Source organism: Prescottella defluvii (assembly GCF_000738775.1).
GTDB classification, from domain to species: Bacteria; Actinomycetota; Actinomycetes; order Mycobacteriales; family Mycobacteriaceae; genus Prescottella; species Prescottella defluvii.
In genome coordinates this window covers 1-230,686 of sequence record NZ_JPOC01000028.1, presented here as the reverse complement: position 1 = coordinate 230,686, position 230,686 = coordinate 1, and the positions used below count along the sequence as shown (strand labels likewise).

Annotated in this window: 203 protein-coding genes, 1 tRNA gene, 5 pseudogenes and 1 riboswitch (1 of these 210 cut by a window edge); of the genes and pseudogenes, 125 read left to right on the top strand and 84 right to left on the bottom strand. The window is 68.6% G+C overall.

What is annotated here, in order from left to right:
- The 3 genes in view from IJ15_RS0111845 to IJ15_RS0111835 are tightly spaced (at most 40 nt apart) and all read left to right on the top strand, a layout consistent with a single transcriptional unit that may run on beyond the window.
- On the top strand, nt 1–1,345 hold the 3' portion of the coding sequence (locus tag IJ15_RS0111845) for an acyl-CoA dehydrogenase (protein WP_031938547.1). It extends 857 nt beyond the left edge of the window; 1,345 of the gene's 2,202 nt are visible here — the last part of the coding sequence; the start codon falls outside the window, past its left edge; its stop codon occupies nt 1,343–1,345.
- Nucleotides 1,342–2,214, top strand: coding sequence for an SDR family NAD(P)-dependent oxidoreductase (locus IJ15_RS0111840; protein WP_031938546.1), 873 nt, complete (start codon nt 1,342–1,344; stop codon nt 2,212–2,214). The genes IJ15_RS0111845 and IJ15_RS0111840 overlap by 4 nt, the downstream gene beginning before the upstream one ends.
- A gap of 40 nt (nt 2,215–2,254) precedes the next feature.
- Nucleotides 2,255–2,851 carry a TetR family transcriptional regulator gene (locus IJ15_RS0111835; RefSeq protein WP_031938545.1) on the top strand — a complete coding sequence of 199 codons (597 nt, stop codon included), beginning with the start codon at nt 2,255–2,257 and terminating at the stop codon, nt 2,849–2,851.
- 56 nt (nt 2,852–2,907) lie between these two features.
- Here IJ15_RS0111835 and IJ15_RS0111830 read toward each other — a convergent pair whose 3' ends face one another.
- The gene (locus IJ15_RS0111830; RefSeq protein WP_031938544.1) at nt 2,908–4,062 is read right to left on the bottom strand and encodes a Rieske 2Fe-2S domain-containing protein; all 1,155 of its coding nucleotides are present in this window, start codon (nt 4,060–4,062) and stop codon (nt 2,908–2,910) included.
- Nucleotides 4,063–4,468: 406 nt separating this feature from the next.
- Here IJ15_RS0111830 and IJ15_RS0111825 point away from each other — a divergent pair, with 406 nt between their 5' ends.
- From IJ15_RS0111825 to IJ15_RS0111815, 3 genes are read left to right on the top strand one after another with little or no spacing between them, the layout of a single operon-like run.
- Nucleotides 4,469–6,124, top strand: a complete 1,656-nt coding sequence (locus tag IJ15_RS0111825; RefSeq protein ID WP_031938543.1) for a class I adenylate-forming enzyme family protein — start codon at nt 4,469–4,471, stop codon at nt 6,122–6,124.
- A gap of 35 nt (nt 6,125–6,159) precedes the next feature.
- Nucleotides 6,160–7,776, top strand: a complete 1,617-nt coding sequence (locus tag IJ15_RS0111820) for an ABC transporter substrate-binding protein (protein WP_031938542.1) — start codon at nt 6,160–6,162, stop codon at nt 7,774–7,776.
- Between the two features lie 6 nt (nt 7,777–7,782).
- Nucleotides 7,783–8,667 (top strand): IclR family transcriptional regulator, encoded by an 885-nt coding sequence (locus IJ15_RS0111815; RefSeq protein WP_031938541.1) that lies wholly within the window; start codon nt 7,783–7,785, stop codon nt 8,665–8,667.
- 121 nt (nt 8,668–8,788) lie between these two features.
- On the opposite strand, the gene IJ15_RS0111810 is transcribed toward IJ15_RS0111815, so the two are convergent.
- The 3 genes from IJ15_RS0111810 to IJ15_RS0111800 form a co-directional block, all read right to left on the bottom strand.
- Nucleotides 8,789–9,478 (bottom strand): SDR family NAD(P)-dependent oxidoreductase, encoded by a 690-nt coding sequence (locus IJ15_RS0111810; protein WP_031938540.1) that lies wholly within the window; start codon nt 9,476–9,478, stop codon nt 8,789–8,791.
- 102 nt (nt 9,479–9,580) lie between these two features.
- Nucleotides 9,581–10,201, bottom strand: a complete 621-nt coding sequence (locus IJ15_RS0111805; protein WP_031938539.1) for a TetR/AcrR family transcriptional regulator — start codon at nt 10,199–10,201, stop codon at nt 9,581–9,583.
- Between the two features lie 123 nt (nt 10,202–10,324).
- Nucleotides 10,325–11,392, bottom strand: coding sequence for an enoyl-CoA hydratase/isomerase family protein (locus tag IJ15_RS0111800; RefSeq protein WP_031938538.1), 1,068 nt, complete (start codon nt 11,390–11,392; stop codon nt 10,325–10,327).
- 65 nt (nt 11,393–11,457) lie between these two features.
- Here IJ15_RS0111800 and IJ15_RS0111795 point away from each other — a divergent pair, with 65 nt between their 5' ends.
- The 11 genes from IJ15_RS0111795 (at nt 11,458) to IJ15_RS0111745 (ending at nt 23,642) form a co-directional block, all read left to right on the top strand.
- Nucleotides 11,458–12,708: a CoA transferase gene (locus IJ15_RS0111795; protein WP_031938537.1), complete on the top strand. Its 1,251-nt coding sequence runs from the start codon at nt 11,458–11,460 to the stop codon at nt 12,706–12,708.
- Nucleotides 12,705–14,114 (top strand): amidohydrolase family protein, encoded by a 1,410-nt coding sequence (locus IJ15_RS0111790; RefSeq protein WP_031938536.1) that lies wholly within the window; start codon nt 12,705–12,707, stop codon nt 14,112–14,114. Before IJ15_RS0111795 ends, IJ15_RS0111790 begins: the two co-directional genes overlap by 4 nt.
- 191 nt (nt 14,115–14,305) lie before the next feature.
- Nucleotides 14,306–14,569 (top strand): hypothetical protein, encoded by a 264-nt coding sequence (locus tag IJ15_RS0111785; protein WP_231569508.1) that lies wholly within the window; start codon nt 14,306–14,308, stop codon nt 14,567–14,569.
- Nucleotides 14,570–14,576: 7 nt separating this feature from the next.
- A complete protein-coding gene (locus IJ15_RS0111780; RefSeq protein WP_031938534.1) occupies nt 14,577–16,073 on the top strand; it encodes a class I adenylate-forming enzyme family protein in 1,497 nt (498 codons plus the stop codon).
- Nucleotides 16,074–16,099: 26 nt separating this feature from the next.
- Nucleotides 16,100–18,475 (top strand): CaiB/BaiF CoA-transferase family protein, encoded by a 2,376-nt coding sequence (locus tag IJ15_RS0111775; RefSeq protein WP_031938533.1) that lies wholly within the window; start codon nt 16,100–16,102, stop codon nt 18,473–18,475.
- A gap of 20 nt (nt 18,476–18,495) precedes the next feature.
- Nucleotides 18,496–19,662, top strand: coding sequence for a thiolase family protein (locus tag IJ15_RS0111770; RefSeq protein ID WP_031938532.1), 1,167 nt, complete (start codon nt 18,496–18,498; stop codon nt 19,660–19,662).
- The gene (locus tag IJ15_RS0111765; RefSeq protein ID WP_031938531.1) at nt 19,659–20,105 is read left to right on the top strand and encodes a Zn-ribbon domain-containing OB-fold protein; all 447 of its coding nucleotides are present in this window, start codon (nt 19,659–19,661) and stop codon (nt 20,103–20,105) included. The genes IJ15_RS0111770 and IJ15_RS0111765 overlap by 4 nt, the downstream gene beginning before the upstream one ends.
- A complete protein-coding gene (locus tag IJ15_RS0111760; RefSeq protein WP_031938530.1) occupies nt 20,102–20,995 on the top strand; it encodes an SDR family NAD(P)-dependent oxidoreductase in 894 nt (297 codons plus the stop codon). The genes IJ15_RS0111765 and IJ15_RS0111760 overlap by 4 nt, the downstream gene beginning before the upstream one ends.
- 96 nt (nt 20,996–21,091) lie before the next feature.
- Nucleotides 21,092–22,255, top strand: coding sequence for an amidohydrolase family protein (locus IJ15_RS0111755; RefSeq protein ID WP_156112083.1), 1,164 nt, complete (start codon nt 21,092–21,094; stop codon nt 22,253–22,255).
- A complete protein-coding gene (locus IJ15_RS0111750; protein ID WP_031938528.1) occupies nt 22,252–22,521 on the top strand; it encodes a hypothetical protein in 270 nt (89 codons plus the stop codon). The genes IJ15_RS0111755 and IJ15_RS0111750 overlap by 4 nt, the downstream gene beginning before the upstream one ends.
- Complete coding sequence (locus IJ15_RS0111745; RefSeq protein WP_031938527.1) at nt 22,518–23,642, top strand: zinc-dependent alcohol dehydrogenase; 1,125 nt, start codon at nt 22,518–22,520, stop codon at nt 23,640–23,642. The genes IJ15_RS0111750 and IJ15_RS0111745 overlap by 4 nt, the downstream gene beginning before the upstream one ends.
- 113 nt (nt 23,643–23,755) lie before the next feature.
- On the opposite strand, the gene IJ15_RS0111740 is transcribed toward IJ15_RS0111745, so the two are convergent.
- Nucleotides 23,756–24,880: a T3SS (YopN, CesT) and YbjN peptide-binding chaperone 1 gene (locus IJ15_RS0111740; protein WP_031938526.1), complete on the bottom strand. Its 1,125-nt coding sequence runs from the start codon at nt 24,878–24,880 to the stop codon at nt 23,756–23,758.
- A gap of 295 nt (nt 24,881–25,175) precedes the next feature.
- Between IJ15_RS0111740 and IJ15_RS0111735 the strand changes: the two genes are divergently transcribed.
- From IJ15_RS0111735 to IJ15_RS0111705, 6 genes are all read left to right on the top strand, one after another.
- Complete coding sequence (locus IJ15_RS0111735) at nt 25,176–26,234, top strand: alpha/beta hydrolase (RefSeq protein ID WP_031938525.1); 1,059 nt, start codon at nt 25,176–25,178, stop codon at nt 26,232–26,234.
- 143 nt (nt 26,235–26,377) lie between these two features.
- On the top strand, nt 26,378–28,105 hold the full coding sequence (atzF, locus tag IJ15_RS0111725; RefSeq protein WP_031938524.1) for an allophanate hydrolase: 1,728 nt from the start codon (nt 26,378–26,380) through the stop codon (nt 28,103–28,105).
- A gap of 219 nt (nt 28,106–28,324) precedes the next feature.
- Complete coding sequence (locus IJ15_RS0111720; protein ID WP_231569507.1) at nt 28,325–29,299, top strand: ABC transporter substrate-binding protein; 975 nt, start codon at nt 28,325–28,327, stop codon at nt 29,297–29,299.
- Nucleotides 29,300–29,357: 58 nt separating this feature from the next.
- Nucleotides 29,358–30,188: an ABC transporter permease gene (locus IJ15_RS0111715; protein ID WP_231569506.1), complete on the top strand. Its 831-nt coding sequence runs from the start codon at nt 29,358–29,360 to the stop codon at nt 30,186–30,188.
- Nucleotides 30,189–30,223: 35 nt separating this feature from the next.
- Nucleotides 30,224–31,039 carry an ABC transporter ATP-binding protein gene (locus IJ15_RS0111710; protein ID WP_031938521.1) on the top strand — a complete coding sequence of 272 codons (816 nt, stop codon included), beginning with the start codon at nt 30,224–30,226 and terminating at the stop codon, nt 31,037–31,039.
- Nucleotides 31,040–31,060: 21 nt separating this feature from the next.
- Nucleotides 31,061–31,759 (top strand): GntR family transcriptional regulator, encoded by a 699-nt coding sequence (locus IJ15_RS0111705; RefSeq protein ID WP_031938520.1) that lies wholly within the window; start codon nt 31,061–31,063, stop codon nt 31,757–31,759.
- Nucleotides 31,760–31,857: 98 nt separating this feature from the next.
- Here the strand turns inward: IJ15_RS0111705 and IJ15_RS0111700 are convergent, their stop codons facing one another.
- Nucleotides 31,858–32,133: a chorismate mutase family protein gene (locus IJ15_RS0111700; RefSeq protein WP_031938519.1), complete on the bottom strand. Its 276-nt coding sequence runs from the start codon at nt 32,131–32,133 to the stop codon at nt 31,858–31,860.
- A gap of 131 nt (nt 32,134–32,264) precedes the next feature.
- Here IJ15_RS0111700 and IJ15_RS0111695 point away from each other — a divergent pair, with 131 nt between their 5' ends.
- Nucleotides 32,265–32,777, top strand: coding sequence for a MarR family winged helix-turn-helix transcriptional regulator (locus IJ15_RS0111695; protein ID WP_081880703.1), 513 nt, complete (start codon nt 32,265–32,267; stop codon nt 32,775–32,777).
- Nucleotides 32,770–34,563: an AMP-dependent synthetase/ligase gene (locus tag IJ15_RS0111690; RefSeq protein WP_031938517.1), complete on the top strand. Its 1,794-nt coding sequence runs from the start codon at nt 32,770–32,772 to the stop codon at nt 34,561–34,563. Before IJ15_RS0111695 ends, IJ15_RS0111690 begins: the two co-directional genes overlap by 8 nt.
- 18 nt (nt 34,564–34,581) lie before the next feature.
- Here IJ15_RS0111690 and IJ15_RS0111685 read toward each other — a convergent pair whose 3' ends face one another.
- Entirely contained in the window at nt 34,582–35,337 is a 756-nt protein-coding gene (locus IJ15_RS0111685) for an SIR2 family NAD-dependent protein deacylase (protein WP_081880702.1), read from the bottom strand.
- Between the two features lie 102 nt (nt 35,338–35,439).
- Here IJ15_RS0111685 and IJ15_RS0111680 point away from each other — a divergent pair, with 102 nt between their 5' ends.
- The 4 genes from IJ15_RS0111680 to IJ15_RS0111665 all read left to right on the top strand — a co-directional run bounded on the left by IJ15_RS0111680 (nt 35,440) and on the right by IJ15_RS0111665 (nt 39,260).
- Nucleotides 35,440–36,312, top strand: coding sequence for a uracil-DNA glycosylase (locus IJ15_RS0111680; protein WP_031938515.1), 873 nt, complete (start codon nt 35,440–35,442; stop codon nt 36,310–36,312).
- A gap of 123 nt (nt 36,313–36,435) precedes the next feature.
- Complete coding sequence (locus tag IJ15_RS0111675; protein ID WP_031938514.1) at nt 36,436–36,954, top strand: VOC family protein; 519 nt, start codon at nt 36,436–36,438, stop codon at nt 36,952–36,954.
- Between the two features lie 99 nt (nt 36,955–37,053).
- A complete protein-coding gene (locus IJ15_RS0111670) occupies nt 37,054–38,592 on the top strand; it encodes an FAD-binding protein (protein WP_031938513.1) in 1,539 nt (512 codons plus the stop codon).
- A 107-nt stretch (nt 38,593–38,699) separates the two neighbouring features.
- Nucleotides 38,700–39,260 carry a hypothetical protein gene (locus IJ15_RS0111665; protein WP_231569505.1) on the top strand — a complete coding sequence of 187 codons (561 nt, stop codon included), beginning with the start codon at nt 38,700–38,702 and terminating at the stop codon, nt 39,258–39,260.
- Between the two features lie 80 nt (nt 39,261–39,340).
- On the opposite strand, the gene IJ15_RS0111660 is transcribed toward IJ15_RS0111665, so the two are convergent.
- From IJ15_RS0111660 to IJ15_RS0111640, 5 genes are all read right to left on the bottom strand, one after another.
- On the bottom strand, nt 39,341–40,036 hold the full coding sequence (locus IJ15_RS0111660; protein WP_031938511.1) for a chymotrypsin family serine protease: 696 nt from the start codon (nt 40,034–40,036) through the stop codon (nt 39,341–39,343).
- Between the two features lie 228 nt (nt 40,037–40,264).
- Nucleotides 40,265–41,026 (bottom strand): ABC transporter ATP-binding protein, encoded by a 762-nt coding sequence (locus tag IJ15_RS0111655; protein ID WP_031938510.1) that lies wholly within the window; start codon nt 41,024–41,026, stop codon nt 40,265–40,267.
- Nucleotides 41,019–41,840, bottom strand: coding sequence for an ABC transporter permease (locus IJ15_RS0111650; protein ID WP_031938509.1), 822 nt, complete (start codon nt 41,838–41,840; stop codon nt 41,019–41,021). Before IJ15_RS0111650 ends, IJ15_RS0111655 begins: the two co-directional genes overlap by 8 nt.
- Complete coding sequence (locus IJ15_RS0111645) at nt 41,818–42,843, bottom strand: ABC transporter substrate-binding protein (protein ID WP_031938508.1); 1,026 nt, start codon at nt 42,841–42,843, stop codon at nt 41,818–41,820. Before IJ15_RS0111645 ends, IJ15_RS0111650 begins: the two co-directional genes overlap by 23 nt.
- Entirely contained in the window at nt 42,840–43,574 is a 735-nt protein-coding gene (locus IJ15_RS0111640) for a TenA family protein (RefSeq protein ID WP_231569504.1), read from the bottom strand. Before IJ15_RS0111640 ends, IJ15_RS0111645 begins: the two co-directional genes overlap by 4 nt.
- Nucleotides 43,568–43,665, bottom strand: a riboswitch (TPP riboswitch). Its footprint overlaps the gene before it by 7 nt.
- Nucleotides 43,666–43,755: 90 nt before the next feature.
- On the opposite strand from IJ15_RS0111640, the gene IJ15_RS0111635 reads away from it, so the two are divergent.
- Nucleotides 43,756–45,324, top strand: coding sequence for a carboxylesterase/lipase family protein (locus IJ15_RS0111635; protein WP_031938506.1), 1,569 nt, complete (start codon nt 43,756–43,758; stop codon nt 45,322–45,324).
- 9 nt (nt 45,325–45,333) lie between these two features.
- Here IJ15_RS0111635 and IJ15_RS0111630 read toward each other — a convergent pair whose 3' ends face one another.
- From IJ15_RS0111630 to IJ15_RS0111610, 5 genes are all read right to left on the bottom strand, one after another.
- On the bottom strand, nt 45,334–45,693 hold the full coding sequence (locus IJ15_RS0111630; protein WP_031938505.1) for a zinc ribbon domain-containing protein YjdM: 360 nt from the start codon (nt 45,691–45,693) through the stop codon (nt 45,334–45,336).
- A gap of 20 nt (nt 45,694–45,713) precedes the next feature.
- Nucleotides 45,714–46,010, bottom strand: coding sequence for a DUF2470 domain-containing protein (locus IJ15_RS0111625; RefSeq protein WP_031938504.1), 297 nt, complete (start codon nt 46,008–46,010; stop codon nt 45,714–45,716).
- The gene (locus IJ15_RS0111620) at nt 46,007–47,272 is read right to left on the bottom strand and encodes an MFS transporter (protein WP_031938503.1); all 1,266 of its coding nucleotides are present in this window, start codon (nt 47,270–47,272) and stop codon (nt 46,007–46,009) included. Before IJ15_RS0111620 ends, IJ15_RS0111625 begins: the two co-directional genes overlap by 4 nt.
- A 133-nt stretch (nt 47,273–47,405) precedes the next feature.
- Nucleotides 47,406–49,910: an ABC transporter permease gene (locus tag IJ15_RS0111615; protein ID WP_156112082.1), complete on the bottom strand. Its 2,505-nt coding sequence runs from the start codon at nt 49,908–49,910 to the stop codon at nt 47,406–47,408.
- A gap of 2 nt (nt 49,911–49,912) precedes the next feature.
- Nucleotides 49,913–50,683, bottom strand: coding sequence for an ABC transporter ATP-binding protein (locus IJ15_RS0111610; protein WP_031938501.1), 771 nt, complete (start codon nt 50,681–50,683; stop codon nt 49,913–49,915).
- A gap of 146 nt (nt 50,684–50,829) precedes the next feature.
- Between IJ15_RS0111610 and IJ15_RS0111605 the strand changes: the two genes are divergently transcribed.
- The 3 genes from IJ15_RS0111605 to IJ15_RS0111595 are packed head-to-tail and all read left to right on the top strand — an operon-like array spanning nt 50,830 to nt 53,959.
- Complete coding sequence (locus IJ15_RS0111605) at nt 50,830–52,032, top strand: winged helix DNA-binding domain-containing protein (RefSeq protein WP_051918781.1); 1,203 nt, start codon at nt 50,830–50,832, stop codon at nt 52,030–52,032.
- 44 nt (nt 52,033–52,076) lie between these two features.
- The gene (locus IJ15_RS0111600; protein ID WP_031938499.1) at nt 52,077–53,327 is read left to right on the top strand and encodes a sensor histidine kinase; all 1,251 of its coding nucleotides are present in this window, start codon (nt 52,077–52,079) and stop codon (nt 53,325–53,327) included.
- Entirely contained in the window at nt 53,315–53,959 is a 645-nt protein-coding gene (locus IJ15_RS0111595; RefSeq protein WP_031938498.1) for a response regulator transcription factor, read from the top strand. The genes IJ15_RS0111600 and IJ15_RS0111595 overlap by 13 nt, the downstream gene beginning before the upstream one ends.
- Here the strand turns inward: IJ15_RS0111595 and IJ15_RS0111590 are convergent, their stop codons facing one another.
- Nucleotides 53,960–54,244 carry a hypothetical protein gene (locus IJ15_RS0111590; protein WP_081880701.1) on the bottom strand — a complete coding sequence of 95 codons (285 nt, stop codon included), beginning with the start codon at nt 54,242–54,244 and terminating at the stop codon, nt 53,960–53,962.
- Between IJ15_RS0111590 and IJ15_RS27070 the strand changes: the two genes are divergently transcribed.
- Nucleotides 54,215–54,463, top strand: a complete 249-nt coding sequence (locus tag IJ15_RS27070; protein ID WP_407984084.1) for an Rv1535 domain-containing protein — start codon at nt 54,215–54,217, stop codon at nt 54,461–54,463. The genes IJ15_RS0111590 and IJ15_RS27070 overlap by 30 nt on opposite strands.
- Before the next feature lie 65 nt (nt 54,464–54,528).
- Here the strand turns inward: IJ15_RS27070 and IJ15_RS27065 are convergent.
- Nucleotides 54,529–56,853, bottom strand: a pseudogene (locus IJ15_RS27065) (cation-translocating P-type ATPase); the annotation flags it as partial.
- A 1,634-nt stretch (nt 56,854–58,487) separates the two neighbouring features.
- Nucleotides 58,488–58,931: a hypothetical protein gene (locus IJ15_RS0111580; protein WP_031938495.1), complete on the bottom strand. Its 444-nt coding sequence runs from the start codon at nt 58,929–58,931 to the stop codon at nt 58,488–58,490.
- Between the two features lie 333 nt (nt 58,932–59,264).
- Here IJ15_RS0111580 and IJ15_RS0111575 point away from each other — a divergent pair, with 333 nt between their 5' ends.
- From IJ15_RS0111575 to IJ15_RS0111535, 9 genes and pseudogenes are all read left to right on the top strand, one after another.
- Nucleotides 59,265–60,311, top strand: coding sequence for an NrtA/SsuA/CpmA family ABC transporter substrate-binding protein (locus tag IJ15_RS0111575; RefSeq protein ID WP_031938494.1), 1,047 nt, complete (start codon nt 59,265–59,267; stop codon nt 60,309–60,311).
- 2 nt (nt 60,312–60,313) lie between these two features.
- The gene (locus IJ15_RS0111570; RefSeq protein ID WP_051918796.1) at nt 60,314–61,168 is read left to right on the top strand and encodes an ABC transporter permease; all 855 of its coding nucleotides are present in this window, start codon (nt 60,314–60,316) and stop codon (nt 61,166–61,168) included.
- Nucleotides 61,165–61,977, top strand: a complete 813-nt coding sequence (locus IJ15_RS0111565) for an ABC transporter ATP-binding protein (RefSeq protein WP_031938492.1) — start codon at nt 61,165–61,167, stop codon at nt 61,975–61,977. The genes IJ15_RS0111570 and IJ15_RS0111565 overlap by 4 nt, the downstream gene beginning before the upstream one ends.
- Complete coding sequence (locus IJ15_RS0111560; protein ID WP_031938491.1) at nt 61,974–63,011, top strand: ABC transporter substrate-binding protein; 1,038 nt, start codon at nt 61,974–61,976, stop codon at nt 63,009–63,011. The genes IJ15_RS0111565 and IJ15_RS0111560 overlap by 4 nt, the downstream gene beginning before the upstream one ends.
- The gene (locus IJ15_RS0111555; RefSeq protein ID WP_031938490.1) at nt 63,008–64,054 is read left to right on the top strand and encodes an LLM class flavin-dependent oxidoreductase; all 1,047 of its coding nucleotides are present in this window, start codon (nt 63,008–63,010) and stop codon (nt 64,052–64,054) included. The genes IJ15_RS0111560 and IJ15_RS0111555 overlap by 4 nt, the downstream gene beginning before the upstream one ends.
- Nucleotides 64,051–65,208: an LLM class flavin-dependent oxidoreductase gene (locus IJ15_RS0111550; protein WP_031938489.1), complete on the top strand. Its 1,158-nt coding sequence runs from the start codon at nt 64,051–64,053 to the stop codon at nt 65,206–65,208. Before IJ15_RS0111555 ends, IJ15_RS0111550 begins: the two co-directional genes overlap by 4 nt.
- A gap of 10 nt (nt 65,209–65,218) precedes the next feature.
- Entirely contained in the window at nt 65,219–65,926 is a 708-nt protein-coding gene (locus IJ15_RS0111545) for a class II aldolase/adducin family protein (protein ID WP_031938488.1), read from the top strand.
- Between the two features lie 24 nt (nt 65,927–65,950).
- Nucleotides 65,951–66,897: pseudogene (locus IJ15_RS24875) on the top strand (ABC transporter substrate-binding protein).
- A gap of 80 nt (nt 66,898–66,977) precedes the next feature.
- Nucleotides 66,978–67,850 (top strand): spermidine synthase, encoded by an 873-nt coding sequence (locus IJ15_RS0111535; protein WP_031938487.1) that lies wholly within the window; start codon nt 66,978–66,980, stop codon nt 67,848–67,850.
- Here the strand turns inward: IJ15_RS0111535 and IJ15_RS0111530 are convergent.
- Both IJ15_RS0111530 and IJ15_RS0111525 read right to left on the bottom strand, forming a co-directional pair.
- Entirely contained in the window at nt 67,847–68,248 is a 402-nt protein-coding gene (locus IJ15_RS0111530; RefSeq protein ID WP_051918778.1) for an SdpI family protein, read from the bottom strand. The genes IJ15_RS0111535 and IJ15_RS0111530 overlap by 4 nt on opposite strands.
- A gap of 34 nt (nt 68,249–68,282) precedes the next feature.
- The gene (locus tag IJ15_RS0111525) at nt 68,283–69,065 is read right to left on the bottom strand and encodes an enoyl-CoA hydratase/isomerase family protein (protein ID WP_031938485.1); all 783 of its coding nucleotides are present in this window, start codon (nt 69,063–69,065) and stop codon (nt 68,283–68,285) included.
- Nucleotides 69,066–69,251: 186 nt separating this feature from the next.
- Between IJ15_RS0111525 and IJ15_RS26695 the strand changes: the two are divergent.
- Nucleotides 69,252–69,489, top strand: a pseudogene (locus IJ15_RS26695) (hypothetical protein); the annotation flags it as partial.
- 514 nt (nt 69,490–70,003) lie between these two features.
- On the opposite strand, the gene IJ15_RS0111515 reads toward IJ15_RS26695, so the two are convergent.
- From IJ15_RS0111515 to IJ15_RS0111485, 6 genes are all read right to left on the bottom strand, one after another.
- Nucleotides 70,004–71,983: a chitobiase/beta-hexosaminidase C-terminal domain-containing protein gene (locus IJ15_RS0111515; RefSeq protein ID WP_081880699.1), complete on the bottom strand. Its 1,980-nt coding sequence runs from the start codon at nt 71,981–71,983 to the stop codon at nt 70,004–70,006.
- Between the two features lie 493 nt (nt 71,984–72,476).
- The gene (locus IJ15_RS0111505; protein ID WP_031938483.1) at nt 72,477–73,493 is read right to left on the bottom strand and encodes a zinc-binding dehydrogenase; all 1,017 of its coding nucleotides are present in this window, start codon (nt 73,491–73,493) and stop codon (nt 72,477–72,479) included.
- Nucleotides 73,469–74,992 (bottom strand): phosphonate ABC transporter, permease protein PhnE, encoded by a 1,524-nt coding sequence (phnE, locus tag IJ15_RS0111500; RefSeq protein ID WP_081880698.1) that lies wholly within the window; start codon nt 74,990–74,992, stop codon nt 73,469–73,471. Before phnE ends, IJ15_RS0111505 begins: the two co-directional genes overlap by 25 nt.
- 74 nt (nt 74,993–75,066) lie before the next feature.
- A complete protein-coding gene (locus tag IJ15_RS0111495) occupies nt 75,067–75,882 on the bottom strand; it encodes a phosphonate ABC transporter ATP-binding protein (RefSeq protein ID WP_031938481.1) in 816 nt (271 codons plus the stop codon).
- Between the two features lie 4 nt (nt 75,883–75,886).
- The gene (locus tag IJ15_RS0111490; protein ID WP_031938480.1) at nt 75,887–76,864 is read right to left on the bottom strand and encodes a phosphate/phosphite/phosphonate ABC transporter substrate-binding protein; all 978 of its coding nucleotides are present in this window, start codon (nt 76,862–76,864) and stop codon (nt 75,887–75,889) included.
- Nucleotides 76,865–76,892: 28 nt separating this feature from the next.
- Nucleotides 76,893–77,567 (bottom strand): phosphonatase-like hydrolase, encoded by a 675-nt coding sequence (locus IJ15_RS0111485; RefSeq protein ID WP_031938479.1) that lies wholly within the window; start codon nt 77,565–77,567, stop codon nt 76,893–76,895.
- A gap of 222 nt (nt 77,568–77,789) precedes the next feature.
- Between IJ15_RS0111485 and IJ15_RS0111480 the strand changes: the two genes are divergently transcribed.
- Entirely contained in the window at nt 77,790–78,503 is a 714-nt protein-coding gene (locus IJ15_RS0111480; RefSeq protein ID WP_197059803.1) for a GntR family transcriptional regulator, read from the top strand.
- A gap of 94 nt (nt 78,504–78,597) precedes the next feature.
- On the opposite strand, the gene IJ15_RS26690 is transcribed toward IJ15_RS0111480, so the two are convergent.
- From IJ15_RS26690 to IJ15_RS0111465, 3 genes are all read right to left on the bottom strand, one after another.
- Nucleotides 78,598–78,717: a DUF6131 family protein gene (locus tag IJ15_RS26690; protein ID WP_231569503.1), complete on the bottom strand. Its 120-nt coding sequence runs from the start codon at nt 78,715–78,717 to the stop codon at nt 78,598–78,600.
- 73 nt (nt 78,718–78,790) lie between these two features.
- Nucleotides 78,791–80,173 (bottom strand): FAD-binding oxidoreductase, encoded by a 1,383-nt coding sequence (locus IJ15_RS0111470; protein ID WP_051918774.1) that lies wholly within the window; start codon nt 80,171–80,173, stop codon nt 78,791–78,793.
- On the bottom strand, nt 80,170–81,807 hold the full coding sequence (locus IJ15_RS0111465) for an L-lactate permease (RefSeq protein ID WP_031938476.1): 1,638 nt from the start codon (nt 81,805–81,807) through the stop codon (nt 80,170–80,172). Before IJ15_RS0111465 ends, IJ15_RS0111470 begins: the two co-directional genes overlap by 4 nt.
- A 172-nt stretch (nt 81,808–81,979) precedes the next feature.
- Between IJ15_RS0111465 and IJ15_RS0111460 the strand changes: the two genes are divergently transcribed.
- The 3 genes from IJ15_RS0111460 (at nt 81,980) to IJ15_RS0111450 (ending at nt 83,940) form a co-directional block, all read left to right on the top strand.
- Complete coding sequence (locus IJ15_RS0111460; RefSeq protein WP_031938475.1) at nt 81,980–82,678, top strand: GntR family transcriptional regulator; 699 nt, start codon at nt 81,980–81,982, stop codon at nt 82,676–82,678.
- Nucleotides 82,679–82,801: 123 nt separating this feature from the next.
- Nucleotides 82,802–83,728 carry an SPFH domain-containing protein gene (locus IJ15_RS0111455; RefSeq protein ID WP_031938474.1) on the top strand — a complete coding sequence of 309 codons (927 nt, stop codon included), beginning with the start codon at nt 82,802–82,804 and terminating at the stop codon, nt 83,726–83,728.
- A gap of 11 nt (nt 83,729–83,739) precedes the next feature.
- Entirely contained in the window at nt 83,740–83,940 is a 201-nt protein-coding gene (locus IJ15_RS0111450; protein ID WP_031938473.1) for a hypothetical protein, read from the top strand.
- 49 nt (nt 83,941–83,989) lie between these two features.
- Here the strand turns inward: IJ15_RS0111450 and IJ15_RS0111445 are convergent, their stop codons facing one another.
- The 6 genes from IJ15_RS0111445 to IJ15_RS0111420 all read right to left on the bottom strand — a co-directional run bounded on the left by IJ15_RS0111445 (nt 83,990) and on the right by IJ15_RS0111420 (nt 89,683).
- Nucleotides 83,990–84,988 carry an MBL fold metallo-hydrolase gene (locus tag IJ15_RS0111445; RefSeq protein ID WP_031938472.1) on the bottom strand — a complete coding sequence of 333 codons (999 nt, stop codon included), beginning with the start codon at nt 84,986–84,988 and terminating at the stop codon, nt 83,990–83,992.
- A gap of 107 nt (nt 84,989–85,095) precedes the next feature.
- The gene (locus IJ15_RS0111440; RefSeq protein ID WP_031938471.1) at nt 85,096–85,374 is read right to left on the bottom strand and encodes a GNAT family N-acetyltransferase; all 279 of its coding nucleotides are present in this window, start codon (nt 85,372–85,374) and stop codon (nt 85,096–85,098) included.
- A 119-nt stretch (nt 85,375–85,493) separates the two neighbouring features.
- Nucleotides 85,494–86,945 carry a hypothetical protein gene (locus tag IJ15_RS0111435; protein ID WP_031938470.1) on the bottom strand — a complete coding sequence of 484 codons (1,452 nt, stop codon included), beginning with the start codon at nt 86,943–86,945 and terminating at the stop codon, nt 85,494–85,496.
- Between the two features lie 36 nt (nt 86,946–86,981).
- The gene (locus IJ15_RS0111430; protein WP_031938469.1) at nt 86,982–87,377 is read right to left on the bottom strand and encodes a DUF7144 family membrane protein; all 396 of its coding nucleotides are present in this window, start codon (nt 87,375–87,377) and stop codon (nt 86,982–86,984) included.
- Between the two features lie 79 nt (nt 87,378–87,456).
- Nucleotides 87,457–88,860 (bottom strand): T3SS (YopN, CesT) and YbjN peptide-binding chaperone 1, encoded by a 1,404-nt coding sequence (locus IJ15_RS0111425; protein ID WP_031938468.1) that lies wholly within the window; start codon nt 88,858–88,860, stop codon nt 87,457–87,459.
- 127 nt (nt 88,861–88,987) lie between these two features.
- Nucleotides 88,988–89,683 (bottom strand): NUDIX hydrolase, encoded by a 696-nt coding sequence (locus tag IJ15_RS0111420; protein WP_031938467.1) that lies wholly within the window; start codon nt 89,681–89,683, stop codon nt 88,988–88,990.
- A gap of 62 nt (nt 89,684–89,745) precedes the next feature.
- Between IJ15_RS0111420 and IJ15_RS0111415 the strand changes: the two genes are divergently transcribed.
- Together IJ15_RS0111415 and IJ15_RS0111410 are read left to right on the top strand one after the other, a co-directional pair.
- A complete protein-coding gene (locus tag IJ15_RS0111415) occupies nt 89,746–90,717 on the top strand; it encodes an ADP-ribosylglycohydrolase family protein (RefSeq protein ID WP_081880697.1) in 972 nt (323 codons plus the stop codon).
- A complete protein-coding gene (locus IJ15_RS0111410; protein ID WP_031938465.1) occupies nt 90,714–91,223 on the top strand; it encodes an O-acetyl-ADP-ribose deacetylase in 510 nt (169 codons plus the stop codon). The genes IJ15_RS0111415 and IJ15_RS0111410 overlap by 4 nt, the downstream gene beginning before the upstream one ends.
- A gap of 9 nt (nt 91,224–91,232) precedes the next feature.
- On the opposite strand, the gene IJ15_RS0111405 is transcribed toward IJ15_RS0111410, so the two are convergent.
- Nucleotides 91,233–91,964, bottom strand: a complete 732-nt coding sequence (locus IJ15_RS0111405) for a FadR/GntR family transcriptional regulator (RefSeq protein WP_051918773.1) — start codon at nt 91,962–91,964, stop codon at nt 91,233–91,235.
- A 59-nt stretch (nt 91,965–92,023) separates the two neighbouring features.
- Nucleotides 92,024–93,691 (bottom strand): L-lactate permease, encoded by a 1,668-nt coding sequence (locus IJ15_RS0111400; RefSeq protein WP_031938463.1) that lies wholly within the window; start codon nt 93,689–93,691, stop codon nt 92,024–92,026.
- Between the two features lie 216 nt (nt 93,692–93,907).
- On the opposite strand from IJ15_RS0111400, the gene IJ15_RS0111395 reads away from it, so the two are divergent.
- The 4 genes from IJ15_RS0111395 (at nt 93,908) to IJ15_RS0111380 (ending at nt 98,632) form a co-directional block, all read left to right on the top strand.
- Entirely contained in the window at nt 93,908–94,663 is a 756-nt protein-coding gene (locus tag IJ15_RS0111395) for a (Fe-S)-binding protein (protein WP_031938462.1), read from the top strand.
- Nucleotides 94,660–96,174 (top strand): LutB/LldF family L-lactate oxidation iron-sulfur protein, encoded by a 1,515-nt coding sequence (locus IJ15_RS0111390; protein WP_031938461.1) that lies wholly within the window; start codon nt 94,660–94,662, stop codon nt 96,172–96,174. The genes IJ15_RS0111395 and IJ15_RS0111390 overlap by 4 nt, the downstream gene beginning before the upstream one ends.
- The gene (locus IJ15_RS0111385; protein ID WP_031938460.1) at nt 96,171–96,794 is read left to right on the top strand and encodes a LutC/YkgG family protein; all 624 of its coding nucleotides are present in this window, start codon (nt 96,171–96,173) and stop codon (nt 96,792–96,794) included. Before IJ15_RS0111390 ends, IJ15_RS0111385 begins: the two co-directional genes overlap by 4 nt.
- Before the next feature lie 356 nt (nt 96,795–97,150).
- A complete protein-coding gene (locus tag IJ15_RS0111380) occupies nt 97,151–98,632 on the top strand; it encodes an Ig-like domain-containing protein (protein WP_031938459.1) in 1,482 nt (493 codons plus the stop codon).
- A gap of 76 nt (nt 98,633–98,708) precedes the next feature.
- On the opposite strand, the gene IJ15_RS0111375 is transcribed toward IJ15_RS0111380, so the two are convergent.
- Both IJ15_RS0111375 and IJ15_RS0111370 read right to left on the bottom strand, forming a co-directional pair.
- Complete coding sequence (locus tag IJ15_RS0111375; protein WP_051918770.1) at nt 98,709–100,283, bottom strand: AMP-binding protein; 1,575 nt, start codon at nt 100,281–100,283, stop codon at nt 98,709–98,711.
- Nucleotides 100,280–101,263 carry an NAD(P)H-dependent flavin oxidoreductase gene (locus IJ15_RS0111370; protein WP_031938457.1) on the bottom strand — a complete coding sequence of 328 codons (984 nt, stop codon included), beginning with the start codon at nt 101,261–101,263 and terminating at the stop codon, nt 100,280–100,282. Before IJ15_RS0111370 ends, IJ15_RS0111375 begins: the two co-directional genes overlap by 4 nt.
- Before the next feature lie 529 nt (nt 101,264–101,792).
- Between IJ15_RS0111370 and recC the strand changes: the two genes are divergently transcribed.
- The 3 genes from recC to recD are packed head-to-tail and all read left to right on the top strand — an operon-like array spanning nt 101,793 to nt 110,238.
- The gene (gene recC, locus IJ15_RS0111365; RefSeq protein ID WP_031938456.1) at nt 101,793–105,047 is read left to right on the top strand and encodes an exodeoxyribonuclease V subunit gamma; all 3,255 of its coding nucleotides are present in this window, start codon (nt 101,793–101,795) and stop codon (nt 105,045–105,047) included.
- Between the two features lie 29 nt (nt 105,048–105,076).
- Nucleotides 105,077–108,385, top strand: a complete 3,309-nt coding sequence (locus tag IJ15_RS0111360) for a UvrD-helicase domain-containing protein (protein ID WP_031938455.1) — start codon at nt 105,077–105,079, stop codon at nt 108,383–108,385.
- The gene (recD, locus tag IJ15_RS0111355) at nt 108,382–110,238 is read left to right on the top strand and encodes an exodeoxyribonuclease V subunit alpha (protein ID WP_031938454.1); all 1,857 of its coding nucleotides are present in this window, start codon (nt 108,382–108,384) and stop codon (nt 110,236–110,238) included. Before IJ15_RS0111360 ends, recD begins: the two co-directional genes overlap by 4 nt.
- Before the next feature lie 59 nt (nt 110,239–110,297).
- Here recD and IJ15_RS0111350 read toward each other — a convergent pair whose 3' ends face one another.
- Nucleotides 110,298–110,954, bottom strand: a complete 657-nt coding sequence (locus IJ15_RS0111350; RefSeq protein ID WP_031938453.1) for a TetR/AcrR family transcriptional regulator — start codon at nt 110,952–110,954, stop codon at nt 110,298–110,300.
- A 130-nt stretch (nt 110,955–111,084) separates the two neighbouring features.
- Between IJ15_RS0111350 and IJ15_RS0111345 the strand changes: the two genes are divergently transcribed.
- Both IJ15_RS0111345 and IJ15_RS0111340 read left to right on the top strand, forming a co-directional pair.
- On the top strand, nt 111,085–113,565 hold the full coding sequence (locus IJ15_RS0111345) for a beta-glucosidase family protein (protein ID WP_051918792.1): 2,481 nt from the start codon (nt 111,085–111,087) through the stop codon (nt 113,563–113,565).
- 36 nt (nt 113,566–113,601) lie between these two features.
- Nucleotides 113,602–114,429 (top strand): alpha/beta fold hydrolase, encoded by an 828-nt coding sequence (locus tag IJ15_RS0111340; protein ID WP_051918768.1) that lies wholly within the window; start codon nt 113,602–113,604, stop codon nt 114,427–114,429.
- Between the two features lie 36 nt (nt 114,430–114,465).
- Here the strand turns inward: IJ15_RS0111340 and IJ15_RS0111335 are convergent, their stop codons facing one another.
- Both IJ15_RS0111335 and IJ15_RS0111330 read right to left on the bottom strand, forming a co-directional pair.
- Entirely contained in the window at nt 114,466–115,149 is a 684-nt protein-coding gene (locus IJ15_RS0111335) for an SIMPL domain-containing protein (RefSeq protein ID WP_031938450.1), read from the bottom strand.
- A 50-nt stretch (nt 115,150–115,199) separates the two neighbouring features.
- Complete coding sequence (locus IJ15_RS0111330; protein WP_031938449.1) at nt 115,200–115,964, bottom strand: 8-oxoguanine DNA glycosylase OGG fold protein; 765 nt, start codon at nt 115,962–115,964, stop codon at nt 115,200–115,202.
- Nucleotides 115,965–116,106: 142 nt separating this feature from the next.
- Between IJ15_RS0111330 and IJ15_RS0111325 the strand changes: the two genes are divergently transcribed.
- Both IJ15_RS0111325 and IJ15_RS0111320 read left to right on the top strand, forming a co-directional pair.
- Nucleotides 116,107–116,574: an NfeD family protein gene (locus IJ15_RS0111325; RefSeq protein WP_031938448.1), complete on the top strand. Its 468-nt coding sequence runs from the start codon at nt 116,107–116,109 to the stop codon at nt 116,572–116,574.
- Complete coding sequence (locus tag IJ15_RS0111320) at nt 116,568–117,395, top strand: slipin family protein (protein WP_231569502.1); 828 nt, start codon at nt 116,568–116,570, stop codon at nt 117,393–117,395. Before IJ15_RS0111325 ends, IJ15_RS0111320 begins: the two co-directional genes overlap by 7 nt.
- 2 nt (nt 117,396–117,397) lie before the next feature.
- Here the strand turns inward: IJ15_RS0111320 and IJ15_RS0111315 are convergent, their stop codons facing one another.
- On the bottom strand, nt 117,398–120,622 hold the full coding sequence (locus tag IJ15_RS0111315; RefSeq protein ID WP_031938446.1) for a DEAD/DEAH box helicase: 3,225 nt from the start codon (nt 120,620–120,622) through the stop codon (nt 117,398–117,400).
- Between the two features lie 147 nt (nt 120,623–120,769).
- On the opposite strand from IJ15_RS0111315, the gene IJ15_RS0111310 reads away from it, so the two are divergent.
- The 3 genes from IJ15_RS0111310 to IJ15_RS0111300 all read left to right on the top strand — a co-directional run bounded on the left by IJ15_RS0111310 (nt 120,770) and on the right by IJ15_RS0111300 (nt 123,701).
- Nucleotides 120,770–122,614 (top strand): TerD family protein, encoded by a 1,845-nt coding sequence (locus IJ15_RS0111310; RefSeq protein ID WP_051918766.1) that lies wholly within the window; start codon nt 120,770–120,772, stop codon nt 122,612–122,614.
- A 176-nt stretch (nt 122,615–122,790) separates the two neighbouring features.
- Nucleotides 122,791–123,306 (top strand): DUF3558 domain-containing protein, encoded by a 516-nt coding sequence (locus IJ15_RS0111305; RefSeq protein ID WP_231569501.1) that lies wholly within the window; start codon nt 122,791–122,793, stop codon nt 123,304–123,306.
- The gene (locus IJ15_RS0111300; protein ID WP_231569500.1) at nt 123,303–123,701 is read left to right on the top strand and encodes a hypothetical protein; all 399 of its coding nucleotides are present in this window, start codon (nt 123,303–123,305) and stop codon (nt 123,699–123,701) included. Before IJ15_RS0111305 ends, IJ15_RS0111300 begins: the two co-directional genes overlap by 4 nt.
- A gap of 37 nt (nt 123,702–123,738) precedes the next feature.
- On the opposite strand, the gene IJ15_RS0111295 is transcribed toward IJ15_RS0111300, so the two are convergent.
- Nucleotides 123,739–124,317 (bottom strand): T3SS (YopN, CesT) and YbjN peptide-binding chaperone 1, encoded by a 579-nt coding sequence (locus IJ15_RS0111295; protein ID WP_031938442.1) that lies wholly within the window; start codon nt 124,315–124,317, stop codon nt 123,739–123,741.
- 257 nt (nt 124,318–124,574) lie between these two features.
- On the opposite strand from IJ15_RS0111295, the pseudogene IJ15_RS25600 reads away from it, so the two are divergent.
- Nucleotides 124,575–124,961, top strand: a pseudogene (locus tag IJ15_RS25600) (very short patch repair endonuclease); the annotation flags it as partial.
- Here IJ15_RS25600 and IJ15_RS0111290 read toward each other — a convergent pair.
- Entirely contained in the window at nt 124,954–126,264 is a 1,311-nt protein-coding gene (locus tag IJ15_RS0111290) for a DNA cytosine methyltransferase (RefSeq protein WP_031938441.1), read from the bottom strand. The pseudogene IJ15_RS25600 and the gene IJ15_RS0111290 overlap by 8 nt on opposite strands.
- Nucleotides 126,265–126,530: 266 nt before the next feature.
- Nucleotides 126,531–127,229 carry a hypothetical protein gene (locus IJ15_RS0111285; protein WP_031938440.1) on the bottom strand — a complete coding sequence of 233 codons (699 nt, stop codon included), beginning with the start codon at nt 127,227–127,229 and terminating at the stop codon, nt 126,531–126,533.
- 110 nt (nt 127,230–127,339) lie between these two features.
- Here IJ15_RS0111285 and IJ15_RS0111280 point away from each other — a divergent pair, with 110 nt between their 5' ends.
- Genes IJ15_RS0111280 through IJ15_RS25595 form a run of 3 tightly spaced genes read left to right on the top strand, consistent with a single transcriptional unit; the run spans nt 127,340 to nt 131,416 of the window.
- On the top strand, nt 127,340–128,752 hold the full coding sequence (locus tag IJ15_RS0111280; protein ID WP_031938439.1) for a ParB/RepB/Spo0J family partition protein: 1,413 nt from the start codon (nt 127,340–127,342) through the stop codon (nt 128,750–128,752).
- Nucleotides 128,749–130,578 (top strand): DEAD/DEAH box helicase, encoded by a 1,830-nt coding sequence (locus IJ15_RS0111275; RefSeq protein WP_031938438.1) that lies wholly within the window; start codon nt 128,749–128,751, stop codon nt 130,576–130,578. The genes IJ15_RS0111280 and IJ15_RS0111275 overlap by 4 nt, the downstream gene beginning before the upstream one ends.
- A gap of 43 nt (nt 130,579–130,621) precedes the next feature.
- Nucleotides 130,622–131,416 (top strand): DUF3883 domain-containing protein, encoded by a 795-nt coding sequence (locus IJ15_RS25595; RefSeq protein WP_197059802.1) that lies wholly within the window; start codon nt 130,622–130,624, stop codon nt 131,414–131,416.
- Nucleotides 131,417–132,127: 711 nt separating this feature from the next.
- Here the strand turns inward: IJ15_RS25595 and IJ15_RS24870 are convergent.
- The 3 genes and pseudogenes from IJ15_RS24870 to IJ15_RS0111250 all read right to left on the bottom strand — a co-directional run.
- A pseudogene (locus IJ15_RS24870) lies at nt 132,128–133,104 on the bottom strand (IS481 family transposase); the annotation flags it as partial.
- Nucleotides 133,105–133,471: 367 nt separating this feature from the next.
- Nucleotides 133,472–135,508, bottom strand: coding sequence for a hypothetical protein (locus tag IJ15_RS26035; protein ID WP_156112080.1), 2,037 nt, complete (start codon nt 135,506–135,508; stop codon nt 133,472–133,474).
- Between the two features lie 314 nt (nt 135,509–135,822).
- Nucleotides 135,823–137,202 carry an FAD-binding oxidoreductase gene (locus tag IJ15_RS0111250; RefSeq protein WP_031938436.1) on the bottom strand — a complete coding sequence of 460 codons (1,380 nt, stop codon included), beginning with the start codon at nt 137,200–137,202 and terminating at the stop codon, nt 135,823–135,825.
- 97 nt (nt 137,203–137,299) lie between these two features.
- Here IJ15_RS0111250 and IJ15_RS0111245 point away from each other — a divergent pair, with 97 nt between their 5' ends.
- The 6 genes from IJ15_RS0111245 (at nt 137,300) to IJ15_RS0111230 (ending at nt 141,699) form a co-directional block, all read left to right on the top strand.
- Complete coding sequence (locus IJ15_RS0111245; RefSeq protein ID WP_031938435.1) at nt 137,300–137,926, top strand: maleylpyruvate isomerase N-terminal domain-containing protein; 627 nt, start codon at nt 137,300–137,302, stop codon at nt 137,924–137,926.
- Nucleotides 137,927–138,213: 287 nt separating this feature from the next.
- A complete protein-coding gene (locus IJ15_RS25590) occupies nt 138,214–138,738 on the top strand; it encodes a DUF3558 domain-containing protein (protein ID WP_081880692.1) in 525 nt (174 codons plus the stop codon).
- Between the two features lie 18 nt (nt 138,739–138,756).
- Complete coding sequence (locus IJ15_RS0111240) at nt 138,757–139,134, top strand: hypothetical protein (protein ID WP_231569499.1); 378 nt, start codon at nt 138,757–138,759, stop codon at nt 139,132–139,134.
- A 95-nt stretch (nt 139,135–139,229) separates the two neighbouring features.
- Complete coding sequence (locus IJ15_RS25585) at nt 139,230–139,760, top strand: DUF3558 domain-containing protein (protein ID WP_081880691.1); 531 nt, start codon at nt 139,230–139,232, stop codon at nt 139,758–139,760.
- Between the two features lie 21 nt (nt 139,761–139,781).
- On the top strand, nt 139,782–140,159 hold the full coding sequence (locus IJ15_RS0111235) for a hypothetical protein (RefSeq protein WP_051918765.1): 378 nt from the start codon (nt 139,782–139,784) through the stop codon (nt 140,157–140,159).
- Nucleotides 140,160–140,244: 85 nt separating this feature from the next.
- On the top strand, nt 140,245–141,699 hold the full coding sequence (locus tag IJ15_RS0111230; RefSeq protein WP_031938432.1) for a PPE domain-containing protein: 1,455 nt from the start codon (nt 140,245–140,247) through the stop codon (nt 141,697–141,699).
- Nucleotides 141,700–141,778: 79 nt separating this feature from the next.
- Here IJ15_RS0111230 and IJ15_RS0111225 read toward each other — a convergent pair whose 3' ends face one another.
- Genes IJ15_RS0111225 through IJ15_RS0111215 form a run of 3 tightly spaced genes read right to left on the bottom strand, consistent with a single transcriptional unit; the run spans nt 141,779 to nt 146,996 of the window.
- Nucleotides 141,779–143,218, bottom strand: a complete 1,440-nt coding sequence (locus tag IJ15_RS0111225) for an HAD-IB family hydrolase (RefSeq protein ID WP_031938431.1) — start codon at nt 143,216–143,218, stop codon at nt 141,779–141,781.
- Complete coding sequence (locus tag IJ15_RS0111220; protein WP_031938430.1) at nt 143,215–145,527, bottom strand: glycerol-3-phosphate 1-O-acyltransferase; 2,313 nt, start codon at nt 145,525–145,527, stop codon at nt 143,215–143,217. Before IJ15_RS0111220 ends, IJ15_RS0111225 begins: the two co-directional genes overlap by 4 nt.
- Complete coding sequence (locus tag IJ15_RS0111215) at nt 145,524–146,996, bottom strand: wax ester/triacylglycerol synthase domain-containing protein (RefSeq protein ID WP_031938429.1); 1,473 nt, start codon at nt 146,994–146,996, stop codon at nt 145,524–145,526. Before IJ15_RS0111215 ends, IJ15_RS0111220 begins: the two co-directional genes overlap by 4 nt.
- A 175-nt stretch (nt 146,997–147,171) precedes the next feature.
- On the opposite strand from IJ15_RS0111215, the gene IJ15_RS26685 reads away from it, so the two are divergent.
- The 3 genes from IJ15_RS26685 (at nt 147,172) to IJ15_RS0111200 (ending at nt 149,397) form a co-directional block, all read left to right on the top strand.
- A complete protein-coding gene (locus IJ15_RS26685; protein WP_031938428.1) occupies nt 147,172–147,483 on the top strand; it encodes an FmdB family zinc ribbon protein in 312 nt (103 codons plus the stop codon).
- 30 nt (nt 147,484–147,513) lie between these two features.
- Nucleotides 147,514–148,767 (top strand): formamidase, encoded by a 1,254-nt coding sequence (fmdA, locus tag IJ15_RS0111205; protein WP_031938427.1) that lies wholly within the window; start codon nt 147,514–147,516, stop codon nt 148,765–148,767.
- Nucleotides 148,768–149,028: 261 nt separating this feature from the next.
- Nucleotides 149,029–149,397: a hypothetical protein gene (locus IJ15_RS0111200; protein ID WP_407984083.1), complete on the top strand. Its 369-nt coding sequence runs from the start codon at nt 149,029–149,031 to the stop codon at nt 149,395–149,397.
- Here the strand turns inward: IJ15_RS0111200 and IJ15_RS0111195 are convergent.
- The 4 genes from IJ15_RS0111195 to IJ15_RS0111180 all read right to left on the bottom strand — a co-directional run bounded on the left by IJ15_RS0111195 (nt 149,355) and on the right by IJ15_RS0111180 (nt 152,176).
- The gene (locus tag IJ15_RS0111195; protein WP_031938425.1) at nt 149,355–150,029 is read right to left on the bottom strand and encodes a Type 1 glutamine amidotransferase-like domain-containing protein; all 675 of its coding nucleotides are present in this window, start codon (nt 150,027–150,029) and stop codon (nt 149,355–149,357) included. The two genes, IJ15_RS0111200 and IJ15_RS0111195, sit on opposite strands and share 43 nt — an antisense overlap.
- 6 nt (nt 150,030–150,035) lie before the next feature.
- Nucleotides 150,036–150,857: a maleylpyruvate isomerase family mycothiol-dependent enzyme gene (locus IJ15_RS0111190; RefSeq protein WP_031938424.1), complete on the bottom strand. Its 822-nt coding sequence runs from the start codon at nt 150,855–150,857 to the stop codon at nt 150,036–150,038.
- Nucleotides 150,854–151,552 (bottom strand): mycothiol-dependent nitroreductase Rv2466c family protein, encoded by a 699-nt coding sequence (locus tag IJ15_RS0111185; protein ID WP_031938423.1) that lies wholly within the window; start codon nt 151,550–151,552, stop codon nt 150,854–150,856. Before IJ15_RS0111185 ends, IJ15_RS0111190 begins: the two co-directional genes overlap by 4 nt.
- Nucleotides 151,553–151,801: 249 nt before the next feature.
- Nucleotides 151,802–152,176 (bottom strand): DUF488 domain-containing protein, encoded by a 375-nt coding sequence (locus IJ15_RS0111180; RefSeq protein ID WP_031938422.1) that lies wholly within the window; start codon nt 152,174–152,176, stop codon nt 151,802–151,804.
- A 269-nt stretch (nt 152,177–152,445) separates the two neighbouring features.
- Between IJ15_RS0111180 and IJ15_RS0111175 the strand changes: the two genes are divergently transcribed.
- From IJ15_RS0111175 to IJ15_RS0111165, 3 genes are read left to right on the top strand one after another with little or no spacing between them, the layout of a single operon-like run.
- A complete protein-coding gene (locus tag IJ15_RS0111175; protein WP_031938421.1) occupies nt 152,446–153,561 on the top strand; it encodes a Re/Si-specific NAD(P)(+) transhydrogenase subunit alpha in 1,116 nt (371 codons plus the stop codon).
- Nucleotides 153,561–153,893, top strand: coding sequence for an NAD(P) transhydrogenase subunit alpha (locus IJ15_RS0111170; RefSeq protein ID WP_031938420.1), 333 nt, complete (start codon nt 153,561–153,563; stop codon nt 153,891–153,893). Before IJ15_RS0111175 ends, IJ15_RS0111170 begins: the two co-directional genes overlap by 1 nt.
- Complete coding sequence (locus IJ15_RS0111165) at nt 153,893–155,317, top strand: NAD(P)(+) transhydrogenase (Re/Si-specific) subunit beta (RefSeq protein WP_031938419.1); 1,425 nt, start codon at nt 153,893–153,895, stop codon at nt 155,315–155,317. Before IJ15_RS0111170 ends, IJ15_RS0111165 begins: the two co-directional genes overlap by 1 nt.
- A gap of 106 nt (nt 155,318–155,423) precedes the next feature.
- Here IJ15_RS0111165 and IJ15_RS0111160 read toward each other — a convergent pair whose 3' ends face one another.
- From IJ15_RS0111160 to pdhA, 4 genes are all read right to left on the bottom strand, one after another.
- Nucleotides 155,424–156,521, bottom strand: coding sequence for an MFS transporter (locus IJ15_RS0111160; protein WP_407984085.1), 1,098 nt, complete (start codon nt 156,519–156,521; stop codon nt 155,424–155,426).
- A gap of 171 nt (nt 156,522–156,692) precedes the next feature.
- Complete coding sequence (locus tag IJ15_RS0111155; protein ID WP_031938417.1) at nt 156,693–157,814, bottom strand: dihydrolipoamide acetyltransferase family protein; 1,122 nt, start codon at nt 157,812–157,814, stop codon at nt 156,693–156,695.
- The gene (locus IJ15_RS0111150) at nt 157,811–158,806 is read right to left on the bottom strand and encodes an alpha-ketoacid dehydrogenase subunit beta (RefSeq protein ID WP_031938416.1); all 996 of its coding nucleotides are present in this window, start codon (nt 158,804–158,806) and stop codon (nt 157,811–157,813) included. Before IJ15_RS0111150 ends, IJ15_RS0111155 begins: the two co-directional genes overlap by 4 nt.
- The gene (pdhA, locus tag IJ15_RS0111145) at nt 158,803–159,900 is read right to left on the bottom strand and encodes a pyruvate dehydrogenase (acetyl-transferring) E1 component subunit alpha (RefSeq protein ID WP_031938415.1); all 1,098 of its coding nucleotides are present in this window, start codon (nt 159,898–159,900) and stop codon (nt 158,803–158,805) included. Before pdhA ends, IJ15_RS0111150 begins: the two co-directional genes overlap by 4 nt.
- A 167-nt stretch (nt 159,901–160,067) precedes the next feature.
- Here pdhA and IJ15_RS0111140 point away from each other — a divergent pair, with 167 nt between their 5' ends.
- Both IJ15_RS0111140 and IJ15_RS0111130 read left to right on the top strand, forming a co-directional pair.
- Entirely contained in the window at nt 160,068–160,547 is a 480-nt protein-coding gene (locus IJ15_RS0111140) for an Lrp/AsnC family transcriptional regulator (RefSeq protein ID WP_031938414.1), read from the top strand.
- 165 nt (nt 160,548–160,712) lie between these two features.
- On the top strand, nt 160,713–161,744 hold the full coding sequence (locus IJ15_RS0111130; protein ID WP_031938413.1) for a phosphotransferase family protein: 1,032 nt from the start codon (nt 160,713–160,715) through the stop codon (nt 161,742–161,744).
- Between the two features lie 5 nt (nt 161,745–161,749).
- On the opposite strand, the gene IJ15_RS0111125 is transcribed toward IJ15_RS0111130, so the two are convergent.
- The 5 genes from IJ15_RS0111125 to IJ15_RS0111095 all read right to left on the bottom strand — a co-directional run bounded on the left by IJ15_RS0111125 (nt 161,750) and on the right by IJ15_RS0111095 (nt 165,193).
- Entirely contained in the window at nt 161,750–162,208 is a 459-nt protein-coding gene (locus IJ15_RS0111125) for an acyl-CoA thioesterase (protein ID WP_031938412.1), read from the bottom strand.
- A 29-nt stretch (nt 162,209–162,237) separates the two neighbouring features.
- Entirely contained in the window at nt 162,238–162,720 is a 483-nt protein-coding gene (locus IJ15_RS0111120; RefSeq protein ID WP_031938411.1) for a DUF6328 family protein, read from the bottom strand.
- A gap of 9 nt (nt 162,721–162,729) precedes the next feature.
- Complete coding sequence (locus IJ15_RS0111115) at nt 162,730–163,560, bottom strand: shikimate 5-dehydrogenase (RefSeq protein WP_031938410.1); 831 nt, start codon at nt 163,558–163,560, stop codon at nt 162,730–162,732.
- Between the two features lie 43 nt (nt 163,561–163,603).
- The gene (locus IJ15_RS0111110) at nt 163,604–164,290 is read right to left on the bottom strand and encodes an HNH endonuclease family protein (protein ID WP_031938409.1); all 687 of its coding nucleotides are present in this window, start codon (nt 164,288–164,290) and stop codon (nt 163,604–163,606) included.
- Between the two features lie 585 nt (nt 164,291–164,875).
- Entirely contained in the window at nt 164,876–165,193 is a 318-nt protein-coding gene (locus IJ15_RS0111095; protein ID WP_031938408.1) for a hypothetical protein, read from the bottom strand.
- 94 nt (nt 165,194–165,287) lie between these two features.
- Between IJ15_RS0111095 and IJ15_RS0111090 the strand changes: the two genes are divergently transcribed.
- From IJ15_RS0111090 to IJ15_RS0111080, 3 genes are all read left to right on the top strand, one after another.
- Nucleotides 165,288–168,113 (top strand): DEAD/DEAH box helicase, encoded by a 2,826-nt coding sequence (locus IJ15_RS0111090; RefSeq protein WP_197059800.1) that lies wholly within the window; start codon nt 165,288–165,290, stop codon nt 168,111–168,113.
- A gap of 10 nt (nt 168,114–168,123) precedes the next feature.
- The gene (locus IJ15_RS0111085) at nt 168,124–168,819 is read left to right on the top strand and encodes an SWIM zinc finger family protein (RefSeq protein WP_081880705.1); all 696 of its coding nucleotides are present in this window, start codon (nt 168,124–168,126) and stop codon (nt 168,817–168,819) included.
- A gap of 134 nt (nt 168,820–168,953) precedes the next feature.
- Nucleotides 168,954–169,877, top strand: coding sequence for an alpha/beta hydrolase (locus tag IJ15_RS0111080; protein ID WP_031938405.1), 924 nt, complete (start codon nt 168,954–168,956; stop codon nt 169,875–169,877).
- Here IJ15_RS0111080 and IJ15_RS0111075 read toward each other — a convergent pair.
- Nucleotides 169,867–171,525, bottom strand: a complete 1,659-nt coding sequence (locus IJ15_RS0111075) for a sulfatase-like hydrolase/transferase (protein WP_031938404.1) — start codon at nt 171,523–171,525, stop codon at nt 169,867–169,869. The genes IJ15_RS0111080 and IJ15_RS0111075 overlap by 11 nt on opposite strands.
- A gap of 216 nt (nt 171,526–171,741) precedes the next feature.
- Between IJ15_RS0111075 and IJ15_RS0111070 the strand changes: the two genes are divergently transcribed.
- From IJ15_RS0111070 to IJ15_RS0111050, 5 genes are read left to right on the top strand one after another with little or no spacing between them, the layout of a single operon-like run.
- On the top strand, nt 171,742–173,250 hold the full coding sequence (locus tag IJ15_RS0111070; protein WP_031938403.1) for a CoA-acylating methylmalonate-semialdehyde dehydrogenase: 1,509 nt from the start codon (nt 171,742–171,744) through the stop codon (nt 173,248–173,250).
- 10 nt (nt 173,251–173,260) lie between these two features.
- Nucleotides 173,261–174,409: an isobutyryl-CoA dehydrogenase gene (locus IJ15_RS0111065; protein WP_031938402.1), complete on the top strand. Its 1,149-nt coding sequence runs from the start codon at nt 173,261–173,263 to the stop codon at nt 174,407–174,409.
- Nucleotides 174,406–175,473, top strand: coding sequence for an enoyl-CoA hydratase/isomerase family protein (locus tag IJ15_RS0111060; RefSeq protein WP_031938401.1), 1,068 nt, complete (start codon nt 174,406–174,408; stop codon nt 175,471–175,473). Before IJ15_RS0111065 ends, IJ15_RS0111060 begins: the two co-directional genes overlap by 4 nt.
- Nucleotides 175,470–176,381 carry a 3-hydroxyisobutyrate dehydrogenase gene (gene mmsB / locus IJ15_RS0111055; protein ID WP_031938400.1) on the top strand — a complete coding sequence of 304 codons (912 nt, stop codon included), beginning with the start codon at nt 175,470–175,472 and terminating at the stop codon, nt 176,379–176,381. The genes IJ15_RS0111060 and mmsB overlap by 4 nt, the downstream gene beginning before the upstream one ends.
- A complete protein-coding gene (locus IJ15_RS0111050) occupies nt 176,378–177,154 on the top strand; it encodes an enoyl-CoA hydratase (RefSeq protein WP_031938399.1) in 777 nt (258 codons plus the stop codon). The genes mmsB and IJ15_RS0111050 overlap by 4 nt, the downstream gene beginning before the upstream one ends.
- A 66-nt stretch (nt 177,155–177,220) precedes the next feature.
- Here IJ15_RS0111050 and IJ15_RS0111045 read toward each other — a convergent pair whose 3' ends face one another.
- Nucleotides 177,221–177,757: a MarR family winged helix-turn-helix transcriptional regulator gene (locus IJ15_RS0111045; RefSeq protein WP_031938398.1), complete on the bottom strand. Its 537-nt coding sequence runs from the start codon at nt 177,755–177,757 to the stop codon at nt 177,221–177,223.
- 206 nt (nt 177,758–177,963) lie between these two features.
- On the opposite strand from IJ15_RS0111045, the gene IJ15_RS0111040 reads away from it, so the two are divergent.
- Nucleotides 177,964–178,380: a TerB family tellurite resistance protein gene (locus tag IJ15_RS0111040; protein WP_231569498.1), complete on the top strand. Its 417-nt coding sequence runs from the start codon at nt 177,964–177,966 to the stop codon at nt 178,378–178,380.
- A gap of 377 nt (nt 178,381–178,757) precedes the next feature.
- On the opposite strand, the gene IJ15_RS0111030 is transcribed toward IJ15_RS0111040, so the two are convergent.
- From IJ15_RS0111030 to IJ15_RS0111015, 4 genes are all read right to left on the bottom strand, one after another.
- Nucleotides 178,758–179,438 carry a TerD family protein gene (locus IJ15_RS0111030; protein WP_031938396.1) on the bottom strand — a complete coding sequence of 227 codons (681 nt, stop codon included), beginning with the start codon at nt 179,436–179,438 and terminating at the stop codon, nt 178,758–178,760.
- A gap of 25 nt (nt 179,439–179,463) precedes the next feature.
- Nucleotides 179,464–180,588 (bottom strand): DUF475 domain-containing protein, encoded by a 1,125-nt coding sequence (locus IJ15_RS0111025; protein ID WP_031938395.1) that lies wholly within the window; start codon nt 180,586–180,588, stop codon nt 179,464–179,466.
- Nucleotides 180,589–180,647: 59 nt separating this feature from the next.
- A complete protein-coding gene (locus tag IJ15_RS0111020) occupies nt 180,648–181,226 on the bottom strand; it encodes a TerD family protein (protein WP_031938394.1) in 579 nt (192 codons plus the stop codon).
- Nucleotides 181,227–181,412: 186 nt separating this feature from the next.
- The gene (locus tag IJ15_RS0111015; protein ID WP_031938393.1) at nt 181,413–181,988 is read right to left on the bottom strand and encodes a TerD family protein; all 576 of its coding nucleotides are present in this window, start codon (nt 181,986–181,988) and stop codon (nt 181,413–181,415) included.
- A gap of 166 nt (nt 181,989–182,154) precedes the next feature.
- Between IJ15_RS0111015 and IJ15_RS0111010 the strand changes: the two genes are divergently transcribed.
- Genes IJ15_RS0111010 through IJ15_RS0110990 form a run of 5 tightly spaced genes read left to right on the top strand, consistent with a single transcriptional unit; the run spans nt 182,155 to nt 187,802 of the window.
- Nucleotides 182,155–183,348 (top strand): hypothetical protein, encoded by a 1,194-nt coding sequence (locus IJ15_RS0111010; RefSeq protein ID WP_031938392.1) that lies wholly within the window; start codon nt 182,155–182,157, stop codon nt 183,346–183,348.
- A gap of 29 nt (nt 183,349–183,377) precedes the next feature.
- Nucleotides 183,378–184,535: an HpcH/HpaI aldolase/citrate lyase family protein gene (locus tag IJ15_RS0111005; RefSeq protein ID WP_051918762.1), complete on the top strand. Its 1,158-nt coding sequence runs from the start codon at nt 183,378–183,380 to the stop codon at nt 184,533–184,535.
- Nucleotides 184,532–185,830, top strand: a complete 1,299-nt coding sequence (locus IJ15_RS0111000) for a phosphoribosyltransferase domain-containing protein (RefSeq protein WP_031938390.1) — start codon at nt 184,532–184,534, stop codon at nt 185,828–185,830. Before IJ15_RS0111005 ends, IJ15_RS0111000 begins: the two co-directional genes overlap by 4 nt.
- Nucleotides 185,827–186,936, top strand: coding sequence for a cysteine protease StiP family protein (locus IJ15_RS0110995; RefSeq protein ID WP_031938389.1), 1,110 nt, complete (start codon nt 185,827–185,829; stop codon nt 186,934–186,936). Before IJ15_RS0111000 ends, IJ15_RS0110995 begins: the two co-directional genes overlap by 4 nt.
- Nucleotides 186,933–187,802: an HAD family hydrolase gene (locus IJ15_RS0110990; protein WP_031938388.1), complete on the top strand. Its 870-nt coding sequence runs from the start codon at nt 186,933–186,935 to the stop codon at nt 187,800–187,802. The genes IJ15_RS0110995 and IJ15_RS0110990 overlap by 4 nt, the downstream gene beginning before the upstream one ends.
- A 334-nt stretch (nt 187,803–188,136) precedes the next feature.
- Here the strand turns inward: IJ15_RS0110990 and IJ15_RS0110980 are convergent, their stop codons facing one another.
- From IJ15_RS0110980 to IJ15_RS0110965, 4 genes are all read right to left on the bottom strand, one after another.
- Nucleotides 188,137–189,540 carry an alpha/beta hydrolase domain-containing protein gene (locus IJ15_RS0110980; RefSeq protein WP_031938387.1) on the bottom strand — a complete coding sequence of 468 codons (1,404 nt, stop codon included), beginning with the start codon at nt 189,538–189,540 and terminating at the stop codon, nt 188,137–188,139.
- Between the two features lie 116 nt (nt 189,541–189,656).
- Nucleotides 189,657–190,805 carry a sulfotransferase family protein gene (locus tag IJ15_RS0110975; RefSeq protein ID WP_031938386.1) on the bottom strand — a complete coding sequence of 383 codons (1,149 nt, stop codon included), beginning with the start codon at nt 190,803–190,805 and terminating at the stop codon, nt 189,657–189,659.
- Nucleotides 190,806–190,854: 49 nt separating this feature from the next.
- Nucleotides 190,855–191,637, bottom strand: a complete 783-nt coding sequence (locus IJ15_RS0110970) for an SDR family oxidoreductase (RefSeq protein WP_031938385.1) — start codon at nt 191,635–191,637, stop codon at nt 190,855–190,857.
- Between the two features lie 3 nt (nt 191,638–191,640).
- Entirely contained in the window at nt 191,641–192,807 is a 1,167-nt protein-coding gene (locus tag IJ15_RS0110965) for a hypothetical protein (RefSeq protein ID WP_031938384.1), read from the bottom strand.
- Nucleotides 192,808–192,898: 91 nt separating this feature from the next.
- On the opposite strand from IJ15_RS0110965, the gene IJ15_RS0110960 reads away from it, so the two are divergent.
- The 5 genes from IJ15_RS0110960 to IJ15_RS0110940 all read left to right on the top strand — a co-directional run bounded on the left by IJ15_RS0110960 (nt 192,899) and on the right by IJ15_RS0110940 (nt 198,177).
- Complete coding sequence (locus IJ15_RS0110960) at nt 192,899–193,867, top strand: IclR family transcriptional regulator (protein WP_081880688.1); 969 nt, start codon at nt 192,899–192,901, stop codon at nt 193,865–193,867.
- Nucleotides 193,868–194,017: 150 nt separating this feature from the next.
- Complete coding sequence (gene cysD / locus IJ15_RS0110955; protein ID WP_031938382.1) at nt 194,018–194,944, top strand: sulfate adenylyltransferase subunit CysD; 927 nt, start codon at nt 194,018–194,020, stop codon at nt 194,942–194,944.
- Nucleotides 194,944–196,797, top strand: coding sequence for an adenylyl-sulfate kinase (gene cysC, locus IJ15_RS0110950; protein WP_031938381.1), 1,854 nt, complete (start codon nt 194,944–194,946; stop codon nt 196,795–196,797). The genes cysD and cysC overlap by 1 nt, the downstream gene beginning before the upstream one ends.
- Nucleotides 196,794–197,909, top strand: coding sequence for a 3'(2'),5'-bisphosphate nucleotidase CysQ (locus IJ15_RS0110945; protein ID WP_031938380.1), 1,116 nt, complete (start codon nt 196,794–196,796; stop codon nt 197,907–197,909). Before cysC ends, IJ15_RS0110945 begins: the two co-directional genes overlap by 4 nt.
- A gap of 28 nt (nt 197,910–197,937) precedes the next feature.
- Entirely contained in the window at nt 197,938–198,177 is a 240-nt protein-coding gene (locus tag IJ15_RS0110940; protein WP_031938379.1) for a Rossmann-fold NAD(P)-binding domain-containing protein, read from the top strand.
- Nucleotides 198,178–198,188: 11 nt separating this feature from the next.
- On the opposite strand, the gene IJ15_RS0110935 is transcribed toward IJ15_RS0110940, so the two are convergent.
- A complete protein-coding gene (locus IJ15_RS0110935; RefSeq protein ID WP_031938378.1) occupies nt 198,189–201,482 on the bottom strand; it encodes an arabinosyltransferase domain-containing protein in 3,294 nt (1,097 codons plus the stop codon).
- A 90-nt stretch (nt 201,483–201,572) separates the two neighbouring features.
- Between IJ15_RS0110935 and IJ15_RS0110930 the strand changes: the two genes are divergently transcribed.
- Together IJ15_RS0110930 and IJ15_RS0110925 are read left to right on the top strand one after the other, a co-directional pair.
- The gene (locus tag IJ15_RS0110930) at nt 201,573–202,598 is read left to right on the top strand and encodes a TIGR03617 family F420-dependent LLM class oxidoreductase (protein WP_031938377.1); all 1,026 of its coding nucleotides are present in this window, start codon (nt 201,573–201,575) and stop codon (nt 202,596–202,598) included.
- Nucleotides 202,599–202,606: 8 nt separating this feature from the next.
- Entirely contained in the window at nt 202,607–203,890 is a 1,284-nt protein-coding gene (locus IJ15_RS0110925; protein WP_031938376.1) for a hypothetical protein, read from the top strand.
- A gap of 105 nt (nt 203,891–203,995) precedes the next feature.
- On the opposite strand, the gene IJ15_RS0110920 is transcribed toward IJ15_RS0110925, so the two are convergent.
- The 3 genes from IJ15_RS0110920 to IJ15_RS0110910 form a co-directional block, all read right to left on the bottom strand.
- Nucleotides 203,996–204,068: transfer RNA gene (locus tag IJ15_RS0110920), tRNA-Arg, on the bottom strand.
- A gap of 162 nt (nt 204,069–204,230) precedes the next feature.
- Entirely contained in the window at nt 204,231–204,962 is a 732-nt protein-coding gene (locus IJ15_RS0110915; protein WP_031938375.1) for a DUF305 domain-containing protein, read from the bottom strand.
- Between the two features lie 8 nt (nt 204,963–204,970).
- Nucleotides 204,971–205,810 (bottom strand): DUF3105 domain-containing protein, encoded by an 840-nt coding sequence (locus tag IJ15_RS0110910; protein WP_031938374.1) that lies wholly within the window; start codon nt 205,808–205,810, stop codon nt 204,971–204,973.
- A 166-nt stretch (nt 205,811–205,976) separates the two neighbouring features.
- On the opposite strand from IJ15_RS0110910, the gene argS reads away from it, so the two are divergent.
- The 8 genes from argS to prfA all read left to right on the top strand — a co-directional run bounded on the left by argS (nt 205,977) and on the right by prfA (nt 216,524).
- The gene (argS, locus tag IJ15_RS0110905; RefSeq protein WP_031938373.1) at nt 205,977–207,629 is read left to right on the top strand and encodes an arginine--tRNA ligase; all 1,653 of its coding nucleotides are present in this window, start codon (nt 205,977–205,979) and stop codon (nt 207,627–207,629) included.
- Nucleotides 207,626–209,047, top strand: coding sequence for a diaminopimelate decarboxylase (lysA, locus tag IJ15_RS0110900; RefSeq protein WP_031938372.1), 1,422 nt, complete (start codon nt 207,626–207,628; stop codon nt 209,045–209,047). The genes argS and lysA overlap by 4 nt, the downstream gene beginning before the upstream one ends.
- Nucleotides 209,044–210,357 carry a homoserine dehydrogenase gene (locus IJ15_RS0110895; RefSeq protein WP_031938371.1) on the top strand — a complete coding sequence of 438 codons (1,314 nt, stop codon included), beginning with the start codon at nt 209,044–209,046 and terminating at the stop codon, nt 210,355–210,357. The genes lysA and IJ15_RS0110895 overlap by 4 nt, the downstream gene beginning before the upstream one ends.
- Nucleotides 210,354–211,457, top strand: a complete 1,104-nt coding sequence (gene thrC / locus IJ15_RS0110890; RefSeq protein ID WP_031938370.1) for a threonine synthase — start codon at nt 210,354–210,356, stop codon at nt 211,455–211,457. Before IJ15_RS0110895 ends, thrC begins: the two co-directional genes overlap by 4 nt.
- 77 nt (nt 211,458–211,534) lie before the next feature.
- Entirely contained in the window at nt 211,535–212,464 is a 930-nt protein-coding gene (thrB, locus tag IJ15_RS0110885; RefSeq protein ID WP_031938369.1) for a homoserine kinase, read from the top strand.
- Between the two features lie 331 nt (nt 212,465–212,795).
- A complete protein-coding gene (gene rho / locus IJ15_RS0110880) occupies nt 212,796–214,853 on the top strand; it encodes a transcription termination factor Rho (protein WP_031938368.1) in 2,058 nt (685 codons plus the stop codon).
- Between the two features lie 214 nt (nt 214,854–215,067).
- A complete protein-coding gene (gene rpmE, locus IJ15_RS0110875; protein ID WP_031938367.1) occupies nt 215,068–215,301 on the top strand; it encodes a 50S ribosomal protein L31 in 234 nt (77 codons plus the stop codon).
- A gap of 143 nt (nt 215,302–215,444) precedes the next feature.
- Nucleotides 215,445–216,524 (top strand): peptide chain release factor 1, encoded by a 1,080-nt coding sequence (prfA, locus tag IJ15_RS0110870; protein ID WP_031938366.1) that lies wholly within the window; start codon nt 215,445–215,447, stop codon nt 216,522–216,524.
- A gap of 41 nt (nt 216,525–216,565) precedes the next feature.
- Here the strand turns inward: prfA and IJ15_RS0110865 are convergent, their stop codons facing one another.
- Nucleotides 216,566–216,973, bottom strand: a complete 408-nt coding sequence (locus IJ15_RS0110865) for a hypothetical protein (protein ID WP_031938365.1) — start codon at nt 216,971–216,973, stop codon at nt 216,566–216,568.
- A gap of 142 nt (nt 216,974–217,115) precedes the next feature.
- Here IJ15_RS0110865 and prmC point away from each other — a divergent pair, with 142 nt between their 5' ends.
- The 4 genes from prmC to IJ15_RS0110845 all read left to right on the top strand — a co-directional run bounded on the left by prmC (nt 217,116) and on the right by IJ15_RS0110845 (nt 220,486).
- Nucleotides 217,116–218,006 carry a peptide chain release factor N(5)-glutamine methyltransferase gene (prmC, locus tag IJ15_RS0110860; RefSeq protein ID WP_031938364.1) on the top strand — a complete coding sequence of 297 codons (891 nt, stop codon included), beginning with the start codon at nt 217,116–217,118 and terminating at the stop codon, nt 218,004–218,006.
- 34 nt (nt 218,007–218,040) lie between these two features.
- Nucleotides 218,041–218,703: an L-threonylcarbamoyladenylate synthase gene (locus IJ15_RS0110855; RefSeq protein WP_031938363.1), complete on the top strand. Its 663-nt coding sequence runs from the start codon at nt 218,041–218,043 to the stop codon at nt 218,701–218,703.
- Nucleotides 218,704–218,766: 63 nt separating this feature from the next.
- Nucleotides 218,767–219,951: a glycosyltransferase family 4 protein gene (locus tag IJ15_RS0110850; protein ID WP_031938362.1), complete on the top strand. Its 1,185-nt coding sequence runs from the start codon at nt 218,767–218,769 to the stop codon at nt 219,949–219,951.
- A gap of 79 nt (nt 219,952–220,030) precedes the next feature.
- Nucleotides 220,031–220,486: a hypothetical protein gene (locus IJ15_RS0110845; protein WP_031938361.1), complete on the top strand. Its 456-nt coding sequence runs from the start codon at nt 220,031–220,033 to the stop codon at nt 220,484–220,486.
- A 54-nt stretch (nt 220,487–220,540) separates the two neighbouring features.
- Here the strand turns inward: IJ15_RS0110845 and IJ15_RS0110840 are convergent, their stop codons facing one another.
- Complete coding sequence (locus IJ15_RS0110840; protein WP_156112079.1) at nt 220,541–220,750, bottom strand: hypothetical protein; 210 nt, start codon at nt 220,748–220,750, stop codon at nt 220,541–220,543.
- A gap of 74 nt (nt 220,751–220,824) precedes the next feature.
- Here IJ15_RS0110840 and atpB point away from each other — a divergent pair, with 74 nt between their 5' ends.
- The 9 genes from atpB to IJ15_RS0110795 all read left to right on the top strand — a co-directional run bounded on the left by atpB (nt 220,825) and on the right by IJ15_RS0110795 (nt 228,383).
- On the top strand, nt 220,825–221,616 hold the full coding sequence (gene atpB / locus IJ15_RS0110835; RefSeq protein WP_231569509.1) for a F0F1 ATP synthase subunit A: 792 nt from the start codon (nt 220,825–220,827) through the stop codon (nt 221,614–221,616).
- Nucleotides 221,617–221,711: 95 nt separating this feature from the next.
- The gene (locus tag IJ15_RS0110830; RefSeq protein WP_031938358.1) at nt 221,712–221,954 is read left to right on the top strand and encodes an ATP synthase F0 subunit C; all 243 of its coding nucleotides are present in this window, start codon (nt 221,712–221,714) and stop codon (nt 221,952–221,954) included.
- A 9-nt stretch (nt 221,955–221,963) separates the two neighbouring features.
- Nucleotides 221,964–222,521 (top strand): F0F1 ATP synthase subunit B, encoded by a 558-nt coding sequence (locus IJ15_RS0110825; RefSeq protein ID WP_031938357.1) that lies wholly within the window; start codon nt 221,964–221,966, stop codon nt 222,519–222,521.
- Nucleotides 222,522–222,526: 5 nt separating this feature from the next.
- A complete protein-coding gene (locus tag IJ15_RS0110820) occupies nt 222,527–223,351 on the top strand; it encodes a F0F1 ATP synthase subunit delta (RefSeq protein ID WP_031938356.1) in 825 nt (274 codons plus the stop codon).
- 61 nt (nt 223,352–223,412) lie between these two features.
- Entirely contained in the window at nt 223,413–225,056 is a 1,644-nt protein-coding gene (gene atpA / locus IJ15_RS0110815) for a F0F1 ATP synthase subunit alpha (RefSeq protein WP_031938355.1), read from the top strand.
- 48 nt (nt 225,057–225,104) lie between these two features.
- A complete protein-coding gene (locus IJ15_RS0110810; RefSeq protein ID WP_031938354.1) occupies nt 225,105–226,085 on the top strand; it encodes a F0F1 ATP synthase subunit gamma in 981 nt (326 codons plus the stop codon).
- 3 nt (nt 226,086–226,088) lie between these two features.
- Complete coding sequence (gene atpD, locus IJ15_RS0110805; protein ID WP_031938353.1) at nt 226,089–227,537, top strand: F0F1 ATP synthase subunit beta; 1,449 nt, start codon at nt 226,089–226,091, stop codon at nt 227,535–227,537.
- Nucleotides 227,538–227,543: 6 nt separating this feature from the next.
- Nucleotides 227,544–227,912 (top strand): F0F1 ATP synthase subunit epsilon, encoded by a 369-nt coding sequence (locus IJ15_RS0110800; RefSeq protein ID WP_031938352.1) that lies wholly within the window; start codon nt 227,544–227,546, stop codon nt 227,910–227,912.
- 48 nt (nt 227,913–227,960) lie between these two features.
- On the top strand, nt 227,961–228,383 hold the full coding sequence (locus IJ15_RS0110795; RefSeq protein ID WP_031938351.1) for a DUF2550 domain-containing protein: 423 nt from the start codon (nt 227,961–227,963) through the stop codon (nt 228,381–228,383).
- Nucleotides 228,384–228,477: 94 nt separating this feature from the next.
- Here IJ15_RS0110795 and IJ15_RS0110790 read toward each other — a convergent pair whose 3' ends face one another.
- Nucleotides 228,478–229,050, bottom strand: coding sequence for a cob(I)yrinic acid a,c-diamide adenosyltransferase (locus tag IJ15_RS0110790; RefSeq protein ID WP_031938350.1), 573 nt, complete (start codon nt 229,048–229,050; stop codon nt 228,478–228,480).
- A 55-nt stretch (nt 229,051–229,105) separates the two neighbouring features.
- On the opposite strand from IJ15_RS0110790, the gene murA reads away from it, so the two are divergent.
- Nucleotides 229,106–230,368 (top strand): UDP-N-acetylglucosamine 1-carboxyvinyltransferase, encoded by a 1,263-nt coding sequence (gene murA, locus IJ15_RS0110785; RefSeq protein WP_031938349.1) that lies wholly within the window; start codon nt 229,106–229,108, stop codon nt 230,366–230,368.
- The last annotated feature ends 318 nt before the right edge of the window (nt 230,369–230,686 follow it).

Genomic DNA, 230,686 nt, shown 5'->3' with positions numbered 1-230,686 from the left:
TGACCGGCAGCAGTTTGCCCTCGCGACGGCCCGGGCGGCGACGGCGGTGCGCCGCGAGGCGGTCGACGTGCTGCTCGAGGCGCTGACCCTGCTCGGCGGTATCGGCAACACGTGGGAGCACGACATCCACCTCTACTGGCGGCGGGTGGTGAGCCTGCTCGCCCTCGGCGGTTCGCCGGACGCGTGGGCCCGACGGGCCGGCGAGCTGGCGCTGACCACCGAACGAGAATCGGTGCTGGGCGTGCCGGACCGTCCGGAGTTTCGTGCCGGGGTGGCGGTGACGATCGCCGAGGCCGCGGCGCTCGACGAGGTGGCCGCACGGGTGCTCCTCTCCGATCGCGGCCTGGTCGCGCCGCACTATCCCGAACCGTACGGGCTGGGCGCCGACACCGCCGGACAGCTGATCATCGCCGAGGAGTTCGAGCGCGCCGGAATGACGCAGCCCAGCACGGTCATCGGCGAGTGGGCGCTGCCCTCGATCCTCCAGTACGGCACCGAGGACCAGATGCAGCGTCTCGTCGCACCGACCCTGCGTGGGGAGATCGTCTGGTGCCAGCTGTTCTCCGAGCCCGGCGCCGGCTCCGATCTGGCGTCGCTGACGACGTTCGCCACCAAGGTCGACGGTGGCTGGCGGCTCGACGGCAACAAGGTGTGGAACTCCAAGGCCTATGAGGCGCACTGGGGCATCTGCCTGGCGCGCACCGACCGCGACGTCCCCAAGCATCGCGGGATCAGCTTCTTCCTCGTCGACATGTCGGCGCCGGGAGTGGAGGTTCGCCCGCTGCGGGAGGCCAACGGCGACAGCATGTTCAACGAGGTAGCCCTCGACGGAGTCTTCGTCCCGGACGCCGACCTGGTGGGTGCGCCGGGGGAGGGCTGGAAGGTGGCCCGCACCACGCTCGCCAACGAGCGGGTCGCGATGGGCAACACCCCCGTCGCCGGCGGGTATCGCTTCGACCCGGTGGAGGTGGCGCGGTCCCTGGACCTGGATACCCGGTACGACGCGCTGCCCGCGCTGGGCCGGATCACGTCGACCACCGGCGCCCTCGATGCGCTCGCGCACCGCGGCGTCCTCAAGCGACTCTCCGGCCTGAATCCTGGTGTCGAAGCGAGTGCGCTCAAGGCCGCGTCCGCGCATCACATTACCGATGCCACCGCCCAGGTGCTCGAATGGTTCGGGCCGGAGGCGGCCGTGGGTGGCCTGGGCTCCGACGTCATCGGCGGTGGACGTGCGGCCAAGGCATACCTGGCGACGCCGAAACTGCTGATCGGTGGCGGCACCCTCGAGATCCAACTCAACGTCATCTCCGAGCAGATCCTCGGACTACCGCGGGAACCGCGATGACCGGTCTCCTCGGCGGCCGCACCGCGATCGTCACCGGAGCCAGCGAGGGCCTAGGCCGTGCCGAGGCCCTCGCGCTCGCGGAGGCCGGCGCGAATCTCGTGATCAACGCCCGCAGTGCACGGGCCGACGACGTCGCCGCGGACATCCGGCGGGCCGGCGGGAGCGCCGTCACGTGCATCGGAGACGTCGGCGACCAGGCCACGGCGGATCGGCTCGTCGCGACGGCGATCGCGGAGTTCGGCGGACTCGACATCCTGGTGAACAACGCCGGCATCATCCGGGATCGCATGGTGTTCAACATGTCCGCCGAGGAATGGGATGCGGTTCTCCGGGTCAACCTGCGGGGCACGTTCCTCACGACCCGCGCCGCGACCGACCACTGGCGGCGCCGGGCGAAGCAGACGGGGGAACCGGTGTACGCCCGCATCGTCAACACGTCGTCGGAGGCATACGCGTCCGGTCCGCCCGGCGCCGCCAACTATGCGGCGTCCAAAGCTGGCGTCGTCGCGCTGACGATGTCCACCGCACGCGGATGCGCGTCGTTCGGAGTGCGGGCCAACGCGATCTGTCCCCGCGCGCGAACCGCCATGACCAGCGACGTGTTCGGAGCCGGGCCGGAGGCAGGGGAGGACCCGCTGTCCGTCGAACACGTTGCGCCGCTCGTCGTCTACCTGGCGTCGCCCGCGGCCGATGCCGTCAACGGCAGGGTCTTGGTGGCGTACGGGGACCGGATCGACGTGATGGCGGCGCCCACCGTCGAGGCGAGCCTGCGGTCGGCATCGCGGTGGAGCCAGGACGAACTGCACGACGTCCTGGGCGGATACCTGGTGGCCCCGTCTCCGGAGCCGGAGTCGGCGGTGACAGGTTGACGATTAGGCTGCATTCGTGACCGAATCCGTGGCCGTGCCGATGAGCCCCGACGACATGACCGACGCGCAGCGTGCGCGTCGGCGGCACCTTCTCGACACCGTGATCGAGATGCTCGCCGAGACGAGCCCCGACCGGATACAGATGCGTGAGGTCTCGGAGCGGTCCGGGGTGGCACTCGGGACGCTGTACCGGTACTTCCCCGCGAAGCAGCATCTCCTCGCCGCCGCGATGGTCGCCTGGAACGACATTCTCGCCGAACGCTTGGCCGAGGAACGTGAGTCGGGTCGGCGCCGAAGTGCGCACGGATCCGTCCTGGATCGCGTCGTGGACCTGTACACGCGGCAGATGAAGGCGTTCCAGCGGGGACCCAACTTCGCGCGTCTCGAGGTCGAACTGCAGACCTCGGATGATCCGTACGTGCGAGACACCCTCGACGAACGCTCCGCCGCGAACCGGAAGGCGCTGTTCGAGTTGATGGAAGGCGTGCCCGCCGAGCGGGCGCGACTCGCATCACTGTCGATCGGCAGCACGATGCTCAACTCGCTCGTCCTGTGGACCACCGGAAGGATCGGATTCCCCGAGGCCCTCCGCAACGTCCAGGACGTGTCCCGGCTGGTCCTCGGGGACCAGGGATGAGCGCAGTTTGAAAGAGGGCCGGCCGCGGGGTGTTCCCCACGACCGGCCCTCTTCCGTCAGTTGGAGGCGGCGAGCTCGGTGACCCGGCGCTCCATGTTCTCGGCCACCTCGCGACGCCACGCGGCGACGGGCTTGGTGGTGTCCATCTCGAACTCGAAGCGGGCCACCATGTCCGGGGTGACGTCGGCGACGTCCACGTAGAACTGCTGGTACCAGCGGCGCAGCTGGTAGACCGGGCCGTCCTCCTCGCAGAGCAGCGGATTCTCGATGCGGGTCTTGTTCTTCCAGATCGCGACGTCCTGCTCGAAACCGATCGCGATGAACTTCGCCATGCCCGCCGCGAGGGCCTGCGCCTTCTCGCCGCGGATCGAGTCTGTCTGCTTGACCTTGATGCCGTACATGAGGACGAACTTGTCCGGCGAAACTGGGTAGTGGCAGTTGATCAGGATCGAATCGATGTCGAAATCCGGGTAGTGGTGAGTCAGTTCGTCGATCATGAAGGACGGGCCGTAGTAGGCGGCGACGGAACTGTTACCGGTGGACGCGGCCCGACCCTCCTTGGGAGGGCGTGCCATGTCCTCGCGGCCGACGCCCTCGTGGTACTGGGTGGCGACGTGGCCTTCGAAGATGTTCTTGAACTTGACCGGGAAGCCGTAGTGCACGTAGAAGAAGTGCGCCATGTCGACGACGTTGTCGATGATCTCTCGGCAGTTGGTGTCGATGGTGATCTGCTTCCACACCCAGTCGGTCCACTCCTGGCCGGGAGCGGTCATGTCCGGGATGGTGACCTCCGCCGGCGGCTGGTTGCCCTCCGGATCGTGCCAGACGAACAGCAGCCCATCCTTCTCCAGCGTGGTCCACGCGCGGGTCTTCGCGAGCGGCGGTACGCGGCGGGCGTAGGGGATGGAAGTGCACTTGCCGTTGCCGCCCCAGCGCCAGTCGTGGAACGGGCACGCGACGGAATCGCCCTTGATCCGGCCCTGGCTCAGGTCGCCACCCATGTGGCGGCAGTATGCGTCGAGTACCTGCAGTTTGCCCTGGCTGTCGGCGAAGACCACCAGCTTGGTGCCGAACGCCTCGATCGAGTGCGGCTTACCTTCTCGCAGTTCACGTGTCAGGCCGACACAGTGCCAACCGCGGGCGAATCGCGTCGGGGCCTCACCGGCATCGATCATTCGAATCTCGGCGTTGCCTGTCTCTGATGTCGTCATGTGATTCCCATACATTCAGTGGTGGTTCGGGGAGGGTCTGCGCGGCGTATGCATCTGCGTGCCAGATGCTCTCGGCAATCGGACAACTCCCGTGCCTGGACCTGATCCGGACCAGGTTCCGTTCGACCAGCCGCCCAGGACCGGGTGCAGGCTGCGTCTGTCGCCCACTCTAAAGTAGAACCGCGTTGCAGCATAGATCGGGATGGTTATCTACTGCCCGGTATCCCTTGCAGATAAGCCTTGCTTGGTGTTCCATGGCACAAGAATCAGATTCTTTGGTGCAATGCACGCCACGCAGTCGACCGCTTCGCGCCGTCCTCGTGTGCTGTTCGAGGAGGACTGCAATGGGTAATCCGGTGATCGTGTCTACAGCGAGGATCGCGATGACGACCGGCGCGACCATCTGATGGCGGTGCCACATCGCGCGGAAGCCGTTGCTCGGCTGACCGCGCCCGGTGCGCCGTTCGAGATCGCCCCGGAGTCGGTCCGCGGGGTGGTGATGCCGGTGCTGCGCAATCGGTATCGGTCGCTGCACCAGTTGCTGGTCGAGTCGGCCCGCTACGGCGATGTCGAGTACCTGGTCTGCGGCGATCTTCGTCTGACCTTCACCGAGCATCTCGCGCGGGTCGCGTCGCTCGCGGACGAGCTGCGGTCCCGGCACGGCATCGGGAGGGGCGACCGGGTCGCGATACTGTCCGCGAACAATGCCGAATGGATCATGACGTTCTGGGCAGCGAATGCGCTCGGTGCCGTCATTGTCGGCATGAACTCGCTGTGGTCGGCGCGGGAGATCGCTTACGGTGTCGAGTTGTCGGCGCCGAAGGTGATCGTCGCCGACGCCGCCCGGCGGGACCTGCTCGGATCGGTCGACGTGCCGGTGCTGTCTGTCGAACGCGACATCCCGGCGCTGTCGTCCTCCCGGCCGGACGCGCAGTTGCCGGATCCTGGGGTTGCGGAGGACGATCCGGCGGTCATCCTGTTCACCAGCGGTACGACCGGCCGGCCCAAGGGGGCGACGCACTCGCAGCGGAACCTGGTGGCGGCGGTCGACTTCCATCGGTTCAACGATGCCCTCGCGGCAGAGTTCGGCCGGGCTCCGAGCGGGCGGCGGTTCCTGCTCGCGACGCCGTTGTTCCACATCGCGGCACTGCACAACCTGGCCGTTCCGCGGTTGGCGTTCGGTGACACCGCGGTGATCGCCACCGGCCGGTTCGACATCGACCGGGTGCTGCGGCTGATCGAGCGTGAGCGTCTCACCAACTGGGGCGCGGTCCCGACGATGATCAGCAGGCTTGTCGAGCATGGTGATCTCTCCCGCTACGATCTCTCGTCCCTGCAGACGATCTCGGTGAGTTCCGCTCCGTCGTCGGCCGAATTGAAAGCGAGACTCCGGCACATACTTCCAGCTGCGGAGCGCTCACTCGGGACGAGCTACGGTCTGACCGAGTCGTCGTCGGCGGCGACGGTGGCCACGGCGGCGGATCTGGCCGAGCGTCCGGACACCGTCGGCACCGCCGTGCTCACGATGCGGGTCGAGGTGCGCGACGATCGCGGCCGACCGGTTCCGGACGGGGTCGAGGGTGAGATCTGCGTGCACGGTCCGCTCGTGATGCTCGGGTACTGGAACAACCCGGAGGCGACCGAGGCGGCGATCGACGGCGAGGGCTGGATGCGGACCGGCGACCTGGGCACGCTGAAAGACGGATACCTCCGGATCGCCAGTCGCCGCAGCGATCTCATCCTCCGCGGTGGTGAGAACGTCTACCCGGCCGAGGTCGAGGACGTCCTCGCCGAGCATCCCGCGGTACGTGAGTGCATCGTCATCGGGACCGAGCATCACGACTACGGCGAGGAGGTCTGCGCCGTGGTCGTCACGCCTCCGGATGTCGAGGTGACCGAGGACGAACTGCGCCGGTACATGACCGAGCGGATCGCCCGGTACAAGGTGCCGACCCGGTGGATCTTCCGGACCGACGATCTGCCGCGCAACGCGACCGGCAAGGTCAAGCGGGTCGACGTCCGGGCGTCGGTACCGGTGACGGGGGCGTCTGCAGCCCGATGAATGTCAAGAACCCAGCACTTTCGAGAGGGGCGTATATGAGGAATCGACTATGGCGCGGTGGCCGTTCGGCGGCGGTCGTGGCCATCGGCGCGTTGGTACTGACAGCCTGCGCGTCCGCCGATGGACAGGATGCCGGCGGCACATCCGACGGCGGCAGCGGGTACTCGATCGGCTACGTCGGGGACCGAGACAGCGGCGGCAGCGCCGTGGACGGTGGCGTCGTGACCTACGGGTCGTATGGCTTCCCGGCGACGCTCGACCCGACCAAGACCCTGATGGCCGGTTCGACCGGTGGCTCCGAGCTGGCCGCCATCTACGACACGCTGGTGCGCTACGACTTCGAGAAGTCGGAGTACGTCCCGCAGTTGGCGAAGGAGCTGGAGTCCTCCGACGACGGGCAGACGTGGACGATCACGCTGCGCGACGGAGCCACCTTCAGCGACGGGACGCCGGTCGACTCGGCGGCGGTGAAGTGGAGCCTCGACCGCTACGTCGCCGCCAGGCGCGACGCCGCCCAGATGTGGACGAACACGGTCGCCGGCGTCGAGACACCCGACGCGAAGACCGTTGTCATCGAGCTCCAGCGCCCGTGGGTCGATTTTCCGGTCATGCTCTCGTCGGGACCCGGTGTGATCGTCGCGCCGAGCTCGGAGGCGAACGGCGGGTTCACGCCGATCGGTGCGGGCCCGTTCACGGTCACCCGCTTCGCTCCGAACGAGGTGCTCGAGCTGGCGCCGCGGGCCGACTACGCGGGCGGCAAGCCGCGCCTCGCGGGGCTGCGTTTCGTTCCCACGCCGAACACTCAGGGCATGTTCGAGTCGATGCAGAGCGGCCAGCTCAACGCCGGCTACCTCTACCGTGACACCGAGGTGATCGACCGCGCGATCGACGCCGGCTACGAGGGCTACCTGGACATCCAGGGTCTCGGGGGGATCGGGATCATCAACCAGCGCGAGGGACGCCCCGGGGCGGATGTCCGGGTGCGCCAGGCGATCTCGCTCGGTGTGGATCCCGACGCGATCAACCAGCGGGTCAATTCCGGCAACGGTCCGGCGGGTTCGTCGATGTTCCCTGAGGGCTCGAAGTGGCACAACGGCGACGTGACGGGCGTCGTCTACGATCCCGACAAGTCGCGGGAACTGCTGAACCAGGCGAAGGCCGACGGCTACGACGGCAAGCTCACGTACGTGGCCGTCAACGAGGAGGGTGCACGTCAGGGCGCGCTGGCGGTCCAGGCCGCACTCAACTCGATCGGATTCGACGTGGAGATCGCGTACGCCAACAGCGTGACCGATCTGACCCGCCGGGTCTACGTGGACCGCGACTTCGATCTGGCCCGTAGCGGCGCGTCGCTCATCGACGCCGCACCACTGCTGCGTCTGTATGCCTCGCTCGGGAGTTCCTCGGCCAACAACGCCGCAGGGTACAACAGCCCCGAGATGGACGCGCTGCTGACGAGGCTGCAGACCGCCGGCAGCGACGACGAGAAGCAGACGATCGTCGACGAGATCCAGACCCTGGCGAACGAGACCGTGCCGTACGCGGTGTGGTCACCGTCGGTCGTGTTCCCGTCGTGGACCCCGAAGCTGCACGGCGCCACTGTCAGCATCGACAACGTCGTCCTGTTCGGCGACGCCTGGATGGAGAAGTAGGCCTCGATGGCATCTGTCGATCCTGCTGGATCAGCCGATGAGGCGGGATCGCGCAGCGGTCTGCCCCCATCCATGATCGAGCGAATGACGTTGATACTCGATGTGTTCGAGGATCGGTCGACCCGGCTGACCCTCGAGGAGGTGGGACTCCGGACCGGGCTTCCCCGTTCGACGGCGCATCGCATCCTCGACCAGCTGATCCGTCTCGACTGGGTCGAGTACGCCTCGTTCGGCTACTGCCTCGGGCGTCGAGCTTCCATGTTCGGCGGCGGCGACGGTGAGGTCCGTGCCGCGGCGGCGCCGCTGCTGCACGAGCTGCACATGCAGACCGGGATGGTCGTGCACCTCGCGGTTCTCGACGGGAGCGAGAGTGTCTACCTCGACAAGGTCGGCGGGCGCTTCGCGGCGTCGCTGCCGTCGCGGGTCGGCGGGCGCGGACCGGCGTACTCCACGGCCGGTGGCAAGTCGATGCTGGCGTGGCTCGACCCCGAACGCGTCGAGAGCCTGTACGAGGAGCGGCTGAGCCGCTGCACCGACCGCACGATCACCGACATCCCGACGCTGCACCAGGAACTCAACCGCATCCGGCAGCGCCGTGGCCTGGCCTTCGAGCACGGCGAGTCGGTGCGCGGCGTCGCGTGTGTCGGGGTCGCGATCCGCGGCCACGACGGTCCGGTCGCCGGCATCTCGCTGTGCGGTGACGCCCGCACCGCGCAGCTCGAGCGCGTCGCCCCGCTGGTGGTGGACGCGGCCCGCGAGGTCTCGCGGACGCTGTATCCCGAACTCGGTGCGCCGCGCCGGGGTCGGCGTGCCGCGGCCGTGCCCGTCGAGACGTGGTCCGCGGACGCGATGGATCGACTGCTGTCCATCCAGAGCGGGCAGTGGATCTAGGCGGATCCGGGTACGAACGACGCCGAACGGGAACCGGCGGCACGCTCCGATCACAGATGCGTGCCGCCGGTTCCCGTTGGTGGCCAGGTCTGCTCGACAGCTCCCAGCCGATCGGTGATCGTCAGAGTCCCAACGGGATCGCGGCCCCCGAGATCGGGGCGGAGTCGTCGGACAGCAGGAACGCGATCACCTTCGCGATCGCGGCGGGGGCGACCCAGTTGGCGCGATCGGAGTTCGGCATCGCGGCGCGGTTCGCGGGCGTGTCGATGACGCCGGGCAGCAGCGCATTCGACCGGATCCCGTCCGCCTTGTACTCGACGGCGATCGACTCGGCCAGCGCCAGCACCGCGGCCTTGGACGTGCTGTAGGCGGTGCCGCCGGGGAACGGCTTGAGCGCGGCCCCGGACGACATCGACACCACCGACCCGCCGCCGTTCGCGATCAGATGTGGCAGCCCGGTGCGCAGCACCGCGTACGTGGTGCGCACGTTGAGATCCAGCTGGCGGTCGATGGCCGCGGCGTCGGCCTCGTGCGTGCGCGGGCCCGACTCGAAGCCGCCGACGAGATTGACCAGCGCGGTCAGCGGGGCGTTCGGGGCGGCGGCCGCGAGGGCGACGGCCTCGGCCAGTTCGGCGGGCTCGGCGACATTGCAGCGGATCTTCTCGAGCCGATCGTGGTCGGCGAGGCGAGCGGCCTCCTCCGCCGCGATGAACGGCACGACGACCCGCCAGCCGATCGACAGCAGGTGCTCGGTGACGGCGACGCCGAGGGCGCCGGTCCCTCCGGTGACGAATGCGGTTCCGGTCAACATCGAAGTCCCTCACAGGGTCCGGGCGTCAGGCCGGGCCGAATCGGCCCACACCCGCCGCGAGTGTTCGTGGCAGCGGGCGGCTGCCCGTTGCCGGTGGCCGGGTCAGCGGACCCAGCCGTTGAAGAGGAAGTCGACGAACTCGTCGGCCAGCTTGACGCCGTCGATGTCGGGATCTCCCTCGCACGTGTAGTTGGCGTTGAGGACCGACCGGAACGCGACCGCGGCGAGCGCCACGTCCAGTTCGCGGAACGTGCCCTCGTCGACGCCGGCCTGGATGATCCGCTCCACGCCGTCGGCCCACTGCTGCCGCTTGTGGCGGACCTCGTCGAGCTGGGCGCCGTTGAGCCGCATCCACTCCCGCTCGAACACCTTCGCGGCGTCGGGATTGGCCATGGACCAGCGCAGGTGGATGCGGGCGAGCATGCGGAGCTTGTCGATGGCGCCGACGTCGGCGTCCTCGACCTTCTGCAGGGCGGCCTCGCCGTTCTCGACGATCTCGCCCACGATCTGGTAGAGCAGGTCTTCCTTGCTCTTGATGTGGACGTACAGGCTGCCGGCATGGACGCCGACGAGCGAACCGATGTCGCGCATGGACGTGCCGTTGTAGCCGCTCTCGGCGAACTGTCGCAGCGCCGCCTCGCGAATCCTCGTCAGGAAGACCGCCTTGGCGTCGCCGACGGGGCGTTCGCTCGGTGACGACTTCCGGTCGAGTTTCGACGGCATGCGTTCGGCCCTTCTTACGATGCGCGCGCGGCAGCGCCCGCTGGTTCCCAAGCTCGGTTCATCATGGCAGGAGAACCCGGGCACTGCAACAAGCGTTTGCTGAACGGGTCGGGGCGTTCCGGGTCAGCAGAGCGCGTCCAGCAGCCCCCATTCCAGCGCGGTTCGCGCGTCGAGTCGCGCCCCGGTGACGAACAGGTGCACCGCGCGCCAGGTGCCGATGCGCCGGGGAATGCTCGCGGTGCCGCCGGCGCCCGGGATCAGGCCCATCTCGACCTCCGGCAGCCGGAACCACGCGTCCGCGGTCGCGACGACCCGACCCGCGAAGGCCGGGATCTCGATGCCGCCGCCGACGCATGCGCCGTGGACCCGGACCTCGATGCGGTCGGCCAGATCGTGGACGAGCAGGCCGGCGCCGCCGCGGGTGCGGACCAGGTGCGCGAGCGTGGGGTCGGGGGTGGTCCCGAACTCGTCGAGGTCGCCACCGGCGCAGAAGGCCGGGCCCGCGCCGTCGAGCACCACCCGCGCCACCGACGCGTCGGTGACCGGGATGCCCAGCGCTGCCGTGAGGGCGTCGCGCAACCGCGCGCCGTACGCGTTGCGGCGCTCGGGCCGGTTCAACGTGACGTGGAGTTCGTCGCCGGTGCGCGCCACCAGGACCGGATCCGCGGTCGGCGGCGGCGGGAGGGGGCGGGCGCCCCGCCCGGCGAGCCACCGGGCGAACTCCGGCCCGCCCAGCAGCGTCGAGTAGGCGAGTGACTCGACATCGACCGCGGCCCGGACGTCGAGGTCACGCCCGGCGCGAAGGACCTGCCGCAGCACCGTCGAGGCCTGCGGGTTCGCGGCGACCCGGGCCACGAAGTCCCGCACCGCCCGCTCGGCGTCGGGAACCGGGACGAGCGCCCGCTCGGTGACGTCGGGGGCGTCGGTGTAGGTGACGTCCAGTGCCCGGATCAGGGTGAGCCGGGGGTCCGACGCGGCGATCGGGCCGCGGCGGACTCCGATCAGATAGCGGTCGGCGGCACGGGCCCGCTCGGCCGCGGCTGCCAGCACGCCCGGATCGCCGTGACCGTCGAGATCGAGGTCGACGACGAGGACCGGCATGTCGATCGCGGCCCGGTCGTCGAGCAGCGGCCGGTCGGCGGCGCCGTCGGCGAGCCGGCGCGCGGAGATGCGGGGTGCGGGAAAGTCCATCCGGTCCTCGTCGATCGAGCTGTCTGTGCGAATGTGAGTGGGTGGAGTCTAGAACACGGTTCTCGATGGAGGCGTCCGGTGCTGCGCGGGAACGCATCCGGGACTGGGCCGAGAGCGGAGTGGTGGTGTTGACGGGTCGGCCCGACGGCCCACCGGTCGTGCCGCCGGGCCGGGCCGCGTCCTACGCGCGGGAGCTGTCCGGCTGGATCGCCGCGGCGACCGCCGACACCGCGCATCCCGTCCGGGTGGACGGCGCCCGGGTGCTCGCCGAACGCGCCGCCTACACGGGAGGCGTTCGGGGAGGCGACATGTCGGTCGGGCGGCACTGCCGGCTGCTGCCCACCGCGGACGGCTGGGCGGCGATCTCGTGCGCCCGACCGGACGACCCCGCGCTGCTCGGGGCGATGGTCGGCCGCGACGTCGGCGACGATCCGTGGCCCGCGGTCGCGGCGTGGTTGCGAGAGCGCACCGGGGCGGACCTGGGGGAACGCGCGGAACTGCTGGGCATCGCGGCCGCCCCGATCCGGCCGCCGGCGAGCGTCGCCGCGGATCCGACCTCTGCTCGGCCCCGGAACGTGCAGGGACTGCTGGTCGTCGACTTCAGCGCGTTGTGGGCCGGTCCGCTGTGCGCGCAACTGCTCGGCGCGGCGGGCGCCCGGGTGATCAAGGTCGAGACACCGAATCGCCTGGACGGAGCCAGGTTCGGGGATCGGGGGTTCTACGACCTGCTGCATGCCGGCCACGAGTCGGTGGTGCTCGATCCCGGTACCGGTGCGGGGCGCGAGGCGATGGCGCGGCTCGTCGACGCTGCCGACGTCGTCATCGAGGCCTCGCGCCCGCGGGCCCTCGAGCGGTTCGGGCTCGACGCGCACGCGGCGGTGGACGAGGGCACCACCTGGATCTCGATCACCGCCCGCGGGCGCGATTCGGGGGCTGTCGGATTCGGGGACGATGTCGCGGCGTCGAGCGGGCTCGTCGCCCTCGACGGGGCCGGGGCGCCGATGTTCGCCGGTGACGCGATCGCCGACCCGCTCACCGGGCTCACCGCAGCCGTCCGGGCCATGAGTGTGCCGCCGGGCGGCGGTGCCGGGCACCTGTGGGAGGTCGCGATGGCCGATGTCGTCGCCGCGACGCTTGCCGGGGACGATGCGGCCCCGCCGTCGGTGTACCGGCGCGACGGCCGCTGGCTGCTGGACACCGAGGCGGGGGCGATCGAGATCGCGTCGCCGTCCCGCCGTCCGGGGGCGTCCGGGCACGCGCCGGGGCCCGGCCGGGACACCGCGCGGGTGCTGCGTGAACTGGGACTGTCGGCGTGAGAGCCGAACTCGTCATCCGCAACGCCGAGGTGGCGGGGCGGCCGGGGCTGGACGTGCGGATCGTCGCGGGCCGGATCGCCCAGGTCGGGCCGGGCCTGACCACGGGCCGCGGCGAGACGCTCGACGCGCGCGGCGGCGCGGTCCTGCCCGGGCTGGTCGACCACCACCTGCACCTGCACGCGATGGCGGCGGCGCGCGCGTCGGTCCGGTGCGGCCCGCCCGCGGTGCGCGACCCTGCGGACCTGGCCCGCGCGCTGACCGGCGCCGACGCGGGCGACGGGGGATGGGTGCGCGGCGTCGGCTACGTCGAAACGGTCGCGGGCCTGCTTGACGCCTCGGCACTGGACGCGCTGCACGCGCCGCGCCCGGTCCGGATCCAGCACCGCAGCGGCGCGCTGTGGATGCTCAACACGGCCGCCGTCGAGGCCGCCGGCCTGGCCACCGTCCGCCATCCCGGTATCGAACGGGACGCGGCGGACCGCCCCACCGGCCGGGTGTGGCGCGCCGACGACGTCCTTCGCGACCGTTTGCCGCCCGGACGGCCGCCCGGGCTGGGTGACGTCGGCCGCGACCTCGCGCGGCTGGGCATCACCGCGGTCACCGACGCGACACCCGACCTGAGCCCCGAGTCCCTAGCGGCCCTCGTCGACGCGGTCCGCGGCGGCGACCTCCCGCAACGCCTGCACCTGCTGGGGGTTGCCCCCGGATCCGCGCCGGTCCCGGCGTGCGACGGCCGGGTGACGGTGGGGCCGTACAAGATCGTGCTCGCGGACTCCGATCCGCCCGACCTCGATCGCCTGGCCGACACCATCCGCCGGGCGCGGGCGCACGGGCGCGCCGTCGCGGTGCACAGTGTCACGCGCGAGTCCCTGCTGGTGCTGCTCGCTGTCCTCGACCAGGTCGGATGCCGGCCGGGCGACCGGATCGAGCACGCGTCGATCGTGCCGGCCGAGGCGATCGACGCGGTCCGCGGGCACGGGCTGACCGTCGTCACCCAACCGGGATTCATCGCCGATCGCGGTGACGACTACCGGGCCCGGGTCGACGAGCGTGACCACGGCGACCTGTACCGGTGCCGGAGCCTGCTCGATGCCGGCGTGCCCGTCGCGCTGTCGAGCGACGCCCCGTACGGGCCGCTCGACCCGTGGGCGGTGATCGCGGCCGCGGCCGGCCGGCGGACCGAATCCGGTGTCGTGCTCGGGGCATCCGAGCGGCTCGACGCTGCCCGGGCGCTCCGGGGCTATCTGGCACCCGCGGACCGCCCGGGGGCCACGGTCCGCCGCGTGCGTCCGGGGGTGCCCGCGGACCTCGTCGTACTCGACGTGCCGCTGCTCGAGATGTTGGCTTCGCCCGACTCTTCCGCTGTGGGAACGGTTCTCGTGGACGGTCGTGTTATCGACGGTTGACGGGGGTGCGGTTGACGGGGGTCACACCCGGCTGCAATAGTGCTTGCAACAAACGTTTGCTCGGATTTCTGAAACCGGGCTGGAGTCGGCCCGGGGCCGGCGTCGTTCCCGCGTGCCCGAGCGTTGTCGGGCCGCGCATGATCTCGAGGAGTTTTCCCATGCAATTGCGTGTAGGAGCCAGATTGCGGAGCGTGACCTCCGCGGCCGAACTGATCGTCATCCGGATCCCGGCGCAGGACGTGGACCTCCGCTGCGACGGCGTCGCCATGGTCACGCCGGAGGCGGCGGGCGCTCCCGAGGGCGTCACCAGTGGTGAGATCCAACTCGGCAAGCGCTACTGCACCGAGGACGGCACCGTCGAACTGCTGTGCACCAAGCCCGGATCGGGCACCCTCACCGTCGGGGACCAGCCGCTGGGCGTCAAGGCGCCCAAGGCGATGCCCGCGTCCGACTGAGGCCCCGATGAACATTCTGACTCTTCTCGAGATCGCGGCGGGCGCGGACGGCGACCGAATCGCCCTCGGTGACAAGCACGACGGCCTCAGCTACGCGCGACTGCTCGAGTTGGCCGGCGCCTTCGCCGCCGGTCGAGCGGGCCGGCCAGAGCAGACCGTGCTCTACGGGTCGACGGCGTCGCCCTCCTTCCCGATCGCGCTGTTCGGTTCGGCGTGGAGCGGACTTCCGTTCGCCCCGATCAGCTACCGCCTGGCCGACGAGCCGATGCGCCGCCTGATCGAGGGGCGCGCGCCGGCACTGCTCGTCGCGGACGGGGCCGTCGCGCGGGTCGCCGCGGACGTCCCGGGCGTCGCGACCGTCACGCCCGAGGCGCTGGTCGCGAGCCTGTCCGCGGGCGCCGACATCGCACCGGCCGAACAGGATCCGGAGGCGCCCGCCGTCCTGCTGCACACCAGCGGAACGACCGGCACCCCGAAGGTCGCGATCCTGCGGCACCGGCACCTGGTCTCGTACGTCCTCGGTGGCACCGAACTGTTCAGCGCCGGTCCGGACGAGGCCGCACTGGTGAGCGTGCCGCCGTACCACATCGCGGGCGTGGCGGGCCTGCTCACCGGCCTGTACAGCGGCCGCCGCATCGTCCAGATGCCCAACTTCGACGAACGCGAGTGGGTCCGGCTCGTGCGTGAGCAGGACATCACCCACGCCATGGTGGTGCCGACGATGCTCGCACGCATCGTCGACGTCCTCGCCGAGGACGGACAGGGGCTGCCGTCGCTGCGGCACCTGTCCTACGGCGGTGGCCGGATGCCGCTGCCCGTCGTCGAACGGGCGCTCGAACTGCTGCCGGGCGTCGACTTCGTCAACGGCTACGGCCTCACCGAAACATCCTCGTCGATCGCGGTTCTCGGGCCGCGGGACCACCGCGCGGCACTGGTGTCGACCGATCCCGCGGTCAAGCGCCGGTTGGGGTCCGTAGGACTACCCGTTCCCGACGTCGAGATCGTGGTCCGGGACGAGGACGGGCGCGGCGTTCCGGCCGGTGAACGCGGCGAACTGTGGGTGCGCGGCGCCCAGGTGTCGGGGGAGTACTCCGGCGCTTCGCTGCTCGACGACGACGGCTGGTTCCGGACCCGGGACGGCGGATGGATCGACGACGACGGCTACGTCTACGTCGAGGGCCGCCTCGACGATGTGATCGTCCGCGGCGGGGAGAACCTGTCCCCGGGCGAGATCGAGGACGCCATCGGCGACCACCCGCACGTCGACGACGTCGTGGTCTACGGCGTTCCCGACGACCAGTGGGGCGAGGTCGTGGTCGCGGCGGTCGTGCCATGCGCGGACGGCGCCGTCACCGACGCCGACATCCAGGACTGGGTCGGTGCCCGACTGCGCTCGTCCCGGGTGCCCGCCTTCGTCGAGTTTCGTGCCGACCTGCCCCGCAACGACATGGGCAAGGTGCTGCGACGCGTGCTGCGCGAGCAGTTCGCTGCGGCCACCGCCTGACCGTGCGACGAGCGAAAGGAACCACTGTGCAACAGCCACATTCGCTGCTCCAGGATTTTCGCGTGGTCGACTTCTCCACGGGAGTCGCCGGCGGGTACTGCACCAAGATGCTGGTGGATGCGGGCGCCGACGTCGTCAAGGTCGAGTCCGGCCCGGACGGCGATCCGCTCCGGCGGTGGCGTCTGGGCGGGGACGCCGGTCCGGGCGGCGGGGCGCTGTTCCAGTACCTCGCGGCCGGCAAGCGGTCGATCCGGGGGCTGCCGGCCGACGCTCGCGTCCTTGACTTCGTCGCCGGTGCGGACCTGGTGGTCGAGTCCGGTGAACTGTCGACGGCGGAGATCGAGTCGATCCGGTCGCGACACCCCGGACTCGACATCCTGTCGATCACGCCGTTCGGCCGGAGCGGTCCGTGGGCCGATCGGCCGGCCACCGAGTTCACGCTGCAGGCCCTCGCCGGCTCGCTGGCGATCCGCGGTCCCGAGGGCCGCGAGCCGTTGCAGGCCGGTGGCCGCCTCGGCGAGTGGATCGCGGGATCCTTCGCTGCCGCGACGGCCCTCGGCCTGCGTCTCGGTGCGGTCTCGCGGGGACGCGGTGGTGAGTGGGCGGACCTGTCGATGCTCGAATCCATGGGCGTCGCAATGGCTCTGCACCACCCGGTGACCGCCGTCCTGGCGGGTGCGCCCGGCCGCCGCACGCCCCGCACGGTCGAGATTCCGTCGATCGAGCGGTGCCTCGACGGCTACGTCGGCTTCTGCACGATCACCGCGCAGATGTTCCAGGACTTCCTGATCATGATCGATCGCGCCGAACTGCTGGCCGACGACTCGATCGTCGACGTGCGCCGCCGGCAGGAGCGCTACGCCGAGTTCCAGTCGCTGATCGAGTCGTGGACCATGACGATGCCGGTGGAGGCGATCGACGAGATCGCCGGCGCGATGCGGATCCCGGTGTCACCCCTCGGGACGCCCGAGACGGTCACGCAGAACGCGCATTTCGTCGAGCGCGGCGTGTTCGTCGACAACCCGGCCGGTTTCGTCCAGCCGCGACGGCCGTACCTCGTCGAGGGTGCACTGCCCGACGCGATCCGTCCCGCCCCGGCGCTCGGTGCGCACGACGACACCCGGCCGTGGGAACCCCGCGTCCAGCCGGCGCGTCCGCTCGACGGGACGGACGCCGCCCCGCTGGCCGGCGTGCGGGTCCTCGACCTCACCGCGTTCTGGGCGGGACCCGCGGCCACGCAACTGCTCGCGGGGCTCGGCGCCGAGGTGATCAAGGTCGAGTCCGTGCAGCGTCCCGACGGCATGCGGTTCACGTCCACCCGTACCCCCGCCGAGCCCTCCTGGTGGGAGGCCGGCGGCGTTTACCAGGGCGCGAACGCCGGGAAACTCGGTGTGACCCTGGACCTGAGCCGACCCGACGGCGTCGACGTCCTGCTCGAGCTGGTCCGGCAGGCCGACGTCGTCATCGAGAACTTCTCGCCGCGTGTCCTCGACAACTTCGGCCTCACGTGGGAGCGCATCCACGAGGTGAACCCCGCGGCCGTGTTCGTCCGGATGCCCGCGTTCGGGCTGTCCGGCCCGTGGCGGGACCGCACCGGATTCGCGCAGACGATGGAACAGGCCACCGGCCTGTCGTGGATGACGGGCTACCGCGACGGCAGCCCGATGGTGCTCAAGGGTCCGTGCGACCCGGTCGCCGGACTGCACGCCGTGGTCGCGACGTTGTCGGCGCTCGAGTTCGCGCGGGCCCGCGGACGCGGCTGCTTCGTCGAGGTGCCGATGGTCGAGAGCGCGCTCAACGTGGCCGCCGAGATGGTCATCGAGTACAGCGCCTACGGCACCGCACCGACCCGGGACGGCAATCGCGGCCCGGTCGCCGCCCCGCAGGGCGTCTATCGCTGTGCGGGCGACGAGAACTGGCTGGCCATCGCCGTCACCGACGACGACCAGTGGCAGTCGGTCGCCGCGATCCTGGAGCTGCCGGACACCGCGCGGGGCGCGGCCTTCGCGACCGTGAGCGGTCGTCGCGACCAGCACGATCGGCTCGACGAGTTGCTCACCGAGTTCTGCGCGGTCCGGGCGCTCGACGACCTCGAGTCCGCCCTCCTCGCCCACGGCGTCCCGGCCGCCCGCGTCGTCGATCCGAGCCGGATCTTCGACAATCCGCAGGCGCACGCCCGCGGATTCGCCGAGAAGCTCGACCACCCGGTGCTCGGGACGTTCGAGATCCCGGGCCTGCCCACGGTGTTCGCCTCGGACGCCGGTCCGGCGTTCACGACGCCGGCGCCGACACTCGGTCAGCACAACACCGAGGTGCTCACCCGGCTCGCCGGGGTGTCGCCGGAGCGTCTGGCGCAGCTGACCGCGGACGACGTGATCGGCGAACGCCCCCTTCATCTTTGATCCAGACAGGAGTACTCGATGTGACCGCACATCCCTTCCGCGACGTCGTGATCGTCGCCGCCTACAACACCGAGCAAGCACGGGTGTTGGAGGGCCACAACAGCTTCACCATCAGCCTCGAGGCGGCGCGCGGCGTCATTGCCGAGTCCGGCATCGACCCGACGACGATCGACGGCGTGTACAGCAAGACCGCGCCACAGTTGATCTACTCGCTCGGGCTGGGGCCGGTGTGGAACGCGAACAACCCGGGTGGCATCACCGGCGTGCTGCACGCTGCCAGCGTCGTGGCCGCCGGTCTGTGCGAGACGGTGCTCGTCGCCGACGGCGAGGCGGGCCGCTACACCGAGCGCGAGTCCACCGCGCCGTGGACGCGCCCGTCGAACGAGTTCGTCGCCCCGTTCGGTCTCTACACGGCCTCGGAGTTCGCGCTGATCGCGCGGCGGCACATGCATCAGCACGGCACCACGTCCGAGCAGATGGCCGAGATCGCGGCGACGATCCGCAACAACGGCAACATCAACCCCGACGCGATCTACTACGGCCGCGGGCCGTTCACCGCCGAGGACATCCTGGCCTCGCGGATGATCGCCGATCCGTTCCACCTGCTCGACTGCGCCATGACCTCCGAGGGCGGCTGCGCGCTCATCATCACCACGGCCGAGCGCGCGAAGGACCTGCCGGGCAAGCCCGTCTACGTCCTCGGCGGCGGTCTGGACCACATGGGGCCGTCCTACCAGCACGCCCCGAGCTGGGACCTGGGCAGCCGGTCGTCCGACATCCCCAACGGCTACGTCGGACGCCGCGCGGCCCGGAAGTCCTTCGCGATGGCCGGGCTCACGCCCGCCGACGTCGACGTCGCCGAACTCTACGACCCGTTCTCCTTCGAGATCATCCGTCAGTTCGAGGCGTTCGAATTCTGCGCCGAGGGCGAAGGCGGTCAGTGGTGCGTCGAGAACGTCACCGGTGACGCTCCGAAGCTGCCGATGACCACCGACGGCGGCCTGATGTCCTACAGCCACGGCGGCGGCATCGTGCAGTTGACCCAGCGCATCGCGCGGTCCGTGCACCAGCTGCAGGGCGTGTGCGCGACCAACCAGGTCGACGACCCGGAAGTGGTGCTGTGCAGCAACGGTGGTGCCGGTGCCTTCTTCACCGACGTCCTGCTACTGGGAAGTGAGCGACCATGAGCGAGAACACGACCGCCACCGTGCTGGCCCCGCAGCGGGCGGGGATCCCGCTGCCGACCCCGACCGTGCTGTCGCAGCCGTTCTGGGACGGGTGCGTCGTCGGGGAGCTGCGCTATCAGCGCTGCACCGCCTGCGGCCGCGCCGAGTTCGATCCGAACCGGCTGTGCCGCGGGTGCGGCAGCGACACCCTGGAGTGGCAGGTGAGCGCCGGCCGGGGCACCGTCTACAGCTACACCGAGGTGGTCCGCCCGCAGACGCCCGCGTTCACCAGCCCGTACGTGGTGCTCATCGTCGAGCTGGACGAGGGCTACCACATGGTGTCGAACATGGTCGGCTGTGCGGTGTCCGACGTCCGGATCGGGATGCGCGTGGCGGTCACGTTCGACGAGATCACCGACGGTGTCGTGCTGCCGTACTTCGCCCCGGCGGAGGAGAACGCATGAGCGGCAGCACCTTTCCGCACGTCGCGGTCGTCACCGGCGCCAGCCGCGGCATCGGCCGGGCCATCGCGCGCCGGTTCGCGGCCGACGGTATCCACGTCCTCGCGGTGTCGCGGTCGATGCGCGCCGGCGACGGCCGCCTGCAGGGCTCGCTGGAGGAGACCGTGGCGCAGATCCGCGCCGACGGTGGTACCGCCGAGGCCCTGGTGTTCGACCTCGGTGACCGGGCCGCGGACCGCGGTTCGGTGATCGCGCACGCCGAGTCCGTGTTCGGGGCGCCGGTGGACATCCTGGTGAACAACGCCGCCGCCGCGCGACACTTCGACCAGTTGTTCCCGGACATGACCCGCGAGTCCTTCTACGACTCGGTGGAGACCAACGTCTGGGCCGGTTGGGATCTCGCGGCCGCCGCGATCCCCGGCATGCGGCGCCGCGGTGCCGGCTGGATCCTCAGCATCTCCTCGACCCAGGCCGGGCCGCGGGTCGGCCCGCCGTTCGCGGCGAACTCGACGTTCGGCGCCTGCCTGTACGGCGGCACCAAGGCGATGATCGACCGGATCACGACCGGTGCCGCGATGGATCTCCACGAGGACGGCATCGCGGTCAACACGCTGGCGCCGGAGTACTCGATCGCGACCGAGAACGCGCTCACCGTCCCGGGTGTCACCACTGGCAACTCCGAGCCCGAGGAGACCATCGCCGAGGCCGCCCTCGCGCTGTGCACCGGGGACCCGAAGGTGCTGACCGGCAGGATCACCCGGAATCTCGGGATCCTCGTCGAACTGAACCGTCCCGTGCGCACCCTCGACGGTCGCGACCTGCTCCCCGGTTGGCAGCCCGAGGACATCGACCGCGACCGTATCCGGCCCGGATACCTGGCCTCGCTCGCCTGAGGTCCTCCGCCCCCGCGGCGATACCGCCGAAACGGTGAGATCACCGTCAACCCTTTGCAACAATCGTTTGTTACAGACTTCCTACAGGAGGCCCCAATGCCGCTCCAGCCGTGGATGAAGCTCGTCTCGGTCGACGACCACCTCATCGAGCATCCCACCGTGTGGGCCGACCGCCTGCCGGCCAAGTTCCTCGAGGCCGGCCCCCGCATCGTCGAGGAGCCGTCGCCGTCGGGCGGTGCGCCCATGCAGGTGTGGAACTATCAGGGCAAGCGCTTCCCGGCGATCGGGCTCAACGCGGTGGCGGGCAAGAATCCCGAGGACTTCGGGATGGAGCCCGTCCGCTACTCGGACATGATCCCGGGCTGCTACGACCCCGAGGCTCGCCTGGTCGACATGGACCTCGACGGTGTGTGGGCGCAGACGTGCTTCCCGTCCTTCCCACGCTTCGCCGGCGCTCTCTTCACCGTCGAAAGCGCCGACATGGAGCTGGCGCTGCTGAGCGTCAAGGCCTACAACGACTTCGTCCTCGACGAGTGGTGCGCCGCCGCGCCGGACCGCTTCATCCCGGTGATCATCCTGCCGCTGTGGGACATCGCGGAGTGTGTGAAGGAGATCCAGCGCACCGCCGCGAAGGGCGCCAAGGGCATCACCTTCCCGGAGGATCCGGTTCCGCTGGGTCTGCCGTCGTACTACACCGACCACTGGGATCCGGTCTTCGCTGCCGCCCAGGAGACGGGCATGCCGCTGTGCATGCACTTCGGTTCCTCGGGCCGTCCGCCCGCGACCGCGGAGGAGGCCCCGTACGCGGTGACCATCTCGCTGTACGCGACCAACATGATGTCCTCGACGTCGCACCTGCTGTTCTCGCCGGTGTTCCACAAGTTCCCGAATCTCAAGGTGGCACTGTCCGAGGGCAACATCGGCTGGGTGCCCTACATGCTCGAGCGGATCGACGCGGTCTGGGAGCGTCATCGCCACTACCAGAACGTCGTTCAGGATGTGGTGCCGTCGACCCTGTGGTTCAAGAACATGTACGGCTGCTTCATCGACGACGACTTCGGGCTGAAGAACCGGCACGTCGTCGGACTCGACAACATCACCTGGGAATGCGACTACCCGCACTCGGACTCGTACTGGCCCAACAGCCGCAAGCACGCCGAGTTCCGCTTCCAGGACGTGCCGGACGACGAGGTCGTCAAGATCGTCGAGACCAATGCTCGGCGCCTGTTCAACTTCTACGACGACGGTGTGAAGCCATGACCTCGCCCGATCCCTTCGGATGGCAGCAACCGCCGGTCACACCGATGACGGCGGAGGAGCGGATCGAGGCCGACGACTGGGTCGAGCAGGATCTGCTCACCCGGGACCTGGCGTCGGAGAGGCTTATTGCCGTCGCCCGGCAGGCCGCCGCCGAACTGGATCATCTGGAGAGGGTGGGAGCCGGGCCGGAGGCGATCGAGTTGGTGCGCCGGAGGATCGCGGCCGCCGAGGCGTCGCGCCGCTACGTGGAGGAGGGGCGGAAGTGACGACCACGGCTACAGCACTGGTGCAGACCGGTCCGCGCGAGGTGCGGTTCGAGGAGATTCCGATTCCGGTCCTGGAACCCGGCGAGGCACTGCTGCGGGTGGAGGCGAACGGACTGTGCGCCAGCGACATCGATTCGTGGGAGGGCAAGCACTCGGCGTACGAACCGGGTGTGTCACCCTTCCCGCGGATCAACGGTCACGAGATCGTCGGCGTCGTCGAGGACATCGGCGGGGGAGCGCGGGGGGACGGCGTCCGCATCGGTGACCGGGTCGCCGTCAACCCCTTCCTCTCGTGCGGCCGGTGCGAGGGCTGCCGCGAGGGGACGACGATTCGCTGCACGGGATTCCCGTTCCGGCCGAACGCCTACGGGTACATCCAGACCGGGCACGCGCCGTCGCTGTGGGGTGGGTACTCGACGCACGTCTACATCCATCCGAACGCGATCCTGCACCCGTTCCCGGAGACCACGAACCCGCTCGACGCGACGCTGTGGAATCCGCTGGCGGCCGGCATCGAATGGGCGGTCACGACCCCCGGCACCACCATCGGGACCACGTTCGCGGTGCTCGGGTGCGGCCAGCGCGGGCTCGCCGCGGTGGTGGCCGCGAAGGCGGCGGGTGCCGACGTCATTCTCGCGACCGGGTTGTCGCGGGATCGGCACAAGCTGGATCTGGCAACGGAATTCGGCGCCGATGTGGTGGTCGACGTCGAGGCCGAGGATCTGCGCGAGGCGGCACGGCAGGCGACCGGTGGTCGCGGCTTCGACGTCGTGCTCGACACGTCGCCGCATGCGACCGGGCCGTTGCTCGACGCGCTCGACATCGTGCGCGCCGGCGGCACGGTGGTGTCCGCGGGGCTCAAGACACGGCCGATCGAGAATTTCCCGATCGACCTGTTGACCCTCAAGAACATCCGCCTGGTCGGGTGCGCCGGGTCGAGTGTCCGGGCCTACCAGCAGGCGGCGAGCATCGTCGCGTCGGGCCGATTCCCGCTCAGTCGCATGCGAACCCATGTTCTCGGATTCGATCGACTCGAGTACGGCATCGAATTGCTCCGGGGCGACCACCCGGAGGAGCGCCCGATCAACATCGTGATCACCCCGACCATGAGCGGCACTTGACGGTCGAGGGTCCGTCCCGCGCGCAACTTGGTCTCCCGCACGCGCAATCGCGCGCGCGGGAGGTCAGTTCGCGCGCGCGACGAAACTGCCCGGGGCCTGACGGCGGCGCGGCGCTACTGGTCGTCGAGGTCGTCGAACAGTGAGGGCTGGACCGGGTCGTCGAACAGCTCCATCTGGTCCATCTGTTCCGGCGGGTTCGCGGGCTCGGGTTCCGGGACGAAGGCGTCCGGGACCGTGTCGGCGGTCGGAGTCGTCTCGGGTGCGGTGGCCGGTTCGGCGGCCGGGAAGTGGAGCACTCCGCCGAAGTGGTTCGCGAACTCCTCGTCGACGCCTCCGAGGAAGTCCGACAGGTGCTCGACCATGTCGGCGAGGTGCTGTGGGACGAACGGGTCGGCGAGCATGTCGATCATGACGCGCAGTCGATCCTCGAAGAGGGCGAAGCGGAGATACGGCCAGCGCCGATTGAGGTCGGTGATGAGTTCCGATGCCCGGGTGCGGCCGCTGATGTCCCGGACCAGGGGCGCCCACAACTGCACTTCGGGAGTGCTCTCGTTGGCGATGACGAGGGCGAGCGCAGAACCGAAGCGCAGGACCACGTCACCGTCCGCGTCCAGTTCCGGGGCCTGTCCGTAGATGTCGGTCAGGGTGTGGGCGATCGCCTCGCGCAGGTGGGCGGTGTCGCGAGGGCGGATCGATACGTGCCGGTCCAGCGGTGTCCGCACCGGGGTGACGGCCGGATCCGCCGCCGGTTCGGCATCGTCCCCAAGGTGGTGCAGGACGAGGAAAGCGGGATGGGGTACGTCCCAGGTCTCGCGGAGCATCGACACCGCCATGGAGGCGAGCTGGTCGGCCCACCGCGTCGTCTTCTCGACGACGAGCGCGGGCACGTCGCCCATGTCGAGTTCGGGATCCCCCTCGGGGGACACGGGGCGCGCCCATCCCTGCGCCAGCAGTCGGGATTCCTCGGCTGGGGTCAGTCGCCGACGTGGCGGCAGGTGGACGTCGGCCGGAAGTTCGCAGCGGACGACGGTGCCGTCGGGTCCGGCGCCTGCGGTGAACTGCAGGAACGGCACGCGGCCGTCGGCTTCGTCGGTGTCGCACACCGTCTCGAGGATCACCTGATCGTCCGACGAGATCGCGGCGATCCGGTCGGCGAGTGACGAACGGAAGACAGCCCACGCCCCGGCGACTTCACGGTCGAAATCACCGGCGGCGGACCTGTCTGCGGACTCGGACACTGGACCCCCTGCTTCACGTCGTGCCACCCGGGCCGGGCGTGTCGGCCGGACCTGCGTGGTACCGATACGGTATCGCGCCTGCCGTCGGCGTCCGGAACAGGTGACCGGTCGGGAAGACCGCAACCGAAACGAATGTTCGGTTTGACGGGTTCACGCACTAGCCTCCCCAGCGGTACACACACGTCACGGAGGTAGCGGGATGCGATTCGATCAGGATCGACACGGTGGAAGGCACGATCGGTTGCGGCGTGGGTGGGGGCGGCGGGTCGTCGGTCTCGGGGCGGTCGCAGCATCGATGGTGATCGCCACCGGAACCGCGACCGCGGTACCGGCGACCGCCAGCCTCGGCAGCATCGGGTCCGGTAGTTCCGGTAGTGCCGGCGCGGGGAGCGTGGGACCGGGGTCGTCGATACCGGAGTCGTTCAGGGAGGATCCGGGGCCGGTTCCGCCGACGCGGGACGACATCACCACGGCCGCGATCACCGGAGTGAAGCAGGTGTCGGAGCAGGCGGTCCAGTACACGGTCGCCTCGCCTGCCCTGCGCCGGGAGGTCACGGTGGACGTGCTGCTGCCGAAGGACCGGTCGGTGCCACGGCCCGTCCTGTACATGCTCGACGGTGCGGGCGCGCGCAACAACAGCAGCGGGTGGATGAAGGCGAGCCTCGGCGCCGCGCCCGCGTTCTTCGAGGACAAGAACGTCAACGTCGTGCTGCTCAACGGTGGTCAGGGCAGCATGTACGTCGACTGGGATCGGGTCGACCCCGAACTCGGGCTGAACATGTGGGAGTCCTTCATCGCCGAGGAGCTGCCGCCACTGATCGACGCGGAACTGGAGACCGACGGCGTCAACGCGATCGCCGGAAACTCGATGGGCGCGCAGTCGGCGATGATGCTGGCCCACCGACACCCGGACCTGTACCGCGGTGTCGCGGCGTTCAGCGGGTGCTACTCCACGAGTGATCCCCTCGGCCGTCTCGTGGTCCAGACGACCGTCACGTCACGGAGCGGCGATCCCGCCAACATGTGGGCCGATCCGTCGGGCCCGGAATGGCGCTCGCACGACACCGTGCGCCACGCGGAGAACCTCCGAGGCAAGGCGATCTACCTGTCGGTGGCGACGGGCCTGCCCGGCACACACGAGGAGGGGAGCGACGACGCCCGTCGCCTGCTCCTGGGTGGGGTCATCGAGGGTGCCTCCAACGTGTGCACCCGGATCCTGGAGAAGCGACTGGACCAGTTGAAGATCCCGGTGACCGTCGACTACGAGGGCACGGGCGTCCACGCCTGGGAGTACTGGCGCGACCAGTTGCCCAAGTCGTGGCCGACGCTCGAGCGGGCCCTCGGCCTCGACTGACGGCAGGCTCGGCCGGCGACGTCGGGTGGATACGTGATCGTCACGTCGGGTAGTGCGGATGTAACAGCAGCCTGCCTAGCGTATTCAGCGACGTATACACGGTTGGACCGTCATCGGCGGTCCACGCGAGAAGGCGGCCGACGATGACGAAACCCTCCATCAGCACCGACACCACCCCCACCGGCCGCGTGAGGGAGGCTTTCGCGCGCATCGACGAGTGTGCGCGGCCGGAGATCTGGATCGCGCTGCGCTCGGAGTCCGACGTCCTGGCCGACGCGGTCGACGTGGAGCGCAGGCTCGCGGCGGGTGAGGAACTGCCTTTGGCGGGAACGGTGTTCGGCGTGAAGGACAACATCGATGTCGTCGGCCTGCCGACCACCGCGGCCTGCCCCGAGTTCGCCTACGTTTCGCAGGTGTCGGCGCCTGCCGTGTCACGGTTGCAGCGTGCCGGTGCGGTGGTCCTCGGCAAGACCAACCTGGACCAGTTCGCGACGGGACTCGTCGGAACCCGCAGCCCCTACGGTGTGGTGCGCTCGGCGACCCATCCGGACCGTGTGTCGGGTGGGTCGAGTTCGGGGTCCGGCGCGGCGGTGGGGCTGGGGCTGGTCGATTTCGCGCTCGGCACGGACACGGCGGGTTCGGGCCGCGTGCCGGCAGCGTTCAACGGTGTCGTGGGCATCAAGCCGACCCTCGGGCTGGTGCCGACCGTCGGCGTCGTGCCGGCGTGCGCCGACTTCGACTGCGTCACAGTCCTTGCGCCCACCGTGTCGCTCGCGGGACGCGCGATGTCGATCATGATCGGGCCGGACGCGGACGACCCGCGCAGCCGCAGCTGGCCGGCGGACGTACCGCTGTCCGCACCGGCGCGGGCGCGGGTCGGGATACCGGTCGACGAGCAGTTGGACTCTCTCTCCGAGACCTACCGGCGCAGCTTCGCGGCGGCCGTCGTGCGCGCGGAGCAAGCCGACCTGGAGATCGTGCGGGTGGACATCGCGCCGATGCTCGAGGCCGCGACGCTGCTCTACGACGGCGCCCTGGTCGCCGAGCGCTTCGACGCGGTGGGTGGGTTCGTCGCCGCGCACCCCGATGCCGCCCTGGACCCGACCGTCGCTGCGATCGTCCGGGCATCGGAGTCGAAGCCGGCCCACGAATTCGTCCGCGACATGGGCACTCTCGTGGCCGCGAAGCATCATGCGACGCGGCTGTTCGCGGACGTCGACGTCCTGCTGTTGCCGACCGCCACCGAGCACCCACTGATCGCCGACGTGCTCGCGGAGCCGGTGGACATCAACCGGCGCCTGGGCACCTTCACGAACTTTTGCAACCTGCTCGACCTGGCCTCCGTCGCGGTCCCCACCGACAGCGAACCCGGAGAATCGTTCGGGGTGATGACCGTGGCCCCGGCATTCGGCGACCAGGTGGCATTGGACGTGGCGGCCCGCGTCCAGGGCGTCGAGACGTCGGAGCTGGCGCCGGAGGAGGGAATCGGGCTCGCGGTCTTCGGCGCTCATCTGCGAGGTCAGCCACTGCATCGTCAACTCGAGGCGTTGGGGGCGCGGTTCGAACGATCCGTCTCGACCACCGCGGACTATCTGATGGTGCGGCTCGATTCGGTACCGCCCAAGCCGGGTCTGGTGCACGCGCCGGACGGCTCGGGTCGCTCGCTTCCCGGTGAGCTGTATCGGATCTCGGCGGCCGGGCTCGGTTCCTTCCTCGCTGCGCTGCCCGCCCCGATGGCGTTGACGTCGATGGCCCTCGCCGACGGGACCGTCGCGGTCGGATTCACCTGCACGCCCGCAGCTGCCGCCGCCGGGGTGGACATCACCGAGTTCGGCGGCTGGCGTGCCTTTCTCGGTGGCGTTCCCGCCTGACGACCGTGTGACACGACGCTGCTGACGGTGTCGACGTGACGGGCGTGTTACGGACGGTGCGGCGGGGGCCGATTCGTTAACACTGCGATCACAGTGGCGACCATCGGATGTAAACGCCTCGCGAAACAGTATGGGGGAGCGGATACGGCGCTGTATACCGACTCGGCGCAGTACTTTTCGACATCTCGACCCCAGGAGAACCCCATGCCCCGTAGTCCCATGAGGTGGCTCGCAGTCATCGCCTTCGTACTCGCGATACTGTCGACGAGCGCATGCAGCAGCATCGACTCCACGTTCGCGGCGCGACCCGCCGGCGGCGGTGACAGCACGCAGGTGGTCAAGGTCGGCACGCTCCGCGGTCAACCTCACCTGTTCCATCCCTTCTTCTACGAGCGGTTCGCGCCTGCGGGCACTGCCGTCGACGTGGTCGTATTCGACAGTTCGCCCGACATCAAGAATGCGCTCGTGAGCGGCGCGATCGACTTCGGTGTCGCCGGTGTGCCCGCGTTCCTCGCGGGATCGGCTGCCGGGCAGGACATTCGACTGATCGCATCGGCGGCGGACGGGGGCACCGGCATCGTCGCGGCGCCGGGTATCGACTCCGTGGACGAGCTGCGTGGGCAGAAGGTGGGATTCCCGCTCGGTTCGTCGCAGGAGATCCTGCTGCGGCTCACGCTCGCGCGGCAGGGTCTCGACCCGGCTCGTGACGTCCAGTTGGTCAACCTTCCGTTCTCGGACATGGCGAATGCTCTTGCCACCGGACAGATCTCGGCGTTCGCATCCGCGGAACTGGGGCCGGCAACGGCCATCGAGGCCGGCGCGCACAGTCTGATCTCGCCGTACGACACCCCGGTGGGGCGAGTGAACATCGGACTGGCGACCACTCAGCGCACGATTGACACACAGCCCGGGTTGGTGCAGTCGATGGTCGACGTGCACCTGCAGACCGCGGCCTTCATGGACGGTGACCGCGACGCCTGGCACCGCGGTGTGGTGGACGAGTTCGGCCTGGACCCCGATGTTGCCGCGACCGCGATCGCGAACATCTGGCCGCGTGCAGACCTGTCCGCCGACTACCGCAGCCAGGTGGGTGCACTGACCCGTCAGATGGTCGCGCTCGGGCAGATCCCGGTCGAACCCGACCTCGCCGCATTCGTCGACGACTCGTTCCTGACCGCGTCCGCTCATGCGTGACCGGTCGCCTGCGAGCGCCCCTGAACCTGCCGTTCCGCCACCAGTTCGAGGAGTCACCGTGGCCACAACTTCTGCCCCGATCGCTGCACTGAAGAAGAAAGCCGCAGTGCTGTACGGATTTCCGGCACTGATCCTGCTCGCCGGCTTCTGGAGCGTGGGCGTCCGCTTCGGATGGACGCTGCCGCTGGGCATCCAGATGCAGTACCTGCCTCCGCCCGGTGAGGTGGCCGGGCGGATGTGGGACGTCGCGGTCGGAGGAGTTCACGACGATGCCTACAGCGGGTCGCTGTGGAGGCATCTCGCGGCCAGTACGCTGCGAGTGCTGAACGGCTTCCTGCTCGCGGCCGCCCTGGCGATTCCGCTCGGTGTTCTCATGGGCCGGTTCGGTCCGGTGCGACGGGCACTCGAGACGACCGTCAATCTCGTCCGGCCCATTCCGGTGACCGCGTGGGCGCCGCTGACCCTGCTGATCATCGGCTACGGCGACCGGTCCACGATCTTCCTGATCTTCGTCGCGGCGTTCTTCCCGATCCTGCTCAACACCACCGTCGGTGTTGCCCAGGTGCCTCCGCGCTTGCTCGAGGCGGCTGCAATGCTCGGCACGCCCAAGGCCAAGACGCTCTACAAGATCGTCATCCCCAGCGCGATGCAGAGCATCACCAGCGGACTGCGGATCGCGCTGGGCCTGTCGTGGGTGGTGCTGGTGGTCGGTGAGACCGTCGGCATCTCGACCGGACTGGGAGCGTTGATCACCCAGGCACGCGACATGAGTCGCACCGACCTGATCATCGCCGGCATGGTCTTCATCGGACTCGCGGGCTTCGCCACCGATCGGCTGATGGGCGGACTCCTGCGCGTCGCGACGCGTGGCCGACCCGGGCTGTCCTGACCCGCAACATTCTTCTCTCGACGAAAGGCCATCCCATGTCATATCCAGTCGCCACGGCGCCGGCCGGTGCCACGTCGAACTCGGCCGCAGACATCGTCATCCGCGACCTCGCCAAGCGGTACGGGGAGGGGCCCACCGCCGTCCAGGCGGTGGCCGGTGTCGACCTGACCATCGCATCGGGCGAGTTCGTCTGTCTCGTCGGCGCCAGCGGATGCGGCAAGAGCACGCTTCTGCGCATGCTCGCCGGATTCGAATCACACAGTGGGGGAGAGCTCCTGGTGGGGGGTACCCCGGTCCAGGGGCCGGGCCCGGACCGCGGTGTGGTGTTCCAGGACTACGGTCTGTTCCCGTGGATGTCGGTGCGTGAGAACGTCGCCTACGGTCCGCGTCAACGCGGGCTCGGCCGCGCCGAGTCGACGGCGCAGGCCGATAAGTACATCCGGGCGGTGCAACTCGAACGCTTCGCCGACCAGTACCCGCATCAGCTCTCCGGCGGCATGCAGCAGCGCGTCGCGATCGCCCGCGTCCTCGCCAACAACCCGGCGGTGATGCTGATGGACGAGCCGTTCGGCGCGCTGGACGCATTGACCCGTACGACCCTCCAGCACGAACTGGCACGGATCCAGCGCGCGGAGGGCACCACCGTCATCTTCGTCACGCACAGCATCGAGGAGGCCGTGTACCTCTCGGACCGCGTCGTGGTGATGACCGGAGGTGCCTCGCACGGGGTTCCCGGGCACATCCGCGACATCGTCGAGATCGACCTCGGCGACGAGCGGGACGTCACGTCGGTGGCGTTCAACGATCTCGAACGCCGCATCGCGGCGATGGTGCACGAGCCGGTTCACTGACCCGTCGAAGGGAGTATCGCGATGACCACCTCCGGTGGAGCGTCGGGCACCAGCCTGCGCGAGAAGGTCTACCTGGAGTTGCGGGAGCAGATCATGAGCGGGGGCATTCCCGCGCAGGCCCGACTGGTCGAGGGACGGCTGTGTGAGGCGCTCGGGGTGTCCCGCACACCGTTGCGGGAGGCGTTGGTCCGGTTGCACTCGGACGGGATCGTCACCCGCCGCGACGACGGCTACTACCCGACGTTCCCCGACCTGGGCAGCATTCGGGATCTGTACGAGTTGCGGATCACTCTGGAACTGCGGGGTATCGGCCGGCACCTCGAGAATGCCGATCTGCAGTTCGACGTGCCGCTGCTCGAGGCGACGCGCGCGCAGTGGCGGGAGCTGAAGGCCGACCCGCCGGCACCGTCGCGTGACATCGTCCAGTTGGATCAGCAGTTCCACCTCGACCTGTCGACGGCGGCGGGCAACCCGGCGCTCACCCGGGCGCTGGCGACGGTGAACAGTCAGATCCGGCTGGTGCGGATGCACGACTACCAAACGCGCGAGCGGGTGGAGTCGACGATCGCCGAGCACCTGACGATCGTCGAACAGGTTCTCGACGGCGAGTTGGACAGCGCCCTCGCCGCACTGCACGCGCATGTCGGTGAGTCTCTGGACGTGGTCGAGGAGCGCGCCGTGCACGCCGTCACCGCGCACGCCCTGCACGGCTGGCGCTGAAGCATCGGACGGTCGTCCGCAGACGACGAAACCGCCTCCACGGCGTGACGGATGTCACGCCGTGGAGGCGGTTTCGGTGATGGGGTGCGCAGGCGCGGCTACCGCTGTCCGGCGGAACCGAGGCGCGTCAGGGTGCGTACGAGAGCGGGTCCGTCCGAGCCCAGTTCGTCGAACCGTGACCCGGTGTCGGCGGGCGGCGCGGTGGCGGGGGCCGGAGCGAGGGTGCGGGCGAGATCGGTGCGGCGACGCACCGCGGCCAGGATCTGTGCATCCAGGTCGACAATCTCCTGCTCGAGGCGGTCGAGAGCGGCTGCGTCGGCTGTCCGGTGCGATCCAACGGCACGGACGGCGATCGAGTCGGTCTGGACGGACAAGGCGTCTCCTCTGGTCTCGGTCGAGCGGGCGCTGATGCGGCGCTGTCTCATGGTTAGTCGCATCTGACGTTCGAACGTTACTTCGGGTACTCGAACCTTGCTGGGCAACACCGGCGGCGTAGAGTTGCACTGTGCAACATGACGGCGAGGTCGATCAGGTGGCGGCTGTGCACGCCGAACTGGTCCAGTTGACCCGGGAGTTGGTGGCCGGCGGCCGTGACGCGCAGGGCGGTCCGTCGTTCGCGCAGCACTCGGTTCTCTCGTTCGTCGCGCGGAACCCGGGATGTCGCGCCACCGACATCTCCGATGCGTTCGGCGTCAACCGGTCGACCGTTTCGCGGCAGCTCCGGGGATGTACCGACGGCGGCTGGGTTCGGGCCGATTCGGGGCCCGTCCGCGCCGGGCGCCCCCTGTTCCTCACCTCCCAGGGCATCGCGGTGCTCGCGGCCGCCGACCGGCGACGGTTCGACGAGGTCCGGGCGCGTGTGGACGGTTGGTCGCCGACCGAGATCGCCCAGTTCGCCGTGATCCTGCGTCGGTTCCGCGACGGGCCGGTCGCGGAGGTCCCCGGCGCACCCGACATACCCGTGATCGCCGGGGTCCCCGGCGGCCCCACAACTGCTGGAGATGACGCACATGCGTGAGTACGGCGCCCCCGCCCGCTTCACCATCGGCGACGACGAGTCGATCGTCCGCACCGTGTTCGAGCACGCGAGACGCAGTCCGGATCGGGTTCTGTTCTCCCGGCCGGTCGAGGACCGGTGGGTGGATGTGACCGCGCTCGAGTTCGCGGACCTGGTCACCGGGGTCGCGAAGGGCCTGGTGGCGGCGGGGGTCGGCCCCGGCGACCGGGTGGCACTCCTGTCCGCGACGCGGTTCGAGTGGTCGCTGTTCGACTTCGCGATCTGGGCGGCCGGCGCCGTCTCCGTGCCGATCTACGACTCGTCGTCGCCGGATCAGATCCGGTGGATCGTCGAGGACTCCGGGGCCGTCCTCGCGATCGTGGAGACCGCGGGCCACGCGGCCGGTTTCGACGGAGTCCTGTCCGGACCGGGACGCGTGCTGCAGATCGACGACCTGGCCGTCGAGAAGCTCGTCGCCGAGGGCGTGCGCATCGACGACGCCGTCATCGGAGACCGACTGGCCGGGATTCGTGCGGACGACCTGGCGTCGCTGGTCTACACCTCCGGGACGACGGGACGGCCGAAGGGCTGCATCCTCACGCATCGGAACTTCCTGTCCGAGGTGCGCGGCATCCTCGCCGCGTCGATTGGGGACGTGGCGAAACCCGGCAACCGGATGCTGACATTCCTACCGTTGGCGCACGTGCTCGCCCGCGCGGTCTCGCTCGCGATGTTCGAGGCCGGTGGTATCCAGGCGCACTGGTCGAACTTCGGCACGGTGGCGGGCCAGTTCCAACGATTCCGGCCGCATGTGATCCTCGGTGTGCCACGTGTTTTCGAGAAGGTCCGCGACAGCGCCGCCCACTCGGCCCAGAGCAAGGGCCGGATCCCGGGGGCGGTGTTCGCCTTCGCCGAGGCCACCGCGATCGCCTACAGCGAGTCCCTCGACACTGGTGGTCCGTCGTGGATCCTGAAGGCGCGGCACGCGATTGCCGATCGGTTGGTATATGCCAAACTTCGCGCCGCGTTGGGCGACCAGTGCTGGTGGGCCATCTCCGGAGGCGGGGCACTGATGCCGCGGCTGGGGCACTTCTTCCGTGGTGCCGGCGTCCCCATCTACGAGGGCTACGGACTGACGGAGTCCACCGCCGCGCACTGCGTCAACGTGCCCGGCGAGCAGAAGATCGGCACGGTGGGCCGTCCGATGAGCGGCAACTCGGTGCGGATCGCGCCGGACGGCGAGATCGAGCTCGGCGGCGGTGTCGTGTTCGCCGGGTACTGGGGCAACGACGCGGCCACGGCGGACGCCCTCCGCGACGGCTGGCTCCGGACCGGGGACCTCGGCGAACTGGACGACGACGGGTACCTGACGCTCACCGGACGGAAGAAGGACCTGCTGGTCACCGCGGGAGGAAAGAACGTCTCGCCGGGCCCGCTCGAGGATCGTCTGCGCTCGAATGTGCTTGTCTCACAGGCTGTCGTCGTGGGCGACGGCCGACCGTTCATCGGTGTGCTGTTGACTCTCGACCCGGAGCCGTTCGGGAACTGGAAGTCGGCGAACGGGAAGCCGGCTTCGGCGACGGTCGCCGATCTCGCCGCGGACACCGACCTCCGCGCCGCGCTGCAGGACGTGATCGACGATGCGAACTCGACGGTGTCCCACGCGGAGGCGATCAAGCGGTTCGAGATCCTCCCGCACGATCTCACCGAGGAGTCGGGTGAACTGACCGCCACGCTGAAGATCAAGCGTCAGGTGGTCTCCGAGCGTTTCGCCGAACAGATCGAGGCGATCTACCGCGGCCACTGACCGCGGCGGACCCCGGCGTCAGCCGATCGCGGCCAGCAGCGCGGGCAGTCCCGCGGATGCGGTGGTGCGCCACGAGTGGTGCACGTGATCGCTCAATCCGGTCGTCTCGGGGTTGATCTCGACGACGGTCGCGCCGGACCGCGCGGCGAGCAGGGGCAGTTCCGCCGCCGGGTACACCACCGCGGACGTGCCGACGACGACCATGAGGTCGCAGTCCGTGGCCGCGTCGGTGGACCGGCTCCAGGCGTCCTCGGGCAGGGCCTCGCCGAACCACACGACGCCGGGACGCACCGCGCCACCGCAGGTCTCGCATGTCGGCGGTGCGAGCGGGCCGGTGGGTTCGGCGTCGACGCCGCCGTCGCCGGGGAACGCCACACCACAGGCGCTGCATCGCGGTGCGAACAGACTGCCGTGCAGGTGCGCGGCGACGGGACTGCCCGCCCGCTCGTGGAGGTCGTCGACGTTCTGGGTGATCACCGTCATTCCGGTGCGCCCGGCCCACTGCGCGATCGCGTGGTGACCGGCGTGCGGCTGGACGCGCCGCGCGAGCCCGGTCCGCCATTGGTACCACGCCCACACCAGGCCGCGGTCTCGCTCCCAGCCTTCCGGACTCGCGAGCTGCTCCGGTGAGAACCGCTCCCACAGTCCGGTCTGTGCGTCCCGGAAGGTCGGCACGCCGCTCTCGGCCGACATGCCCGCGCCGCTGAACACGACGACACGACGGGCGGCGCGAGCGGCATCGGCGAGTGCTGGATCGACAGGGAGCGCATTCATACCGTCGATTGTGCGGGCCCGCGTGCCGCTCGTCCGCACCCGGCTGCGTGGTGCCGCACGGGTCGGGTTGAATTGGCCCATGCCTACGAGCGCGCGGAACCGATGACCGGCGAGTTGCTGCCGCACCCCGGCACCGGAGAGCTGTTCCCGTCCCCGGTGCCGCCCGGCACCGGGTGGCCCGGCGACTCGGCGGACGCGCAGACTCCCGTGGCCCGGTCGGCGGCGGATGTCGTCGCGATGGCCGCCGGCGCGAAGAACCTCCTCGATCTCGACGCCCGCATCAGTGTGTGCCGGGCCTGCCCGCGGCTCGTGGACTGGCGCGAGCAGGCCGCCGAGACCAAGCGGGCGTCGTTCGCGGACCAGCCGTACTGGGGCCGCCCCGTCACCGGGTTCGGGGCCGACTTCCCGAAACTGCTGATCATGGGGCTGGCGCCCGCCGCGAACGGGGGCAACCGCACGGGCCGGATGTTCACCGGCGACCAGGCCGGAGACTGGCTGTTCCGTGCGCTTCACCGGGCGGGGCTGGCGAGCAGAGCCGACGTCGAGCACGCCGCGGACGGGCAGAAACTGTTCGGGGTGCGAATGCTCTCGGCGGTACGGTGCGCGCCGCCGGGGAACAAGCCCGGTATCGACGAGCGGGACTGCTGCGCGGGCTGGCTCGACGCCGAACTGGCCCGGCTCCTGCCGTTCGCGCGGGCCGTCGTCGCGCTCGGTGGATTCGGGTGGGACGCGACGCTCGGCGCCGTGCGCCGCGCCGGGGGCACCGTCCCCACACCGAAGCCCAAGTTCGGGCACGGGGAAGTCGCGGTCCTGAGCACCGCGGATGGCAAGCCGCTCAACGTGATCGGCTGCTATCACCCGAGCCAGCAGAACACCTTCACCGGAAAGCTCACCGAGAAGATGCTCGACGACGTCCTGGCTCGGGGCCAGGAACTGGCGGGGCTCGGCTGGGGCTGCGGCGGATCGGGTCGCTGACCGCGCTCCGGTCGCAGCGCACGTCTGGGACGTCGGCGTCCTCTCAGTGGGACTGGCACTTGAACCACCCCCGGTAGGCGTGGCTACCATCACACACCACGTCGAGTGCCGTAGGAGGTGTGCATGAGTCGCGAGGTCACCGAACCCGCAGTTCAGATGGGTTATGTGGTGGCGGATCTCGATGCCGCCATCGACCATTGGGTGACGCATGCCCGGGTCGGGCCGTGGACCGTGTTCCGTCGTGTGACGCTGAACGGGCGCTATGCGGGCGCCGACACGGTCGTCACCATGGACGTCGCGATGGGCTACACCGGCGACCTCCAGATCGAACTCATGCAGATCACGTCGACGACTCCCTCGCCGTACGCGGACGCCGCCGGAGCGCCGCTCGTCGGACCGCACCACATCGCGTGGCTCACCGACGATCTCGACTCGGCGCTCGCGGACGCCCGTGGCCGCGGACTCGAGGAACTCTTCGTGGCCGAGGGACCCGGAACCCGGGTCGCCTACGTGCACTCGCCCTCCCAACCGGGCGCCGTCTTCGAGTACATCCAGAGCGCCGGCATGCGCGAACTGCTCGCCTACGGCATCGAGCAGGCACGCGCCTGGGACGGATCGAACCCCGTGCGCCCGGTCGGCTGATCCGGGCGCATCACCTCACGGGGCCTCGAGGCCCCGAACCGACGTCCGCATCGACGAGGCGGACGACCCGAATCCGGCTCCGCCGGGAAAGGCTGAACGATGGTCAACTGGAACGAAGAATGTGACGTGCTGGTGGCAGGGTCGGGCGCCGGTGGCGCCACCGGCGCCTACACCGCGGCCCGTGAGGGCCTCGACGTGATCCTGGTCGAGGCGACCGACAAGTTCGGTGGCACCACCGCCTACTCCGGTGGCGGCGGCTTCTGGTTCCCGTGCAACCCGGTGCTCCAGCGCGCCGGCGTCGACGACACGATCGAGGACGCGCTCGAGTACTACCACGCCGTCGTCGGTGACCGGACCCCGCGTGAACTGCAGGACACCTACGTCAAGGGCGGCGGCCCGCTGGTCGAGTACCTCGAGCAGGACGACGACCTCCAGTTCGCCACCTACCCGTGGCCGGACTACTACGGCAAGGCCCCCAAGGCCCGCAACGACGGCCAGCGCCACACCATCCCGAGCCCGCTGCCGGTCTCCGAGGTCGGTGACCTGCACAAGCTGGTGCGCGGTCCGCTCGACTTCGACCGCCTCGGCGCGGACCTGCCCGAGATGCTGATCGGCGGACGCGCGCTGATCGGTCGTTTCCTGAAGGCGATCGGCAAGTACCCGAACGCGAAGCTGAACCTGAACACCCCGCTCGTCGAACTGGTCGTCGAGGACGGCGTCGTGGCCGGTGCGATCGTCGAGCGCGACGGCGAGCAGGTCGCGATCCGCGCCCGCAAGGGCGTCCTGCTGGCCGCCGGTGGCTTCGAGGGCAACGACGAGCTGCGTCAGAAGTACGGCGTCCCGGGTGTCGCCCGCGACACGATGGGTCCGTGGGGCAACCTCGGCAAGGCGCACCAGGCCGGTATCGCGGTCGGTGCGGACACCGATCTGATGGGTGAGGCCTGGTGGTCGCCGGGCCTGACGCATCCGGACGGGCGTTCGGCGTTCGCGCTGTGCTTCACCGGCGGCATCTTCGTCAACCACGACGGCAAGCGCTTCGTGAACGAGTACGCGCCCTACGACCGTCTCGGCCGCGACGTCATCGCCGGCATGGAGGACGGTTCGGTCACGCTGCCGTACTGGATGATCTACGACGACCGCGCGGGCGAGCGTCCTCCGGTGGGCGCCTCGAACGTCTCGATGGTCGAGACGGAGAAGTACGTCGACGCCGGCCTGTGGCACACCGCCGACACCCTCGAGGAACTCGCCGCGAAGATCGGCGTCCCGGCCGACAACCTGCGGGCGACCGTCGAGCGTTTCAACGCGATGGCGGCCAACGACGTCGACGAGGACTTCGGGCGTGGCGACGAAGCGTACGACCGCGCGTTCACCGGCGGCGGTCCGGCGCTCATCCCGATCGAGCAGGGCCCGTTCCACGCGGCCGCGTTCGGCATCTCCGACCTCGGCACCAAGGGCGGTCTGCGCACCGACACCGCGGCGCGCGTGCTCGACACGTCGGGCAACCCGATCACGGGTCTCTACGCGGCCGGTAACACGATGGCGGCGCCCAGTGGCACCACCTACCCCGGTGGCGGCAACCCGATCGGCACCAGCATGCTGTTCAGCCACATCGCCGTCATGAACATGGCCGGCCGGTAGCTGACGCCACCTTCCCGCTGACCGCTGACCGCTGACCGCTGACCGCTGACCGCTGCCGTTGCCGTTGCTAGATTGCTCGTATGATCCGAAATGTTCGGTTTGTTTCAGTGTTCCTGCTTCTGGCGGCGGCGGTCAGCGCCTGCGGTTCCGACGACGCCGACATGTCGGCCCCGGAGCCCGCGGTCTCGGAGACTGCGGCTTCCGGGGACGGCGCGTCGGGTGCCTCGGGTTCCGACGTGATGGCGCGGTTCACGAGTTGCGACGACGTCGCGCCCGCGGTCGCGCAGTACAACGAGGGACTGCAGGAGAGTGCGTCCAACATGGTCAGCGAGTATGGCGTGATCTGCGGGTGGGAAACCCCGGACGGCGCGACGGACCTGGGGCAGATCCGGACCGTCGAGGTGGTCGTCGAACCCTGGTCCGGCGAGGTGTCGGCGGCAGGGGATCTCGGGGCCGGCGGCCTCGTCGTCGTGCCGGATGCCGGGCTCGAGCAGGCCGGTGGCATCGCCTACACCCTGAACTTGTCGACGTCCGTCGCCGGCGTGATCGTCACGACGGTCGAGACGCCCGATGCCAAGGTGACCATCAGTGGTGGGAAATGGGATGACGTGCCTGCGCTGGACGGACCGGCGGCGGTGTCCGTCGCCAAGCAGTTGATCGGTCTCTGAGTCACCCGCCCGACAAGTCAGCAAGGCGCCGCCAGGATCTCTCCCGGCGGCGCCCTTCTTGCTCTGGGCTGCCCGGTGTTTCAGTCGTTCGTCACAGTGAATCCCTTGCCGACCGGTTCGGGGTGCGCCGCGATGCCGTCGAGCACCGCGGTGATGTCGATGAACTCGAACGGGCCCCGGGTCATGCCCACCAACTTCGACCCGTCGATGAACGCGGGTCCACCCGAGTCGCCGCCGTTGGCGGTGGCGAACGAATTGATCCGCAGCGCGGGCTGGCCGTAGATCGGCCCGCAGGTCAGTCCCGTCCGAACTCCGGCCTTGCACAGCTCACCCTCGGGGTGGGACGGTCCGATGCCGTCGATCCGCACGTCCGGTCCGTTCGACGAGAGGGCTGCGTCCGGCAACAACTCGATCACGACGTAGTCGATGCGCGGGTCGCGGTACGCGATGGTCCCGATCGGATCACCGGTGCCGGTGGGGCCGAAGCGGTAGACCGGTGCCCCGTCCGGGTACTCGGTGGCACCGCCCGCGGCCGCGGACACGCAGTGCGCCGCGGAGATCGCGATCTTGTTGCCGAGGGCGTCGGTACCGACGACGCCGAGGGTGCAGTACTCCTGGTTCACCAACGGGTTCGACGGCCCGGCATCGGGATTCGCGGTCCAGGCGATGCCGTTGGAGATCGTTCCTGTTGCCGCCGATGCGGCCGGGGCGAGGGCCAGAGCCGGCGCCAGGGCGGCGATCACGGCGAGCGTGGCCAGCAGGACTCGTTTCGTCATCTCTACTTCCTGTCGGACGGTGACCGTCCGTAAGACGAGGCGGTTGTGGTGCGGTTCCGGAATCGCGTTTCCGGGGTGCGCCATAACAGAAGGGTAACGAGGATGTCTCGACCCGTCGAGTGTTTGTTAGGTGCGCATCTCGATCGGGCATGAACCGTCCGGTCTGGTTGCCTACGAAAGGTTTCGGGGGTTTCGGGACCGAGGAATGGAGACCGGACGGTACTGCGGTCAGCCCGCGGATTCCTGTTCCGCGAGTGCCCGGCGGGATTCCTCGTGCAGGACCTCGATGAGGTCGTGCTCGATCGCGGCGAACTCGGGCGAGGTCACCACCGACAACTCCCGCGGTCGGGGCAGATCCACGAGCACCTCGCGGCGAACCGTCGCGGGCCGGGCCGACAGCACGATCACCCGGTCGGACAGGAACACCGCCTCACGGATGTCGTGGGTGATCATCAGCACCGTCCAGCGGTAGCGCTGCCACACGTCCTGCAGCCACGTCTGCATCTCGGTGCGGGTCAGGGAGTCGAGTGCACCGAATGGTTCGTCGAGCAGCAGGACCTCGCGGTCCTGGACCACGGTCCGGAGCAGGGCGGCCCGCTGCCGCATGCCGCCCGACAACTGGTGAGGGCGGGCGTCCTCGAACCCGGCCAGGCCGAACACCGGGAACAGTTCGGCGGCCCGGGCCCGGGCCTGCTTCCGGGGTGTGCGCTGGACCTCGAGACCGAGGGTGGTGTTGTCGAGCACCGAGCGCCACGGGAACAGCAGATCCTTCTGGGGCATGTGGGCGCACGTCGGGGCGGTGACGGTCCCGGTGTCCGGCGCCTCGAGGCCCGCGACGATCGAGAACACGGTGCTCTTGCCGCACCCGCTCGGGCCGATCACGGACACGAACTCGCCGGGGCGGACCGCGAGGTCGATGTCGTCGAGGACGCTGCGGGTGCCGAACGACTTGGTGACGCCCGACAGTTCGACGATTGCCGGCTCAGCCACGAGTGTCCTCCCGGGGCCGGTTCGGCTGGGTGATCCAGGGTGCGACGACGCGTTCGATCGCGTAGGTGCACAGGTACAGCGCGATGCTGATCGTCGCCGTCACGAGCACCGCGGCGAGCACCAGATCGGTGCGGAAGGAGTTCTTCTGGATGCTCATGTAGATGCCCAGGCCGGACGTGGCACCGACGTACTCGGCGAACACCGCGCCCACCACCGCGTAGGTGATGCCGATTCGGAGTGCGGTGAAGAACCGGGGGAGGGCGGACGGCAACCGCACGTACCGGAACTGCTGCCACCGCGATGCGCCCATGCTGCGCAGCAGGGCTCCGGCGTCGCGGTCGGTGGAGGCGAAGCCCTCGATCAATCCGATGGCCATGGGAAAGAACGTCGCCAGGGCGATCACCAGGATCTTCGGCATCAGGCCGAACCCGAACCAGATGATCATCAGTGGGGCGATCGCGATGATCGGCAGGGTCTGCGAGATCACGAACAGCGGGACGAAAGCCCGTCGCAGCCAGGGGGAGAAGTCGACGGCGATTGCCAGCGCCCACGCCACCGCGAGGGACACCGCGAACCCGACGAGGGTCACCTGAAGGGTTGCCCACGCGTGGACAGCGATGTCGTCGCGGTGTGCCCAGCCCTGCTCGAGCACCCGCACCGGTGACGGCAGCACCTGGGGGCGGATCCCGCTCGCCGCGACGTAGGCCTGCCACGCCGCGACGAGCGCGATCACCACGACGACCGCCGGCAGTACCCGGCGGACCGCCCCGGCCGCCGCAGGGTTTCCGCGCTTACGGAACTGCGAGGTACTCATCGGTGAAATACGTCGACCAGTCGGGTTCGGTGGTGAGCGGCTTGCCGTCGGGTCCGGCGAGCAGTCCGTGCTCGAAGAGGAAGCCGGAGTAGCCCGCCCACTGTTCGAGGGTCTGGGTCCCGACCCGGCCCGACGCGTCCTTCATGTAGTCGGCCGCCAGCATCCGCTGGCTCTCGAATACCAGTTCCTCGTCGCTGAACACGCCGGGATTCGCGGCGATCAGAGCCTCGGCGCCGCGGTCCGGGTCGTCCGCGGCGACCTGGTAGCCGCGCTGCAGCGCCTGCACGAACCTGCGGGCCTGCTCGGGGTGCGCGGCCAGCCATTCCTCGTTGCCGTTCACCACGATCGCGTACGCGTCCGGAAAGCCGTAATCGGTGTAGTGGAAGTACCGCATCGGGGTGCCGCGGCGCGACGCCTCGACGCCCTCCCAGGCGAAGTACGACACCGTGAAGTCGGCCTGCCCGCCGTATACCGCCTCGTACGCCGACGTCCCCAACACGACGGTCTCGAAATCGCCTGCGCCGCCGTCATTCCGGATGACCTGACGGAGGATCTCGCGTTCGCCGGGATCGCCGAACCCGGCGTAGGTCTTCCCGTCGAGGTCTCTCGGGCTCGCGAGGTCGGCGCGGTCCGCCTTCACACCGATGCCCGTCGCCCAGTGCTGCAGCGGCGCCAGCACGGACACGGTCTGCGCGCCGGCCGCACGCGAGAACGTCGCGGAATCCTGGAAGCTGGAACCGAATTCGGCGTTGCCCGCGTCGACGAGAGTGTCGGGGGAGGTGTTGTTGTAGGGCAGCACCTGCACGTCGAGACCGGCGTCGGCGAAGAAGCCCTCCTGCAACGCGACGTACAACCCGGTGTGGTTGGTGTTCGGCGTCCAGTCGAGCGCGAAGCGGATGGTGTCCCCGGAATCGTCGCTGCCGCAACCGGTGAGAACGCTCAGCGCGGACGCGACGATCGCCGACGTCGCGAGGACCCGGCGCAGCCGGGACATCGAGGTCACGATGCGGGCCAGGGCTGGGCGTTCAGGGCGGTGTCCCAGAACATGAACTCGTAGCGCGTGGCGATCACGAACGCGCGCACCATCGCCTCACGCTGCGCCGCCGTGGTGGCCGCGGCCGCGGCGTCGACCAGTCGGCGCGCGGTCTCGACGGACTCCTGGAACTCGGGGGCGTCGTACGTGGTCACCCACTGCGCGTACGGATGCGACGGGTCCGCGGCCAGCACGTCCGCGGCGGTCGCGGCCAGCCGGCGGCCCACCTCGCCGTAGATCCAGAAGCACGGCAGCACCGCCGCCGCGGCCACGGCGTACGACTCGGTGGCGGCGGTCGCGGTCAGGTACGACACGTACCCCAGGCAGGCCTGCGAGTGCTCCGGTGCGCCGGCGCCCTCCGGCAGGGCGCCACCGGCGAGCAGGCTCTCGTGCAGTTCGGTCTCCACCACCGCGGCCGACGACGCCGACGTCGCCCAGAACGCCGCGGTCTGCGGATCGGGGGACTTGGCGGCGAGCAGTGCGAGGGCCTTCGCGTACTCGGCCAGGTAGAGGGCGTCCTGCTCGACGTAGGTGCGGAACACGTCGAGCGGGAGCGTGCCGTCGCCGAGACGGCGCAGGAACTCCATGTCGTCGATCGCGCCGCGCAGGACTGCGGTGCGCTCCCACAGGTGATCGGTGAAGCGCGCGTCGGCCGAGGCAGCGGCGGTGTGGACAGATGTGTCGTGGACAGGCGTGATCATCGCCATGACATCCCTTCGTCAGTATTACCTGATGCAGGTTCGACGGGTGTGATCTCAGCCCCGCCTGTGCGGAGCACCCCGTGTCGGTGAACGAGGCGACCTTAGCACCGCCGGATTGGTACGTTGGCAGTCGGCGGTCAGCCTCGGTCGGCGGGCGGTCGAACGTGAGGAGGGCCGCGCGATGGAAGCCGTGGAGATCGTCGAGACACAGGCACCCGACACACTCGTGGTGGAGACTCCGCTCGGTCCGATTCGTGGCTATGCCGACGGCTCGGTTTACTCCTGGAAGGGAATTCCGTACGCCGCGGCGCCGACTGGTGCGCGCCGTTTCCGCAGCCCCGGTGCGCCGCCGTCGTGGACCGAGATCCGCGACGGGCGGGTGTTCGGGCCGATGGCGCCGCAGGGACACGACACGTCGGTGCCGCTCGACCCGGGCATGCGGATCGACGAGGACTGCCTGTCCGTCAACGTGTGGGCCCCGCGGCCGGACGGCACTGCGCGTCCGGTGATGGTGTGGATTCACGGCGGCGCGTACTGCCTCGGGTCGTCCGCCCAGCCCATCTACGACGGTCGCCTGCTCGCCGAACGGGGCGACGTCGTGCTGGTGACCTTCAACTATCGACTGGGCACGCTCGGCTTCCTGGACCTGTCGTCGTTCTCCACTCCCGAACGGACATTCGAGTCGAATCTGGGGCTACGCGACCAGATCGCGGCGCTCGAGTGGGTGCGCGACAACATCCGAGCCTTCGGGGGCGACCCCGACGAGGTGACACTGTTCGGTGAGTCCTCCGGCGGCGGTTCGATCACCACGCTGATGACGGTGCCCCGCGCCGAGGGCCTGTTCCACCGAGCGATCGCGCAGAGCCCGCCGTCGACGTCGGTGTACGGCGCCGAGCGCGCCGCTTCCGTCGCGGCACGGTTCCTCGAGATCCTCGACCTGCCGGTCGACCGGGCGGCCGAACTGGTCGACATGCCCTACGAGCGACTGGTCGAGGCCGGCGACCTGCTGGTCGACGAGGTCCCGACGAAGGTGCCGGGCACCCTGGCGATGGCGCCGGTGGTCGACCGTGACCTCGTCCCGCACTATCCGGTGGCGGCCTTCCAGAAGGGGTACTCGCATCGGATCCCGCTGATCATCGGTTCGAACAAGGACGAGGCGTCGATCTTCAAGTTCATGCGATCGCCGTTGCTGCCGGTCAGCGCGGAGGCTGTCCAGCAGATGTTCGCCGGACTCGCGCAGGACAATCCGGGGCTGTCGGCGCTGCGGTTGGCCGAGATCGTTGCCGCCTACCCGGACGGCGCGAAACCCCGAGGAGCCCTGGCGATCTCGCGAGACGCGGCGTTCCGGATGCCGGCGTTGTGGGTCGCCGACGCGCACAGTCGGCACTCTCCGACGTGGGTGTATCGGTTCGACCACGCGGCGCCGATGCTCAGGGCCGCGCGCGTCGGCGCCGGTCACGCCACCGAACTGCCTTACGTGTTCGGCAATTTCGGGACACTCAACCCCGATCCGACCTTCTGGCTCGGTGGACGCAAGACGGCGCTCGAGGTCGCGGGCCGAGTGCAGCGACGCTGGTTGGCCTTCGCGCGTCACCGCGTCCCGGCGGCTCTGGACGGCTCCAAGCACTGGGCGCCGTACACCGAGGAGACCCGATCGACCCTGCTGATCGACACCCACGACAGCCTGGTGTCGGACCCCGACCACGCGATGCGCGTGGCCTGGGGCGACGAGGTGATGGGTTTCAGCTAGACGGCCCGGTCAGGACTTCTTGACGACGCTCGACTTGAGTTGCATGGGGCCGATGCCGTCGACCTTGCAGTCGATGTCATGGTCGCCCACGCCCTGGACCAGGCGGATGTTGCGGACCTTCGTGCCGGCCTTGATGCCGGTGGGGCTGCCCTTGACCTTGAGGGTCTTGATCACGGTGACGGTGTCGCCGTCGGCAAGGACGTTGCCGACCGAATCGGTGACGGCACCGCTGTCGTCGCCGGATCCCTCTCCCGATCCGCCGGAGCTGGGCGTCCACTCGTGGGCGCACTCCGGACAGACCAGCAGGGCGCCCATCTCGTAGGTGTATTCGCAGGAACAGGCGGGGCAGGGCGGCAGCGGATTGTCCACGGCAGCGATCCTAGGTCCCGTCAGTGCCCGCTCGGTTCGACGCCCAACTTCTCGCACGCGGCCTGGTACAGCGCGACCACCTCGGTGCGGATCGACGCGCGGTCGGTGACCGTGCCGATCCACGGCACGCGGACGGTGCGCTCGGCGCCGTCGACGTCGACCGCCCACTCGCCGGCCTCGGTGTCCAGTCCGGTCATGCGGGCGGTGGTGGCGGCGGGTTCGGCGAACGCGCGCACGATCATCAGGTTGTCGGCGGTGTGGTCGCCGTTCATGTGGCCGGTGACGGCGGCGACGACGGCAGCATCGAAGGAGGTCATGGGCGCGATCCTAGCTGCACCGTGGGTGGTTGCCGGTCGTCGTCCAACTCGCGCAGCACCGGCAGTGCGAAACACACGAGTGCCACCGCGATCACCGGCACCGCCAGGGCGAAGAACGTGGTGCGGACACCGAGCTGATCGATGAGCGGACCGGCCACCAGGAATCCGAGTGGCCCCGCGGCATAGGCGGTGGAGGTCATCACGCCGACGACGCGACCGCGCATGTGCTCCGGACTGCGGGTCTGCATGGCCCAGTTGGCGATCGGACCCACCGGCCCGAACACGAGGCCGATCGCGACGGACAGTGTCAGCAGCACCCACAACGGAGGGAGGAATGCCATGCCGAGCATGGACAACCCCAGGCCGCTGACCGCGATCAGCATCAGGATGCGGCGCTGGAGATAGGGCGCCAACGCACCGTAGGCGAGGGCTCCGACCAGCCCGCCGACGCTCATCGCCATCAGCACCCAGCCGAGCTGGGCGGGCTCGCCGCGGTCGGTGAAGTACTTGGGGAACAGCACCGACTCGATCGGCAGGTACAGCGCGACGATCGCCATGTCGACCAGCGCGAGGGTCCGCAGCAGGCGGTCGTTCCACACGAACCGCAGGCCCTCGAGGGTGCCCGTCCACATGGACGCGGGCCGGGTGGCGTGGTCGGGGCGACCGGCATGTTCGAGGTGCAGGAACGCGATCGTCACGATCGACAGCACGAAGCAGACGGCCGTGACCCACAGCGTGCTCTCCGGGCCGACCAGCGCGATCAGGACGCCGCCGATGCCCGGTCCGACGAGGTAGGCGACGTTGTAGTTGGCCTCGTACAGGCTGTTGACCCGGTCGAGATTCCAGCCCGCCGCCTTCGTCGCCGCCGGCAGCATCGACTCGCGCGCCGAGATCCCGGCCGGGTCGAACGTGGCACCCAGCGCGGCCAGCACCGCGAGCACCGGCACCGACAGCCCGATGGTTCCGGCGACGACGGGGATCGCGGCCACCGACAGCGCCGACAGCGCGTCCGACACCAGCGACGTGGGACGGCGCCCGAACCGGTCGACGACGGTGCCCGAGAACAGGCTCGCCAGCAGGAGCGGTACGGTCGCCGCGCCCGCCACGATGGCGGCGTCGGTGGCCCGTCCGGTCTGCTCGAGCACCAGCCACGGCAGTGCGACGATGACGATGCCGTTGCCGGTGGCGGAGAACAGCGTCGCGACGTTGAGCAGGATCAGCGGTGTGAAACGTCGGGCTACGGTCACGTCGGGGGTGGTCACGGCACGGGCCTTCGGTCGAGCGGGTGTCCAATCGAAGCTAACAGCGCGGCCGGAACCCGCGCGAGCGGTTTTCCTCGTGGCGTTTCCGAAGGATTCCTCCCGAATGGCGAGAGGAATCCTTCAGGATCGGCATCTACTCCCGGGTCCCGATCGCGGCGACCGGATCCTGGCGCAGCGCGGTCCGGGTCGGGATCGCGATCGCGGTGAGCCCCAATAGGACGGTCACCCCGAGGATCAGGGCGTAGACGGCCGGGTCGACGCTCGGGATCGGACGCCCCGAGACCGCGGCCGCGACGCCCGCCAGCGGGGGCAGCGCGATCACCGACCCGACGACCGCCGCGACGGTCACCACGATCACCGATTCTGCCCGCATCATCCGGCGCACCTGCCGACTGCTCGCGCCGACGAGTCGCAGCAGCGCGAACTCACGGCCCCGTTCGGCCGTCGCGAGCACGAGGGTGTTCACGACGGCGACCGCGAGGTAGCCGAGCAGGACCGCGAGCGCGACGATGCTCACCCATGCCTGCGTGCGGCGCTGTTCCTGGCCCGCGGCGGCGAACTCCGCGCGGTCCGAGACCGCGACGCCGCCCATCGCGGTGATCGCGGCACGGGCCTCGTCGACCCGTCCGGGTTCCGCGGTCACCAGCAACATGTCGGTCAGTCCCGTCGTGGTGTGCGCGCGGACCTGCGAGATCGGCAGCGTCACGTCGCCGAAGCCGAGGCCGCGGCCGTACGTCGCGACGACGGTCGGGGTGACGAGCGTGCCGTCCCCGAGTCGCAGCGGAACGGTGTCGCCCACCCGGGCGCTCATCGAGAACGCGGCGTCGGTGCTGAGCGCGACGGTGCCGTCCCGGAGCTGCCCGAGGTCGCCGGCGCGGACGTCGAGGTCGAGGGTCGATCCCGTGGCCGCGGGATCGATGCCCTGTACCGGGTACGGCGTGGTGGACGGCGCCTCGCCGCCCGTCGTGAACAGGGCTTGGCTGCGAGCGATCGGATTGGCCGTGCGCACAGCGGAATCGGTGCCGACCCGGTCGACGAGCCCGGAGGCCAGGCCGGCGGGCGCGGTCACCACCAGGTCAGCCGTGATGCCGGAGCGGGACTGGTGGTCGGCGGCCGCGGCGACGGTGTCCTGGGTGAACAACTGCACCGAACCGATCGCGATGGCCAACGCCAGCGGGGTGATCGCCGCGGCCAGGCGTCGTGCCCGGGCCCCGGAGTTGGCGGCCGCCAACACCAGTGCCGGTGACGCACTGCGGCGCAACGGACCCCCGAACCGGCGGACGGCCCCCGCGACCAGCAGCGGGCCGAGCAGAGCCACCGAGATCACCAGCAGCACAGCCGAAGAGCCCGCACCCGCGAGCGCGGCCTCTCCGGGCAGCACTGCCGGCAGCAGCGAGGTGGCGAGTCCGCCGAGACCGAAGACGAGTCCGGTGACCAGTCGCCCCTTACCGATGGAGGCCGGTTCCACCGCGGATTCGCGCAGGGCCTCGGTGGGATCCAGGCGCGCCGGACGTCGGGCGGCGACGGCAGCAGCGATCCGCGCGGTGCCGACGGCCAGCAGGACGCCGACCACGGCGGGGACGGGGCTGTACGCGAGCGCGAAGTCCGACGGCAGGACGCCGGCCTCGGCGAACTGGGCGCGCAGTACCTGCGCGAGCGCATAGCCGGGGCCTGCACCGAGCAGTGCGGCGGTGCCCGCGACCAGCAGCACCTCGCTGCCGATGAGGCGGTGTACCTGCCCGGGCGTGGCACCCATCGCACGGAGCAGCGCGAACTCGCGGCGCCGCTGCTGGATGGACAGTGACAGCGTGCTCGCCACCACGAACATCGCGATGAGGATCGCCAGGCCGGCGAACGAGCCGCACAGCATCATCAGTTCACTTCGCGCGGCCCCGGCATCGAGGTACTCGACGTCGCCGCGGGCGCTGCCGGTGTAGGTGTGCACGTCGAGACCGGGCAGGCTTTCGCGTACCCGGTCCGCCAGCGCCGATGCGTCGGTGCCGGTGTCTGCGAGCAGACCGACCGCCGCGACGCTGTCGCCGTGCGGCCACAGTGCACGTGCCCGGGCGTCGGACACGAACACCGTCGCCGGCCGGTCCACCGGCTCGGCGGTGGGGGCCGCGGCGACGCCCACGACGGTGTAATCGTCACCGATTCCTCCGTGCCGCAGTGTGATCCAGTCGCCGGGTGCGCCCCTGGTCACGACGATCTCGTCGGGTGCTGTCGGCGCGCGGCCGGCCGTCAGCTCGTACGGCGCGAGAGCGGCGGACGACCAGCCGTGCGCGTCCAGCGTGGTGCCGTCGTCGGTCGTGAGGGGTATCCCGATGTCGGCGATCGCCTTCCGAACGCCGGGGACGCCGGACAACCCGTCCACCACGGTGGCCTGCAGCAGCGCACGCTCGATGTACGACTGGTCGACGTCCTCACGCACGTCGAGGGCCTGCGTGGCTCCGACGACGACGTCGGCACCCGAGTACCGGTGCGGGGTGACACCGCCGCGGACCCCCGACTCGAACAGCACGCCCAGCGCGCCGGTGAGCAGCGCCGCGCAGAACACTGCGACGAACATCGCCGCGAAGCCACCGCGCTGCGCTCGGATATTGGCGCGGGCCAGGGCCCGCAGCCTCGACCTCTGCATCGTCACCACTCCCCGAGATGAGTCATGTGGTCGGCGACCGCGGCGGCGGTGGGGGAGTCCATCCGTCCGACGAGGCGCCCATCCGCGAGGAACAGGACCCGGTCGGCGTGCGCGGCCGCGACGGGATCGTGGGTCACCATGACGATGGTCTGCCCCAGCTCGGTCGTGGTGCGGCGCAACAGGTCCAGCACCTGACGGCCGGTGCGGCTGTCGAGCGCGCCGGTGGGCTCGTCGGCGAACACCGCGTGCGGCTGGGTGATGAGTGCCCGCGCGATCGCGACCCGCTGCTGCTGGCCGCCGGACAACTCGGCCGGGCGCCGGTTCCGCTTGTCGGCGAGACCGACCGCGTCGAGGACGTGGTCGAGATGGGCCCGGTCGGCGGTGCGTCCGGCGAGCAGTAGCGGCAGCGTGACGTTCTGCTCGACGGTCAGCGCCGCCATGAGGTTGTACGCCTGGAACACGAAGCCGATGTGATCACGCCGGAACACCGTGCGGGCCTTGGGCTTCAGTGCACTGATCTCGGTGTCGCCGAGCCACACCGAGCCGCGGGTGGGTTGGTCCAGGCCGGCGGCACAGTGCAGGAACGTGCTTTTGCCGGAACCGGACGGGCCCATGATCGCGGTGAAGCTGCCGGGCGCGAGGGCGAGGCTGACGGCGTCGAGTGCAGTGACCTGGGTACGCCCGGATCCGTAGGTCCGGCTGACGTCGGCCAGGCGGACGGCGGCCCGCGGCGGGCTCTGTACGAGCGGCGGTGTGACGGTGTGGGAGGTCATGGTGAAAACGCTATGGAGCGGACGAGTCCCGGAACATCCCGCTCGGTACCGGATCGAGGGTGTAGCCAGCTGTACCTGCCGCGAGCGGTACGGCAGACTCGGCTCGCCCACACCGCAGCATCTCATCAGGTCTGGAGACACGGAACATGCGCCATGTGACCGACAGCGAACGCCGTGCGCGGCTGGCGACCCGCCACGCGCTCGCGCCCGGGTGGTCCGCGGGGTCGCCGGTGGAAGCGGCCCGGTCGGTCGTGGCCCTGCACGCGACCGACGCCCCGACCGTCTATCTGTCGACCTGGGTGCGGGTTCCGGGCGTCGCCATCGCCGACATCGACCGAGCGCTCTACGACGACCGCTCGCTGGTCAAGCAGCTCGCGATGCGACGAACCCTGTTCGCGTTCCCGCGGGACGTCCTCCCCGCGGTGCTGTCGAGCGCCGCGGCGCGGGTTGCGACGACCGAACGTGCGCGGATGGCCCGCGACATCGAACGCGCCGAGATGGCTCCGAGTGGGAATGCCTGGCTCGACCGGGCGCGGAGCGACGTGGCGGCGGCGCTCGAACGGAGCCCCGGCGCGCTCTCCGCCGCTGAGCTGCGTCGCGCGGTCCCACTGATCGACGTGACCGTTCCCACCACGGCGGGAGAGACCTGGTCTGCACCCCAGGTCCTCACGCTTCTCGGCGCGGAGGGCGTGGTCGTGCGCGGACCGTCCACCGGCTGGTTTCCCACCGCGAGACCACTCTGGGAACTTCCGTCCCGATGGCTCGGTCAGTCTCTCGCCGAACCGGATTCGGCCGGGGGATACCGCGAACTCGTCGGGCGGTGGTTGCGCGTATTCGGCCCCGGCACCGAGGACGACATCGTGTGGTGGCTCGGCGCGACGAAGACCGTCGTGCGCCGCGCGCTTCGTGAACTCGACGCGGTCGAGGTGACCCTCGACGGGGCCGGGACCGGTTGGCTGCTCCCGGACGACCTCGACGTGGTGGAGTACACCGCGCCCTGGACCGCGCTCCTACCGCCGCTGGACCCGACGGTCATGGGCTGGAAGGACCGCGCCTTCTACCTCGGACCGCACCGACCGCACCTCTTCGACACCCGGGGCAACGCCGGCACCACGGTCTGGGTCGACGGCCGAATCGTCGGCTGCTGGCACCAGGACCCGGACGCGATCGTCAGGGTCCACCTGCTGGAACCGGTCTCGGATGCGGCGCGAGACTCCCTGGACGACCAGGCGTCGCGTCTCACCGCGTGGCTCGACGGCACCCGGAGCCCGACCGGCTACCGGTCACCGGCCATGCGCGTGCAGGAGCACGAGTGGCAGACGACTCGAGGTGGCCGTTCGATGGTGTAGCCAGCTGTACCGACATCGGGTGGCCGGTGCGGCATGCTGGACCGATGACGTGGACCGAACGCCTGAAGGTGAGATGGGGCGCCGTCCGCTTCCTCGCGGTGGAGGCCGCCGCCGCGCTCGTCTCGCTGTGCTTCCTGGTCGCCGGCCTGGTGATCGCGTCGACCCTGATCCTGATCGTCGGATGGCTCGCGGTGCCGTTGTATCTGCGGGCGCTGCGCTGGTGGGCGGGCCGGGCGCGGGAGCGGGCCGGGCGATTCACCGGAACCGTGGTGGGGGAGCGCTACCCGCCGATCCCGGACCGGCCGGGCTTCGACGACCTCCGACGGCTGCTCACCGCGCCGTCGACGCGCCGCGACTTCGGATGGGTCGCGGTGCACTCCGTCGCGGCGCTGACCACGGGCCTGCTGGCGATCGCGCTGCCGCTGGCGGCACTGAACACCCTCGCCATCCCGTTCTACTGGTGGATGCTGCCGGCCGACGAGCCGGTGAGCAGCATCTACCCGGTCACGTCGTGGTGGGGTGCCGCGCCGATGCCGCTGGTCGCGATCGCGTACGCGGTGCTCGGGTGGTGGCTGATCCCCGTCATGGCCCGCGGCATCTGCGCGCTCGCATCCGGGTTGTTGGCGCCGCGGCGGGAAACCGAACTCTCCGAACGGGTCTCGGCGCTCACCGCGAGCCGGGCCGCGGCCCTGGACGCGCACGCTGCCGAGTTGCGCCGGATCGAACGGGACCTGCACGACGGTGCCCAGAACCGGCTCGTCGCCGTCGTGATGATGCTGGGGCTGGCCGAGCGGTCGCTGCGGGTCGCACCCGATCAAGCTCTGCCGCAACTCCTTCGGGCGCAGGACGCCGCGTCGGACGCGCTGTCGGAGCTGCGGACCCTCGTGCACGACATCTATCCGCCCGTGCTCGACGAGCTCGGTCTCGGCGGCGCCGTCTCCGCCCTCGCCGGCCGGAGCGCCGTGCCGTGTGTGCTCGACGTCGACGGTCTGCGACGCGCCCCGGCCGCGGTGGAGGCGGCCGCCTACTTCGTCGTCGCGGAGGCCCTCACCAACGTCGCGAAGCACAGCGGTGCCGAGCACGTGCAGGTGACCATCGCGACCCGCGACGACGCGGGCGGGGCGACGATGGTGATCGACGTCCTCGATGACGGTGTGGGCGGCGCGGTCGAGAGAGTGGGCAGTGGATTGGCGGGCGTCCGTCGTCGCGTGGCAGCGTTCGAGGGGACCGTGACCGTGGACAGCCCGCTCGGCGGGCCGACGAGACTCGAGGTGGAACTGCCGTGCGGATTCTGATCGCGGAGGACGACGCGCTGCTGCGGGAGGGGCTCGCGCTCCTGCTCGGCAGCGTCGGCATCGAGGTGACCGCCGCCGTCGACGACGCCGAGAAGTTCCTCGAGGCGTTCGAGTCCGACCCGCCCGACGGCGCGGTGCTCGACGTGCGGATGCCGCCGACGTTCACCAACGAGGGGCTGAAGGCGGCCATCGAGGCCCGCCGTCGCCGCCCCGGTTTCCCGGTGCTCGTGCTCTCGGCGTACGTCGAGGACCGTTACGCGGGCGAACTGCTCGCCGGTGGGGCGGGCGGGATCGGCTACCTGCTCAAGGAGCGGGTCGGCAAGGTCGAGGAGTTCGTGGAGGCGCTGCACCGCGTGGTCGACGGTGGCACCGTGATGGATCCCGAGGTGATCTCGCAACTGATGAGCCGGCGGCGTGCCGACGACCCGATCCGCACCCTGACCCCGCGCGAATCGGAGGTGCTGGGACTGATGGCCGAGGGTCTCGGAAACGGTGACATCGCCCGCAAGCTGGTGGTCAGCGACACCGCGGTGAGCAAGCACATCGGCAACATCTTCGCCAAGCTCGGGCTGTCGGCGTCGGACAGCGGGCACCGGCGTGTGCTCGCGGTCCTCGCGCACCTGCGCTCCTGATCAGACGCTCTCGAGCGCCTCACCGACCTCGTGCAGCGCGCGGTGGTGCTGATCGGTGGCCAGCGCGTGCCCGGCGGCGATCGCCAGGGCCACCGGCCAGTCGATCAACTCGACGGCGACGAGGACGCCGAGGGCCGCGAAGTAGGCCAGTTGCTCGGGCCGGGGCACTCCGACATCCCCGATCAGGGGCAGTCGGATCGCGAAGCGGGAGCCCTGGGTGACCTGTTCGAGCGCGGCCCGGTGTGAATCGAGTCGGTGCTGCAGGTCCATGGTTGCTTCGGTCATCATTTTCCCTGCCCATCCTCGCCGTTCACCTGCTGGACACCTGCGCCCGCCATCGTGGTGGTCGTGATCGTTTCGTTATCTTCACTGTCCGCGGTCGCGTCGGCGCTCGCTCCGTCGCGGACCGACCCGTTGACCGGCGCCGTCGCCGCGGTGCTGACGCCACCGCTGCGCCACGCGTACGCGGTGCTGCTGCGCGTGGGCGTGTTGGTCGTCGACTGAACCGGTGTCGAACTGTGGGCCTGCCACCACGTGAGCACCCGGGGTGCCACCGCGGCAGCCGCGGTCGCGCCGGCCGCCGAGCCGAGGGCCTGCGTCCACCCCACCGGGCCGAGTGGGGTGCAGCCGAGGAACTGGCTGAGCCCGGGCGTGCTGACCACCGCCCCGAGAACGGTGAGTGACCCGACGGCCGTCGCCACGACCAGGGGGCTGCGGGAATCGATCAGCGTCTGCCCCAGTTGGGCGCCGACCAGCGCGACGAGTCCCACCGTCGACGCCCTCCGCGGCCGCCCGGTCACCGAGGCCAGTCCCCACGCGACGCCCGCGCCGGCGGCGGTGGCCGCGCCCCGCACGGTCACCGTCCGCCACAGCGCCGCCCGGTCCGGCCCGCGGCCGTCGTAGGCCCGGTCCGGGTTGGGCGGGCTCACCGCGAGCGCCGCGGCCGGTAGCGCGTCGGTGAGCAGATTGACCAGCAGCAACTGGCGCGCGTTGAGCGGGGCCCGGCCGCTGATCGCGCTCCCGAGCAGTGCGAACGCGACCTCTCCGGCATTGCCGCCGAGCAGCACCGACACCGCCGACTGCACCCGCTGCCACAGTTGCCGGCCCTCGTCGATCGCGTCCAGGATCGCGTCGACGTGCCCGTCGAGCAGCAGGATGTCGGCGGCGCTGCGAGCCGGGTGGTTGCCGTGCGAGGCGACACCGATCCCGATGCTCGCGGCACGGATCGCGGCGGCGTCGTTCGCGCCGTCACCGACCATCGCGCACACGTGCCCCGTGCGCTCGAGTGTCTGCACGATCTGCACCTTCTGTTCCGGCGACATCCGCGCGAACACCGTGCGTTCGCGGACCGCGATCTCCTGCCGCCGGTGCGACAGCGCCTCCCATTCGGTCCCGGTCAGCACGTCGCCGGCGTCGAGGTCGAGGCCCAGGTCCCGGGCGATCGCCGCGGCCGTGACGGGGTGGTCGCCGGTGATCAGTCGCACCGAAATGCCCCGGTCCTCGAGTGCTGGAAGCAGCCCCGCCGCCTCCGGCCGTGCGGTGTCGGACAGGCCCAGCAGGCCGAGCGGTTCCAGGTCGCGGCGGCACAGCGCCGCCACGGTGTCGGGATCGTCGGTGGCAGTCGCCGCCTGATCCTCGGTGACGGTGCGCCGGGCCACCGCGATCACCCGCAGGCCCTCCTCGGCCATCGTCTGCACGTCGTCGGCGATGGTCTCGAGCCGCGCCGGTGACATGCCGGTGCAGGCGGCCAGAACCACCTCGGGGGCGCCCTTGACCACCAGATCGGTGCCGGTGATCGCGGCGGCGTACGGGCGGCCGGCCCGGAACGGCAGCAGCACGCCGGCCGGTTGGACGGCGCCCGATTCCGCGGCGGCCTCCACCACGGCGCGGTCTGTGGCGTGCGCGGCGGCCTTCCCGTCCGCCGTGATCGACGTGCGGGCGGCGGCATCGACGACGGCGCCGCGGGCGTGCGCGCCGATGGGCCGGACGGCGGTGACCCGCAGGCGGTCCTGGCTGAGGGTGCCCGTCTTGTCGAAACACACCACATCGACCCGGCCGAGTGCCTCGACAGAGCGGGGCGCGCGCACCAGCGCGGACGAGTGGGTGAGCCGACGGGCCGCGGCCTGCTGGGCGAGGGTCGCGACGAGGGGCAGTCCCTCGGGCACCGCCGCCACGGCCACCGCGACGCCACTCGTGATCGCGGCCTGGAGCCCGCCGCCGCGCAGCATCGACGTGAGGGTGACCAGCGCTCCGCCGCCGACGCTGACCGGCAGGACTTGCCGGGTCAGCTCGCCCAGCTGGGCCTGCAACCCGGTGCGGCCGACCGGTGTCGGCGACAGCGCGGTGGCGCGGCCCGTCTCGGTGGTGGCCCCGACTGCGGTCACCACCGCGGTCGCGGTGCCCGTCAGCACGGTGGTGCCCGCGTAGAGCATGCAACTGCGTTCGGCGAGGGGGACGCCCGGTGTCGCCTCGGTCTGCTTGTCGACGGGCAGCGATTCCCCGGTGAGGGAGGATTCGTCGACCTCGACGCCGTCGGCCTCGATGAGGCGGCCGTCGGCGGGCGCCACCTCGCCGGGCCGCACTTCGATCACCTCGCCCGCGCGGAGCCGCCCCGCGTCCACGTCCTCGTATCCGTCTCGGCGCGCGCGGACCACGCGGGCCGGGGTGTCGTGCACGGCGAGGAGCCGGCGCAGCAGGCGCTCCGCGTGCAGGCGCTGGACGGCGGAGAGCGCGGCGTTGCCGACCAGGACGGATCCGACGAGTATCGCGTCGACGGGCGAGCCGAGTACGGCACTCGCCGCCGAGCCGGTGGCCAGGATCGGCGTCAGCGGGTCGGACAGCTCCGTCCGGAGCGAGCGCCCGAAGTCCCATGCGGCGTCCACGGGTCGCCGCATCCACGCCGCGGTCGCGACGAGTCGCCCCCTTTCCGCTGCCTCCGGTCGGGGTCCGGGCGACCCGAGCATGCGGCGGACGCGGTCGACGGGCATGGCGTGCCAGTCGTGCTGCGGATCCGGCAGGGGTGCGTCCGCACGCAGCACCCGACGAGCGAGGCGGTGACCGGTCCACAGTGCGGCTCCGGCGCCCGCGCTGACCGGCCCCGGGCCCCGGCCGTGCGTCCCCGGCAGCATCAGCAGCGATCCGAGAAGCGAAGCGCCGGTGGCAATCTCGATGCCCCGACGGGAGGCGGTCACGGCCGCCGGGACGGCGCGCACCACCCGCCACGCGCCGGCCAGGTCGGGGACGAGGAGGTCGCAGTCGGTGGGTGGGACGGCGCCGCTGCGCGCGAGCGCGATCCCGACGTCGGCGGCTGCGAGCGCCCGCGGACAGTGTGCGGCGAGAACCGCCACCGACTCGCCGCCGTCCTGCAGGTTCAGCGTCATCGTCAGCAGGTCGGAATCGTCTGCACCACTGGGTTTTCGGAGCTCATCGAAGGCCGATCGCAGGGTTCCGAGGACCTCGTCGTCGATCGAGTGGACCGTGGCCGCCGACCGTCGGATCTGCTCGAGGAGGCCGCCGGCCAGCGGATCGCGAACGGGTGCGACCAGCACTGCGGCATCGGGGTCGTCGGAGAGTGCCGCGACCTCCGGCAACTCCGTGAGGCGATGCCAGCCCGCCCCGAGCGTGCCGTCGTCGACGGCGGTGCGGGCCACGTCCCAGACGCGGGCCCGACGGTCGTCGGGGACCCCGCGGATCCTGCTCACCCGGAGATCTGCAGTCAGCAGGGCGCGGGGGTCGACGACCACGGCGGTCACGCCGTCGAGGCGGCGCAGCACGTCCGGGCCCCGGCACAGCACGCGGTGATCGGCGACGAGACCGCGGCCGAGCGTGCTCGCGAAGGACTCACGCGCGATGCGGGCGGCCTTCGGGGCGGTCACCAGCGCCGTCGTACCCGCCGCCCGCAGGCTGCCGGTGGCGGCGCCCACCGCCGCGGAGCCCGCGAGTTGCACCCACGCGACTCGTTCGAGATGACGGTCGACCGCGCCGTTCGGGGCGGCGGTGTCGGTGCCGGTGGGCCGGGGGAGAGGACTGTGGTGCCACGCCCGCCGATTGGCGACCACCTCGCCGACCACCGACGCGCGCAGCAACGATTCGACCGCGAGAGGGGCCGGGGCCTGCGCGGCGGCGTACCCGGTGGCCGTTGCGGTGGACAGGAGCAGGTCGGCGCCGACCCGCCCGAGTCCGGTCTCCAGCAACCGGCGCAACCGTGGCTGATAGTCGAGGATCGTCACCGGCGCGGACAGCGCGAGGGGCAGTCGCGGCACCGCCAGGACCCGTCCCGCCGCCGCGACGCCGAACCCGACGGAATGGGCCGCGAGCGCGATCACGCGCGCACGGAGCACGGCATCGTCCCAGGCCGGAGGGGGGAGACGGCCGACATCGGGGGCGCCGGTTCGTCGAGGCGTGAGGAGTGCCGTCAGCACGCCCGCGGTGGCCGCGGTGCCGACGACCGTCGCCGTCAGTGCGGTGTCCAGGCTTCGGCGGGGCAGACGGCGTGCCTGCCCCAGCAATGCCCCGACCCCCGCAATCCTCACCGAGCGGTACGCCCCCGCGGCCGGGATGTCGTGCTCTTCTTGGAGGTTGTCTTGGCGGTTGCCTTCGTCGGTGTCCTTGTCGAGGGCTTGGCGGACTTCCTCGCGGGCGCGTGCGAAGGTGCGGCAGCCATCGCCGCCTCCGGGTGCGCGCCGCGCTCGTGGAGTTGCCTCAACACGAGCGCGGCGCCCCCGACGGTCAGGACCACCGGCCATTCGACGAGCCCCACCGCGCCCGCGGCGGCCATCGTCAGAACGGCGGCGGGTGTGGATCGGCTCCCCGTCTCGACGCCCTTGCGTACTCCGTCGGCGACACCACCGACCGCGCCGCGGACCCCGCCGACGACACTCCCGACGGCCGCGCCGCCGACTGCGCCGATCGAGGCGGTGGTCACCTCGGCGATCCCGGAGACCGTTCGTACGGCCCCGTCGGCGAACGACATTCGGCCGGTACCGGATCGGTGACCGTTGTGCGAGGTGTTCCCAGTCTGTTCCATCGAACGCCCATCGTCGGAATCGCAGTCGAATCGCGACTGCAGTCGTCGGGGATCGGGTTGCCGCTCGCAGCCGAGTCTAAACCCGACCACCTGCCTTGTGAACCTTCCGGACGTTCGACCGGCACGCAATGTCCGGTGTGTCAAGCGTTGTGTTCATCCAAACGGCAACCCGTGGCATTGCGACCGTCCGGTCCTAACGTTGCTTTCCGTCACCCCGTGGCACCACCGATCCGAGTGTGGTGCACGGGTTCTCCATCCCACTGCAACTAGGAGTCCTCGATGTTCCGTATGCGCCGCCTGTCCCGAGCCGCACTCGCGCTCGCGCTCGTTCCGCTGGCCGGACTGGTGGTTGCGTGTGGTGGCTCCGACGCCGTGGCCTCCGAGAGCGGTACCGGCACCGGTACCGGCGCCGCGCAGTTCACTCTCAAGGTCTACGACCCGGGCAACTCCGGGGCGATCGCCGTCGGCAAGCGCGACGGAGACTTCGATCGGGCGCTGGCCCCGCTCGGTGCCAGGATCGAATGGGTCAAGACCACACCGGGATTCAGCTCCAACCTCAAGCTGTTCAACACCGGCGAACTGGACATCCAGACCGGTGCCTACAGCCCGGTCGTCGGCGCACTGTCCAAGGACGTGGGCGTCCGGATCTTCGCGACGTCCGACCCGTACAACAAGGACCAGAGCGGCATCATCGCCACCGCCGGGTCGGGAATCTCGACCCTCGAGGACCTGAAGGGCAAGCGGATCGCGGTGAATCCGGCCGCGAAGGGCGAGTACATCGTCCTCAAGGCGCTCACCGAGGCGAACATCCCGATCGACTCGGTCGAGCGGGTGCCGCTGCAGCAGACCGATGCAGCATCGGCCTTCTCCACCGGTCAGGTGGACGCGTGGGCGTCGTTCCTCGCGCCGTACCAGGAGGCGAAGGCCAAGGGCGCCAAGGAGATCGCCACAGAGGGAGATATCAAGTCGGTAGACAACACGATCATCGCCGGCCGCACCGTGGTACTGCAGGAGCACCCCGAGGTGGTGCAGAAGTTCCTCGAGGTCACCAAGGACCTCACCCGCCGGCAGCGGGAGAATCCGGCCGCATTCGAGAACGTCTTCGAGCAGGTCGGGCCGCGTGCACTGAGCGGCCAGCGCCTCGACGACGCGATCGCGCTCGGCGGCCAGGTCACCGACTTCCGCTATCCGACCGCTGCCGACGAGGCCGACCTGCAGTCCGTGGCCGATCTGTTCTACCGCAACGGCGTCATCCAGCGGCAGCTCACCGCCGCCGACCTGACGTTCGACCTACAGGGTGCGGCCGCGTCGAAGCCGGGGGCGTGACGGTGACCGCGACGCTGAAGGACACCGCGCGGGCCGGCGCGGTGGAGCGTCTGGCCCTCGAGACACCGGCCTACCGCCGGCAGCGCAACCGTCCCGCGTGGCTGTCGTTGCCACTGCGCCTGCTCGTCCCCGCAGCGCTCATCGCGGGGTGGTGGATCGGCTCGGCCACCGGGCTGATCTCCGAGGCCGTGCTCGCCTCGCCGACCAAGGTGTGGGACGCGTTCGCCGAGCTGTACTCGACCGGTCAGCTGGTCGACTTCTCCCTGGCCTCGCTGCAGCGGGCCGCGATCGGTGTCTTCTTCGGCACCGTCATCGGGCTGGTGCTCGGGGTGCTGTCGGGGCTGTCGACGCTCGGTGAGGAGCTCATCGACTCGACGATGCAGATCAACCGGGCCGTGCCGTTCCTGGCGCTGGTGCCGCTGTTCATCGCGTGGTTCGGGATCGACGAGACGTTCAAGGTCGTGCTCATCGCGGTCGCGACGGTCGCGCCGATGTACGCGTACACGTACCTCGGTGTCCGGAACGTGGACCGGAAGATGGTCGAGGCGGCGCGCGGGTTCGGGCTCACCGGCTGGCGGTTGGTGGCGGAGGCGATCCTGCCGGCCGCGCTGCCCGGTGTGCTGATGGGACTGCGGATCTGCCTGTCGCTCAGTATCACCGGACTCATTGCCGCGGAGCAGGTCGGCACCCGCGAGGGCATCGGCTACCTGGTCACGCTGGCGCAGGAGTACAACCGCACCGATTACATGGTGCTGTGCGTGGTGCTGTATGCGGCGCTCGGTCTCGTGTTCGACGCGATCGTGCGGGTCATCGAGCGGTTCGCGATGCCCTGGCGTCGGCTGGCGGTGGTCCGATGACCCCGACACCGGCGCCGCTGCCGCCACTCGCGGAGCGGGAGCGGACGGCGACGACCGCGGCGGCCCGACGTGCCGGGGAACCGGTCGCGGTGCGGCTGCGGGGAGTCCGGAAGAGCTTCGGCGACAAGACGATCCTCGGCGGCGTCGACCTCGAGATCCACCGCGGCGAGTTCGTGGTGCTGCTCGGGCCCAGCGGCACCGGCAAGACCACACTGCTGCGCCTGCTCACCGGACTCGAACGACCGGACGGCGGCGAGATCCTCGTCCCGCACCAGCGGACTGTCGTCTACCAGGAGCCGCGGCTGATTCCGTCCAAGCGGGTCCTCGGCAACGTCGTCGTCGGCCAGCGTCGCAACGCGGCCGTCCGCGCTGCCGGGACCAAGGCGCTGGACGAGGTCGGTCTGGCCGGCAAGCAGCGGGACTGGCCGACGACGCTGTCCGGCGGTGAGGCGCAGCGTGTCGCCCTGGCTCGGGCACTGGTCCGCGAGCCCGAGTTGCTCCTGCTCGACGAGCCGTTCGCCGCGCTGGACGCCCTCACCCGACTGCAGATGCAGGACCTGGTCGGTGATCTGGTCGCCCGGCACCGGCCCGCGGTCCTGCTCGTCACCCACGACGTCGACGAGGCCGTCCGCCTCGCCGACCGCGTGCTGATCCTCAACGAGGGGGCGTTCGCGGTCGATGTCGACATCGACCTCGCGCGTCCCCGAGACCGCAACGATCCCGAGGCGCTGCGCTACCGCGCGGCGTTCCTCGCCGAACTCGGCGTCGGCAGAGACGTCACCCACCACCCCGAAGGGAGCACTCCGTGACCATCACATCACCCCTCGACACCCTCTGGTACACACGGTGCCCCGTCCCGACCGCGAGTGGACTCGCGAACTCGCTGGGCTGGCTGTCCGAGACCGCCGACGACGCCGGACTGCGCTTCGGCATCCTGCAGGACGCCGACGCGGACCTCGCCGGACGGCACTTCGATCACGGGCTGCCGAGCCTGATCCGGGAGGGCGGCAACGTGCCCGCACTCGCGGCGCGGGCCGAGGGAGCCCCGACCCGACTGGTCGGGCTGACCTGGATCGACGAGTCGCAGGCGATCCTCGTCGGACCGGCCGCCTCGCTGGGCTCGCCGGCCGAACTCGCCGGACTGCGCATCGGCATTCCCGCGTGGGCCGACGACCGGGCCCGCAGCTTCCCGCGGGCGATGGCGTTGCACGGCTTCGCGTCGGCGTTGCGCCTCGGCGGTCTCACGTTCGCCGACGTCGTGGCCGTCGAGGTCCCGGCCGACCCGAATCCGCAGGTGCGCACGGCCTCCCGGTCCCGCACCACCACGTGGGGCGTCGAGACACTGCTGCGCGGCGACGTCGACGCGATCTACGTCAAGGGTGCCCGGGCGCAGGAGGTGGCTCGCGAACACGGCCTGCAGGTCGCCGTCGACCTCGACGCCACCGCGTCGAAGCGGCTGCGCGTCAACAACGGCACCCCGCGACCGATCACGGTGCACGCCGACCTGCTCGAGTCCCGGCCTGACCTGGTCACCGCGTTCCTCGCACAGACACTGCGGGCGGCCGACTGGGCGGCCGACAACCTCGACGAGGTCCGCGACGTCCTGGCCCGCGAGACGTACTCGGGCGCTGCGGGAGTCGCGGCCGCGTACGGCGACATGTTCCACCGCGGGCTGCACCCGACGCTCGACGCCGACCGGCTCGAGCTGCTCGACGTCCAGAAACAGTTCCTCTACACACACGGCTTCCTGGCCGCCGACTTCGACCTCGCATCGTGGGTGGCACCCGAGCCGCTGCGTCAGGCCCGCGAGCTGCTCGCATCCGATCGGAAGGTGGCATCGTGACCGAATTCCTGTGGGAGTTGCCGGTACGCGGCGACGGCCGGCACGTCGGCGCCGTCTCCGAACGCCGGGGCGGCTTCGACTTCCTCGACCAGGCGATCCTCGCCGCCGAGCTGTCCGGGTTCGACGGCATCGTCGTCCCGTACGACCCCGAGGGCGACGACTCGTGGGTGGTCGCCGGGTCCGCACTGCGCCAGACCCGGCACGCCCGCGTCACCGTCGAATTCCATCCGGCGTTCGGCACCCCGGTCTACGCGGCCAAGCTGTCGGCGACGCTGCAGCGGCTGTCCGCCGGACGGCTCGATTGGCGAGTGCGGGTGGACGTCGACGACGACGATGCGCGTGCACGCGGTGATCGGGTCGCCGGTCCCGACCGCTACCGCCGGGCCCGCGAATTCCTTGCCGTCGCACGCGGTGTGTGGAACGAGGAGCAGGTGCTGCCGGGGCGTTTCGGTGGCACGGGCTTCGAGTTCGGGGGCGAGTTCTACGACGTGATCGACGGCGGGTTCCGCGGCATCCTCTCGGGGTTGCCGGCTCCCACGGTGTATCTGTCCGGGACGTCGCCCGAAGCGATCGCGCTATCGGGCGAGCACGGAGACGTGCATCTGTTGGACGAGCAGCCGCACGGCATCGCCACCGTGGCCTCCGAACTCCATAGCACCGCTGCAGGATTCGATCGCGAGATCCGGATCGGCCTCGAACTTCCCATCGTCGCCCGCGAGGACGCCGACGAGGCGTGGGCGCGCGTGCTGCGTCAGTGGCGCGAGGTGCATCCCGAGGCCACCGCGGCGGACGTGCGGGCTCTGGCACTGGACGGCGCGCGGTGGACCGGCTTCGACCGGATCGGCTATCGGCAGCAGATCGGTCTCGTCGGCAGTTACCAGCAGGTGGCGCAGGCACTGTCGCGCTACCGGGAGCAGGGCGTCGAGGTGTTCGTCCTCACCGGGCACCCGCATCTCGAGGAACTGCACCGCGCCGGCGAGCACCTGCTGCACCTCGTCGACCCCGCCGGACGCACGCTCGCTGAACAGGAGATCCCCGCATGAGCACCGACTTCTACTGGCGCGTCGGCATGGAGGGCGACCACGCGTCGCTGCGCACCCCGCGCCGCTACAACCGCGGACACGCGGGCGGGCACGGTCCCGGCAACATCGCACCGGCGATCCGCGGCGGCGAACTCGACGGCTACAGCTACATCGACCACATGGCCGCGGTGGTGAAGGCGTCCGAGTCGGCCGGATTCGTCGGCGGGCTGCTGCCGTCGTTCCCGATCACCGAGGACCCGTGGGCGGCGGCGTCGGCGCTGGCCCGTGCGAGCGACACCTACCGGTTCATGGTGGCGTTCCAGCCCGGGTTCCTCCATCCCGTGCAGGCGGCGCGGATGTCGGCGAGCTTGCAGCGCGCCACCGGCGGCCGACTCGTCTACAACATCATCAGCGGCGGCGGGGGAGCGCCGCAGCTGTGGTGGGGCGACAAGGTCGCGCACGACGACCGCTACGCCCGCACCACCGAGTTCCTCGACGTGCTGCGCGGGGTGTGGGACGGGGCGCCGTTCGACTACGACGGCCGCTTCTTCCGCACCGACGGCGCCGCGCTGCCGCCGCTGCTGGCCGGCCAGCCGTTCCCCGAGGTGTTCTTCTCCGGGTCGTCCGGCGCGGCGGTCGCCGCCGCGGGAGCGCACGCCGACTACTACCTGTCGTGGCTCGAGCCGTTCGCGGACCTGCGGGCCAAGTTCGACGGTGTCCGCGAGCAATCCGCGAAGCTGGGCCGCACCCCGAAATTCGCGGTTCGCATCGACATCGTCGCCCGGCACACCGAGGAGGCGGCGTGGGCCGAGATCGAGAAGGGCTGGGCGTTCGTCGACCGCGACGCCGCCAACCGCGCCGCGCAGGGCGACTCGGTGGGCGCAGCCCGGATCGCGGGCTGGGTGCCGGAGAACATCACCGGCTACCGCGATCTCGAGGTCCAGCCCAACGTGTGGTGCGGCTTCAGTCTCATCCGCGGCGGGCCGGCGTTCGGCCTCGTCGGCAGCTACGAGCAGGTCGCCGAGCGGCTCGACCAGTTGATCGACCTCGGCGTGGACGCATTCATCCTCGCCGGCAACCCCCACCTCGAAGAGGCCTACCGCGTGGGCGAGGAGGTGCTGCCGCTGTTGCGCCGCACCACGCCCACCCCGGTCCGCAGTGTTACCGTCCGATAGGAGCATTCCCATGACCAGCACCGAGATTCGCATCACCCCCGAGATCGAGGCGTTCGTCGACGACGCGCGCCGCGCCGCCGACACCGCCTTCCGGGTGTTCCGCGAGACCGGCACCGTCTCCGCCAACGGCACCGTCAACTTCGTCGAACGGGTGCCCGGCGAGGAACTCGCGGTCGCCCTCAACGAGCCCGGACCGTGGGCCGAGGACCGCAGCGCGAAGCCGATCCTCGCGACGTTCGACGGCGACGTCCTCTCCGGCGACGGCCCGGCCGGCTTCGTCACCGGGTACGCCAAGGTGTTCCGCGAGCACCCGGAGATCACGTCGATCGTGCACGTGCACACCCCGTGGCTCGGCGGGTGGGCCCAGACCCACCGCACGCTGCGGATCAAGTACGCGGCCTCGCAGCGTCTGACGCTCTCGCGCGACATCCCGCCGCACATCGACCGCAGCCAGTCGCCCGGCGACTTCATCCTCGACCGTCTCGTCGACGACCCGGACCTCGTTGCGATCTTCGAGGCCAACGGCGGCGTCAACGTCATCGGCCGCGCCGGACTGCTCGAACTCGCCAAGTTCGTGGTGCTGCTCGAGGAGGGCGCGCAGTACCAGGCGCTCGGCGAACTCGTCGGCGGCACCGTCGATTTCGACGCCACCAACCTCGTCGCCCAGTGGGGTCGCAGCGGACTGCTCGACGAGGCCCGCCGACGCGGACTCGTCTGAGCCCGGACAGTCAGGAGCGCTCTCATGACGATTCGAGTCGGGTACTTCCCGAACAACAACTCCCTGTTCGCGCTGCGCCACAACGGGCTGCTCGAACTCCGCCTGCCCGACGTCGAGTGGGTCGACCTGCGCGACCTGCCGGCGACGCCGCGAGTGGATCCCCGCCACGGTCTGCCGACGCTGCACTCGGACTGGCTCTTCGAGGCCGGCGGCTACGACGTGATCGGCACCGGCTTCACCCCGCCCATCACCGCGCTCGGTCAGGGCCGCGACCTGGTGTACATCGGTATCTCCGGACCGCGGGTCGAGAACGGCCGGCTGGTCGCGCTGTCGGAATCGGGAATCCGGTCCGCCGCGGATCTGCGCGGCAAGCGGGTCGGAGTCGCGCACGGCTCGTGGCAGACCACGCTCGTGCTGCTCGCGCTGGACCGCGAGGGACTGACCTGGTCGGACATCGTCCCGGTGGACGTCGACGTCGACCGCGGCGGGGCCGCGCTGCTCGCCGGGGACATCGACGCCTGGGTCGGCGCCTACCCGGGCCTGGCCGAGGTGGAGGCGCAGGCGAAGATCCGCACCCTCGTCGACACCGACGGCCTGTTCAGCCACCCGTCGCTGTGGTTCGTGCGCCGCGAGTTCGCCGAGAACCACCGGCAGGAGCTCGAGGCGATCGTCGCGGCCCTGCAGGAGTCGGACGCGTGGATCGTCGCGAATCCTCGCGAGGCGGCCCGCTTCTTCGTCGAGGACGCCGAAAGACGCGGGGGTACCGCAGATCTGGACCGCTGGGAGGAGGCGTTGCGAGGACGCCCTTCGGTATCGGACCTGTCACCGACGAGTTCCTCGACGAGCAGCAGCGCGCTGCCGACCTGCTGTATGCCAACGGTCTGCTGCCGAAGGCTGTCACTGTCAGGGACGCGGTCCTGCCGTGGGTCGGCGAGGTGGTCGACGCGAGCAGGTCCGGCGCTGCGGTGTGATCGGTCGGCCGCCACCGGCTACCCTGGTTGTCGAGTGTTCGCGTTCGTGGCGGCACACGTGAGCAGCAGGGATGGCGTCGATGGGCAGGCAGCGGGGCGGCCGCAAGACCGAGGGGCGCGCTCCTCGTGGTGACGAGGGCGGACCCCTCGCCGGTACCTACGAGATCGACACCGGGACGTGCGAACTCGAGGAGGATCCGTTCGATCCGCAGAGTTGGATCGTGAAGATCAACGGGGAGCCGAGTTCGCACATCGACCTCGCGGACCCGCAGACCCTCGCCTTCGACTACATGCGATGGATATCCGAACTGTCTCGTTCCCAATGGGATTCGCAGACCAAGCTTCGAGTCCTCCACCTGGGCGGCGGCGCCTGCACGCTGGCGCGCAGCTTCACATCGGTCTATCCGGAGGCACGGCAGGTGGTCGTCGAGTTGGACGGCCGCCTCGCCGTGCTGGTTCGCGAGTGGTTCGACCTGCCGCGGGCGCCGATGCTGCGGGTCCGGGTGGGGGAGGCTCGTGCGGTCACCGAGTCGCTCACCGACGACAGTCGGGACCTGATCATCCGCGACGTGTTCGCCGGACGCAGCACGCCGCGGCCGCTCACGACTCTCGAATTCACCCGGCAGGCACGCCGCGTGCTGTCACCCGGCGGGGTCTACGTCGTCAACTGCGGCGACACCCCCGACCTGCGGGGAGCCCGCGCCGAGGCCGCAACCATCGGCGCGGTGTTCGAACACACCGCGATCATCGCCGACCCGGCGATGATCAAGGGCAAGCGTGACGGCAACGTCGTCATCGCCGGAAGCGACGTCCCGATCGGGACCTCCCCGACGCTCGCCAGTCGGGTCCTCGGCGGCGGCACCCCGGCCCACGTGTGGCAGGACACGCAGGTTCGGCGGTTCGCCGAATCGGCGAGGGTGCTGCGCGACGAGGGCATGGCGGCCGTCGACTAGGCCGGTTCGGATTCGGATTCGGGGTCGGTATCGGGTTCGGGGTCCAGCGGGACTGATCGGGCGGCGCGGACACCGATCCAGGCGCCGACGAGGGTGAATCCCAGCAGACAGGCGGCCCCGACGCTGCCGAGCACCGTCAGCCAGGTTTCCGACAGCGGGGCGAGAGCGCTGAACCCGGTGAGGATCGAGCAGTAGCCGCCGATCTGCATTGTTCGGCTACCGGCGCGGTGGGCAGTGGTCCAGGCCTCGTCGCTCACCATCGTCGACGGTGTCCGGATGCCGGCGTACGGGTTTCGCTTCAGGCGGCCGCTCGCCGCGGCCCGTGACGCCCACACGACTGCGGCGCCCGCGATGGTGAAGGTCAGCCACAGCAGGACGCGCAACCCGATCGAATCCATGGGGCTCACGCTAGATCATGAACGCGAACGGCACTCATCCTCCGGTCGGCAATCTGCTGAAGTCGGCCGGGCGGCCCTCCGCGAACGCGGCCAGCGCTTCCCGGTTCGCGGGCCCGCCGAGCAAGTCGCGGAAGCACGCGTTCTCCCGTTCGCGCGCGGCGGCGATCTCGGCGCGCAGCGGCTCGGTCATCGTCCGTTTGACGGCGACGAGACTCGAGATCGGCTTGGCTGCCAGGGTTTCGGCGTGAGCTCGGGCAACGTCCATCAGTTCGTCCGGCGCGCACACCCGCCACACCAGGCCCATCGCGGCGGCCTGCTCCGCGTCGATCCACTCCGAACTCATCAGCATCCAGGCCGCATTCTGACGACCGACGAGCTTCGGCATGAGGTAACTCGATGCGGCCTCCGGCGCGACCCCGAGGTCGGTGAAGGGGCACTTGAGTCGCGCCTCGCTGGACATGAACGTTAGATCAGCGAACCCGAGGATGGTGGCACCGGCGCCCAGTCCGATCCCGTTCACCGCGCAGATCAACGGCTTGGGAAAGTTCGCGAGCGCATCGATCAGGCCGTTGAAGCCGTGCTTGCCCCGCTGATAGGTCGGATCGGTTGTGAGTGCCTGCATCTCGCGCAGATCGGTGCCCGCACTGAAGGCGCGTCCGTTGCCGGTGAGCAGGGCCACGGCGACGTGCGGGTCGTCGGCCGCGTCCAGCAGGGCTTCGGTGGTGGCGTCGTAGAGCGCCTCGCTGAACGCGTTGAGTGCGTCGGGGCGATCGAGAGTCAGCGTCCGTACCCGGGCGTGGTCGTCGATGAGGATCATGGCGAGAACCCTAGAACGTATTGCAGGCGTACGGGCACATATCGCGGGTCACCGGGACGCGGGCGTTGCCACGGTCGGACCTCGCTGTTGATCTATTTGATGGGTTCGGATGTCAACTGTCGAAGCTGGCGTCGACGATGCGCAGGCGATGCGGTGTTGTCGCGATCGAGTTTGCTGCCGGCGTAGCTGGTCAGTGCCTTGCGCGACCTGCTCGGCGCCTACCTGGGTGGAGTCAAGGAAACCCGGTCTGTGTGGCAGTGGGCCGAAGGCTCACGGTCGATCGCATCCCCGGTGGACCTCGAACGTCTCCGCATTGCCGACCGTGCCGCTCGGATGATCACCGAGAGTGACAGTGCCGAAGTCGCACAGGTGTCGTTCTGTGTCGTTCCAAGGTCTGAACCCAGTTCTCGACGATCGCTCGCCGGTCGCTGAGTTCTCAAACTCGTAGGTCTCCGAACCTGCCAGGGCGATTCGGTGTCGATCGGTGCGGCGACAGCCAACCGATCGCGAATCGCCAAACAGGGCGCACCACCCTCTCGAGGATCGAGTTGTGCCGTGTGAACTCCATCGCAACAGTCCACTCGAGTCGTGGTCCCGATGGAGTGGGGGGTGACCGCATAGTCCTCCGCGAAGGCCCGCACTCTGGAAAGGGTGACCGCCGCGGCGGAGAACGTCATCCGCTCGTTCTTGTCCCAGCGGTAGAAGTGATCCTCCAGGCTGAGGATGCCACCGAGGGTGACTTCGCGAATCGCTCCGACACCCTGCGTTGCCGTTGTCCATCGGGCTGCGGTCATACCTCTCCGCCGAGATCGTCGCCGCACCCGAGTCCGATTACGAGACATCGATCGGTGAGACGAATCCATGAAACCGGTGTTGCCTCCGTCCCGTCTCAATGGGAGGGAGGCAACACCGGCGGTGTGTCGGTGCGGGCAGAAGTGTCAGCTGCCGAAGAGCGATCCGAGAGATCCGGTCGTGGGTGGGTCAATCACTGGGGCGGCGGTGACATTGACCGTGACGGTGAGTGTCGAATCAGGATCGACACCGTTGGCCGCTTCGAGGTCGAAGGTGTAAGTACCTGCAACGGTGGGTGTTCCGGACAGCACGCCGTCGGCGAAGGCCATGCCGGTGGGCAGCTTCGCGGGATCGGTCACCGTGATTTCAGGGGTGGGGCTTCCGGTGACCGTGAATTCGCGGGTCAATTGCGTTCCGGTAACGGCATCGAGTGTGACGGGTCCGGCGTCGGTGAACGCCGGTGCCGCCGGAACCGGTGTGGTGAACTCGATCTGCTTCGGCTGTGAACGCGCACCCCACACATCGACGGCCGTCACGGTCGCGACGTAGTCCGTTCCGGGTGTCAGCTCGGCGGTTGCCGAGTCCAGCGGGATGCCGAGTCTGACCGACAACGGAATTTCGAGCACCGCGGGGCGTGGAGAAACGAAGAAGTCGCTCGAGATCACTGTTCCCGCCCGGAGCGGAAGACCCGGACGGCCGGTGTCGGCCTCCAGTACCGCTACTTCGTAGCCGTAGACCATGTCGTCGCTGGTAGCCGCAGGGACGCGTAGCACGGTCTTGGCGCCGGTGGTGTCGATGGTCGGGTCTGCACCCATGACCGGGGGAGTGTCGTCGATACGTCGCGCATCCGTGTACGCGAAGTTCGCCTTGACCTCCTCGGCGGTAGACCCGTCCAGGCGAATATTCCACGTCGGGCCGGCCAGAGTGCCTGCACCGTCGGCAGGAACCTCGTCCGGGAACGGTTCCCACTCTCCGTTGCGATACACCCGGTCGGCCTGACCGCTGTATGCGATCCGGTCGACCTCCGTCCGATCGGCGTATACCTCGACGAAGAGCCCCTGCTGATTCGACAACGGGAATGTGTCGAGCAGATTGTCGCCGTAGATTTGGTACGAATCGCGCGGGATCTGGGTGTAGGACATCGATCCGTCGTTCAGCGCGGTGAAGTTCTTCTGGTGAATCGACTTCTCGCTGTTCAGGTTCAGGTGCGAGTGCCCGGAGATGTAGACGGCCTGCGGGTAGCCGGCGAGGTCTTGTGCAAGGGCCGGATTCGATGCCTGGGCGCCGTCGTTGACCGTTCCGGAAACGGGGCGGTGGGCGACGACGAAAATTGGCTTGTTCAGTCCACCTGGTTCCGCCGTGATTGCAGCCATGCGCTCCTGCAGCCATGCGCGCTGCTCACCGTTGTACGCCTCGGTGTTGAGTCCGAGAAAGTGGTAGCCGTTCACCACCTTGTCGTAGTAGCCGCCGCCGGTGTGAGGGAACCACTCCTTCGGATAGTACGGAGTCATCACATTCAAGCGGTCATCGTGATTACCGAAGGTCACCATTACCTGCGAATCGAGGTCGTGGGTCTGGAGTCCGTGGTTCAGAAGATTCACCACGTCTTCGTGATCGTGACCGGTGTTGTAATGGTTGTCGGCGATCTGATCTCCGTTGGAGATGATCAGATCGGGTGTCTGAAGCGACGTGATCGTATCGAAGTAGCTGCTCCAACGGGCCTTGGTGGCGTCGTCCGAGGTCGTGGTCTCGATGTCCGACATGACAACGAAGGAGAGCAGTGGCTTCTCGTTCGTCTTGATGAGGTATCCCTCGACGCTTGCCGGGCTCACCTCGTCGCCACGAACGGAGACCGCTGCGAGGTTCGACGATTCGTCGATCGTGATCGGACCTGTGTAGCGAGCGCTGCTCGCAGTGGGTGTTGACCCGTCGAGCGTGTAGCGAATCTCGTCACCCTTCTCCGCACTGAGCTTCACCGTCGTCGGGCCCACATAACGGCCGCCGTCTTGGCTGAAGGTCGGTGCTGCCAGATCGCCGATCTCGCTGGCGTGGGCTATTGGGCTCGAGCCCAACGCAATCGCGCTCGAAACGGCCACTGCGGCCGCCGCCATCTGCGTGATGGACATTGAATGATTCTCCTTAGGAATCTCGCTCGGGAATCTCGATCAGGCCTCGGAATCGGGCCCTGGGAACGTGTGGCGCTCGGCCCCACGCGCATCAGTCTAGTCAACGAATAATGTTGTGCAGCAATATATTTCGGAGCATTCGCGCAGTGTTCACTTGCCATTGGAGCGAGTGGGTAGCCGGCCCGCGCTATGCGGGCCATTTCCCTGTGCAGGAGGCACGAAGATCGAAATCTGTTCCCGTGCGGAACGGTATTGATGCTGTTCGCATGGTCGCCCTGGCTGAGGATTGCAGCCATCGAGACGATCCGCTACACGAACATTCTCGACACGACTGACCATCAGAGAATTACAGTGTCGGCCTGCGAGTAGGTGCGAGTTCGATGCCAAGGTCATTGCCAGCCCGTGGTGATCGGGGATACGGACGACAGCCGGAGTACCTCGTCGCGAAGGGCTCTCGATGACCGCGCGACGATTCCCCTTGGCTCAGTTGACGCTACGGTGCCACGGAGACCCTGAGGATGTTGGTCGGCGGTGTGCCGAGTGCGTAGGGGAGGTCGTCGAGCGTGATCGGCGCCGATACGACCTCGGTCCACGGGAACACCTCGCGCGTGTCGTCGAGGAACTCGATGGCGCGTGCGAGGTGACGTGGTTCGTAGTTGTGCACTCCGGTGATCGTCACAAGTCGGCGGACCACAGATTCCGGGTTGACGGCCAGAGCCGGGCCGGGTGCGACGGAGCCGGCGAGTACGAGGACGCCGCCGACATCGAGTCTGGCCAATCCGTCGGCGATCGCCGCGGCGGAACCGGAGTAGTCGAGCACGATGTCCACAGATCCTCCGGTGTCGGCTGTTGCGCCGAATCGGTGCGCCAATTCGACGCGTGCATCGTCGAGGTCGGTGATCCGCACTCGCGCTCCCGCTTTGGCGCACGCTGCGGCGGCGGTTATCCCGAGCATGCCTGCACCGTAGATGAGAACCCGCTTCCGATGTAGCGGACCTGCGGCTTCGATGGTGGCCATCACCGTCGCGGTAGCGCAGGCTGCGGGCGCGGCCACTGAGTCCGACATTGTGCTCGGCACCGGAACGACCGCGGTTCCTGCGGGTAGCACGATGTACTGGGCGTAGGACCCGGACAGCGGCCACGCGCCGTCGAACCTCTCGTGCCCGACCTTGCGCACGGCCTCGCACTTGGCGGTACGCCCGGCCACACAGCGCGCGCAGTGCCCGCACCCGACGGTGACAGACCAGATGATCCGATCTCCGATCTCGGCGGCGGGTGTGCCCGGACCGACTGCTTCGACGGCGCCGATCGCCTCGTGCCCCAGTACGGAGGGGCAGGCGGCTGACCGCCGACCCGTCACGGTATGCAGATCGCTTCCGCAGATGGTCGCGAGGTGGACACGAACCAGGATCTCGCCCTCCCGGAGCGGAGGGAGTGGCACCTCCAGCAGTTCGATGCCGTCGCCGTTCCAGACGGCCGTGCGACTCAGACGAGTTGTGAGCGTATCCACCCCGACAACCTTTCGATGGCGTAGACGATGACGAAGATGACGACCACGATCGCGCCGGCAACGTCGAAGTTCAGTGTGCGGATCGATTCGAAGAGCAGGAACCCGATACCGCCCGCACCGACAATGCCGAGCACCGTGGACGTGCGGATATTGACGTCGAACAGATACAGCGTCGACCCGACCATCGATGGCATCGCCTGCGGTAGAACTGCCGCGAACAGGGTCTTCCACCAGCCGCCGCCTACCGCGCGTACCGCCTCGATGGGACCGGGGTCGATCTCCTCTATCGCGTCGGAGACGAGCTTGGCGAGGAAGCCGACGGACCCGATGGCGAGGGCGCAGGTGCCCGCGATAGGTCCGAGACCGAGGGCCGCGACGAACACCACCGCGAGGATCAGTTCGGGCACGGCCCGTACGACGAGAATCCAGCTGCGGGCGAGCCAGAACACCGTCGGATGCGGCGTCACGTTCCGGGCGGCGAGGACTGCGACGGGAATCGACAGCACGGCTCCGATAGCGGTGGAGACCACACCGATCGCGACAGTTTGTGCGGCGGCATCGAACAGGTCGCCACCGAGGGCGTCGAAGTTCGGCGGGATCATCCGGCCGAAGACCTCGAGTGCCGGCCCGACCCAGGTGATCAGCGACCATGGGTTGACGTCCAGCACCCACAGCGCGGCGACGGTGACGGCGCCGATCAGTGCGGAGAAGGTGATGCGCCCGATGCGATCCCGGCGTGGATTCGAGTGTCCCGGCGTGAGCAGCATCCGCCGCACGACGATCGCGATCACCTCCATCACCGCGATCATCACCAGGATGATGCACACGATGCCGAGTGCACGTGGGTAGATCAGGCCGCGCAACGCGTCCTGCAACGCGAAGCCGATGCCGCCCGCACCGACGAACCCGAGGACCACGGACATCCGAAGGTTGATGTCGATGCGGTAGATGAAGGTGCCGATCCACGATGGGACGACTTGCGGTACAACGCCGTTGACCATCTCGCGGAAGTATCCGGCACCGGTGGCGCGGACCGCTTCCCGCGGCCCGTCATCAGCCTGTTCGATGGCGTCGGCGAACAACTTTCCGAGCATGCCGATCGAGTGGATCGCGAGGGCCAGAATGCCGGGGAGCACCCCGATGCCGAGCGCGCGGACGAACAGCACTGCGAACAGCAGGTCCGGCATCGCGCGGCAGAAGGTGATGAATCCTCGTGCCACGGCGTACACCGCGGGGTGAGGTGTGGTGTTTCGGGCGGCCAGGAATGCCAACGGGACCGACGCCGCCGCAGCGAGCACTGTGCCGAGCACGGCCATGAGCAGCGTCTCGACGGCGAGCACACCGATCCTGCCGGGGTCGGACACTCGCGGCGGAAGCATCCGTTCGATTAAGTTGCCGACGGCGTCCAACCCGTCGAGCAGGGGACCGGGAGCGAACTCGATCGACCACGCCGACACCAGGGTCGCGATGAGGGCGGCCAGCGTCAGCGCAGGCAACATCGCGCGACGGGGTGTGCGGGGCCCACGCGGCCCGGCGGTGTCTCGACCACCGGGACGCGCGGTGAGGAGGGTGCTCACAGAGACCTCGCAGTCGTCTCGGCCGCCTCCGGGTCGACACGACGATAGATGTCCATGACTTCGTCGCGGGACATCCCGACGGCCGGCCGGTCCATCACCTTGATGCCCCCGCGCAGGCCCACCAGGCGATGCGCCCAGCCGAGCGCCAGGTCCACCTGATGCAGCGTGCACACGACGGTGAGTTTCTCCTCGATGCACACCCGGAACAGCAGGTCCATGACGACACCGGCGTTCTCCGGGTCGAGGGAGGCGACCGGCTCGTCGGCGAGGACGATGCTCGGCCGCTGCATCAGCGTGCGCGCAATGGCGACCCTCTGCTGCTGTCCGCCGGAGAGCGTGTCGGCACGCTGTTCTGCGAAATCGGCCAGTCCCACCCGGTCGAGGTGTTCCAGCGCCTCATTCCGCATGCCCTTCGGGTAGGTGAGCGCCCCGTAGCGTGGGGCGGACAGCCGGCCGAGCCCGCCGATGAGCACGTTCTCGAGGCAGCTGAGGCGACCCACGAGGTTGAAGTGCTGGAACACGAACCCGACGTCCTTGCGCAGTGCTCGTAGCCGACGCGAGGGCGCGCCGTCCACACGGACACCGTTGACGGCGATCTCGCCCGCAGTGACCGGCTCGAGGCCGTTCATGCAGCGCAGTAGCGTCGACTTGCCCGAGCCCGACAATCCCAGCAGCACAACGAGTTCGCTACGGTAGATGTCGAGGGATACGTCATCGAGCGCGACAGTCGGCCCGAACGTCTTGGTCACGTTGCGAATGGAAGCGACGACGTCGTCACCGGCGACGGAATGGTGGGGCCCGGGTGTGCTCATGCGCTCAGCCCTGGCACTTCTCGGAGCCGGTGACCTCACACACGTGGCGAACGCCGTCGTAGTCGGTGTCCGTCGCGGCGACGACGCCCCAGGCACGCTCATCGGTGATGCGACACTCGTCGCCGGAGCAGAAGCCGGCGGCCTCGAGGCTCGGGGCGTTGAGCTTCTCCTCGAACGCGGTCTTCAACTTCGCGACGTTGTCGGCACCGAGATCGTTGTTGGCCGCGAACAGCGACCCGGCGATCATCTCGGACTTCCACACCGTCTTGAGTTCGCCCGGCTTCAGCTCGCCCTTCTCCACCATGGTCTTGTCGACCATGGTGTCGAACGCGAATCCGGCGTCGCAGTCACCGGCGGCAATGGCCAACGCAGACGCATCGTGTCCGCCGGCGTAGATCGGGGTCATCGCTGCGGAGATGTCGGCTTCGGAGCCGGACTTGGCAACGCCTTCCTCGATGAGACCCGCGCTCGGGTACAGGAAGCCGGAGGTGGATCCGGGATCGACGAAGCAGACCGTCTTACCCGCAAAATCCTTCAGCCCGTTCACCTCGGCGTTGTCCGACTTGGCGAGGCCGTAGGACTGGTAGCCGGGCTCGAGGCCCTTGTCCTTGACCACCGCGCCGAGCGGCGTCAGATCGGCGCCGTTGATTCCGGCGACGACGTAGGCGAACGGGCCGAAGAACGCGAGGTCGACGTTGCCCGCGATCATGCCCTCGACAACGCCTGCGTAGTCGGACGCCTGCACGAACTTGATCTCGGACCCGGTCTCCTGCTCGAGCAGTTTGATCACGGGGTCGTAGCTGGCCTTCAGGTCGCTGGAGTTCTCCGCCGGGATCGCGGCGAGGGTGATGGTCTCGGGAAAGCCCTGTTCGGTCGTGGACGCGGAGGTCGAGTCGGATCCGGAGCAGGCGGAGACGGCGAGGGCAACGCCGGCCAGTCCGGCGGCGAAAGTGGTTGCTTTGCTGCGAGTGCGGAGCTTCATGGGGATGCTTCCTTCGTCTGGTCGGAGATCAGGCAGGGAGGATCAACTGTGGGAAGTCGGCGATGGAACCGACGATGTCGGTGGCTCCCGCGGCCCGCAAGCTCTGCGCGTCGTGGGCGCCGGTGAGCGTGCCGGCAACGATCGATGCGCCGGCCCGGCGTCCGGAGAGGATGTCGCTGGAGGTGTCACCGAGAACGGCGACCGCCGCGACATCGTCGATGCCGGTGCGCATCAGTGCGGCGAGGATCATGTCGGGGAACGGGCGTCCGCGGCCTGCGTCGGCGGGGCACAGGGCGAGGTCCGCGATGTCCTCCCACCCGAGTGACTCGAGCAGGCGCTGCTGAGTGGAGCGGCCGAAGCCAGTGGTGAGTGCGACTTTCACCCCAGCTGCTCGAATCTGCGAAATGGCCTCGACTGCACCGGGAATCGGAGCAACGCCGCCGTCCATGTACGACTCGTACGCCTTCTCGAACGCGGCATTGGCATCTTCGGCACGATCCTGTGATCCGAACAGCGAGAGGAACACCTCGATCTTGGACCGGCCCATCGTGTCGAGGACGTAACGGCGCGCTTCCTGCCGTTCCGGCCCGTCCTCGGGAAGCCCGACGGCGGTCGCGGCCTCGTCGAATGCGCGGATGACCAGGCCGTCGTCGGTCACGGTGGTGCCGGCCATGTCGAGGACTGCCAGGGCTGTGCCTGTCACTTCTTCCACCCTTCGGGGACGGGAAATTATTGCGATACAGCGGCTTTCCTGCGCCGCATCACCACCCTGGCCCCTGGTATAGACCAAGAATCGGACATCTCGTGAATGGAGGATGAACACCTGCAGGCGGCTTGGTATAGACCACGGCGAGGTTGTCGGGTGAACTGGCGATGAACGACCGACCACATCTTGGTATAGACCAAGAAATGGTAAGCTGGGCTCATGATGGTCGATGCGGAACCTCGCATGCTCAAGCATCAGATCGTGCGCAAGTACCTCGACGCATTGCTCGACAACCTCTCGCCCGGCGATTCCTTTCCTTCTGAACGCGACCTCGCCGAGAGGTACGACGTTGCGCGGGAAACACTTCGTCAGGCAATGCGCGAACTGCTCGTTGCCGGCCGCATCGAACGGCGCGGGCGGACAACCGTTGTCGCTGAGCCCAAGGTCGTTCTTCCGCTCGATATCGGTTCGTATACCGAGGCGGCCCGCGAGAGAGGCATGACCGCCACCCGCATCCTGGTCGGGTGGTCCGTGGACGGCGCGGACGACGATCTCGCAGATCTACTGCAGATCGAACCGGGAGAAGCGGTGATACAACTCGAGCGCGTCTTCACCACGAATGACGTTCGGGTCGGGTTGGAGACCACCCTCATACCCGCCAAGAGGGTTCCCGGCTTGGTCGACACCTTCGACTACAGGCAGTCCCTCTACGCCGAACTGCACTCCCGCGGAATACAATTCGATCGCGTTGTCGACAGCATCGAGACGGTGCTGCCCGATGCCCGGGAAGCGGTACTGCTCACTGTCGACACGCGGACCCCGATGTTCCTTCTCAGCCGCGTGTCCTACGACTCGTACGGAGTGCCCATCGAGCATCGGCGATCCCTCTACCGGGGTGACCGCATGACCTTCACTGCAGTCATGCGTGCCTAGGCGACCGCAACGCCTCGTGGCGCAGAGGCTGTCGCTGCCGTCGGCGGCTTGATACTCAGTCACCGCGTCGCCTCGGCACGAAGTCCGCGCTTGCTCAGAAGTAGTGCCGCCGGCCCCCGAGTCCGAGGCCCATGATGCCGAGCAGGAGCAAGGCGAGGCCAATCGTGAGTAGCGACGTGCCGACGTAGGAAAGGAGATGGAGATGGCCGAACATCCCTCCGACAGTCAGTCCTGTTCCGATTGTCACCATGATGCGTTCCTCTCTGTTCCGTTTCTGTTCCGCTCTCTCAGAAGCCGCGACCGGGGTTGAGGATGCCGGTGGGGTCGAAGACGGACTTGATGCCCGCCATCAGTTCGCGTTCGGTGGCACCGACCATGGACTCGATGTACGGCTCCTTGAGGATGCCGACGCCGTGCTCGCCGGTGATGGAGCCGCCGAGGTCCAGGCAGGCGGCGACGAGGTCGTCGAAGGCTGCTCGGGCCCGGGCGGTCGCGGCGGTGTCCGCGGCGTCGAACACGATGGTGGGGTGCAGGTTTCCGTCGGCGGCGTGCCCGAAGGTGCCGATGAGTACGTCGTGACGGGCGGCGGTCGCCTCGATCGCGGCGAGCATCGCCGGCAGCTGCGGGACGGGGACGGCGAGGTCGTCGAGCAGTGTGCTGCCGCGGCGTTCGAGCGCGGTGAGCGCGACGCGTCGGGCCTGCATGAACTCCTCGCCCTCGGCGGGGTCGGCGGTGTCGTAGACCTCGGTGGCGCCGGCGGCGGTGCAGGCGGCGGCGCAGCGGGCGGCCTCGGTCACCGAGTCGCCGCCGTCGCACTGGATCAGCAGCAGCGCGCCCGCCGTCTCGTCGAGGCCCATCCGTGTCATGTCGTTGACGGCGGCGATGGTGGTGCGGTCCATCAGTTCGAGCAGGCACGGGTCCGCGACCTGCCGGATGGCGAGGACGGCGTCGATCGCCTGCGCGGTGTCGGGGAAGCTCGCGACGACGGTGGACGCCGCCGACGGCTGGGTCCGCAACCGCATCGTGGCCTCGACGATCACCGCGAGGGTGCCCTCGGATCCGACGAGCAGCTGTGTGAGGTTCAGCCCGGCGACGTTCTTGCGGGTGTTGGCGCCGGTGTGGATCACCCGGCCGTCGGGCAGTACGGCCTTGATTCGGGCGACGTGGTCGGCGGTGACGCCGTACTTGGCGCAGCACGTTCCGCCGGCGTTGGTGGCGAGGTTGCCGCCGATCGAGGAGATGGCCCGGCTGCCCGGATCGGGCACGTACCACAGGCCCTGCTGCGCGGCTGCCGCCGCGAGGTCACCGTTGATGACTCCGGGTTCGACTGTGGCGGTGCGTGCTTCGGCGTCGATCTCGATGATCGTGTTCATCCGGTCCAGGCTCAGCACGATGCAGCCGTCGATTGCGTTCGCGCCGCCGGCCAGCCCGGTGCCGGCGCCGCGGGTGACGACCGGGATGCCGTGCCGGTGGGCGGTCTCGAGGGTGGCGACGACGTCGTCGACGCTGCGGGCCCGCACCACCGCCAGTGGTTGCCCGTCCGGTGTGAGCAGGGACTGATCGCGGCGGTACGCGAGCATCGCGTCCGGGTCGGTGACGACCGCATTTCCCAGCAGTCCAGCCAATTCATAAGCTGGCGAGCATGTTTCGACAATGTGGTCGAATGTCATGGCACCATCCATCCGAGAACCGGGGTCGATTGCAGGTAGATGATGATCGTGAGGAAGACGAGCAGGCCCAGGCTCCAGCCGATCAGCTTTCGCAGGATCACGCCCTCGCTTCCGGCCAACCCGACCGCCGCGACCGCCACCGAGAGGTTCTGCGGTGAGAGCATCTTCCCCAGGACGCCGGCCGACGAGTTGGACGCCGCCATCAGTACCGGATCGAGCCCGACGTGCTGCGCAGCCGTCATTTGCATGACCCCGAACAGCGAGTTCGACGACGTGTCCGAACCGGTGATTGCGACCCCGATCCAGCCGATCAGAGGTGAGGCAAGTGCGAACAGTCCGCCGGTCGAGGCCAGCGCCATGCCCAAACTTGCCGTCTGGCCCGACAGATTCATCACGAAGGCCAGCGCCAGGACCGCAGTCACCGTGACGATGGTCCAGCGCAACTGAACCAGTGTCTCCCAGTAGGTGCGGAGAACGTCGCGGACCCCAATCTTGTAGAGCATCGCCGTGAACACTCCGGACAGCAGCAGCAACGTTCCTGTGGATTTGAGAACGTCGAGCTTGAACGTCATCGCCGTCAAGGGGTTTCCGGCCGCATCGACGATATCGAGGCCCGGCCACCGGAAGACGGCGGTGCCGAAGTCGGTCAGGATGTCCTTCACTGCCGGGATCTGGGCGATCGTGAACACCACGATGATGATGGCGTACGGGGCGATCGCGAGAACGGCCCGACGGCCACGGACGCGAGTAGTGGTCGTCGCCGTGGCGACGCCGCCGGCCGCCGGCCCATCGGCGTCGAGTTCGTCGGCCTCGACGCGGCCTGCGGGCTGCCAGATGCGCAGCATCCCGAGCACGGCGAAAACCGTCACGATGGATGCCACCACATCGGTGAGCTCCACCGCCAGATAGTTGGCGGTCACGAACTGAGCCAACGCGAACACGACTCCGGCGACCACAGCTATGGGCCATGTCTGCCGCACGCCTCGCCTGCCGTCGACCATGAACACCATCACCAACGGCACCAGCGCCGCGATGAACGGGGTCTGACGTCCGGCCATCGCAGAGAGGTCGTCGAGCGGCAGTCCGGTCACCCCCGCCAGCGCCAGGATGGGCGCCCCCATTGCGCCGAACGCGACGGGGGCGGTGTTGGCAAGGAGGGATGTGCACGCCGCGACGAGCGGTCGCATCCCTGCTGCCATCAGCATTGCCGCCGAAATCGCCACCGGCGCACCGAAACCGGCAAGCGATTCCAGCAGGGCGCCGAAGCAGAATGCAATGAGGATCGACAGTATGCGGAGATCGTCGGAGATCGCGCGAACCACGCGGCCGAGCTCTTCGAACCAGCCCGAGCGCACGGTGAGGCGGTAGACGAAGAGGGCGTTCACCAGAATCCAGAGAATCGGGAACACTCCGTAGAAGGCGCCCTCGGCCGTCGCGCTCACGGTCTGGGTGAGAGGCATGCCCCACCCGACGACCGCGGCGCCGACGGCGACGCCGAGGCCCGCGAGTGCAGCGTGGTGCGACTTGCATCGGAAGACTCCGAGCATCACGAACATCGCGAGGAGTGGCAGCACCGCCACCGCGGCCGACCAGGCCGGCGACCCACCGATCGGGTCGAGCACTTGTTGATACACCGCAGCTCCTCCGTGTGATGCCAGTCACCTGTGTATCGATTGTCAGACAAGTATTCCGGCATGTCAAGAATGCAATCGTGGAAAGCATGCATGCGAGACCGTCATGAGATGATCGATTCGGAAAGCGGCGAGGATGCCGCGTGGAGCAGGCCTGATGCGACGGAGGACCCCGATGGTCGGCAGAGTCTCGGCGTTGTCGATCGTCGACGCACTGGCGACGGAACTCCGTCAACGTGTCTTCGCCGGCGATCTGACGCCTGCCGACGCGCTCACTGAGGCCGAAATCGCACGCACGTACGAAGTGGCCCGCCCCACCGCGAAGGCTGCGATCGAGAAGCTTGTCGGCGAGGGCCTCCTGCAACGCGGAACCCACAAGACCGCTCGGGTTCTGCACCTGGGCCCCGACGATGTGCGCGACATCTATCGCACCCGCGCCGGCCTGGAGTCGCAGGTCCTGCGCGAACTCGCCGACACCCGTACCGTGCCGCAGGAAGCGGTGGCTGCGAACGCCGAGATCGCTGCGCTAACTGACGATTCACCGCTGTCGGTGGTCGAACCTGACATGCGATTCCACACCTCACTCGTCGATGCCATCGGCAGTCCGCGAACGAGCCGCATCTTCCGCACCATCGTCACCGAGGTTCGCCTTTGTATGGTGCAGGTCCAGGGCAAGCACCTGCTCGCCACGTCGAACATCGCAGCCGAGCATCAGCAGATCCTCGACGCTCTCGTCAACGGCGACGGCGCCCACGCGGTGGACGTGCTCACCCATCATCTCGGTCGCGCCCGCGAACGGCTCGCTGGAGTTCTCGGAGGCGAATCCGGTCCGGAGGCGACACTTCCCGAGACGCGTGAACCGCCGGCGCGGTGAAGAAGCCGCTCGCACCGGCGAACCATGGCGTCGCCGAGCTGTTGTTTGCCCAAAAACTGATATCACTTTAATATCTGTTTCGACGGTGCGCGACGGACAGCGCCCGCTGGCGAGGAGGGCACGATGGCAACCGGAACATCCGCAGTCGATTTCGTTCCGATCGAGGGGGCGGGGGTGGAGGAACGCCCGGGGTGGTCCACGAACGGATGGCCCGTCGCGATCGGTGGCCTGCTCGCGATCCTCGCCGGAGCCGCCGCGGTCGCCGCCGGCATCCTGCTCGGGTCGGGGATCAACATCCCGCTCGTGGTCGCCGGTGCGGTCGTCGCGGTCGTCGCCCTCGTCGCTCTGATCGGACTCGTGCTCGTCGAACCGGGACAGGCGCGGGTGTTGCAGCTGCTGGCGGGCTCCTACTCGGGCACGCTGCGGCAGGACGGCCTGCGCTGGATCAACCCGCTCAACACCCGTCGCGCGATCTCCACCCGGATCCGCAATCACGACACCGGGAAGGCGAAGGTCAACGACGCCGACGGCAACCCGATCGAGATCTCCGCGATCATCGTGTGGCAGGTGAGCGACACCGCACGCGCGACCTTCGACGTCGACGACTTCGAGGAGTTCGTCGCGGTCCAGACCGAGGCCGCGGTGCGGCACATCGCCGGCAGCTACCCCTACGACGGGGGCGGGGAGTCGATCTCGTTGCGGCAGAACGCGGACGAGATCACCTCGAGGTTGTCGGACGAGGTGGCCGAGCGGGTGCGGTCCGCGGGCGTCCGGGTGATCGAGTCGCGGATCAACCAGCTCGCGTACGCGCCGGAGATCGCGCAGGCGATGCTGCGCCGCCAACAGGCCGGTGCCGTCATCGCCGCCCGCGAGCAGATCGTGCAGGGCGCCGTCGGCATGGTCGCCTCGGCGCTGGACCGGCTCGAGCGCGAGCACACCGTCGAACTCGACGAGGAGCGCAAGGCGGCGATGGTCTCGAATCTTCTCGTGGTCCTGTGCGGCGACCAGGGCGCTCAGCCGGTCGTCAACACCGGCACCCTCTACCAGTAGGTTGCGCCGTCATGGTCGAACGCAAGAAGGTGCTGTTGCGCCTCGACCCGGCGGTGCACGACGCGCTCGCGCGCTGGGCCGCCGACGAGCTGCGCAGTACCAACGCACAGATCGAGTTCCTGCTGCGGCGTGCGCTGGACGACGCGGGCCGGGCGCCGTCGAACGCGGGGAAGATGCGCCGGCAGGGACGGCCGCGCAAGGATGACGAATGATGCGGCGCGGGCCGGGTGGAATGAATCCACCCGGCCCGCGCCGCATTCGTCAGCTGCGCGCGAACCGCGCCGGTTCGGTGTCGGGCACCTGGGAGACCTGCCCGCGCGCGACCAGATGCCGCAGATGTGCGGCGGCCTCGGACAGCGCCATCCCCTTGGCCATCGGGTGGAACTTGTCCCACGGCCGGTACCACTTCATCCGCTCGGCCACCTGCCACACCGTGATCTCGTCGCCGCCGAAGGCCTCGTACAGGTGATCGAGGCGTTCCTCGTGGTGATCGATCAACTCACCGGCGCGGCCCGCCACATCGTCGATCGGAAGACCGTGCGCGCCGAGGCCGCGGGTGACGTCCATCTTCTGCACGCGACGCAGCGACTCCATGAACTCGGCGAGCCCGTCGCGCTCCTCGAGCGGGTACACGAAGTTGCCGACGTGGGGGGTGGTCTTCTGCAGCACATGGTCGCCGGTGAACATCACGTTCGCGTCCTCCAGGTAGAAGCACACGTGGCCCGGGGTGTGACCCGGTGTGAACACCGCCCGAAGATTCCGCCCGGTGAGCCCGATCAGTTCGTTGTCGACGAGGATCCGGTCGGGCGCCGACTCCGGACCCACCGGCGGGTCGCCCTGCGTGGACTTCTCGAACGCCTCCCGGTCGGCCAGCGGCGCGCCGGCCCGCTCGAGGTTGGACAGCTGGAAGTCCATCCACTCCTCGTTGCGGCCCGACGACATCTTCTCGAACATGTCGTGGTCGGCCTCGTGCATGGCGATCCACGCACCCGACGCCTCGCGGACTCGGCCGCACAGGCCCGTGTGGTCGGGGTGGAAGTGCGTGAGCACCACGCCCTCGACCTCGGATACCGAGTGTCCGATCGACTCGAGACCCGACGTCAGTCCCTCCCAGCCCTCGTCGCCGTCCCAGCCGGCGTCGACGAGGATCACCCCGCCCGGCGACTCCATCGCGTAGATCAGCGTGCTGCCCAGCGGATTGTGGGACATGGGAACAGTGATCTGGAATATGCCATCACCGATGGCCGAAGCACCTGTCATTGCGCAAACCTCGTTGGCTAGATGAAGAACCCGTTCTACCTATGCCTTCATAGTTACTCTTCGGGTTTCGCGGCGGAGCGACCGGTCCCGCCCAACGGAAAAGGCGGCTAGGCAACCAGGTCGGCGTACTCGGGGTGCGAGGCGACGTACTTCTCGACGTACGAGCACGACGGCACGATCTTGAAGCCCTGCTCGCGGGAGGTGTCGAGGGCGGCCTTGACCACCTGTCCGGCCAGGCCCTGGCCACGGAAGTCGGGGTTGGTGACGGTATGCCCGAAGTCGCGGACGCCGTCGGTCTCGATGTAGTCGGCGTAGCCGGCGAGGGCGTCGTCGACGTAGACCTCGAAGCGGTTCTCTCCCGCGTTGTGCTCGATCCTGTTCGTCACGGCCGGGTTCCTTTCGTTTGCTTACGAACGCACGTTACCCGGGTTCAGCACAGGATCGAGGGGGAGTATTCCCCGGTGCCCGTCCGTGCCGACCGGCACGGCGTGCGGCGGTGCGGCCGTCAGGGCGCCGTCGAGTTCTCGCGGTCCTCAGGGGATCCGGATGAGTCGGGGGAGTCCGACGACTCGGCTGCCGCCTCGGGCTCGGCGGCGTCCCCCGTCCGAGGAATTCGGGTCGGCCGGATGAGCACCTCGAGCGCGAGCAGCGCGAGCAGTGCAATGGCGACGATCCAGAACACGACCAGCCCGGTCGGGTACCGCCAGAACACCAGTAGCAGCGCGGCGACCCCGATGATGAGGCACCGCAGCGGGACTCGGAGCTGACCGGCCCACCGCTCCACGGTGTTCGGGGATCGGTCGGTGCGGGGGTGTCGCACGAGGTCCAGGGACTTCCCGAAGCCGCGGCGGACGGCCGTGGCCGACGACGATCCGCCGATCAGGTAGGCGCCGATCGCGATGACGAGACCCAGCACCGCGACCGCCCGCAGGCTCGTGCGCAGCGGTACGAGGACGGTGTCGATGACGGCCTTCGCCGCGTCCGGGGACAGCACGTCCGCGGGAACGGCGTCGAGGTAGTAGACGCGTCCGACGAGAACTCCGATCGCCAGGACGAACATTCCGAGGGCAATCGCCAGGCCGGCGAGCGACAGGGTGTGCAACCGTCGGCCGCGGGGCGCGATGGCAACCGCTGCCGCCGCGCAGGCGATCCCCAGCCAGGGCAGCACCGCGGAGGCCTTGTCGAGTGCGTTGACCGCACGCTGGGCCTTGACCAGTTCGGGGGATTGGAACAGGACGAACTGCTTTTCCACCGTCGGGATGTTCTCGGCGAACGTGAAGCCCCGATCCGTCAGCTCGGTGCGGACGTTGTCGATGATGGTCGCCAGCGAGATGCTGACGGTGCCGCTCCGGTCGACCTCGACGGAACTCGGGCCGAAGTTGCCGGTCACGACCGCGACGAGGGCATTGTGTGCGGTCCGGTTGGCCTGGACCCAGAGGTCCCGGAACTGTTGGGATTCGACGAAGTTCAGCACGGTCTGTTCGACGAAGCTCTTCGTCTGTCCCGCGATGACCGGTGCCAGGCCGACGATCGCCTGATCGACTCGGGGTGCCCTCTCGTTCAGGTTCGAGAGATCGACCAGGGCTGCCAGCGCGTCCGCGGTGAGACCCTCGATGTCGATCCGCGAGAAGAGTTCGTCGGTCACCTGATTCGAGATCTCCGTCTGGACGGCCGGGTCGTCGGCCAGCGGTGCGACGGTCGTGACGTAGCGGTCGGTGTCGAGTATCTGGCTGCGGGTGAACCGGGACGTCACCGAGACGACGGCCAGCAGGGCGACCAGGACCAGCAGAATCGTCACCGCGGTCCAGCGCAACCAGTGGTGCGGGGTGCCGGTCGCTGCTGCACCGCGGGAGGCGTCGGGTTCCCGGGTGCGCAATGTCGCGACCTCGGCGCGCAATCGGAGGAGTTCCTCGCGCTCGTCGCTGCTGAGGGGGCCGGCGCTCGTGCCCTCGTCCATGAAGTTCCTATCCGGTCAGGGCGGTCGGCGCGCGAGTTACGCCGCTCGGGGATTCCAGGTGGCGACCGCCCAGATCACGACGGTGTTGAGTGCGACGAGGCAGATGGCCCACATCGGGTAATACGGTAGCCACAGGAAGTTCACGAGCATCGACAGGGAGCAGATCGCCATCGCGGCCACCCGCGCCCAGGCGGCGCCGGTGAACAGGACCGCACCCACCAGGGCGATGATCACGCCGAGCACCAGATGGATCCATCCCCAGGTGGTGACGTTGAACTTGTAGACGTACTCGAGACCGACGACGATCACGTCGTCCTTGGCTATCGCGGAGATTCCCTGGAGGAATTCGAGAACGCCGATGGTGACCAGCAGAACTGCCGCCCCCATCGACGTCCCCTTCGCGACACCCTGCTTGACCACATCGTCGGACATGACCTTCGTCCCTTCACTGGAAGGTGAAACGGCCTGGCCAGACTATTGTCCTCCGTGGACGCGGATCACGGCGTCGTTTTCATATCTCCGTGCCGGCAGTGGGGTCGTCGAACAGTGTCGGTTCGGTGAGGTTGCCGAACATTTCCGTCTGCTGGGGTTTGGTGACGTGTGGTCGCGGCCGGGCGGGGCCCGGCAGTGCGACGACCCGGAGCGCCGACCGCAACGACTCGTGGGTCTGTGCCCACGCTCGCGCCTCGTGGTCGCAGGCGTCCGCTTCTTCCGAATTCCCCTCGGCACGAGCCTGTTCTGCCGACTCGCGCCAACTGATCTCCTGCTCCGATGTGGTGCGCAGATGGTCGAGCAGGGCGTCGCGGTCGTGGCCGCACACCGCGGCGACTTCCTCCGCGCTCAGAACTCCGGCGCCGTCGGGATCCAGGTGGAGCAGTGTCAGCAGTGCCGACGGCAGGCCCTCGTCGCCGGCATCCGCGGACTCGTCGTCGGGATGGTCGTCGTCGAACTGGTCGTCGCCGGGGTGGAGGTCGGCGAACCGGACTCCGTCGAACCGGGCAGCGAACCGCGCGTCGACGGTGGGCAGGAACTTGCCGACCAGGTCGAGCGCGTCGACGAGATGACGTGGAACGAAGGGGTTTCCGGAGATGTCGATCGACGCGTTCAACCGGTCCTCGTCGAGGACGAACCGGATACCGGGCCACTGCGCGGTGAGATCACAGATGTTCTCTGCCGTCCGGGTGCGCCCCACGACCTCGCGCAGCAGGGGAATCCAGAGTCGCACGAGGGGTTGGTCGGGGTGGGCGATGACGAACACGGGCTGGGTGCCGAGGGTGAGGACGACATCGCCGTCGTCGTCGATCTGCGGCACGAAACCCAGCGCCTGATCGACGGTGCGCGAGATCAGATCCCGCAGTTCCTTCGGGTCGCGGGGCGCTACCGCGGTGGTCTCGTCGATCACCGACGGCACCGACAGCGGATGGTCCGGGATGTCCGGCGTGTCGATACCGAGCAGGTCGGTATCCGCGAGCGTGCCGAGGATCTCGGGATTCAGGAAGCTCGGGTGCGGGACGCTCCAGACCTCCCGCAGCGTGGTGACGGTCATCGCCGCCAACTGATCGGCCCAGCGTTGTTCCTTGTCCACGAAGAACGCAGGCGATCCGTCGTCGGGTTCCTCGTCGGGTAGGCGCGTGGGCCGCGCCCATCCGAGTGCGCACAACCGTGCCTCGGATTCCGGTGACAGCGCGTGCTGCGGTGCGAGATACGCGTTGGACGAGACCTCGCTCCGCACGTACTCGTCGTCCCACGCCAGGAACTGCACCCACGGCGTGAATCCGTCCACCGTGGTTTCCTCGATCCAGTCGAGGATCAGGATGTCGTCGTTCTGCATCGCCGCGAGATGGTCGGCGAGTCGGCTCTGGAAGCGCGTCCAGGACCGGTCGATCGTCCGGTCGAAACTGTCGAGATCGAACATGAGCCCCCCTGTCTTTCGGGATGGAGCGTCACTCGGGAGGCCCTCGTGAGGGCGTCCGCTTCGTGCTGTCATCAAGTTAGCGTGGACCCCCGACAAGTTCGGGCACCGATGCTCCGGCGTGTGCGGGTCAGGTCGCGAGAAGTGCGGCGGCGCTGGCGGGCAGGTCGGATCCCGGGCGACGTCGGAAGAGTTCGGCGGGGCGGCCGGCCCCGCTGCTCGACATCCGCCCGGTGGTGTCGAGCGCGTCGATGACCATGCGCCGGAACGAGTCCTTCGGCAGGGCGCGCCCGTAGACGGCCTCGTACAGGCGCCTGAGCTCGAGGACGGTGAACACGTCGGGGAGCAACCCGGACGGGTCGAGGCGGTGCGCGTAGCGGGACCGCAGATCGTCGACCGCGTGGGACACCATGTCCGCATGGTCGAACGCGAGCGCTTCGGTGACCGAACGGCCCTCGATGCGAACGAGTTTCGCGCCGTGCGGAAGTCGACCCGACGGGAGCGCCGCGCCGTGGGCCATCGACAGCACCCACCCGCGGTCGTCCCGATCCGGGGCGTCGAACATCGCGAGTTGGTGGAAGTCGGTGCCCGTCAGGCCTGCCTTGGTGCGGAGCGCGCGGCGGGCGGCGTCGGACAGGCGCTCGGCGGGATGTAGGAACGATCCGGGGAGGGCGAGTCCCCGGGGGCCCTCGACCGCCAGGACGTGCAGTTGTCCGGCATCGACGGTGAGCACCGCGACGTCGACCGCGACGGAGGGGCGCGGGTAGTCGGTGAGGGCTTTGCCGGTCGTGTCGGACCACGTCGTCTTTGCTGATCGTTGCGTCACCTTTGCAGATTAGCGCAATGGTGATCTAACATTTAGCGCACAATCGATCAAAGGGGATTCGGGTGGAGTCGAACGAACGAATGGCCGACCGGGCGGCGGGTGTCCTGCTCGCGACCGCGGCCGGTGACGCGCTCGGTGCAGGATACGAATTCACCACTCCGGGAACCGGAACCGTGATCGACATGATCGGTGGGGGAATCGGGGCGTTCGCGCCCGGTGAGTGGACCGACGACACCTCGATGGCGCTCGCGATCGCCGAGGTCGCTGCGACCGGTGCGGACATCTCTGGTGGGGCGGGTCTGGATGCCGTCGCCGCGCAGTTCGTCCGGTGGTACGACTCCGCTCCGGCGGACATCGGCAACCAGACCCGCGCGGTGCTGTCGGTGCGGCCGATCGGTGCCGCCGACATGCGTGAGCGCGCGTCGTCGCTGCCGGGGCGCAAGGGTGGCAACGGATCGTTGATGCGAACCGCCCCGGTGGCGTTGGCCTACCTCGGCGACGTCGACGGGTGCGTCCGGGCGGCGCGCGCGATCGGCCTGCTCACCCACCACGACACCCGCGCGGTCGAGGCGTGCGAGATGTGGACGTACGCGATCCGGCACGCGGTGCTGAGCGGGACGTTCGACGGTGTCCGCGGCTATCTGGACCGGGCGCCGCAGCAGACCCGCGAGTACTGGGCGCCGCTGCTCGACACGGCCGAACGCGGCAGCCCGGCGGACTTCCCGAACAACGGTTGGGTGGTCGATGCCCTGCTGACGGCGTGGTGGGCGATCGCCGGCACCGACGCGTCCGGTCCGGAGCATCTGCCGCGGGCGCTCGAGCGGGCCGTCCGCGCCGGCCACGACACCGACACCACCGCCGCGATCGCAGGTGGTCTGCTCGGCGCGCGCTGGGGCGCATCGGCGGTGCCGGAACGCTGGCGGGGGATGCTCCACGGCTGGCCCGGCTACCGCGGCGAGGACCTCGTCCGGATCGGCCTCGAGATCGCGTCGCGAACCACTGCGACCACCACTGTGAACGGAGAACACGCATGACCGTCATCCATGTCGCCGAGGGCGACATCACCACGTTCCGGGTCGACGCGATCGTCAACGCCGCCAACTCGACGTTGCTCGGCGGCGGTGGGGTGGACGGCGCCATCCACCGCCGCGGCGGCCCGGCGATCCTCGCCGAATGCCGCGCGCTCCGGTCGACGACGCTGCCCGGCGGACTCGACGAGGGTGCCGCGGTCGCGACGACCGCCGGGAACCTGCCCGCGACGTGGGTGATCCACACCGTCGGTCCGCGGTTCTCGGGCAGCGAGGACCGGTCCGCTGTGCTGCGGTCCTGCTACACCCGCAGTCTGGCGGTCGCGGACGGACTCGGCGCGCGGACCGTGGCGTTCCCGCTGATCTCGTCGGGCGCCTTCGGGTGGCCGACGGAAGATGCGGTGACTCAGGCGGTATCGGCGATCCGGGCGGCACGGAGCACGGTGGACGTGGTCACGCTGGTCGCGTTCGAGTCGCACGTCGCGAATCTGATGCGGAGAGTCGTCGGGTAGCGCGGCCGCTCAGTTGCCGCCGCGCACGCCCTCGTAGTAGCCGCGGATGTGGTCGACGATCCGCCGCTGCGCGAGCGATGCGTCGCCGGCGGTCACAGCGTCGACCAGGCCGCGGTGCTCGTGCCGCAGTCGGGTGCACGTCGTGGGCCACGCGGCGATGTCCACGCCGCCGACGACGTACGACTCGATCGACGCGCGGAGTCCGGCCATCATCGCGGCGATCACCTGATTGCCGGCGGCGTCGGCCATCGCCACATGGAACTGGGCGTCGAGGACGAGGAACTCGTCGGCGTTCAGCGTCGGCTCGTCCATCGAATCGAGAAGTTCCACTGCCGCGCTCAGATCCGCCGAGTTCCGCTGTGCGAGCGCACGCATCACTTCGGACTCGAGCACGAGACGGGTCTGCACGACATCGGTGACGGGAAATCCCTGCGCCGCCACCTGCATTCGCATCAGCATCGTCATCCCGCCGGTGGGGCGGGCGACGATCATCGCGCCGGCGTTCGGTCCGGAACCGGTCTGCGCCTTGAGCAGACCGAGGGCCTCCATCACGCGCAGCGCCTCCCGGACGGACGACCGGCCGACGCCGAGATCGGCGGCGAGGGTGCGTTCGCCCGGGAGACGCTGGCCCGGTTGGAGTTCGCCCGAGACCATCATCTCCTCGACCTTGCTGAGCACGTGCTCCCACGCGCGCGGGTGCGACGCGATCGGCTGGTCGCTGGTGATGAACTCGGAGGACATGACAGGTCAGCCTAGGCCCAGGCGCGGGGCCGCCCGAGTTGCCGGTGTCCTCCGGGTGATCACGGCAGCATCCAGCTCAGGACCGGGGTGGACTGCAGGTAGACCAGCACGCACAGGATGACCAGCATGCCGAGGCTGTAACCGATGACCTTCCGGAGCAGGATCGGCTCGCTGCCGACCTGGCCGACCGCAGTCGCGGCGATCGTCAGATTCTGCGGGCTCACCAGCTTGCCGACCACGCCGCCGGAGGTGTTCGCCGCCACCAGCAGGGTCGGATCGATGCCCGCGTGCTGGCCGGCGGTCTGCTGCAGCTTCGCGAACAACGCGTTCGCCGACGTGTCGGATCCGGTGACCGCGGTACCGAGCCAGCCGAGGATCGGGGAGAACAGCGCGAAGATCGCACCCGTCCCCGCCAGCCAAGTGCCGATGGCGACGGTCTGGCCGGACTGGTTCATCACGTAGCTCAGGCCGAGCACGGTCGCGACGGTTGCGATCGCGAGGCGCATCTTCACCACGGTCACGCCGAACGTGGCGATCGACGCGCGTGGGGTGAGGGTGAAGCGGCCGTTGTCCGTCCAGAGCGCGTAGACGACGGTGACGATGATGCCGCAGATCAGCAGCAGTGTGCCCGGGTTCGACAGCCACGAGAACGTGTAGATCGCGCTCGACGCCGGGTCGCCCGTGCCGGTGAGGAGGTTGCCGTACAGGCCGGGCCACTCCACCAGCTGATCGGTGCGCGCCAGCCACGCGGGAATGTCGACCCCGGCGGTCCACAGCTTCGCGACGCCGAAGACGACGACCACGAGCAGGTACGGGAACAGCGACAGGAACACGCGTGACGGCCCGAGGCGCTCGGCCTGGACGTGCGAGCGCTGATCGTCGGGGGTCTTGGGCGCCCAGAACTGCAGCATGATCACCGCGGCGGCGAGTCCGGCGAGCGAGGCGACGACGTCGGTGAGTTCGTACGAGAAGTGGCTCGAGCACCAGAACTGGGCCAGGGCGAACACGGTGCCCGTGACGAGGGCGATCGGCCAGGCCTGCTTCATGCCGCGGCGACCGTCGACCAGGAACAGCAGCAGCAGTGGCACGAACAATGCGAGGACCGGGGTCTGCCGGCCGACGACGGCGGCGATCTCGGTGGCCGGGATGTCGGTGAGGTTGCCGGCGGTGGTGATCGGAATTGCCATGGCGCCGAAGGCGACCGGAGCGGTGTTGGCGACCAGGACGGTGACGGCGGCGCGGATCGGGGGCATGCCCAGCGCGATCAGCATCGCGCCGGTGATCGCGACGGGAGCGCCGAACCCGGCCAGTGCCTCGAGCATGCCGCCGAAGCAGAAGGCGATCAGCATCGCCTGCACCCGCATGTCGCCGCGGCCGATCGAGTTGAACACCCGGCGCAGATCCTCGAATCGGCCGCTGACGACGGTCAGTTCGTAGAACCAGATCGCGGTGACGACGATCCACATCACCGGGAACAGGCCGAACGCGATGCCCTGTAGGGCGGACAGCCCGGTCAGCGACGTCGGCATGTCGAAGCCGATGATCGCGACCAGTGCGGCGACCGCGAGCGCGCCGAGTCCGGCGTACCAGGCCTTGAGTTTGAAACCTGCCAACAGCACGAAGAAGGTGGCCAGCGGGACGAGGCCGACCAGCGCCGAGGCGGTGAGGCTGCCGCCGACGGCGTCGGTCGCGGGGGTGAAGGTCACCGCGAGAAGCTCGGTTTCCACATGTAACTCCTGGTTTGCGCCGGGGTCACGGCGACTGTGGGGGAAGGTCTGTCCGTGACCGCTCTGTGGTCAGACCACAGGGACCGTACACCATGACCCCGATCACATTCGAGGTCTGAACGAAACTTGGTGCAGAAATCTGTCTCAGCTGTGTCGAGCCGTTGACCATGCGTTACTGTGGTCAGACCACACTGTCGGACGACTCCGGAGATCCGCATGCGAATCGCGATTTTCGCCACGTGCATGGGGGACACGATGTTCCCGAATGCCCCCCGAGCGACCGCCCTGCTGCTGACGCGGCTCGGGCACGAAGTCGTCTTTCCGTCAGCACAGACGTGCTGCGGGCAGATGCACGTCAACACCGGCTACCAGCCCGACGCGCTGCCACTCGTGGCGAACTACGCCGACACGTTCGGCGACACCTCGATCGATGCGGTCGTCGCGCCGTCCGGTTCCTGCGTCGGCTCGGTGCGCCACCAGCACGAGATCGTCGCCTCCCGCTACGGCAGCCCCGCACTGTGCGGGCAGGTGGAGACCGTCAAGGCCAAGACCTACGAGCTGTCCGAGCTGTTGGTCGACGTCCTCGGTGTCACCGACGTCGGCGCGTACTACCCGCACCGGGTCACCTACCACCCGACCTGCCATTCGCTGCGCATGCTCGGCGTCGGCGACAAGCCGCTGCAGCTGCTGCGGGCCGTCCGCGACATCGACCTCGTGGAACTGCCGGAGGCCGACTCGTGCTGCGGCTTCGGCGGTACGTTCGCGATCAAGAACGCCGAGACGTCGACGGCGATGCTCGCCGACAAGATCCGCAACATCGGCGACACCGGTGCCGAATTCTGTTGCGCCAGCGACTCGTCGTGCCTGATGCACATCGGCGGGGGACTGTCGCGGTTGCAGACGGGCACCAGGACGGTGCATCTCGCGGAGATCCTCGCCTCCGTCGAGTCGGACGTGGAGGTGTCCGCATGAGCGGCGTCGGGCTCGGACTGCCGGCGTTCCCGCCCCGCGCACCCCAGGGCGTCGGGTTCCTGCGCGGCACCGAGAAGTTCCCGGCCGCCGCCCGCCACGAACTGGCCAACGCGCAGTTGCGCAGCAACATCGGCAAGGCCACGCACACGATCCGCGCCAAGCGCCTGGCGGTCACCGGTGAACTGCCCGACTGGGAAGCGCTGCGCGACGCCGGATCCGCGATCAAGACCGACGTGATGAACCGCCTCCCCGAGTTGCTCGAGCAGCTCGAGGCGGCCGTCGTCGCACGCGGTGGCGTCGTGCACTGGGCCGCCGATGCCAACGAGGCCAACGAGATCGTCACCCGGCTGGTGCGGGAGACCGGCTCCGACGAGGTCATCAAGGTCAAGTCGATGGCGACGCAGGAGATCGAGCTCAACGAGCACCTCGAGGCGAACGGCATCCACGCGTACGAGACCGACCTCGCGGAGCTGATCGTCCAGCTGGGCCACGACAAGCCGTCGCACATCCTGGTCCCGGCGATCCACCGCAACCGTGCGGAGATCCGGGAGATCTTCCTGCGTGAGATGGCCGATGTCGACCCCGCGCTGGACGACGACCCGAAGAATCTCGCGGCCGCTGCGCGGAAGTTCCTGCGCCGCAAGTTCATGACCGTTCCGGTCGCGATCTCGGGCGCCAACTTCGGTATCGCCGAGACCGGCACGCTCGGCGTGGTCGAGTCCGAGGGCAACGGGCGCATGTGCCTGACGCTGCCGCAGACCCTGATCACGGTGATGGGCATCGAGAAGGTGGTCCCGCGCTACCAGGACCTCGAGGTCTTCCTGCAGTTGCTGCCGCGCTCGTCCACCGGTGAGCGGATGAACCCGTACACCTCGATGTGGACCGGTGTCACTCCCGGCGACGGACCGCAGAACTTCCACCTGGTGCTGCTCGACAACGGCCGCACCGCCGCCCTCGCCGACAAGGTGGGCCGGGAGGCGCTCAACTGCATCCGCTGCTCGGCGTGCCTCAACGTGTGCCCGGTCTACGAGCGCACCGGTGGCCACGCGTACGGGTCCACCTATCCGGGCCCGATCGGCGCGGTGCTGACCCCGCAGCTCGCCGGCATGGACGGCCCCGGCGACCCCAACTCGACGCTGCCGTACGCATCGACGCTGTGCGGCGCGTGCTTCGACGCCTGCCCCGTCAAGATCGACATTCCGTCACTGCTGGTGGAGTTGCGGCACCAGAAGGTGGAGAAGGCCGGATTCGGTGCGGAGGCGGCCGCGATGAAGGCGGCGTCCGTGGTGATGTCGTCGGCGAAGCGATTCACGGTGGCGCAGAAGGCGGCCGGGCTCGGCCGAGTGGTGGCCGGCAAGAAGGGCAAGATCTCGACCTTGCCGCCGCCGCTGAATGGGTGGACCGCTGCCCGCGACATTCCCGCTCCGCCGAAGCAGACCTTCCGGCAGTGGTGGGATTCGCAGGAGGGCAGGGCGGCCATCGCCGACGCACGGAAGGATGCGCAGCAGTGACTTCACGCGATGTCATCATGGGACGGATCCGCGACGCGCTGACGCTGGCGCCCCCGGCGACTGTCGACGTGCCTCGACACTATCGGGTGGGGCGCAACCTGCCCGACGCCGAACGCGTCGCGCTTCTGGTCGACCGGCTGGTCGACTACAAGGCCGTCGTGCATCGCAGCACGGTGGCCGAGCTGCCCGACGTGCTCGCCCGGGTTCTCGGCGACGTCGGTGCCCGGCGCATCGGTGTGCCTGACGGACTGGACGATTCGTGGATGTCCCGGTTCGACGGCGAGACCGTCGTCGACGCGGCGGACGTTCCGGCGCCGGACCTCGCGGACCTGGACGGTGTCGTCACCGCATCTGCCGTGTCGTGCGCCGAGACCGGCACCATCTTCCTCGACGCCCGCCCCGATCAGGGCCGCCGCGCACTGACCCTGGTGCCCGACCTGCACGTGTGCGTCGTGACCGTCGACAGCATCGAGGTCGGGATACCCGAGGCCATGGCCCGGCTGGTGCCCGAGCGGCCCACCACCATGATCAGCGGACCGTCGGCCACCTCCGACATCGAACTCGAACGTGTCGAGGGCGTCCACGGGCCCCGCAACCTGCATGTGGTGATCGTCGGCTGAGCCGTTCTGGGAGTTGCCCCGTGGCGGATCGATGTGATCGCGGACACCCGGAACCGCGGGGGCCTGCGGATTCTCCGCTCCCTGGCGGTCCGGTCGGCGAAAGCCCCACGCCAGTTGGACGGTTGTCTGTATAAAGGTGCCCGTGCGTGATTCGTTTCGCGCACGGGCACCTCTTTCGCTGGGGTCCTGCAGTCACATGCTGTGGGAATGTGCTTGATCGAACGGAGATCTGTGTGACCCGATCCGCAGTCCGTCACATCGCCGCCCCGACCGCTCCAACACCCAGCACAGGGCCACTCAACCAACGCTGCGACCGCGATGGCGACGGCCGCAACACCAGCGAGCAAAGGAAGCACATGACATCACGAGCGATGAAGCGTGGCGTCGCCGTCGGCGCGGCAACGTCACTGGCGCTAGGTGCGTTCACCCTCCTCGGCGCGGGCGTCGCCGGCGCCGCCCCCGGCTCGATCACCTGGGACGACGGAAGCTCTCGATTCACCCGCACCGTCAGCAACACCGCTCCCGCGGTCGGCGACACGATCACCGTGACGACGAAGTTCGACCGGACCAGCTGGGTCGACGAGTTCATCTACAACGTCAAGGACCGGCACCCGTCCTGCCTGACCTACGTCCCGGGCTCGGCGAAGATGGGCGGATCCCCGACGAACACCGACGGGGTCGTGGCCGACGAGGGCAACGGGACCGGCTACGTCCGCGCCTCCTGGGGTGTCACCTCGTGGGTGGTCCAGAATCGCCCGGGCTTCCACGCGTCACCGGAGTTCAGTGTCAGCTACAAGGTCGGCCAGAACTGCGCCCGCAACACCGCGTTGTCCACCGGTATGGACTACGGCGGATCGCTCGGCAGCGGCAACTACGGCACCAAGGGACCGTCGATCACGATGGCCAAGACCGGCACCACGACCGCTCTCGGCCCCGTCGCCGGCGCCCGGGTCGGCGTGCCGACCATCCTGACCGCCACCGTAACCGGCGGTGCGCAGGGAGACAGCGTCGAGTTCCGCGACGGCGCAACCACGATCGGCCACGGCACCCTCGACGCTGCCGGGACCGCGACCCTCGAATGGACCCCCACAGTGCGGGGTAGCCACGGTCTCACGGCGTACTTCGCCGAGAATGCGTTCGCCACCGAATCCCAGTCGCCGTCGATCACCGTCGACGTCGCGGAGCAGAACGTGATCTCCACGATCACGCTCGCCCCGATCACCGGCGCCCAGGTCGGCCTTGCTTCCACCGTCACCGCCACGGTCAGCCCGACCGCGGCAGGCGGCACCATCAAACTCGACGACGGTGCTACGGAACTGGCGTCGCTGCCGGTCGGCAGCGACGGAAAGGTCACGTACCAGTGGGTGCCTGCGGTTGCCGGCAGCTACACCCTCACCGCAGCCTTCTCCGGCCGTGACGGCGTCACGGCGTCGACCACCACCGCACAGGTCAACGTCGCCGAAGCGCCTGCCTCCAACACCGAATCGACCACTACCCTCGACGCGGTTGTCGGCGCTACCGTCGGCCAGGCCACCACGCTGAAGGCGAAGGTCAACCCCGCGAACGCCGGTGGCACCGTGACGTTCAAGGACGGCGGCACCGTCATCGGCACCGGCCAGGTCGGATCGGACGGGACCGCCACGACCGCGTGGACGCCGACCGCTCAAGGCCAACGGACCATCACCGCCGAGTACTCGGGTCAGGGCACCGTCAATGCCTCCTCGGATCAGGTGTCGGTGATCGTCGCGGCCGGTGGAGACCCCGGACCCGGCGAGCCCGGCGAGCCCGGCGGAAACAGTAGCCTCGGCTCCCTCGCCGGCTTCGGATCCGCCAACTAGCCGGTAGCGCCCAGCCACCGACGACAACGGGGTCTGTTCCCGGCCGACAACGGCCTGGGAGCAGACCCCATCGTCGTCATACGAATCTCGGGCCGTTCCCCTGATCCCATTCCTCGCGCAGTCGACGTTTGTCGACCTTGCCCAGGGCGGTCAGCGGCAGTCTGTCCGTGAACAGGATTCGCTTGGGCGCCTGCAGGCTGCCCTTGACGGATCGCACGTGGGCGACCAGTTCGTCCTCGGCGACGGCGGCATCGGGCTTGAGAACGACGGTGGCGGTGACGGATTCACCCCACCTGGGGTCCGGGGTTCCGTACACGGCGGCGCCGGCGACGGCAGGGTGCGTGGTGAGGGCGTCTTCGACGCCACGCGAGAACACGTTGAATCCGCCGCTGATGATCATGTCCTTCTTGCGGTCGACGATGTAAAGGTAGCCGCGCTCGTCGGCGCGGGCGATGTCGCCGGTGTGCAGCCATCCGTCGGCCAGGGTCTTCCGGGTCAGATCGGGCTGGTTCCGGTACCCCTCCATCGTGGTGGCCGCCCGGACGCACAGTTCGCCGGGTTCGCCCGCCGGTACTGGGCTGCCGTCCTCGCCGCGGATGGACACGCTCACCCCCGACAGCGGGACGCCGCACGAGCCGAGCAACTCCGGATGCTCGACCCGATGGTCTCCGGTGCGCAGGAACGAGATCGGGTAGCACTCGGTCTGCCCGAACATCTGCGCGAACACCGGACCGAAACGATCGAGACCCTCGGCCAGTCGCGTCGGTGACATCGGGGAGGCGCCGTACAGGATCAACTCCAGCGACGACAGGTCGGCGCGCTCGCTCGGCGCATGATCGAGCAGTGCGTAGATCATCGACGGCACCAGCAGCGTGCAGTTGAGCCGTTCCCGGGCGATTGTCGACACCACCCGATCGGGATCGAAACCGGTCACCAGATGGACGGTGCCACCCCGGATGAGGGTCGGCAGGACCTTGCTGCCGGCCACATGACTGATCGGTGCGACCGCGAGCAGCCTCGGGACCGAGGGCAACTGGAACTCGGCGAGGATGGTCTGCTGCAGAGCGATGTTCGCGGCGTGCCGGCGCACCGCCCCCTTCGGCCGTCCGGTGGTGCCGCCGGTGTAGCCGATGTTGACCACGTCGCCGGGCTCGGCGACATCGGCGAACAGGCCACCCCCGCAGGACCGGGCGATCGCCCGCAGATCCGGTGCGAAGGATGATGCTTCGATCGAGAACACCGGGATGCCCGCGTCCGCGCACCGATGCGCCAGTTCCTCGCCGCGGGCCGCGAAGGTGCGTTCGTCGACCACCAGCGCCGCGGCATCGGCGTCGGTCAGTTGGAAGAACTGATCGTCGATCGATGCGAGCGGATGAAGCCACGTCACCGCCATTCCCGATGCGGTGGCCGCCGCTCCCGTGCACCACATCTCGGCCCGGTTCCCGCCGAGCAGGGCGAGCGTGCGGCCGCGGTGCAGGCCGGACGCATGGAGCGCGGCCTGCAGTTCGCCGATCAGTACGAGGGCGCCACGATACGTCAATTCGCCGCCGTCCCAGGAGAACGCGACCCGGTCGGGATGCCGGCGCAGGGCCCGCTCGGTGATCGTGCCGATCGTCGGTCCGACCTGAGGGTGGGGTGTCGCAGTCGTCATCGGATCGCCTCCGCGGACGTGTCCGTGAGAAGCGCGCGAGTCACCTCTCGTGCCTGCTGATACTCGGCCGCCGTCTGCGCGACGATCGAGGCGGCCGGTTCCACGCGTTCGACGCCGGACACCGAGTGCCCGGCACTCCAGATGTCGCGCCACCGTCGCGGGCCCGGGGCCTTGTCTCCGAAGAGTTGCGCGGAGTCCGCGGGCGTGACCGTCTCGTCGAGTCGTTCCGGGTCGAGGCCGTTCGCGCGGATCGACGGCGCCAGGATGCTCGACCGCAGCCCGGTGAACGCCCGGGTCAACACGACATCGTCGAGGGTGCTGGTGCACAGCGTGTTTCGGTAGTCGTCGCCGGCCAGGCTCTCCTCCGCGGCGATGAAGCGGGTGCCCATGTATCCGAGGTCGAAACCGGCGACCCGCGCCGCCCACAGCGCGTGCCCGTCCGACATGCCGCCGGCCACGACGAGCGGGCCGTCGAAGAACTCACGCACCGCCCGGACGAAGGCGAAGGGGTTCTGCCACCCCGTCTGCCCTCCGGCGCCGGCAGTGAGCAGGATCAGCCCGTCCGCACCGACCGCGGCCGCGCGTTCGGCGTGCGCGAGAGTGCCGACGTCCGCGAAGACCAGCGTGCCGTTGTCGTGCAGCGGGCCGACGACGGCGGCGGGGGAGCCGACACTGGTGATCACCATCTCCACCCGGTGCCGGAGCAGGCATGCCAGGTGCTCGTCGAGGCGGGGTTGCCGGATGATCAGGTTCGGGCAGTACGGCGCGAGGGTCCCACCGCTGTCCGCGACCGCAGCGTCGAGGCGGGTGAGCCACTCGTCCAGGCGCTCGACGGTCCGCGCGTTCGCCGTGGGGAAGGACCCGATCACCCCCGCCCGACAGGCCGCGAGCGTCAGGTCGAAACCCGAGACCCGCAGCATCGGGGCGGCGATCACCGGGACGGTCAGGCGGCGGGCTATGTGTTCGGGCAGGGCGCTCATCGGCCGGCCTCCGACACTGACTCCGGCAGCATTCCGGCGAATCCGATTGGAGCAGAAAGAAGCAAGGCGCCCATTGGAAATGTCCGTTCGGTATGTGAGATTTCGAGTGAACATAACTAGCGGTCAATTGAGCGTCAACAGGGATGTTCGCTCCGTGGTGCTCGCGGACGCAGCGGCTCGGGAACTCCTGGCACCACCACCATTGCGCACGCGGTTGTGGCCCGCGTCATCTGCTCCGGTGTCCGCCGGTGGGCCCGAGGCGTCATGATTCCCGGCGACGGCGGGGGAGCTCACGGAAGCGCGGAACACTGCTCGACTGCCAGGAGGAGAGCGGTCTCGAATGCGCCCCGTGCAGTGCGGCCGATCTTGGGGTTCCGATCGTGATCAATCTCGGACTCGACGTTCGGATGTGATCCGTGCGATCGGCGGTCTCCGGCGGATGGCGCTGTTTGTCGGGAGCGTGTGATACTCCTAGGCCCTGGAATTGACCCGACGACACGGTGTGGGGACGCCGAGGGGGTACCGAATTTTGCTGACACTGCACCGCGCCGAGAGCGCCGGCACCCTCGCGTCTGCACTTGCCGAGGTGCTGGTCACACCGCTCGCGGATCCGTTCCAGCGTGAGGTGATCGCGGTGCCCGCGAAGGGCGTGGAGCGGTGGCTCACACAGCGGCTCTCGCGCGTTCTCGGCGCGGTGGACGGTGACGGGATCGCCGCCAACATCGACTTCCCGTCCCCGGCCCGACTGGTGGACGGCGCACTCGCGGCGTCCACCGGCCACGACATCGACAGCGACCCCTGGCATCCCTCACGCGTGCTGTGGACGCTGCTGGCCGTCATCGACGACTGTGTGGACGAACCCTGGTGCGCGGTACTGGCGCGACATCTCGGTCACGGTGTGGACGATCATCGCGCCGGCCGCCGCTACGGCACCGCCGCGCACCTGGCGGAGTTGTTCCGCGCCTACGGGGCGCAGCGTCCCGCGATGCTCGTCGACTGGGCCGCGGGTCGCGACACCGACGGCACCGCCCCCTTGGACGACGACCTGCTGTGGCAGCCGCAGTTGTGGCGTCGACTGCGCGAGCGCATCGGCAGCCCCAGCCCGGCCGAGCGACTCGACGACGCGTGCGCGCGGATGCGCGCCGAGCCCGGTCTGCTGGATCTGCCGGAGCGCCTGTCGCTGTTCGGTCCCACCAGGCTCGGCACGGACCAGATCGCGGTACTGTCCGCGATCGGTGCCAATCGAGATGTGCACCTGTGGATTCCGCATCCGAGCATCGAGATGTGGGGCGCGCTGGCCGACACCGATCCGCCGCGGCGACGCGTGGATGATCAACGCGCCCTCGAGGTGGACCATCCGCTGCTCGCGAGCCTCGCTCGGGACGTGCGCGAGCTGCAGTCGCGTCTCGCCGCGGCCGACATGGTCGACGTGCACCACCCCGCGGTCGAGCGGCCCCCGACGCTGCTCGGTCGGCTGCAGTCGGACATCGCCGCCGACCGGACGCCGGCGGAGTGCGCGGCCGACGGCACCGTCGAGATCCACGCGTGCCACGGCCCGGCCCGCCAGGTCGAGGCCCTGCGGGAGCGACTGCTGCACCTGTTCCAGAACGATCGAGAACTCCAGCCCCGCGATGTGGTCGTCATGTGCCCCGACGTCGAGACCTACGCGCCGCTGGTGCGGGCCGCGTTCGGGCAGGGCCTGCACGGTCCGCTCGGTCACCCCGGCCACCGGCTGCGGGTGCGGCTCGCGGACCGGGCCCTGCACCAGACCAACCCGGTCCTCGGTGTCGTCGCGACGCTGCTCGACCTCGCCGACTCCCGGGTCACCGTCAGCCAGGTCCTCGACCTGGCCGCGACCGCGCCGGTGCGCCGACGCTTCCGGTTCGACGACGACAACCTCGAGCGGATGCGGGAATGGACCACCGAGGCCGGTGCCCGCTGGGGCATCGGTCGACGCGAACGCGGCGCGTTCGGACTGGCCGACTTCGAGCAGAACACCCTCAAGGCGGCACTCGACCGCATCCTGCTCGGCGCAGCCGCCGACGACATCGACGACGAATGGCTCTCGCTCGCACTGCCTCTCGACGACGTCGAGAGCAACGACATCGAGCTGACCGGGCGGCTCGCCGAGTACGTCGACCGGCTCGACGTCGCGCTGCGCGGACTGACCGGCCCGCAGTCCGGGGAGCGGTGGTCCGCGGCGCTGGGCCGCGCGTTGGATCTGCTGGTTGACACGGCGGAGGCGGACGCCTGGCAGCTCGGGCAGGCGAGGCGGGAGCTGGCCGCCGCCGTCGAGCACGGCGGTGACGCGCAGTTGCGGCTCGCGGACGTCCGCGCGATGCTGCGTTCCCGGCTCGCCGGCCGGCCCACCCGCGCCAACTTCCGGACCGGGGAACTCACCGTGTGCACGATGGTGCCGATGCGGTCGGTGCCGCACCGGGTGGTGGTGCTGCTCGGGCTCGACGACGACGTGTTCCCGCGCGGCACCGGCGTCGATGGCGACGATGTGCTCGCCCGCGACCCGCTGCTCGGGGAGCGGGATCCGCGGAGCGAGGACCGGCAGCTGCTGCTCGACGCGATCATGTCCGCGACCGACCGGCTGCTGCTGTTCTACACCGGCAACGACCCCGTCAACGGCAAGGTGCTGCCACCGGCCGTCCCTCTGAGCGAGCTGCGGGACGTGCTCGAGGCGATGACGGGTGCGGACGTGGTGCAGCGGCATCCGTTGCAGCCCTTCGATCCCCGCAACTTCGACCCGGACGGGCCGCGCAGCTTCGACAGTGCCGCGCTCGCCGGAGCGCAGGCCGCGCAGCAACCTCCGGTTCCGGAACCGGTGTTCCTGCCGCAGCCGTTGCCGGAACCGCGCGGGGACCGCGTCGTGAACCTCGCCGAGCTGATCTCGTTCCTGGAGAATCCGATCCAGGGTTTCCTGCGTCAGCGCCTGAAGTTCCGGGTGCCCGATCTCGACGAGGACGTCGTCGACGCCCTCGAACTCGAACTGGATCCGTTGGCGCGGTGGGGGATTGGCGAACGTATGCTCGCGGCCCGCCTGGCGGGCGTCGATCCGGCAGCGTTCCGGGCCGCGGAGTGGCGCCGCGGCACCCTGCCCCCCGCGCAGCTGGGCGCGACCGCACTGTCGGAGATCGAGTGGACGGTCGACTCCCTGACCCGGGCCGCGGCACCGGTCCACACCGGACGACCCGAGGCCGTCGACATCGACGTCGATCTCGGCGGGCGTCGGCTCGTCGGCACCGTCGACGGACTGCACGGCGACGTGCTCGCCCGGACCACGTTCTCCCGGCTCGCTCCCAAACACCGCATCGGTGCGTGGGTGCGGCTGCTGGCGGTCGCATCGACGGGGCGGGCCGAAGACCTCACGGCCGTCACCACCGGCCGTGGCAGCGGCCGCACCCCCGTCCTGCGGTCGACGCTCGCGGTGCCCGAGAACCCGGTCGAGATCCTGGCCCGGCTGGTCGCGATGCGCGACCGTGGCCTGGTCGCGCCGCTGCCGGTGACCCTCGGGGCGTCGGCGGCCTACGCCGACCAGCGGTTCCGGGGCCGGTCGATCGAGCTGGCGCTGGGTGCGGCCGAACGCGCATGGGACGGCGACTTCGGCGACGGCAAGGACCGCCACGTCCAGTTCGTGCACGGTTCCGGCGCGAGCCTGTCGGTGCTCACCGAACAGCAGGCACCGCCCGGCGCGCACGAACCGACCTGCTTCGGCACCGAGGCCGCCGTGCTGTGGGGCCCGCTGCTTGCGGCCGAGACCCTGGGAGAACCGTGACGGACACCGCGAGCCTGGACTCCGTGACCATGACCGACAGTGCCTTCGACCTGTTCGCGCCGCTGCCGCAGGGCACCACCGTGCTCGAGGCCAGCGCCGGCACCGGCAAGACGTACGCCATCGTCGGGCTCGCCGCCCGGTTCGTCGCGGAGGAGGGCATCGACCTGTCACAGCTGCTGCTCGTGACGTTCAGCCGCGCGGCCACCAAGGAACTGCGCGAGCGGACCCGGGAACGGTTGGCTTCGGCCGCAGCAGGATTGGCCGACCCCGTCGCGGCCCGCGACAGCCGTGACCCGCTGGTCGCGCACCTCGCCGCCACCGACGACGCCGAGATCGCCCGGCGGCGCCGACGACTGATGCAGGCACTGTCCGACTTCGACGCCGGCACCATCGTCACCACCCACAGTTTCTGCCAGCGGATGCTCGACGGTCTCGGCATCGCCGGGGAGCGGGATCCTGACGCGGTGCTGGTCGAGGAGGCCGAGGACCTCGTCTCCGAGGTGATCGCTGACCTGTTCCTGCACCGCTTCGCCCGCTCCGACTCGCCGACGCTGCGGCCGTCGGAGGCCCGCGCCGCGGCCCGGGCCGCGATCTTCGACCCGCAGTCGACACTCGCCCCCGAGGGCGTCGACGGTGGCCGCGCGGGGGACGCCGTCGCATTCGCGGCGGCGGTCCGGCGGGAGGCGCAGCGGCGCAAGCGGTTGGCCGGCCTCCGCGACTTCGACGATCTGCCCGCGCTGTTGCACGGAGTGCTCACCGACCCCGAGCACGGGGAGGCCGCGTGCCGGCGGGTCCGCGACCGCTACCGCGTCGTGCTCGTCGACGAGTTCCAGGACACCGACCCGCAGCAGTGGGGGATCCTGCACTCCGCGTTCCACGGGCATTCGACACTGGTCCTCGTCGGCGACCCCAAGCAGGCCATCTACGCGTTCCGTGGCGCCGAGGTGCTCAGCTACCTCGATGCGGTCGGGGTCGCCGGCAGCCGGCAGGAACTGACCCGCAACTGGCGCAGCGACGCCGATCTCGTTGCGGCGCTGGGGCATCTGCACGGCGGCGCCGCGCTCGGGCACCGCGACATCGTCGTCCATCCGGTGTCGGCGGCCAAGCAGACGTCGCGGTTGCAGGGGGCCCCGCCGCTGCGGCTGCGGTACCTGTGCCGGGCCGGGGCCGGACGGCTCAACAACTCGGGCTACCCGGCGGTCGGGGCGCTGCGCTCGCGCGTGGCCGCCGACGTGGCCGCCGACATCGTGCGGCTGCTCGACAGCGGCGCGACGCTCGACCTCGACGGTGCGGCGCGCCCCGTCGAGCCGGGCGACATCGCGATCCTGGCCGGAACCAATGCGCAGATCGCGCTGGTCCGTGAGGCCCTCGACCGGGCCGGCGTGCCGTCGGTGCTCGCCGGTGGCGCCAGCGTGTTCGAGACGCCCGCCGCGCAGCACTGGCTGCGGGTGTTGCAGGCGCTCGAGCAACCGCACCGCCCCGATCGGGTGCGGCTCGCCGCGCTGACACCGCTGTTCGGCTGCACCGCCGAGCAGATCGACACCCGCGGCGACGAACTGGTCGCGCGGATCGGCGGGCGGCTGCGGGAGTTGTCGGCGGTGTTCGCGCAGGCCGGCTTCGCGGCGCTGTTCGAGCGGCTGGCCGCCGAGTCGGGTCTCGAGGCCCGGCTGCTGGCGATCGCGTCGGGGGAACGCGCGCTGACGGACCTGCGGCACATCGGTCAGCTGCTCGGCGCCGTCGCGGTCGACGAATCGCTCGGGCTCACCGCGCTCACCGGCTGGCTCACCGACCGGATCAAGGACCCCAAGTCCGGTGGCGGCGACCGCAGCCGACGCCTCGACAGCGATGCCGCGGCCGTGCAGATCGCGACCGTCCACGCCAGCAAGGGACTCGAATACCCGGTGGTGTACGTGCCGTTCGGGTGGAGCACCGGCCGGTTCTCCGACCCCAACCGGCTCCTGCTGCACGACGACGACGGCCGGCGCATCCTCGACATCGGTGGCGAGGGCAGCCCCGGCTACGCGGACCGTCGACGCCGCCGCGACGCCGAGGCCGCGGGTGAGGACCTGCGACTGCTGTACGTCGCGCTCACCCGCGCCCAGTGCCAGCTGGTGCTGTGGTGGGCGCCGGCGTACTCGACCACCGAGGCGCCGCTGCACCGGATGCTGTTCGGGCGCGAACCGGGAGACGGCGACGTGCCGCAGAAGGTCGGGGTTCCCGAGGATCCGATCGTGGCGCAGCAGCTCACGCGCTGGGCGGGGACCGCGCCGGTGCCGATCGACGTCGAGGCCGTCGGCGCCGACCCGATCCCGCAGGTGTCGTGGACGCCGCCGCAGGAGGAATCCGGCGAGCTGAAGGCCGCGACGTTCGATCGGGCGCTCGACACCGGGTGGCGGCGGACGTCGTACTCGGCGCTCACCGCGTCCGCGCACGAGCATCCCGGCACCGGCAGCGAGGCCGAGGACCCCGAGACCGACGACGAACCGGCCGAGCCGGCGCTGATCGCGGCTGCGCCGGTGCCCGGCATCCCGTCGACGATGAACGCGATGCCGTACGGCGCGGTGTTCGGCACCCTGGTCCACGAAATCCTCGAACACGTCGACACCGCCGCCGACGACCTCGAGGCCGAACTGGTGCGGCACTGCCGCGAGGCGGTCGCGTCCCGGATGTCGCAGGTGGAGCCCGACGAGCTGGCGGCGGCGTTACTGCCGGTGCTGCGCACCCCGCTCGCCGGGGGCGGCACGCTCGCCGACGTCACACCCGCGGACCGGCTGCCGGAGTTGGACTTCGAGTTGCCGCTGGCCGGTGGCGACACTCCCGCGTCGATCGCGGTGACACTGCACCGGATCGCCGGACTGCTGCGCACCCACCTGCCCGCCGACGACGTGCTGGCCCCGTACGCCGACCGGCTCGCGACGCTCGAGCCGACGCCGCTGCGCGGCTATCTCACCGGCAGCATCGACGCGGTGCTGCGCCTCGCCGGTCCGTCCGGCCCCCGGTTCGTCGTCGTCGACTACAAGACCAACCGCATCGCGCCCGGGGAACTGACCACCGCCGACTTCACCCGCGACGCCATGGCGGGCGAGATGATGCGATCGCACTATCCGCTGCAGGCGCTGCTGTATGCGGTTGCGCTGCACCGCTATCTGCGGTGGCGGCTGCCCGGCTACGACCCGGCGGCACATCTCGGGGGCGTGCAGTACCTGTTCGTGCGCGGCATGGTCGGCCCCGACACCCCGGACGGTGCCGGGGTGTTCGACTGGGATCCGCCGGCCGCGCTGGTGGTGGAGTTGTCGGATCTGCTGGCCGGGATCACCGATCGTGAGGAGGACGCATGATCGAGGCACGGGTCGCGCAGCGCGGCAAGGGGGTGCTGCGCGAGTTCAACGAGAACGGGGTGCTCGAGGCCGCCGACGTGCATGTCGCGCTGAGGCTGGCGGCACTCGGTGGGGAGACCAGCGAGCCGGTGCACCTGGCGACCGCGCTCGCGGTGCGAGCCGTGAGATCGGGTTCGGTGTGCCTGGACCTCGGCCGGATTCGCGACGTGACCGTCGATGAGAAGTTCGAGGTCGACCCGGCGACGCTGCCGTGGCCCGACGACGCGGCGGTGGCCGAGGGCCTGCGGTCGAGTCCGCTGGTGATCGGCGGGGGCGCGGGGCCACTGCGCCCGTTGCGGCTCGTCGAACATCCGGACGGCGATCTGCTGTACCTGGAGCGGTACTTCCGGCAGGAACAGACGGTGCGGCGCATCCTCGACGAACGCGCCGACGGCTATCCGCCGGTCGACGAGGACGTGCTGCGTGCCGGGCTGGACGAGTTGTTCCGCGAGAAGGACGACCAGTCACGGCCGTCGTCGCCGCCGGATCGGCAGCGCATCGCGGCGGCCGTCGCGGCCACGCACTGGACGTCGGTGATCGCCGGCGGCCCCGGCACCGGTAAGACCCACACCGTCGCGCGGGTCCTCGCGCTGCTCGAGCGGCAGCAACCCGGTCTGCGGATCGGGCTGGCGGCCCCCACCGGGAAGGCCGCGGCGCGACTGCAGGAGTCGGTGAGCGAGCAGGTCGGGGCCGTCGGATTGCAGGCCGAACTGTCGGCGATGACCCTGCACCGGATGCTCGGCTGGCAGCGGGGGACCAGCAGGTTCCGGCACAACGAGACCAACCACCTGCCCTACGACGTGATCGTGGTGGACGAGACGTCGATGGTGTCGCTCACCATGATGTGCCGACTGCTCGAGGCCGTCCGGCCGTCCGCGCGGTTGGTGCTGGTCGGCGACCCGGACCAGTTGACGTCGGTCGACGCCGGCGCGGTGCTCGCCGACCTGGTGGCGCGCCCGGTGGCCGGGACGGAGAACCCAGTGCTGGCGCGGGTGGTGGGCGCGGACCTGTCGGCGTCGGGAGGCGCGAACGAGGCGCCGCTGTCCGGGGCCGAACGAGACTTGTTGTGCAAGGGCATCGTTCGCCTCAGCAGGGGCAGGCGATTCGACGGCGCGATCGCCGACCTCGCCGCGGCCGTGCGGGACGGCCTCGAGGACCGGGTGATGGAGATTCTCCGCAGCGGGGACCCGGCAGTGTCGTTCGTCGACTCCGGGGATCTGTCGGAGCTGCGATCGGACGTGGTGACGTCGTCGGAAGCGGTGACGGCGGCCGCACTGGCCGGTGAGGCGTCCGCCGCGGTGAAGGCGTCCGAGCAGCACCGGCTGCTGTGCGCCCACCGGGAGGGCCCGTTCGGGGCGTCGTGGTGGGCCCGCAACGCGATGACCTGGATCAGCGAGGCCACGGGAAGCTGGCTGGATCCGGAGCGCTGGTATGCGGGGCAGCCGCTGATGGTGACCGCGAACGACCACGATATGCAGATCTACAACGGCGACACCGGCGTCGTCGTCGCCGGCGACGACGGTGAACTGGTGGCGGCATTCGCGCGCGGCGAGAACCCGTACCTGCTGCGGCTGAGTCATCTCGGCTCGGTGCAGACCGTCTACGCCATGACGATCCACCGCAGCCAGGGCAGCCAGTACGGCACCGTCTCGGTGATTCTCCCGGAGGAGCACTCGACCCTGCTCACCCGCGAGTTGCTCTACACCGCCATCACCCGCGCCCGCACCCGCGTGCGCATCGTCGGGACGGAAGTGGCCGTCCGCGCCGCTGTGGGGCGGCGGGTCCTGCGGGCGAGCGGGCTGCGGCTGGGCTGAGGGGTGGTCCTCGGAGGGGGGGTGGATCCGGTCCGGCGAAGCGGGTCGGCTGGCGTGCGCTAGGCGGCCGGAGGGGTCCCGATCGTGTCCAGCATCTCCCGCAGATAGGCCCCGAACACCGTCGCCATGTCGACGGCCTCGGGGTCCAGCAGCCACTGCTGCTGCAGGCCGTCCATGACGGCGACCAGCCGGAACGCATGTGCTTCGGGATCGACGCCGTCCAGGAACTCGCCGGCTGTGATCCCGGCGCGGATGGCGTCCGCGATGAACCCCCGGATGCGTCGGTAGCGGTTGCAGGCCCAGCTGTGCGCGGGATGGTCAGCGGTGACGGACTCCGCGCTGAGGACCGTGAAGAGTTGGACGAGTCCGGGAAGACGTTGATTGCGCTCGACCAGGTCGAGGAGGGCCGTCATCGCGGCGACGCCGGTCAGTGGCCGTCCGTCCGCGTCGGTGAAGCGCGCGGCGTCCATCTCGTCGCGTAGGTCGAGCGTCGCGGCCAGCAGTTCTTCCTTGGTGCGGAAGTGGTGCAGCAGGCCGGGTTGGGAGAGTTCGGCACGCTCGGCGATCCGGGCGAGCGAGGTGCCTCGGTAGCCGTTCTCGGCGAACTCCTCCATGGCGATCTGCAGGATCAAGGTGCGTCGGGCCCGCCCGACCGCGTAGCTGCCGCCTCGTGGGGGACGAACGGCCGCATCTTTGCCCTTGTCGCGGGTGGTCACCGTCTCACTGTAGGAGTCCTTCTATAACGGCGAGATAACAAACCGAGTCACCACTAGGTATTCGGGGTTAGCCTCGATGGCGGCGGCCGAACACGCCCGGTCGCCGTGACGGTGCGAAGGAGTGTTGGTTGTGGACAAGCCCCGAGACGATGCTGCTGCGGTCGACGAGGAGAGGCTTGCACGCCTCCTCGCGGAACTGACGCTGGAGGAGAAGGTCGGCGTGCTCACCGGAGCGGACTTCTGGTCGCTCCACGAGATCGAGAAGATCGGCCTGCGGAAGGTGCTTCTCTCGGACGGGCCCAACGGGGTCCGGGGCACGAGCTGGGACGAGCGCGACACCAGCCTCCTGTTCCCGAACCCCTCGGCGCTGTCCGCGACCTGGGACCCCGAACAGGTCCGGCGGGCGGGAGACCTCATGGGCGCCCAAGCCCGGGACAAGGGCATCGCATGGTTGCTCGCCCCGAACATCAACCTTCACCGCTCGCCCCTCGGCGGCCGGCACTTCGAGTGCTACTCCGAGGATCCGCTGCTGACCGCCGCCACCGTGGAAGGCTTCGTCTCCGGCGTTCAGGCCAACGGCGTCGCCGTGACGATCAAGCACTACATCGGCAACGAGTCCGAGACCGACCGCATGACCTACGACGCCCGGATCTCGGAGAAGGCTCTGCGTGAGGTCTACCTGGTCCCCTTCGAGGCGGGGATCCGTGCCGGATCCTGGTCCGTGATGGCCTCCTACAACTCGGTCAACGGCGCGAGCCTGACCGACAACCGGCGCCTGCTCACCGAGGTCCTCAAGGACGAGCTGGGGTTCGACGGGGTGGTCGTGTCCGACTGGTTCGCCACCCGCTCGACGGCCGCGTCCGCGAATGCGGGCCTCGACGTCGCGATGCCCGGACCGCAGAGCCCGTGGAACGAGGCGCTGGTGGCCGCGGTCCGCGCGGGTGAGGTCGCCGAGAGCATCGTCGACGACAAGGTGCTCCGCGTGCTCCGGCTCGCCGCCCGCACCGGCCACCTGGACGGATTCGACGGGCCCGCGCCGTCCACGACGCCGGCCGACGCCCGCGACCAGCTGCGCGACATCACCGCACGCGCCATGGTCGTGTTGCGCAACGACGGCGGCGTCCTGCCGCTGGTGCCGGCGTCGCTGAAGCGCATCGCCGTCCTCGGCCCGAACGCTGCGGTGCTGACCGCTCAGGGTGGCGGCTCCGCGCACGTCAACCCCGAACATGTCGTCAGCCCGTTGGACGGTCTGCGCGAGGCCTTCGGCGCCTCGGTCGAGATCGAGCATCAGGAAGGCGTGTCGACGCAGCGCATCCTCCCGGCCGTGTCGGTGGAGGACGCCCGCGACCCGGAGACCGGGGAGCCCGGTTTCCGCGTCGACTTCGTCGCGGCCGACGGTGCCGTTCTCGGCACCGAGCACCGGCTCGCATCGCGTCTGGTGTTCATGGGCAGTGTGCCGCCCGGCACCGCCGAGATTCGGATGCGGACCGACCTGACCGTCGATCGGGCCGGAACCCACCAGTTCTCGGTGTCCGGCGCCGGGAAGTACTCCCTGCAGATCGGCACGGCCGAGCACGAGATCACGCTCGCCGGCGCCGACGCCGACCTGATTGAGAACCTCGTCAAGCCGCCGGAGTATCGCGTCGCGGCGGAGCTCGCTGCGGGGGCGGTCGGCGTCGAGATGCGGATGGTCGCACCGGATTTCCCGATGGTGATGTTCGGCCTCAACCACGAGGCACCGCGCCCGCCCGCAGACGACGCGTTCGCCGCCGCCGTCGAGGCCGCGCGGAACGCCGACGTGGCGCTGGTGTTCGTCGGCACCACGGACGAGGTGGAGAGCGAGGGATTCGACCGTGCCGACCTCGCGCTTCCGGGTCGCCAGGACGAACTGGTGTCGGCCGTGGCAGCGGTGAATCCGAAGACCGTCGTCGTCGTCAACGCCGGTGCGCCGGTCGAGATGCCGTGGCGCGACGAGGTCGCGGCGGTGCTGTGGGCGTGGCTGCCGGGCCAGGAGGGCGGTGATGCGATCGCCGACGCGCTCACCGGCGTCGTCGAGCCGGGCGGCCGACTGCCCACGACGTTCCCCGCCGTCGGTGCCGACTCACCGGTCTTGTCGACCCGGCCCGTCGACGGCGTCATCGACTACGCCGAGGGGTCGACGTTCGGGTACCGCGCGTACGAGAAGGCGTCGATCGTCCCGGCCTATTCGTTCGGGCACGGTCTCGGCTACAGCACCTGGGAGTACGAGGACATCGCTGCCGCGGAGACCGAATCGGGCGCGGTGACGGTAGAAGTGTCGGTCCGCAACACCGGGGAGCGCGCCGGCCGCGAGGTCGTCCAGCTCTACCTCGGCGGCGAGGGTGCCGCCGGGAACGACCCGCTGCGGCTCATCGGTTTCGCGTCGGTGACCGCCGACGCGGGGGAGAGCGCGATCGCACGAATCACCGTGGACCGCAGGACGTTGGCTCGCTGGGACGAGGCGGCGCAGGAGTGGCGGATCGTCGGTGGCCCGCGGACGCTGATCGCGGCGCGCTCGGCCACCGACCGTCGGCTGACGGCCGAGATCGAACTGAAGGACTCGGCTGGAGAGCCCGCGAACCGCGCCCGGTGAACCCGACCCTGTGAACCCGAACGAGGAGAATGCACCATGACCGTCACCCTGTCCCGCATCACGATCTCGCGCGGCGAGCTGTCCTTCTTCGAAGCGACGCCCGAATCCGGCACGGCAGTCAAGGGCACCGTGCTCATGGTTCCCGGATTCACCGGCTCCCGTGAGGACTTCCTCCCGATGGCGCCGTTCGTCACCGCCGCCGGCTACCGCCTGATCTCGTACTCGCAACTCGGCCAGTACGACTCGGACGGCCCCGACGGTCCGGACGCCGTCGGCGAGTACACGATCACCAAGTTCGCCCGGGACCTCGCCGAGGTACTCGACGAGGCCGCGCCCGACGAGAAGGTCCACCTCCTCGGCCACAGCTTCGGGGGTCTCGTCACCCGGGCTGCCGTGCTGAACGATCCGGCGCGCTTCCTCGACTACGTGATCCTCGACTCCCCGCCGAGCGGCCAGAACGTGGGCACCTCCGTGGACATGGACCAGATCCCGGCACTGCTGGAGGAAGGCGGCAACGAGGCCCTGTGGCAGGCCATGTTCGGCGACCTGCAGGAGATCTTCCCGGCACCGGTCAAAGAATTCCTGCGGGGCCGCATCCTGGCCACCAAGACCGCGAACATCGCCGGCATCGCCCGCACCATGAGCGCCGAGCCGGACCGCGTCGACGAACTGGCGGCGACGGGGCTGCCGATCCTCGTCGTCGCAGGTGAGGAAGACGTCATTCCACTCGAGGTCCAGGCCGACGCCGCCGCCCGACTCGGTGTGAAGTTCGAGATCATCGCGGGAGCCGGCCACACACCGAACGAGGAGAAGCCCGAGGAACTGACCGACGTGCTCGTCGGCTTCTGGGGTCGGACCGACTGACGCCGAGATGCACGCCCGCCACGATCGGGTGGTCCGTCAGGACGCCTCGAATCGCGCCTCGACGTCGGCGGTGATCCGCAGCTTCTCGGGCTTGAGTTCCATCACGGATCGTTCGGTGTCCTGGGCCGGGGCCGAGGCCGCCATCATCCGCACGGCCGGTTGGCCGAAGTCGGGGCGCCCGCCGGCGTTGAGCATGCCCGGGTCGGCCACGGCGACGGCCTCGATGCGCTTGCAGCCCAGGCTCCGCGTGTAACCCTTCGCCTTCGCGAGAGCGTCGCGGACCGCGAGGTCCCGGACTCGCGCGATCGCCTTCGCGTGGGCCGTGCGGGTGAGGGTCCATGCGAGGTTCGTGATGTTGGCGCCGTCGATTGCCGCTGCCCGATCGACGAATGCCGCGACGGCGTCGAGATCGCGGAACGTCACGGCGGCGGTGACCGTCGACCGGTAGTTCCACGGCAGCTTCTTGCCCTGCGGGTGGTACGGGCGGTAACGCGAGTGCTGCACCTGGTCGAGGGACCACCGGCGGAGCGGCCGTGCCGCATCCTGCTCGAGCGCGCGCACCAGGTCGGTGAGTGCCGCGGCGGACGCGGTCGTGGCGTCGGCGGCCTCGGCGCGGGTGGTGGCGTCGAACTCGATGTTCAGGTGCACCACACACCGATTGGGTGCGATCGAGCGTTCGGCGTGTCCGGTGACGGTGATCGTGACGGGGTTGGTCGGCATGAGCCCAGTGTCCCCGAGAACACCGACAGGTCAGTACGGAACGGGTCGGCTCAGAACAGCGTCGGCTCGGCCCGGGCGCCGCTGCGGGCCTCCTGCACTCGGGCGTTCCAGCGCTGGACCAGCCACATCTCGATCAGCTCCGGGTGGGTCCGGGCCTGGATCGACCACGTGCGCAGCAACTCCTGGTAGCGGTCGTAGCGACGGAGCGTGAAGCCACTGACCGACGGCTCCTCGAGCCAGCCCTCGTGGATCAGCGTCGAGACGCCGTGCTGGTCGATCAACTGCGCGCGGATGCCCTCTCGCGTCACACCGACCGCCCACAGGTAGACCGACATGAGGGACACACCCACCCCGGGGGTGTCGGGCCAGCCGGACCAGTTGCTGCTCGACGCGGGCGGCAGCGTCCGCGAGGTGGCGCAGTGGTCGAGGATCAGCTTGATCTTCCGGAGGGGATCCTTCGCGGTGTAGGGGTCGAACACGTCCGGCAGCCGCCGGGTGGCACGGCGGCCGCGGTGGGCGCTGCGCCACGCCGCGCACAGGAACAGCAGACCCAGTCCGTCGTGGTCGGCGTCGAACAGTTCACTGTCGAGCCGGAGGTCGTTGCGCTGCACGATCGCGGTCCCGCGGTCGACCACCCGGCCGTCCAGATCGCGTCCGTGGAGCACGATCTCGTGCTTGCTCTCGCGGAGATGGTGATTCCACCAGTTGAGGTCGACGTGGACGCCGTCATCCAGCACATGGAGCGGATAGGCGCGGGCGCCACACCACTGCACACACGCCTCCGGCGGCTCGAACCCCTCGTCAAGCAGATGCATGCCGCGATGATCGCACCAACCACCCGCGGGGCGGCGCACGACACGGTGGCAGAGCGGAGAAACCGGGCATACCGTTGACAGCGAGGGCTCGATCGCGGATGGCTACGCGAGGCGACCGGGCCCTCGCCGCAGGTGAGTGCAGATGACCGCATTGGGTGTGTTGGCGCTGGTACTGGGCGCGGCGCTGATCGTGATCGAGGCGCACGTCCCGACGTTCGGTGTGCTCGGTGTCGCGGGCACGGTGCTCTCCGCGGCGGGGGTGTGGCTGCTGTTCACCTCCGGTGGGCTGGGCATGGAGATCGCGGTCCCCGCTGCGGCCGGGGTGGCCGTCGCCGGATTCGGGGTGGCCGTGGTGACCGGCCGGAAGGTCCTGCGGGCTCGACGTGAACCAGTGCGCACCGGGGCGGCGTCGATGATCGGGTCGGAGGCCACCGTCCGCAGCTGGGACGGCGACCACGGTCAGGTCGAGGCCGACGGTGGACTGTGGAGCGCCAGAATGGAGTTCGGCTACACCGACACGCCGCGGGCGGGGGAGCCCGTCGTCGTCGAACAGGTCCGTGGACTCACCCTGAGTGTGCGGCGCCGTGAACCGTGGGAGTTGCCATGTTGATGACCATTGCCCTTGCCGCCATCGTCGTCGCCCTGCTCGCCGTCATCGTGGCATCGGCGGCCGTTCGGGTGCTGCGCGAGTACGAGCGGGGCGTGCTGTTCCGGCTCGGCCGGCTCGTCGAACTGCGCGGTCCCGGCCTCGTGCTGCTGATTCCCGCGGTGGACCGCATGGTGCGGGTGAGCCTGCGGACGGTCACGTTGAACGTGCCGATGCAGGAGGTGATCACCCGCGACAACGTGCCGGTCAAGGTCACCGCCGTCGCGTACTTCCGGGTGGTGGACGCGGACCGCGCGATCGTCGGGGTCGAGGACTACTACGCGGCGACGTCGCAGATCGCGCAGACGACACTGCGGTCGATCCTCGGCAAGGCCGAACTGGACGCCCTGCTCGCGGAGCGGGAGCGGCTCAACGAGGACCTGCAGAAGGTGATCGACCAGCAGACCGAACCGTGGGGCGTGAAGGTCACCACCGTAGAGATCAAGGACGTCGAGATCCCGCGGGACATGCAGCGGGCCATCGCGCGGCAGGCCGAGGCCGAACGCGAACGGCGTGCCAAGATCATCAACGCGGAGGCCGAGTTCCAGGCGTCCACGAAACTCGCCGATGCCGCCGACGTCATCAGCCGCAACCCGACCACCCTGCAACTGCGCTACCTGCAGACCCTCGGCGAGATGGGCGGGGAGAACAACTCCACCGTCGTCTTCCCGTTGCCGCTCGACCTGGTCCGGCCGTTCCTGACCGCCGGCCCGGAGCCGCTGGATCCCCGGAATTTCGTCGTGCCGAACCCCGTCGGTACGCGCGCGACCGTGCAGGACCGGTGAGGTCAGCTCAGTAGTTCCCGGATGTCGTCGGCGGTGAGCGTCGCATTGAATTCGCCGCCCTCGTCGACGACGCTGGCGAACAGTTCGGACTTGCGGGCCTGCATCGCGAGCACCTTCTCCTCGATGGTGTCCTTCGCGATCAGCCGATACACCATCACATTTCGGGTCTGTCCGATCCGGTGGGTGCGGTCCACCGCCTGCGCCTCGGACGCCGGATTCCACCATGGGTCGAGCAGGAAGCAGTAGTCGGCCTCGGTGAGGTTGAGGCCGAATCCGCCGGCCTTGAGGCTGATCAGGAACACCGGGGCGTCGCCGGACTTGAACGTCGCCAGTACGTCCGCGCGGTTCCGGGTCCCGCCGTCGAGGTAGGTGTAGCCGATGCCTTCGGCGTCGAGCCGCTGACGCACCCGATCCAGGAAGCCGGTGAACTGGCTGAACACCAGCGCCCGATGCCCACCGGCGACGACGTCGTCGAGTTGTTCGAGCAGCGCGTCCACCTTCGCCGACCCGATCGCGGCGTGCTCGTCGTCGAGCAGCGCCGGATCCAGGCTCAGCCGGCGCAGCAGCGTCAGCGAGCTCAGGATGGTGAACCTGTTGGTGTCGACGTCGTCGACCAGGCCGAGGATCTTCTGCCGCTCCCGCTGCAGCTGGGTGTCGTAGAGCCTGCGGTGCCGCGGCGACAGTTCCACCTCGAGCACCTGCTCCTGCTTGTCCGGCAGGTCCGTCGCCACCTGTTCCTTGGTGCGCCGCAACAGCAACGGCCGGATCCGGCGCCGCAGCTGCCCGAGCAGCTCGCTGTCGCCGTCGGCCTCGATCGGCTTGCGGTAGAAGTCCTGGAACTTGGTGGGATTGGGGAACAGTCCGGGCGCGGTGATCGACAGCAGCGACCACAGCTCCATCAGGTTGTTCTCCATCGGGGTGCCGGTGATCGCGATCTTCGTCGGCGCGTCGATCCGTCGCATGCACTGGTAGGCCTTGGCGCGGTGGTTCTTCACGAACTGCGCCTCGTCGAGCAGCAGCATCGACCAGCGTTGCGCCTGGTACTCCTCGTCGTCGAGCCGGGCGAGGGTGTACGAGGTGACCACGACGTCCGCACCCTCGATCGAGTCCGCGAGCGGCGCACCGCGTTTCGTGGCCGTCTCGGCGATCGGGACGACGGTCAAATGCGGGGCGAAGCGTGCGGCCTCCGCCGCCCAGTTCGCCACCACCGACGTCGGCGCCACGATCAGCACCGGGGGATCGGTGGGCTTCTTCGCTCGCGCGTGGCAGATCAACGCCAGCGACTGCACCGTCTTGCCCAGGCCCATGTCGTCGGCGAGGATGCCGCCGAGCCCGTTGGCCCACAGGAACGTCAGCCACCGGAACCCGTCGAGCTGGTACGGGCGCAGCGTGGCCTGCAGTTGGCCCGGCACCCGGGTCTTGGCGGCGGTCGCCACCTCGAGCAGGCCCTGCACCTGCTTGCGCCACTGCGCGGCCTGCTGTTCGACCACACCGAGCGCGGCCAGTTCCTCCCACAGTCCGGCCTGGAAACGGCTCAGCCGCAACCGGTCCGGATCCTGTTCGTGCAGGCCGCGAGCCTCGGCGATCAGATCCCTCAGGCGCTGCAACTCCGGCTTGTCCAGCGACAGGTACGCGCCGTCGTCGAGCAGCAGGTGGCTCTCGCCGGCGGTCAGGGCGGCGAACAGGTCGCGGAACGGCACGGGCCGGTCCTCGACGCGGACGGTGATGGACAGGTCGAACCAGTCGCTGTCGTCGGTGGCCGCGGTGCCGACACCGATGTGCAGCGAGTCACCGGCGTCGCGGTAGTCCGCCGGCGCGCCCTCGATCAGGACCTCGACGTCGTCGCGGCCGCGCAGCAGCGGAAGCAGTTCGGTGCTCAGTCGCGCCGTGTCCAGGCCGGTGAGCGTCACCCGGGGCACCAGGACGCCACCGGTCCGCAGCCCGTACGACTCGAGCGGCGCGTCCAACTCCGCCGCCGCGCGTTCCCGTCCGGCGTCGCGGAACGACTCGGCGGGCTCGGCCGACGGATCCACCAGGCGTTCGGCGTCGCCGACCGTGTAGCGGAACTGCCAGCGCAGATCCGCCCGGTGCCCCGGCCGGTAGGCGACGTGCAGCAGCAGATCCGGTCCGGTGATCGTCGGTGCGGTGAACGACCCGGCGCCGGAGCGGACGGTCGCGGCGCGCTGCAGTCGCGGGAAGAACTCGACCGCGAACCGGTCGGCGTCCGCGGCGGGCACGGTGATCGAGCCGCCGTCGATGATCAACTCCTGCATGGCCTTCGGGGTGTCGCCGGACAGGCGGGCGATCCGGAACGGCCACTGCGCCGACGTCGCGCCGGGGCGCTCGCCCGGAGGCAGATAGAGCACCCCGTGCGCCGGGGCGCCGAAGAAACCGAGCACCGTGACCGGCTGTTCGGCGTCGTCGGTCCGCACGGCGGGAGTGACCTCGAGCCCGCCGCGATCCTCGTCGATGTCCACGCACAGCTGCGCCGTCGCCGGCCGTGGCAGCGCCCCCGCACCCTTGCGGGCGTAGAGCAGTTCCAGGCCGGCGTCGGCGGCCTCGTCGAGCAGCGGCCACAGCCGCGCGCTGGCGACGGTGGTGAGATCGATGTCCTTGACCGCGCCGTACGAGTGGCTGCGCCGATTGCCGGCCAGATACATCGAGTACAGCTCGGTGAGCAGGTCGACATGGCGGCGGTCGGCGTCGGGCATGTGACCAAGGTTGGTCCACAGCAGGTTGGCGTTGACCCAGCCGGACTTGCCGGGCCGGGCCAGCCGGGCGCTGAGCCGCCAGAACTGCGAGCGCGGTCCGGGGGTCAGTGACAACTGCACCCCCAGGGAAAATGCGTGGTCTCGAGTTCCGGTGGGCTCGCCGAGCGCCGCGCCGAGGACGTCCTCCCAGGACGGGGGAGCCGGGGCGACCGCGTCGGCGGCCCGGTCCAGCAGCGCGATGGTCAGCGCCGCCGCGTGCTTGCAGTTCAGCCGGACCGGGCAGCTGCACTGGCCGTGCCCGAACTCGAGCCCGTCCCGGCGCCGGTCGAGCTGCACGACCGTCCGGTACAGGTCGGTGCCGTCGACCAGTCCGACTGCGACACCGGAGTCCGGCATCCATTCGAGTTCGAGCACCGCTCCGCGCCCGGCGTAGCGCGCGCCGCGGTCGTACGTCGTCCGACCGACGACGCGTACCAGGCTGAGCGTCGTGTGGTCGCGGTCCGCGGGCGAGAGCATGCATCGACGGTAGTCGCTGCCGCCGACAGACCGACGGGGCCCGGCAGGAGGTCGCCGTCCGACCTGTCGGTTCGATCGGCCATGATGTCCGGGCAGTTCTGCGCCGGGGGATCGACGTGGGCCCAGGCACGACTACGGAGGAAACGCATGACCAGGGCAGGCGTGTACCGGGCGGGGACGCACTCGATGCCGCACGGACACAAGTGGGTGGTGGTCGACGTCGAGACGTCCGGCCGTCGGGCCGCGTCACACCGGGTCCTGAGCCTGGCGGCGCTGGTGCTGCGGGAGGACGGCTCTGTCGAGCGCGAGTTCTCCACGCTCCTCGATCCCGGATGCGATCCGGGGCCCGTCGAGATCCACGGACTCACCCGGGAGCGGCTGGCGGGGGCGCCGCGGTTCGACGACGTCGCCGACGAGGTCGCGGAACTGCTGTCCGGGCCGACGATGGTCGCGCACAACGCGTCCTTCGACTACGGCTTCCTCGACGCCGAGTTCCAGCGGGTCGGCGTGCCCAACCCCATCGAGCATCGGCTGTGCACGCTGGCGCTGTCGCGGCGACTCGAACTCGACGTCCCCAACCATCGGCTGGGCACGCTCGCCGAATACTGGCAGGTGCAGCAACTCCAGGCGCACGACGCCTACGACGACGCGCGGGTCCTCACCGAGGTGTTCACGCGGAGCGTGTCACTGGCCGAGGCGCTGCAGCTGCCGCTGCCGGTGGTGAACTGCCGGGGTCGGCGCACGACCGTCTACCCCGACCAGGTGACGCGGGTGCCGTCCGCGTTCGAGAACCCCGGTCGACTCGATCCGGCGACGGGTCTGGTCCAGGGCATGAAGATCGTCATCAGCGGCTCCACCCGGACCCCGCGACTGACCCTGGCGGCCCGGCTGGCCGACGCCGGTTTCGACGTCATGAACTCGGTGAGCCGGCAGACCAGCGTCGTGGTGTGCGACGACCCGCGCTCCGGCAGCGCGAAGGTGCGCAGGGCCGCCGCGGACGGGATCCCGGTGATCTCGGAAGCGCAACTGGACGAGCTGCTGGCGAGAGTCGTTGCGGGCGTGTCGAAGACGGAGCCGATGCTCAGCGTGCCGGCGGCGATCGTTCCCGAGGTGGTCGTCCCCGAGGTGATCGTCGTGGAGGCTCCGCAGCCGGCTACATCGACACCGAAGCCGCTCCCCAGCAGTAAGTCCACGGCGTGGCGGGGGCGCCGGGTGCTGTTGATGGGCGGCACGCATCTGGACTGTGTCCTGATGCGTTCGCGGATCGTCCAGCTCGGCGCGCGACCGTCGCTCAACCTCACCGCCGCCGTCACCGACGTCCTCGTCCTGGCCGGCGGCGAATCCGATCGCCGCATGCCCCGGGTCGAGGCCCGCGGGTTGCCGCTGATCCGGGAAGCCGACGTGAACGAGGCACTCGCCTCGGGGACCGTCCCGGCGCACATGCGCGTCGAATCCCGTCTGGCCGCACCGATGTTGGCCCGCGGGCAGGTCGTCGACCTGCCGTCGGCGCCGCCGTCGTGGGCGGTCAACGTGGCCTGGCGGGCCGAGAACGTGGGCGACGAGTTCGAGGTCGACGTCGTCGCCTTCCTCCTCGGCGAGAACTTCCGCGTCGATTCCGATCAGGACTTCGTGTTCTACAACAACCCGGTCGACGCCGACAACGCCGTCGAACTGTCGATCGACGGCGGCAGCGAGCAGTGCATCCGCGTCGACCTCGCAGCACTGCCAGCTGAATGCCAGCGCATCGTGATCGCCGCCGCCATCGACGGCGACCGCACCTTCGGCGACCTCGGGGCCGTGTCGGTCAGCGTCGACGGACCCGACAACACCTTCGCGACATTCGTGCTCGACGCCGGCACCGTCGAACGGACCATGGTCCTCACCGAGATCTACCGCCGCGGCGGCGCCTGGCGGATCCGCGCCGTCGGCCAGGGCAACGAAGACGGCCTCGCGGCCCTGGCAACCGACTACGGCCTGGAAGTGGACGGCTGAGCGGCGGTTGCAGCGTCGACGTAACTCGAGGCAACAGTTCGAGGAGGTCCTCCGGGCACCGTGATAGTTGTGCGGAAGCGGAGTGTGCTGGCAGTTCACTGCTGTCACGTGGGTGGAACCGTCGTTCGGTTCGGTGCGTCGAAGCTAGTGTGGGCGTGGTGAGGGGGAGGATTCGGGTGCGAATTGCACTGGGTGTGGTGTGCTCGGCGGTGATGTTGGCCGGGTGCGGTGGGGCAGTGGCAGGGGAGGCCGCGCCGACCGAGCGGGCGGCAGGCGATCCGGTGTTCAGTCCGTGCGACGACATCCCCGACGAGGCGATCCGGGCGATCGGAATGGATCCGGCGACCGAAGCACGCGACATCATGGACGTGCATCAGCCTGGATGGAACATCTGCGGGTGGAACAACTCGACGCACTTTCTCAGTGTCTTCGCGACGACCTACACCCTCGACGACATTCGTGGCAACGATCGGTACACGGATTTCTCGGACCTCGAGATCGATCACCGCGAGATGATCAAGTATCGGGACCGCACCGATACGGAAGGCGGGATCTGTGATGTGGCAACAAGATCCGGTTCCGGAGCGGTGATGATCTCGATCTCGGAGGCGGTACTGGCCCGCGTGCCAGATGATCCGTGCACGTTGGTAGTCGAGATGGCGGGCCTACTGGTCCCGCACATCCCGGAATGATCGAGCCCAGTCGAGGGGAACCTGCGATGGTGGATGGCGGCGGTTGGAGCGACCTTGCTGGCGCGGTGGATGGCGGTGAGCTTTATTTGGAGCCCGGAGTCGCACTCCGGTGCGCGCAACGTTGCGAGGCCTTGATATCAGAACTCTCTCAGTTGCGTGAGCGTGCCCGAGTGCTGGGGAAGGTCGAGGGGTTCGGGCACCTGCCGAGCGGATCTGTCATGCAGGCCAAATTCGAGGCCAAAGCTGTCAGTGGCGACTATCCGATGGTGCAGGCGCTCACCGATCACATCGAGGAAGTGGACCGGATGCGTTCGCTGTTCGAGAAGATCGACGCGCGCTTCTCTGCCACCGAAAACGACAACGCCACGAAGTTCGGGGTGATCGGGCAAGGCTGACTGAGGGGCGGGTCCGTGACGGACCCGCCCACTTCGGTCAGTTCGTGGGCTTACCGACGGGGATGGTCTCCCCGAGGTCGCCGGCGTCGTGGCCGCAGTCGCAGTCGTCACCGCAGCCGCCGCAGCCGCCGGCGTAGGAGTCGTCGTCGGCATCGCAGTCGAGGGTGCCGCCGAACTTCGCCGCGAAATCGTCGTCCAGCTCGTGCGTGAACTCGTGGACTTCGTCGACCAGGTTGATCAGGTGCTGCGGCGCGAACGGGTCCGCGTCGAGGACCGTCGAGACCAGCAGGTGCTCGTCCTCGAGGGTGAAACGCAGACGCGGCCACTCCGTGGACAGCTCGACGAGCTGCTCGACGGCCTTGGTGCGATCGGCGATCCCGGTGACCAGCGAGGACCACACATGCAGCTGCGGGCCGTCATCCGCGACCGTGACGTACACGCCGAAGCCGTGCACGGGAACGAGGATGTCACCGTCCTCATCAACCTCCGGCGCACTGCCGAGCAGCTCCGTCAGCGTCCGCACCGACAGACTGTGCAGCTGATGGCGCTCCTCCGTGGCAATCGCAAACGCGCCCTCGAGCTGGAGCGGCTGTTCGGGCGTATCGTGCTCGGTCATTTCTTCCCCTGTCCGGCGCCGGCCGGATCTACGGTTCAGGCGCTGCAAAGTCGGTGGTCGGTGGGTGTCCACGGTATCGCGGCGCCAGCCGGAGGCATCGGATGGCTCCAGATCTTCGACGTGCTCCTGAACTTTGGGCGGGTTACTAACCTGGAGTGATGCAAGTGTCCAGGGGTGCTGCTCGGGGTGATGTCGGTACTGTCGAGGCCCCTGCTGTTTCGCGGAGTGAGCGTTATCCAGCCGCGGGCGATCCGCGGCGGTCCCGCAATATGCGTGCGAACAGGCGGGTAGATACGAAGCCTGAGGTGGCTCTTCGGAGCGAGCTGCACAGGCTGGGGTACCGGTTCAGGAAGGATTTCCGGATCGACCTCGATGATGTTCGAGTGCGCCCGGACATCGTCTTCACTCGGAGAATGGTCGCGGTGTTTGTGGACGGATGCTTCTGGCATGTATGTCCAATTCATGGAAGGTACCCGACGGCGAATGAGTGGTACTGGACTCCCAAGCTGCGTCGAAACATCGAACGTGACCGCGCAGCCGACCAGGCGTTGACCAACGCTGGATGGACGGTCGTGCGGGTTTGGGAGCATGAGTCATTGAATGACTCAGTTCAGCGAGTGGAATCGAAGCTTGAGGTCAGCTGATCTTTGCTCGGTGCTGAGTGAAGAGGTCGTGACGCTGATGATCTTCTTGCCCTGTGAATGCGCGGAACTCTCCGAGGCTGTAGCTCGTCTCGCCAGTTGCCCGTTCGACAGTGAAGATCTCGAAGTCATGGCCGAGATGGGCAAGATGGCGTTCGACCGTAGGCTGGTCGATCGTCAAGCCTGCCTTCGCTAGCTTGGAGACGATCTGGGTCACGCTGAGTGGGCGCGTGCTTCCACGTAGCAGTTTGTAAACCGGATCATGCACGGCACTCGTCGTTTCGATGAGCTGACGTGGGGTTCCAACCTTGCAGAGTGCGTTCATGATGGACTCGCCGACTGCTTTCGCGACGGGTGGGGGGAAAGCGTTGCCAATCTGCCGGTAGACGGTGGTCTTCCGGCCGAGGAACTTCCAGTGCGCGAACTCGCTACCGTGCCACCCTTGGATTCGAGCAACCATCTCGGTGGTGAGCCTGGGCCCAGGAGCGTCGCCGGCGGGCCTCCAGCCCGGGCCAGGCGGGCCGTCAGCGACGCCCTTCGCATCAACGCCGAGCGCCGCCCAGGCGCGCTTCGCACGAGTGGGGCCAAGGTCAGCGCCGCCGTGCTTCTTGGATCCGCCGACGATTGTCGGCGCGATGTCACTAGCGGTGTTCACCCACCGCTCGACTTCTTGTGACTCCCATCCGCCGTCTGCCATGAGGTCGGCGAGAACATCTCCGACGGTCGGCGCTTGGATGGTATTGGGCGCGGGCCACTCGAAGTGCTCCGCGTACTCGGGCAGCATCGCAACGAGCACAAAACGGGGACGCAGCTGGGGAACGCCGTAGTCAGACGCGTGCAGGAGCTTCCATTCACCCACATAGCCGTACTCGTGCAGCCGATCAAGAACATGCTGACGGTAGGCCGAGAACCTGTTGGAGCTGAGACCTCGGACGTTCTCGAGCAGCAGAGCTCGGGGCTTCATACGTCCGCAGAGCTCGATTGCCCAAGCGAACAGATCCCGCTCATCTCCTGCGCCGAGTTGCTTCCCTGCAATGCTGAAGGGAGGGCATGGGACGCCACCGGCCAGCAGGTCGATGCCGGCGTACTCGTCTGGATTCCACGTCTCTGGATCGGCAACGTCCCCGACCCGCACTACCTCGTCCCCATGCGTGAGGTTGTGTCGCAGCGTGGCTGCAGCGTGAAGATCGAGTTCAACGGCAAGCGCGTGCTCGAACCCGGCGCGTTCGAGTCCAAGGGATTGCCCGCCGGCACCAGCGCAAATCTCGACCACTTTGAGTCGTTGCTTCTGCACTGATGCCGACATGTGGTTCTCCCTCTGGTTCGCCTGAACGCCCTGTCGGCGCAGATGACCTCTACCTGGTGCAGGTTTACGGTTCATCGCGCCACCGCTCGTCTCCTCGACGCAAGTTCAACAGTGATCAAGCGGTCGGCGTATGGAGCGGGCATGACAGGTACGGGTGGCAAGTGTAGGTGGACTCGGTGACAATTCTGATTCCGCGTGCCTACTCCGTGCTCAGGTGACTGCGAAGACCTCAGTGGAGGCAGCGTACGCATCAAAACGGCGTGTGATCACCGGCTACCCAGGGACGCCTGAACGTCTTCTCGTGCGTCGGCGGGAAGACGGCGATACTCGGACCACGCGCGGTCCAGGGCAGTTGCGCCTCGGCGCCCCCGTTCGACCCACCTTGCAAACCTGGCCTGATCGCTGGCATCCAACTGTTTGATGTCTGCAATGAGGTCGTCCACGCGAATGGGAGCCCGGTCGTTTCCGGCGCCGGAACGGCAGCGCTTGCATTCCGTAACCAGCATGGTCTCGGTCCGTCCGTTGGCGAGGACCGTCGTCACACGCGAGACGGATAGCACGGCTGTTTGGTTGGAGTCGTCGATGTACGACTCGCCGCCGACGATGCCGCACCTGGTGCACATGAAGTCGTCACGCGCCATCGCCGCCTGCAGTTCTCCAGACGGGATCGATTTCGGGGTGGCCGCCCGCCGAGCGACTGGATCCCACACCGGAATACCTTGTTTAACGAACCGTTGCTGTTCGGCGAGCAGCGTGGCATCTTCGGTGTTTGTCAGAATGACCCAGCCGAACTGACTCCGAAGGTCCCGGATTCGGCGGTCGGCTTGTGAGATACCGGGAAAAGCTGCGCGCACATCCGCTTTGGTGAAGATGCTGCCCTCCCCGACGACCTGGAGGAGCCAGAGGGCCCCCTTCACCATGGTGCCGCCCTTGGTGTCGGGTCCATTCCATGTAGGGATCGACATTAGGATGCTCCGTTTCGGGAGTGGGGTCAGCTGAGGTCGCTGAGCAGTCGGGTGATTGCCCCTGCAATGATGCACGAGTCGATGTGGCGTAGGGGTAGGAGGCTCGTGGTATGGCTGTGAAATTCGGATTTCCGCCGGAGGGGGAGAAGACGCGTTCTCTCGTGGTGGAGCGGCTCCAGCAGGTGCTGAACGAAAACGGTGCCAAGGTTACTGTGGACTGGCGAGGGCAGCAGAAGCACCTCGACGTGATCGTCATGCCGGTGAAGATGCTGTACTTCAACCCGGATACTCACCGCATCCGCGCTCAGCGCTCGCTGGATCCAGTGAAGAACCGGATCCTCGAGGAAGAGCCGTGGAGTGAGACGGCGCAGGACTATCTGCGGCACTTGCTGCAATGCCAGCCTTCGAATCCAAGCCAAACCGACCCCGACTTCACTACGCTGCTCGACGAGCTTGAGGACTTCGGCCAGAAGGAACCTGGGATCATTACCCCCGATGGGATCCTGGTCGACGGAAACACCCGATGCGCGGCATTGCTCGAATTGGGGGTCAAGGATATTCGCGTCGGTGTTCTGCCGATGGATACCTCACGTGATGACATCAACGCTGTTGAGCTGGCTCTTCAGCTAAGGCAAGACAAGCGGCGTGAGTACTCCTACATCAACCGCCTCATCGCTATCGAAGACGAGCTCGCAGCTGGGCGCCTCGAGCACGACATTGCGCGAGCCTTCAACATCAAGACCACGACGCTCACTCAAGATCGCTGGGTATACCAGCTGATCCTCGACGCGATCGAGCGGAGTCGTGTCGCTGACAACGTCGGGCTGCGACTGGTTGACTTCGAGAACCATCAAGAGAAGCTCCGCGAGCTTCACCGCGACTTCACCAAGCTTGCCAAGACTGATCCGGATGCAGCGGAACTGCTCAAGGAATCACGTCTGGCGATGGTGCTCCTCAACTACCCCAAGACATCCGTCCGGCTCGCCGAGTCCGACTTCCATGTGCGGTATCTCAGTGAGCGGCTTCCCGACACGCTCCAGCCCAGCGTCGAAAGTTCTGCGTCAGTTGCGATTCCCGGGCTCGCGGGAGTTCAGCTGCAAGATGCGACGTCGGCGGTCAAGACAACACGTGCACTGACCGATGCGCTTCTCCGGGCAAAAGCAACCGCGCAGGCGGGGGACAAACTTGCACCTGGCACCGTTTCCGAGGCGGACGGACTCATCAAGTCGGCTCGTGAGACGTTCGATACGGCGGTCAAGCTCGCTGGGCAGAACGCCCAGCTGCAGAAGCGGAAGGTCGCGGTGCCCGAGCGGCTCACCGACGCCGCTGAGCATGTAACTCAGTGCGCCAGCGAGTTTGCGGAAGCGAGGTCCAAGCGCGTCCTCGATGACGAGGCATTCGATGATGCCCTAATCACGCTCCGCGATAGCCTCCGGCGCCTGGCCAAGCTTGCCGGTCGGGCATTCGATGAGCCGGGCGACGGAGTGGCATGGCTCATCGAATCCACCGTGGAGAGGGCGTGACAGTAGTCGGCCAGCCGAGCCTGGAGATCGGATTCGGGAACAGTGTCACAACGGCGCGATTGAGTGCCGGAGCCGGGTTCGAACACGATCTACGTCGACTGGCGGCACGATTCCGCACGGGCATTCAACGATCGTCCGCTTCGATTGACGTAGAGATCGACGAGCTGCTCACTAACCTTGTGGCGTTGACGAGCTGGCCATCGGCCGACAGCGTGGTGTGGGATCCGCACCTCGCGTCGTTGGCCACGGACTCGGTCGCGGATGCACAGACGGTGTCCCGGCACCTTGATGCGTCGACGGATACGGCTGCCGAGGTGGATCCCGATGCGATAGAAAGCCTGCTTGGCAGTTCCTGGACGGGGAGCCTGACCTCATTCCAGCGGCGTGACATCGCGAAGCTGCTGTCGTTGCGGCACGGTGCCAATTTCTCTGTGCCGGGTGCAGGTAAGACGCGGGTGGGCCTGGCGGTTTTTCAAGCACAACGACAGGCCAGCGGGATCGAGCGGCTGCTCATCGTCGGGCCGAAGTCGTGCTACGAGTCGTGGCAATACGAGAACACAGTTTGCTTCGACACTCCACTCCGGATGGAGGTCTTCGGAAAGGACAACGACCCGGCAGCCGAGGTTCTCATCGTCAACTACGAACGGCTGAGTGGTTCACTGAACGAACTAGGTGAATGGCTGGCCACACGGCCGTCGATGTTGCTACTGGATGAGGCGCATCGCATGAAGCTTGGAGCCGAAGGAACTTATGGATCAGCGTGTTTGGCGCTGGGGACGCGTGTCCGGCACCGGCTGATCCTCACTGGCACCCCAGCGCCGAACGGTGCGAAGGATCTCGAGAACCTCTTCGGCTTCGTATGGCCCGGGCACGGTCGCCGGACAGTGACGCAGGCAGTGGCGGGCGGGGACCTCATGAAGGCAAGCCAGGTGCTTCGGCCGTTGTTCACTCGAACGACGAAGAACGAGCTGGGTCTCCCTCCGGTCACCCCGCAGATCCGGCCGGTGCCGTTGCCGCCGTTGCACAAGGAGGTCTACGACGCGCTGGTCGGTCGCCTATCGGCCCGTGCCGCTACGCACGAAGAGGACTTCCAAGCGCTTGGCAAGATCATCGTTTACATGCTGATGGCTGCAACCAGCCCGGCACTACTCGCCGTTGGCACGACACCATACGAACCGCTCGCGTATCAAGTGGCGCCACTCGCAGTCCCTCAGGGCACTGCATTGTTCGAGCTCATGCGGGATCTCCCGAGCTACGAGATGTCACCGAAGTACCAGGAAGTTCTGGCAATCGTTGCGGCGAACGCGGCTTCCGGTCGGAAGACCCTGGTGTGGTCTACCTTCGTTCGAAGCCTCATGACACTCGAACGCCTTCTCAGCAAGTTCTCGCCGGCAGTGGTGCACGGCGGGACGAAGGATCGCGAGGATCAGATCGATCGTTTTCGGAACGACCCGGCATGCATGGTGCTGCTGTCCAACCCCGCGACCTTGGGTGAGGGCATCAGTCTCCACCACCATTGCCACGACGCCGTTTACGTGGATCGCGATTTCGCGGCCGGCCGCTTCCTACAGAGCTTGGACCGGATCCATCGACTAGGACTGGCGCCTGATACCGAGACAACGGTGACGGTTCTGGTTTCCGAAGGAACGATCGACGAGGTAGTTGCCGAGCGGCTCGCCGACAAACTGCACTTCATGGGCAAAATCCTGGACGATCCCACAGTTCAGGAACTTGCTGACCTCGATGAGGAGCCTGCAATCGGTGGCGGACTGGACCAAGGTGATCTGCAGGCACTGATCGGACACCTCAATGCCGGTTCCGCCTAAACCAGTCCTGCGCGCAGCGGTCCGGTGGTTGGAGCGGCTGCCTGTGTCTGGTGCTGCCCGTAGTCGATCGATCTTCGTCACACATCCCGACTTCAGCGACATCACGCCGACCCAGTACGACGCCGCGTATCTTTGGCTCGATCAAGTCGGTCTCCTTGCGAGCACGGCAAGCCAAATTCCTATGCGTCATAGGCTCTTCCAGGCCGTGGTCGCGCACTCCGGCGCGCCCTGGCTGCCCGATGCTGACGTGCTGGTGCGGTCTCCTGACGAGTTGCCCGAGGATCTGCTCGGAGCTGCAGCAATCCTCGGGCTCGACACGGTGGATGCGCATGCCCAAGTCGGGGCGGTATGGGGCAAAGTTGATACGGCGGCGAGAGCGCGGGTGGGTTTGGCAGGGGAGCTCGCTCTTGTCGATCTTCTGCACCAGTATGAGCACTTTCAGGTCGAGCACGTAGCAGCCTGGTCGGATGGCTTCGGCTACGACATTTCAGTTGAATGTCAGGATTTTTCGGCGCACCTGGAGGTCAAGAGCACCACGCGCCGCGGTCGACTGTCTGTCTTCCTGTCACGCAATGAGTACGAGACGATGCTCCGTGACCCAGCCTGGAGCCTTGTTGCAGTTCGGCTTACGGATGACCTGAAGCCACGTGCTGTCGCATCGATACCTCGGGTTTGGCTCGAATCACAGGCTCCGTCCGACCACGGTGAATACGGTCGATGGGAGTCATTTCGCGTCGACGTCCCCGCGGGAGTCGCCCAGCCGGGGATCCCTGCACTCGCTCCCTATCTTGGGCACAAGGTAACCATGCTTTGTCGCGAGATCGGGTGGCCCGGGTAGACCACCGGCGTCACGCCGGGACGGTTCACACAAGACGGACTGCTCGCTCTGCCAAGTTTGCAGGGGCGTAGCCGCCTGGCGTTCGGCTTCAGGAACCTCGACAACCGCAACTGGCGAGTACGGTGGGCTCGCACCCGCCAAGCACGACGGGCGTCATACGGTGTATCCGGCCGACGTATCGACGATCTGGTTGTAGGTCCGAGGAGATTCCCAGAACTCAAGCGTGGGATTCGAGACCTCAAAGACGCCAACGAGATCCTGAATGCGGCCTCGATTTTCTTCGCGATGGGGCGCGTCCCTGCAAGCGGAGGTACCCCCACCTCGCCACCGCTGATCTGCCAGTTCATCGACCAGATGCGTACCTCAGGGCGCCACGTTTAGCCGATCTGTGCCATGCTCACCGACCGCAGCGTCAAGTTCGCCCCACACAAGTATTGGAACTGGAAGTCCGCACGACCCATCGGGTCGCGCCGGCACTGATGCACATGTCACGAACGCTCAGCACGATCGGCATGCGGAGGGGCTATACGGGCGCCGGAAGATGGCGGTACACCTGCGGAATACCGTTCTGCAGGTCTCCAGGTCGACCGTGTATCCGTTGACGCGATGCGAGGGCCTTTTTTTGGTGGAGGCCCACGATGTAGATGAGTCCTGCGGTGTGAGGATAAGGGTCCCTACGCCACTCATCGATAAACCACAGGACTCATGACTGATGCACTGCCCAGGGACGTTGGTCAAGCGGCTGAAGAGAACGATCCTGCCGATGGCGGAGTGTTGCCGGTGGTGATTGTAGGTGTGCAACCACCCCGGCAACGCTGATCGTCAGGCTTGTTCGGACTGGTAGTGCCGGGCGAGTGCCCACTGGGCAGCCATGGTGCGGTGGAAGCGTTCGATCTTGCCATTGGTTTGCTGTCGATAGGAGCGGGTGTACCTGGCTTTGATGCCCCGTTCGGCGCAGGTCTGATTCCACAGTTTAGAGCGGTAGCAGCCACCGTTGTCGGACAGGACGCGTTCGACGGTGACACAACGGGCGGCGAACCTGCCGACCGCACGACGGAGTAGCCCGGCGGCGGTGACGGCGTATTCGTCACCCAAGGATCTCGGCGTAGGCGACGCGGGAATGGTCGTCGATGGCGGTGTGCACGAATGCTTGACCGAGTAGTTCGTTGCGGTACTTGCTGCGCTTAGTGCCGGGGTGTCCTGCCGGCGCTTGCGGCCCTTGGCCCGGCAGACGAACCGCCAGCCGCTACCATCAGAGACATTGTCGAGCTTCTTCACATCGACGTGGATTATCGACCCCGGAATGAAGGTGTTCGTAGCGGCGGATCACCTCGTCGGCGCTGATGTCGATTTGCGAGAGCCGATTCAGTCGCCACCGCACCAACACGGCGTGCACGGCCCTGGCCAGCATATTCAGCCGTGACCCGATCGCCTGCGGTGAGACGTTTGCGCCAGCGCAGGTCGACGATCTTGCGTTTGGTGGGTTCCGGTGTGTGGTGCGGGCGGCTGGAACGGTCATGCATCCCATCCTGCCCCTTCTCCACGTATCGCACGGCCCATCCTTTGGCGGTGGCCAGGAGACGTTGAAATGCTCGGCGTGCCCGCACGATCGGCCAGCCGTCGTCGACGATGCGCTGCTTCAGCAGTCGCCTGCCCTTCGGAGTCAGGGGTGCGTCAGCGTGGACCACGAAGGTCTCCTGTCGGACTGTGGTTGTCTCAGCAACTTCCACTTCACGACAGGAGACTTTCGCTGTTAAACGACCAGCTACAGCGTGTCGTCGCAATCTCTCAACCAACCTGCCTGGGCAGTACAGCTGGACCCGCGTGTGATGCAAGACCAGCATGGACGGGTCTTCCGGGAATAGAAGTATCGACTGCATCCTTCTCCCGGAAGTCCCGTCCGCTTCCTTTAGATCAGTGGGCCGCCGCCTACCGCATTATTGCCGAATGAGCAGGGCGCCTTGGGGTGAGCCCCTGGAGATCTGCGATTGATCGATATTTGCGGACCTCGCAACGGATTCTTCGCCAGATGACCGGAACGTCTGCGCGCCTGTTCTACTTTTCACTTTCGACATAGGACTGCATTGTCTCCGAGGCTAGGACTTTGTCCATCAGGCCCTTTAGTGAAGATGTCCATTCTCCACTCCGTAACGCGGCGTAGTTGACGCCCAGCGGAGCAAGAACTGACGTCTGTAGTCGATACATCTTTCCATCCAGGATCACAGCGCCGATGTGAAGCATCGATTGCAGGATTACCTTGAAGGTTTCACTGCTACCGACAATGATGTTGTCGACGAGGTCGCGATGCTGACTAGGCTCGGCCTTTGTTGATGATTTATTGAACGACAAGAGAATTTTCCGAAGGCCAATCAGGGTCTCGCGGGCTATATGCGGAGGTACTGATAGCTCGCTTCTTATGGCGTGGTAGTGGGATTGCCAAGGATGCCAAGGGTCCGGCCAATTGATTACCAGTGATGCGGAAGAGTCGACCACCACCCGCTGGGATTTTTGTCCGACGAAATCGTGCGCCATCAGAAGTGTGTCTGATCCTACGGATCGATCGACCCGGCCGAAGACGTTGATATCACTTGCCCGGATCTCAAGCGAATCGCACAAGATGTTGCAGTCTGGTCCAAGCTCGAGGCTGTTGGTGCTTCCATGTAGAACAAAGCTAAAGTTGGTGGTCACAATCCAGCAGCGAGAAATTGGCGATGAAAGCTCGATGACTCCGGATCCCGGATCGATCGTGAATTCGACGGTGGTGCCCTCGGCGGAGTCGCCAAGCTCGTCTCTAAGCCACAACCGAAGACGACTATTTCGATCTTCGACGAGATTGAATTGGGTGTTTCCACGGCTCCCGGAAGTGAAGGACTTTACCAGGTCATCCACAATTGCTTCGGTGACTGCATAATTCCCCGCGTCTTGGCCCGCCAGCGCGTGGCAAAAGTACACGAAGAACGGACCAGGGCGAGCGCACGCGGAAAGAAGCTTCTCGCGATTTGCGCCGTGCGCCTGTATGCTGTCAGCGATCGAAACGTATGCCCGAAGGTAGTCTGCGAATACTTGATTGGCAAACCTATTTCCATACAAGAATGGGTGTTCGGGCACGAAGTATGCTACACGCTCCTCGTACTTTGCACGCATTGCAGGGGGCAGGAATGCCGGGGCATGAACATCGAGGGATTCAGGCAACAACAGGGAGAGTATTCTTACAATTTGCTCCTCTCTGATGTATAGAAGTGAGGCGGTTGCATCATCGACAGAAAGTATTTTCTGAAGTTGTGTTCGTACTTTCTGTGACTCTCGATCCAGTATGACCTCAGTGACGTCAAGTAGCAGGCGTCCTCTGTCGGCCTGTGCACGGGCAGTGTAACTGGTGGACCTTATGCGCGAAAGCTCGCTCCTCGGATTCTCGACCTCAAGTCGCTTCGCAATTGCTTCCACTACCGGCGGATATCCCAAGAATGACTCGACGGAGCTCCATTCGAAAGACTCGCTGTTTTTGTGATCGAGCGCGATCGCCATATCTTGATATACGTGGTCGCGGAGATCATTGAATGGCTCGGGGTGCGTTCGGTGTATCGTGTACCTTTGATTTTCGGTCGCATTGGCATCGAGCACATTGCCAGTCAGCTCGGCGACCTGGATTGATGATAGTGGAGAGAGTTCGGCGACCTCAACTGATACTCCCTTGTCGCGCAATACCATTTCTGCGGATTGGATGGATTCGGGTCGGCCTAGTATTACGAGTTGCCGATTTGGGGTGGAATTGACAAGTAGGCCCGCCACGTCGTCGAGGAACGCCCAAAAGTGCGACTGTCCGGCAGCGAGGGCGGCTTCGTCGAGACTGTCGAGAAGAAGGCTCCCTTCGCCGTTCTTCAGTCGAGTCATGAAACTTGCGCCCTGGTCGACATCGAGGGATTTAAAGATCATTCCAGTGAGACTATTGTCTCCAACTTTTACGGTTGAAAGGTCGGCGTAGGCGCATCCTGCTTGGGCTGCGATAGCTTGAGCGGCCATGGACTTGCCCATTGCGCCTGGTGCCTGAATCAGAAGGGCCGAGCCGATATCGGAATTATTTTCCAGAAACAAGTCGGGCCAAACATATCCGTGAGGTGAGCAAACTTTCAAGGAAAGTCCACCGGGATGTGAATCCTTAAGAGATATGCTCTCAATGCATAGTATGAACCGCTGAGCCACGAGACGACCAGCGCAGCAACGGGGCAGGAGAAGTAGAGTGAATCGCAGACCACTACGGTCAATAGTTGAAGCAATGCCATCCATGGAGGTCACTGATCTCGTATCGGGCTCGCGCGGCGTCCGTCCCCAAGTTGCGTTGAGAACTGGTTCCGCAACTTCGGTCGAAGTGTAGGGGACTGCTGCACGGGTCTTTGCGCGACGTCAGATCAGGACAACACTGCACCGGGATTGAGGATCCCCAGCGGATCGAGTGCGGTCTTGACCCTCCGATTCAGCTCCATGACGTCCTCGCCGAGCTGGCCGGGCAGCCAGTCCCGCTTGAGGCGTCCGACGCCGTGTTCGCCGGAGATGGTGCCGCCCAATGCGATTGCCAGTTCCATGACGCGGGCGAAGGCCGTGTGGGCGCGGTCGGTCATGTCGGGGTCGGTGGGGTCGAAGACGATCAGGGGATGGGTGTTGCCGTCGCCGGCGTGGGCGACGGTGCAGATCAGGACGTCGCAGTCCTCCGCGATGGCCTCGACCCCGGTGATGAGCGCGGGGAGTTGCTGCATCGGCACGCCGACGTCCTCGAGTAGGAGACTGCCCATCGCCTGCACAGCGGGGAAGACGGATCGTCGCGCGGCGGTGAAGGCCTCGCCTTCGGCGGGGTCGTCGGTGGCGAACACTTCGGTGGCGCCGTGCTTCTCGCAGGCGGCGACGATCGTTGCGATCTCCTGTGCTCCGGCGGCGCCGGGGGCGTCGGACTGCGCCAGCAGGAGCGCGCGGGCATTGCGGTCCAGGCCCATGCGGACCGCGTCCTCGACGGCGTTGATGCTGGCGTGGTCCATGAACTCGAGCATCGCCGGCCGGATCTCGCGGGTGATCGCGAGGACGGCGTCGGCGGCCGACTCCACCGACGGGAACGACGCGACCACCGTCGACGCGGGCGGTTGTGCCGGAATGAGCCGCAGCGTCAGTTCGGTGATGATGCCGAGTGTGCCCTCGCTGCCGACGAACAGTTTGGTCAACGACAGCCCGGCGACGTCCTTGAGCAGTGGGCCGCCCAGCCGGACGGCGGTGCCGTCGGCGAGCACCACCTGCATGCCGAGGACGTAGTCGGTGGTCACGCCGTACTTGACGCAGCAGAGTCCGCCCGCGTTGGTGGCGGCGTTGCCGCCGATCGAACAGATCTCGAACGACGACGGATCCGGCGGGTACCACAGCCCGTGCTCGGCGGCGGCCTGTTTGACCTCGGCGTTGAGCAGTCCGGGTTGGGTGACGGCAACGCGGGTGACGGGGTCGACGGTGATCTCGCGCATCCGTTCGGTCGTCAGGACGATGCCGTGGTCGACGGCGCTCGACCCGCCCGACAACCCGGACCCGGCACCGCGCGGCACCACCGGCACGTGATGCGCGGACGCCCACCGCAGTACCGCCTGCACGTCCTCGGTGCAGGTCGCGCGGACCACGGCGATCGGCATGCCGGCGTTGGGGTCGGCGGCCCAGTCCTGACGATAGCCCGCGATGAGGTCCGGATCGGTGAGCACCGAACCGTCGGGCAGCGCGTCGATGAGTTCGTCCAGCACAGCAGGGTCGACCGTCGTCATGAATCCATCATCCCCCGGACGCCCGGTTTTCGACCGGAGGCGAAGCGGGGCCGATAGCGTCGGATCCGTCGACGAAATCGGACCGAGGGGGAGCGCGGTGGCAGCGAGCTTCGATGAGGACCGGAATCTGCTGATCAGGCTGTGGCGGGCGTGGGCGAAACGCGCTGCGGAACTGTCCGACGAGCAGTGGCTGACCGAGACGCGACTGCCGGGCTGGACCGTCCGCGACCTCTATGTTCACGTCACGCCCGACGTCATGATCGCGATGCTCGCCGGTCCTGCAGCCGACGGTGTCGCGGAGGTGACCAGTGCTGCCCAGATGCTCCGCATCTACAACGCCGGCTCCGCCATTTCGGAACCGATGCACGAACAACTTGCCGAGATGGTCCGTGACCTTGCCGCCGATGTTCAGCGGGAGACGCTGATCGAGCGGTTCGACGTCGAATTGCCCGTCGCGTTCGAGCAGCTGACCGGACTCACCCGCGATTCCGTCATCGCGCACCCCATCCTGGGTTTGGTGACGCTGGGCGCCTTCATGGACATGGCGATCCTCGAGGCGACCGTGCATCTGCTCGACGTCGTCGACGCGATCGGTGGTCCGGCACCGGAGACGGCGGCGCTCGAGCGCACCCGCGACGTGCTGGCGGCGGTCCCGGAACCGCGGGCGTTCATCGAGGCGGCATCGGGGCGGTCGAGCGATCAGGTGCTGCCGGTGATGCGGTGACGGGGATGCCGCAGTGACGGCGTGTGAACCGTTGTGGGTCCGTGTCAGCGGTTGATCGGCGACTCGGCGCGACCGAAGGCTAACTGATCGAGGCCCTGATAGGCGGGTTGCCTGTGGTGATCGAGTGTGAGCCCGCCGTGTGGAAGGGCTGAACGCCCGGCGCACCAGCGGATACTGGCCTGAGTAGGTGCCGGCGGCGGAGCGCGGCAGTTCTGATCGAGCCGGAACCGAAGGCGAATCCCGTGCGTCTGTTTAGGGTGGGACGGGTCTGAGACGAGGGGGTTCGGGTGCGTACGACGATTGTCGTAGGGCTGATCGGTGCGGGGCTGCTGTTGGCGGGGTGTGCTTCGGGGGCTGTGTCTGGGGAGGCTGATCCCGAAGGCGTTGCCGCAGGGGAACCGGTCTTCAGCCCGTGCGATGACATTCCGGATGATGCGTTGCGGGCGGTAGGCATGGACCCAGCGACGGAGTCACGAGATATCTACGGGGTAAAGCAACCGGGGTGGAATATTTGCGATTGGCGTGGGTCGGGTCCGTATCTCACGGTCTTCTCAACTACCCACACGTTGGACGATGTGCGTTCCAACTCGAAGTACACCGAGTTCAGCTCTCTTGAAGTCAGTGGCCGAGAAGCGATTTCCTACCGCGAGGTCGTCGACCTCGACCGCAGAAGTTGCAGCGTGGCAGTCGGTTCGGCAGATGGTGCCGTTCTGATATCTCTCGCATACTTGGGCGTCGATCAGGTAACTGAGGATCCCTGTCTTGTTGCCGAACGCACGATCCGTGAACTGATCGGGTACATCCCGGCGTAGTTGTAGAAGGGTAGATCAGTGAACAGTTCGGACATGAGTTGGAGTCAGCTGAGTTCCTCGGTCGCCGCGGGAGAGCTGTTCTTCGACGGAGACACCGCTCGAAGGTGTGCAGACCGGTGCGGCCAGCTCATCGAGCAACTGAAGGACGTGCAGTTAAAGGGTCGCAGTTTGAGCTCAGTTGACGGCTTCGGTGATCGGCTTCCGTCGGGTGTTGCGCTCGCCGCGAAGTTCGGGCGTAAGGCATCCGGTGGTGACTACTCGCTGGATCAGGCGCTTGCCGACCACATCGCTGAGGTCGAGCAGATGCGCGATCTGTTCCTGAAGATCGGCGCGCAGTACCAAGCATCCGAGGACGCGAATCAGCAGGCTGTGACCGCCGTGGGTGGCGGTTTCTGACCGCATTCGGATGGAATTGCCGTCGCGATGGAACCGAACCCAAGCGTTGTGCGTCTGTCTAGGGTGGAACGGGTTTGGGATGAAGGGGGTGCCGGGTGCGCTTGGCTGCGGCGGTTGGGTTGATCGGTGCCGGTCTGCTGTTGGCGGGGTGTGGTTCGGGAACAGTGTCAGGGGAGGCAGATCCCGATGGCGTTGCGGCGGGGGAGCCTGTGTTCAGCCCGTGCGATGACATTCCTGATCAGGTCTTGGTGGAGCTTGGACTGGACCCAGCGACCGAATCGCCCGACATCGTCGGCGTCAAACAGCCCGGATGGAAGATCTGTAAGTGGCAGGGTGCTGGCGAAGTGCCAGCCCTGAGCGTTTTCGCTACGAAATTTACTCTTGACGATGTTCGTCAGAACCAGCGAAACACCGAGTTCATGCCGGTGGAAGTCGGGGGTCGTCAGGGCTTCACATACCGGGAGAGTGCGGATCGTGATCGGCGCAACTGCGATGTTGCGATGGCATCTGGCGGCGGGGTCGTGCTTATTTCGATCGCGAACCTCGGCGTCGATCCCGTTCTCGATAATCCGTGCGTGGTAGCGGTTGAGCGAGCGGGGCGTCTTGCTCAATTCATACCTGGATGACCATTGATAGGTGGGGGACTCATGTCTGAACTGGCCGGATGGCGGAATCTGGGCGAGGCGGCCGCTTCTGGTGACCTCGTTCTTCATCGGGGCGTAGCCCAGAGGTGTGCAGATCGTTGTGGCGATCTCATCTCCCGATTGAAGAGCATGCGTTTGGAAACGCAGGACCTGGCCAAACTGGAAGGGTTCGGGGACCTACTTCCATCGGGTATCGCGCTCACGGCGAAGTTCGAAAGAAAGGCCGCAGGGGGCGAATATTCGCTGGACCAGGCGCTTGCGGACCACATCGCAGAGGTCGAGCAGATGCGCGACGTCTTCCTCACCATTGAATCCCGCTACGCCGCAGCGGAGGACGCGAATGTGGCTGCTCTGAAAACTGTCGGGTCGAAGATCAACTGATGATTCTGGGCCGTGGTACTCAGGGGATGTCGCGGCCCCGGATTTCGCGTGTGGTTGGCCGAGAAAAGTAACAAGGGGGACGAAGATGGGACTGCCGAGTTTCAGCGAGATCGTCGACAGCATGCGTCGGGATGCTGCCGAGTTCGTCAAGGATCCGGCGAACAAGGCGTGGGATCTCGTCACCGGCTACGACCTGGACGAGAGCGCCCGCGTGCGCGACGAGCAGGCCGCCGGCAATGCTTCGCGTGAGACGCTGTACCGGGAAAGGGCACCCCTCTACGATCGCTTCGACGGCGAGTTCGACGCCCCGTCACTAGGGTCACCGGAAGCGTTCGAGGCGATGTCGCACGAGGACATCAAGGCCGCTGTCGACTCGATGAACGGTGGATCCCTCCGAGCGAGTGCCGAAGGTTGGAAGAAGATCGGCGAGTCGCTCACGCAGGCACTCAACGACTTCCGTGACTTCATCACCCACGAGACCGCCGGCAAGTGGGAAGGCATCGCGAAGGACTCCGCCGTCGCGGCAACCGGTAGATACGCCACAGAGTCGGGGAAGCTTGCGGAGGCCGGAACCCTGATCGGAACCAAGATCGCCGAAGCCGCAACCGCCGTCGACCAGGTGAAGGCCACCCTGCCTCCGGTCGCCGAGCGCGGGATCTTCGACCGCGCCGTGGACCAACTGCTGCCGACCGTCGGATTCCTCAAGTTGGTCCTCCACGAGCGGGACGAGGCGCACCAGCAGGCGATCGAGATCATGCGCACCGTCTACACACCCGTCATGCAGCAGTCCGACACCAGAGTGCCGAAACTCCCCGAACCTCCCCGCGTCGCCGACCCAGAGCTCGACTGGAGCCGATCCGGCGTTGGCGCACCCGGTATCGGTGCACCGAACCCGTACGCGCCCTTCGCGGGACCGAACTCGGGATCCCCGAACATGCCGACGTCCACACCCGGTGCACCGATTCCCGGTGGGGCACCGGGTTCCGGGGCGGCTCCCGGAGCCGACGCCTTCGACCCCATGGCCGCCGGCGCCCAACCCGGCGCGAACGGCCAGTACGCCGTGAACCCCAACCAGACCGACGCCCTCACCGCACCGGCGTCGGCCTGGACCGCGCCGGCGGCCGCGTCCGGCATCGACGGCACCAGGCTCGGCCAGTCCGGCGTCGGACCGTCCGGCTCGGGAATCGGCGGCTACTCCGCCGGGGCCGGGGGGCTGGGCTCCGGCGGCAGTGGCGGATCGGGCGCGGGCGCCTTCGGAGGCTACGGAGGCGGCGGAATCCTCAGCAGCGGAAACGGTTCCGGCGCAGGATCGGGCGCCGCCGGTGGAGCCGGAACGACCGCCGGAACGCCGGGATCAGGTGCGGCGTCAGCCCGATCGGGAATGGCGGGCGCCGGCATGATGCCCGGCGCCGGTGCACGCGGGCGCGGCGAGGACGAATCCGAACACAAGACCCCCGGCTACCTGGTCAACGTCGACAACGGCAGCGAACTGATCGGTAATCTCCCACTGGCCGCACCCCCGGTCATCGGGGGGAACTGACCGTCCGGCCGCGACCGGCCTGTCCCGCAGGCAGGCCGGTCCGCCGGTACGAGACTCCGAGCCGTCGGCGAAGTCCCGCTCAGGCCTTGACCGGCCCCGCCCGGAGGATCTCGTCGAACCGGTCCCGGACATCCGAGATGTGCCGGTCGAGGTCGTCGACGTTCCAGTCCTTCGTGTCGACCGGTTCCAGCACGTCGACGTAGACGGTGCCCGGGTGGGCGACGAACGAGTTGCGCCACATCAGATCCCCGGCGTTGTGGATGACGATCGGCACGATCGGCACCTGCGCCTGCATCGCCAGGTGGAAGCCGCCCTTCTTGAACCGGCCCAGACGCGGGGTGGGGGAGCGGGTGCCCTCCGGGGCGATCGCAATCGACGTGCCGTTCTTCAGTTTATCGACCGCCGGCGCCAGGGCGGCCCGCGCCTGCGCGCTGTCCGTCCGGTCCACGTACGCGACATCGAGCAGTGTTCCCACCGCCGCGAACCGCGGATCGTGCGCCGCCTCCTTCTTCGCCACCCCCGTCACATCCCGCCGGATTACCTTGGCGATCAGCAGCATGTCCAACGAGCTCTGGTGATTGAACATGAAGACCGCCGGACGGTTCGTCCACGCGTTGTCCTCGCCGGTGATCTGCACGTCGATCCCGCAGATCGACAACGCCAGACCCGGACCGAACGTCCCCACCAGGTTCGCCGCGGTCCGCCGATTTCCCGTCACGACCCCCGCCGCCACTGCCGCCACCGTGCCCGCCGTCAACGCACTCAGCGCGACACCGGTGCGGGCCGTCGCGATCGGCGTCGCACCCCGCTCCGGCCGCGACAGATTCACCGACAGCCACCCCTCGGCCCGCGCGATCCCAGCCAGCTTGCGATCCGGGTTCAGCGCCACCGGGCGTCCCACCGAATCGAGCATCGGGACGTCCTCGACGCCGTTGGAGTAGGCGAACGCCTCCGACAGCGGTGCCCTCACCTCGGCCGCGAAGTCCCGCAACGCCTTCGCCTTCGCCGGACCCCACAACGCGGGGCCGGTGAGCGCGCCGGTCAGCATGCCGTCGACCACCTCCGGCCGACTGCACAGCACGTCGTCGATCCCGAGGTCCTCCGCCACGAACTGCGCCTGGTACGTCGTCGCCGACGTCGCCATCACGATCCGGTGTCCCGCCCGGCGGTGCGCGTCGAGCAGTCGTCGGACATCGGGATAGATCATCGCGGCGATCTCCTGCCGGAACAGCCGCTGACTCCATTCCCGCAGTTCGTCCTCGCGTCGACCGGCGAGGCCGGTGATCGCGATCTCCATCAGCCGGCCCACGTCGGCGCCGCGGAACTGGGTGTCGAACGCCGCGCCGGTGGTCCGCAGCAGTTCGGCGATGCTGATGTCGAAGCGGCGCAGTCGATCCCGGTACACCACGGTGGCCGAGTAGCCGGTGATGAGGGTGCCGTCCAGATCGAAGGCCGCGATTGTCGACGGGCCCTCGGGGGCGGCGGCGATGGCAGCGTACAGATCCCGGAGCCGGTTCATCGGTCCGACTCCGTCCCGGAGTGTCCGACGACCTGGGCGGCCGCGTCGGCGTCGTGCATCTGGTCGAGCTTCGCGTGCGCGAGAGCGCGGATCTCGCGGACCCGGCGGACCAGCGTCCGCACCTCGTCGGCGAACGCGGTCCGGCGCGCCGACACCTCGGGATCGACCACCCCCACCAGCTTGCGGTTGCGCGCCAGCTGCAGCGCGGTCGCGAACAGTTCCGACGAGATGGACTCGCTGCTCGCGATCTGCTGGCGCAGCCGACGCTGCTGCGCCAGGGCGAGACACCCGGCGACGAAGCTCTTCTCGTCGAAGTCCTCGGACACCGGCGCATCCAGCAGGTGATCGGCCACCACCTCGTAGGCCTCGAGGAACGGCTGCAGCACCCGGTGCGCCAGATACGGGCGGACGTCGGCGAGGATGTGCTCCACGTGCTCCGGGTTGCTCAGATCGCTCTCCCACGCCGGGTCGATCAGGCTCAGCTCCGAGCGCAACTCCTCCTGGAACGTCTCCTTGTCGCTGAAGAAGAACTCGAACTTCAGCAGATCCCGGATCCGTTTGGCCTCGGCCCAACCATCGGCGAGCGGATCGGCGAACTTCTCGTCGACGGCCGCGCAGAGCACCATCTCCGCGATCGCCCGCACCAGCAGGAAATGGACGGTGTTGTTGCGGTAGAACGCCGCCACCAACCCCTGATCCTTGCCCAGGTAGTACACCCGCTCGTTGCCCTCGTCGAACCGCTCGAGCACCCCCGAATCGAGGTGGGTGAACAGCGCCTTGCGGATCACCTGCGGGTTGGTGAGATCCACATCGCCCGCGGTGGGGAGCTTGCGGGCGGTGATGTAGTCCACCAGCGGGCCGAGGATGAACCCAAGCTCGGGCACCGTCAGCGCCCGGTCCTCGATGCCGAGGAACGCGAGCATCACCAGCGACGACGCCGTGATCGGGGTGACCTCGTTGATCCGGTGGCTCACCTCGATACCGGTCTTCTGGATCGCCAGTCGCAGATCCTCCTCCTGCGCAAGGGAATCCCGCAGCGACAGCGGACGTCCCACGGTCACGTGCGCGACGCCGCGGCGCTGCCCCTGCGCCCGGACGTAGCCGACCATCCAGCGGAAGCTCTCCTTCCGCTTCTCCGCGCCGTGCGCTTCCGCGGCCATCGCGTTCACCTCGTACAACTGGTCGTACACCAGCGAGATGGGGACCAGATAGACGTCGGACGCCTCACTCGACTGGAACGCCTTCGCGAGGTAGGTCAGCAGCCCGTACCGGGGTGGGCGCAGCTTCCCGGTGCGGGACCGTCCGCCCTCGATGTACCACTCGAGGTTGAAGCGTTTGGTCAGCAGGAACCGCATGTACTCGCGCAGCGTCCACTTGTAGATCTCGTCGCCGTCGAACTTGCGACGGATGAACACCGTGCCCGACCGCTTGCTGATCGGCCCGATCGGCCAGAAGCTGACGTTGAGTCCGCCCATCACATGGTTGAGGGGCAGGTCGTTGGCGAGCAGCGCCGGCCGCAGCACCAGCGGATCCAGGTAGGAGCGGTGACTGGGCAGGAACACCAGCGAGTGCTCCCGGTTGAGCTCGCGCAGTTCCTCGAACCGGGTGGTGTCCACGTCCAGTCGGTAGGCGCGGGAGAAGTAGCGGCCCAACTGGTCCCACAGCGCGATCGCCCGACGGCTCTGCGCGGCCACCATCTCGTCGAGATCGGTGCGGGACCGACGGTCGACATCCACCACCGTCAGGTTGAGCCGCGCGGCGAGGTCCTTGATCCCCGCGGTGAACCGACTGGTATCGGTGATCTCCTCGACCACGAACCGGGACACCTTGTACTGCGTGCCGAGCAGGTTCCGCTCGGCGCGTTCCAGCGCGAGGGCGGCCTGTCGGCGGATGAAGTCCGGCAACGATCCGCCGCCGCGCTCGGCCAGCCGATCGCGCAGTTCGCTCAGCGCGGCCCCGTCGCCCTCGACGACCCGGCAGCGGCCCGGATCGTTGCGGAGCACCCGGCGTTGCGCGTTCGAACCGAGGCGGAGCGGGTCCCGGGTGGACAGTACATCCCGAATCCGTTGTGCACGATGGCCGTTGGTCACGTCGGGAAGCCACACCACCCGCACCGGGGTGAGCACCGGGTCGTCGTCGCGGCGGACCAGCGTCGCCAGCGACTGGTGATCGGTCGTGAACGTGACCGTCGGGCCTCCCGTTTCGGCTTCGCGGTGGGTGAGCCAGGTCCGCAGCGCGCGTTGCTCGGAGTCCGTCATCGGCTCGGTCAGATAGATCGTCGGGGATGCGGACGGTGCATGCTCGGTCATCGCTGGGCTCCCTTCGCGGCGCCGGTCAGCGCCACCACCTCGTCCAACCCCTCCTGCAGGCACTGCATGAACAGCGCCGGTTCGGTCACCGCCGCGGTGTCGAGATTGACGCCGATGCAGCAGGTCCCGACGTGGGAGACCATCGTCGCCATCACGGCGCAGCCCGGTGCCGGACCGAAGGGGAACATCCGCTCGATCCGGGCCCCCGCCAGGTACACCGGCACGGGCACCCCCGCGACGTTGGACGCCTGCAGGTCCAGACCTTTCGACTGCGACAGGTACCACTCGGCGAGCAGCCGGGTCGGCAGCCGCACCAGCAGTGGCGACGCCGCCTCGACGATGTCGAGGGCCGGTTCCTCCCGCAGCGCCAGCACGATCGCGCGGACCTTCCGGATCCGTGACGCCGGGTCCGCTTCGGTGGCGGGCCCCGCGAAGCGGACCGCCGCGATCCGGTTGCCGCCGGACGGATCCGACGCCGCCCGCATGCTGATCGGCATGCCCATCGGTATCTTGCCGACCGCCTCCCCGAGTTCCTCGTGGTAGCGGCGGAACCCGCCGAGCAGCGCCGCGATGTAGGCGTCGTTGACCGATCCGCCGGCGGCGTGACCGGCGGCCCGCAGGACCTGCAGGTCCACCTCGAGCACCCCGAACCAGCGACCGAGTCCACGGTTGCGCAGCAGGGGAGAGCCCGTCGCCGGGGGCGGTTGGACCACCCGGCGCAGGGAATTGGCGTAGTCGAGGAGCTCGCCCGCCGCGTCGAACGGCCGGGTGACAGCGGTGATCGCCGCCCGCGCCGAACCGGACACCAGGTCGGCGATCCGGCTCGGGGCCCGGCGCACCTCGGTGAGCAGCTCGAGTCCCAGCGCCGACAGATCCGACAGGTGCTCGGGCGGTGCCGGCGCCCGGTCCGGCTTGTCGGGGGTCGGTTCGGCGCGACGGCTGTGCAGCAACGCCATCATCTGGATGCCGCCCATGCCGTCGGTGATGCTGTGATGCGTCTTGACGACGTAGACGGCGCGGCCGTCGGCCAGGCCCTCGATGAGCATCGCCATCCACGGCGGCCGGGCCTTGTCGAACGGTTCGGTGGCCAGGTGCCGGCAGATCCGCAGCGCGTGGTCGAGGTCGGCCGGCTCCGGCAGCCGGACCCGGCGCAGGTGGTAGTCGAGGTCGAACTCGGGATCCACCGACCACACCGGATTCCCCAGCCCGAACGCCGGTTCCACCGCGCGCATCCGGATCCGGGGGACGATGTGCGATGCCCATTCGTGCGCCCGCACCAGCCGGTCCCAGTCCGGCGCGCGGTCGAGGACGTCGACCGCGACGATGGGGGTGCGGAGTTCGGGGCGAACCTCCTCCATCCGCCACATGCCGGTCTCGAAGTCCGACATGGTCCGGCTCTGCGCCCAGCCGACAGCGGAGAGATCCACATCCACCGCACTCGGTGGGACGAACGGCTGCCCGTCGGCCATACGCACGCTCCTCGAAACCGTGATCGGGGGTGTCGCCTCAAGTGTGGCCCCGCGGGAGCGGGCACGTCACACGTTTCGGTGCTTGCCTTTTCCGGAGCCTTTCCGGACACGGCGGACAAGTCGCATCCCGCGCGATCGGGTGCCGCCTCGGTTAACGTCTGAGGGACTTCGATCCTTGCCCCGGCGAAAGGACGCGGTCATTCCCCTCTACCAGTTCCGGTGCGCCCAGTGCGGTCCGTTCGATCGGCACTTCCCGATGGCCACCGTCCCCGACAGTGCGAACTGCCCCGAATGCGAGTCCGACGGGCGCCGGCAGATCACCGGCCCGCGCCTCGGCCGGGGCGGTTCGACACCGATGCGACTTCTCGACGCGACCGCCCGGTCGGCGAGCGAGCCGACCGTCGTCACCGGGCCCGGCCCCGGCGGACGACGCGCCCCGCAGAAGACCACCACCAACCCGCTGCACCGAAAGTTGCCCCGCCCCTGAGTCTTTCCCCCGAGTCGTGAAGGAGATCGCATGCCCGAGCTGCTGTTCCCGCTGGATTCGACGAAGAAGTTCACCGAGCAGGAGAAGATCGGCCACAACCGGTGGCACCCCGACATCCCGGCCGCAGTCACGGTGAAACCGGGCGACTCGTTCCGGGTGCACTGCCGCGAATGGTTCGACGGCGCGATCCGCAACGACGACTCGGCCGACGACATCCTGAACGCGCCGCTGACCACGGTGCACACGCTGTCGGGTCCCTTCGCGATCGAGGGCGCCAAGCCCGGCGACCTGCTGATCGTCGACATCCTCGACCTCGGTCCGATCCCGCAGGAGGACTCGGGGCCGTTGGCCGGTCAGGGCTGGGGCTACACCGGCATCTTCCCGCGCGACAACGGCGGCGGGTTCCTCACCGACCAGTTCCCCGACGCCTACAAGGCGGTGTGGGACTTCGCCGGGCAGACCGCGACGTCCCGGCACGTGCCGCACGTGAAGTTCACCGGCATCGTGCACCCGGGCCTGATGGGTACCGCACCGTCGCACGCGTTGCTCGGCACGTGGAACACCCGCGAGGCCGCCCTGATCGCGACCGACCCCGACCGGGTGCCGCCCCTGGCGTTGCCGCCGGAGCCCCGTGACGCGATCCTCGGGACCCTGTCCGGCGCGGACTTCGACCGCGTTGCAGCGGAGGCGGCCCGCACCGCGCCGCCCCGCGAGAACGGTGGCAACCAGGACATCAAGAACCTCACCAAGGGCAGTCGGATCTTCTACCCGGTGTTCGTCGACGGCGCGCACCTGTCGGTGGGGGATCTGCACTTCTCGCAGGGCGACGGCGAGATCACCTTCTGCGGTGCCATCGAGATGGGTGGGTTCATCGACCTGCGCGTCGACCTCATCCGGGGCGGCATGGAGACGTACGGGGTGTCGGAGAACGCGATCTTCATGCCCGGCAACACCGACCCCCAGTACTCCGAGTGGCTCGCCTTCTCCGGGACATCCGTGACACTCGACGGCGAACAGCGGTACCTCGATTCGCAGCTCGCCTATCAGCGGGCGTGCCTGCACGCGATCGACTACCTCACCAAGTTCGGCTACAGCCCCGAGCAGGCCTACCTGCTGCTGGGCGCCGCACCGATCGAGGGCCGGCTGTCGGGGGTGGTGGACATCCCGAACTCGTGCGCCACGGTGTACCTGCCGTCCGCGATCTTCGACTTCCCGATCGCCCCGTCCGCGTCCGGGCCGGTCCGGATCGATCCGGGGATGGGCGCGCCGCACTCCGCTCGCTAGCTCCGGACCGGAGATTTCGTGACTCGTTCAACTGGACTTCACGCGCATTTTCCCTGGCTGCAGCCCTGAACGGACATCCGAAGTCGTTACCTGATTGTTATGATCAAAAGTAACGCCTACGTCTTTCGTCACGTTAGCGTCGTTCGTATCGCACTGCGCAATCAAAGCGTTACGCGATGTGACCATGAACATCTCCTTGGTTCCGGATCCGTTATCCCGGGGGCGAGGTCTAGGCCGTCGGGGAGAAAGGGGCGCAGGATCGTGAGCGCTTCGAACTGCATCGAGAGCTACGTCGCCGCCATGTTCTCGTACGAGTTCCTCGACGGCGGGATCGACTACGACGCCCTCGAGCGCATCCACCGTGCCGACGTGAGCGACTGGGTCGCCGCGGTGGCCGGCTCCGGATTGTTCACCAACGCGCAGGTGGCCCGCATCGACGCCGCGTGGGTCCGCGATCCCGAGTCCCTGCTCACGGCCCTGCTCTCCGAGGCGGACGAGATGACGGTCAAGCGCGCTCGGATCACCTGGTCCGCGCTGGACCGGACGGCTCCGCGCGAGGGAACGCGTGAACTGGTCGCCGTCGGTGGCTACAGCAGCGCGGTGGCCTCGGCATCCACGACGATCGCCTGATCGTCGGTCAACGCCCGATACCGAACCCCGGCAGCACGACAGGCCTCGATCATTCGAGCCGCGTCGTCGCCGGGGTTCGGTGCGTCCGCGGGGGTGCTCGCGTCGTCGAGGGTTCCCGTCTCCACATGGTGCGGCACGATCGAGAAGTCGATCAGGCCCAGCCCGTCCCAGCGCGGCGCCGTCCCGCACGTCGGCGCCACCTCGCCCGGATCGTCCGCACAGTCGACCCCGACCAGGGACGGTGCCATGACGCACGCGCCGGCGCTGTAGCCCGCGTAGCCGATCACGTCACGGTCGAGCAGATCCCGCAGCACGTCGTCGGCGCCGCTGCGCGCCAACTGGGCACGCAGAACGAACGTGTTGCCCCCGCGCACCCACACCGCCCGGAACCGCGAGAGCGCCTCGGCGAGGTCCGCCGGACGGCCCACGTAGTCGCGTAGATCCACCTCCGACGGCGCGAACCCGAGCCGGCGCAGCGGCACGACGTCGCTCACCACCGCCGACTCCCGGGCCCGCGCCGGCCATGCGTCCGCCGCATTCGCGATCACCGCGATCGGTCCGGGTCCGCCGACCAGATCGACGAACCGGTCCACGTGCGCACCGAAACGGTACGACGCCAGGAACAGTCGCACGCGCCCTCAGATCGTGAAGGCGAGGTTGTCGACGATCCGCCGGCCCACCTCGGTGTCGCCGCCCAGCCCGAACTCCGACACGTGCTCGGCCGCCGTCGTGCGACCGGTGGCCACCCGGGTGAACAGGCGTGAGTCCATCGCGATCGTCGACGTCGCCGGCCCGGACAACTGCGGCACGACCGCCGCGCGCCCGTCCACCTCGACGTGGATCGCGCGGGCCAGCGGCCCGGACAGCTCGAACGTCACCCGGGCGCCGTCGGGGGCGTGGCCCAGCTTGCCGACGATGAACCCCAGCGCGCCCGCGATCTCCGTGAACGCCAACTCGCCCCGCGAACCGCCCTCGTCGCCGGGCGGGGCGCCGAGCGCATCGCGGATGTCGTGCTCGTGCACCCAGCAGTCGAACAGCCGGATCCGCATGAACCGTCCGTACGTGGCCGGTCCGACCGGGGTGAGGGCCGCGGCGTCGAAGTCGGCCTGCGTCATCGCGCCGAGCACCTCGAGCCGGCTGGAGGTGATCTCGCGGAACATCGTGAGGATCTGCTGCCCGGTGTGGGCGCGCAGTCCCTCGACCCAGCGCTCGTTGAGGGCGCCGATCTCGTTGCGCACGTGGGGGAGGGTGTGCACGTCGATGGCCGTCGGCGGCGGCTCCAGACCCGACAGCATCGACTCGGTTCCGATGATGTGGGAGACGATGTCGCGCACGGTCCAGCCGGGCAGTGCCGTCGGCGTGATCCACGCATCGCCCTCGACCGTGGACAACACGTCGTCGAGCACCGCCCACTGCTCGGACAGGGCGTCGACCAGCATGCCCTGAAGGAACTCCGTCATGTATCGCTCTCCGTTTCCGCTATCGGGAGGTCCACGACCTCGCCTCGATCGATGCTCTGCCAGTCGCGACCCCGCACGTACGGTTCGAGGGCGCGGGCGATGTCCGCGGCGTCCGACACGCCCTTGATCCGTTGGATCTCGTACACGTGCGGGAACTCCACGAGTTCGGTCACCGTGTTCCAGAGACGGACCGCCGCCTCGCCCGCGGGCGGATCGATCAGTACGGGTCCGAAGAACGCGGTGCCCTGCACGAACAGTGTCGGCACGCCGAATCCGCCCGCTGCGACCACCCGGTCGTGATCGGCCCGGACGTCGTCGTGGGTGGTGGGGTCGGCCAGCGCGGCGTCGACCAGGCCGGGGTCCAGACCGAGCCGTCCGAGCAGATCCCGCGCGACCGCAGGGTCGTGCGGTTTGCCGCCGTCGACGTGCAACAGGTGGCCGATCGCGAAGTACCAGCGATCCAGCAGATCCATGCTCTCGCGGCGCAGGAGCGCGCCGATCCGCATGAGTGACCACCCGTACGACCACTCACGGTCCCAGGGGTGCTTCTGATCGTCGCGCCGGTTGATCTCCTCGAGACTGAAGAAGCGCCAGCCGATGTCGATCGCCGTCTCGGCCCGCACGTGCCGGATCCACCGCGACGCGTGGAACGCGAACGGGCACATCGGGTCGAAGTGGAAGTCCACGGACGTGATCGCGACGTCGCCGGTGGAGGTCCCGGTGGAGGTCGCAGCATCGGGTGTGTCGGTGGTCACCTTGTCACTCTATGGCCGATCGGTGTCCGGCGGGAGGCGATGCCGCGCCGAAACCGGACGTCCGTCCACGACCGGGGGCGCAGCCGGTCACGCCGCGTCGGCGCGTGGCGTGACGTTCGCGCGAATGCTGAAGCCGCCCAAGCATGTTCGGTGCGGAAGTGACGTCTGTGGTGGGTGGTTGCACGGCGATCATTCGGGTTGGTCGAGTTTGCGCAGGAAGTCCCGCAGCACTGCGGCCTGGCTGTGTTCGACGTCCTTGGTGGCGGTCAACAGGACGATCGGACGGTCCTGTGCGAGTTCGAGAACGCGTTCCACCTCGCTGCGACCGTCGGGCGATTCGAGTTCCGCGAGATAGCGGGACCGGAACTCGCCGAACTCGGCGACGTCGTGGCTGTACCACCGGCGCAGCTCGGTGGACGGTGCCAGTTCCTTGGCCCAGTCGTCGTAGTGGAACGAATCCTTGCGCAGCCCCCGCGGCCACAGTCGGTCGACGAAGACCCGGAACGCCGCTTCGGCGCCCGGACGGTCGTACACGCGCTCGATCTCCACACTCTTCGCGGCCATCTCCCACCTCCGTGTCCGGGGTCGATCTCGGCGTCGATTTGCATTCCCTTGAAGTAGTGAGCTATATCACAAATGACTATCCCTATGGTGGTATACCTCTGTTCGGACTCGATTCAGATAAATAATTCGACTTGACCGCATTCCCTTGATCACGGTAGTTCTGCTTACCATCGTGGACCACTTGCATCGATCGGGTCATCGTCCGTCGATCGCTCGATAGTTGCCGCCCGTCGTGGCGTGCACACCATCTAACGCAGGAAGTCGAAACATTGGATACATCGAAGAGTGCGGCACAGGCGCGCCCGTCGGTCGGTGTCGTTCGGGAGACGAGCGACGGCGAGCGGCGGGTGGCGTTGGTGCCCAAGGTTGTGGCGACGTTGGCCGCGAAGGGTGTCGACGTCGTCGTCGAGCCCGGAGCCGGCCTGGGTGCGTTGATTCCGGACGAGCTGTACAAGGAAGCCGGCGCGACGATCGGTGACGCGTGGTCGGCGGACGTCGTGGCCAAGGTCGCGCCGCCGTCCGACGACGAGGTCGCCAAGCTCCGTTCGGGGCAGACGCTGATCGGTTTCCTCGCACCGCGCAACGCCGACAACCAGATCGGTGCCCTCAGCTCCGCTGGTGTGGACGCGTTCGCCGTCGAGGCGATTCCGCGTATCTCCCGCGCCCAGGTGATGGACGCGCTGTCCTCGCAGGCGAACGTCGCCGGCTACAAGGCCGTCGTGATGGCGGCGTCGGAGTCGACGCGGTTCTTCCCGATGCTGACCACCGCCGCGGGCACCGTGAAGCCGGCGACCGTGCTGGTGCTCGGTGTGGGTGTCGCAGGCCTGCAGGCGCTGGCCACGGCCAAGCGTCTCGGTGGCCGCACCACCGGCTACGACGTGCGCCCCGAGGTGGCCGACCAGGTCCGTTCGGTCGGTGCGCAGTGGCTCGACCTCGGCATCGACGCGGCCGGTGAGGGCGGCTACGCCCGCGAGCTGACCGACGCCGAGCGTGCCCAGCAGCAGCAGGCGCTCGAGGACGCGATCAAGAACTTCGACGTGGTCATCACGACCGCGCTCGTGCCCGGTCGCCCCGCGCCGCGTCTGGTGACCGCCGGTGCGGTCGAGGGCATGAAGCCCGGTTCGGTGATCGTGGACCTCGCCGGTGAGACCGGTGGCAACTGCGAGCTGACCGAGCCCGGACAGATCGCCGTCAAGCACGGTGTGACGATCTGCTCGCCGCTGAACCTGCCCGCGACGATGCCCGAGCACGCCTCCGAGCTGTACTCGAAGAACGTCGCCGCGCTGATCGAGTTGATGCTCGACGAGAACGGCGGCCTGGCCCCGGACTTCTCGGACGAGATCCTCGCCGGTGCGTGCGTGACCCGGTCGAAGGAGAACTCCTGATGTACACCGAATTGTTGGCGAACATCGCGATCCTGGTCCTCTCCGGGTTCGTCGGCTTCGCCGTGATCTCCAAGGTCCCCAACACGCTGCACACGCCGCTGATGTCGGGCACCAACGCCATCCACGGCATCGTCGTGCTCGGCGCCCTGGTCGTGCTCGGGCACCTGCCCGGTGACGCCCCCTGGTCGATCAAGATCATTCTGTTCGTCGCGCTGGTGTTCGGCACCCTGAACGTCGTCGGTGGCTTCGTCGTCACCGACCGCATGCTCGCGATGTTCAAGCCCAAGAAGGACGCCAAGTCGGCGGCCGAGAAGAAGGGGGCTGACGCCTGATGAGCTACCTCGTCACGATCCTCTACATCGTCGCGTTCGCGATGTTCATCTACGGCCTGTCCGGTCTGACGGGCCCGAAGACCGCGGTGCGCGGCAACTACATCGCCGCGATCGGCATGCTCGTCGCTGTCGTCGCCGTCCTCATCGACGTCCGCGACACCGACAACTGGCTCCTCATCGCCGGCGGTCTGATCGTCGGTATCGTGCTCGGCGTCCCGCCGGCCCTGCGCACCAAGATGACCGCGATGCCGCAGCTCGTCGCACTGTTCAACGGTGTCGGTGGCGGCACCGTCGCGCTGATCGCGTGGGCCGAGTTCCTCGACTCGGACGGATTCACCACCGTCGACGCGGTGCCCTCGTCGCCGTTCATCGTCGGCTCGCTGTTCGCGGCGATCATCGGCTCGGTCTCCTTCTGGGGCTCGCTGGTGGCGTTCGCGAAGCTGCAGGAGCTGCTGAACAAGAACTTCGAGAAGAAGGTCGTCGCCTCCGCGAAGCTGTTCCAGCTCGCGAACATGATCCTCGCGGTGGTCTCGGTCGGCCTGGCCGTCTACATCGGTCTCGGCGCCGACGGCGACCCGCAGTCGGCATGGCTGATCGTCGGCCTGCTGATCGCGGCCGGCGTCATGGGCCTGTTCGTGGTGCTGCCGATCGGCGGCGCCGACATGCCCGTCGTCATCTCGCTGCTCAACGCGCTCACCGGTCTGTCGGCCGCGGCCGCGGGTCTGGCGCTCAACAACCAGGCGATGATCGTCGCCGGCATGATCGTCGGCGCGTCCGGCTCGATCCTGACCAACCTCATGGCCAAGGCCATGAACCGCTCGATCCCCGCGATCATCTTCGGCTCGTTCGGTGGCGGCGACGCCGGCGGTGCGGGCGGTCCCGCAGCCGGCGGCACCGTCAAGGCCACCTCCGCGTCGGACGCGGCGATCCAGATGGCGTACGCCAACCAGGTCATCGTCGTCCCCGGCTACGGTCTCGCCGTCGCGCAGGCCCAGCACGCGGTCAAGGAAATGGCCGCACTGCTCGAGGACAAGGGCGTCGAGGTCAAGTACGCGATCCACCCGGTCGCCGGTCGTATGCCCGGCCACATGAACGTCCTCCTCGCCGAGGCCGACGTCGCGTACGACGCGATGAAGGAAATGGACGACATCAACGGCGAGTTCTCGCGCACCGACGTCACCGTCGTCATCGGCGCCAACGACGTCACCAACCCGGCCGCCCGCGAGGACTCCACGTCCCCGATCTACGGCATGCCGATCCTCAACGTCGACCAGTCCAAGTCGGTCATCGTGCTCAAGCGCTCGATGTCCTCCGGCTACGCCGGCATCGACAACCCGCTGTTCACCGCAGACGGCACGTCCATGCTGTTCGGCGACGCCAAGAAGATGGTCTCCGAGGTCACCGAAGAGCTCAAGGCCCTGTAGCCACTTCGGGAATCAGAAGACGGCACTGGCGGACGCTCCCCCTCCGCCCGTCAGCTGAAGGGTCCCTTCACACGCTCCGAGCGCGTGAAGGGACCCTTCCGCCGTTTCAGCCGACGGCGACCGGGCGGGGTGCCGGACGCCCGACGATGCCCGCGAAGCGGCACGCGAGCAGCACACACACCAGCGGCACGACCATCGCGATCGTCAGCGGCACCAGCTGGGTGAGCCAGCCGATGGTCGCCGGTCCGGCGAGGAACCCGATGTAGCCCATGCCCACGACCCGGGACATGTTCGCCCCGGCGGAACCGGAATCGAGATTGCCGGCCGCGGTGAAGATCTGCGGCACACACCCCGACAGCCCGAGACCGAACAGTGCCCAGCCGAGCAACGTCGTCGCCAGCCACGGGGACACGACCACCAGGCCCATTCCGGTCGCCGCGATCAGCGTCCCGTACCGGACCACCGCGACCGGGCCGAGCGCGGAACTGACCCGGTCCGCGGTGAACCGTCCCACCGTCATCGTCAACGAGAACGCGCCGAACGCGAGCGCCCCGACGGACTCCGAGACGCCCAGGTGCTCCTTGACCTGCAGCGTCGTCCAGTCGTTCGCGACGCCCTCGGCGAGCATGAGCGTGAACGCCACCGCACCCATCGTGAGTACCCGCGGCGAGTAGCTCGCCCGGGGCCGTCGCTCGTGGTGTTCCGCGCTCGGATGCGCCGACGGCGGCAACAGCCGGGGCGTACACACCGCGATCACCGCGACACCCAGCACGGACGCGGCAGCGAGCGTCGTCGCCGGGGACCAGCCCGCCCCGATCGTCACCGCCCCGACGACGGATCCGGCGACACCGCCGATCGAGAACATCCCGTGGAACGCCGACATGATCGGACGGCGGTACTCCCGTTCGAGGAGGACGGCCTGCGAGTTCATCGACACGTCGAGCGCGCCGTTGCCGAACCCGAACACCGTCAGCGCCAGGCCCAGCTGCCACGCGGTCGACGCCAACCCGGGACCGATCGTCGCGGCGGCCAGCAGCGTGCCACCGAACGCGACCATGACACGACTGCCGAACCGGTCGGCCAGCGGCCCCGACAGCTGCATGCCCGCGATCGCACCGACCGCCAGCAACAGCAGCAGCGACCCCAACGTGGAGTGCGCGATGTCCGTCCGCGTCTTGATCGCCGGGATGTGGACCACCCACATCGCGAGGAGGAAACCGTTGATCCCGAACACCCCGAAGACCGCGGCGCGCGCCGACCTCAGATGCGGCGGCCGGTCCGTCTGCTGGGTATCCACGTACCCCTTTGTACCGAACGGCCGAGCTGAAGGGTCCGTTCATGCGCTGCCGGCGCGTGAAGGGACCCTTCAGCTCAGTCAGAGTTGGGCGAGGAGGGCCGGGACGGGATCGGTGAGGAGCGCGCCGAGGTCGGCGAGGAACCGCGATGCCTGTTCGCCATCGACGAGGCGGTGGTCCACGGTCAGGCTCAGGGTGGTGACGTCCCGGATCGCCAGTCGGTCGTCGTGCACCCAGGGGCGAGGGTTGATCGCGCCGAGGGCGAGGATCGCGGCCTCGCCCGGGTTGAGGATCGGGGTGCCCGCGTCGATGCCGTACACCCCGACGTTGGTGATGGTGACGGTTCCGCCGGACAGTCGCGCGGGCGTCGTCTTCCCGGCGCGGGCGGTGTCGGTCAGTTCGGTGATCGCCCGGCACAGTTCGGGCAGGGTCAGCCGGTCGGCGTTCTCAATGTTGGGGACGACGAGTCCGCGGGCGGTGGCGGCGGCGATGCCGAGGTTGACGTAGTGCTTGGTGGCGATCTCCTGGGTGTCGTCGAGCCACGCCGAGTTCAGCGCGGGATGGGAGCGCAGCGTCACCAGCACCGCCTTTGCGACGACGGCCAGCGGGGTGAGGTGCAGGCCGGTGAACCGGTCCGACGACCGCAGCTTCGCGAGCAGTCGCGTCGTCTCGGTGACATCGGCGGTGAGGAATTCGGTGATCTGCGGGGCGGTGAACGCGCTGCGGACCATGGCCGCGGCGGTCTCCCGCCGCACCCCGCGGATCGGGGTGCGGGTCTCCCTGGCGTCCGCATCGGCCGTCGTCGCGGTGGCGGACGGTGGCACCTGATGCCGCAGCACCGCGTCGGGTCGGGCGACGGGCTCCCGGTGGACCGGGCTGCCACGGCGCCGGCGTCGGCTCGGGGCGGGCGCGGAAGGCCCGTAGCCGACCAGCACCGATTCGGCCGGCGGCGCCGCCGCGTCGGTCTCCACCCGGATCAGCGACGCGCCCACCGGCACGGTGTCGCCGGGCTGCGCGACCAGTTCGCGGACGACGCCGGCGAAGGGGGACGGCAACTCCACGAGCGCCTTCGCGGTCTCGACCTCGCCGATCACCTGGTTGAGTTCGATGGTGTCGCCGACGGCCACCGCCCACGACACCAGTTCGGCCTCGGTCAGTCCTTCCCCGAGGTCGGGCAGTCGGAAGTCCGCGAGGGTGCTCATGCGGCGAGCACCTCGTCGACTGCGCCGAGGATTCGGTCGGCGTCGGGCACGTGGTGCTTCTCGAGCTTCGCGGGCGGGTACGGGATGTCGAAGCCGCCGACCCGGCGCACGGGGGCCTCGAGTCGGTAGAAGCAGCGTTCGGAGACGCGGGCCGCGATCTCCGCGCCGAGTCCGGCGAACACGGGGGCCTCGTGCGCGACGACCAGGCGTCCGGTCCGCCGCACCGACGCCTCGACGGTGTCGAAGTCGATCGGCGACAGCGACCGGAGGTCGACCACCTCGAGCGAGGTGCCCTCGTCGTCGGCGATCCGCGCGGCCTGCAGTGCCGTCGGGACCATCGATCCGTACGCGACGACGGTGGCATCGGTGCCCGGTCGGGCGATCCGGGCCCGGTGCAGCGGCAGGTCCGGGGGAGCGCCGACGTCGACTTCGCCGCGATCCCAGTAGCGCCGTTTCGGTTCGAGGAACACGACGGGGTCGTCGAGGGCGATCGCCTGGCGGATCATCGTGAACGCGTCGGCCGGGGTGCTCGGGCTCACCACGCGCAGCCCGGCGGTGTGCGCGAAGTACGCCTCCGGGGACTCCGAATGGTGCTCGACTGCGCCGATGCCGCCGCCGTACGGAATGCGAATCGTCAACGGCGCCTTCACGTGACCGCGGGTGCGGTAGTGGATCTTGGCGACCTGCGAGACGATCTGGTCGAACGCGGGGTAGACGAAACCGTCGAACTGGATCTCGCACACGGGTCGATAGCCGCGCAACGCGAGCCCGAAAGCCGTTCCGACGATGCCGGATTCGGCGAGCGGAGTGTCCATGACGCGGGCCGGCCCGAAGTCCTTCTGCAGCGCGTCAGTGATCCGGAAGACGCCGCCGAGCTTGCCGATGTCCTCGCCCATCAGCACCACCTTCGGGTCGTCCTCGAGCGCGCGGCGCAGTCCCGCGTTGAGCGCGGCCCCGAGGGCCATCGTGGTGGTGGGTGTCGTGGTGGTCATGACAGGGCCTCCTCACCGGCGGTCAGGGTGTCGAGGTACGCCCGGTACTCGGCGCGTTCCTCGTCGATCAGGGGATGGTCGGTGGCGTAGACGTGCTCGAACAACTCGTCCACGCCCGGGTCGGGGGCCTCGAGCGCGCCGGCCCGCAGGCGGGCGGCGATCTCGTCGGCTCGGGCCCGCACCCGAGCGGTGAGGGCGTCGTCGAACAGTCCCTCGCGTTCGAGGAGTCGGCGCATCCGGTCGATCGGATCGCGGGCCTTCCACACCTCCGAGTCCGCCGCCGTCCGGTACCGGGTGGGGTCGTCGGAGGTGGTGTGGGGGCCCATGCGATACGTGATGGCCTCGACGAACGACGGCCCGCCGCCTTCACGGGCACGACGGGCGGCCCGGCGGGTCGCCGCGAGCACGGCGAGCACGTCGTTGCCGTCGACCTGGACCGCCGGCATCCCGTAGCCCGCGGCCCGCGCCGCGATCGGCGTGGGGCTCTGCAGGTGCACGGGTTCGCTGATGGCCCACTGGTTGTTCTGGCAGAAGAACACCACCGGTGCGGCCAGGCTCGTCGCGAATCCCAGTGCCTCCGACAGGTCGCCCTGGCTGGTGGCGCCGTCACCGAAGTAGACGATCGTCGCGATCTCCGCGCCGTCCAGGTGCGCGCCGAGTGCGTAGCCGGTCGCGTGCAGGCCCTGCGACCCCACCACGATCGCCGGGTTGGTCATGTTCACCGACGCCGGATCCCAGCCCGAGAACGCGCACCCGCGCCACATGCGGGTCATCACCGCCGGATCCACCCCGCGGCAGTACGCGACCGCGTGCTCGCGGTAGCTGGTGAAGATGTAGTCGTCCGGTTCGAGTGCCCGGACGGACCCGACCTGCGCGGCCTCCTGCCCCAGCAGGGGCGCCCAGATCCCGAGCTGACCCTGCCGCTGCAGCGCGGTGGCCTCGGTGTCGATCCGGCGCACCACGACGAGGTCCTCGTACAGATCACGCAGCCGGTCGGGGCCGATGTCGGCGACCAGCGCGGCGTAGTCGGGGCGGTGCACGCGCCGTCCGTCGGGCTGGACCAGCTGCACCGGGAAGGCGGACGTGTCGGCCATGGTGGGTCACCTCGCTGCCGGGATCCGGGGTCCGCCTCGTGAGCGGGCACCGGATGTTCGTGCTCTACCTCACAGCATCCACCGTTCCGCGATCTGCGCAAGCGAAGCCGCAACGATTCAGCACAATGCCCAACATCGCGGGGAGTGGGGCGGGCACACTGCGAAGGATGACCACTCTGGACGCCACCGATGCCCGGCTGTTGCTCGAGCTGTCGCACAATCCGCGGGCGACGGGGGTGGAACTCGCGCAGCGGCTCGGGCTCTCGCGCAACACCGTGCAGGCACGGCTGGCGCGGTGGGAGGGCGCGGGCGTCCTCGGCGCGTTCGATCGGCTCGTCGACCCCCGGGCGCTGGGGTATCCGCTCGCGGCGTTCGTCTCCACCCGGGTTGACCAGCACCAGCTCGACGCCGTGGTCGATGCGCTCGCCGACATCCCCGAGGTGGTCGAGGTGTCCGGCATGACCGGGCTGACGGACCTGTCGGTGAAGGTCGTCGCGACCGACGCCGACGACCTGTACCGCCTCGCGGGGCAGATCCTCAAGATCCCGGGTGTCGAACGCACCAACATGGCACTGGTGATGCGCGAGTTGGTCGGGCCGCGTACCGCCCCGCTGCTCGAACGGACCGCGGAATCCCGGGCTCCGTAATCGCCCGCCTGAGGCTTTCCGGCGGCTAGCATCGGCGGACGGGTGTGGACGGGGGTGCGTCCGGTGCCGTCGAATCGGCTGATTCACCGGCCGTGTTCGGCAATGTATCCGGACTGTTCGGTTGAACGAGAGCAGCACACAGACACGGCAGGGGAGTGGTGAGAAATGGGCATTGTGGGGCTCGATGAGGATGCCGTCTCGACGTGGATCGCCGGTCTCGGTGTCGGTGCGCTGGCGCCGCTGTCGTTCGAGCGGATCGGAAGGGGACAGTCGAATCTCACTTACGTGGTGAAGGATTCGGGTGGTGGTCGCTGGGTGCTGCGCCGGCCGCCGTTGGGGGACCTGCTCGAGTCCGCGCACGACGTGATCCGCGAGCATCGGATCCTGTCCGCGCTGCAGGGCACTGGCGTGCCGGTGCCGAAGATGCTGGGGCTGACGACGGATCCGGCGGTCACGGACGTGCCGCTCGTGATGATGAGCTACGTCGACGGACTCGTGATCGACGACGAGGGGGTCGCGGAGAATCTCGATCCGGAGCGACGACGGGCGATCGGGCTGTCCCTGCCCCGGGCGCTCGCGAGCATCCATCGGGTGGACCTCGAGTTGGCGGGCCTGCTCGACCTCTCGACGAGTCGGAGTCCTTACGCGGCAAGGCAGCTCAAGCGATGGTCAGCGCAGTGGCAGCAGTCCCGGACCCGCGATCTACCAGGGGTCGAGAGCCTCGCCGCACGGCTCGGGCGCAACATTCCGGAGCAGACCGAAACCACCCTGGTGCACGGCGACTTTCACCTCGGCAACGTCATCACCTCGCCGGACGATGGACGTGTGGTGGCGGTACTCGACTGGGAACTGTGCACCCTCGGCGACCCGCTGGCGGATCTGGGCGGTCTGCTCGCCTGCTGGCCGGAGCGCGGCGACGGTGTCGCCGGTCCGTTCATGGCGTCGACGCTCGACGGGTTCCCGACGCGGGACGAACTGGTCGAGGTGTACGTCCACGAGACCAAACGCGATGTCTCCGCGCTGGGTTTCTGGCACGTGCTGGCGCTGTGGAAGCTCGCGATCATCGCGGAGGGGGTGCTGCGGCGGACCATCGACGATCCCCGCAACCGCGCCGAGTGGGGCGGCCCTACCGCCGAGCTGATCGACGGCGTCGTCGCCCGCGCTGTCGCCACCGCCGATGCCGTGGGCCTGAACTGACCGGTTCAGGCCGAATCGGTGCTCAGTAGCTGTGCCGCGCTGCGGATCTCGGGTGGGATCGGAACCGGCCGTCGGGTCCCGGCGTCGACGTAGACGTGGACGAACCGGCCCGTCGCCGCGAGGTCGAGCATCCCCTCGGTGTCCTCGCGGAAGATCGCGAGCGCGTACACGATGCTGCTGGTGCCGAGCCGTTCCACCGACAGACCCACGTGCAGCTGGTCGGGGAAGGACAGTTCGCGCACGAACCGGCACGACGTCTCTGCGACGATCCCGATCGCGGGTAAGTCCCGGACGTCGAGCCCGGTGCTCGCCATCAGCCAACCGTTGACGGCGGTGTCGAAGTACGAGTAGTAGGTGACGCTGTCGACGTGCCCGTAGTGGTCGTTGTCCGCCCAGCGGGTCGGCACCGGCCACAGCGCCGGAAATGCCTCGGCGCGAGGCTCGGCCTCGTCGGCGGACACCATGCCAACAGACGATAGTGCCTGGACGTTGCTCACCGCAGCTCGTCGTCGGGGCGGAGCAGGCGCGGCGCGCCGAACCACAGGCCCACGAACACCACCGCGGTGGCCGCGCCGATCACTGCTGCGGTCCAGCCGCCGACGGCCACTTCCGCGACGATGAGCACGGTCCCGATCATCGTCGCGGCGAGAAACACCGAGCCCAGGAGGGCACACCGGTTGGCCTGGCGCAGGATGTCCTCGCGCCGTCGGTGCCGGAACAGGATCCGGTGCCACACCGCCGGTGCGATCAGCAGCGCCGACGACGCCGCGGCGCACAGCACCGTCACCAGGTGCAGGCCCCGGACGAACTCCGACTGCTCCCGGTAGGGCTCGGTGAACACGATCGCGAGCAGGAACGCGAACAGGATCTGCACCCCGGCCTGGGCCACCCGCAGTTCCTGGAGGAGCTCACTGAAGTTGCGGGCCAGGCGCGCGCTGGGTGACTCTCCCGGTTCGTTCGGCGGTAGGTCGGCCATGGGGGCGTCCTAGGACCTCGAGAACTCCGACGCCCGACGGATCTGCTCGTCGGTGGGGCGGACTCCGGTGTAGAGCACGAACTGCTCGGCGGCCTGCAATGCGATCACCTCGGCGCCGGTGATCACGGTCTTGCAGTGCTCGGTGGCCAGCCGGATCAGGGGGGTGTCGGGTGGCATCGCGACGACGTCGAACACCGCCTGGGCGGCGACGACCGCGGCCTCGTGGAACGGCAGGTCGCCGGATTCGGGACCGCCGGCCATGCCGACCGGGGTGGCGTTCACCAGCAGTTGCGGGTGCGCGTCCCCGAGGTCGCGCTGCCATTCGAATCCGTAGGTCTGGGCCAGGGCCGGCCCCGATTCCGAGTTGCGAGCGACGACGGTGACCGTCTCGAAGCCGCCGTCGCGCAGGGCCGCGACGACGGCCTTGGCCATGCCGCCGCTGCCCGCGACCGCCACCGTGAGATCCGTGCTCAGGTCGGCGCGGCGCAGCAGGTCCGCGACGGCCTGGTAGTCGGTGTTGTAGGCGTGCAGTTCACCGTCCTCGTTGACGATGGTGTTGACGGAGTCGATCGCCGACGCCGACGGGTGCACCACGTCGACGTGCTCGATGCAGGCCTCCTTGAACGGCATCGACACCCCGCACCCGCGGATCCCGAGGGCGCGGATCCCGGCGATCGCGGCGGGCAGGTCGGTGGTGGTGAACGCCTTGTAGACGAAGTCGAGACCCAGCTCGTCGTACAGGTAGTTGTGGAACCGGGTGCCGATGTTGCTCGGCCGCCCGGACAGTGACATGCACAGTCGGGTGTCCTTGCTGACATCTCCGGTGATCGTTCGGCTCACTCGTCCACGCTAACCGTCGGCTCGGTCCGGCGGGGGCAACCCGTCACGCGCACCCGGCGGCGACGTCGGCGATCGCGTCCCTGTCGGCCGTGGTGATCGGCAGGCCCCAGTGCACCGCGGCCCCGAGATACTTGCCGACGTAGAAGCAGTGGAATGCCGGATCGGGCGGCAGCCAGCGCGACGGGGTGCTGTCACGTTTCGCCTGATTCTCCGGCCCGCTCACGGCCAGCAGGTTGTAGGTGACGTCGTTCGCGAAGTCGCGCCGCCGCTCCGGTGACCACGCGGCGGCACCCATGTCCCACGCCGCGGCGAGCGGGTACACGTGGTCGATCTGCACGGCGCCGGCATCCTGCTTGGTGAACTCGATCGTCCGGCCCGAGTACGGGTCGGCGAGCACCCCGGCGATCACGACGCAGTCGCCGGTGCCGTCCCGGAACGTGACGTCGGTGAGGTCGGCCGCCAGGACGTTGTTGCGGGTGTCGCACCCGTCGTGGCCTGCGGGACCCGAGTGGTCGTCGGACCACGACGGCCCGAACACGCAGCCCTGGCCGGCCTTGCAGCCGCGCTCGTAGCCGGGGGCGTCGGGACGGGAGGTGACCACCTGGACGCGGGCGAGGAGGTCGTCGACCGCGGTGCGGGTGGGGCTGCCGGGCGCCGGGGCCGAGATGCTCGGTCCGACCGCGCACGCGGCCGACCCGAAGGCCAGCGCGACCGCCGCGGCGCACGCCATCACCCGAACCGGTCTCACCGCTGCCCCCAGACGCTCGCTGCCGCTCACCTGCCCGATCAGTGTGCCGGACGGCACCGACAGTCCGTCAGGAGTGTGTGGGAACTTCGCGGCGTGTGTAGAGGTCAATGGAGCGTCCTATCAGGGCAGTCGACCGCCCATGGCGATCCAGTAGATGACGAAGTCCATGGCCTCGCCAAGTGGGCCGAGGGTCCGGCCGAAGAATCCGTAGTCGAGCATCACCACACCCCCAGCGATTCGAGCGTGTTGACCACGGCGATCACCACGGGCGCGAGCGGCCCCCAGAACGGGAGATCGAACATCGCAGCCTCCTTAGTGGGCGGGTGCTGCCTGGATTCGCCTTGGGGGGCGAGTCCATCGTCCACCACCCCAACTGCAGGTTGAGCACGTTCGTCTCCTTCGATACCTGGCGGCAATCTCCGGCCCGGTCGAGGAGCACCTGACCGAGCGCGCGTGCGTACGCCGTCGCTAGCGTGACTCGCGCGCCGTGCTCGGCCCAGTTCCGCGGTAGCCGCCGAAGGCCGGCGCTGCCGTCCGGTCGGGGTGCCGGACGGCACCGACAGTCCGTCAGGAGTGTGGGAACTTCGCGGCGTGGATCGAACGGGCGTCCACGCCGTCGTGGCCGATCAGCCACGATCCGCCGTTCTGGCGGCACTCGGCGATGGTGCCGAAGATGCTGAGCAGAAAGTAGATGGCCTGGTCCAGCGAACTGGTGGTGGCCAGCCGGTGCGATTCACCCTGTTTCGTGACATCGAGCCACACCCCGGACTGGCCGTCGAGGCGCATCGCGACGATGTGGTCGGCGTCGATGAAGGCGACCTTGCGTTGCTGCCACGGCGTGGTGGGCGAATACACCTGCTCGAAGACTTGAAGCATGATCGTCATGACCTGACCGCTCCCGATTGTGCCTCTGCCCAGTATGGGCCCGGTGGCGGGGTGAACTCCAGGTCTGTCGGTGGCGGCTGGTTGGATGGATCGCATGCTGCACGGGCTCTGGTCACCGGGGGCGGGCCTGCTGCTGTGGCGGGACCCGGATTCCGAGCTGCCCGAGTTGCCGGAGGTTCTCGGTCGGGTGCTGCGCCGCCGCTTCCGACGGCATCACACCGTGCAGGTTCCCGCGGCGGTGGGGGTCCAGCCACAGCGGGTGCCGGTCCTCGCGCTCGCTCCGGCCGAGGCCGCCGACGTCCTGCTCGCGGTGCCGGACGGTGGCCCCGGCATCTCGGGCGACCTGCGCTACCTCGCGCACGTGGCCCGCGGCGTCGAACGCTGGGCGCGCGCCGGACGGGTCGTGCCCGAGCTGTACCGGGCCGAGGGGGACTGGTGGCCGCGGTGGCGGCTGCTCGGTGGGGAGCGGCAGCGGGCGTGGCTCGCGGAGCTGGCCGCGGCGATGCCGCCGGTGCAGCGGCACGAGGGCAGTGCGCGGGAGATCCTCGACGACGTCGTCGCCGAGCTCACCGACGCGGTGGTGCGCGACCTGCTGGGTGATCGGGACTCGGACCATCCGCTGCTGCGGACGCTGCTGCGCGGCGAGCCGTACGGTGGCGGCACCAGCAGGATGTCGAGCGGACTCGAGGCGTGGCGGGGCAGCCTCGCCGTCGACGAGCCGGAACTGGTGTTGCGCCTGATCGAACCGGAGGGGCAGGCCGAGGACGTCGACGAGACCGGTGCGGAACCCGAACTTCTCGACGACGCGCTGTGGCGCCTCCAGGTGTGCCTGCGGCCCGAGGGTGAGGCGCCCAATCCGATCCTGTTGCATCGCACGGATTCCCGACTGCTCGAGATCGGTGTCCGCAAGCTCGCGGCCGCGGTCGCGGCGTATCCGCGGCTGCGCGACGTGCCGGCCGACCCGGACAGCCTCGACCTGCTGCTGCCCACCGCCGTCGTCACCGACCTGGTGCTGCACGGGGCGCGGGCGTTGACTGGGGCCGGGATCACGCTGCTGCTCCCGCGTGCCTGGGCGGTGGTCTCGCCGTCGCTGCGGGTCAAGGTGACGTCGCCGCCGGTTCCGGCCGGTGCCGAGGATCGCGCCGTCGGGATGGACGAGATCGTCGGCTACGACTGGGAACTCGCGCTCGGCGACGTAGTGCTCACCCCCGACGAACTGGTCCGGCTGGCCGGCACCCAGAGCGACCTGGTGCGCCTGCGCGGCAAGTGGGTGCAGGCCGATCACACCGTCCTCGCTCAGGCAGCACGCTATGTGACGCAGCGTAATTCGGGTGATGACGGCACCCTCGGCGGATTGCTCGGTCAGCTCACCGAGGCGGAGCGTCCCCCGGTTCCGGTGGACGAGGTGCATGCCACGGGATGGGTCGGCACGCTGCTCGACGGCACCCTCGAGCCCGCGCCGGTCCCGCAGCCGTCCGGGTTGCACGCGACCCTGCGGCCCTACCAGCAGCGGGGCCTGGACTGGCTCGCGTTCATGAGCGAGACGGGCCTCGGTGCTGTCCTCGCCGACGACATGGGCCTGGGCAAGACGCTGCAACTGCTCGCGCTGCTGGCCCACGAACGGTCCGAACACCCGACGTTGCTGGTGTGCCCCATGTCGGTGGTCGGGAACTGGCAGCGCGAGGCTGCCCGGTTCGTGCCGGACCTGCGGGTGCACGTGCACCACGGGGCGGGGCGCAACCGCGGCGACGAGCTGACGGCGGCGGTGCGGGGCAGCGACCTGGTCGTCACGACGTACTCGCTGCTGGCCCGCGACGTGGAGGCGCTGGGGGAGCAGGCGTGGCGGCGGGTGGTGCTGGACGAGGCGCAGCACATCAAGAATGCGGGCACCGCGCAGGCCCGCGCCGCTCGCGCCATCCCGGCGCAGCACCGGATCGCACTCACCGGTACCCCCGTCGAGAACCGGCTCGACGAACTGCGCTCGATCCTCGATTTCGTCAACCGCGGCATGCTCGGCAGCACGCAGGCCTTCCGGGCCCGGTTCTCCGTCCCGATCGAACGGGAACAGGACGAGGCGGCGGTGACCCGGCTCCGGGCGGTGACCTCGCCGTTCATCCTGCGGCGCGTGAAGACCGACCCGACCGTGATCTCGGATCTGCCCGACAAGTTCGAGATGACGGTGCGGGCCAACCTCACGGTCGAGCAGGCCGCGCTGTACCGGGCGGTGGTGGACGAGATGCTGAAGCAGATCAAGGACACCGAGGGCATGCAGCGCAAGGGCGCGGTGCTCTCGGCCCTGACCCGGCTCAAGCAGGTGTGCAACCATCCGGCGCACTTCCTCGGCGACGGGTCCGGGGTGCTGCGGCGCGGTCGGCACCGGTCCGGCAAGCTCGGCCTGGTCGAGGACATTCTCGAGTCGGTGACCGCCGACGGCGAACGCGCACTGCTGTTCACACAGTTCCGGGAGTTCGGTGACCTGGTGGTGCCGTACCTGTCGGAGCGGTTCGGGGTGGAGGTCCCGTTCCTGCACGGTGGGGTCACCAAGACCGGCCGCGACCGCATGGTCGAGCGGTTCCAGGGCGACGGCGGGCCACCGATCATGCTGCTCTCGCTCAAGGCCGGTGGCACCGGGCTGAATCTGACCGCCGCCAATCACGTTGTCCATCTGGATCGCTGGTGGAACCCGGCGGTGGAGAGCCAGGCGACCGACCGGGCGTTCCGGATCGGGCAGCGGCGCGACGTGCAGGTCCGCAAGCTCGTGTGCGTCGGGACGCTCGAGGAACGCATCGACGGGATGCTCTCCACCAAGCAGGAACTGGCCGACCTTGCGGTGGGCACGGGCGAGCGGTGGATCACCGAGATGAGCACCGACCAACTCCACGACCTGCTCACCCTGGGCGACGAGGCGGTCGGTGAGTGAGGTGGTGGCGATGAGATGGGGACGGGCCCTCACGGACGCGCTCGAACGGACCGGTGGCACCGGACGGTTCGGTCGTGGCCGCAGCTACGCCCGCGCCGGCCGGGTGGTGGCGCTGCACATCGCGCCCGGACGGGTCAGTGCCGAGGTGCAGGGCAGCCAGATCGCGCCGTTCACGTCGGTGTTGACACTGCGCGCGTTCGACGACGACGAGACGGCGGCGTTCGTGGAGGCGGTGCGTGCCACGCCGGGCATGCTCGCGGCGCTCGCGTCCGGCACGGTGCCGCAGGAGCTCGGGCCGACGCTGTTGCCGGGCGGCAGCGGTGAACTCGACTTCGACTGCACGTGTCCCGACCCGGGCTGGCCGTGCAAGCACGTCGCGGCCGTCGCCTACCTGCTGGCCGAGCGGGTGGACCACGATCCCCTCGCGTTGCTCACCCTCCGTGGCCTGGACCTCGACACCCTGATCCGCGGCGTCGGCGCCGAGGACGAGGAGCCGTCGGGCAGCGGCGGCGACCACTTCGGCGACGGCGCACACCTGCCGGAACTGCCCGTGGTCGAATACTTTGCGGCGCCGGACGATCTCGACCCCGCGCTGCTCCGCAGGGTGCTGCAGGCCGACGCCGATGATCCGTCCGACGTCGTCGGTGCGCTACGTGACCTCGGCGGTTGTTACCGGGCGCTCGGCTCCCGCGATCCGCGGCGGTAGCGGCTCCTCGGCGAGGGTGACCACTGGGCGGGAGAGCCGATTTCTCGGTGCGATTCGCTGACCTAGCGTCGAGGGTGCTCGAGTGCGTTCTCGGGTGCCGTTGCCTGCTCGTGAACGAGTCGAGGAGATTCGCTGTGACCATCCATCCCGAAGTTGCTTCGATGCTGGCGGCGCTCGACGCCGGATTCCCCGACGTCACCGCGGTGCCGCCGGCCGAACTGCGTGACGTGATTCGCGCGCGCCGGGCCCCACTGCAGCGACAGCCCGACATGGGTGCCGTCCAGGAACGCACGATCGACGGTCCCGGCGGCGATCTGGCACTGCGCATCTACGTCCCGCATCACGCCGGGGTGGGCCTGCCGGTCGTGGTGTTCGCGCACGGCGGCGGCTTCGTCTTCTGCGATCTCGACAGCCACGACGAGTTCTGCCGCTCGATGGCACAGGGTGTGGGCGCCGTGGTGGTGGCGGTCGACTACCGGCTGGCCCCCGAACATGCGGCGCCGGCCGCCCACGACGACATGTATGCGGCCCTGGAGTGGGCGTCGAAGAATGCGGCCGAGTTCGACGGCGACGCGAACCGGATCGTGCTCGCCGGTGACAGCGCGGGCGGAAACCTCGCGACGACGGTCGCGATGGCGGCGAGGGACCGCGGCGGCCCGGCCGTCGCGGCGCAGGTGCTGCTGTACCCCGTGATCGACGACGACTTCGAGACCGAGTCCTACCGCCTGTACGGGGTCGGGCACTACAACACCACGTCGGCGATGAAGTGGTACTGGGCGCAGTACGCCCCGAACGGAACCGACGACGTCCGGCTCGTGCCGACGCGGGCGGACAGCCTGGCGGGGCTGCCGCCGGCGGTAGTCGTCACCGCGGAGCTGGATCCGCCGTGTTCGGCGGGTGACGCCTACGCGGCGCGGCTCGCCGCGGACGGGGTGCGGGTTCGGCACCGCCGCTTCGACGGCCTCTTCCACGGCTTCCTCACCATTCCGGCGCTGTCGTTCACCGCACCCGCCCGCGAGGAGGTCTGGGCGATGACCCGGGAGACGATCAGCGGCTGAGACCCAGTGCGGGCGTGGTGCCGCACCGTTCCATGACCTCGAACAGCTTGGCGTGCATGGACACCGCCTGCACCGGATCGAACCACGTGATGTTCGACGGATCGGCACGGTTGTGCAGTTCGAGCGGGTCGGTGTCGAGGTCGTACATCTCGAACTGCGGCGGTACCGCTCCGGCGGGATCGAAGTAGGCCGAGTACTTCCAGCGCCGGTCCCGGATCGTGCGCATGTGGTTGGGCTGGGTGACGATGTTCTGCCCGTCCGGGGTCGCGCAGTTCTGGTCGTCGTAGGTGAAGTGGACGACGTCCTGCACCTCGGCGCTCGGCGACTGCGGATGGGCGGACGCGTCGGCGACGACGGGCATCAGATCGACGCCCTTGAAGTCCCACACCGCGCGGTCCGGCACGCCGGCCAGCGTCGCGAGTGTCGGCATCACGTCGATCAGCGTCGCGAGGGCACCGGTCCGCACCGGTTGCGGGAACATCACCGGGTTGCTGATGACCATCGGCACGCGCAGGGTCTCCTCGTAGGCGTTGAACACCTTCTGCCGCAGCCCGCCGTGCGAGAGCCCCATCTCCCCGTGGTCCGACATCCGGATCACCACCGTCGAATCCCTTCTGCCGGGCTGGGATTCGAGCGCGTCGAGCACGGCACCGATGTGCTCGTCCACCACCTTGTGCATGTAGGCGTAGAAGTTGGCGTAGTTGGAGGCGGCGTCGGGACCGACCAGCGGTCCGAGCCCGGCGGCCAGCAGCAACTCCGACTGCACCTGCGCGGTGGGCTTGAAGTTCAGCGCGAGTTTCTCGTCGTACGTCGGCGGCAGCCCGATGCCCTGCTGGAAGATGCCGGGCGCGTCGGACCCGTAGTTGTCGCAGGTCCCGTTGATCGCGTCCCACGTCTGCGGGTACGCCAGGACGTCGTGCGGATTGACGAACGAGACGACGAGCGCGAACGGGCGGTCGTCACCGGGGTCGAGGCCGTGCAGGAAGTCGACGGCCTCGGCGGCGTAGCGGCTGTCCAGATCGGCGCACCCGCCGCCGAAGTGGTCGGGATTCGTGTCCTGGCCGCCCTCGGGTGGAATCCAGCCGCGGAAGCCGTACGCGGCGAGATCCGCGCTGGACGGGTCGCCGCCGTCGGCGCCCTTGCTCATGTGCCACTTGCCGCGGTAGTGGACGTTGTAGCCGGCCGAGTCCAACAGCTTGGCCATGTTCTGGATGTCCAGCGGCAGGGTCGGCTCGGTGGGGGAGACCGTCCCGCCCTCGGTGAGCGTCGCGGTGACGCCGTGCTGCGCCGGGTAGAGGCCGGTGAAGAACGTGCTGCGACTCGGCGAGCACATCGCCGCGTTGCAGAACGAGTTGTCGAACGACAATCCGGTGTCGGCCAGCCGTTTACGGTTGGGCAGGTTGGCATCCGCCCATCCCTCGGGCCAGAACATCGGCCGGCGTTCCTGGTCGGTGATCACGACGACGATGTTGGGCCGGTGCGGCACGCTGCCGGGCTGCTGGGCGCGTGCCTGTTGCGGGGAGGCGTCCGCCCGCGCGGCGGTCGCGGCCATGCCGGCGAGCAGCAGCGCGCCGGCCCCGCCCATGAGGGCGCGACGGCTCAGCGGGTGATCGATCGCGTCGGATAGCGGTGCGCTCGGGGAGTCCATCGGGTGTTCTCCATCCTGCAGGGCAACGGCGTGAGGCAGGCGTACGGATCGTCATTCTCACCCACGTTCACGGCCCTGAGCTGCGGTTCGGGCAATTGTCGGGATCAATCCCTGGACTTACATGGACTTCCAACTATAGGATCAGCGAAGAATGTTGGAGGTGACGTGTGTCTCCTCCTGCTCCCCGCAGCGACCAGCAAAGGACGGGTCCGGACCATGAGCGTTCGAGAGCTCTCTCATTTCATCGGCGGCAAGCGCATCCCCGGGACGTCGGGTCGATTCGCCGACGTCTACGACCCCAACACGGGTCGGGTGCAGGCGCGGGTGCCGCTCGCGGACCAGGCCGAGACCGAAGCCGTGATCGCGAATGCCGTTGACGCGCAGCGCGAGTGGGCGTCGTGGAATCCGCAGCGCCGGGCGCGGGTGCTGATGCGGTTCCTGCAGCTGATCCAGGAGGAGATGGACCCGCTCGCGCGGCTGCTGTCCGCCGAGCACGGCAAGACCTTCGCCGACGCGAAGGGTGACATCCAGCGCGGCCTCGAGGTGGTCGAGTTCGCCACCGGTATCCCGCACCTGCTCAAGGGTGAGTACACCGAGTCCGCGGGCAACGGCATCGATGTGTTCTCGATGCGTCAGCCGCTCGGTGTCGTCGCCGGCATCACGCCGTTCAACTTCCCGGCGATGATTCCGCTGTGGAAGGCCGCCCCCGCCCTGGCCTGCGGCAACGCGTTCATCCTCAAGCCGTCCGAGCGGGACCCCTCGGTGCCGCTGCGCCTGGCGGAGTTGTTCCTCGAGGCGGGGCTGCCGCCGGGGGTGTTCAATGTCGTCAACGGCGACAAGGGTGCGGTGGACGTGCTGCTCACCGATCCGCGGGTCAAGGCCCTCGGCTTCGTCGGCTCCACCCCGATCGCGCAGTACATCTACGAGACGGCCGCCGCGCACGGCAAGCGCGCGCAGTGCTTCGGCGGTGCCAAGAACCACGCGATCGTGATGCCCGACGCCGACCTCGATCAGGTCGCCGACGCCCTCGTCGGTGCCGGCTACGGCTCCGCCGGTGAGCGCTGCATGGCGATCTCGGTCGCGGTGCCGGTCGGTGAGGAGACCGCCGACGCGCTCGTCGCGAAGCTCACCGAACGGGTCGGCAAGCTGCGGATCGGCCGGTCCGACGACGACGAAGCCGACTTCGGCCCGCTCGTCGGTGCGGACGCGCTCGCCCGGGTGAACGACTACGTGCAGATCGGTGTCGACGAGGGTGCCGAACTGGTGGTCGACGGCCGCGGCTTCGCCCTCGACGGTCACGAGGACGGATTCTTCGCCGGCGCAACGCTGTTCGATCGCGTCACGCCGGACATGCGGATCTACAAGGAGGAGATCTTCGGGCCTGTCCTGCAAGTGGTCCGCGCCCACGACTACGAGGAGGCGCTGCGCCTGCCGTCCGAGCACGAGTACGGCAACGGTGTCGCGATCTTCACCCGTGACGGTGACACCGCCCGCGACTTCTGTGCCCGCGTCGACACCGGCATGGTGGGCGTCAACGTCCCGATCCCGGTGCCGATCGCCTACCACACGTTCGGTGGGTGGAAGCGTTCCGGATTCGGCGACCTCAACCAGCACGGCCCGGACTCGATCCGCTTCTACACCAAGACCAAGACGGTGACGCAGCGCTGGCCGTCGGGCAAGAAGGAAGAAGCGTCGAACCACTTCGTCATCCCCACGATGGACTAGGGGAGCGGTCGTGTTCATCCTCACCGACGACGAGCGCGCGATCAGCGAGACCGCGCGCGACTTCGCCGCCGAATACCTGGCTCCCCACGCGATCGAGTGGGACCAGTCCAAGCACTTCCCGGTGGACGTGCTGCGCAAGGCCGGGACCCTCGGCATGGGCGGCATCTACATCCGCGAGGACGTGGGCGGCTCGGGTCTGACCCGACTCGACGGCGTCCGCATCTTCGAGCAGCTCGCGACGGGCTGCCCGTCGATCGCGGCGTACATCTCGATCCACAACATGGTGACGTGGATGATCGACGAGTTCGGCGACGACGAGCAGCGCCGGGGCTGGGTGCCCGCACTCGCCTCGATGGAACAGCTCGGCAGCTACTGCCTCACCGAGCCCGGTGCCGGCTCCGACGCGGCGGCTTTGAGCACCAAGGCTGTTCGCGACGGCGACGACTACCTGCTTACCGGCGTCAAGCAGTTCATCTCCGGTGCGGGCACCTCCGACGTGTACGTCGTGATGGCCCGGACGGGTGACGCCGGGGCCCGCGGCATCTCCGCGTTCATCGTGCCGAAGGACTCGCCCGGCCTGTCGTTCGGCGCCAATGAGAAGAAGATGGGCTGGAACGCGCAGCCCACCCGCCAGGTGATCCTCGACCAGGTGCGGGTGCCGGCGGCGAACCTGCTCGGCGGCGAGGGCGAGGGCTTCCGGATCGCGATGAAGGGGCTCAACGGCGGACGGCTCAACATCGCCGCGTGCTCGGTGGGGGGTGCGCAGGCCGCGCTGGACAAGGCGGTCGCGTACCTCGCGGAGCGGAAGGCGTTCGGATCGGCTCTGATCGAGTTGCAGGCGCTGCAGTTCCAGCTGGCGGACATGCGGATCGAACTCGAGGCCGCACGCACCCTGCTGTGGCGTGCCGCGGGTGCCTTGGATGCGGACACCGCGGACAAGGTCGAGTTGTGCGCGATGGCGAAGCGCTTCGCCACCGACACCGGTTTCGACGTCGCGAACAAGGCGCTGCAATTGCACGGCGGCTACGGCTATCTGGCGGAGTACGGATTGGAGAAGATCGTGCGTGACCTGCGGGTGCATCAGATCCTCGAGGGGACCAACGAGATCATGCGGGTCGTGGTGGCCCGCTCGGTCGTCGGATCGGCGGGTGCGGCGTGAGCGAACCCGAAGTCCTCGTCGAACGGGTCGGTGGCATCGGCCGCCTGACCCTCAACCGGCCCCGGGCGATCAATGCGCTCAACCACACGATGGTGCAGGCGATGGCGTCGGCGCTGCTCGAGTGGTCCGACGACGATTCCGTCCGCGCGGTGTTGCTCACCGGCGCCGGCGAGCGCGGCCTGTGCGCGGGCGGCGACATCGTCTCGATCTACCACGACGCCCGCGAGGGCGGTAGCGGCTCGCGGGACTTCTGGCGCGACGAGTACGTGCTCAACGCCGCGATCGCCCGCTACGGCAAGCCGTACATCGCGATCATGGACGGCATCGTGATGGGCGGCGGTGTCGGCGTCTCGGCGCACGGCGACGTCCGGATCGTGACCGAACGATCGATGATCGGAATGCCCGAGGTGGGTATCGGTTTCGTGCCCGACGTCGGCGGCACGTACCTGCTCTCGCGGGCACCCGGTGAACTCGGCACCCACATCGCGCTCACCACGGCGCGCCTGACGGCGGGCGACGCGCTCGCGTGCGGGTTCGCCGACCATTTCGTGCCGTCCGATCGGCTCGGCGAATTCGAGCAGGCGCTGGCCGACGGCACGGTCGAGGACACGCTGGCGCAGTTCGCGCAGGCTGCCCCGGCGTCGGAACTGGCGGCGCAGCGGAACTGGATCGACGCGGCGTACGCGGCGGACACCGTCGAGGAGATCGTCGCGAACCTCCGCGCGAGCGAGGTGCCCGAGGCGCAGGCCGCCGCGGAGCAGATCCTCGCCAAGTCGCCGACCGCCGCGAAGGTGACATTGCGGTCGCTGCGGCGGGCGCGGGAACTCGGCAGCCTCGAAGCGGTGCTCGATCAGGAGTATCGGGTGTCGTTGGCGTGCCTGCAATCCCACGATCTCGTGGAGGGCATCCGGGCGCAGGTGGTAGAGAAGGACCGTAGGCCCGCATGGTCGCCGGTCGCCCTCGAAGCGGTCACCGACGAACACGTGGATCGGTTCTTCGAGACGCTCGGCGCGGCCGAACTGGGCCTCGCCGACGCACTGACGAGTGGGGAGGGCACGCGATGAGCAGCACGGACGTCACGGTCGGATTCGTCGGGCTGGGGCACATGGGCGGCCCGATGGCGGCGAACCTCGCCAAGGCCGGCTACCGGGTGAACGGTTTCGATCTGGTGCCCGCGGCCCTCGAACAGGCGACCCGCGACGGCATCACCGTCGTGGACTCGGCGGCTGCGGCGGCCACCGACGCCGACGTCGTGATCACCATGCTGCCCAGCGGCAAGCACGTGCACGACCTCTACGAGGGTGGACTGCTGGCCGCGGCGCGCCGGGGCACCCTGTTCGTCGACTGCTCCACGATCGATGTCGCCGACGCCCGCACCGCACACGAGATGGCCGAGCAGACCGGACATCGAAGCCTCGACGCGCCCGTGTCCGGTGGTGTCATGGGCGCCGCTGCCGGGACCCTCGCGTTCATGGTGGGCGGGGACGACGAGGACTTCGAGGCGGCCCGGCCGCTGCTCGAGGTGATGGGCCGCAAGGTGGTTCACTGCGGCGGTCCGGGTGTCGGTCAGGCCGCGAAGATCTGCAACAACATGATCCTCGGCGTCTCGATGATCGCGATCAGCGAGGCGTTCGTGCTGGGGGAGAAGCTGGGCCTGAGCAACCAGGCGCTGTTCGACGTGGCGTCCAACGCGTCGGGGCAGTGCTGGGCGCTCACCACCAACTGCCCGGTCCCCGGACCGGTGCCCACGAGCCCGGCGAACAACGACTACGAGCCGGGATTCGCGGCGGCGCTCATGGACAAGGACCTCGGTCTGGCCGCGAACGCGTTGCGCACCAACGGGGTCGACGCCGAACTCGGTATGCGGGCCGCCGAATTGTATCGGCGGTTCCACGAGACCGGGCACGGCGGCGAGGACTTCTCGGCAATCATCAGGGACATCAGGGACAGGTCGAACGGAGACACGCGATGACGGATTACGAGACCATTCTGGTCGGACGCACGGGGCGGGTCGGCACGATCACGCTCAACCGGCCGAAGGCGCTCAACGCGCTCAACGCGCAGCTGATGTCGGAGGTCGTGGCGGCCGTCGACGAGTTCGAGCGTGACCGTGGTATCGGCGCCATCCTCATCACCGGTTCGGAGCGCGCCTTCGCGGCGGGCGCCGACATCAAGGAGATGCAGAGCAAGTCGTTCATGGACATGTACCTCGACGACTGGTTCTCGGCATGGGACCGGCTGGCCGCGGCCCGCAAGCCGATCGTCGCCGCGGTCGCCGGCTACGCGCTCGGCGGCGGCTGTGAGCTCGCGATGATGTGTGACGTGCTGCTCGCCGCGGACTCGGCGAAGTTCGGGCAGCCCGAGATCAAGCTCGGCGTGCTCCCGGGTATCGGTGGCTCGCAGCGCCTCACCCGCGCGATCGGCAAGGCCAAGGCGATGGACCTGTGCCTGACCGGGCGGACGATGGACGCCGAGGAAGCCGAGCGTGCCGGTCTGGTGGCCCGGGTGATCCCGGCGATCGACCTCATGGACGAGGCGATCGCGACGGCATCGAAGATCGCCGACATGTCGCTGCCGATCGCGATGATGGTCAAGGAATCGGTCAACCGCGCGTTCGAGTCGACGCTGACCGAGGGCGTGCGTTTCGAGCGGCGAGTGTTCCACTCGGCGTTCGCAACCCAGGACCAGAAGGAAGGCATGGCCGCCTTCACCGAGAAGCGGGACCCGAGCTTCGGGCACCACTGACAGCTCTTCGGCAGCGCGGCCCCGCATCGTTCGACGATGCGGGGCCGCGCTGCGTTCCGGGTTGACTCAGTGCCACTTGCCGGGCTGGTCCCCGGTATCGAAATCGCCTGCCTGATGACGCAGTTCGGTGAGCACCCGGATCAGCGAGTCCAGCTGGTCGGGTGCGAGGCCGGGATCGGCGAAGACCTGCGCATTGAGCGCCTCCGTCGCCCGCAGGGCCAGGTCGCGGCCCTCGTCGGTGATCTCGATGAGCGTGGCGCGGCGGTCCGTCGGGTGCGGCACCCGACGAACCAGTCCCGCGTCCTCGAGACGGTCGACGGCATTGGTGACGCTCGTCGGGTGTACCTGCAGGCGGGCGCTGGCCTTCGCCATCGGCAGTGCACCGGATCGGGTGAACGTCAGCAGCGTGAGCAGTTCGTAGCGGGAGAAGGTGAGCCCGAACGGTTTCAGGGCCTTCTCGACGCGGGCCATCATGATCTGCTGTGCCCGCATCAGCGACGTCACCGCGGCCATACCGTCGGCCACTGCGCCCCAGCCGTGGTGCGTCCACTGACGGTGCGCTTCCTCGATCGGATCCAGCGGCAGTGGTGACGGTGACGGCATGCGTCGATCATCCCATGCGGCGCTCCGCCGATCGACCGCTGTCCCATCCCGAAACACGCTCGGACGTGCCCCGAGGGCAGGCGGCGGCGGCATCCGGTCTGTCCGATTCGGCTAGGCTGGCCCGGACCGTGGACCGCAGAGACAGAGCGTGAACGAGGAGGAATCTCATGGGATTTTGGGATCAGCTCAAGGCCAAAACTCAGGAAATGAGCGGACAGCTTCAGACGAAGACCGCGCAGTTCAAGAACAAGGAATTCGCGAACGGCTCCATGGCGATGTGCGCGTTGATCGCGGCCGCCGACGGCAGCATCGACCCGGCCGAGCGTCAGAAGACCGCGGCGCTCATCATGAACAACCAGTCGCTGCAGGTGTTCGACTCCTCCGAACTGCGGGAGAAGTTCGACTGGTACTGCGACAAGCTGGCCGGCGACTTCGACTTCGGCAAGGTCGAGGCCACCGCGACCATCGGCAAGCTGAAGTCCAAGCCCGAACAGGCACGCGCGGTCATCCAGATCGGCATCATCATCGGCGGCGCCGACGGCAACTTCGACCAGCACGAGAAGGCGGCCGTCAAGGAAGCCTGCTTCGCGGTCGGCATCGACCCGGCCGAGTTCGACCTCTGAGTCACTGACCTCGTGCCCTCGGCGTTCGCGGATCCGCGAACGCCGAGGGCATTGTTCTGCCCGGAATCGGCTCGGGGCTCAGTGATACTCGATCCGGGCTCGCAGCAGTGCCCGTCGTCGGCTCGTACCGAGGTGGCGATGGTGATGACGGCGAGGCCCACGCAGTTGCCGGACATCGTGGTGGGCCTGCCGTACGAACTCGAACATGCGCTGTCCTCCCGTCGCTACGGGAGACGCTAGCGGTGCCGGGGACGAGAATCCTCACTCGTGGAGTGTGAGGTCCGAGCGGGTTTCGGCGCGACGGACATGCAGAAGCGGCGGGTCACGAGGGGTTCTCCACGTGACCCGCCGCTACCGTTCGGTCGAGGTCGGGGCTGCTACTTGCGCCCGGCCTGCCACTGCATGCCCCAGCCGTACGCGGCATCCAGGTCGGACTGGCTGCCGTTGATGTAGCGGACCAGGCGGTTGACGGTGATGCCGTTGCCGTTGTTCTCGAGCATCGCGATGGCGCAGATGCGGGCATTGTTGTCGGCCGAGTCGAGGCGGACCTCGACCTGCGGACCCACCGTCGGGAACAGCGTCACGACGCCGTCGACGGCCGCCCAGTTGGGGGCGCCCTGGTAGATCATCGCGAAGATGAGGACCCGCCGGAACATCTCCGGCCGGTCCAGGTTGACGTGCATGTTCTCGCCGCCGGAGACCGCGCCGCTCCGGTCGTCGCCATCGAGCTGGATGAAGGGGGCGGTGTCGAGTGCGCCGAAGCTGTTGCCCAGCGCCTGGATGACGCCCTTGGACCCGTCGGTCAGCTCGTACAGGCAGCCCAGGTCGAGGTCGACCCCACCGCCTCCGGTCAGCTTCGCGAAGAAGCCCTTCTTCTGGGGCTCGGCGCCCTGGGACCAGTTGAGGTTCACCCGCATCTTGCCCTGGCGCTCACCGGCCTTCGTGAGGCTGACCGACGGCGCGCTCTTGGTCAGGCTGATCTTGCTGAGGTTCACACCACCCTGCGGTGCCGGGTCGGCGGGGGGAGTGCTGGGACGACGGGTGTAGTCGATGGCCATCATGGGCTCCTAGGTTCGGGTCGGGTCAGCCGACTGCGGCGGGAGTGCGCTGGGAGATCGCGTCCCCGTCACCGTCGTTGCCGGCCTTGCGGTTACGCATCACGCTGGAGATGAACGCGGCTCCGATGAGGAGGATGCCGACGAGGCCGGTGATGAGCTCGTTGACGTGCACGCCGATCGACACGAGCAGGATCACCGAGAGGGCGCCGATGGCCCAGTGCGCGCCGTGCTCGAGGTAGACGTACTCCGACAGGGTGCCCTTGCGGACGAGGAACACCGTGATGGAGCGGACGAACATCGCACCGACGAAGCCGAGGCCGAGGGCGATGATGATCGGATCCGAGGTGATCGCGAAGGCGCCGATCACACCGTCGAACGAGAACGATGCGTCGAGGACCTCCAGGTAGAGGAACAGGAAGAAGCCGGCCTTACCGGTCGCCTTCGCCAGCTTCGACGGACCACGTGACGGTTCTGCTTCCTCGCCTTCCTCCGGCAGGTTGAACAACTCGCCCAGGCCGTTGACGACGATGTAGAGGATCAGACCCGCGACACCGGCCACCATGACGGTGCCCCGGTTCTCGTCGTCGGCGAACAGGAAGGCGGTGGCGAGCAGCAGCGCGCCGGCGACGACGACCTCGAGCTGATCGAGCTTGCCGATCTTGGCCAGCGGACGCTCGAGCCAACTGAGCCAGGTGATCTCACGGGACTCGAAGATGAAGTTCAGGAACAGCATCAGCAGGAACATGCCACCGAACGCGGCGATCTGCGGGTGCGCATCGGTGAGGATCGTCTCGTAACTCGCGCTGCCGTCGGGGAAGTACGCGGCGTCGTCGGCGGGCGGGTTGAGCGCCAGTCGCATCGCTTCGACCGGACCCAGGCCGGACGCGACCCAGACGATCACCAGCGGGAAGACCAGGCGCATGCCGAAGACCGCGATCACGATGCCGATCGTGAGGAAGATCTTCTGCCAGAACTCACTCATCCTCTGCAGGACGGTGGCGTTGATGACGGCGTTGTCGAACGACAGGGAGATTTCGAGGATGGACAGGATCGCGACCAGGAAGACGGCCTCGGGGCCGCCGTAGATCCCAGCCACGACGAGAGAGAGCGCAGTGACGACTAAGGAGACGCCGAAAATGCGGAGAACCATTGTGCGGCCGTTCTGTAGGGTCGCCGACCGCGGCGGCCGGCGTCAGTGTGGTGACTCGGTCAGCCGAGATTGACGCCGTAGTCGCGGGCGATGCCGGCCAGCCCCGACGCATAGCCCTGCCCGATGGCGCGGAACTTCCATTCGGCGCCACGGCGGTAGACCTCGCCGAAGACCATCGCGGTCTCGGTGGACGCGTCCTCGGACAGGTCGTAGCGGGCGAGTTCGATTCCGGTGTTCTGGTCGACGACGCGGATGAAGGCATTGCGGACCTGCCCGAAGGACTGGCCGCGCGCATCGGCATCGTGGATCGAGACCGGGAAGAAGATGCTGGTCACCTCGGTCGGCAGGGCGATCAGGTCGACGTTGATGACCTCGTCGTCGCCGTCGCCGTCGCCCGTGAGGTTGTCTCCGGTGTGCTCGACCGACCCGTCCGGCGATCGCAGGTTGTTGTAGAAGACGAAGTGCCGGTCGGAGAGGACCTTGCCGGTCGCGCCGGTCAGCAGAGCCGACGCGTCGAGGTCGTAGGCGACTCCGGTGGAGGCCCGTTCGTCCCAGCCGAGACCGACGGCGATCGTGGTGAGGTTGTCGGTCTGCTTCGAGAGGGAGACGTTGCCCCCCTTGGCGAGCGTGACGCTCATGGTCTGTTTCCTCTGTTGGCAGCGGATCGTGGATACCGGAACATGGACGAGTACAGGGAACGGAAGATGCTGGAGTGCAACATGTCCGGCCCCCTGTCGCGTCGGAGGTTCAGTTCCGGCCGCACGCGGCCGCGGGATCGGTGTCCAGATCCCGCGGCCGTGTGCGGAGGTGAAGCAGTGGAACGACTAGACGTTGACGCCGTAGTCGCGGGCGATGCCCGCCAGGCCCGAGGCGTAGCCCTGGCCGACCGCGCGGAACTTCCACTCGGCGCCGTGGCGGTACAGCTCGCCGAAGACCATCGCGGTCTCGGTCGAGGCGTCCTCGGACAGGTCGTAGCGGGCCAGCTCGTTGCCGTTGGCGCGGTCGACGACGCGGATGTAGGCGTTGCGGACCTGGCCGAACGACTGCGCGCGGGTGTCGGCATCGTAGATCGAGACCGGGAAGAAGATGCTCTCGATGTTCGCCGGAACGGCAGCGAGATCGACGTTGATGACCTCGTCGTCGCCCTCGCCCTCACCGGTGGTGTTGTCGCCGGCGTGCTCGATCGAGCCGTCGGGCGAACGCAGGTTGTTGAAGAACACGAAGTGCTGGTCGGAGACGGCCTTCTTGTCGGCGCCGGCGCCGATCGCGCTGGCGTCGAGGTCGAAATCCGTACCGGTGGTGCTACGCACGTCCCAGCCGAGACCGACTGCAACTGCAGTGAGGTTCGGCGCCTCTTTCGTGAGGGAGACGTTTCCGCCCTTGGTCAAGCTGACACCCATCGAGGAGTCCTTTCAGTGGTGTGGAATCCAGGCACCAACCTTCGGCCGCGTGCCCGAAATGCCGTTTTCAGGATCGTGCAACACCACAATATGCGGTGCGTCGGACATCGTGCCGCTGCGCCCAGCGTCACGTCGTCGATACGGGCAAATCCAGTACGATGCAGCGGTGGCCGGCAGATGGTCGGGGCGGATCTTCGGAGAGTCCCGCGACGAGGACGAGGCGATTCGCCGTGCCCGCGATGCCATGACCGCAGCGTTCCTCGACCTGGACGGCCGCCAGCGTATCGCCGAGTCGTCGGTTGCCGCATCGAATCGGCTGTTTCCGGACAAAGGGATCCTCCGGCAGTGGCAGTCGGTGCGTGACGGTTGCTACGAGGTCGGTACCCGATACCTCGAGCTGTGTGACGTCGCCGACACCGGTCGGGTCGCGGTCGCGGAGGTCGATGCGACGACGCGTGCACTGATCGACGCCGCCCATCGGGTGGACGGGTTCTACGGCGCGCACCGCGCGCACCTCGAGCATGCCGCGTCGTTGCTCGACGCGATCCCGCGGATCGCCGCGGAGGCGCAGGCCGCCGCCGAGGCGGCGCGGCGGAGCGCGGCGGGCCCGTATGCCGGCTACTCCTCGGTCCGTGCCGGTGTCGCCGCGATCGACGAGGCCTCGCTGCTCCTGGCCGGTGCCGTCGCCCAGGACGACGTGAATCGGGTCCGCGACGCGGCCGCCCGACTCAACGACGCGGTGGCCGAACTGGGGTCCGCGCTGTCGGCCGCGCCGGACCGCGAGCGCCAGGCGCGCCAGGCGCTGTCGTCGGTGACGACCCGGATCGCCGCGGTGCGGCACCGGGCCGGCGACCTCGGCCCCGCGTACTCGTCGATCCTGCGCGAGTTCAACGCCGCGAGTTCGGACGACCTGGTCGGCAACGACCGCGAGAGTGTTCGACTGATCGATCGTTCCCAGGCGCTGTTCGTCGAGGCCGAGTCGGCGCTCGCTGCGGGCGACCCCGACCTCGCCTTGGACCTGACGGCGAGAGTGCGTGCGACGCTGGCGGATGCGGAGGGCCTGGTCGACGCCGTGACCGATCGGCTTCGGCTGCTGCGCGAGGTACGTGCCGACCCGCGCGCGCGGGTCGATGCCGTACGCTTTCGGCTTCGAGACGCCCAGTTGTTGGCGGTCAATTCGGGTCTGGCGGCGGAGTGGGGGTCCGCGCTGGACGCCCAGATGGACCGGATCGAACGCGCCGCGGACCGCCTGACCGGAACGCATCCGGACTACTGGGCCTACGTCACCGACCTCGACGCCGTGTCGAGTTTCGTCGCTGGAATTGTGCAACGTATGAGAGGGCAGGCCGCCACACCATGACATGGGGGACCACTACCGAGTCCTGCGCGATGAGACATTTCCATCATCTCGACCCGGCGACCGCCGATGCGCTGTTCCTGCACCCGACCGAGGTGTTCGACGACAGTGCGGACCGGGAGCTGCTGGCCGTCGCGCTCGGTGCGACGCTGTACGTTCCGGCCACACGTGACGACCTCGCCGCGACGATCCTGCGTCGCCGCGACGAGGGCGTGATCTCGATGGTTCTCGACCTCGAGGACGCCGTCGCCGACGACGAGGTCGAGGCGGGCATGGCCAATGTCGTTGCGACGCTGGACGAACTCGCCGGGACCGTGGCGGCGAACATGCTGCTGTTCGTCCGGGTCCGCACGCCGGGCGGTATCCGGGCGATCGCGGATGCACTCACCACCGGCGTCGTCGCGTTGACCGGCTTCGTCGTCCCGAAGTTCACCAGCGCGAGCGGTGCCTTCCTCGACGAGATCGCGGGCGCGTCCGACCGGCTCGGCAAGCACCTGTACGTGATGCCGGTGCTCGAGTCTCCGGAGCTGGTGCACCGGCAGAGTCGCGACATCGAGTTGCACGCGGTCAGTGAACTGCTCGGCCGCCACCGCGACCGCGTTCTCGCGGTGCGGATCGGTGCGACCGACATGTGCAGCACGTTCGGGATCCGCCGGGATCGGGATCTCACCATCTACGACGTCCGGGTGGTCGTCGACGTCATCGCCGACGTCGTGAACTACCTGGGACGTGCGGACGGGAGCGGGTTCGTCATCACCGGGCCGGTGTGGGAGTACTTCGCCGATCACGAGCGGATGTTCCGGCCCATGCTCCGGGCCACCCCGTTCGCGGAGCAGGACGCGGTGCTCTTCCGGCAGCAACTCGTCAGCCGAGACCTGGACGGGCTGCTGCGGGAGATCGCACTGGATCGGGCCAACGGTATCCAGGGCAAGACGGTCATCCACCCGTCGCACGTCGCCGCGGTCCATGCGCTGTCCGCGGTCACCCACGAGGAATACCACGACGCACTCGACATCCTCGGCGGCGAGGACGTCGGCGGAGTGCAGGCGTCGGGATACAGGAACAAGATGAACGAGGTTCGCCCGCACCGGAACTGGGCTGAGGCGACGCTGCGTCGCGCGAGGGTCTTCGGTGTCACCAACAAGGGTGTGACGTTCGTCGACCTGTTGACCGCGTTGGTGGCCCGGTGACGGCCGCGCCGATCCAGCCGTGGGCGACACGCGAGTTCGGTCTGACACTCGACCATCTCGACTCGGAGGCCGGCTACACCGTCCCCCAGCTCGTCGAACCGGGCCTGCGCCGGAATCCGCGTCGTGCGCACCTGCTGGTGTCGACGGTCCTCGGCAAGCACCTGCCCACCGCGCCGGATGCCGTGATCGCGGCCGGTGACCGGCTCGGCGACCTGGTCCTGGCCGCGCTGGGAGTCCCCGCGAGTGACGAATCCCAGTTGGACGTCACCGTTCTCGGGTTCGCCGAGACGGCGACCGGTCTCGGTCACTGCGTCGCGACGCGGCTGCGGGCCCGCTGCTATCTGCACTCCACCCGGCGCGACGTGCCCGGGGCCGACACCTTCGCCGGGTTCGAGGAGGGGCATTCCCACGCCACCAGTCACCTCCTGCAACCCACGTCGCCGACCCTGCTGGCGGACGGCGGTCCGCTGGTGCTCGTCGACGACGAGATCTCCACCGGCGCAACCGCGATCGACGCGATTCGGGCCCTGCACGCCCGTCATCCCCGGGACCGCTACGTCGTCGCGTCGCTGGTCGACATGCGGACCGGCGGGCATCGCGACCGAACCGATGCCGCCGCCGCCGATCTCGGAGTGACCATCGACTTCGTCAGCCTCGCGAGCGGTCGAACCGTCCTCCCGGAGGGGCTGATCGAGCGGGTCGTCGCCCTACCCGACCCGGTGCTCAATCCGACCTCGGGGGACCGGGGCACGGTCGAGCGCATCGACGTGCCGTGGCCGGCGGCGGTGCCCGACGGCGGACGGCACGGCTTCCTGCACTCCGATGCGGCGGCCTTCGACGCCGCGATCGAGGCGGCGGCGACCGAGGTGGCCGGCCGCGTCGACCACGCCCGCCCCGCGGTCGTCATCGGTCACGAGGAACTGATGTACCTCCCGCTGCGACTGGCCGCGGCGCTCGCGGAGCGCGGCCTGGCGGTTCGGTTCCAGACCACCACGCGCTCACCGGCTCACGTGCTCGACGAGCCCGGCTACCCGCTGCGTCGCGGATACACCTTCGTCGCACCCGAACCGGACGACACCGCCGCCCGGTACCTGTACAACGCGCACTGGCCGGACGACCCGACGATCCGTCCGCTGCTGATCGTCGTCGCCGATTCTCCCGCCGACACCGATCGGATGCGCCGCCCGGGCGGGCTCCTCGACGTGCTGACCGGCGCGGGCAACGACGTCCTGCTCGCGGTGGTGCCGGCGTCGGATCCGCGGGTGCTGGCCCACACGCGGAAGGATCCCGCGTGACCGCGCCGCTGACCGGCCCCGACTTCGGTTCGTACCCGGCGGCCGACGTCCGCTGGTTGCTCAAGGATCTGTCCGGGGTGGATCTCGAGGCGGACGTCGCCGAACGCGAGCGACGCATCCAGTCGGGCCGCGCGCACTACGCGGAATCGTTGCCCATCGAGTACCAGCCGGATGCGCCGTACCGGGAACTGTTCGACAAGGTGCTGGTGGAGAGCGCCGAGCGTCTGGCCCGCGCGGTGGGCGTGGTCACCGAGCTCGTGCTCGCCGAGCGGGGCCACGACATCACTCTCGTCTCCCTCGCGCGTGCCGGCACGCCGGTCGGCATCCTGATGCGCCGGTGGGCGATGCACGCGCACGGGCTCGATCTGCCGCACTACGCCGTGTCGATCGTCCGCGATCGGGGGATCGACACCGCTGCGCTGGACTATCTTGCTGCCCATCATGATCCGGCGTCGGTTGTGTTCGTCGACGGTTGGACCGGGAAGGGGGCGATCACGCGGGAGCTCGAGGCGGCGCTGACGGCCTACGCCGCTGCGGGTGGGGCGGTGTTCGACCCCGACCTCGCGGTCCTGGCCGATCCCGGCTCGTGCGCGCGCACCTACGGCACCCGCGACGACTTCCTCATCGCTTCGGCGTGCCTCAATTCCACGGTCTCCGGACTCGTCTCGCGCACCGTTCTCAACGATGCGCTGATCGGCCCCGGCGAGTTCCACGGCGCCAAGTTCTATCGCGAACTCGCCGCCGCCGACGTGTCCAACGACCTCCTCGACTCGATCGGCGCCTGGTTCGCCGATGTCCGGGACGCGGTCGCGGAGGAGACGGTCGCGATCCGACGCGGCGATCGCACACCCACCTGGGCCGGCTGGGCCTCGGTCGAGGAGATCCGCGCCCGGTACGACATCTCGACGGTCAACTACGTCAAACCCGGTGTGGGGGAAACCACCCGGGTGCTGTTGCGCCGCGTCCCGTGGAAGGTGCTGGTGCGGGATCTCGATGCACCCGAACACGCCCACATCCGGCTGCTCGCAGCGGCCCGGGGTGTCCCGGTCGAGGCGGTGCCCGACCTCGCCTACTCCTGTATGGGCCTGATCAAGGATGTGACATGACCGTGCTCGTCGCCACCGATCTGGATCGGACGATGATCTATTCGCGGGCCGCGATGGGCCTGGATCCGACGGCCACCGAGTCGGATCTGCGGTGTGTCGAGCACTACGACGGCGCGCCGCTGTCGTTCGTCACCGAGACCGGGGCGGCACTGTTGGAGGCCGTGGCCGCAGCCGCGGTTCTGGTTCCGACGACGACCCGCACGATCGCGCAGTTCCGGCGCATCACCCTGCCCGGCGGGCCCTGGCGGTTCGCGATCACCAGCAACGGCGGCAACATTCTCGTCGACGGCGTCCCGGATGTGCGGTGGCGGACCGACATCGACGACGCCACGCGGCGCGCGGGCGCCGGACTCGACGAGGTCACCGCCGCCCTGCGCTCGCGGATCAGCGACGAGTGGGTCCGCAACTGCCGGGTCGCGGACGAGCTCTTCTGCTACCTGGTGGTCGATCTCGCCGCCTTGCCGGACACCTTCCTCGCCGAGTGGGGTGCATGGTGCGGTGCGCGTGGCTGGAACGTCTCCCGTCAGGGCCGCAAGATCTACACGATGCCGAACGCGGTGTCGAAGGGTTCCGCGGTGGCCGAGGTTCGCCGACGTCTGATCGCCGACGGCTCCATCACCGCGGACGCGTCGACGCTCGCGGCCGGGGACGGCGCGCTCGACGCCGACATGCTCGCCGCAGCCGACGCCGCGATCCGGCCACGGCACGGCGAACTCGACTCGCTCGACTGGCAGCACCCCAACCTGACGGTCACGGCCGGCCGCGGGATCGCCGCCGGGGAGGAAATCCTGCGCTGGTTCCTGCGTCGCGCCGACAACGACGCGGCCGTGGCGGCCGTGTCGAACCCGTCGATCTCACCCACGTAGACCTCCGGGGCCGAGGCCCTGCAGTGGCGTGACGGCCTCGGGAACAACGGAAGGGCCGGGCTCCCTGGGGAACCCGGCCCTCACGTGGAGGCGATGCTCAGCTGAGCGCGCTGATCTGCTGGATCAGCGGGAGGATGACCTTGATGACGTCGATGACAGCGCTGAGCGTGGAAGAACCCATTTTCAATCCTCTGGAGTGAGCTGGTGGATGTGGCTGGACGCCACTGGATCTAGAAGTTAGCAGGCGGATGCCGGATGTGGGTGACCTAGATCGAAACGTTCGAACGTTCGTTCAGTTGGTGTCGAGTGGCCGGGCATGGCCGGACGCCGCCCGTCAGCCCCTGACGTCGGTGCCGCGCGCGGCGGCGACCAGGGCCCGGCCGTCTTCGAATCGCAGGAAGCCGGCCGTGACCGCGCGATCGGTGGCCTCCGCGAACTGTGCGAGGTAGCTGTCCCGGGTCGGGTACAGCGCGGCCAGGGCATCCGCGTCGAGCGCGACCGTGGCGCCGTTGTTCGGGACGTGGACGGTCTCGCCGGTGAGCGTCGCGACCGGGACATCGACGTGGGGTGTGCGCACGCCGCCCCGGGCGTTGCCGTGTTCGTCACGCACGATGCCGGTATCGGTGGTCGTGATCGGTGCGGCCGACGGGGGAGCGGTGCCGTCGTTCACCCACGTGTTGAGCGAACGGAGCGCCGCGGACACGACCTGCGCCTGCGGGCCGTCGTTGACGACCGGGATGGCCGCACTCAGATCCTTGATGGTGCCGAACTGGGCGGTGTACTGCGGGTAGAGGATGCGCAGGGCGTGCGCGTCGGAGTGCGCGGTGCCGGCGATCTCCCACGTCCGGATGCGATCGGTGTCCGGTTGGCGGGCCGCGACGAACGACCGCGGGCCGGGTCCACCGCCGAGTTCGAACAGTTCGGTCTCGGTGACGACCTGGAACACCGGGACGTCCAGGTCCGTCCGGACCCGAGCGGGCGCGACGACCGCGGGGCCGTCGGGTCCATCGAGAGCGGCGATACCGGAACCCGATCCGAGCGGTGCGCCGAATCCGGCGCGGCTGTGGACGAAGAGTCCGTCGAAGACCCGGGCACGTGGCTGGATCGCGTTGGCGTACGTCAGCATCCGGAACCCGGACTGCGACTGGCCCACCGCGATCAACTTCTCCACGGTCAGCCCGGCGAGCGGCTCGGCACCGCGCGGTGCGCGCAGTGCCGAACCCGCCTGCGAGAAGATGTCGTACGAGTAGGCGTCGCCCGGGTGGTGCAGCGGCCCGTAACGCTGCGGATCCCATGCCTTGAGGCCGACGACGTTGGGGCCCAGCGGGCTGCCGCCGGTGCTGTTGACGCCTGCGGCCTGGGCGGAGACACCCACCCAGGCGTAGCCCTGCAGCAGTTCGGAGTGCATGTAGCCGAAGTCGACATCCACGTCGATGTTGCCGCTGACGTTGAGCCACTCCACGACGACGGTGCCGTTGAAACGACTCGGATCCTTCGGCGCCCGCACCAGCAGTCGCGTCCGGTACGGGGCCTGCCCGGCCTCGGACACTCCCCACCGGCCGTCGGACTCCCACGGGCCGTCCTCGCGGTACGCGGCGGCGGTGCCGCTGAGGAAGAACTCCTGCTCGGTGTAACCGGCGGCGGTCAGGTCGACGGAGGTCGCAGTCCCCGGAGCGCTGCGCCTCCCCCCGGGCAGTCCGTCGCGGTCGGTGTCGAATCGTCTTGCGTGCAGGAACATGCGGATCGAGCCTCTCTGGCAGGGGCTGCGCCGTTGCAGCCCCCATTTCTGAAACTTAACGCTCTTGTGTGGCGACGATCACACTGGTGTCTCGCTGGGTGGGACTCCCGCTCGGTTCAGCCTCCGGCGTAGTCCCCGAACCGCGCGTCGACCTCCGCGGCGGTGAGCCCGTACTCCTCGAGCGTGTACCGGTGTGCCGGTTTGCGGTTGCCGGAACGGCTTTCGGCGTGCATGTCCGCCATCTCGCGGTGCGCCTGCTCGGACATCGGAATCGAGAAGTGGGAGTAGATCTTCTCGACGGTGCCCAACGGGTCGCCGACGAAGTCTCCGTAGTCGATGTCGATGAACTGCGCGGGGTCGTAGTTCGCCCGGGCCGCGGTGAAGTCCTCGAGGCCGCGCGCCCACAGGTCCAACTGGCTGCGGCCGATGACCTCGCCGCGGAACTTGTTCGACCAGCCCTCGGTGGCTTGCTCGGCGAGACTGCACACCGACGGGATGATGGTGCTCGGCGGGCGGTGGGTCTGGACGATCAGTGCGTCGGGGTAGACGGCCATCAACTCGTCGAGCGCGAACAGGTGGCTCGGGTTCTTCAGAACCCACCGTCGTTCCTGATCGGGCATGCCGATGAGCTGCAGGTTCTTCTTGTGCCGGGCGTACGCGTTGGTCCAGTCCTGACCCTCGAGCCATGCGGAGTACGTCGGGAGGTTCGCCAGGCACTCGTACGACACCGACTTGAAGGTCTGCCGCAGCAACTGCCAGCACTCCTCGACCTCGCCGGCCGACATGTAGTGCACGCCCATGAACTCGGGGTGATCGATGTGGTGCCGGCTGAACTGCTGCTCGATCGCCTGGAACACCGGGTTGGATTCCCACGTGTCCCGCGGCGGTCGTGGCTGCGGCATCTCGGTCAGCCACATCTCCAGACCCTGATGCGCCGGGTCGACGGTGAGCAGTCTGTGCAGCGCGGTGGTGCCGGTGCGCGGCAGTCCGGTGACGAAGATCGGACGTTCGATCGGGACGTCGGCGTGCTCCGGGAACTGCTTCCAGGCCGCCTCGCTGAGGAGTCGCGCAACGAGCGCGCCGCGCAGGAAGACTCGGGAGATCTTGCTGCCGAACGGCGTCAGATCCTCGTCGCGGGCGTACGAGTCGAGTAGTACGCCGAGGGCCTCGGTGTAGTCGTCGGTGCCGAAGTCTTCGAGGCCGGTCATCCGGGTGGCGGACGCGTGCAGGTCCTCGACGGTGCCGACGGAAGTGCGTTCAGTCATGGTGCTCCGGGTTTCTCTGTGTTTGTCCGGTCATTCCGCGGTTTCACTCCTAGTGGTGGAATTCGCCGCAGTTGACGTCGAGGCACTGGCCGGTGATCGCGCTCGCCATCGGCGAGGCCAGGAAGATCACTGCGGCCGCGACCTCGTCGGTGGTCGGAAGCCGCTTGAGGTCGCTGTTGGCGGCGGTGTGCTCGTAGATCTGGTCGACCGTGATGCCGAACTTCTCGGCCTGGTGCTCGAAGTACTTCTTCAGGGTGTCGCCCCAGATGTAGCCGGGAGCAACGGAATTGACGCGGATTCCCTGCGGGCCGAGTTCGGTGGCGAGGGACTGCGACATTGCGAGCAGGGCAGACTTGGCAAGCTTGTAGCTGCCGTACCGCTCCTGCGAGTGCCGCAGCACCATCGAGTTCACGTTGACGACCGCGCCCTTGGACTCGGCCAAGGCCGGGGTGAACAGTTGGGTCAGGCGCAGCGCGCCGAGCACCGTCAGCTCGATCGTGTCCCGGATGTGCTGGAAGTCGGTGCGGCCGAAAGGCTTCATCGACGGAACCGTGAACGCGTTGTTGATCAGGCCGTCGATCCGGCCGAACGCGTCGGTGGCAGCGGCGAGCAGATGTGCGGCCGAGGCGTCGTCGGTGATGTCGGTCGACACCGTCACCGCGCGGCGACCGAGGTCGGTGACCTCCTTGGCCACCTCGTCCAGTCGCTCCTGGGTACGCGCGGCCAGCACCAGGTCGGCGCCGGCCTCGGCGCAGCGCAGCGCGAGGGTGCGGCCGAGCGCCGGGCCCACACCCGAGATGACGATCACCTTGTCCTGCAGAAGATTTGTCATTGTCTACCCCAGCATCCGGTCGGCGACGGCGGCCCGACGCGCCGCGATGCGGGCGGCGAAGTCCTCCGGCGTGATCTTGTTGTGTTCGTGGAAGGGAAGTTTCGAGGCGACCTCGTCGAGCGTGACCACCTCGACGGTCGGGCCGTCGGCGGGTGTGAACTCCCGCGACGTCCGCTGCCACCGGAACTGCAGGTAGCCGCGCGGATGGCCGAGTGCCTCGAGCCAGTTGGTCACACCCGGATTCTGCTCGCTCAGGACCATTCGGATCATTCCGTCCGGATCGACCTGCGCCTGGGTGTTGTTCAGTGACGTCTGGTGATCGACATAGTCGAGCGAGATGTACCACAGGCTGCCGAGCTGGAAACCCTGGTACGGCGCATCGGATTTCGGGACCGTGATGATCATCGCCTCGTCGTCGGCGAGTTCGTAGTGGCCCACCGACGAGTACTGCGTGGCCAGGCCGCCCGGGGTGAGCCGCGGCGGCGTCATCGTGTTGACCGGCAGGTTGTCGTAGAACCACTGGGGGAACTGCAGCCACGTCTTGACCCGGCTGACCAGCGCCTTGCCGGCGCGGGAGAACCGCTTCTCGGTCTCCTCCTTCGTGAGCGGCGGCGCCGGGACACCGATCCGGTCGGTGCGTTCGATCCGGATGCTGCCCCGCTTCTGGCTCCAGTCGCTGTAGACCTCACGCACCACCAACTGCGTCGAACCCGGCGCGAGCGTGAAGTGGTTGCGTCGCCCGTCCGCCGGGCCGGGACCGAAGGTGGCGACGAACGTGCCGTCGTCCTCGATGTGAAGTTCCCGGTCGTCGAAGGCGATCTCGCTGCCGGGCACGTTCGCGTTGGTGTAGTTGCCGCTCAGGACCTGGAAGCTCAGGTCGGCGGTGGTGCCACGGGTTCCCGTGACGATGTACTCGGCGTCGTCGTTGATGCGGGCGCCGAAGTACAGGGTGTCGGGATTGTCGAGCCCCATCTTCGTGAACGGACCGGTGCCCTGGATGAAGTTCGGATGCGTCTTCTCGGTGGCCCACGCGGCGTGGACCGTGGCGAGGATGCCTCCGGCGAGGTACTGGTACCCCTCGAGCAGGTCCTGTTCGGTCCGGATGTGCGGGGCGCTCTCGACCAGCTTCTCGGCCTCCGCGATGGCCTCGGCCAGGGGATCGGTGAGCACGGACGGCTCCTTCTTGTGGTGGTACATATATGTACCCATGTGGTAGACCTGATGTGATTTCGACCATAGAACGTGTTCCAGGGAGTGGTCAATGAATTCGCGAGATTCCGGCGTGGCGGGGCCGGGGATCGGCCTGCCGAACGAAGGTTCGGCGGAGGCCGGTCGCCGCTCGCCGCCGACCGAACGCGTCGTCCAGGTGCTCGACTACCTCGTGGCACGACCGGACAAACGGTTCGGGCTCTCGGAACTTTCTCGGGCGCTGCAGATCTCGAAACCGACCTGCCTGGGGATCCTCGGTGCGCTGGTCGGTGGCGGGTACCTCACCCGCGATCCGGAATCGAAGGTCTACGGACTCGGCCCCGCCCTGATCGCCGCCGGCCGGGCGGCGCAGCACGGCTTCGCGATGGGACCGATCGCGCGGGCACGCCTCGACGAACTCACCGCGGAATTCGGAACCACCTGCACGGCGTCGACCGTGGTGGGCGACCAGATCACGGTGCTCGAGGTGACCGCGCCGTCGGGCGCGCCCACGATGGCGCGCGTCGGACAGGTGTACCCGTTCGCGCCGCCCGTCGGGCTGATGTACGTGCTGTGGGCCAGCGACGAGTCTCTGGAGGCGTGGCTGCGGCGCGAACCCGCGCTGCCGGTCCGCTCGGATCGTGAGCGCCTGCGCCGCGTCGTCGACGAGTGCCGGGATGCCGGCTACCTGGTGGAGACGCTCACGACGGTGGGGCAGCGGCTGCATTCACTCATGGCCGGCGTCGTCACGCGCGATCTCCCGCCCGAGATCCGCGAACTGCTCGGCGAGGTCGTGTCGAGCCTCGGCGAGCGCGTCTACCTGGCGCGGGAGGATCACGACGGCGGCGAGCATCCGGTGAACCTCATCGCCGCGCCCACCTACGACGCCGAAGGGAACCAGGCGCTGGTCCTGACGCTGTACGTCGGCGCCACGATCGGGAGCGAGGAGATCGAACGGCGCGCGGCCGCCCTGACGGCGGCGGCCGACGCCGTCACCGCGGAGGTCGGCGGGCGGCGGCCGGTCCGGGCCCGGTGCCCCTGACGGCCGAATGTCGCATCGGTGCGGTCCAGCTGAACGCATGTGACATTCGGTCGCGGGCCGACGAACGTTGACCGTGCCTGGAAACGCGTCCTATTCTCGGCGGACGCTTCAGGGTCGAGAATGGGTACCGAAGTCGAAAGCGAGCTGCAGATGAGTGGCCTGCAATCCCCGCCGGCCTACGAGCTCTCCCATCTCGGGGCGCTCGAGGCCGAAGCCGTCCACGTCTTCCGCGAGGTCGCCGCCACCTTCGAGCGTCCCGTCCTGTTGTTCTCCGGCGGCAAGGACTCCGTGGTGATGCTGCACGTCGCGGCCAAGGCGTTCTGGCCGGCGCCGCTGCCGCTGCCGGTGATGCACGTCGACACCGGCCACAACTTCGACGAGGTGATCGAGTTCCGCGACCGGACGGTGGAGCGACTCGGCCTGCGGCTCGTCGTCGCGAGCGTCGAGGACGACATCGCTGCGGGGCGGGTCGTCGACGAGACCGGCCCGCGGGCGAGCCGCAACCGCCTGCAGACGCATTCGCTGCTGCGCGGCATCCGGGAGAACAAGTTCGACGCCGTGTTCGGCGGCGCCCGCCGCGACGAGGAGAAGGCCCGCGCCAAGGAACGGGTCTTCAGCTTCCGGGACGAGTTCGGGCAGTGGGATCCCAAGGCGCAGCGGCCCGAGCTGTGGAACCTCTACAACGGCCGGCACCGCCGCGGGGAGCACATCCGGGTGTTCCCGTTGTCGAACTGGACCGAACTCGACATCTGGCAGTACATCGCCTCGGAGGAGATCGAGCTGCCGTCGCTCTACTACGCGCACCGCCGCCCGGTCGTCGAACGAGACGGAATGCTGTTGGCGCGCTCTCGGTTCCTGACGCTGCTGCCCGGAGAGGAGCCTCGGGAGTCGCTCGTCCGATTCCGCACCGTCGGTGACGCGACGTGCACCGGCTGCGTCGAGTCGACGGCCGCCACCGCGGCGGAGGTGGTGACCGAGGTGGCCGCGAGTCGCATCACCGAGCGCGGTGCCACCCGTGCCGACGACCGGATCTCCGAGGCCGGCATGGAGGACCGCAAGAAGGAGGGGTACTTCTGATGGCTCACACCCGGCAGCTCCTCCGCGTCGCCACCGCGGGCAGCGTCGACGACGGCAAGTCCACCCTGATCGGACGTCTGCTCTACGACTCGAAGTCCATCTTCGAGGACCAGCTCGAGGCCGTCGAGCGCAGCAGCCGCGAGCGGGGCACCGAGTACACCGACCTGGCGCTGCTCACCGACGGGCTCCGGGCCGAACGCGAGCAGGGCATCACGATCGACGTCGCGCACCGCTACTTCGCGACCCCGCAGCGCAAGTTCATCATCGCCGACACCCCCGGGCACGAGCAGTACACCCGCAACATGGTCACCGGCGCCTCGACCGCGGACCTCGCGCTGATCCTCGTCGACGCCCGCAAGGGCGTGCTCGAGCAGACCCGGCGGCACGCGTTCCTGTCGACACTGCTGGGTATCCCGCACCTCGTGCTGTGCGTCAACAAGATGGACCTCGTCGACTGGTCGCAGGAACGCTTCGGGGAGATCAAGGACGAGTTCGGTCAGTTTGCAACCAAACTCGACGTGCGCGACCTGACGTTCATCCCGGTCTCCGCGCTCGAGGGCGACAACGTGGTCACCCGCACCGAGAACATGCCGTGGTACGAGGGGTCGTCGCTGCTGCATCACCTCGAGGACGTGCACATCGCGTCCGATCGGAACCTCATCGACGCGCGGTTGCCCGTCCAGTACGTCATCCGCCCGCAATCGCGGAGCGATGCCGACCACCGCGACTTCCGGGGCTATGCGGGCACCGTCGCCAGCGGTGTGTTCAAACCCGGCGACGAGGTGGTCGCGCTGCCGTCGGGATTCACGTCGACCATCGCCGCGATCTGGGGGCCGGGTGGCGAACCCGTCGAGGAGGCGTTCGCGCCGTCCGCGGTGTGCGTGCAGTTGGCCGACGACCTCGACGTCAGCCGCGGCGACACCCTGTGCCGGCCGAACAATCGCCCGCTCGTCGGTCAGGAGATCGACGCGATGGTGTGCTGGCTCACCGAGCAGTCGGCGCTGCGTCCCGACACGCGGTACACGGTCCTGCACACCACCCGCGCCACCCGGGCGCAGGTGGTGCGGCTCGACTACCGCCTCGACGTCAACACCCTGCACCGCGACGAGACCGCGCAGTCGTTGGGGCTCAACGAGATCGGGCGTATCCAGCTGCGGACCCAGCAGTCGCTGCTGTTCGACCCGTACCGCCGCAACCGGGTGACCGGCAGCTTCATCCTCGTCGACGACACCACCGGCAACACCGTCGCCGCCGGCATGATCACCGGACCCACGCTCAAGGAATCGAAGGTGGTGTGGCACGCGGCCGCCGTGTCCCGCGCCGAGCGCGCCACCCGGGGCATGACGGTGTGGCTCACCGGGCTGTCGGCGTCCGGCAAGTCCACCGTGGCCGTCGAACTCGAACGCCGACTGGTCGCGGCCGGGATACCCGCCTACCGCCTCGACGGCGACAATCTGCGGCACGGACTCAATGCCGACCTCGGATTCACCGCCGCGGACCGCGCCGAGAACGTCCGCCGGGTGGGTGCGGTCGCGCAGTTGCTCGCGGACGGCGGCACCGTCGCGATCGCATCGCTGATCAGCCCCTACCACGCCGACCGGGACCGGGTCCGGCGCCGGCACCTCGATGCGGGCCTGCCGTTCGTGGAGGTGTTCGTCGACACCCCGATCGAACAGTGCGAGGCCCGCGACCCGAAGGGCATGTACGCCAAGGCGCGGGCGGGGGAGATCACCGGATTCACCGGCGTCGACGACCCGTACGAGGCTCCCGAGCGGGCCGAACTGGTGCTCCGACCGGAGGACGGCGATCCGGTCGCGCAGGCCGCCAGGATCATGGAGTATCTGAACCTGTGAGCACCGACGCCGAACTCGCGGCCGACCTCGCCACCCGCGCGGGGGATCTGCTGCTGGAGATCCGGTCCCGGGAACTGGGGGAGACCCCGCTGGGCACGGCGGCCGCGAAGGAGTTGGGCCGACGCGGAGACGCGGCGGCCGACGCGCTCCTGCTGGACGGGCTGGCCGCCGCACGGCCCGACGACGCCGTGCTGTCCGAGGAGGCCGCCGACGATCCCTTCCGGTCGGAGAACCCGCGGGTGTGGATCGTCGACCCGCTCGACGGCTCCCGCGAGTACGGTCTCGCCGGCCGCACCGACTGGGCCGTGCACGTCGCGCTGTGGGAACGGGACCTCGGCATCACGGCGGCGGCCGTCGCGCAACCGGCACGCGGCGAGGTGTACGTCAGCGGGGCGGTCCGGGCCGTCGACTCGCATCGTGACCGTCCACGAATTCTGGTGAGCGACAGTAGGCCCCCGCCGTTCGCGCGGGCGCTCGCCCGGCGGGTCGGCGCAGACGTCGCCTCGATGGGATCGGCGGGAGCCAAGGCCATGGCGGTGCTCCGCGGTGAGGCCGACGCGTACGTCCACGCCGGCGGGCAATGGGAGTGGGACTCGGCGGCACCGGTCGGCGTCGCACTGTCCGCCGGACTGCACTGTTCCCGGATCGACGGCACACCCCTGCGCTACAACCAACCGCATCCGTACCTGCCCGACCTGCTCATCTGCCGCCGGGACCTCGCGGTTCCACTGCTCGCCGGGATCGCCGAAGAGACCGGTGGCCCCACCGACACCCCACGGGTGGCGATGGCACGTGAGTACATCGATGCCCTCGTCACGCACGACACCGGCAAGGTCCGGCTCGCCCGGCACTGCCGCCGCTACGAGAACGGTCGGCGCACAGGCGATTCCGGTGAGGAGATCCGCGCCATGCTCGAGACAGGGGCGCAGTACCGGCCGATCAGCGCGGTCCGGGACCTCCGGTTCCGCGAGTGGGGCACCGACGTGGTCGCCCGATTCCTGCTCGACATGAGCATCGGAGGCGACACGATCACCGTCGCGATCACCGAGCACTTCTCGATCCCGAGCGCCGAGATCGACTCGATCACCGCGATCATCGAGCCGCAACACTGACGTCCGGGTCGGCCGGTAGGGTCGCCCCGTGGCATTCGACGACGAACAGCGTGCGGCCCTACTGGCATTGAAGGGCGTCGGTCCCACGGTGCTGCGACGACTCGAAGACATGGGCCACGACAGCTTCGCCGCGCTGCAGTCCGTTCACGCCGACGACATCCTCGATGCGGGGGCCGCGGCCACCGGTTCGACCTGCTGGCGCAACAGCCCGCAGGCAAGGGCGGCGATCGACGCGGTCCTCGAGCGGGCGAACCGGGATCGACCCTAACCGGCCTCGACTCAGAAGCGCAGCGCCATCGGGCCCGGGTTCCACAGCCCGGACCGTCGCTCGGTCACCGTCGTGAGTTCGGCGGGCACCGCGGACTCGTCGCGGGGCGTGAACTGTTCGATCTGACCCCAGTCGCGTCGCCAGTCGTGATTCAGATACGACGGGACCGTCTCGGCGATCAACAGTTGATCGGTCCAACCCAGTGGCCCGCCACCGAAATGGTCCTGCCACCGGTTCGTCGAGACCGCGCCGGGACGATCGGGAAGGATCCGGTACCCGGGCACCTCCGCGACACCGTTCGCGTGCGAGAACGGCTGCTGGCACGGGAACTGCAGCCCCACCGCCCAGTCCACGAGCACCGGGGTGTCGGAGCCGACGACGTCCTGCAGGGTCCGCGTCTGCGGGACGCGCGGCGGAGTGACCGCCAGCCACTGGTCCGGGTCGCGGTCCTCGTCGGCGGCGACGAGACGAACCGCGTCGGCCTCGGCGGGCAACTGGTCCAGGGGCACCCGCACGTTCCGCCACGACGGCTCGGGTCCGATGTCGAGGGGCAGCGCCCGACCCAGGACGTCGACCGAACCGTCGGGTCGGCGGACCCCGTACTCGAGTTCCAGATCCTGCCCGTACCGGACGATGCCGTCGGAGTCCATCGAGCGGATCCGTCCGGCGACGGCGATCGAGACGAGGTCACCGCGCGTTCCGTCGTCGCCGACGGCCGGCAGTCCGTACCAACCGCTGACCAGCGACGCCGGCGTCTGCTCGCCGGCGCGGTAGCTACCGAGCACGGGTGTGGTTGCGGGGTCGAGTCCGTACGGCAGCGCGACGGTACTGCCGTTGATGCCCGCAGCGCCCTCGCCGCCACCGGTCCCGGCCGCGGTATCGGTCGAGGTGGACGCCCCGTCCGGGTTGACCAGGTTCGCGGTGCCCGCCGCCGCGGCCTCCGCGTCGGCACTGAGATCCGACGCGACGCCGTTGGGTCCGAACCCGGTGGATTCGGTGCCGGCGAGTGCGGTGGCCGCGTCGCCCGAGAGCGGCTGCAGCATGGACGCATTCGGGTCGGTCTCGAGGAGCACGTCGTTCGCGAGCCCGCAGTTCTGGCCGCGGAGCGCGTCGAAGTTCGACCTGCCGACCGAGTACGCGGGATACTGGCTCACCGTGCCCTTCGCGAGCGAGAGCACCTCGAACAGCACCATCGCGGCGGCCGCGATGGTCAGCGGGGGCAGCGCCCACAGTCGCCGGGTGCGGGAACCCGGTGCGGGGACGGGGGAGTCACGAAGGTGACACCACGTCGCGACCCCGACCATCACGATCGCACCACCGAACAGCATGGTCGCGGCCCCGGTGCCGGCGAATGACGGCGGCTTGTCCCACCACGGCACACCCCACGCCGACACGTACCAGTAGTTGTTCGTCCCGATGAACGTGAACGCCAGCAGGAAGAGCATCCCGGCAGCGAACAGTGCACGGTTGCGAGGCGAGCGCAGCACGGCGGTGCCGACGGCGACGGCGGTGAGGACCGCGAGGGCACCCGCCAGACCGGCGAAGACGCCGAGGTGATGCGTCCACTTGGTGGGCGTGAACATCATCAGCGCGACAGCGCCGATCGTGACCCCGATGATGCGGCGCGACGGACCCGCCGACGTGCCGGGGATGCGGCCGCTCTTGCGCAGGATTGCGAGGGTGCAGACCGCGAGCCCCAGGAACATCACGAAGATGCCGAACCGGCGCGCCAGCGAGCCGTCGGCGGTGTCGTTGAGCAGCCACTGGTAGCGCAGGTTCTCGCTGAACCACTTCTCGCTCGGGCCGCCGGCGACGTGCGCGTCCTGCATGGCCGGGACCACCGCGAGCGTCTGATCGGCGAAGATCGCGACGAGAATGGCGGTGCCGGAGGCGATGAGCGGCAACAACAGTGCCGCGAATCCGACGGCCTTGGCGCGCGCGATCACGATCCGCAGCAGCGGGCGCAGCCCCGCGAGCAGTGCCGCGAAACAGATGACACCGGACGGACCGACCGAGAGCGTCGCCGCGGCGATCAGGATCGCGACCGCGGCCGGCAGCAGCCGCCGCGTCGCGATGGCACGCTCCACCGAGCACCACGTGAGCAGCACCCCGGCCGCGACGATCGGTTCCGGGCGCAGACCGTTGTTGTACGGCAACCACACCGCGAGGAATCCGAGGGCGCCCGTCCACAACACGATCTTGTTCGTGCGTGCCGCCGCACCCAGGCGGGGCACCACCTCCCGGCTGAGCACCAGCCACGTGACGACGCCCGCGAGCAGCGCCGGCAGGCGCACCCACGGACTCGCGTTCCAGATGTCGTCGAGCAGGCCGAAGATGTAGTAGTAGGGCGTGCCGAACGGGGTCTCGGGCACGGCGAAGTAGCGGAAGTAGTTCGACATGTAGCCGGACGACTGCGCCGACCGCGCCATCGTGTACTGGTAGCCGTCGTCGGCGGTGGTCGCGCCGATGAAGTGCCACAGCAGCAGGGTTCCGATGACGACGACGTCCAGGACGCCGAAGCGCCACCACCGGGCGGGCAGGAAGCGGCGCGCCCGGCGACCGTCCGTCAGGTCCAGCCGATGCAGTGCGACCAGCGCCAGCAGCGTCGCCAGCACCGTCACGATCATCGCGACGATCTTGATCAGTGTGGGGGTTGTCGAGAACCGGGTGTCGAGGGGCGCGGTCACCTGCAGGCCCTCGGGGGCCACACCGTCGAGATCGCTGAACACGCCGACGATCTGGGGGCGGAAGTCGCCCTCGAAGGTCTTCGTCACGAGGTCGCCACCCGGGCCGGTGATCGACGCGATCGTCCGGGTCGAATCGGACGAGACGACGATCGCGCAGTCGACGCCGGACACCTCCGACAGCGGCATGGAGATCAGTGACCGGTCACGGAGGATCACCTCCAGGCGCGTCGGCGCGGACTCCGACGCCACGGTCTTGGCGATGAGGCCGTACTGCTCCGTTCCCGGTGCTCCCGCCGGAATCGTCGAGACCAGGAGTCCGCCGTCGTCGAGACCGGCGGCCGTGGCGCACGGGATCCGGGCGTCGAACGTCATGGGCGCATACGACACGAGGGGCGCCTCGACGCTGCGCGGCGACCCGTTCTGCGGCCACGACAGCGTCGCCTGTTCCTGATGCACCGGAAGCAACGGAATCGCGAGCGCCGACACGATGCCGACGACCGCCGCGACGATCGCGATCAGGCGTGCGCGTCGAAGCCCCCACTTCGATGCCACCCGTTCGTTCGTCCGTGTCTGCCCCTGCGCGGATACATGCTCCGCCCCCACCATGCTGTCGACCACGAGAAGCGATGGTAACTGCAATCACATCAACCACAGCCAGACGCACCGACTCACTGCGAAATCCGGCAATTCGCCGGGTACAACTGACGGATGAAGGTGTACACCGGAACCGATCCCGCAATCGACCTGTCCTCGGTCGCGGACTTCGCCAGACGCGTCGAGGCCGCAGGCTACGACGGACTCCACGTCTCGGAGACCGTGCACGACCCGTTCCTGCTCGCACTGCTCGCACTGCAGGCGACCGAACGGATCACGGTGCGAACCTCGGTGGCCCTCGCGTTCGTCCGCAGCCCGCTCGTGACGGCCTACACCGCGTGGGACCTGTCGAAACTGTCCGGCGGGCGGTTCCACCTCGGCCTCGGCAGCCAGATCCGGCAGAACATCGAGGAGCGGTACGCGATGCCGTGGAGTGCGCCCGCGGCCGCGATGCGCGAGTACGTCGGGGTCGTGCGGGCCGCCTTCGAGACGTTCCGCACCGGCGAACTCGTCGCGTACGAAGGCGACACGTACCGCTTCACCCGCATGCAGCCCTACTTCAACCCGGGCCCGGACACGACGACCCCGCTACCCCCGATCTACCTGGGCGGTGTGGGGCAGCGCATGCTGCGCGTCGCGGGGGAGTGCGCGGACGGCCTCGTCACCCACCCCACCAACTCCGATCCGCGCTACCTCGCCGACGAATGCGTGCCGGCGCTCACCGAAGGCGCGGCGACCGCCGGTCGCGCACTGGACGACTTCGACGTCGTCGCCGGACTGCAGGTGATCACCGGCGCGACCGACGCGGAGGTCGCCGAGGAACGCGAACGCCGTCGTCGGCTGTTCGCGTTCCTGTACTCGACCCCGGCCTACAGCGGCGCCCTCGAACGCCACGGCTTCCCCGACCTCCAGGGGCGGCTCGCCGAACTCGTCCGCCACCAGGATTGGGATCGACTGCGCGACATCGTCACCGACGACGTCCTCGGCACGGTCGTGCCGACCGCCCGCTACGACGCACTCGCCGACACCGTCCGCAGCCGACTCGACGGCGTCGCCCGCAGTGTCACACTGGCGCTGCCCGAGAATCCCGATCAGGATCGCCGCATGGCCGAGGTGGTCGCAGAGTTGCAAACCCGATAGGGAGTGACATGAGCCGTCTCGCTCGGATCGTGCCGGTGCTCGCCGCGCTGCTGTGCGGGGTGCTCGCCGGTCGGGTGCTGTGGTCGCCGATGCCCGACGACCCCGTCAGGGCGTCGAGCAGGCTCCCCGACGTCCTCTCCGTGAACGGCGTGGGTGTCGCGGGCGCCGCCGTCGTGGCCGTGCTGGTGACGGTGGCGCTGACCCGGCGGCGCTCGCTCACTCTGGTGACGACCACCGCCGTCGCCGGGCTGCTGCTGCTCGCATTGCCGGAGTTGCTGGCGTACCCCGACGATCCGGCGGTACTCCTGTACTCCAATGCCGTTGCCGCAGGCATGGTCCTGGGCGCGATCTCCCCCCTCGCCGCCCGCGAGCGCGACGCCCAGGCCGCACTCGCCGCGGGTGCCATCGGCGCGTTCCTGTTGTCGGGCGCGTTCGTGGCGTTGCGCCGGTTCGGCACGGCGGACTTCGGCTGGACCGCCTACTCCGGATATACCCCGCTGACGACGGCGGAATCGACGGACCAACCGGGCGTGGTGGGCCTGTGGCCCGCCGCCGTGGCGGCGGTACTCGTCGTCCTGACGGCGCTTCTCGACCGGCGGACGTCGTGGACCGCGCGGGTCGACACCCCGTGGCTCGCGGCCACCGCCGCACTGCCCGTCGCGGCCTTCGTCGCCGCCTGGATCCTGGTCGAGTCGGGGGCACGGCCCGAGTGGTGGTATCCGTACGCCGGTCTCGCGACGGTGCTCGTCGCCTGGATCGCGTGGCACCTGCCCGGGCGTGACGGACAGGTGGTGTTTGCCGGGGCGGCGGTGCTCGCCGCGGCAACCGGGGGAACGTGGTCCGGCGGCGACTGGTGGTCCCTCGCCGTCCCGGCCGGCCTGATCGTCGTCGGTGTCGTGGTGGGCCTGAGGTGGCCGGTTCCGGCCGCCGGGTTCGGACTCCTGGCGTTGGTGGCCGCGGGCGCCATCGTCGACCTCGACCGCTCGGACCTGCCCCAGATCGCCGCGATGTTCGTGCTGCCCGTCGCCGCGGGGTACGTGGTCGGGTCGTGTCTTCCCGCCTCCGCGCCGGCGTCGACGGTCGGACTGTCGCTGCCGTTCACCATCGGGGTCCCGGGCATCGCGGCCGTGGCCTGGACGATCACCGAACGGTACGCGGACTACGCGTCGGCGTCCCCGCAGCCGATAGCGGTCTCCGTGCCCGCCGGCGTGGTGGCGCTCGCGGTGATCGTCCTGTGCGGTGTGGGCGCGTGGGGGCTGGAACTGCGATCGGGAGCCCAGAGCACGCACTGACGCGCACTGACGCGCGCTGACGTCGCCGACACCGCATAGGAAACCTGGGAAACACCCCCGGAAACGGCTGAAGGCCCCACTCTCGAAAGAGTGGGGCCTTCTCGGTGCCCCCGGCAGGATTCGAACCTGCGGCCTTTCGCTCCGGAGGCGAACGCTCTATCCCCTGAGCTACGGGGGCGCACCGGAAATCCGGTGTGCCAGTGGGCGGAGTTAGCGTAGCGCATTGTCGGCGATCATCCACATCGGCTGGTAGATCGGTGTTTTTCGCGCGGCCGACGCGGAAACGAGACCGGGCGGCGCATCCGTTGGAGGATGCGCCGCCCGGTCACGGATGCCGCGCTCAGTTCATGGGAAGCGGTACTGCGTTCCGCTCCGCGAGCATGCCCGTGATGAGCGTCGATTCGCCCTGCTGGGTCGCGACCATCGTCTTCGCGAGGTTGCGGACCACCGGAACGTCCGCGTACTGCTGGGCGTACTCCATCATCGGCAGCCCGCCCTGATGGTGGCGCAGCATGAGCTGCAGGAACATGACGTCGAGTTCCGGCCCCGTCGCCTGTCCCAGCGCCGACATCTCCGCGGGGCTGGCCATGCCGGGCATCGAGCCGGTGTCGTGAGCGGGCGCCGACGCCTTCGACGCCTCCGACGCCGCGGTGCTCCCGTGAGCGCCGTGACCCTCACCCTCGGTCATCCACGTCATGTACCCGCCGGTGGGCAGCGGCGCCTGATCCCACAGAGCCAGCCAGCCCTGCATCTGGCCGACCTGGTTCTGCTGGGTCGTCAGGATGTCGTACGCGAGATTCTTCACCGTCTGATCGCCGGACTTCGTCAACGCGATCGTGGCCATGTCGATGGCCTGGTTGTGGTGGACCGTCATGTCCTGTGAGAACCCGACGTCGACGGAATCGGCCTTCGGGACCGTCGCGGTGTCGTCGTCGAGCGGCAGCTTCACGAAGAATCCGAGCGCGAACCCGATCGCCAGGACACCGATCAGCCCGATCACCGTGAGCGCCGTCCGCTGACTGCGGTTGGACGCTGCCGGTGCCGACGCGGCCTGGTTCTGGTCGTCGGTCACAGGCCCTGTCACCCGTTTCCGCCGGGGATCTCGGAGGCGTCCGGCGCGATGCCGCCACCGTCCATCGGAACCGCGTCCGGTCCCGGCGCGCTCGCGTCGAACGCCGGCGGATTGGCCGGATCGAACGAGCCCGGGATGGTCGAGCAGCTCGCGCCGACCTCGGGGTAGGCGAACCGGTTGAGGCGCAGCGCGGCGATGAACTGGTCGATGCGCTCGTCGTCGGCACTGTCGACCTTCAGCTGGTGCCCCCACGACTGCAGCGAGATCGGCGAATCCAAGCCCGGGTACGGCGACATCATCATGTAGCCGTCGCGGGAACTCGCGCGCTCCTCGAGCAGCTGACGCTGGGCGTCGTCGACCTTGTCGGGGTTGTACGCGATCCAGACCGCACCGTGCTCGAGCGAGTGGACGGCGTTCTCACTGCGGATCGGGTTCTCGTAGACGGTGCCCATGCACGTCGCCCACACGGCGTCGTGCGGTCCGCCGAACGGCGGCGACTGGTCGTAGGCCACGCGCTGCGTCGCGTCGACGTGCACACCGGCCGGGTAGTCGATCTTGACGACACCGTCGATCTCGGTCGACGGATCCTGATTGGACTCCGACGGCGCGAACTTCGCCACCGCCTGCTGGTCCTGATACTTCGGGAAGATGTTGATCGCGAGCACGCCGATCAGGGCGACGACTGCGACGACGGCGCCGATGGTCAGCCACGGAATCTGGCGCGGCGCGCCCGGACCGCGTTTGGCGGCGGGCACCCCGCCCTGCTTCTTGGCTGCTTTGATCGCCTTGGCTGACTTGGCCCCCGTGTTTCTGTTACCGGGACCGCGACTTTCCGAACCGCTGGGCATCGATGAGTGCTCTTTCGGTGATTGGACATAGGGCATCTCCGAGGAGTATGGAGCGTCCGGGATCCCCCTCAGGCTTCACCACTGTACGTTCCGACCCTGAGGGAAACCTCTGAGAGGGCGATACTGGGTAATCGGTGCGCTCGTCCAGGCAATAAGATGGACTCCTGTGACTCCAGCCGACCTTGCCGAACTGCTCCGAGGGACCGCCGCGACGGTGCTCGCCGAGCACGGACTCGACGTATCCGTACTGCCCGCGACGTTGACGGTCGAGCGTCCTCGTAATCCCGAGCACGGCGACTACGCCACCAATGTGGCGATGCAGGTCGCCAAGAAGGCCGGCGCGAATCCGCGTGATCTGGCCACGTGGTTGGCGGCGGCGCTGACAGCAGCCGACGGCATCGATTCGGCGGAGGTCGCCGGACCCGGCTTCCTCAACATCCGCCTCGCCGCGGACGCCCAGGGCGCGATCGTCGCGCAGGCACTCGAGGCCGGCGCCGCGTACGGTGCGGGCGATGCCCTCGCCGGGAAGCGGATCAACCTCGAGTTCGTCTCCGCGAACCCCACCGGCCCGATCCACCTCGGTGGAACGCGCTGGGCCGCGGTCGGCGACGCACTGGGCCGCATCCTGGCCGCGCAGGGCGCCGACGTGACCCGCGAGTACTACTTCAACGACCACGGCCGTCAGATCGACCGATTCAGCAATTCGCTGGTCGCGGCCGCGCTGGGCGAGCCGGCCCCCGAGGACGGCTACGCCGGCGCGTACATCGAGGACATCGCCGCCGACGTCGTCTCCCGCGTCCCCGGCGCTGCGGGCCTGCCCGAGGACGAGCGTCGCGAGACGTTCCGTTCGATCGGCGTCGAGCTGATGTTCGCGCACATCAAGCACACGCTGCACGAGTTCGGTGTCGACTTCGACGTCTACTTCCATGAGAACTCGCTGTTCGAGTCCGGTGCCGTGGAGAAGGCGGTCGAGACCCTGAAGGGTTCCGGCAACCTCTACCACGAGGACGGTGCGTGGTGGCTCAAGAGCACCGACTTCGGTGACGACAAGGACCGCGTCGTCATCAAGTCCGACGGTGACGCCGCCTACATCGCCGGTGACATCGCGTACTTCCAGGACAAGCGCTCCCGTGGTTTCGATCTGTGCATCTACATGCTCGGCGCCGACCACCACGGCTACATCGGACGCCTCAAGGCCGCCGCGGCCGCGTTCGGCGACGACCCCGACACCGTCGAGGTCATGATCGGCCAGATGGTCAACCTCGTCCGCGGCGGTGTCGCGGTGAAGATGAGCAAGCGTGCCGGCACCGTCATCACCCTCGACGACCTCGTCGAGGCGATCGGCGTCGACGCGTCCCGCTACGTGCTGGTGCGCTCGTCGGTGGACCAGAGCATCGACATCGACCTCGAGCTGTGGACGAGCACCAGCAACGAGAACCCGGTGTACTACGTCCAGTACGCGCACGCGCGCCTGTGCTCGATCGCCCGCAATGCCGCCGACCTGGGGCTGAGCTCACAGAACCCGAACCTGGGCCTGCTCACGCACGACCGCGAGGGCGACCTCATCCGCACCATCGGCGAGTACCCGCGCGTCGTCGCGAAGGCCGCCGAACTGCGCGAGCCGCACCGCATCGCGCGCTACCTCGAGGAACTCGCGGGCACCTACCACCGCTTCTACGACGCGTGCCGCATCCTGCCGCAGGGCGACGAGGAGGCCGGCGACCTGCACACCGCGCGCCTCGCACTGTGCGACGCGTCGCGTCAGGTCCTGGCCAACGGGCTCGGACTGCTCGGTGTCTCCGCACCGGAGCGGATGTGAACGCGCATCCGGCCGGTCCCCGGCACGCCGAGATCCAGCACGCCCCGGGCCTGCCCCCGCGTCCCACCGCGCCGTCGGAGATGACGGCGCTGCCCGCGCAGGTCTGGCCGCGCGGCGCCGAACGCGGCTCCGACGGTGTCGTCCGGATCGCGGGTGTCCCGGTCACCGACCTGGCCGCGAAGTACGGCACCCCGCTGTTCGTCGTCGACGAGGACGACTTCCGGTCCCGCTGCCGGGAGATGGCCCGCGCCTTCGGCGGTGCCGACCGCGTCCACTACGCGTCGAAGGCCTTCCTGTCCGCGGAGATCGCCCGCTGGGTCCGTGACGAGGGACTGTCGATGGACGTCGCATCGGGCGGCGAACTCGCCGTCGCACTGCACGCCGGGTTCCCCGCCGAGCGCATCACGATGCACGGCAACAACAAGTCCGTCGCCGAACTCGACACCGCCGTCGCGGCGGGGGTCGGGCACATCGTGCTCGACTCGATGATCGAGATCGACCGCCTGGACGAAGCCGCGGCCCGACACGGCGTCGTGCAGGACGTGCTGATCCGCATCACCGTCGGCGTCGAGGCACACACGCACGAGTTCATCGCGACCGCGCACGAGGACCAGAAGTTCGGTTTCTCGCTGTCCGGCGGCAAGGCGATGGACGCCGCCGCGCGTGTCCTCGGGGCCGGCAACCTGCGCCTCGTCGGCCTGCACAGCCACATCGGCTCGCAGATCTTCGAGGTCGACGGCTTCGAGTTGGCCGCACACCGGGTGATCGGCCTCATCCGGGAGATCGTCGACCGGTTCGGTGCCGAGAAGGCCGCGCCACTGACCATCGTCGACCTCGGCGGCGGTCTCGGCATCTCGTACCTGTCCAGCGACAATCCGCCGCCGGTGGACCAACTCGCGGCCAAGCTCGCCCACATCGTGGCCACCGAGTCCGCCGCCGCGGGACTGCCCGCCCCGACCCTCATGGTCGAGCCCGGTCGCGCCATCGCCGGCCCCGGCACCATCACGCTGTACGAGGTCGGCACCATCAAGGACGTCACCCTCGATGCCGGCGCGACGCGGCGGTACATCAGCGTCGACGGCGGCATGAGCGACAACATCCGCACGTCGCTGTACCAGGCGGAATACGACGCCCGCCTGGTGTCGCGGGACAGCGACGGCGAACCCGTCGTCGCGCGTGTCGTCGGCAAGCATTGCGAAAGTGGTGACATCGTCATCCGCGACGCGTGGATGCCGGACGACCTGGGACCCGGAGATTTGCTCGCGGTCGCGGCGACCGGCGCATACTGCTATTCGATGTCCAGCCGCTACAACCTGCTCACCCGGCCCGCCGTGGTGGCAGTGCGAGACGGCGCCTCACGCCTAATCTTGCGTAGGGAAACTGTGGAAGATCTGCTCAGCTTGGAGGTTTCGGAGTGACCAGCGAATCGGCGCAGCGCGCCATCGGGGTGGCTGTTCTCGGCCTGGGGACCGTGGGCAGCGAGGTGGCTCGGATCATCCGCGAGCACTCGACCGACCTCGAGGCCCGGGTCGGTGGGCGACTGGAACTGCGCGGTGTGGCGGTACGCCGCATCGACGGCGATCGCGGGGTGCCGCAGGAATTGCTGACCACCGACGCGGAAGCCCTCGTGACCCGTGACGACGTCGACGTGGTCGTCGAGGTCATCGGTGGCATCGAGTTGCCGCGCAAACTGGTGCTCGCCGCGCTCAATGCGGGCAAGTCCGTGGTGACGGCCAACAAGGCACTGCTCGCCGAGTACACCGGCGAACTCGCCGAGGCGGCCGAGCGGCAGAGCGTCGACCTGTACTTCGAGGCCGCCGTCGCCGGTGCGATCCCCGTGATCCGCCCGCTCACCCAGTCCCTCGCCGGTGATCGGGTGAACCGCGTCCTCGGCATCGTCAACGGCACCACCAACTTCATCCTGTCCGCGATGGACGAGACCGGCGCCGACTACGCCGACACGCTCGCCGAGGCCGGCCGTCTGGGCTACGCCGAGGCCGACCCGACCGCCGACGTCGAGGGCTTCGACGCCGCGTCGAAGGCCGCGATCCTCGCCTCGATCGCGTTCCACACCCGCGTCACCGCCGGTGACGTGTACCGCGAGGGCATCTCGAAGATCACCTCGGACGATCTCGACGCCGCCAAGTCGCTGGACTGCACCATCAAGCTGCTGTCGATCTGCGAGCGGATCGTCGCCGAGGACGGCAGCGAGCGGGTCTCCGCCCGCGTCTACCCGGCGCTCGTTCCGCGCGAGCACCCGCTCGCCGGCGTCAACGGCGCGTACAACGCCGTGGTCGTCGAGTCCGCCGCCGCGGGCCGCCTGATGTTCTACGGCCAGGGCGCCGGTGGCGCCCCCACCGCGTCCGCCGTCATGGGCGACCTCGTGATGGCCGCGCGCAACCGCGTGCACGGCGGGCGTGGACCCCGCGAGTCCAAGTACGCGGATCTGCCCATCGCACCCATGGGCGACATCCCCACCCGCTACTACGTGAACATGCAGGTGGCCGACCGTGCCGGTGTGCTCTCGGCGGTCTCCGCCGAGTTCGCCAAGCGCGGCGTCAGCATCTCCACGGTCCGGCAGGAGGGTGCCGGTGACGGTGCACGCCTGGTGGTCGTGACTCACCTCGCGAACGACGCGGCACTCTCGGAAACGGTTGCCGCCCTCGCCGAACTCGAATCTGTAACCGCTGTGACCAGCGTGCTCCGACTGGAAGGTACCTCCGAATGACCGGCGCCAGCCCCAAGGCCGACACCAAGACGACCGCCGTCCACACCCCGTGGCCGGGACTGATCGAGGCCTACCGCGACCGGCTCGCGATCGGACCGAACTGGAAGACCGTCACCCTGCGCGAGGGCGGCACGCCGCTGCTGCCCGCCGGGCACCTGTCCGAGCTCACCGGCTGCGACGTGTACCTCAAGGTCGAGGGCCTCAACCCCACCGGTTCCTTCAAGGACCGCGGCATGACGATGGCCGTCACCGACGCGCTCGCCCGCGGCCAGCAGGCGGTGCTGTGCGCCTCCACCGGCAACACCTCGGCGTCGGCCGCCGCGTACGCCGCTGTGGCCGGTATGGGCTGCGCGGTGCTGGTTCCGCAGGGCAAGATCGCGATGGGCAAGCTCGCCCAGGCCGTCATGCACGGTGCGCGAATCATCCAGGTGCAGGGCAACTTCGACGACTGCCTCGAGCTGGCTCGCAAGACCACCGCCGAGTTCCCGACGATCGGCCTGGTCAACTCGGTCAACCCGGTGCGCATCGAGGGTCAGAAGACCGCCGCGTTCGAGATCTGCGACGCCCTCGGCAAGGCCCCCGACGTGCATGCACTGCCCGTCGGTAATGCCGGCAACATCACCGCCTACTGGCGCGGGTACTCGGAGTACTTCGCCGACGGCATCACCTCGGTGCGCCCGCGCATGCTCGGTGTCCAGGCAGCCGGCGCTGCGCCGCTCGTGCACGGTGCCCCGGTCAAGGACCCGGAGACCATCGCGACCGCGATCCGTATCGGCGCGCCCGCGTCGTGGGACGGTGCCGTCGCCGCCAAGGAGGAGTCGAACGGCGCGTTCCGTGCCGCCACCGACGAGGAGATCCTCGAGGCGTACCGCCTGATCGCGGCCACCGAGGGTGTCTTCGTGGAGCCGGCGTCGGCGGCCAGCGTCGCCGGCCTGCTCGCCGCGCGCAAGGAGGGCTGGCTCGATTCCGGTCTGACCGTGGTCTGCACCGTCACCGGCAACGGCCTCAAGGACCCCGACACCGCCCTCGCGGGCATGCCGGCGGTGCAGCCGATCCCGGTCGACCCTGTGGCTGTCGCCTCCGCCCTCGAGCTGGCGTAGTGACCACGGCCAGGGACACGGCAGCGACACCGGTGAACCAGGACGAGACGACCCGGACCACGATTCGGAACCAGGCGATGACACAGACCCTTCCCGTCGGACTCACGGTGACCGCTCGCGTCCCCGCGTCCAGTGCGAATCTCGGTCCGGGATTCGACACGCTGGGGCTCGCACTGGGTCTGTACGACGAGATCACGGTCACCACCACCGAGTCGGGCCTGACCGTCCGGGTCGAGGGGGAGGGCGCCGACGACGTGCCGTGGGGTCCGTCGCACCTCGTCGTCCGCGCCATCGAGCGGGGTCTCGAGGCTGCGGGAGTGTGGGCCGACGGCCTGGATGTGGTGTGCCGGAACGCCATTCCGCACTCGCGAGGTCTCGGTTCGTCGGCGTCGGCAGCTGTCGGTGGCCTGGCCGCGGCCAACGGGCTCGCCCGCAAGGCCGCTCCGGAACTGGAACTGACCGACGCTCAGCTGGTTCAGCTGTCGTCCGAGTTCGAGGGACATCCGGACAATGCCGCCGCCAGCGTGCTGGGCGGCGCGGTGGTGTCGTGGAGTGAGACCGCCGACGACGATGCGCAGCGCCTCTACCGCGCCGTGCGGTTGCCAGTGCACTCCGACGTCCGGGTGGTGGTGCTGGTGCCGTCCGAGCGTTCGTCGACCGCGCTCACCCGTGGACTGCTCCCGGAGACCGTTCCGCACCGTGACGCGGCCTTCAACATCAGCCGCGGTGCGCTCGCGGTCGTCGCGCTCACCCAGCGCCCGGACCTGTTGATGACCGCGACGGAGGACAAGCTCCATCAGACGCAGCGGGCGCCGGCGCTGCCGCTCACGACGCGGTGGATCGCGAAGCTGCGTGAGGCGGGGATCGCTGCCACCGTCTCGGGTGCCGGCCCCACCGTGCTGGCGCTGTCGAACCGGCCCTTCCCGGACGCGCTGCGGGTCGAGGCCGAAGGCGAGGGCCTGCGGGTGCTCGACCTCGAGATCGCCGACGGGGTTCAGGTCGACTGAGTCCGGATGGACCGATCGGACGCGCTCAGGACTGCTTCTTGCCCAGTGGGGCATTCGCCGCTATCCTGAGCGTGTCCGTACATCGTGCGCTTCAGACGCCGGTGCTTCACCAGGGCAGTCGCTCCATTTCTTCGGGGTAATCCTGGCACGATTCTTGCGCGCTCTCCTCTGCGTGGATCGATCGACAGCACCCGCCTCCTCGGGTGATGTGATGGAGGACAAGCCGACATTCCATCCAGCGGATACGGCACATCCGAGTTCAGTTGTCGACTGAACTGCGGGACGAACCCTCGGCTTTGCGCAGCGCGAGCGAGGGAAGGAAAGGACCTCCGTGACCGATACGGACCTGATTGCCACGCCTGTCCAAGATTCCCCGGCAGAGGCCGCGGGTGCCCGGGCGGGAAATTCTCCACAGACTTCTGACGCTGCACCGCGCGAGGGCGCGGTCGTCGCGTCCACCAAGCGTGCCGATGCACGCCGCGGGGCCGGGCTGTCCGGGATGGTGCTCGCCGAGCTTCGTTCGCTCGCGGGCGAACTCGGCATCAAGGGCACCTCGGGTATGCGCAAGGGCGACCTGATCGCCGCGATCAAGGAGCGCCAGGGCGGTTCGAGTGCTGCCAAGGCGGCTCCCGCGAAGTCGGCGCCCGCCGAGGCGGCTCCCGTGAAGTCGGCGCCCGCCGAGGGCGCGCCCGCCGCGGAGACCCCGGCTCCCCGCAAGGAGAGCGTCGAGCAGTCGGCGCCGCCGGCCGCCGATGCCCAGGACGGCACCGACGCCGAGCAGGGTGGCCGCCGCGGCCGCCAGCGTCGCGGCGCGTCGCGCCGGTCGGGTGCCCCTGAAGGCGCCGAGAACGACAACACTCAGTCCGGCAATGCGCCGGCGGAGCCCAAGGCCACCGACTCCGACAAGGAGCAGGGCCGGGAGCAGCAGTCCGACGAGCGCGGTGAGCGTGGCGGACGTCGTGAGCGCGGCGAGCGGGGTGACCGCGGCGATCGTGCTCAGGGCGGTGACCGTGGCGAGCGCGGTGACCGTGGTGAGCGCGGTGACCGTGCTCAGAGTGGCGATCGATCGCAGGGCGGCAACGGACCCCGCGGTGAAGGTCGCGGCGATCGCCGTGACGGTGACGACGACGAGGGCGGCCGCGGCCGTCGTGGGCGTCGCGTCCGTGAGCGTCGTCGTGGACGCGACCGTGGCGAGGCGGGGGAGGGCCGGGATGCCCGGGAGCCCGAGATCCGCGAGGACGACGTCCTGCAGCCGGTCGCCGGCATCCTCGACGTGCTCGACAACTACGCGTTCGTGCGCACCTCCGGCTACCTCGCCGGCCCGAACGACGTGTACGTCTCGATGAACCTGGTTCGCAAGAACGGCCTGCGCCGCGGTGACGCGATCACCGGTGCGGTCCGCGTTCCCCGTGAGGGTGAGCAGCAGAGCAGCCAGCGGCAGAAGTTCAATCCGCTGGTGCGCCTGGACACCGTCAACGGTGGCGACGTCGAGGCGGCGCGCAGGCGTCCCGAGTTCAACAAGCTCACGCCGCTCTACCCGAACCAGCGACTGCGCCTCGAGACCACGCCGAACATCCTCACCACGCGTGTCATCGACCTGGTCATGCCGATCGGTAAGGGACAGCGCGCCCTGATCGTGTCGCCGCCGAAGGCCGGTAAGACAACGGTCCTGCAGGACATCGCGAACGCGATCACGGTGAACAACCCCGAGTGCTACCTGATGGTGGTCCTCGTCGACGAGCGTCCCGAAGAAGTCACCGACATGCAGCGTTCGGTGAACGGCGAGGTCATCGCGTCGACGTTCGACCGTCCGCCGGCCGATCACACCTCGGTCGCCGAGCTCGCCATCGAGCGCGCGAAGCGCCTCGTCGAGGCCGGTCGCGACGTCGTGGTGCTGCTCGACTCGATCACCCGCCTGGGTCGCGCGTACAACAACAGCTCGCCCGCGTCCGGACGCATCCTGTCCGGTGGTGTCGACTCGACCGCGCTGTACCCGCCGAAGCGTTTCCTCGGTGCCGCTCGCAACATCGAGAACGGTGGCTCGCTGACGATCATCGCCTCGGCGCTGGTCGAGACCGGCTCCACGGGCGACACGGTGATCTTCGAGGAGTTCAAGGGCACCGGCAACGCCGAGCTCAAGCTCGACCGCAAGATCGCGGAGCGTCGGGTGTTCCCGGCCGTCGACGTCAACCTGTCGAGCACTCGTAAGGACGAGCTCCTCATGAGCCCGGACGAGTTCGCCGTCGTGCACAAGCTGCGGCGTGTGCTGTCCGGTCTGGACACGCACCAGGCGATCGACTTGCTCGTCGACCGTCTGAAGAAGAGCAAGAGCAACATCGAGTTCCTCATGCAGGTCTCGAAGACCGCTCCGGGTGCCCTGGAGGACTGACCTCCGGGCGCGTTCCCGATCGACGACGTCCGTCCCCGTGTGCCTCGCGCCGCGGGGACGGCGTCGTATCGGGCGGGAATCAATCGGGCCGGGGGCGCGTTTATGAGGATGCGTCCGCCTCTGGCAGAATGGGCGATCGCGTGACAATCATGTCCGGTTCCGGTTCACGGCTTCGAATGGCGAGGTCGACCCGGCGACCATTGAAAGGGACACCATGAAGGCTGGAATCCATCCCGAGTACGTTGCCACCACCGTCGTGTGCGGTTGCGGTAACACGTTCGAGACCCACAGCACCGCGACCAGCGGACGTATCAACGTCGAGGTCTGCTCGCAGTGCCACCCGTTCTACACCGGCAAGCAGAAGATCCTCGACACCGGCGGCCGCGTGGCTCGCTTCGAGGCTCGCTACGGCAAGCGTGCCGACAAGAAGGCCGCTGCCGACCAGTAGCTGTCCCGCCGACGCCCGTCCTGCTTCTGCAGGCCGGGCGTCGGCTTTTTTGTACCAACCCGAACCGCGTTTTGCGCACTTGCCGCGATTCGGAGGTCTCGACGACAACGACAAGTGCGCAAAACGCGAAACAGGAGCCCAGAATGGCAGGGACGACGAAGCCGTCGGCGATCGACGACATCCTGGCCGAGCACGCAGGTCTGGAGCAGCAGCTCGCCGATCCGGCGCTGCACAACGATCCGTCGGCGGCCCGCAAGGCCGGCAAGCGCTTCGCCGAACTGGCACCGATCATGGCCACGTACGCCAAGCTCGTCGCGGCACAGGATGATCTCGAGGCCGCGCGGGAGCTCGCTGCCGACGACTCCGCGTTCGCCGCCGAGATTCCGGCGCTCGAGGAGACGGTGACCGAGCTCGACAAGGCGCTCACCGACCTGCTGGCCCCGCGAGACCCGCACGACGGCGACGACGTCGTCCTCGAACTCAAGTCCGGCGAGGGCGGTGAGGAGTCGGCGCTGTTCGCGTCCGACCTCGCCCGCATGTACGTCCGGCACGCCGAGCGCGCCGGCTGGAAGGTCGAGATCCTCGACGCCACCGTGTCCGACCTCGGCGGATACAAGGACGCGACCATCTCGATCAAGTCGAAGGGCGACGTCCGGGACGGTGTCTGGTCCCGCCTGAAGTTCGAGGGCGGCGTCCACCGCGTGCAGCGAGTGCCCGTCACCGAGTCGCAGGGACGCGTGCACACCTCGGCCGCGGGAGTCCTCATCTACCCGGAGCCCGAGGAGGTCGAGGAGGTGCAGATCGACGAGACCGATCTGCGCATCGACGTCTACCGCTCGTCCGGTAAGGGCGGCCAGGGCGTCAACACCACCGACTCCGCGGTCCGGATCACCCACCTGCCCACCGGCATCGTCGTGACCTGCCAGAACGAGCGCTCCCAGCTGCAGAACAAGGCCCGCGCGATGCAGGTGCTCGCGGCGCGTCTGCAGGCTGCCGCCGAGGAGGCCGCGGACGCCGAGGCGTCGGCCGGACGTCAGAGTCAGGTCCGCACGGTCGACCGCTCCGAGCGCATCCGCACGTACAACTTCCCGGAGAACCGGATCACCGATCATCGGATCGGATTCAAGGCGCACAATCTCGACGCCGTCCTCGACGGTGACATGGAAGCGCTGCTCGACGCCCTGGGCAAGGCGGACCGAGAGGCCCGACTCGCCGCCGAGTGAGCCTCGGCGAGCGAGCATCCACCGCCGAGTAGTCGACCGCGTCAGCTCACGACGGTGGTGGTGACGCCGCCCTGTGCGAGCACGCACGGCTGACCGGCACCGTTGGTGTAGACGCCGTCGAGCACGGTGGTGACGACACCGGGACCGGTGTCCGCGACGAACTCCGCGCGGCTGCCGTTGTTGGTGAGCGTGGCGATGCCGTTGGCGCCGGTGGAGTTGTTGACCCAGACGACTCTGCCGCCGCCGGCCGGCGGGGGTTCGTCGACGCTGATCGCGAGCCGTCCGTCGGGCAGGGCGGTGGCGTCGGCGACGCCCATCCCGCCCGGGCAGATCGCCGGTGCCGGCTGTACGTCGAATGCGGTGGCGTGCGCGATCGCGGGCCCGATCGCGACGGAAACTGTGGTGAATGCTGCGGCAGTCAGCAGACGTACCGCTGTGGCGGAGAACATGGGATGTACCTTCGTCCGGCCTCGGTCTGACGGTGTCCAGACCGGTCGTATTCTATCGCCGGGACGACGGCTGTAGCGTCGGTGCAAGCTGTCCGGCACCTATCCGTGTTGCGTCCGTGACCGACGTGGCAGTCTGTACCCCGTGAGACAACCCATCCGCCTGGCCATCATCGAGGCAGCCGCCGAGTTGGAGAGAGCCGGGGTGCCCTCGGCGCGGGTGGACGCCGAACTCCTCGCCGCGCATCTGCTGGGTGTCGAACGGACGCGCCTCGGCCTGGTGCCGCTGGTGGACCCGCCGGTCATCGACGAGTACCGCAAGATGGTGGCGCGCCGCGCGGAACGCATTCCGCTGCAATACATCACGGGATCGACCGCGATGGGCAACATCGACCTCGAGGTCGGGCCCGGCGTGTTCGTCCCGCGCCCCGAGACCGAACTCCTGCTGGCGTGGGCGCTCGCGCATCTCGAGTCCTCCGGTCTCCGGGCCCCCGTCGTGATGGACCTGTGTACCGGCTCCGGTGCGCTGGCCCTGGCGATCGCCCACGCCCGGCCCGATGCTGTCGTCCATGCCGTCGAACTGCAGCCGGATGCGTTGGCGTGGGCCCGTCGCAACGCCGATCGTCGGCGAGAGGCGGGGGACACGCCGATCCGTCTCGTCCAGGGTGACGTGACGGACCGGGCGTTGCTCACCGAGCTCGAGGGTGGTGTCGACCTCATCGTCTCCAACCCCCCGTACATCCCCGAGGGCGCCGTGCTCGACCCCGAAGTGGCCGAACACGATCCGCACACCGCGTTGTTCGGTGGGGCCGACGGCCTGTCGGTGATCAAACCGATGGTCAACAACATTGCGCGGTGGCTGCGCATCGGCGGTGCGGTGGGCGTCGAACACGACGACACCAACGGTGCTCAGGTGGCCGAGCTGTTCCGGGCCCGTCGCGTCTTCGATCACGTCGCCGAGCATCCGGACCTCGCGGGCAGGCCCCGGTTCGTCGTCGCGCAGCGGGTCGCGACCGAGGCGGAGGCGGCGCGATGAAAGCGGTCCGACGGTCCAGTGGAAGGATGGGGGAGTGAGCACCGTCTACGACTGCAAGCAACCCGACAATCGTGAAGCAGGGCTGACCGCCGCCAAGAATGCGCTGCGGGCCGGCCGTCTGGTCGTGCTTCCGACCGACACCCTGTACGGCCTCGGCGCCGATGCGTTCGACGGCGACGCCGTCGCGAGCCTGCTGCGGGCCAAGGGGCGCGGTCGGGACATGCCGGTGCCCGTTCTGGTCGGTTCGTGGAGCACGATCGACGGACTCGTCTTCTCGGTGCGCCCGCAGGCGCGCGACCTCGTCAAGGCCTTCTGGCCTGGTGGCCTGAGTCTCGTTGTGCAGCAAGCTCCTTCGCTTGCGTGGGACCTCGGTGACAGTCGGGGGACGGTCATGCTCCGGATGCCGTTGCATCCGGTCGCCCTCGATCTCCTGCGGGAGGTGGGACCGCTCGCGGTCTCCAGCGCCAACATCTCGGGGCGTCCGCCGGCGACCACCGTCGACGAAGCCCGCGACCAACTCGGGGGCGCTGCCAGTGTCTACCTCGACGGTGGACCGGCCGCTCATGCCGTCGCGTCGACGATCGTCGACCTCACCGGCGACGAGCCGCGCATCCTCCGCGAGGGGGCGGTGCCGACCGCCGACGTCGCCGAGGTGCTCGGAGTCGCCGCGGCGAGCCTGCTGCCGGGAGGGGAGTAGTGGTGACGGGACTCGTCATGCTCAATCCCGGCCGCTGGCCGGCCTGCCGGTAGCGTCGTCGAGGTGAGTCCTGCGGATACGGCCCTGCTGGCGCTCGCCCAGGGTGGCAACGGGGCGGGTGTGCCGCTGCGTGAGCTTCTCCTCGTGCTGTTCACGGCGGCCGTCGTCACGTTCCTGGGGACGGGCGCGGTCCGGGTACTGGCGATCCGTTTCGGTGCGGTCGCCGTACCGCGCGACCGTGACGTCCATGTGCAGCCGACGCCGCGGCTCGGTGGTGTCGGCATGTACATCGGGATGCTCGTCGCACTGCTGTTCGCGCAGCAGTTGCCGGCCCTGACACGTGGATTCGAGTTCTCCACCGACATCAGTGCAGTCCTGGTCGCCGGCTTCGTCATCGTGCTGGTCGGCGTGATCGACGATCGTTGGGGTCTCGACGCGCTCACCAAGTTCGTCGGTCAGGTGACCGCCGCCGGGATCCTCGCCGTGATGGGAGTCAGCTGGTACATCATCTACCAGCCCTTCGGTGACACCACGGTCATCCTCGACCAACTCCAAGCGGGACTCGTCACGGTCGGTGTGACCGTCGTGATGATCAACGCGATGAACTTCGTCGACGGCCTGGACGGCCTCGCGGCCGGGCTCGGACTGATCGCTTCGCTCGCGATCTGCGCGTTCTCGGTCGGGCTGCTGCACGACCAGGGGGGCGACGTCAGCGCGTACCCGCCGGCGATGATCGCGGCGGCGCTCGCCGGTGCCTGCCTGGGCTTCCTGCCGCACAACTTCCAGCCGGCCCGGATCTTCATGGGCGACTCCGGTTCGATGCTGATCGGCCTGACGCTGGCGGCGGTCTCGACGAGCGCATCGGGTCGGATCAGTCTGAGCGCGTACGGATCCCGGGATCTGCTCGGTCTGCTCTCGCCGCTCCTGCTGGTGGGTGCGGTCATGTTCATTCCGATCCTCGACCTGCTGCTGGCCATCGTCCGACGGACCCGCGCCGGCGTGAGTCCGTTCAGCCCGGACAAGATGCATCTGCACCATCGGTTGCTGCAGATCGGCCACTCCCACCGTCGCGTCGTGCTCCTGATCTACTTGTGGGTGGCGATCCTCGCGTTCGGAGCGGTCGGTTCCGCGTTGATCGACAGGCGTGTGGTCGTTCTCCTGGTGGCCGGAGGTCTGGTGTTCGCGCTCGTGGTGACAGCCGTCCCGTCGCTGCGCTCCAGACACGACTCGGTGCGCGGCGACGGATGACTCGCGGAGCGTTCCGGGAGGGGGTTTCGGGCTTCCGTTACCCTTGGGTGTCGTGACGACCCCAGATTTGGATTCCGATATGACCACCTCCGTCCCCGGCGGCTCCACCGCTGCGCTGCGCCGTGCTGTGCAGTTCGGTGCGCTCGGCCTCGTCGTGCTCGCTGTGGTCGGCGCCGTGATCGGTGGCATCGCCGCCGGGCTGCCGGGCGTGTGGGGCGCGTTGATCGGAGCTGCGATCGGCGGCGGATTCATCCTCGTGACCGCGGTGATCGTCCTGTTCACGGCGCGTTTGCCTGCGATCACCGCGGCTGCGGTTCTGTTGGGCGGATGGCTGATCAAGATGGTGATCGCGCTCATCGTCCTCGGACTGCTCAACCCCCTCGACTTCTACAGCCGTCCGACGCTCGTAATCGTCATGGTCTGCGCGCTCGTCCTGGTGCTGGGATCGGAGACCTGGGGGGTGCTCGGCAGCAAGATGTTGTACGTGGAGCCGGCCTCCGACAGCGACGACGACGCCCCGGAGCGGTCGGCGTAGAACGGCGGACGACAGGGGTGGCCGGTCGGTAAGTCCGACCGGAAACCACCCCGTCTACGCACTGTCGTAGATGTCTTGATAAAGTTCCGTCCAAGCGAGCACAAGCAGGCGGGATTCCCAGTGTGGGATCATCGCCCCTGTGATTTGCAGGCGGAAGCCCCGGGCTGCCGCCGAGTCGACGAGTGTCGCCGACGTCGACAGCGAGTCCTTCGGGAGGATGCTGGCGATTCGCAAGGTCGATCTCGTCAGGTAGTAGATCATCACTGTCCGATCGCACCACCACTGTCCGATCGAACCGCAGGTTGACACCGACTGCGGACCGACTACGGGAGAGACCGCTGAGCGTCACATTCACGGCCGAGGGTTACACACCGCCAACCCTGGCCGACTTCAACCCGCCTGCCATTCTGTTCGGTGGCACCCCGTTCGAAATCGATCGACTGGTCATGCTCCGGCTGATCATGTGCGCCGTGCTGCTGCTGTTCTTCGTGATTGCGCTCCGGAGCCCCAAGTTCGTGCCGCGGGGCATCCAGAATGTCGCCGAATTGGCGATCGATTTCGTGCGAATCAACATCGCGGAAGAGATCCTCGGCAAGGAACAGGGCCGCAGGTTCCTTCCGGTGATCGCCACGATCTTCTTCGTGGTTGTCGCGACCAACTTCTCGGCCATCGTGCCGTTCATGAACATCTCGTCAAACGGTCGAATCGCGATGCCGATGGTTCTCGCGCTCTTCGCGTGGATCACGTTCCTCTATGTGGGCATCAAGAAGTACGGATTCTTCAAGTACTTCAAGAGCAGCATCGTTGTTCCCAACGTGCCGCCGGCCCTGCACGTCCTGCTGATCCCGATCGAGTTCATCTCGACCTTCGTTCTTCGCCCGTTCACGTTGATGGTTCGACTCATGGCGAACATGCTCGCGGGTCACATCCTGCTGGTGCTGTTCTTCGGGTCCGCCTGGTACTTCTTCTTCGAGGCCGGGAACTTCACCGCGGTGTTCGGCGTGGCGTCCGTCGCGGCGGCCGTCGCCTTTACCTTCTTCGAACTGCTTGTGATCTTCCTGCAGGCATACGTCTTCGCGCTGCTGACCGCGGTCTACATCGATACGTCGCTGCACGCGGATTCGCACTAGAACCACTGATGGCCGGCCGGCCTTCGGGCCGGCACCACTGAGAACTGAGCCCCGCACCGACCCCGGGCGTGGCCAAACGAAAGGGAAACACCACCATGAGCCTCGCGTACCTGGCACAGGAAGCCGCCGAGACCACCGTCAAGGGCTACGGCGCCATCGGCTTCGGCCTCGCCGCGATCGGCCCCGGCATCGGCATCGGTATCCTCGTCGGCAAGGCAATGGAGAGCATGGCTCGCCAGCCTGAGATGGCCGGCCAGATCCGTACCACGATGTTCCTCGGTATCGCGTTCACCGAGGCCCTCGCGCTGATCGGCCTCGTTGCCGGCTTCATTTTCTAAGACATCGTCATGGCAGCAGCAACTATCGAACTACTCGCAGCTGAAGAGCAGAACCCGCTCATCCCTGCGGTATACGACATTGTCTGGTCGATCGTCGCCCTGGCTGTCGTCGCGTTCGTCTTCTGGAAATTCGTTCTCCCCATGGCGCAGCGGGTACTCGACGAGCGCACCGAGAAGATCGAGGGCGGTCTAGCGCGCGCTGAGGCGGCGCAGAACGAGGCTCAGCAAGCGCTGGAGCAGTACCACGCGCAGCTCGCTGAGGCTCGTACCGAGGCCGCGAAGATACGCGAGGAAGCACGCACCCAGGGCCAGCAGATCATCGCTGAGATGAAGGCACAGGCTCAGGAAGAGAGCGACCGCATCGTCGCCGCCGGTCACAGCCAGTTGGTCGCACAGCGCCAGCAGATCGTGACCGAGCTGCGGGCCGACATCGGCAAGACCGCTGTCGACCTCGCCGAGAAGGTCATCGGGGAGTCTCTCGCCGACGACGTCAAGCGCGCCGGAACGGTCGATCGCTTCCTCAACGAGCTGGACGCTGTCAGCGCCGATTCCGCAGCAGGAAAGTGAGCACCATGTACGCAGCGAGCCGTGAAGCCCTGACGCAGACCCGTGCTGCGCTCAACGCGGCGTTGGATTCCGTTTCCCCCGGCGCAGCCACTGCGGCTGCGGCGCAGGCCGGATCCGAGCTGTTCTCGTTGGTCGAGGTACTCGACGGCCAGCGCACTCTCCGGAATGCGCTCGCCGACGCGTCCACGCCTGCCGCTGGTCGCCAGGGCCTGGCCCGCCAGGTGTTCTCGGGGAAGGTCGGCGCCGAGGCGCAGGCAACCCTCGAGGCCGCCGTGGGCCAGGACTGGTCGTCCTCGGCGGACCTGCTGAACTCCCTGGTCACGCTGGGACGTGAGTCCCTGCTTCGGGCTGCGGCCGACCAGAACCAGAGCGACGCGGTCGAGGACGAGCTCTTCCGCCTCGGTCGCATCGTTGCCGGCAACCCGCAGCTGGAGCAGGTCCTTTCGGATCGTTCGACGCCGTTCGCCAGCAAGCGCGAACTGCTGTCGAAGCTGCTGTACGGCAAGGTCACTGCGATCACGGAGGCCTTGGCCGTCCAGGCCGTGGGCCGACTGCGGACCGCTCCCGCGGATGCCTTCGACGAGCTGTCGGCCTTGGCCGCGGCACAGCGGAACAAGGCGGTTGCGCACGTGCGCAGCGCCTCGGCGTTGTCGAGTGAGCAGGTCGATCGGCTTGCGGCGACGCTGACTCGCACCTACGGCAAGCCCGTCACCGTGCACGTGGAGGTCGATTCCGCTCTCCTCGCCGGCATGGTCGTGCGGGTTGGTCACGAGGTCATCGACGGGAGCGCGGCCGGTCGCCTCGCTGCCCTGCGGAAGACCTTCAAGTAGCCGACGACCGAACACATACTCCCGATCTTTTCGAAGACCTGATACCGAGAGCAGGAAAAACATGGCGGAGCTGACGATCTCCTCCGACGAGATCCGTAGCGCGATCGAGAACTACACCGCGAGCTACTCACCGGAGGCCTCCCGCGAGGAGGTCGGCACGGTGTCCGACACCAGCGACGGCATCGCTCACATCACCGGCCTGCCGTCGGCGATGTCCAACGAGCTGCTGGAGTTCCCGGGCGGCGTGCTCGGCGTGGCACTGAACCTGGATGCGACCGAGATCGGCGCCGTCATCCTGGGCGACTACGAGCACATCGAAGAAGGCCAGGAAGTCAAGCGGACCGGCGACGTTCTGTCGGTGCCGGTCGGCGACGGCTACCTGGGCCGCGTCGTGGACCCGCTGGGTCGTCCGATCGACGGCCTCGGCGACATCGAGACCACCGAGACCCGCGCTCTCGAGCTGCAGGCCGCCTCGGTCCTCGAGCGTCAGCCCGTCGAGGAGCCGCTGCAGACCGGCATCAAGGCGATCGACGCCATGACCCCGATCGGCCGCGGCCAGCGTCAGCTCGTCATCGGTGACCGCAAGACCGGCAAGACCGCGGTCTGCGTGGACGCCATCCTGAACCAGAAGGCCAACTGGGCGACCGGCGACCCGAAGCAGCAGGTTCGCTGCATCTACGTCGCGATCGGTCAGAAGGGCTCCACCATCGCCGGCGTCAAGCAGGCGCTCGAGGAGCAGGGCGCGATGGAGTACACCACCATCGTCGCTGCCCCGGCCTCCGACTCCGCCGGCTTCAAGTGGCTGGCCCCGTACACCGGTTCGGCCATCGGCCAGCACTGGATGTACCAGGGCAAGCACGTCCTCATCGTGTTCGACGACCTGACCAAGCAGGCTGAGGCGTACCGCGCCATTTCGCTGCTGCTGCGTCGTCCGCCGGGACGTGAGGCCTACCCGGGTGACGTCTTCTACCTGCACTCTCGTCTGCTGGAGCGTTCGGCGAAGCTGTCCGACGAGCTCGGTGGCGGTTCGCTGACGGCTCTGCCGATCGTCGAGACCAAGGCCAACGACGTCTCGGCGTACATCCCGACCAACGTCATCTCGATCACCGACGGCCAGGTCTTCCTCGAGTCCGACCTGTTCAACAAGGGCATCCGCCCCGCGATCAACGTCGGTATCTCGGTTTCCCGAGTCGGTGGCGCCGCGCAGACCAAGGGCATGAAGAAGGTCTCCGGTTCGCTGCGTCTGGAGCTGGCACAGTTCCGCGAGCTCGAGGCCTTCTCGGCCTTCGCCTCGGACCTGGACGCTGCTTCGAAGGCTCAGCTCGAGCGCGGCCAGCGCCTGGTCGAGCTGCTCAAGCAGGACCAGTACTCGCCGATCGCGGTCGAGGACCAGATCATCTCGATCTACCTCGCCGGCGAAGGCGTGTTCGACTCGGTTCCGGTCGACGACGTCCGTCGCTTCGAGACCGAGCTGCTCGAGGACCTGCACCGCAACGCTGCCGGTGTCTACGAGTCGATCAAGGGCGGCAAGGCTCTCGACGGCGAGTCGATCACCGCGCTGATGGCGGCCACCGACAAGTTCAAGCAGGGCTTCCTCGCCTCCGACGGCAGCCGTGTCGTGAACGAGGCCGCTGCCGCGGCACTCGACGCTTCCGAGGTCGGCCAGGAGAAGGTCACCGTCAAGCGCACCACTGTCAGCAAGTGAGCGTGGTCCCCATGACACAGCGTCACCCGAAGGGAGAGTGATCGACCGATGGCAAGCATTCGCGAACTGCGTTCTCGTATCAAGGCGACCAACTCGACCAAGAAGATCACCAAGGCGCAGGAACTGATCGCGACTTCGCGTATCACGAAGGCTCAGGCCCGGGTCGCGGCTTCCAAGCCGTACGCGGAGGAGATCACCAAGGTGCTCTCCGAGCTGGCGAGTGCTTCGGCGTCGCTCGATCATCCACTGCTGAACGAGCGCCCGAACCCGAAGCGTGCTGCCGTCCTGGTCGTCACCAGTGACCGCGGTATGTGTGGCGGTTACAACTCCAACGCTCTCAAGGAGGCGGAGGAGCTGTTCCAGCTGCTGCGTTCCGAGGGCAAGGAGCCTGTGATCTACGTGCTCGGTGCCAAGGGACTCGGCTACTACACCTTCCGTGGGCGGAACGTGGGCGGATCGTGGACCGGCTTCTCGCAGGAGCCCGGCTACACGGATGCCGCTACGGCGAGCCGTCACCTGGTCGAGCTGTTCATGGCCGGCTCCGGTTCCGAGGTCGAGGCCCCGAACGGCGAGGGCACGATCGAGGGCGTCGACGAGCTTCACATCGTCTACACCCGCTTCGTGTCGATGCTGACCCAGAAGCCGGAAGTCCGGCGGATGGCTCCGCTCGAGGTCGACTACGCCGATGATCACATCGAGCTGGGCGAGGACATGCTGTCCAACGGTCAGCACGACGGAAAGTCGGGTCCGGCGGCTGTCTACAACTTCGAGCCCGAAGCTGCGACGCTGCTGGCGGCACTGCTGCCCAAGTACGTCAGCACGCGCATCTACTCGGCTCTGCTGGACTCCGCCGCCTCGGAGTCTGCCGCCCGTCGTACGGCCATGAAGGCCGCGACGGATAATGCGAACGAACTGGTGAACACCCTGAGCCGTCAGGCAAACCAGGCTCGCCAGGCCCAGATCACCCAGGAAATCAGCGAGATCGTCGGTGGCGCGAATGCGCTGGCCTCGAGCGCAGGAAGTGACTAGCACATGACCGCAGCAGTAACCCAAACCAACGCGAACGGAGCGGACACCACGTCCGGCCGGGTCGTGCGGGTCATCGGTCCCGTTGTGGACGTTGAGTTCCCGCGCGGCCATGTTCCCGACCTGTTCAACGCCCTGCACTCGGAGATCACCCTCCCGTCGGTGGCGAAGACGCTGACCCTCGAGGTTGCGCAGCACCTGGGCGACAACCTGGTGCGCACCATCTCGATGCAGCCCACCGACGGCCTGGTCCGCGGCGCTGCTGTCACCAACACCGGCAAGCCGATCTCGGTTCCCGTCGGCGACGTCGTCAAGGGCCACGTGTTCAACGCCCTCGGTGACTGCCTCGACGCTCCGGGCACCGGTCGCGACGGCGAGCAGTGGGGCATCCACCGCAAGCCCCCGGCCTTCGATCAGCTCGAAGGCAAGACCGAGATCCTCGAGACCGGCATCAAGGTCATCGACCTGCTGACCCCGTACGTCAAGGGCGGCAAGATCGGTCTGTTCGGTGGTGCCGGCGTCGGCAAGACCGTTCTGATCCAGGAAATGATCACCCGTATCGCCCGCGAGTTCTCCGGAACCTCGGTGTTCGCAGGCGTCGGTGAGCGCACCCGTGAGGGCACCGACCTTCACCTCGAGATGGAAGAGATGGGCGTCCTCCAGGACACCGCCCTTGTCTTCGGCCAGATGGACGAGCCGCCGGGAACGCGTATGCGCGTCGCCCTGTCCGCGCTGACCATGGCGGAGTACTTCCGCGATGTCCAGGGCCAGGACGTGCTGCTGTTCATCGACAACATCTTCCGCTTCACGCAGGCCGGTTCCGAGGTTTCGACCCTGCTGGGTCGTATGCCTTCGGCCGTCGGTTACCAGCCCACGCTGGCGGACGAGATGGGTGAGCTCCAGGAGCGCATCACCTCGACCCGTGGCCGCTCGATCACCTCGCTGCAGGCGATCTACGTCCCCGCCGACGACTACACCGACCCGGCGCCGGCGACCACCTTCGCGCACCTCGATGCGACCACCGAGCTCTCGCGTCCGATTTCGCAGATGGGTATCTACCCCGCTGTGGACCCGCTGACGTCGACCTCGCGCATCCTGGAACCCGGCATTGTCGGTGCCGAGCACTTCCGCGTCGCGAACGAGGTCAAGCGGATCCTGCAGAAGTACAAGGAACTGCAGGACATCATCGCCATCCTCGGTATGGACGAGCTTCAGGAAGAGGACAAGGTCCTGGTCGGCCGCGCGCGCCGTATCCAGAAGTTCCTCGGCCAGAACTTCATCGTCGCCGAGAAGTTCACCGGTGAGCCCGGCTCGGTCGTGCCGCTGCGTGACACCATCGAGGCGTTCGACCGCGTCTGCAAGGGCGAGTTCGACCACCTGCCGGAGCAGGCGTTCAACAGCTGCGGTGGACTCGACGACGTCGAGGCCGCTGCCAAGAAGATCGCCGGAAAGTAGACCGACATGGCTGAGATGACCGTTGAACTCGTTGCCGTCGAGCAGCGACTCTGGTCGGGATCGGCGAAGCTCGTCAGCGCCCAGACGACCGAGGGTGAGATCGGCATCATGCCCGGGCATGAGCCGGTTCTCGGTCAGCTGGTGGAGGGCGGCGTGGTTTCGATCACGACCGTCGACGGCGAGCGTGTGGTCGCGGCTGTGCACGGCGGTTTCCTCTCGGTGACCGCTACCACGGTGACGATCCTGGCGGAGTCCGCGGACATGGCCCAGGACGTCGACGTCGAGGCGGCCAAGGCCGTCCTGGCGGAGACCACCGAGGACCTCGAGGCGATTGCGGTCGCCAAGGGTCAGCTGCGTGCGGTCGAGCGCGCCTAGTCAGTTCACGACGAGCCGCGACGGAGCCGACGAGCTGTGACGATCGGGATGGTAGTTCTCATCATTCTGGTTGTGCTGCTCGCGGTCTTCGTCGCGGCTTTCGTGTATCGGCTGACAGTTTTGCGTCGCGGCGGAACCGCCGCGATCCTGCGCGTCACTCCGTCCCCCGGCGGGAGCGGGTGGCGGCACGGGGTGGTGCGGTACGGCGAGGGCTCGCTGGTCTTCTTCAAGCTGTCGAGTCTGCGTCCCGGCCCGGACACACGGATGAGCCGTCAGGGCATCGAGGTCGGTGCCCGCCGCGGTCCGGTCGGCAACGAGTACGACATCATGACCGACGAGATCGTGATCCTCGAGGTGACGGACGGCGATCGGAGCTACGAGATCGCACTGGACCGCGGTGCGTTGACCGCGTTCCTGTCGTGGGTCGAATCGCGGCCGTCGGGGCGCTCGATGCGTGGGCGTCCGGCCTGAACGGACGGGCGCCGGCGATCATCGTTCCGAGATGACGAGGCAATGAAAAAGGGAGGCCCGCGGGCCTCCCTTTTGCGTTATCGCGATGTCGGACTCAGCCGCCCGCACCGGGCTGCCAGAGCACGTCTCCGCTGGGATTTGCCAGCCGACTGACGATGAACAGCAGGTCCGACAGCCTGTTGAGGTACTTCGCCGGAAGCACGTTGGTGTCCTCCGGGCTGGATTCGACGGCCGCCCACGCCGAGCGCTCGGCGCGCCGGGCGACTGTCCGGGCGGAGTGCAACAGGGCCCCGAGTGGGGTTCCGCCCGGCAGGATGAACGAGTGCAGTGGCTCGAGACGCTCGTTGAACTGGTCGCACCAGCCCTCGACGCGGTCGATGTACGGCTGCGTCACGCGTAGCGGCGGGTATTTCGGATCCGGGACCACGGGTGTCGAGAGGTCCGCTCCGGCATCGAAGAGATCGTTCTGGATCTGACGGAGTACGTCGACGATCTCCTCCGGGGGTGCGCCCAGCGCGAGTGCGACACCGATGCTCGCGTTGGTTTCGTCGCAGTCTGCGTATGCGATCAGCCGGGGATCGTTCTTCGAGACCCGAGAGAAGTCGCTGAGCCCGGTGGTGCCGTCGTCCCCGGTCCGGGTGTAGATCCGCGTCAAGTGAACAGCCATGGGCTAACGGTACCGCCCAGCCGTTCTGTGACGACGCTGGTTAGGCTGTGCCACTGTGAGTGAACGCTTTCTTGTCGCTGGTGGAAACCGACTCGTCGGTGAGGTGCCAGTGGGTGGGGCGAAGAACAGCGTCCTGAAGCTGATGGCCGCGGCCTTGTTGGCCGAGGGGACCAGCGTGATCAGCAACTGCCCGGACATCCTCGATGTGCCGCTGATGGCTGACGTGCTCAGGGGCCTCGGTTGCGAGGTCGTCCTGGAGGGTTCCGTCGCGACCATCACGACGCCGGCCCAGCCGAAGTACCACGCGGACTTCGCCGCCGTGCGTCAGTTCCGTGCGTCGGTGTGTGTGCTCGGACCGTTGGTTGCGCGGTGCCGCAAGGCAGTCGTCGCACTGCCCGGCGGTGACGCGATCGGGTCGAGGCCTCTCGACATGCATCAGTCCGGGCTGCGATTGCTGGGCGCGCACAGCGAGATCGAGCACGGATGCGTAGTTGCCGAGGCCGACGACCTGCACGGGGCGAACATTCGCCTGGCCTTCCCGTCGGTCGGCGCGACCGAGAACATCCTCATGGCCGCTGTCCTCGCGAAGGGCGAGACGGTCATCGACAACGCTGCGCGCGAACCGGAGATCGTCGACCTGTGCAACATGCTGACGCGGATGGGCGCGAAGATCAGTGGCGCCGGATCCACGACGCTGACCATTCGTGGAGTGCCGAAGCTGCAGCCGACCACACATCGGGTCATCGGGGACCGGATCGTCGCGGCGACGTGGGGGATCGCTGCAGCAATGACGCGCGGCGATGTCCTCGTGCGTGGGGTGAATCCGAAGCACCTCACGTTGGTGCTCGACAAGCTGCGCGCCGCAGGTTCCGAGGTCACGGTCGAAGCCGACGGGTTCCGCGTGGTGCAGGCGGATCGTCCACAGGCCGTGAACTTCGCGACGCTGCCGTACCCGGGGTTTCCCACCGACCTTCAGCCCATGGCGATCGGGCTGGCCTCGATCGCGGAGGGCACGTCGATGATTACGGAAAACGTGTTCGAGGCGCGGTTCCGGTTCGTCGAGGAGATGATCCGGTTGGGCGCCGATGCCCGGACCGACGGGCACCATGCAGTGGTACGGGGAGTTCCCGAGCTGTCGAGCGCACCGGTGTGGTCGTCGGACATTCGGGCCGGAGCCGGTCTCGTCCTCGCCGGCCTGGTCGCTGACGGCGTCACGGAGGTGCACGACGTCTACCACATCGACCGGGGCTACCCGCGGTTCGTCGAGGACCTGTCGGGACTCGGAGGCGACATCCGGCGAGTGGTCGACGATCAGTAGGGGGCAGGGCGGGGGAGCCGGCCGGCGCCCACGCGAAGGACTGTGTTCGGCGTCACAAATGGACGTTTGTCCGTAAGTGGTGCAGAACCGACGCGGTGACCTGCGGAAACGCCTGTCTTCACGTCTCCGACCAGGCAGTTTGACGACCAATACGGTCTCGCGTAACTTATTCCAGGTCAGAGCGACACGGACACCGACCCGGACCTGAGGGACTGGAAAAACGAGGTTGTACGGAGAGCGCCTGGCGAATCTGCTTTGATCGGTTCTGGTTCTCGGATTTGCGTCCGGCTCCGGTTCTGGTTAGGCTGGAACGGTTGC

Coding starts and splice junctions, on each gene's coding strand:
- IJ15_RS0110970 (WP_031938385.1), bottom strand. CDS start 191,637: ATGACAAATCTTCTGCAGGACAAGGTGATCGTCATCTCGGGTGTGGGC.
- IJ15_RS0111670 (WP_031938513.1), top strand. CDS start 37,054: ATGGTCAACTGGAACGAAGAATGTGACGTGCTGGTGGCAGGGTCGGGC.
- IJ15_RS0111795 (WP_031938537.1), top strand. CDS start 11,458: ATGGAGGCGTCCGGTGCTGCGCGGGAACGCATCCGGGACTGGGCCGAG.
- IJ15_RS0111780 (WP_031938534.1), top strand. CDS start 14,577: ATGAACATTCTGACTCTTCTCGAGATCGCGGCGGGCGCGGACGGCGAC.
- IJ15_RS0111405 (WP_051918773.1), bottom strand. CDS start 91,964: ATGTCCTCCGAGTTCATCACCAGCGACCAGCCGATCGCGTCGCACCCG.
- IJ15_RS0111605 (WP_051918781.1), top strand. CDS start 50,830: ATGCGCCATGTGACCGACAGCGAACGCCGTGCGCGGCTGGCGACCCGC.
- IJ15_RS0111720 (WP_231569507.1), top strand. CDS start 28,325: ATGAGGTGGCTCGCAGTCATCGCCTTCGTACTCGCGATACTGTCGACG.
- IJ15_RS0111070 (WP_031938403.1), top strand. CDS start 171,742: ATGAGCGTTCGAGAGCTCTCTCATTTCATCGGCGGCAAGCGCATCCCC.
- IJ15_RS0111380 (WP_031938459.1), top strand. CDS start 97,151: ATGACATCACGAGCGATGAAGCGTGGCGTCGCCGTCGGCGCGGCAACG.
- IJ15_RS0111225 (WP_031938431.1), bottom strand. CDS start 143,218: ATGAACCGGCTCCGGGATCTGTACGCTGCCATCGCCGCCGCCCCCGAG.
- IJ15_RS0111710 (WP_031938521.1), top strand. CDS start 30,224: ATGTCATATCCAGTCGCCACGGCGCCGGCCGGTGCCACGTCGAACTCG.
- IJ15_RS0111360 (WP_031938455.1), top strand. CDS start 105,077: ATGACCGACAGTGCCTTCGACCTGTTCGCGCCGCTGCCGCAGGGCACC.
- IJ15_RS0110825 (WP_031938357.1), top strand. CDS start 221,964: ATGGCAGCAGCAACTATCGAACTACTCGCAGCTGAAGAGCAGAACCCG.
- IJ15_RS0110845 (WP_031938361.1), top strand. CDS start 220,031: ATGACCACCTCCGTCCCCGGCGGCTCCACCGCTGCGCTGCGCCGTGCT.
- IJ15_RS0111640 (WP_231569504.1), bottom strand. CDS start 43,574: ATGATCACGCCTGTCCACGACACATCTGTCCACACCGCCGCTGCCTCG.
- IJ15_RS0111335 (WP_031938450.1), bottom strand. CDS start 115,149: ATGCCGACCAACCCCGTCACGATCACCGTCACCGGACACGCCGAACGC.
- IJ15_RS0111040 (WP_231569498.1), top strand. CDS start 177,964: ATGAGCGGACAGCTTCAGACGAAGACCGCGCAGTTCAAGAACAAGGAA.
- IJ15_RS0111600 (WP_031938499.1), top strand. CDS start 52,077: ATGACGTGGACCGAACGCCTGAAGGTGAGATGGGGCGCCGTCCGCTTC.
- IJ15_RS0111675 (WP_031938514.1), top strand. CDS start 36,436: ATGAGTCGCGAGGTCACCGAACCCGCAGTTCAGATGGGTTATGTGGTG.
- IJ15_RS0111625 (WP_031938504.1), bottom strand. CDS start 46,010: ATGACCTCCTTCGATGCTGCCGTCGTCGCCGCCGTCACCGGCCACATG.
- IJ15_RS0111820 (WP_031938542.1), top strand. CDS start 6,160: ATGAGGAATCGACTATGGCGCGGTGGCCGTTCGGCGGCGGTCGTGGCC.
- IJ15_RS0111045 (WP_031938398.1), bottom strand. CDS start 177,757: ATGCCGTCACCGTCACCACTGCCGCTGGATCCGATCGAGGAAGCGCAC.
- IJ15_RS0111310 (WP_051918766.1), top strand. CDS start 120,770: ATGACCAGGGCAGGCGTGTACCGGGCGGGGACGCACTCGATGCCGCAC.
- IJ15_RS0111230 (WP_031938432.1), top strand. CDS start 140,245: ATGGGACTGCCGAGTTTCAGCGAGATCGTCGACAGCATGCGTCGGGAT.
- IJ15_RS0111545 (WP_031938488.1), top strand. CDS start 65,219: ATGACCAGCACCGAGATTCGCATCACCCCCGAGATCGAGGCGTTCGTC.
- cysC (WP_031938381.1), top strand. CDS start 194,944: ATGGCTCACACCCGGCAGCTCCTCCGCGTCGCCACCGCGGGCAGCGTC.
- IJ15_RS0111110 (WP_031938409.1), bottom strand. CDS start 164,290: ATGGCGTGCGCCGCGGCGGTCGCGCTGGCCTTCGGGTCGGCCGCGTGC.
- IJ15_RS0111215 (WP_031938429.1), bottom strand. CDS start 146,996: ATGGCCGACGGGCAGCCGTTCGTCCCACCGAGTGCGGTGGATGTGGAT.
- IJ15_RS0110795 (WP_031938351.1), top strand. CDS start 227,961: ATGGTAGTTCTCATCATTCTGGTTGTGCTGCTCGCGGTCTTCGTCGCG.
- pdhA (WP_031938415.1), bottom strand. CDS start 159,900: ATGGCCGACACGTCCGCCTTCCCGGTGCAGCTGGTCCAGCCCGACGGA.
- atzF (WP_031938524.1), top strand. CDS start 26,378: ATGACGAAACCCTCCATCAGCACCGACACCACCCCCACCGGCCGCGTG.
- IJ15_RS0111180 (WP_031938422.1), bottom strand. CDS start 152,176: ATGGCCGCGAAGAGTGTGGAGATCGAGCGCGTGTACGACCGTCCGGGC.
- IJ15_RS0111830 (WP_031938544.1), bottom strand. CDS start 4,062: ATGACGACATCAGAGACAGGCAACGCCGAGATTCGAATGATCGATGCC.
- IJ15_RS0111220 (WP_031938430.1), bottom strand. CDS start 145,527: ATGACCGAGCATGCACCGTCCGCATCCCCGACGATCTATCTGACCGAG.
- IJ15_RS0111750 (WP_031938528.1), top strand. CDS start 22,252: ATGACCTCGCCCGATCCCTTCGGATGGCAGCAACCGCCGGTCACACCG.
- IJ15_RS0111610 (WP_031938501.1), bottom strand. CDS start 50,683: ATGACCTCCCACACCGTCACACCGCCGCTCGTACAGAGCCCGCCGCGG.
- IJ15_RS0111140 (WP_031938414.1), top strand. CDS start 160,068: ATGACCACTCTGGACGCCACCGATGCCCGGCTGTTGCTCGAGCTGTCG.
- IJ15_RS0111155 (WP_031938417.1), bottom strand. CDS start 157,814: ATGAGCACCCTCGCGGACTTCCGACTGCCCGACCTCGGGGAAGGACTG.
- IJ15_RS0111340 (WP_051918768.1), top strand. CDS start 113,602: ATGACCGTCACCCTGTCCCGCATCACGATCTCGCGCGGCGAGCTGTCC.
- IJ15_RS0111685 (WP_081880702.1), bottom strand. CDS start 35,337: ATGAATGCGCTCCCTGTCGATCCAGCACTCGCCGATGCCGCTCGCGCC.
- IJ15_RS0111530 (WP_051918778.1), bottom strand. CDS start 68,248: ATGGATTCGATCGGGTTGCGCGTCCTGCTGTGGCTGACCTTCACCATC.
- IJ15_RS0111090 (WP_197059800.1), top strand. CDS start 165,288: ATGCTGCACGGGCTCTGGTCACCGGGGGCGGGCCTGCTGCTGTGGCGG.
- IJ15_RS0110960 (WP_081880688.1), top strand. CDS start 192,899: ATGAATTCGCGAGATTCCGGCGTGGCGGGGCCGGGGATCGGCCTGCCG.
- IJ15_RS0111050 (WP_031938399.1), top strand. CDS start 176,378: ATGACGGATTACGAGACCATTCTGGTCGGACGCACGGGGCGGGTCGGC.
- IJ15_RS0111125 (WP_031938412.1), bottom strand. CDS start 162,208: ATGGTGTCCGCCGACGAGGCCGAGCCTCGCGCCGAGGCATTTCCGGCG.
- IJ15_RS0111030 (WP_031938396.1), bottom strand. CDS start 179,438: ATGGCCATCGACTACACCCGTCGTCCCAGCACTCCCCCCGCCGACCCG.
- recD (WP_031938454.1), top strand. CDS start 108,382: ATGATCGAGGCACGGGTCGCGCAGCGCGGCAAGGGGGTGCTGCGCGAG.
- IJ15_RS0111840 (WP_031938546.1), top strand. CDS start 1,342: ATGACCGGTCTCCTCGGCGGCCGCACCGCGATCGTCACCGGAGCCAGC.
- IJ15_RS0110990 (WP_031938388.1), top strand. CDS start 186,933: ATGACCGTGCTCGTCGCCACCGATCTGGATCGGACGATGATCTATTCG.
- IJ15_RS0111660 (WP_031938511.1), bottom strand. CDS start 40,036: ATGACGAAACGAGTCCTGCTGGCCACGCTCGCCGTGATCGCCGCCCTG.
- IJ15_RS0111150 (WP_031938416.1), bottom strand. CDS start 158,806: ATGACCACCACGACACCCACCACCACGATGGCCCTCGGGGCCGCGCTC.
- IJ15_RS0111805 (WP_031938539.1), bottom strand. CDS start 10,201: ATGCCGTCGAAACTCGACCGGAAGTCGTCACCGAGCGAACGCCCCGTC.
- IJ15_RS0111370 (WP_031938457.1), bottom strand. CDS start 101,263: ATGAGCGCCCTGCCCGAACACATAGCCCGCCGCCTGACCGTCCCGGTG.
- IJ15_RS0111705 (WP_031938520.1), top strand. CDS start 31,061: ATGACCACCTCCGGTGGAGCGTCGGGCACCAGCCTGCGCGAGAAGGTC.
- IJ15_RS0111480 (WP_197059803.1), top strand. CDS start 77,790: ATGATGGTCGATGCGGAACCTCGCATGCTCAAGCATCAGATCGTGCGC.
- IJ15_RS0111635 (WP_031938506.1), top strand. CDS start 43,756: ATGGAAGCCGTGGAGATCGTCGAGACACAGGCACCCGACACACTCGTG.
- IJ15_RS0110830 (WP_031938358.1), top strand. CDS start 221,712: ATGAGCCTCGCGTACCTGGCACAGGAAGCCGCCGAGACCACCGTCAAG.
- IJ15_RS0111815 (WP_031938541.1), top strand. CDS start 7,783: ATGGCATCTGTCGATCCTGCTGGATCAGCCGATGAGGCGGGATCGCGC.
- IJ15_RS0111800 (WP_031938538.1), bottom strand. CDS start 11,392: ATGGACTTTCCCGCACCCCGCATCTCCGCGCGCCGGCTCGCCGACGGC.
- fmdA (WP_031938427.1), top strand. CDS start 147,514: ATGCCCGAGCTGCTGTTCCCGCTGGATTCGACGAAGAAGTTCACCGAG.
- IJ15_RS0111765 (WP_031938531.1), top strand. CDS start 19,659: ATGAGCGAGAACACGACCGCCACCGTGCTGGCCCCGCAGCGGGCGGGG.
- IJ15_RS0111680 (WP_031938515.1), top strand. CDS start 35,440: ATGACCGGCGAGTTGCTGCCGCACCCCGGCACCGGAGAGCTGTTCCCG.
- IJ15_RS0111825 (WP_031938543.1), top strand. CDS start 4,469: ATGGCGGTGCCACATCGCGCGGAAGCCGTTGCTCGGCTGACCGCGCCC.
- rpmE (WP_031938367.1), top strand. CDS start 215,068: ATGAAGGCTGGAATCCATCCCGAGTACGTTGCCACCACCGTCGTGTGC.
- IJ15_RS0111075 (WP_031938404.1), bottom strand. CDS start 171,525: ATGGACTCCCCGAGCGCACCGCTATCCGACGCGATCGATCACCCGCTG.
- IJ15_RS0110925 (WP_031938376.1), top strand. CDS start 202,607: ATGAGCCGTCTCGCTCGGATCGTGCCGGTGCTCGCCGCGCTGCTGTGC.
- IJ15_RS0111565 (WP_031938492.1), top strand. CDS start 61,165: ATGACCCCGACACCGGCGCCGCTGCCGCCACTCGCGGAGCGGGAGCGG.
- IJ15_RS0111095 (WP_031938408.1), bottom strand. CDS start 165,193: ATGACGATCATGCTTCAAGTCTTCGAGCAGGTGTATTCGCCCACCACG.
- IJ15_RS0111430 (WP_031938469.1), bottom strand. CDS start 87,377: ATGTCCGACGATGTGGTCAAGCAGGGTGTCGCGAAGGGGACGTCGATG.
- IJ15_RS0111300 (WP_231569500.1), top strand. CDS start 123,303: ATGATCGAGCCCAGTCGAGGGGAACCTGCGATGGTGGATGGCGGCGGT.
- IJ15_RS0111235 (WP_051918765.1), top strand. CDS start 139,782: ATGTCTGAACTGGCCGGATGGCGGAATCTGGGCGAGGCGGCCGCTTCT.
- IJ15_RS0111395 (WP_031938462.1), top strand. CDS start 93,908: ATGCGAATCGCGATTTTCGCCACGTGCATGGGGGACACGATGTTCCCG.
- IJ15_RS0110810 (WP_031938354.1), top strand. CDS start 225,105: ATGGCAAGCATTCGCGAACTGCGTTCTCGTATCAAGGCGACCAACTCG.
- IJ15_RS0111470 (WP_051918774.1), bottom strand. CDS start 80,173: ATGACATTCGACCACATTGTCGAAACATGCTCGCCAGCTTATGAATTG.
- IJ15_RS0111375 (WP_051918770.1), bottom strand. CDS start 100,283: ATGACGACTGCGACACCCCACCCTCAGGTCGGACCGACGATCGGCACG.
- IJ15_RS0110865 (WP_031938365.1), bottom strand. CDS start 216,973: ATGTTCTCCGCCACAGCGGTACGTCTGCTGACTGCCGCAGCATTCACC.
- IJ15_RS0111130 (WP_031938413.1), top strand. CDS start 160,713: ATGGGCATTGTGGGGCTCGATGAGGATGCCGTCTCGACGTGGATCGCC.
- IJ15_RS0111170 (WP_031938420.1), top strand. CDS start 153,561: ATGTACACCGAATTGTTGGCGAACATCGCGATCCTGGTCCTCTCCGGG.
- IJ15_RS0111410 (WP_031938465.1), top strand. CDS start 90,714: ATGACCGTCATCCATGTCGCCGAGGGCGACATCACCACGTTCCGGGTC.
- IJ15_RS26690 (WP_231569503.1), bottom strand. CDS start 78,717: ATGTTCGGCCATCTCCATCTCCTTTCCTACGTCGGCACGTCGCTACTC.
- thrB (WP_031938369.1), top strand. CDS start 211,535: ATGACACAGACCCTTCCCGTCGGACTCACGGTGACCGCTCGCGTCCCC.
- IJ15_RS0111325 (WP_031938448.1), top strand. CDS start 116,107: ATGACCGCATTGGGTGTGTTGGCGCTGGTACTGGGCGCGGCGCTGATC.
- IJ15_RS0111760 (WP_031938530.1), top strand. CDS start 20,102: ATGAGCGGCAGCACCTTTCCGCACGTCGCGGTCGTCACCGGCGCCAGC.
- IJ15_RS0111535 (WP_031938487.1), top strand. CDS start 66,978: ATGGGCAGGCAGCGGGGCGGCCGCAAGACCGAGGGGCGCGCTCCTCGT.
- IJ15_RS0111515 (WP_081880699.1), bottom strand. CDS start 71,983: ATGTCCATCACGCAGATGGCGGCGGCCGCAGTGGCCGTTTCGAGCGCG.
- IJ15_RS0111320 (WP_231569502.1), top strand. CDS start 116,568: ATGTTGATGACCATTGCCCTTGCCGCCATCGTCGTCGCCCTGCTCGCC.
- IJ15_RS0111690 (WP_031938517.1), top strand. CDS start 32,770: ATGCGTGAGTACGGCGCCCCCGCCCGCTTCACCATCGGCGACGACGAG.
- mmsB (WP_031938400.1), top strand. CDS start 175,470: ATGAGCAGCACGGACGTCACGGTCGGATTCGTCGGGCTGGGGCACATG.
- IJ15_RS0111425 (WP_031938468.1), bottom strand. CDS start 88,860: ATGTTCGATCTCGACAGTTTCGACCGGACGATCGACCGGTCCTGGACG.
- IJ15_RS0111295 (WP_031938442.1), bottom strand. CDS start 124,317: ATGACCGAGCACGATACGCCCGAACAGCCGCTCCAGCTCGAGGGCGCG.
- IJ15_RS0111650 (WP_031938509.1), bottom strand. CDS start 41,840: ATGAGTACCTCGCAGTTCCGTAAGCGCGGAAACCCTGCGGCGGCCGGG.
- IJ15_RS0111330 (WP_031938449.1), bottom strand. CDS start 115,964: ATGCATCTGCTTGACGAGGGGTTCGAGCCGCCGGAGGCGTGTGTGCAG.
- IJ15_RS0111085 (WP_081880705.1), top strand. CDS start 168,124: ATGAGATGGGGACGGGCCCTCACGGACGCGCTCGAACGGACCGGTGGC.
- IJ15_RS0111285 (WP_031938440.1), bottom strand. CDS start 127,229: ATGTCGATCCCTACATGGAATGGACCCGACACCAAGGGCGGCACCATG.
- IJ15_RS0111550 (WP_031938489.1), top strand. CDS start 64,051: ATGAGCACCGACTTCTACTGGCGCGTCGGCATGGAGGGCGACCACGCG.
- IJ15_RS0111315 (WP_031938446.1), bottom strand. CDS start 120,622: ATGCTCTCGCCCGCGGACCGCGACCACACGACGCTCAGCCTGGTACGC.
- IJ15_RS0111020 (WP_031938394.1), bottom strand. CDS start 181,226: ATGAGCGTCACGCTCGCCAAGGGGGGCAACGTCTCCCTCTCGAAGCAG.
- cysD (WP_031938382.1), top strand. CDS start 194,018: ATGAGTGGCCTGCAATCCCCGCCGGCCTACGAGCTCTCCCATCTCGGG.
- IJ15_RS0110980 (WP_031938387.1), bottom strand. CDS start 189,540: ATGTTCCTGCACGCAAGACGATTCGACACCGACCGCGACGGACTGCCC.
- IJ15_RS0110790 (WP_031938350.1), bottom strand. CDS start 229,050: ATGGCTGTTCACTTGACGCGGATCTACACCCGGACCGGGGACGACGGC.
- IJ15_RS0111810 (WP_031938540.1), bottom strand. CDS start 9,478: ATGTTGACCGGAACCGCATTCGTCACCGGAGGGACCGGCGCCCTCGGC.
- IJ15_RS0111015 (WP_031938393.1), bottom strand. CDS start 181,988: ATGGGTGTCAGCTTGACCAAGGGCGGAAACGTCTCCCTCACGAAAGAG.
- atpA (WP_031938355.1), top strand. CDS start 223,413: ATGGCGGAGCTGACGATCTCCTCCGACGAGATCCGTAGCGCGATCGAG.
- IJ15_RS0111755 (WP_156112083.1), top strand. CDS start 21,092: ATGCCGCTCCAGCCGTGGATGAAGCTCGTCTCGGTCGACGACCACCTC.
- IJ15_RS0111165 (WP_031938419.1), top strand. CDS start 153,893: ATGAGCTACCTCGTCACGATCCTCTACATCGTCGCGTTCGCGATGTTC.
- thrC (WP_031938370.1), top strand. CDS start 210,354: ATGACCGGCGCCAGCCCCAAGGCCGACACCAAGACGACCGCCGTCCAC.
- IJ15_RS0111190 (WP_031938424.1), bottom strand. CDS start 150,857: ATGACGGAGTTCCTTCAGGGCATGCTGGTCGACGCCCTGTCCGAGCAG.
- IJ15_RS0110975 (WP_031938386.1), bottom strand. CDS start 190,805: ATGACTGAACGCACTTCCGTCGGCACCGTCGAGGACCTGCACGCGTCC.
- IJ15_RS0110910 (WP_031938374.1), bottom strand. CDS start 205,810: ATGCCCAGCGGTTCGGAAAGTCGCGGTCCCGGTAACAGAAACACGGGG.
- IJ15_RS0111590 (WP_081880701.1), bottom strand. CDS start 54,244: ATGACCGAAGCAACCATGGACCTGCAGCACCGACTCGATTCACACCGG.
- IJ15_RS0111280 (WP_031938439.1), top strand. CDS start 127,340: ATGGCTGTGAAATTCGGATTTCCGCCGGAGGGGGAGAAGACGCGTTCT.
- IJ15_RS0111835 (WP_031938545.1), top strand. CDS start 2,255: ATGAGCCCCGACGACATGACCGACGCGCAGCGTGCGCGTCGGCGGCAC.
- IJ15_RS0111435 (WP_031938470.1), bottom strand. CDS start 86,945: ATGGACGAGGGCACGAGCGCCGGCCCCCTCAGCAGCGACGAGCGCGAG.
- IJ15_RS0111160 (WP_407984085.1), bottom strand. CDS start 156,521: ATGTGGGTGGTCCACATCCCGGCGATCAAGACGCGGACGGACATCGCG.
- IJ15_RS0110800 (WP_031938352.1), top strand. CDS start 227,544: ATGGCTGAGATGACCGTTGAACTCGTTGCCGTCGAGCAGCGACTCTGG.
- IJ15_RS0111005 (WP_051918762.1), top strand. CDS start 183,378: ATGAGACATTTCCATCATCTCGACCCGGCGACCGCCGATGCGCTGTTC.
- IJ15_RS0111290 (WP_031938441.1), bottom strand. CDS start 126,264: ATGTCGGCATCAGTGCAGAAGCAACGACTCAAAGTGGTCGAGATTTGC.
- IJ15_RS0111495 (WP_031938481.1), bottom strand. CDS start 75,882: ATGAGCACACCCGGGCCCCACCATTCCGTCGCCGGTGACGACGTCGTC.
- IJ15_RS0111580 (WP_031938495.1), bottom strand. CDS start 58,931: ATGTCGTTCGCCGACGGGGCCGTACGAACGGTCTCCGGGATCGCCGAG.
- IJ15_RS0111525 (WP_031938485.1), bottom strand. CDS start 69,065: ATGATCCTCATCGACGACCACGCCCGGGTACGGACGCTGACTCTCGAT.
- IJ15_RS0111735 (WP_031938525.1), top strand. CDS start 25,176: ATGGTGATCGCCACCGGAACCGCGACCGCGGTACCGGCGACCGCCAGC.
- IJ15_RS0111025 (WP_031938395.1), bottom strand. CDS start 180,588: ATGGTTCTCCGCATTTTCGGCGTCTCCTTAGTCGTCACTGCGCTCTCT.
- IJ15_RS0111250 (WP_031938436.1), bottom strand. CDS start 137,202: ATGACGACGGTCGACCCTGCTGTGCTGGACGAACTCATCGACGCGCTG.
- IJ15_RS0111450 (WP_031938473.1), top strand. CDS start 83,740: ATGGTCGAACGCAAGAAGGTGCTGTTGCGCCTCGACCCGGCGGTGCAC.
- IJ15_RS0111120 (WP_031938411.1), bottom strand. CDS start 162,720: ATGGCCGACCTACCGCCGAACGAACCGGGAGAGTCACCCAGCGCGCGC.
- IJ15_RS0110820 (WP_031938356.1), top strand. CDS start 222,527: ATGTACGCAGCGAGCCGTGAAGCCCTGACGCAGACCCGTGCTGCGCTC.
- IJ15_RS0111455 (WP_031938474.1), top strand. CDS start 82,802: ATGGCAACCGGAACATCCGCAGTCGATTTCGTTCCGATCGAGGGGGCG.
- IJ15_RS0111575 (WP_031938494.1), top strand. CDS start 59,265: ATGTTCCGTATGCGCCGCCTGTCCCGAGCCGCACTCGCGCTCGCGCTC.
- IJ15_RS0111445 (WP_031938472.1), bottom strand. CDS start 84,988: ATGACAGGTGCTTCGGCCATCGGTGATGGCATATTCCAGATCACTGTT.
- phnE (WP_081880698.1), bottom strand. CDS start 74,992: ATGTTGCCTGCGCTGACGCTGGCCGCCCTCATCGCGACCCTGGTGTCG.
- IJ15_RS0111390 (WP_031938461.1), top strand. CDS start 94,660: ATGAGCGGCGTCGGGCTCGGACTGCCGGCGTTCCCGCCCCGCGCACCC.
- prfA (WP_031938366.1), top strand. CDS start 215,445: ATGGCAGGGACGACGAAGCCGTCGGCGATCGACGACATCCTGGCCGAG.
- IJ15_RS0111490 (WP_031938480.1), bottom strand. CDS start 76,864: ATGAAGCTCCGCACTCGCAGCAAAGCAACCACTTTCGCCGCCGGACTG.
- IJ15_RS0111460 (WP_031938475.1), top strand. CDS start 81,980: ATGGTCGGCAGAGTCTCGGCGTTGTCGATCGTCGACGCACTGGCGACG.
- IJ15_RS0110930 (WP_031938377.1), top strand. CDS start 201,573: ATGAAGGTGTACACCGGAACCGATCCCGCAATCGACCTGTCCTCGGTC.
- IJ15_RS0111615 (WP_156112082.1), bottom strand. CDS start 49,910: ATGCAGAGGTCGAGGCTGCGGGCCCTGGCCCGCGCCAATATCCGAGCG.
- atpD (WP_031938353.1), top strand. CDS start 226,089: ATGACCGCAGCAGTAACCCAAACCAACGCGAACGGAGCGGACACCACG.